Origin of the sequence: Streptomyces tibetensis (assembly GCF_040647715.1) — a bacterium.
GTDB classification, from domain to species: Bacteria; Actinomycetota; Actinomycetes; order Streptomycetales; family Streptomycetaceae; genus Streptomyces; species Streptomyces tibetensis_A.
Genome location: NZ_JBEZCR010000011.1, coordinates 1 through 224,176 on the forward strand (window position 1 = coordinate 1; position 224,176 = coordinate 224,176).

Annotated in this window: 205 protein-coding genes, 3 tRNA genes and 6 pseudogenes (1 of these 214 cut by a window edge); 124 read left to right on the top strand and 90 right to left on the bottom strand. The window is 71.4% G+C overall.

The features are described 5' to 3' along the window. Positions 1–147: 147 nt before the first annotated feature. From AB0B29_RS27180 to AB0B29_RS27190, 3 genes are all read right to left on the bottom strand, one after another. The gene (locus AB0B29_RS27180) at positions 148–381 is read right to left on the bottom strand and encodes a CBS domain-containing protein (RefSeq protein ID WP_362244100.1); all 234 of its coding nucleotides are present in this window, start codon (positions 379–381) and stop codon (positions 148–150) included. Between the two features lie 43 nt (positions 382–424). Further along, complete coding sequence (locus AB0B29_RS27185) at positions 425–1,915, bottom strand: DEAD/DEAH box helicase (protein ID WP_362244101.1); 1,491 nt, start codon at positions 1,913–1,915, stop codon at positions 425–427. Positions 1,916–2,096: 181 nt separating this feature from the next. Continuing rightward, the gene (locus AB0B29_RS27190) at positions 2,097–2,300 is read right to left on the bottom strand and encodes a cold-shock protein (protein ID WP_020119326.1); all 204 of its coding nucleotides are present in this window, start codon (positions 2,298–2,300) and stop codon (positions 2,097–2,099) included. A 787-nt stretch (positions 2,301–3,087) separates the two neighbouring features. Between AB0B29_RS27190 and AB0B29_RS27200 the strand changes: the two genes are divergently transcribed. Continuing rightward, entirely contained in the window at positions 3,088–4,467 is a 1,380-nt protein-coding gene (locus tag AB0B29_RS27200) for a phosphatase PAP2 family protein (protein WP_362244102.1), read from the top strand. Between the two features lie 81 nt (positions 4,468–4,548). Here AB0B29_RS27200 and AB0B29_RS27205 read toward each other — a convergent pair whose 3' ends face one another. Then, entirely contained in the window at positions 4,549–6,018 is a 1,470-nt protein-coding gene (locus AB0B29_RS27205) for an MFS transporter (protein WP_362244103.1), read from the bottom strand. Positions 6,019–6,158: 140 nt separating this feature from the next. Between AB0B29_RS27205 and AB0B29_RS27210 the strand changes: the two genes are divergently transcribed. Then, complete coding sequence (locus tag AB0B29_RS27210) at positions 6,159–7,103, top strand: LysR family transcriptional regulator (RefSeq protein WP_362244104.1); 945 nt, start codon at positions 6,159–6,161, stop codon at positions 7,101–7,103. Here AB0B29_RS27210 and AB0B29_RS27215 read toward each other — a convergent pair. Next, positions 7,002–8,036: a DMT family transporter gene (locus tag AB0B29_RS27215; protein WP_436845886.1), complete on the bottom strand. Its 1,035-nt coding sequence runs from the start codon at positions 8,034–8,036 to the stop codon at positions 7,002–7,004. The genes AB0B29_RS27210 and AB0B29_RS27215 overlap by 102 nt on opposite strands. Positions 8,037–8,154: 118 nt before the next feature. On the opposite strand from AB0B29_RS27215, the gene AB0B29_RS27220 reads away from it, so the two are divergent. Together AB0B29_RS27220 and AB0B29_RS27225 are read left to right on the top strand one after the other, a co-directional pair. Then, a complete protein-coding gene (locus AB0B29_RS27220) occupies positions 8,155–9,075 on the top strand; it encodes a LysR family transcriptional regulator (protein WP_362244106.1) in 921 nt (306 codons plus the stop codon). An 81-nt stretch (positions 9,076–9,156) separates the two neighbouring features. Then, entirely contained in the window at positions 9,157–10,143 is a 987-nt protein-coding gene (locus AB0B29_RS27225; protein ID WP_362244107.1) for an aldo/keto reductase, read from the top strand. 102 nt (positions 10,144–10,245) lie between these two features. Here the strand turns inward: AB0B29_RS27225 and AB0B29_RS27230 are convergent, their stop codons facing one another. Continuing rightward, positions 10,246–10,893 carry a TetR/AcrR family transcriptional regulator gene (locus AB0B29_RS27230; protein ID WP_362244353.1) on the bottom strand — a complete coding sequence of 216 codons (648 nt, stop codon included), beginning with the start codon at positions 10,891–10,893 and terminating at the stop codon, positions 10,246–10,248. 55 nt (positions 10,894–10,948) lie between these two features. On the opposite strand from AB0B29_RS27230, the gene AB0B29_RS27235 reads away from it, so the two are divergent. After that, positions 10,949–11,413, top strand: a complete 465-nt coding sequence (locus AB0B29_RS27235; RefSeq protein WP_362244108.1) for an SRPBCC family protein — start codon at positions 10,949–10,951, stop codon at positions 11,411–11,413. Positions 11,414–11,735: 322 nt separating this feature from the next. Here AB0B29_RS27235 and AB0B29_RS27240 read toward each other — a convergent pair whose 3' ends face one another. Genes AB0B29_RS27240 through AB0B29_RS27260 form a run of 5 tightly spaced genes read right to left on the bottom strand, consistent with a single transcriptional unit; the run spans position 11,736 to position 14,049 of the window. Next, positions 11,736–12,200, bottom strand: coding sequence for a DUF5994 family protein (locus AB0B29_RS27240; RefSeq protein ID WP_362244109.1), 465 nt, complete (start codon positions 12,198–12,200; stop codon positions 11,736–11,738). A gap of 53 nt (positions 12,201–12,253) precedes the next feature. After that, positions 12,254–12,679, bottom strand: coding sequence for a DUF5994 family protein (locus AB0B29_RS27245; protein WP_362244110.1), 426 nt, complete (start codon positions 12,677–12,679; stop codon positions 12,254–12,256). Then, the gene (locus AB0B29_RS27250) at positions 12,676–13,281 is read right to left on the bottom strand and encodes a DUF5994 family protein (RefSeq protein ID WP_362244111.1); all 606 of its coding nucleotides are present in this window, start codon (positions 13,279–13,281) and stop codon (positions 12,676–12,678) included. Before AB0B29_RS27250 ends, AB0B29_RS27245 begins: the two co-directional genes overlap by 4 nt. Positions 13,282–13,340: 59 nt before the next feature. Then, positions 13,341–13,739, bottom strand: a complete 399-nt coding sequence (locus tag AB0B29_RS27255; RefSeq protein ID WP_362244112.1) for a hypothetical protein — start codon at positions 13,737–13,739, stop codon at positions 13,341–13,343. Positions 13,740–13,746: 7 nt separating this feature from the next. Next, positions 13,747–14,049: a hypothetical protein gene (locus tag AB0B29_RS27260; RefSeq protein ID WP_362244354.1), complete on the bottom strand. Its 303-nt coding sequence runs from the start codon at positions 14,047–14,049 to the stop codon at positions 13,747–13,749. A 534-nt stretch (positions 14,050–14,583) separates the two neighbouring features. Here AB0B29_RS27260 and AB0B29_RS27265 point away from each other — a divergent pair. After that, the gene (locus AB0B29_RS27265; RefSeq protein ID WP_362244113.1) at positions 14,584–15,258 is read left to right on the top strand and encodes a hypothetical protein; all 675 of its coding nucleotides are present in this window, start codon (positions 14,584–14,586) and stop codon (positions 15,256–15,258) included. A 34-nt stretch (positions 15,259–15,292) separates the two neighbouring features. On the opposite strand, the gene AB0B29_RS27270 is transcribed toward AB0B29_RS27265, so the two are convergent. The 3 genes from AB0B29_RS27270 to AB0B29_RS27280 form a co-directional block, all read right to left on the bottom strand. Next, positions 15,293–17,008: a SpoIIE family protein phosphatase gene (locus tag AB0B29_RS27270; RefSeq protein ID WP_362244114.1), complete on the bottom strand. Its 1,716-nt coding sequence runs from the start codon at positions 17,006–17,008 to the stop codon at positions 15,293–15,295. A 97-nt stretch (positions 17,009–17,105) separates the two neighbouring features. Further along, entirely contained in the window at positions 17,106–18,341 is a 1,236-nt protein-coding gene (locus tag AB0B29_RS27275; protein WP_362244115.1) for a PP2C family protein-serine/threonine phosphatase, read from the bottom strand. Positions 18,342–18,673: 332 nt separating this feature from the next. Then, the gene (locus AB0B29_RS27280; protein ID WP_362244116.1) at positions 18,674–19,549 is read right to left on the bottom strand and encodes a YihY/virulence factor BrkB family protein; all 876 of its coding nucleotides are present in this window, start codon (positions 19,547–19,549) and stop codon (positions 18,674–18,676) included. Between the two features lie 133 nt (positions 19,550–19,682). Between AB0B29_RS27280 and AB0B29_RS27285 the strand changes: the two are divergent. The 3 genes and pseudogenes from AB0B29_RS27285 to AB0B29_RS27295 all read left to right on the top strand — a co-directional run bounded on the left by AB0B29_RS27285 (position 19,683) and on the right by AB0B29_RS27295 (position 21,038). Then, positions 19,683–20,155: pseudogene (locus AB0B29_RS27285) on the top strand (GNAT family N-acetyltransferase). 176 nt (positions 20,156–20,331) lie between these two features. After that, a complete protein-coding gene (locus AB0B29_RS27290) occupies positions 20,332–20,598 on the top strand; it encodes a CopG family transcriptional regulator (RefSeq protein WP_362244117.1) in 267 nt (88 codons plus the stop codon). Next, positions 20,595–21,038 carry a PIN domain-containing protein gene (locus AB0B29_RS27295; protein WP_362244118.1) on the top strand — a complete coding sequence of 148 codons (444 nt, stop codon included), beginning with the start codon at positions 20,595–20,597 and terminating at the stop codon, positions 21,036–21,038. The genes AB0B29_RS27290 and AB0B29_RS27295 overlap by 4 nt, the downstream gene beginning before the upstream one ends. A 381-nt stretch (positions 21,039–21,419) precedes the next feature. On the opposite strand, the gene AB0B29_RS27300 is transcribed toward AB0B29_RS27295, so the two are convergent. Both AB0B29_RS27300 and AB0B29_RS27310 read right to left on the bottom strand, forming a co-directional pair. Continuing rightward, complete coding sequence (locus AB0B29_RS27300) at positions 21,420–21,632, bottom strand: cold-shock protein (RefSeq protein WP_362244119.1); 213 nt, start codon at positions 21,630–21,632, stop codon at positions 21,420–21,422. A 546-nt stretch (positions 21,633–22,178) separates the two neighbouring features. After that, positions 22,179–22,252 (bottom strand) — tRNA-Gly (locus tag AB0B29_RS27310). 595 nt (positions 22,253–22,847) lie between these two features. Between AB0B29_RS27310 and dcd the strand changes: the two genes are divergently transcribed. From dcd to AB0B29_RS27325, 3 genes are all read left to right on the top strand, one after another. Then, positions 22,848–23,423 carry a dCTP deaminase gene (gene dcd, locus AB0B29_RS27315; RefSeq protein ID WP_053670409.1) on the top strand — a complete coding sequence of 192 codons (576 nt, stop codon included), beginning with the start codon at positions 22,848–22,850 and terminating at the stop codon, positions 23,421–23,423. An 86-nt stretch (positions 23,424–23,509) separates the two neighbouring features. Continuing rightward, the gene (locus AB0B29_RS27320) at positions 23,510–24,019 is read left to right on the top strand and encodes a phosphoribosyltransferase (protein WP_362244120.1); all 510 of its coding nucleotides are present in this window, start codon (positions 23,510–23,512) and stop codon (positions 24,017–24,019) included. Positions 24,020–24,118: 99 nt separating this feature from the next. Next, positions 24,119–24,577, top strand: coding sequence for a hypothetical protein (locus AB0B29_RS27325; protein WP_362244121.1), 459 nt, complete (start codon positions 24,119–24,121; stop codon positions 24,575–24,577). Positions 24,578–24,626: 49 nt separating this feature from the next. Here AB0B29_RS27325 and AB0B29_RS27330 read toward each other — a convergent pair whose 3' ends face one another. From AB0B29_RS27330 to AB0B29_RS27380, 11 genes and pseudogenes are all read right to left on the bottom strand, one after another. Beyond that, the gene (locus AB0B29_RS27330) at positions 24,627–25,031 is read right to left on the bottom strand and encodes a type II toxin-antitoxin system PemK/MazF family toxin (RefSeq protein ID WP_362244122.1); all 405 of its coding nucleotides are present in this window, start codon (positions 25,029–25,031) and stop codon (positions 24,627–24,629) included. 55 nt (positions 25,032–25,086) lie between these two features. After that, positions 25,087–26,097: a Yip1 family protein gene (locus tag AB0B29_RS27335; RefSeq protein WP_362244123.1), complete on the bottom strand. Its 1,011-nt coding sequence runs from the start codon at positions 26,095–26,097 to the stop codon at positions 25,087–25,089. Between the two features lie 168 nt (positions 26,098–26,265). Next, on the bottom strand, positions 26,266–27,618 hold the full coding sequence (locus tag AB0B29_RS27340; RefSeq protein WP_362244124.1) for an FG-GAP and VCBS repeat-containing protein: 1,353 nt from the start codon (positions 27,616–27,618) through the stop codon (positions 26,266–26,268). 19 nt (positions 27,619–27,637) lie between these two features. Continuing rightward, on the bottom strand, positions 27,638–29,128 hold the full coding sequence (locus AB0B29_RS27345; RefSeq protein ID WP_362244125.1) for an FG-GAP-like repeat-containing protein: 1,491 nt from the start codon (positions 29,126–29,128) through the stop codon (positions 27,638–27,640). Between the two features lie 115 nt (positions 29,129–29,243). Then, positions 29,244–30,668 (bottom strand): hypothetical protein, encoded by a 1,425-nt coding sequence (locus AB0B29_RS27350; protein WP_362244126.1) that lies wholly within the window; start codon positions 30,666–30,668, stop codon positions 29,244–29,246. A gap of 35 nt (positions 30,669–30,703) precedes the next feature. After that, complete coding sequence (locus tag AB0B29_RS27355; RefSeq protein ID WP_362244127.1) at positions 30,704–32,110, bottom strand: FG-GAP-like repeat-containing protein; 1,407 nt, start codon at positions 32,108–32,110, stop codon at positions 30,704–30,706. A gap of 245 nt (positions 32,111–32,355) precedes the next feature. Further along, the gene (locus tag AB0B29_RS27360) at positions 32,356–33,885 is read right to left on the bottom strand and encodes a VCBS repeat-containing protein (RefSeq protein ID WP_362244128.1); all 1,530 of its coding nucleotides are present in this window, start codon (positions 33,883–33,885) and stop codon (positions 32,356–32,358) included. A 191-nt stretch (positions 33,886–34,076) separates the two neighbouring features. Beyond that, positions 34,077–34,202: a hypothetical protein gene (locus AB0B29_RS27365; protein ID WP_362244129.1), complete on the bottom strand. Its 126-nt coding sequence runs from the start codon at positions 34,200–34,202 to the stop codon at positions 34,077–34,079. 55 nt (positions 34,203–34,257) lie between these two features. After that, positions 34,258–34,638: a hypothetical protein gene (locus AB0B29_RS27370; protein WP_362244130.1), complete on the bottom strand. Its 381-nt coding sequence runs from the start codon at positions 34,636–34,638 to the stop codon at positions 34,258–34,260. A gap of 22 nt (positions 34,639–34,660) precedes the next feature. After that, complete coding sequence (locus tag AB0B29_RS27375; protein WP_362244131.1) at positions 34,661–35,266, bottom strand: hypothetical protein; 606 nt, start codon at positions 35,264–35,266, stop codon at positions 34,661–34,663. A gap of 304 nt (positions 35,267–35,570) precedes the next feature. Further along, a pseudogene (locus tag AB0B29_RS27380) lies at positions 35,571–35,819 on the bottom strand (LysR family transcriptional regulator); the annotation flags it as partial. Between AB0B29_RS27380 and AB0B29_RS27385 the strand changes: the two are divergent. Next, positions 35,801–36,274, top strand: a pseudogene (locus AB0B29_RS27385) (alcohol dehydrogenase); the annotation flags it as partial. The pseudogenes AB0B29_RS27380 and AB0B29_RS27385 overlap by 19 nt on opposite strands. A gap of 291 nt (positions 36,275–36,565) precedes the next feature. Here the strand turns inward: AB0B29_RS27385 and AB0B29_RS27390 are convergent. From AB0B29_RS27390 to AB0B29_RS27425, 8 genes and pseudogenes are all read right to left on the bottom strand, one after another. Beyond that, entirely contained in the window at positions 36,566–37,237 is a 672-nt protein-coding gene (locus tag AB0B29_RS27390) for a response regulator transcription factor (protein ID WP_362244132.1), read from the bottom strand. Further along, a complete protein-coding gene (locus AB0B29_RS27395; protein ID WP_362244133.1) occupies positions 37,234–38,595 on the bottom strand; it encodes a sensor histidine kinase in 1,362 nt (453 codons plus the stop codon). The genes AB0B29_RS27390 and AB0B29_RS27395 overlap by 4 nt, the downstream gene beginning before the upstream one ends. Positions 38,596–38,732: 137 nt before the next feature. Beyond that, entirely contained in the window at positions 38,733–40,862 is a 2,130-nt protein-coding gene (locus AB0B29_RS27400) for an MMPL family transporter (RefSeq protein WP_362244134.1), read from the bottom strand. A gap of 316 nt (positions 40,863–41,178) precedes the next feature. Next, positions 41,179–41,315, bottom strand: a pseudogene (locus AB0B29_RS27405) (TerB family tellurite resistance protein); the annotation flags it as partial. Positions 41,316–41,647: 332 nt separating this feature from the next. Then, a complete protein-coding gene (locus tag AB0B29_RS27410; protein WP_362244135.1) occupies positions 41,648–42,940 on the bottom strand; it encodes a glycosyltransferase family 2 protein in 1,293 nt (430 codons plus the stop codon). 1 nt (position 42,941) lies between these two features. Next, positions 42,942–43,106, bottom strand: a complete 165-nt coding sequence (locus AB0B29_RS27415) for a hypothetical protein (RefSeq protein ID WP_362244136.1) — start codon at positions 43,104–43,106, stop codon at positions 42,942–42,944. A 127-nt stretch (positions 43,107–43,233) separates the two neighbouring features. After that, complete coding sequence (locus AB0B29_RS27420; protein WP_362244137.1) at positions 43,234–44,505, bottom strand: nucleotide sugar dehydrogenase; 1,272 nt, start codon at positions 44,503–44,505, stop codon at positions 43,234–43,236. A 532-nt stretch (positions 44,506–45,037) separates the two neighbouring features. Then, entirely contained in the window at positions 45,038–45,838 is an 801-nt protein-coding gene (locus AB0B29_RS27425) for a YwqG family protein (RefSeq protein ID WP_362244138.1), read from the bottom strand. Here AB0B29_RS27425 and AB0B29_RS27430 point away from each other — a divergent pair. Both AB0B29_RS27430 and AB0B29_RS37800 read left to right on the top strand, forming a co-directional pair. Further along, entirely contained in the window at positions 45,837–46,610 is a 774-nt protein-coding gene (locus AB0B29_RS27430) for a pentapeptide repeat-containing protein (RefSeq protein WP_362244139.1), read from the top strand. The two genes, AB0B29_RS27425 and AB0B29_RS27430, sit on opposite strands and share 2 nt — an antisense overlap. 166 nt (positions 46,611–46,776) lie before the next feature. Further along, on the top strand, positions 46,777–47,052 hold the full coding sequence (locus tag AB0B29_RS37800; protein WP_436845898.1) for a DUF6086 family protein: 276 nt from the start codon (positions 46,777–46,779) through the stop codon (positions 47,050–47,052). Here the strand turns inward: AB0B29_RS37800 and AB0B29_RS27440 are convergent. Beyond that, a complete protein-coding gene (locus tag AB0B29_RS27440; protein ID WP_362244140.1) occupies positions 47,018–49,342 on the bottom strand; it encodes a (Fe-S)-binding protein in 2,325 nt (774 codons plus the stop codon). The two genes, AB0B29_RS37800 and AB0B29_RS27440, sit on opposite strands and share 35 nt — an antisense overlap. Before the next feature lie 318 nt (positions 49,343–49,660). Between AB0B29_RS27440 and AB0B29_RS27445 the strand changes: the two genes are divergently transcribed. From AB0B29_RS27445 to AB0B29_RS27475, 7 genes are all read left to right on the top strand, one after another. Beyond that, positions 49,661–50,680: an MraY family glycosyltransferase gene (locus AB0B29_RS27445; protein ID WP_362244141.1), complete on the top strand. Its 1,020-nt coding sequence runs from the start codon at positions 49,661–49,663 to the stop codon at positions 50,678–50,680. A gap of 94 nt (positions 50,681–50,774) precedes the next feature. Beyond that, complete coding sequence (dnaK, locus tag AB0B29_RS27450; RefSeq protein WP_362244142.1) at positions 50,775–52,634, top strand: molecular chaperone DnaK; 1,860 nt, start codon at positions 50,775–50,777, stop codon at positions 52,632–52,634. Then, positions 52,631–53,287 (top strand): nucleotide exchange factor GrpE, encoded by a 657-nt coding sequence (grpE, locus tag AB0B29_RS27455; RefSeq protein WP_362244143.1) that lies wholly within the window; start codon positions 52,631–52,633, stop codon positions 53,285–53,287. The genes dnaK and grpE overlap by 4 nt, the downstream gene beginning before the upstream one ends. A 33-nt stretch (positions 53,288–53,320) precedes the next feature. After that, complete coding sequence (gene dnaJ / locus AB0B29_RS27460) at positions 53,321–54,505, top strand: molecular chaperone DnaJ (RefSeq protein WP_362244144.1); 1,185 nt, start codon at positions 53,321–53,323, stop codon at positions 54,503–54,505. Positions 54,506–54,510: 5 nt separating this feature from the next. Beyond that, positions 54,511–54,963 carry a heat shock protein transcriptional repressor HspR gene (locus AB0B29_RS27465; RefSeq protein ID WP_062928190.1) on the top strand — a complete coding sequence of 151 codons (453 nt, stop codon included), beginning with the start codon at positions 54,511–54,513 and terminating at the stop codon, positions 54,961–54,963. A 279-nt stretch (positions 54,964–55,242) separates the two neighbouring features. Then, positions 55,243–56,352 carry a sugar ABC transporter substrate-binding protein gene (locus AB0B29_RS27470; RefSeq protein ID WP_436845887.1) on the top strand — a complete coding sequence of 370 codons (1,110 nt, stop codon included), beginning with the start codon at positions 55,243–55,245 and terminating at the stop codon, positions 56,350–56,352. A 278-nt stretch (positions 56,353–56,630) separates the two neighbouring features. Further along, positions 56,631–57,668 (top strand): helix-turn-helix transcriptional regulator, encoded by a 1,038-nt coding sequence (locus tag AB0B29_RS27475; RefSeq protein WP_362244146.1) that lies wholly within the window; start codon positions 56,631–56,633, stop codon positions 57,666–57,668. Here the strand turns inward: AB0B29_RS27475 and AB0B29_RS27480 are convergent. Both AB0B29_RS27480 and AB0B29_RS27485 read right to left on the bottom strand, forming a co-directional pair. Beyond that, positions 57,631–58,617, bottom strand: coding sequence for a helix-turn-helix transcriptional regulator (locus tag AB0B29_RS27480; RefSeq protein WP_362244147.1), 987 nt, complete (start codon positions 58,615–58,617; stop codon positions 57,631–57,633). The genes AB0B29_RS27475 and AB0B29_RS27480 overlap by 38 nt on opposite strands. Further along, positions 58,614–59,633: a helix-turn-helix transcriptional regulator gene (locus AB0B29_RS27485; RefSeq protein ID WP_362244148.1), complete on the bottom strand. Its 1,020-nt coding sequence runs from the start codon at positions 59,631–59,633 to the stop codon at positions 58,614–58,616. Before AB0B29_RS27485 ends, AB0B29_RS27480 begins: the two co-directional genes overlap by 4 nt. A gap of 354 nt (positions 59,634–59,987) precedes the next feature. Between AB0B29_RS27485 and AB0B29_RS27490 the strand changes: the two genes are divergently transcribed. Next, positions 59,988–60,284 carry a (2Fe-2S)-binding protein gene (locus AB0B29_RS27490; protein ID WP_078955969.1) on the top strand — a complete coding sequence of 99 codons (297 nt, stop codon included), beginning with the start codon at positions 59,988–59,990 and terminating at the stop codon, positions 60,282–60,284. A 167-nt stretch (positions 60,285–60,451) separates the two neighbouring features. Here AB0B29_RS27490 and AB0B29_RS27495 read toward each other — a convergent pair whose 3' ends face one another. Continuing rightward, positions 60,452–60,868 (bottom strand): pyridoxamine 5'-phosphate oxidase family protein, encoded by a 417-nt coding sequence (locus tag AB0B29_RS27495; RefSeq protein ID WP_362244149.1) that lies wholly within the window; start codon positions 60,866–60,868, stop codon positions 60,452–60,454. A 102-nt stretch (positions 60,869–60,970) separates the two neighbouring features. Here AB0B29_RS27495 and clpB point away from each other — a divergent pair, with 102 nt between their 5' ends. From clpB to AB0B29_RS27515, 4 genes are all read left to right on the top strand, one after another. Further along, positions 60,971–63,568: an ATP-dependent chaperone ClpB gene (gene clpB, locus AB0B29_RS27500; RefSeq protein WP_362244150.1), complete on the top strand. Its 2,598-nt coding sequence runs from the start codon at positions 60,971–60,973 to the stop codon at positions 63,566–63,568. A gap of 743 nt (positions 63,569–64,311) precedes the next feature. Further along, entirely contained in the window at positions 64,312–64,839 is a 528-nt protein-coding gene (locus AB0B29_RS27505) for a hypothetical protein (protein WP_362244151.1), read from the top strand. A 48-nt stretch (positions 64,840–64,887) separates the two neighbouring features. Beyond that, complete coding sequence (locus AB0B29_RS27510) at positions 64,888–65,583, top strand: peptidase inhibitor family I36 protein (RefSeq protein ID WP_362244152.1); 696 nt, start codon at positions 64,888–64,890, stop codon at positions 65,581–65,583. Between the two features lie 149 nt (positions 65,584–65,732). Continuing rightward, the gene (locus AB0B29_RS27515; RefSeq protein WP_053670429.1) at positions 65,733–66,260 is read left to right on the top strand and encodes a YbjN domain-containing protein; all 528 of its coding nucleotides are present in this window, start codon (positions 65,733–65,735) and stop codon (positions 66,258–66,260) included. 118 nt (positions 66,261–66,378) lie between these two features. On the opposite strand, the gene AB0B29_RS27520 is transcribed toward AB0B29_RS27515, so the two are convergent. Then, positions 66,379–66,939 (bottom strand): ATP-binding protein, encoded by a 561-nt coding sequence (locus AB0B29_RS27520; RefSeq protein WP_436845888.1) that lies wholly within the window; start codon positions 66,937–66,939, stop codon positions 66,379–66,381. 176 nt (positions 66,940–67,115) lie between these two features. Here AB0B29_RS27520 and AB0B29_RS27525 point away from each other — a divergent pair, with 176 nt between their 5' ends. The 5 genes from AB0B29_RS27525 (at position 67,116) to AB0B29_RS27545 (ending at position 70,943) form a co-directional block, all read left to right on the top strand. Further along, positions 67,116–68,033 carry a helix-turn-helix domain-containing protein gene (locus tag AB0B29_RS27525; protein ID WP_362244153.1) on the top strand — a complete coding sequence of 306 codons (918 nt, stop codon included), beginning with the start codon at positions 67,116–67,118 and terminating at the stop codon, positions 68,031–68,033. Continuing rightward, the gene (locus AB0B29_RS27530; protein WP_362244356.1) at positions 67,993–68,127 is read left to right on the top strand and encodes a DUF397 domain-containing protein; all 135 of its coding nucleotides are present in this window, start codon (positions 67,993–67,995) and stop codon (positions 68,125–68,127) included. Before AB0B29_RS27525 ends, AB0B29_RS27530 begins: the two co-directional genes overlap by 41 nt. Before the next feature lie 282 nt (positions 68,128–68,409). Next, on the top strand, positions 68,410–69,384 hold the full coding sequence (locus AB0B29_RS27535) for a hypothetical protein (protein WP_362244154.1): 975 nt from the start codon (positions 68,410–68,412) through the stop codon (positions 69,382–69,384). A gap of 141 nt (positions 69,385–69,525) precedes the next feature. Continuing rightward, positions 69,526–70,080, top strand: a complete 555-nt coding sequence (locus AB0B29_RS27540) for a Uma2 family endonuclease (RefSeq protein ID WP_362244155.1) — start codon at positions 69,526–69,528, stop codon at positions 70,078–70,080. 170 nt (positions 70,081–70,250) lie between these two features. Further along, positions 70,251–70,943 carry a response regulator transcription factor gene (locus tag AB0B29_RS27545; RefSeq protein WP_362244156.1) on the top strand — a complete coding sequence of 231 codons (693 nt, stop codon included), beginning with the start codon at positions 70,251–70,253 and terminating at the stop codon, positions 70,941–70,943. Between the two features lie 63 nt (positions 70,944–71,006). On the opposite strand, the gene AB0B29_RS27550 is transcribed toward AB0B29_RS27545, so the two are convergent. Beyond that, positions 71,007–72,641, bottom strand: a complete 1,635-nt coding sequence (locus AB0B29_RS27550; RefSeq protein WP_362244157.1) for an ATP-binding protein — start codon at positions 72,639–72,641, stop codon at positions 71,007–71,009. Positions 72,642–72,943: 302 nt separating this feature from the next. On the opposite strand from AB0B29_RS27550, the gene AB0B29_RS27555 reads away from it, so the two are divergent. Continuing rightward, entirely contained in the window at positions 72,944–73,303 is a 360-nt protein-coding gene (locus tag AB0B29_RS27555; RefSeq protein ID WP_362244158.1) for an SH3 domain-containing protein, read from the top strand. A gap of 143 nt (positions 73,304–73,446) precedes the next feature. Here AB0B29_RS27555 and AB0B29_RS27560 read toward each other — a convergent pair whose 3' ends face one another. The 5 genes from AB0B29_RS27560 to AB0B29_RS27580 form a co-directional block, all read right to left on the bottom strand. Continuing rightward, positions 73,447–74,772 (bottom strand): ABC transporter permease, encoded by a 1,326-nt coding sequence (locus tag AB0B29_RS27560; RefSeq protein ID WP_362244159.1) that lies wholly within the window; start codon positions 74,770–74,772, stop codon positions 73,447–73,449. Beyond that, positions 74,769–75,527: an ABC transporter ATP-binding protein gene (locus tag AB0B29_RS27565; protein ID WP_362244160.1), complete on the bottom strand. Its 759-nt coding sequence runs from the start codon at positions 75,525–75,527 to the stop codon at positions 74,769–74,771. Before AB0B29_RS27565 ends, AB0B29_RS27560 begins: the two co-directional genes overlap by 4 nt. Before the next feature lie 43 nt (positions 75,528–75,570). Next, positions 75,571–76,770, bottom strand: coding sequence for a peptidoglycan-binding domain-containing protein (locus AB0B29_RS27570; protein ID WP_362244161.1), 1,200 nt, complete (start codon positions 76,768–76,770; stop codon positions 75,571–75,573). A 113-nt stretch (positions 76,771–76,883) separates the two neighbouring features. Then, entirely contained in the window at positions 76,884–77,465 is a 582-nt protein-coding gene (locus AB0B29_RS27575; RefSeq protein WP_362244162.1) for a hypothetical protein, read from the bottom strand. A 190-nt stretch (positions 77,466–77,655) separates the two neighbouring features. Continuing rightward, on the bottom strand, positions 77,656–78,843 hold the full coding sequence (locus AB0B29_RS27580) for a pyridoxal phosphate-dependent aminotransferase (protein WP_362244163.1): 1,188 nt from the start codon (positions 78,841–78,843) through the stop codon (positions 77,656–77,658). Between the two features lie 128 nt (positions 78,844–78,971). Between AB0B29_RS27580 and AB0B29_RS27585 the strand changes: the two genes are divergently transcribed. The 19 genes from AB0B29_RS27585 (at position 78,972) to AB0B29_RS27675 (ending at position 99,911) form a co-directional block, all read left to right on the top strand. After that, on the top strand, positions 78,972–79,268 hold the full coding sequence (locus AB0B29_RS27585; RefSeq protein ID WP_362244164.1) for a hypothetical protein: 297 nt from the start codon (positions 78,972–78,974) through the stop codon (positions 79,266–79,268). A 657-nt stretch (positions 79,269–79,925) separates the two neighbouring features. Continuing rightward, positions 79,926–80,453, top strand: coding sequence for a DUF2617 family protein (locus AB0B29_RS27590; RefSeq protein ID WP_362244165.1), 528 nt, complete (start codon positions 79,926–79,928; stop codon positions 80,451–80,453). A 216-nt stretch (positions 80,454–80,669) separates the two neighbouring features. Further along, the gene (locus tag AB0B29_RS27595) at positions 80,670–82,322 is read left to right on the top strand and encodes a polyamine aminopropyltransferase (protein ID WP_362244166.1); all 1,653 of its coding nucleotides are present in this window, start codon (positions 80,670–80,672) and stop codon (positions 82,320–82,322) included. Between the two features lie 378 nt (positions 82,323–82,700). Further along, on the top strand, positions 82,701–83,687 hold the full coding sequence (locus tag AB0B29_RS27600) for an SRPBCC family protein (protein ID WP_362244167.1): 987 nt from the start codon (positions 82,701–82,703) through the stop codon (positions 83,685–83,687). 179 nt (positions 83,688–83,866) lie between these two features. After that, positions 83,867–84,655 (top strand): aldose 1-epimerase, encoded by a 789-nt coding sequence (locus AB0B29_RS27605; RefSeq protein ID WP_362244168.1) that lies wholly within the window; start codon positions 83,867–83,869, stop codon positions 84,653–84,655. A 10-nt stretch (positions 84,656–84,665) separates the two neighbouring features. Next, positions 84,666–85,214, top strand: coding sequence for an orotate phosphoribosyltransferase (gene pyrE / locus AB0B29_RS27610; protein WP_161361521.1), 549 nt, complete (start codon positions 84,666–84,668; stop codon positions 85,212–85,214). 148 nt (positions 85,215–85,362) lie between these two features. Beyond that, a complete protein-coding gene (gene fbaA / locus AB0B29_RS27615) occupies positions 85,363–86,385 on the top strand; it encodes a class II fructose-bisphosphate aldolase (protein ID WP_362043948.1) in 1,023 nt (340 codons plus the stop codon). 105 nt (positions 86,386–86,490) lie between these two features. After that, on the top strand, positions 86,491–87,957 hold the full coding sequence (locus AB0B29_RS27620; RefSeq protein WP_362244169.1) for an MFS transporter: 1,467 nt from the start codon (positions 86,491–86,493) through the stop codon (positions 87,955–87,957). 186 nt (positions 87,958–88,143) lie between these two features. Next, positions 88,144–88,557: a DUF3151 domain-containing protein gene (locus AB0B29_RS27625; protein ID WP_190198187.1), complete on the top strand. Its 414-nt coding sequence runs from the start codon at positions 88,144–88,146 to the stop codon at positions 88,555–88,557. Positions 88,558–88,725: 168 nt separating this feature from the next. Beyond that, the gene (locus AB0B29_RS27630) at positions 88,726–89,556 is read left to right on the top strand and encodes a tryptophan 2,3-dioxygenase family protein (protein WP_362244170.1); all 831 of its coding nucleotides are present in this window, start codon (positions 88,726–88,728) and stop codon (positions 89,554–89,556) included. Beyond that, a complete protein-coding gene (gene kynU, locus AB0B29_RS27635) occupies positions 89,549–90,772 on the top strand; it encodes a kynureninase (protein ID WP_362244171.1) in 1,224 nt (407 codons plus the stop codon). Before AB0B29_RS27630 ends, kynU begins: the two co-directional genes overlap by 8 nt. A gap of 200 nt (positions 90,773–90,972) precedes the next feature. Continuing rightward, complete coding sequence (locus tag AB0B29_RS27640; protein WP_362244172.1) at positions 90,973–91,836, top strand: alpha/beta hydrolase; 864 nt, start codon at positions 90,973–90,975, stop codon at positions 91,834–91,836. Positions 91,837–92,149: 313 nt separating this feature from the next. Further along, a complete protein-coding gene (locus AB0B29_RS27645; RefSeq protein WP_362244357.1) occupies positions 92,150–93,166 on the top strand; it encodes an alpha/beta hydrolase in 1,017 nt (338 codons plus the stop codon). Continuing rightward, a complete protein-coding gene (locus tag AB0B29_RS27650) occupies positions 93,159–94,439 on the top strand; it encodes an acyltransferase family protein (protein WP_362244173.1) in 1,281 nt (426 codons plus the stop codon). The genes AB0B29_RS27645 and AB0B29_RS27650 overlap by 8 nt, the downstream gene beginning before the upstream one ends. Further along, a complete protein-coding gene (locus AB0B29_RS27655; RefSeq protein WP_436845889.1) occupies positions 94,432–95,823 on the top strand; it encodes a sensor histidine kinase in 1,392 nt (463 codons plus the stop codon). Before AB0B29_RS27650 ends, AB0B29_RS27655 begins: the two co-directional genes overlap by 8 nt. Continuing rightward, positions 95,820–96,503: a response regulator transcription factor gene (locus AB0B29_RS27660; protein ID WP_362244175.1), complete on the top strand. Its 684-nt coding sequence runs from the start codon at positions 95,820–95,822 to the stop codon at positions 96,501–96,503. The genes AB0B29_RS27655 and AB0B29_RS27660 overlap by 4 nt, the downstream gene beginning before the upstream one ends. A gap of 132 nt (positions 96,504–96,635) precedes the next feature. Continuing rightward, a complete protein-coding gene (locus AB0B29_RS27665; RefSeq protein ID WP_362244176.1) occupies positions 96,636–97,976 on the top strand; it encodes a sensor histidine kinase in 1,341 nt (446 codons plus the stop codon). Beyond that, positions 97,973–98,638 carry a response regulator transcription factor gene (locus AB0B29_RS27670; RefSeq protein ID WP_362244177.1) on the top strand — a complete coding sequence of 222 codons (666 nt, stop codon included), beginning with the start codon at positions 97,973–97,975 and terminating at the stop codon, positions 98,636–98,638. The genes AB0B29_RS27665 and AB0B29_RS27670 overlap by 4 nt, the downstream gene beginning before the upstream one ends. A gap of 52 nt (positions 98,639–98,690) precedes the next feature. Next, entirely contained in the window at positions 98,691–99,911 is a 1,221-nt protein-coding gene (locus AB0B29_RS27675) for a cytochrome P450 (RefSeq protein ID WP_362244178.1), read from the top strand. Here the strand turns inward: AB0B29_RS27675 and AB0B29_RS27680 are convergent, their stop codons facing one another. Then, a complete protein-coding gene (locus tag AB0B29_RS27680) occupies positions 99,912–101,510 on the bottom strand; it encodes an ABC transporter permease (protein ID WP_362244179.1) in 1,599 nt (532 codons plus the stop codon). It abuts the gene before it with no gap. After that, the gene (locus AB0B29_RS27685; protein ID WP_362244180.1) at positions 101,507–102,439 is read right to left on the bottom strand and encodes an ABC transporter ATP-binding protein; all 933 of its coding nucleotides are present in this window, start codon (positions 102,437–102,439) and stop codon (positions 101,507–101,509) included. Before AB0B29_RS27685 ends, AB0B29_RS27680 begins: the two co-directional genes overlap by 4 nt. A gap of 74 nt (positions 102,440–102,513) precedes the next feature. On the opposite strand from AB0B29_RS27685, the gene AB0B29_RS27690 reads away from it, so the two are divergent. Next, entirely contained in the window at positions 102,514–103,023 is a 510-nt protein-coding gene (locus tag AB0B29_RS27690; protein ID WP_362244181.1) for a GbsR/MarR family transcriptional regulator, read from the top strand. A 1-nt stretch (position 103,024) separates the two neighbouring features. On the opposite strand, the gene AB0B29_RS27695 is transcribed toward AB0B29_RS27690, so the two are convergent. Further along, the gene (locus AB0B29_RS27695; RefSeq protein ID WP_362244182.1) at positions 103,025–103,906 is read right to left on the bottom strand and encodes a diacylglycerol kinase family protein; all 882 of its coding nucleotides are present in this window, start codon (positions 103,904–103,906) and stop codon (positions 103,025–103,027) included. Between the two features lie 186 nt (positions 103,907–104,092). On the opposite strand from AB0B29_RS27695, the gene AB0B29_RS27700 reads away from it, so the two are divergent. Further along, positions 104,093–105,376, top strand: coding sequence for an adenylosuccinate synthase (locus AB0B29_RS27700; protein WP_053670473.1), 1,284 nt, complete (start codon positions 104,093–104,095; stop codon positions 105,374–105,376). Between the two features lie 139 nt (positions 105,377–105,515). Continuing rightward, entirely contained in the window at positions 105,516–105,809 is a 294-nt protein-coding gene (locus AB0B29_RS27705; protein WP_362244183.1) for a hypothetical protein, read from the top strand. Positions 105,810–105,818: 9 nt separating this feature from the next. Here AB0B29_RS27705 and AB0B29_RS27710 read toward each other — a convergent pair whose 3' ends face one another. From AB0B29_RS27710 to AB0B29_RS27720, 3 genes are all read right to left on the bottom strand, one after another. Further along, entirely contained in the window at positions 105,819–106,469 is a 651-nt protein-coding gene (locus AB0B29_RS27710) for a hypothetical protein (RefSeq protein WP_362244358.1), read from the bottom strand. 120 nt (positions 106,470–106,589) lie between these two features. Continuing rightward, the gene (locus AB0B29_RS27715) at positions 106,590–107,291 is read right to left on the bottom strand and encodes a GntR family transcriptional regulator (RefSeq protein ID WP_362244184.1); all 702 of its coding nucleotides are present in this window, start codon (positions 107,289–107,291) and stop codon (positions 106,590–106,592) included. Positions 107,292–107,546: 255 nt separating this feature from the next. Next, the gene (locus AB0B29_RS27720) at positions 107,547–108,902 is read right to left on the bottom strand and encodes an aspartate aminotransferase family protein (protein ID WP_362244185.1); all 1,356 of its coding nucleotides are present in this window, start codon (positions 108,900–108,902) and stop codon (positions 107,547–107,549) included. A gap of 169 nt (positions 108,903–109,071) precedes the next feature. Here AB0B29_RS27720 and AB0B29_RS27725 point away from each other — a divergent pair, with 169 nt between their 5' ends. From AB0B29_RS27725 to AB0B29_RS27735, 3 genes are all read left to right on the top strand, one after another. Further along, positions 109,072–109,677 carry a DJ-1/PfpI family protein gene (locus AB0B29_RS27725; protein ID WP_362244186.1) on the top strand — a complete coding sequence of 202 codons (606 nt, stop codon included), beginning with the start codon at positions 109,072–109,074 and terminating at the stop codon, positions 109,675–109,677. Beyond that, the gene (locus AB0B29_RS27730) at positions 109,674–110,132 is read left to right on the top strand and encodes a MarR family winged helix-turn-helix transcriptional regulator (protein WP_362244187.1); all 459 of its coding nucleotides are present in this window, start codon (positions 109,674–109,676) and stop codon (positions 110,130–110,132) included. The genes AB0B29_RS27725 and AB0B29_RS27730 overlap by 4 nt, the downstream gene beginning before the upstream one ends. Before the next feature lie 80 nt (positions 110,133–110,212). Beyond that, positions 110,213–112,282 carry a serine/threonine-protein kinase gene (locus AB0B29_RS27735; RefSeq protein WP_362244188.1) on the top strand — a complete coding sequence of 690 codons (2,070 nt, stop codon included), beginning with the start codon at positions 110,213–110,215 and terminating at the stop codon, positions 112,280–112,282. Between the two features lie 82 nt (positions 112,283–112,364). Here the strand turns inward: AB0B29_RS27735 and AB0B29_RS27740 are convergent, their stop codons facing one another. Then, the gene (locus tag AB0B29_RS27740; protein ID WP_362244189.1) at positions 112,365–113,123 is read right to left on the bottom strand and encodes an SLATT domain-containing protein; all 759 of its coding nucleotides are present in this window, start codon (positions 113,121–113,123) and stop codon (positions 112,365–112,367) included. Positions 113,124–113,398: 275 nt separating this feature from the next. Between AB0B29_RS27740 and AB0B29_RS27745 the strand changes: the two genes are divergently transcribed. From AB0B29_RS27745 to AB0B29_RS27755, 3 genes are all read left to right on the top strand, one after another. Further along, a complete protein-coding gene (locus AB0B29_RS27745; protein WP_344461247.1) occupies positions 113,399–113,758 on the top strand; it encodes a YbaB/EbfC family nucleoid-associated protein in 360 nt (119 codons plus the stop codon). 94 nt (positions 113,759–113,852) lie between these two features. After that, positions 113,853–114,452 carry a recombination mediator RecR gene (gene recR / locus AB0B29_RS27750; protein WP_003991835.1) on the top strand — a complete coding sequence of 200 codons (600 nt, stop codon included), beginning with the start codon at positions 113,853–113,855 and terminating at the stop codon, positions 114,450–114,452. Next, on the top strand, positions 114,445–115,104 hold the full coding sequence (locus tag AB0B29_RS27755) for a DUF5063 domain-containing protein (RefSeq protein WP_362244190.1): 660 nt from the start codon (positions 114,445–114,447) through the stop codon (positions 115,102–115,104). The genes recR and AB0B29_RS27755 overlap by 8 nt, the downstream gene beginning before the upstream one ends. Before the next feature lie 81 nt (positions 115,105–115,185). Here AB0B29_RS27755 and AB0B29_RS27760 read toward each other — a convergent pair whose 3' ends face one another. Beyond that, positions 115,186–115,593, bottom strand: a complete 408-nt coding sequence (locus AB0B29_RS27760) for a hypothetical protein (RefSeq protein ID WP_362244191.1) — start codon at positions 115,591–115,593, stop codon at positions 115,186–115,188. A 131-nt stretch (positions 115,594–115,724) separates the two neighbouring features. Between AB0B29_RS27760 and AB0B29_RS27765 the strand changes: the two genes are divergently transcribed. Together AB0B29_RS27765 and AB0B29_RS27770 are read left to right on the top strand one after the other, a co-directional pair. Next, positions 115,725–116,258: a DUF5753 domain-containing protein gene (locus AB0B29_RS27765; RefSeq protein ID WP_362244192.1), complete on the top strand. Its 534-nt coding sequence runs from the start codon at positions 115,725–115,727 to the stop codon at positions 116,256–116,258. Continuing rightward, a complete protein-coding gene (locus AB0B29_RS27770) occupies positions 116,255–116,455 on the top strand; it encodes a DUF397 domain-containing protein (RefSeq protein WP_362244193.1) in 201 nt (66 codons plus the stop codon). The genes AB0B29_RS27765 and AB0B29_RS27770 overlap by 4 nt, the downstream gene beginning before the upstream one ends. Before the next feature lie 3 nt (positions 116,456–116,458). On the opposite strand, the gene AB0B29_RS27775 is transcribed toward AB0B29_RS27770, so the two are convergent. Next, positions 116,459–117,295 (bottom strand): PhzF family phenazine biosynthesis protein, encoded by an 837-nt coding sequence (locus AB0B29_RS27775; protein WP_362244194.1) that lies wholly within the window; start codon positions 117,293–117,295, stop codon positions 116,459–116,461. A 172-nt stretch (positions 117,296–117,467) separates the two neighbouring features. Here AB0B29_RS27775 and AB0B29_RS27780 point away from each other — a divergent pair, with 172 nt between their 5' ends. Next, positions 117,468–117,995 (top strand): SgcJ/EcaC family oxidoreductase, encoded by a 528-nt coding sequence (locus tag AB0B29_RS27780; RefSeq protein WP_362244195.1) that lies wholly within the window; start codon positions 117,468–117,470, stop codon positions 117,993–117,995. A 6-nt stretch (positions 117,996–118,001) separates the two neighbouring features. Here AB0B29_RS27780 and AB0B29_RS27785 read toward each other — a convergent pair whose 3' ends face one another. Then, on the bottom strand, positions 118,002–119,360 hold the full coding sequence (locus AB0B29_RS27785; RefSeq protein WP_362244196.1) for a sensor histidine kinase: 1,359 nt from the start codon (positions 119,358–119,360) through the stop codon (positions 118,002–118,004). Beyond that, a complete protein-coding gene (locus tag AB0B29_RS27790) occupies positions 119,357–120,121 on the bottom strand; it encodes a response regulator transcription factor (protein ID WP_362244197.1) in 765 nt (254 codons plus the stop codon). Before AB0B29_RS27790 ends, AB0B29_RS27785 begins: the two co-directional genes overlap by 4 nt. Before the next feature lie 234 nt (positions 120,122–120,355). Here AB0B29_RS27790 and AB0B29_RS27795 point away from each other — a divergent pair, with 234 nt between their 5' ends. From AB0B29_RS27795 to AB0B29_RS27810, 4 genes are all read left to right on the top strand, one after another. After that, positions 120,356–121,645 (top strand): aspartate kinase, encoded by a 1,290-nt coding sequence (locus tag AB0B29_RS27795; protein WP_362244198.1) that lies wholly within the window; start codon positions 120,356–120,358, stop codon positions 121,643–121,645. Further along, positions 121,645–122,730: an aspartate-semialdehyde dehydrogenase gene (locus AB0B29_RS27800; RefSeq protein WP_362244199.1), complete on the top strand. Its 1,086-nt coding sequence runs from the start codon at positions 121,645–121,647 to the stop codon at positions 122,728–122,730. Before AB0B29_RS27795 ends, AB0B29_RS27800 begins: the two co-directional genes overlap by 1 nt. A 518-nt stretch (positions 122,731–123,248) precedes the next feature. Next, on the top strand, positions 123,249–123,824 hold the full coding sequence (locus AB0B29_RS27805) for a SigE family RNA polymerase sigma factor (RefSeq protein WP_107456234.1): 576 nt from the start codon (positions 123,249–123,251) through the stop codon (positions 123,822–123,824). After that, positions 123,821–124,990, top strand: a complete 1,170-nt coding sequence (locus tag AB0B29_RS27810; protein WP_362244200.1) for a hypothetical protein — start codon at positions 123,821–123,823, stop codon at positions 124,988–124,990. The genes AB0B29_RS27805 and AB0B29_RS27810 overlap by 4 nt, the downstream gene beginning before the upstream one ends. A 208-nt stretch (positions 124,991–125,198) precedes the next feature. On the opposite strand, the gene AB0B29_RS27815 is transcribed toward AB0B29_RS27810, so the two are convergent. Then, positions 125,199–125,993 carry an SURF1 family protein gene (locus tag AB0B29_RS27815; protein WP_362244201.1) on the bottom strand — a complete coding sequence of 265 codons (795 nt, stop codon included), beginning with the start codon at positions 125,991–125,993 and terminating at the stop codon, positions 125,199–125,201. 98 nt (positions 125,994–126,091) lie between these two features. Further along, positions 126,092–126,916 (bottom strand): class I SAM-dependent methyltransferase, encoded by an 825-nt coding sequence (locus AB0B29_RS27820; RefSeq protein WP_362244202.1) that lies wholly within the window; start codon positions 126,914–126,916, stop codon positions 126,092–126,094. 102 nt (positions 126,917–127,018) lie between these two features. On the opposite strand from AB0B29_RS27820, the gene AB0B29_RS27825 reads away from it, so the two are divergent. Next, positions 127,019–128,884, top strand: coding sequence for a S9 family peptidase (locus AB0B29_RS27825; protein ID WP_362244203.1), 1,866 nt, complete (start codon positions 127,019–127,021; stop codon positions 128,882–128,884). Between the two features lie 101 nt (positions 128,885–128,985). On the opposite strand, the gene AB0B29_RS27830 is transcribed toward AB0B29_RS27825, so the two are convergent. Next, a complete protein-coding gene (locus AB0B29_RS27830) occupies positions 128,986–130,878 on the bottom strand; it encodes a potassium channel family protein (protein ID WP_362244359.1) in 1,893 nt (630 codons plus the stop codon). A 149-nt stretch (positions 130,879–131,027) separates the two neighbouring features. Between AB0B29_RS27830 and AB0B29_RS27835 the strand changes: the two genes are divergently transcribed. From AB0B29_RS27835 to AB0B29_RS27845, 3 genes are all read left to right on the top strand, one after another. Then, positions 131,028–132,158: a permease gene (locus AB0B29_RS27835; RefSeq protein WP_436845891.1), complete on the top strand. Its 1,131-nt coding sequence runs from the start codon at positions 131,028–131,030 to the stop codon at positions 132,156–132,158. Beyond that, on the top strand, positions 132,155–132,862 hold the full coding sequence (locus AB0B29_RS27840) for a TIGR03943 family putative permease subunit (RefSeq protein WP_362244205.1): 708 nt from the start codon (positions 132,155–132,157) through the stop codon (positions 132,860–132,862). The genes AB0B29_RS27835 and AB0B29_RS27840 overlap by 4 nt, the downstream gene beginning before the upstream one ends. A gap of 64 nt (positions 132,863–132,926) precedes the next feature. Next, complete coding sequence (locus tag AB0B29_RS27845) at positions 132,927–133,337, top strand: hypothetical protein (RefSeq protein ID WP_362244206.1); 411 nt, start codon at positions 132,927–132,929, stop codon at positions 133,335–133,337. Between the two features lie 75 nt (positions 133,338–133,412). On the opposite strand, the gene AB0B29_RS27850 is transcribed toward AB0B29_RS27845, so the two are convergent. Continuing rightward, complete coding sequence (locus tag AB0B29_RS27850; RefSeq protein ID WP_362244207.1) at positions 133,413–133,592, bottom strand: hypothetical protein; 180 nt, start codon at positions 133,590–133,592, stop codon at positions 133,413–133,415. A gap of 74 nt (positions 133,593–133,666) precedes the next feature. Here AB0B29_RS27850 and AB0B29_RS27855 point away from each other — a divergent pair, with 74 nt between their 5' ends. Next, on the top strand, positions 133,667–134,086 hold the full coding sequence (locus AB0B29_RS27855) for a hypothetical protein (protein ID WP_362244208.1): 420 nt from the start codon (positions 133,667–133,669) through the stop codon (positions 134,084–134,086). Next, positions 134,070–134,750 carry a hypothetical protein gene (locus tag AB0B29_RS27860; RefSeq protein WP_362244209.1) on the top strand — a complete coding sequence of 227 codons (681 nt, stop codon included), beginning with the start codon at positions 134,070–134,072 and terminating at the stop codon, positions 134,748–134,750. Before AB0B29_RS27855 ends, AB0B29_RS27860 begins: the two co-directional genes overlap by 17 nt. 302 nt (positions 134,751–135,052) lie before the next feature. Here the strand turns inward: AB0B29_RS27860 and AB0B29_RS27865 are convergent, their stop codons facing one another. Continuing rightward, entirely contained in the window at positions 135,053–135,808 is a 756-nt protein-coding gene (locus AB0B29_RS27865) for a class I SAM-dependent methyltransferase (RefSeq protein ID WP_362244360.1), read from the bottom strand. A 324-nt stretch (positions 135,809–136,132) separates the two neighbouring features. Here AB0B29_RS27865 and AB0B29_RS27870 point away from each other — a divergent pair, with 324 nt between their 5' ends. Beyond that, positions 136,133–136,306: a hypothetical protein gene (locus tag AB0B29_RS27870; protein ID WP_362244210.1), complete on the top strand. Its 174-nt coding sequence runs from the start codon at positions 136,133–136,135 to the stop codon at positions 136,304–136,306. 264 nt (positions 136,307–136,570) lie between these two features. Here AB0B29_RS27870 and AB0B29_RS27875 read toward each other — a convergent pair whose 3' ends face one another. Further along, entirely contained in the window at positions 136,571–136,879 is a 309-nt protein-coding gene (locus AB0B29_RS27875; RefSeq protein WP_362244211.1) for a hypothetical protein, read from the bottom strand. 204 nt (positions 136,880–137,083) lie between these two features. Here AB0B29_RS27875 and AB0B29_RS27880 point away from each other — a divergent pair. Further along, positions 137,084–137,481: pseudogene (locus tag AB0B29_RS27880) on the top strand (tyrosine-type recombinase/integrase); the annotation flags it as partial. Positions 137,482–137,558: 77 nt separating this feature from the next. Here AB0B29_RS27880 and AB0B29_RS27885 read toward each other — a convergent pair. The 3 genes from AB0B29_RS27885 to AB0B29_RS27895 all read right to left on the bottom strand — a co-directional run bounded on the left by AB0B29_RS27885 (position 137,559) and on the right by AB0B29_RS27895 (position 139,570). Beyond that, positions 137,559–137,632, bottom strand: a tRNA-Pro gene (locus AB0B29_RS27885). A gap of 47 nt (positions 137,633–137,679) precedes the next feature. Further along, positions 137,680–138,450, bottom strand: coding sequence for a Pr6Pr family membrane protein (locus tag AB0B29_RS27890; RefSeq protein WP_362244212.1), 771 nt, complete (start codon positions 138,448–138,450; stop codon positions 137,680–137,682). A gap of 181 nt (positions 138,451–138,631) precedes the next feature. After that, positions 138,632–139,570 (bottom strand): metallophosphoesterase, encoded by a 939-nt coding sequence (locus AB0B29_RS27895; protein ID WP_362244213.1) that lies wholly within the window; start codon positions 139,568–139,570, stop codon positions 138,632–138,634. 134 nt (positions 139,571–139,704) lie between these two features. On the opposite strand from AB0B29_RS27895, the gene AB0B29_RS27900 reads away from it, so the two are divergent. Beyond that, positions 139,705–140,169, top strand: coding sequence for a GatB/YqeY domain-containing protein (locus AB0B29_RS27900; RefSeq protein WP_053669666.1), 465 nt, complete (start codon positions 139,705–139,707; stop codon positions 140,167–140,169). Between the two features lie 343 nt (positions 140,170–140,512). Here AB0B29_RS27900 and AB0B29_RS27905 read toward each other — a convergent pair whose 3' ends face one another. Continuing rightward, on the bottom strand, positions 140,513–142,816 hold the full coding sequence (locus AB0B29_RS27905; RefSeq protein WP_362244214.1) for a transglycosylase domain-containing protein: 2,304 nt from the start codon (positions 142,814–142,816) through the stop codon (positions 140,513–140,515). A gap of 408 nt (positions 142,817–143,224) precedes the next feature. Here AB0B29_RS27905 and wblA point away from each other — a divergent pair, with 408 nt between their 5' ends. Continuing rightward, positions 143,225–143,563 (top strand): transcriptional regulator WblA, encoded by a 339-nt coding sequence (gene wblA, locus AB0B29_RS27910; protein ID WP_030846174.1) that lies wholly within the window; start codon positions 143,225–143,227, stop codon positions 143,561–143,563. A gap of 96 nt (positions 143,564–143,659) precedes the next feature. On the opposite strand, the gene AB0B29_RS27915 is transcribed toward wblA, so the two are convergent. Both AB0B29_RS27915 and AB0B29_RS27920 read right to left on the bottom strand, forming a co-directional pair. Then, the gene (locus AB0B29_RS27915; protein WP_362244215.1) at positions 143,660–145,081 is read right to left on the bottom strand and encodes an ArsA family ATPase; all 1,422 of its coding nucleotides are present in this window, start codon (positions 145,079–145,081) and stop codon (positions 143,660–143,662) included. A 165-nt stretch (positions 145,082–145,246) separates the two neighbouring features. After that, positions 145,247–146,224 (bottom strand): ArsA family ATPase, encoded by a 978-nt coding sequence (locus AB0B29_RS27920; RefSeq protein WP_362244216.1) that lies wholly within the window; start codon positions 146,222–146,224, stop codon positions 145,247–145,249. Positions 146,225–146,331: 107 nt separating this feature from the next. On the opposite strand from AB0B29_RS27920, the gene AB0B29_RS27925 reads away from it, so the two are divergent. From AB0B29_RS27925 to AB0B29_RS27940, 4 genes are all read left to right on the top strand, one after another. Beyond that, positions 146,332–146,490 (top strand): DUF4177 domain-containing protein, encoded by a 159-nt coding sequence (locus AB0B29_RS27925; protein ID WP_097218487.1) that lies wholly within the window; start codon positions 146,332–146,334, stop codon positions 146,488–146,490. Next, on the top strand, positions 146,490–146,951 hold the full coding sequence (locus tag AB0B29_RS27930) for a RidA family protein (protein WP_234750046.1): 462 nt from the start codon (positions 146,490–146,492) through the stop codon (positions 146,949–146,951). The genes AB0B29_RS27925 and AB0B29_RS27930 overlap by 1 nt, the downstream gene beginning before the upstream one ends. A gap of 90 nt (positions 146,952–147,041) precedes the next feature. Continuing rightward, positions 147,042–147,911, top strand: coding sequence for an NUDIX hydrolase (locus AB0B29_RS27935; RefSeq protein ID WP_362244217.1), 870 nt, complete (start codon positions 147,042–147,044; stop codon positions 147,909–147,911). Next, positions 147,908–148,738: an MBL fold metallo-hydrolase gene (locus AB0B29_RS27940; protein ID WP_362244218.1), complete on the top strand. Its 831-nt coding sequence runs from the start codon at positions 147,908–147,910 to the stop codon at positions 148,736–148,738. The genes AB0B29_RS27935 and AB0B29_RS27940 overlap by 4 nt, the downstream gene beginning before the upstream one ends. 84 nt (positions 148,739–148,822) lie before the next feature. Here the strand turns inward: AB0B29_RS27940 and AB0B29_RS27945 are convergent, their stop codons facing one another. Both AB0B29_RS27945 and AB0B29_RS27950 read right to left on the bottom strand, forming a co-directional pair. Then, on the bottom strand, positions 148,823–149,644 hold the full coding sequence (locus AB0B29_RS27945; RefSeq protein WP_362244219.1) for a nucleotidyltransferase domain-containing protein: 822 nt from the start codon (positions 149,642–149,644) through the stop codon (positions 148,823–148,825). A 150-nt stretch (positions 149,645–149,794) separates the two neighbouring features. Further along, the gene (locus tag AB0B29_RS27950; RefSeq protein ID WP_010031945.1) at positions 149,795–150,469 is read right to left on the bottom strand and encodes a Crp/Fnr family transcriptional regulator; all 675 of its coding nucleotides are present in this window, start codon (positions 150,467–150,469) and stop codon (positions 149,795–149,797) included. A gap of 335 nt (positions 150,470–150,804) precedes the next feature. Between AB0B29_RS27950 and nth the strand changes: the two genes are divergently transcribed. The 3 genes from nth to AB0B29_RS27965 all read left to right on the top strand — a co-directional run bounded on the left by nth (position 150,805) and on the right by AB0B29_RS27965 (position 153,743). Then, positions 150,805–151,728: an endonuclease III gene (gene nth, locus AB0B29_RS27955; RefSeq protein WP_362244220.1), complete on the top strand. Its 924-nt coding sequence runs from the start codon at positions 150,805–150,807 to the stop codon at positions 151,726–151,728. Between the two features lie 106 nt (positions 151,729–151,834). After that, a complete protein-coding gene (locus tag AB0B29_RS27960) occupies positions 151,835–152,530 on the top strand; it encodes an NUDIX hydrolase (RefSeq protein WP_362244221.1) in 696 nt (231 codons plus the stop codon). A gap of 13 nt (positions 152,531–152,543) precedes the next feature. Continuing rightward, positions 152,544–153,743, top strand: coding sequence for a MarP family serine protease (locus AB0B29_RS27965; RefSeq protein WP_362244222.1), 1,200 nt, complete (start codon positions 152,544–152,546; stop codon positions 153,741–153,743). A 54-nt stretch (positions 153,744–153,797) separates the two neighbouring features. Here the strand turns inward: AB0B29_RS27965 and AB0B29_RS27970 are convergent, their stop codons facing one another. The 6 genes from AB0B29_RS27970 to AB0B29_RS27995 form a co-directional block, all read right to left on the bottom strand. Then, on the bottom strand, positions 153,798–153,980 hold the full coding sequence (locus AB0B29_RS27970) for a hypothetical protein (protein ID WP_362244223.1): 183 nt from the start codon (positions 153,978–153,980) through the stop codon (positions 153,798–153,800). Positions 153,981–154,142: 162 nt separating this feature from the next. Further along, a complete protein-coding gene (locus AB0B29_RS27975) occupies positions 154,143–155,081 on the bottom strand; it encodes an alpha/beta fold hydrolase (protein ID WP_362244224.1) in 939 nt (312 codons plus the stop codon). After that, a complete protein-coding gene (locus tag AB0B29_RS27980; RefSeq protein ID WP_362244225.1) occupies positions 155,078–155,566 on the bottom strand; it encodes a phage holin family protein in 489 nt (162 codons plus the stop codon). The genes AB0B29_RS27975 and AB0B29_RS27980 overlap by 4 nt, the downstream gene beginning before the upstream one ends. Positions 155,567–155,687: 121 nt before the next feature. Continuing rightward, complete coding sequence (gene nhaA / locus AB0B29_RS27985; protein ID WP_362244226.1) at positions 155,688–157,124, bottom strand: Na+/H+ antiporter NhaA; 1,437 nt, start codon at positions 157,122–157,124, stop codon at positions 155,688–155,690. A 235-nt stretch (positions 157,125–157,359) separates the two neighbouring features. After that, positions 157,360–159,318 (bottom strand): acetate--CoA ligase, encoded by a 1,959-nt coding sequence (gene acs, locus AB0B29_RS27990; protein WP_362244227.1) that lies wholly within the window; start codon positions 159,316–159,318, stop codon positions 157,360–157,362. A gap of 528 nt (positions 159,319–159,846) precedes the next feature. Then, complete coding sequence (locus tag AB0B29_RS27995) at positions 159,847–162,216, bottom strand: bifunctional SulP family inorganic anion transporter/carbonic anhydrase (RefSeq protein ID WP_362244228.1); 2,370 nt, start codon at positions 162,214–162,216, stop codon at positions 159,847–159,849. Between the two features lie 292 nt (positions 162,217–162,508). Here AB0B29_RS27995 and AB0B29_RS28000 point away from each other — a divergent pair, with 292 nt between their 5' ends. Together AB0B29_RS28000 and AB0B29_RS28005 are read left to right on the top strand one after the other, a co-directional pair. Next, positions 162,509–163,774, top strand: coding sequence for a hypothetical protein (locus AB0B29_RS28000; RefSeq protein WP_362244229.1), 1,266 nt, complete (start codon positions 162,509–162,511; stop codon positions 163,772–163,774). 210 nt (positions 163,775–163,984) lie between these two features. Further along, the gene (locus AB0B29_RS28005; protein WP_362244230.1) at positions 163,985–164,809 is read left to right on the top strand and encodes an oxidoreductase; all 825 of its coding nucleotides are present in this window, start codon (positions 163,985–163,987) and stop codon (positions 164,807–164,809) included. Positions 164,810–165,141: 332 nt separating this feature from the next. Here the strand turns inward: AB0B29_RS28005 and AB0B29_RS28010 are convergent, their stop codons facing one another. Further along, entirely contained in the window at positions 165,142–165,975 is an 834-nt protein-coding gene (locus AB0B29_RS28010) for an HAD family hydrolase (RefSeq protein ID WP_053669683.1), read from the bottom strand. Positions 165,976–166,557: 582 nt separating this feature from the next. Between AB0B29_RS28010 and ssd the strand changes: the two genes are divergently transcribed. The 7 genes and pseudogenes from ssd to AB0B29_RS37805 all read left to right on the top strand — a co-directional run. Next, positions 166,558–167,661, top strand: a complete 1,104-nt coding sequence (gene ssd, locus AB0B29_RS28015; protein WP_362244231.1) for a septum site-determining protein Ssd — start codon at positions 166,558–166,560, stop codon at positions 167,659–167,661. Beyond that, positions 167,658–168,866 (top strand): TadA family conjugal transfer-associated ATPase, encoded by a 1,209-nt coding sequence (locus AB0B29_RS28020; RefSeq protein WP_362244232.1) that lies wholly within the window; start codon positions 167,658–167,660, stop codon positions 168,864–168,866. The genes ssd and AB0B29_RS28020 overlap by 4 nt, the downstream gene beginning before the upstream one ends. Then, on the top strand, positions 168,863–169,735 hold the full coding sequence (locus AB0B29_RS28025) for a type II secretion system F family protein (protein ID WP_362244233.1): 873 nt from the start codon (positions 168,863–168,865) through the stop codon (positions 169,733–169,735). Before AB0B29_RS28020 ends, AB0B29_RS28025 begins: the two co-directional genes overlap by 4 nt. Beyond that, positions 169,732–170,523, top strand: coding sequence for a type II secretion system F family protein (locus tag AB0B29_RS28030; protein WP_362244234.1), 792 nt, complete (start codon positions 169,732–169,734; stop codon positions 170,521–170,523). The genes AB0B29_RS28025 and AB0B29_RS28030 overlap by 4 nt, the downstream gene beginning before the upstream one ends. 70 nt (positions 170,524–170,593) lie before the next feature. Further along, on the top strand, positions 170,594–170,803 hold the full coding sequence (locus tag AB0B29_RS28035; RefSeq protein ID WP_362244235.1) for a DUF4244 domain-containing protein: 210 nt from the start codon (positions 170,594–170,596) through the stop codon (positions 170,801–170,803). Continuing rightward, the gene (locus AB0B29_RS28040; RefSeq protein WP_362244236.1) at positions 170,790–171,149 is read left to right on the top strand and encodes a TadE family type IV pilus minor pilin; all 360 of its coding nucleotides are present in this window, start codon (positions 170,790–170,792) and stop codon (positions 171,147–171,149) included. Before AB0B29_RS28035 ends, AB0B29_RS28040 begins: the two co-directional genes overlap by 14 nt. 80 nt (positions 171,150–171,229) lie before the next feature. Next, positions 171,230–171,427, top strand: a pseudogene (locus tag AB0B29_RS37805) (Rv3654c family TadE-like protein); the annotation flags it as partial. 40 nt (positions 171,428–171,467) lie between these two features. On the opposite strand, the gene AB0B29_RS28050 reads toward AB0B29_RS37805, so the two are convergent. Next, positions 171,468–174,065, bottom strand: a complete 2,598-nt coding sequence (locus tag AB0B29_RS28050; protein WP_362244237.1) for a DEAD/DEAH box helicase — start codon at positions 174,063–174,065, stop codon at positions 171,468–171,470. Positions 174,066–174,143: 78 nt separating this feature from the next. On the opposite strand from AB0B29_RS28050, the gene bldG reads away from it, so the two are divergent. From bldG to AB0B29_RS28105, 11 genes are all read left to right on the top strand, one after another. Further along, complete coding sequence (bldG, locus tag AB0B29_RS28055; RefSeq protein ID WP_003991900.1) at positions 174,144–174,485, top strand: anti-sigma factor antagonist BldG; 342 nt, start codon at positions 174,144–174,146, stop codon at positions 174,483–174,485. Positions 174,486–174,604: 119 nt separating this feature from the next. Further along, positions 174,605–175,042 (top strand): ATP-binding protein, encoded by a 438-nt coding sequence (locus tag AB0B29_RS28060; RefSeq protein ID WP_362244238.1) that lies wholly within the window; start codon positions 174,605–174,607, stop codon positions 175,040–175,042. Between the two features lie 274 nt (positions 175,043–175,316). Further along, the gene (locus tag AB0B29_RS28065) at positions 175,317–177,722 is read left to right on the top strand and encodes a sodium-translocating pyrophosphatase (protein WP_362244239.1); all 2,406 of its coding nucleotides are present in this window, start codon (positions 175,317–175,319) and stop codon (positions 177,720–177,722) included. Positions 177,723–177,915: 193 nt separating this feature from the next. Then, a complete protein-coding gene (locus AB0B29_RS28070) occupies positions 177,916–178,506 on the top strand; it encodes a small secreted protein (protein WP_362244240.1) in 591 nt (196 codons plus the stop codon). Positions 178,507–178,573: 67 nt separating this feature from the next. Next, a complete protein-coding gene (locus AB0B29_RS28075; protein WP_362244241.1) occupies positions 178,574–180,112 on the top strand; it encodes a DUF7059 domain-containing protein in 1,539 nt (512 codons plus the stop codon). Positions 180,113–180,329: 217 nt separating this feature from the next. Then, on the top strand, positions 180,330–180,527 hold the full coding sequence (locus AB0B29_RS28080) for a hypothetical protein (RefSeq protein ID WP_362244242.1): 198 nt from the start codon (positions 180,330–180,332) through the stop codon (positions 180,525–180,527). Positions 180,528–180,773: 246 nt separating this feature from the next. Then, on the top strand, positions 180,774–183,602 hold the full coding sequence (gene topA / locus AB0B29_RS28085; RefSeq protein ID WP_362244243.1) for a type I DNA topoisomerase: 2,829 nt from the start codon (positions 180,774–180,776) through the stop codon (positions 183,600–183,602). Positions 183,603–183,936: 334 nt separating this feature from the next. Then, the gene (tmk, locus tag AB0B29_RS28090) at positions 183,937–187,254 is read left to right on the top strand and encodes a dTMP kinase (protein ID WP_362244244.1); all 3,318 of its coding nucleotides are present in this window, start codon (positions 183,937–183,939) and stop codon (positions 187,252–187,254) included. Positions 187,255–187,587: 333 nt separating this feature from the next. Beyond that, positions 187,588–188,793: a DNA polymerase III subunit delta' gene (locus AB0B29_RS28095; protein ID WP_362244245.1), complete on the top strand. Its 1,206-nt coding sequence runs from the start codon at positions 187,588–187,590 to the stop codon at positions 188,791–188,793. A gap of 111 nt (positions 188,794–188,904) precedes the next feature. After that, positions 188,905–190,527 carry an alpha/beta hydrolase gene (locus AB0B29_RS28100; protein ID WP_362244246.1) on the top strand — a complete coding sequence of 541 codons (1,623 nt, stop codon included), beginning with the start codon at positions 188,905–188,907 and terminating at the stop codon, positions 190,525–190,527. Positions 190,528–190,634: 107 nt separating this feature from the next. Continuing rightward, positions 190,635–190,711 (top strand) — tRNA-Thr (locus AB0B29_RS28105). A gap of 277 nt (positions 190,712–190,988) precedes the next feature. Here AB0B29_RS28105 and AB0B29_RS28110 read toward each other — a convergent pair. The 5 genes from AB0B29_RS28110 to AB0B29_RS28130 form a co-directional block, all read right to left on the bottom strand. Beyond that, on the bottom strand, positions 190,989–191,213 hold the full coding sequence (locus AB0B29_RS28110) for a DUF6059 family protein (RefSeq protein WP_362244247.1): 225 nt from the start codon (positions 191,211–191,213) through the stop codon (positions 190,989–190,991). A gap of 193 nt (positions 191,214–191,406) precedes the next feature. Beyond that, on the bottom strand, positions 191,407–192,306 hold the full coding sequence (locus tag AB0B29_RS28115) for an NmrA family NAD(P)-binding protein (protein ID WP_362244248.1): 900 nt from the start codon (positions 192,304–192,306) through the stop codon (positions 191,407–191,409). 66 nt (positions 192,307–192,372) lie between these two features. Continuing rightward, complete coding sequence (locus AB0B29_RS28120) at positions 192,373–192,618, bottom strand: acyl carrier protein (protein ID WP_362244249.1); 246 nt, start codon at positions 192,616–192,618, stop codon at positions 192,373–192,375. Positions 192,619–192,623: 5 nt separating this feature from the next. Then, on the bottom strand, positions 192,624–193,931 hold the full coding sequence (locus AB0B29_RS28125; protein ID WP_362244250.1) for a beta-ketoacyl synthase N-terminal-like domain-containing protein: 1,308 nt from the start codon (positions 193,929–193,931) through the stop codon (positions 192,624–192,626). A gap of 79 nt (positions 193,932–194,010) precedes the next feature. Further along, the gene (locus AB0B29_RS28130) at positions 194,011–195,282 is read right to left on the bottom strand and encodes a beta-ketoacyl-[acyl-carrier-protein] synthase family protein (protein ID WP_362244251.1); all 1,272 of its coding nucleotides are present in this window, start codon (positions 195,280–195,282) and stop codon (positions 194,011–194,013) included. A 357-nt stretch (positions 195,283–195,639) separates the two neighbouring features. Here AB0B29_RS28130 and AB0B29_RS28135 point away from each other — a divergent pair, with 357 nt between their 5' ends. Both AB0B29_RS28135 and AB0B29_RS28140 read left to right on the top strand, forming a co-directional pair. Then, positions 195,640–196,098 carry a MarR family winged helix-turn-helix transcriptional regulator gene (locus tag AB0B29_RS28135; RefSeq protein WP_362244252.1) on the top strand — a complete coding sequence of 153 codons (459 nt, stop codon included), beginning with the start codon at positions 195,640–195,642 and terminating at the stop codon, positions 196,096–196,098. Between the two features lie 85 nt (positions 196,099–196,183). Continuing rightward, on the top strand, positions 196,184–196,627 hold the full coding sequence (locus tag AB0B29_RS28140; RefSeq protein ID WP_362244253.1) for a nuclear transport factor 2 family protein: 444 nt from the start codon (positions 196,184–196,186) through the stop codon (positions 196,625–196,627). Between the two features lie 63 nt (positions 196,628–196,690). Here AB0B29_RS28140 and AB0B29_RS28145 read toward each other — a convergent pair whose 3' ends face one another. From AB0B29_RS28145 to AB0B29_RS28155, 3 genes are all read right to left on the bottom strand, one after another. Next, the gene (locus tag AB0B29_RS28145) at positions 196,691–197,497 is read right to left on the bottom strand and encodes an AfsR/SARP family transcriptional regulator (protein ID WP_362244254.1); all 807 of its coding nucleotides are present in this window, start codon (positions 197,495–197,497) and stop codon (positions 196,691–196,693) included. A gap of 304 nt (positions 197,498–197,801) precedes the next feature. Further along, a complete protein-coding gene (locus tag AB0B29_RS28150) occupies positions 197,802–199,352 on the bottom strand; it encodes a GMC oxidoreductase (RefSeq protein ID WP_362244255.1) in 1,551 nt (516 codons plus the stop codon). Positions 199,353–199,543: 191 nt separating this feature from the next. Then, positions 199,544–200,218 (bottom strand): O-methyltransferase, encoded by a 675-nt coding sequence (locus AB0B29_RS28155; protein ID WP_362244256.1) that lies wholly within the window; start codon positions 200,216–200,218, stop codon positions 199,544–199,546. Positions 200,219–200,454: 236 nt separating this feature from the next. On the opposite strand from AB0B29_RS28155, the gene AB0B29_RS28160 reads away from it, so the two are divergent. The 8 genes from AB0B29_RS28160 to AB0B29_RS28195 all read left to right on the top strand — a co-directional run bounded on the left by AB0B29_RS28160 (position 200,455) and on the right by AB0B29_RS28195 (position 208,918). Then, entirely contained in the window at positions 200,455–201,258 is an 804-nt protein-coding gene (locus tag AB0B29_RS28160) for an SDR family NAD(P)-dependent oxidoreductase (protein ID WP_362244257.1), read from the top strand. A gap of 33 nt (positions 201,259–201,291) precedes the next feature. Further along, positions 201,292–202,332, top strand: a complete 1,041-nt coding sequence (locus tag AB0B29_RS28165; protein ID WP_362244258.1) for an aromatase/cyclase — start codon at positions 201,292–201,294, stop codon at positions 202,330–202,332. Further along, on the top strand, positions 202,325–204,175 hold the full coding sequence (locus tag AB0B29_RS28170; protein ID WP_362244259.1) for an AMP-binding protein: 1,851 nt from the start codon (positions 202,325–202,327) through the stop codon (positions 204,173–204,175). The genes AB0B29_RS28165 and AB0B29_RS28170 overlap by 8 nt, the downstream gene beginning before the upstream one ends. Further along, positions 204,162–204,905 (top strand): SDR family NAD(P)-dependent oxidoreductase, encoded by a 744-nt coding sequence (locus tag AB0B29_RS28175; RefSeq protein WP_362244260.1) that lies wholly within the window; start codon positions 204,162–204,164, stop codon positions 204,903–204,905. The genes AB0B29_RS28170 and AB0B29_RS28175 overlap by 14 nt, the downstream gene beginning before the upstream one ends. A gap of 22 nt (positions 204,906–204,927) precedes the next feature. Next, positions 204,928–205,722 carry an SDR family oxidoreductase gene (locus AB0B29_RS28180; RefSeq protein WP_362244261.1) on the top strand — a complete coding sequence of 265 codons (795 nt, stop codon included), beginning with the start codon at positions 204,928–204,930 and terminating at the stop codon, positions 205,720–205,722. Positions 205,723–205,731: 9 nt separating this feature from the next. After that, positions 205,732–206,985, top strand: a complete 1,254-nt coding sequence (locus tag AB0B29_RS28185; RefSeq protein WP_362244262.1) for an FAD-dependent monooxygenase — start codon at positions 205,732–205,734, stop codon at positions 206,983–206,985. Beyond that, on the top strand, positions 206,982–207,755 hold the full coding sequence (locus AB0B29_RS28190; protein WP_362244263.1) for a cyclase family protein: 774 nt from the start codon (positions 206,982–206,984) through the stop codon (positions 207,753–207,755). Before AB0B29_RS28185 ends, AB0B29_RS28190 begins: the two co-directional genes overlap by 4 nt. Positions 207,756–207,931: 176 nt before the next feature. Then, a complete protein-coding gene (locus tag AB0B29_RS28195) occupies positions 207,932–208,918 on the top strand; it encodes an aldo/keto reductase (RefSeq protein ID WP_362244264.1) in 987 nt (328 codons plus the stop codon). A gap of 88 nt (positions 208,919–209,006) precedes the next feature. Here the strand turns inward: AB0B29_RS28195 and AB0B29_RS28200 are convergent, their stop codons facing one another. Further along, complete coding sequence (locus AB0B29_RS28200) at positions 209,007–210,050, bottom strand: ketoacyl-ACP synthase III family protein (RefSeq protein WP_362244265.1); 1,044 nt, start codon at positions 210,048–210,050, stop codon at positions 209,007–209,009. A 186-nt stretch (positions 210,051–210,236) separates the two neighbouring features. On the opposite strand from AB0B29_RS28200, the gene AB0B29_RS28205 reads away from it, so the two are divergent. Further along, positions 210,237–211,235, top strand: a complete 999-nt coding sequence (locus AB0B29_RS28205) for an acyltransferase domain-containing protein (protein WP_362244266.1) — start codon at positions 210,237–210,239, stop codon at positions 211,233–211,235. Positions 211,236–211,294: 59 nt separating this feature from the next. Further along, positions 211,295–212,905 carry an acyl-CoA carboxylase subunit beta gene (locus AB0B29_RS28210; protein ID WP_362244267.1) on the top strand — a complete coding sequence of 537 codons (1,611 nt, stop codon included), beginning with the start codon at positions 211,295–211,297 and terminating at the stop codon, positions 212,903–212,905. Here the strand turns inward: AB0B29_RS28210 and AB0B29_RS28215 are convergent. Then, positions 212,799–213,917, bottom strand: a complete 1,119-nt coding sequence (locus AB0B29_RS28215) for a tetratricopeptide repeat protein (RefSeq protein ID WP_362244268.1) — start codon at positions 213,915–213,917, stop codon at positions 212,799–212,801. The two genes, AB0B29_RS28210 and AB0B29_RS28215, sit on opposite strands and share 107 nt — an antisense overlap. Before the next feature lie 461 nt (positions 213,918–214,378). Here AB0B29_RS28215 and AB0B29_RS28220 point away from each other — a divergent pair, with 461 nt between their 5' ends. From AB0B29_RS28220 to AB0B29_RS28245, 6 genes are all read left to right on the top strand, one after another. Continuing rightward, complete coding sequence (locus tag AB0B29_RS28220; RefSeq protein WP_362244269.1) at positions 214,379–215,731, top strand: L-fuconate dehydratase; 1,353 nt, start codon at positions 214,379–214,381, stop codon at positions 215,729–215,731. Further along, positions 215,728–216,495, top strand: a complete 768-nt coding sequence (locus AB0B29_RS28225) for an SDR family NAD(P)-dependent oxidoreductase (RefSeq protein WP_362244270.1) — start codon at positions 215,728–215,730, stop codon at positions 216,493–216,495. The genes AB0B29_RS28220 and AB0B29_RS28225 overlap by 4 nt, the downstream gene beginning before the upstream one ends. Positions 216,496–216,534: 39 nt before the next feature. Continuing rightward, the gene (locus tag AB0B29_RS28230) at positions 216,535–217,578 is read left to right on the top strand and encodes a sugar ABC transporter substrate-binding protein (RefSeq protein WP_362244271.1); all 1,044 of its coding nucleotides are present in this window, start codon (positions 216,535–216,537) and stop codon (positions 217,576–217,578) included. Between the two features lie 46 nt (positions 217,579–217,624). Then, positions 217,625–219,175 carry a sugar ABC transporter ATP-binding protein gene (locus tag AB0B29_RS28235; RefSeq protein ID WP_362244272.1) on the top strand — a complete coding sequence of 517 codons (1,551 nt, stop codon included), beginning with the start codon at positions 217,625–217,627 and terminating at the stop codon, positions 219,173–219,175. Continuing rightward, positions 219,168–220,202, top strand: coding sequence for an ABC transporter permease (locus AB0B29_RS28240; protein WP_436845894.1), 1,035 nt, complete (start codon positions 219,168–219,170; stop codon positions 220,200–220,202). The genes AB0B29_RS28235 and AB0B29_RS28240 overlap by 8 nt, the downstream gene beginning before the upstream one ends. 111 nt (positions 220,203–220,313) lie before the next feature. Then, positions 220,314–222,791: a SpoIIE family protein phosphatase gene (locus tag AB0B29_RS28245; protein ID WP_362244273.1), complete on the top strand. Its 2,478-nt coding sequence runs from the start codon at positions 220,314–220,316 to the stop codon at positions 222,789–222,791. Positions 222,792–222,902: 111 nt separating this feature from the next. Here the strand turns inward: AB0B29_RS28245 and AB0B29_RS28250 are convergent, their stop codons facing one another. Next, positions 222,903–223,784 (bottom strand): AraC family transcriptional regulator, encoded by an 882-nt coding sequence (locus tag AB0B29_RS28250; protein WP_362244274.1) that lies wholly within the window; start codon positions 223,782–223,784, stop codon positions 222,903–222,905. A 206-nt stretch (positions 223,785–223,990) separates the two neighbouring features. On the opposite strand from AB0B29_RS28250, the gene AB0B29_RS28255 reads away from it, so the two are divergent. Further along, a protein-coding gene (locus AB0B29_RS28255; RefSeq protein WP_362244275.1) for a glycosyltransferase family 2 protein crosses the window boundary here: on the top strand, positions 223,991–224,176 show its start. 708 nt of this gene lie beyond the right edge of the window; 186 of the gene's 894 nt are visible here — the first part of the coding sequence; its start codon is at positions 223,991–223,993; the stop codon falls past the right edge of the window.

Here is a 224,176-nt window from a genome sequence, read left to right on the forward strand (position 1 = left end):
TTTCTCGGTTTTTGCGCTGGTCGCCGGTGCCTTGTTCGCCTGCCTGCGGGGGCGGGTGGGTGGGGTGGTAGCTGCGCCTGGCCCCCCCGCCGACGCGCGTCGGCAGGGCCCCACTGGGTCTTCGGGTGGCGGTGACCCGCCCGTGTCTCACCCCTGCGGGAGGTCCCTCAGCCTTACTCGGTCCGTGTAGGTGGGGGCGTTCCGTTGAACGGTGAGACGGGCCAGGGTGACCAGGCCCGTGCCCTGGTCGTCCCCGTCGCAGAGGACGAGGTGATCGACCTGCGCGCCGGCCATGACGGACAGCGCCACCTCGACGGTCATGTCGTCACTGATCCGAGGAACGCGGGCCACGGAGGAGTGCTGTGTCAGAACCGAAGTCATGGGTGTCTCCTGCCGAGAGGGGATGGCGAGTGGGTGCACGGCTCTACGCGGCCGAGCCGGAGCCGGTCCGTCGCTGCCCCCTGGAGCGCGCCGCTTCACCGGCGGGGCGGCCCTGCCCGGCGGGACGGCGTCCCCGGCGGCCCCGGGGCCCGGCGGACGCGCCGCGGGGGCGTTCCGCGCGCGGCGCGGGGATGACGACCGGGATCCCGGAAGGGGCCTGGGCGCCCGTGATGCGGCTCAGCTCCGCCTCGCCCGACCGCACCTGGGCGATCTGCGGGGTGATGCCCGCCGACGACATCAGCCGGCTCATGCCGCGCCGCTGGCCCGGGGTCACCAGGGTGACGACGCTGCCGGACTCGCCGGCGCGTGCCGTGCGGCCGCCGCGGTGCAGGTAGTCCTTGTGGTCACTGGGCGGGTCCACGTTGACGACCAGGTCGAGGTTGTCGACGTGGATGCCGCGGGCGGCGACGTTCGTCGCCACCAGCACGGTCACGTCCCCGCTCTTGAACTGGGCGAGGGTCCGGGTCCGCTGGGGCTGGGACTTGCCCCCGTGCAGGGCCGCGGCGCGCACGCCGCTGCTCAGCAGGTGCGTGGTCAGCCGGTCCACCGCGTGCTTGGTGTCGAGGAACATGATCACCCGGCCGTCGCGCGCCGCGATCTCGGTGGTCGTCCGGTGCTTGTCCACGTCGTGCACGTGCAGGACGTGGTGCTCCATCGTGGTGACGGCGCCCGCGGAGGGGTCGACGGAGTGCACCACCGGGTCGTGCAGGTAGGTGCGCACCAGCCGGTCGACGTTGCGGTCCAGGGTGGCCGAGAACAGCATCCGCTGCCCGCCCGGGCGCACCTGGTCGAGCAGGGCGGTCACCTGCGGCATGAAGCCCATGTCCGCCATCTGGTCGGCCTCGTCGAGGACCGTGATGCCGACTTCGTCCAGCCGGCAGTCGCCCCGGTCGATGAGGTCCTTCAGCCGTCCGGGGGTCGCGACGACCACCTCGGCCCCGGAGCGCAGCGCGCCGGCCTGCCTGCCCAGGGACATCCCGCCGACGACGGTGGCCAGGCGCAGGCTCACGGAGCGGGCGTACGGAGTGAGCGCGTCGGTGACCTGCTGGGCGAGCTCACGCGTGGGAACGAGGACGAGCGCGAGCGGCTGCCGCGGCTCGGCGCGCCGCCCCGCCGTACGGGCGAGCACGGCGAGGCCGAAGGCCAGGGTCTTGCCCGAGCCGGTGCGGCCGCGGCCGAGCACGTCACGGCCGGCCAGGGAGTTCGGCAGGGTCGCTCCCTGGATGGGGAACGGCGCGCTCACGCCTTCGTGGCCGAGCGTGGCCAACAGCCGCGCGGGCATGGCGAGATCGGCGAACGACTCGACGGCGGGCAGGGGGGGAGTGACGGTCTTCGGCAGGGCGAACTCGCCCTGGGGAGCCCGGCGGTTTCCGTGGCCCTGGGAGCGGCGCGGACCACCGGACCGGCGGTTTCCGCCGTCGCCTGCGCCTCCGGAGAAACGGTCACGGGTACGGGATGTGTGGGCACGCTTCATGCGGGACCTTCCTTGATGGGCGCGTGGCAAGGAAATCCCGCAGCAGTGGAGCGGCGCAGGGAGAATCTCGAGACGAGCCGAAGTCGATGCGGCCGGATGCGGCCGGCGGGAAAAACAGCGAGCTGGGGCCCGCACCCTTCAGGTGCGGGCCCCAGCTGCGAAATGTGCGCGAGCGCCGGTGTCAGGCGGGCACGATGTTCTCGGCCGTCGGGCCCTTCTGGCCCTGCGCGATGTCGAACGACACCTTCTGGCCTTCGAGCAGCTCGCGGAAGCCCTGGGCGGCGATGTTCGAGTAGTGGGCGAAGACGTCGGCGCCGCCGCCGTCCTGCTCGATGAAGCCGAAGCCCTTTTCAGAGTTGAACCACTTCACGGTACCGGTAGCCATTTTGTTTCTCCTTCGGAGGCGGTTTCGGGAATTCACCCTGTGTGAATTCCGTGTCGCCGTGATGATTACCCCGTAGGAAATGAACCTTCTGGCAACCACACCTGCAACTGAGATCGACAGTAGCACGGTGGGTTCGGCCCGTGTCGATCGGGAAATCCCCATCCGGTGGAGGATCGAGGAATATTCGGCGGGCCCCGCTTCTATTTCTCATTTTGCGGGCACAGATATTTCCCTCCGCGGGCGAGGACCTTCCTGTCGCACCCTCGTGTGCCGGCCCTGTGACCTCCACCGACGGGTGATGAGCCGCTGCCGCCGCGATCGGCGTACGGCATGGCGGCGGACGCGCCGACTCGCCGCCGCAGCGACGAAGGTCACATGCCACGGATGGCCGTACCCGGCGATAACTACGTGGACATGTCACCGATCGGCGACGGGGCGGTGCGGGAACGGAGACGGCGGGATCCTCGCGGCTCCCCAAGAGCACCGACAGTGACGGCGGCAAGGAACTGGACGGCATCATCGTCGCCGTCGGCGCCGACGACCCCGACCCGGTCTCCCTGAAGGTCGGCACCATCACGGTCGACAGGCCGGTCGTCACCAACTGGCACACCTCCGCGACCGACGCCGTCCCCTTCAGCTGAACGGCCCCGCGCCCCCCCTGTGCACTCCGCTAGCATGTTCGAGCTCGCGGTGGTCCCCCATCGCTCTCCATCCACCCAGCCATTCGGACGAATCGGCCAACAGAGTGACAGTCAGGGCATCGCGGGTGTTTTCGCGAATAAGCGGCATGACGTCGTGGGGTGCGTGGCGCCCTCGGCGCGCGGTGCTGTGGAGCGCGGCAGCCCTGGTGGCCCTCGCGTTCCTCGTCGTGCTGGAGATCGCCTCCCGCCGCTACGGCGAGCCCGGCCCGGTCACCACCCAGGTGAGGGCCCTGGTCTTCGCCCCCAAGCCGGGCCCGCTGTACGGCGGTCTGGCGCTGATGATGGTGGTGCTCACCTGGCGGCAACGGTTCATCGCGGCCGGCGCCGCGCTCGGTATCGACGCCGTCCTGCTGCTGGTGCGCCGGGCGGTCGGCGCCGAGACGATCGAGGGCCACTCCCTGGGCACCGGTGCGCTGTGGGTGATGCTGGGCTTCGCGGTCTTCGCCGTCACGCGCCGCACCGGCGGGGAACGCGTCCTGCTGCTGAAGGGCGTCGGGCTGGGCCTGTTGCTGGTGGCCGCCCGCAAGACCGGCGACGCCTGGCTGTTCATCACGGCCAAGACCCGCCCCACCGTGCTCGACCAGTACGTGGCGATGGCCGATCACGCGCTGGGCAACCCGTCCTGGGCGGCGGGCCGTCTCGTCGAGGCCACCGCCCCGTTCAGCACCCATCTCCTCCAGCTGGTCTACGGCCAGCTCGCGGTGGCCGCCGTCGTCGTCGCCCTCTACCAGCTGCGCAACGTGACGTCCGAGCGCCGCTTCCCGAGCCATCACCTGGTGCGCACCTTCCTGGTGATCGGCCTCCTCGGGCCGGGCATCTACATGCTCTTCCCGGTGGTCGGACCGGTCTTCGCCTACGGCCCGGGCGCCTCCGGCACCGGCGGCGTGGAGTGGGCGACGGCCGACCTGTGGCCGCACACGTCGCTGCCGATCAGCACCCCGGTCCCGATGACGTACGACGGGATCACACCCCGCAACTGCATGCCCAGCCTGCACACGGCATGGGCCGTCGCGATCTTCGTCCACACCCGCCGGGCCCCGCGGCTGCTGCGGTTCGCCGGCACGTTCTGGCTGGTCGTCACGCTCGCCGCCACACTGGGATTCGGCTACCACTACGGCGTGGACCTGGTCGCCGGCGTGGTGTTCGCCCTGACCATCGAGGCGGCCCTGCGCGCACAGCAGCGCGGCTGGGACCGGCCGGGCAGCCGGCTGGTCGCCTACGGCACAGCGGTCTTCGCCGCCCTCCTGGTGTCGTACCGCTACCTGCCGACGGAGATGGCCGCCCTTCCCGAGGTGGCCGGGCCCCTTCTCATCCTGGCGATGACCTCGGTGATCTACGGCTACGTACGGGTCACCAGGCTGTGGGCGAGCCGTCCGTTCGTATCCGTTCCGAGCCCCGCGGAGGCGCCGGACGCACAGGGGACCCCGGCAGCGGACACCGCACGCAGGGACGCCATCCCGGGCTGACCCCGCCCCACGCTCAGGGTGCGCACCGCGCAGGGCCTGCCCAACCGGATGCCGGATGCCGGATGCCGGACACGCGACTGCCTACGTGGTCCGTTTGCGCAGTACGGCGCCGACGAGCAGGGCGCCGGCGAGGGCGACGACACCGGCCGTGACCATGCCCGCCTGCAGCCCGCCCAGGATGTCGGCGCGAGACGGGGTGGCTCCCGAGGCGAGGGCGCCCGTGCGGGCGGCGGCGATCGCGCCGAGCCCCGAGACGCCGATCGCGGCCACGTACTGCGGCAGTTGCGACAGACCACCGACGACACCCTGGTCCTCCTCGGTGACGCCCGTTGTCATCACGGTGATGAAGGAGACGACGGCGAACACGTGGCCGAGGCCCATGACGGAGGAGGTGACCAGCAGGGCGGCCAGGTTCACGTCCTGGGGCAGGGCGAACATCGCGACCGTGCCGGCGCCCTGGATGAGCAGGCCCGCGGCCAGTACCTTCACTCCGCCGAACCGGCCGAGCAGCCTTGCGACGTACAGGCCGCCGAGGGTCGCGGCCGCGCCTTCGCCGAGGTAACCCAGACCGGCCTGCAGGGTGGTGAAGCCCAGCACGTCCTGCATGTAAAGGCTCAGCAGCACGGTCGTACCGGCGCACATGCCGAAGGTGATGACACCGAACAGCCCCGACCACTTCACCGACGGCCGGTTCAGCACGGACAGCGGCACCAGCGGCTCCGGATGGCGCTTCTCGACCAGCTGGAACGCGGCCAGCAGCACCAGGCCGCCGACGATCGGGCCGAGGGCCGCGGGGCGGGTCCAGCCCTCGTCACCGCCGGTGGAGATGCCGTAGACCAGGCCGAAGAGGCCGAGGGTGGCGAGGATCGCGCCCGGGACGTCCATGCGGCGGGTGGCGCCCGACTCGTGGATCGACGGCAGGGCCAGTGCGCCGGCGAGCGCCAGTGCGCCCATCGCGCACAGGGCGACCATGGTCCAGCGCCAGCTGAAGCCGTTGGTGATGACACCGCCGCCCAGAGCCCCGAACACGAAACCCAGCGACAGCACGGCACCGTTGAGGCCCAGGGCGCGGGCGCGCTGGGGTCCTTCCTGGAAGTAACCGGTCATCAGCGCGATGGCCGAGGGGGCGATCATCGCGGCGGCGGTGCCCTGGCCGATGCGGGTGGCGACCAGCATGCCGGGGCTGTTCGCCAGGGCGGCGCCGAGCGAGAACAGGGTGAACACCGCTACGCCGAGGGTGAAGAGCCTCTTGCGGCCGATCAGGTCGGCGACCCGGGCGAACAGCGGCAGCAGGCTCGCCGACGGCAGCAGGCCGGCGGTGGCCACCCACTGCAGGGTGCCCGCCGAGGAGAAGCCGAGGGCGGTGCCGATGTCGGGCAGCGCGACGGTGACGATGGAGAAGTCCAGCCCGCACATGAAGGTGGCGCAGCACAGGGTGATCAGCACCAGCCACTCGCGTGGTCCGAAGGCCGCGCCGTCGGCGGCGGGTTCGGGTGGTGCGGTGAGGCCGGGCGTGGCGGGGGCGGAGGGTGAGGCTTCGGTGACGGCCATGAACGGTCCTTCCTGGCGATCCGGTTGGCCTGACCAGCTTTGAACCGGGGGATCTGCGCAACAAGGACGGGCTGTGCAACGATCGATTCGCTGGGCTCATCGTTCGAGGTTGCGGAGTCGAGGGCGCGGGAGAGTCGGTCATGGAACGCCAGGAGATCGAGATTTTCCTGACCCTCGGGGAAGAACTGCACTTCGGGCGGACCGCCGAGCGTGTGGGGGTGTCGCAGAGCCGGGTCAGTCAGACCGTCGCCCGGCTGGAGCGCCGTATCGGCGCCAGGCTGTTCGACCGCACCAGCCGGCAGGTCGCCCTCACGCCCATCGGGGAACGGCTCAGGGACGATCTCGCGCCCGCGTGGCGCGGAGTCGAGGAGGCGGTCGCCCGGGCCATGGCGGCCGGGCGGGGCATCACGGGCTCGCTGCGGATCGGTTTCTCCGGCGCCTTCACCGGCCATCTGCTGCACAGCGTCGCCGAGGTGTTCGGGCGCCGGTACCCGGGTGTGGACGTGCGGATGCGGCAGGTACAGATCTCGGACCCCTACGGGCCGCTGCGTGCCGGGGACGTCGAGCTCCAGGTGACCGAACCTCCCGTGGCGGAGCCGGACCTGACGCTGGGTCCGGTGCTGGTGTCGCAGCCGAGGGTGCTGCTGATGTCGTCCTCGCATCCGTTCGCGCGGCGCGACACGGTGAGCGTGGAGGACCTGGCGGAGGCGACACTGCTGACCGTCGCCGGGAACGTGCCGGCGCACTGGCTGGACCACCACTTCCCGCGGCGGACGCCGTCGGGGCGGCCCATACCGCACGGACAGGCCATGACGCACTGGGAGGACGCGCTCTCCCTGGTGCTCGCCGGCAAGGGCGTGACACCGGTCGCGGCCGCCGGCGCGCACTACTACAGCCGCCCGGGCCTGGTCTTCAAGCCGCTGACGGACGCCCCGGGCATCGAGTACGCCTTCGTCTGGCCCACCGGCCACGAGACGGCCCGGCTACGGGCCTTCGTCCAGGTGGCCGTGGACCAGGTTCGCGGCGTGGGCGGCCCGGCGCGGGCCGTGGAGAGCCTGTGGACGGACGAGGGCACGGGCACCTGAAACCCGGCCACCACGAGGAGCCGCGGCAGCGGTCGGCGCTCCCGTCCGCCGTGTCATCCCGACGCCCGCAAGGACGACGGCCATGCCCAGCACCACCCGGACGCTCAGGCTCTCGCCCAGGACGACCGCGCCGAGGAGGACGGAGACCACCGGCAGCAGGTAGCCGACCACGGCCGCGTTGGTGGCCCCCTCCTCGTTGATGATCCGGTAGGTGAGGTGGAACGTGAGCGCGGTGCACAGCACACCGAGGGCGAGCGCCGCGATCACGACCGTGGGGCCCACGCCGACCGCATCCAGGCCACCGATCGGCATGGCGAGGCTGGTCAGTCCGCTCGCTGCGACGAGCTGGGCGGCGGAGAGCGAGAGGGTGGGCGTGCCCTTGCCGACCAGGGTGCGGCCCATGTACGTGAACGCGACGGCGTAGCTGGCGGCGGCGCCGAGGATGGCGAGGGCGCCCCAGCCGGTGGCGCCGGCCGTCCGCCAGGGGGCGAGGATGAGCAGCACGCCGGCGAAGCCGAGCAGCAGGCCCGTCAGGCGGACCGGGCGGAGCCCGCGTTCCGAGCCGAGGGCGAGGCCGAGCGCGATCGACCAGAGCGGGGTCGTGGCGTTGAGGGCTCCGGCGAGACCGGAGTCGACGGTCTGCTGTCCCAGGCTGAACAGCGCGAACGGGAGCGCGTTGCAGAAGAAGGCCGCGACGATGATGTGCCGCCAGACGGCGATGCCGCGCGGAAGGCGCCGGCCCGAGGCGTAGCAGGCGACGGTGAGGACGAGTGCGCCGAGGACGCAGCGGACGAACGTGACCTGGAGGGGGGAGAGTCCGCGCAACGCGAGCTCGATCCAGAGGAAGGTGGAGCCCCACAGCAGGGCGAGCACGGCCACCCGCACCGCGCCCCCCAGGCCCCGTCCACGACTGCTCACGATGCGTTCCTCCATCCGTCTTCCGCCGACGGCTCGTCGGTCGCGGGTCCCTCGGACCCGCTCCTATGAAGGTGCCTCAGCCAAGTTTTGAGAACAAGCGAATGGTTCTACCCATCCTGTTAAGCTGCGCTACATGCTCGATGTGAGGCGACTGCAGGTCCTGCGTGCGGTGGTCACCAGCGGCACGGTCACCGCCGCCGCGGCCCACCTGGGCTACACGCCGTCCGCCGTCAGCCAGCAGATCGCGGTGCTGGAGAGACAGGCCGGTACGGCGCTGTTCGAACGGGTCGGTCGCAGCGTGCGGCCCACTGCCGCCGGTCTGCTGCTCACCGAGCACGCGGCCCTGATCAGCTCGGCGGTCGCCCAGGCGGAGACCGCCCTCGCCGATCTGCGCGCCGGACGCACGGGCCGCCTGTCGGTCCGTTACTTCGCCACGTCGGGCTCCACGTTGGTGGCCCCCGCACTGGCCCGTCTCCGCGCCGAACATCCCGGCGTCCGGGTCGACCTTCGGCTCACCGATCCGGAGGACCCGCTCCAGGAGGTGGCGCGGGGCCGGGCCGACCTGGCCGTGGTCGTCCAGGCGTCCGACCGCGCCGGCGACGGCTTCCGGTTCGTCCACCTCCTCGACGACCCGTACGCCGCCGTTCTGCCCCTCGGTCACGCGCTCGCCGGCGAGGAGGTCATCGACCTGCACGAGCTGTCCGGTGAGCAGTGGGTCGGCAGCGAGCCGCCCGGGCCGTGTCTGGAACCGGTGATCGACTCCTGTGCGGCGGCGGGCTTCAGCCCCGACTTCGTCATCCAGAGCGAGGACTACGCCACCGCTCAGGGTTTCGTCGCGGCAGGTCTGGGAGTCGGCCTGATGCCGATGCTGGGACTGCGCACCCGGCACCCGGGTGTCGTCGTACGCCCGGTCCGGGGCCCGGAACCGTTCCGGGTGATCTCGGCGGCCGTACGGGAGACGGCCCTCGAACAGCCCGCTCTGCGCGGTCTGCTGGAGGCGCTGCGGTCCGCTGCCCGCTCCGCCGGCCCTTCCGAACGGCCCGGCCCGGACTGAGTCCGAAGACCATGCCCGGCACCGGCCCGTTCCGTCCGCGCGGGTAGGCCGCGGCCGGCTCCCATCACTGAAAGGCTCACCATGAAGTACCGCGTCATCGGCAGCTCGCCCGACACCCGTCGTGAGGTCAGCGTCCTGAGCCTCGGCGCCATGACCTTCGGCACCACCGTCGACGAGGCGACCTCCTTCGCGATCCTCGACCGGTTCGTCGAGGCGGGCGGCACGTTCATCGACACCTCGAACAACTACGCGTTCTGGGTGAACGGCACACAGGGCGGCGAGAGCGAGCAGCTCGTCGGCCGCTGGCTGCGCAGCCGCGGGATCGGCGACGGGGTCACCATCGCCACGAAGCTGGGCGCCCGGCCCAACCAGCCGACCCGGACCTTCAGCCTCGACGTGGAGGGCCTGTCCGCCAAGGTCATCCGCGAGTCGGCGGAGCGCAGCAGGGAACACCTCGGCATCGAGAAGATCCACCTGCTGTACGCGCACATCATGGACGAGCAAACCCCCCTGGAGGAGACCGTCCAGGGCTTCGCCGAGGTGGTCGCCGACGGAGTGGCCGGGCTGCTCGGCGCGAGCAACCACTGGTCCTGGCGGATCGAGCGCGCCCGTGCCCTGGCCGCCGCCGCGGGTGTCCCCGGCTACGAGGTGCTCCAGCACCACCACAGTTACCTGCGCCAGCGCACCGACATCCCGAGCATGCGTTCACCCGACGGCAACCAGGGCCTGGTCAGCGGCGAGCTCCTCAGCTACCTCCGCGCCAACCCGACGCTCACCCAGGTCGCGTACTCGCCCCTGATCGCCGGCGCGTACGTCCGCGACGACAAGCCGCTCGGCCCCGGCTTCGACCACGCGGGCACCCGGCCCCGGCTGAAGGCGGTCCGCGAGGTCGCCACCGAGACCGGCGCGACCGTCAACCAGGTGGTGCTGTCCTGGCTCATGGGCGGGGACATCCCGGTTCTCCCGCTGGTCGGTGCCTCGTCCGTGGCGCAGCTGGAGGAAAGCCTGGGCGCCGTGGATCTCGACCTGACCCCGGAACAACGAGCCAAGCTGGACAGCACCCACTGAGCCCACCGCCCGCTCCGCAGGCCCGGTTCACCACGATGCCCGGCTGCCAGGTTCCGGCACCCCGAGCACTCGCCGAAGGCCGCTTTCCCGGTCGGTGACTCCTCACTCCGGGCCGTAGTACAGCCGGAGGAACTCCTCCATGGCCGCGTCGACGCCGGCGCGGTCACCGGTGGCGAGCAGGTCGAGCAGCAGGCCGCGGACGGTGGCGAGGCCCAGCCTGGCCCGGTTCCGTGCCGTGGCGGGGTCCGCCCCTGCGCCGACCTCGGCGGCGACGAGCGGCTCCAGCCAGTCCGTCACCAGCCCTTCGAGGACGGGGGCCGCCTCGGGGCGGCCGCGCAGCGCGTGCCCGCAGATCTCGAAGAAGAGTCGCTCCTGACCGGCCAGCCGAGGGTCCGTCAGCTGCCGCCACAGCAACCGCGCGACATCGGCGGGCGCGAGATCGGGCTCCAGGCGGAGCCGGGACAGCACATCGCGCTGGCGCCGCTCCGACGTCCGGACGATCTCGACGAGCAACTGCTCCTTGGAGCCGAAGTAGTGGATCAGCATGCGGTGGCTGACGCCGATCGCGGCTCCGAGGCCGCGCAGGCTCAGGTCCGCGATGCCGTGTGCCGCGACGTGGTCGACAGCCGCGTCCACCAGTCGTGCGCGCCGATCCGCACCCGCGTCCTGCCCGGTCTCCGCACCCGCGTCCTGCCCGGTCTCCGCACCCGCGTCCTGCCCGGTCCCGCCCTCGGGATGCGAGTCGTCCATCGTCACCACGCCACGACTGTACCAATCGGTACACCCCGCATGTACCGTGTGGTACATGAAGCCCGTCACCGTGTCGATCGCCGTACCCGAGACGCCCGAGCAGGTCTTCGCCTTCCTCGACGTCATGGCTCACCACGAGCGGTTCACCGACCACTACCTGACGGACTGGCGCTACAGCGGCCCGTCCCGGGGTGTCGGAGCATGCGCCACGGTCATCGCCGCGCTGGGCGGCACGAAGACCGAGGTCACCATCGAGGTCGTCGAGGCCGAGCCGCCGAGGCGCATCGTCGAGCACAACGTCAGTGCGGCCGGCCGACGGCAGGCCCACGGCACCTACACCGTCGAACCGCTGCGCGCCGGTGGGAGCCGCATCTCGTTCACGTACACATGGGTGCGCGCCCCTCTCGCCGACCGGCTGCTGGCTCCCGTCGTACGGGCCACGATGCGACGCGCCAACCACACGGTCATGCGACGCCTGGCCACCGAGTTGGCCCGCCACGTGTCCGCCACCGACTCCTGAGGGGCGTTTCCCGGACCCGTGTTCCGGCTGCCGTTCGGCGTCGACTCCGTCGGTGCGCGCGAGGCCGTCGAGGCCGTCCGCCCGGCCCTGGCCCTTGGCTGCTCTGACCAGTCGGCTGATGTCGTCGCGGGTCTTCACCCCGCGCTGGTCCAGCTCGGTCCTGCTGTCCGTCCTGGGCAGGGGCTGCGGGGCCGTTCTCGCGCGGCCACGTTATGCAGACCTGCCGCCCGCGAGTGGCCCGGCATTGCGCCGGGCCGGGCGGTGGCCGGACCTCGGCCCCGGTCGTGAACGGACTCCGCCTGACGGTGCATCTGAGCTGACGTCAAAGGCTGGTGTCGATCAGGATCTGCTGGGCCGGCTTGGGGTTGCCGGATCGGACCGCTTCTGTCATCGCGGCCCGCGCCGCCTCGGGGGGCGTGTCGGGTGGGACCACGAGCAGGGAGAAGTGGTCCTGGTCCCCCCGGGTCACGAGCGCGGTGTCGTCGCCCACGGAGAAGACGTCGATGTGCACCACACGGTCGTCGACGGTCATCCGCGTCGGCATGTCGTCCCAGGCCGCGGAGTCCAGGCCGATCCGCGTGATCGGCCCGAGGCGCTCGGTCAGTGCGCTGACCAGGCCGGGCAGTTCGGCGGCGAGATTCCTGGAACGGGGCCACCATGCCCCGTCGAGGACGCTCCGGCGTTCGTGGGTGGTGGTGAGCCGCAGGAGCGCCGTTCCAGGACGCATGGATTCGTGTGCACCGTCCGCCAGCAGACCTGCCGGAGGCGGGGGATCGGGATCGGGCATCGTGCTCACCTGCCTGTTCGGAGCCTCCTCGCGTCCACGCTGCTCCTGGCGTGTCAGGCGTGGTCGCTGAGCGCGGCGGTCATGATCGGTTCGGCCGCCTCCTCGGTGGTGTCGGGCGGCACGACCAGCAGGTCCCAGCGGCCGTGGCCGGGGGCGAGCAGGACGACGGTGTCCGGGGCGTGCGCCGCGACCGTCTTCCGCAGTCGCACGACCTGGTTGGCGACGAGCATCCGGCCAGGTGCCGTGGACCAGGCCGCTCCGTTCACCGTGACCCCGGCGATCTGTCCCCAGGCGCGCGGCAGTGCGGCGAGCAGCTGCGGAAGCTCCGCCAGGAGGTCGTACGAACGTGGCCACCACACCCCGTCGAGGCGACGCGGCAGCGCGCTGTGGGGCGCGAGACGCAGGCGGAGGAGAGGGCGGGTGGGCTGAGAGGGCGATGAGGGCAGTGAGGGGGGTGAGGGTGGCGCTGTGGTGATCATGGCGTTTCCTTCGACAGGTTGTGGAAGCGGTGGGTTCGGGTCAGGGGTCGCCTCGGTGCTCCGCCCTCGGCCTCCCACTGCTCCGTCTGCCCCTGCTCGCGTACGGCCTCGTCCTTGGCGTGGTGGCGTCGCTCGGCCGCCAGGAGCTGGCTCGCGGTGAGGTGGAGCGCGGGGTCGGCGGCCGCGGCCATGAGCCGTGCGGCCGTGGCGGTCTCGGTCCGGGGTGGGACGACGAGCAGGTCCCAGCGTCCGACGCCGTACGAGAAGAGCCGGATCATGTGCGGGTCGAAACCGGAGGCGAACCACGCGGCCTTCACCGTGTGCCCGGGCACGGGCAGGTCGCAGGGCGTCGCCGGCCAGGTGTCGCGGTGGGACGCCATGCGCGACACGCGTCCTCGGGCCGCGTCGAACGCCTCGGCGAGTGCGGGAAGTTCGGCCATCAGGTCATCGGTGCGGGGCCACCAGGCGCCGCAGAGGGGGCCGGGCGGGAAGGTCGGCGGGCGCAGGGCGAGCCGGGCAGGGTGCGGTGGCGTACGTACAGGGCGGCTGGGGGCGCGGACGCCGGTTCTCGGCGGTGGGCCCGTGCCGGTGTGGGGGTTCATGGTCGCGGTTCCTGTCCTCGGGCGGCTGTCCTGCGACTGCCGGTGCTGCCGGGCCGGCGTCAGCCGGGCTCGTCGGTGTGGGCGCGTCGTGCCTGGGTGTGGCTGCTGGCCAGCCAGGGCGACGGGGCGAAGGGCTCTTCGCCGGCCTGCCCGGTGTCGACGGTGAGATGGAGCAGGGTGCCCTGCCCGTCGGGGCCCGCGGGGTAGCTGCGTGGCTCGTCGCAGCGGAGGTTCCGGCGCAGCAGTTGCGCCACTCGTTGGGCGATGTCGGGGCTGGCGGCGATGATGCGGACCTCCGCGAGGTCGCCCAAGGAGAGATCACCGTCGGCTGTCTCGTACGCGGGCGGATCTACGCTTGTGCCGTGATTGCTGCCGGTGCCGGTGCCGGTGCCGGTGCCTTGGCTGCGGTCGCGGCGGAGCGGCGCGGGCATGGACGTGACCTCTGTTCTGTCGGCCATTTCGACCTCAACGCCCCGCGGTGTTCCGCTGGTTGTGCGTCGTCCGTTCCCGGTGGCGGCGCGGCCGGAAGCGCCCCCGCCCGCCGTCGCGATGGTCGCGACGTTCGAGCGCGGCGGACGGGGTGGAGTGCGACGGGGGCGACGGGGTGGTGCCGGCGGCTCGGTCGGCGGCGGCTGGGGGGCCGGGAAGGAAGCGGCTGTAGGAGCGCACGGCGATCCTCTCGCTGTGTGCGGAGTCGAGCCGGTGAATCACGTATGCCCCGGCGGCGATGAGCACGAGGAGCGCGGCGATGGTGAGGGCGATGTCCATGGCGGTCACGACCTGACGGTCGGTCGAACGCGAGTAGTGCTTGGGAGAAGCGGGCCCGCCGTCCCTCGGGCGCGTGGTGGTGCATGGGTACCGGTGGTGTCGTTCGTGATCGTGGTGCCGGTGGTGAAGAGCCGCAGTACGGCCCTGCGCGGGTCGGGCTCCGGCCAGGCTGGGGCGGCGGGGAAGGAATCGAAGGCCGGGGCCATCGTGCTGACCTGTCTCCGGCAAGCTCCTGCGCTGCGCAAGGCTTCCGGCGAAGTGTCTCGCCGAGGACGAGACCAGCGCGGAAGCCGGTGTGCGACATGCCCTCGGTACCTCCACCGTACTCCCGTGCGCTCCTGATTGCGGGGAAGCGGACGGAACCGTCGTATCCGCCTCGGCGTTCACGTCCACCGTCGGTCCCGAAGGGGGGCGCGCCGCGGGAGTACGGTTGAGGACACCGAGGGCGTCGCGCGCCGACTCCGACACCGGTGCCGCTCTCGGCGACCGACGACGCCGGGCCGGGTCCGCCCGTGCCCGATCAGGGCGTGCCTCATGACCGTGAACCTGCCGGCTGCGCCGACGACCACAGAACTCCTCGGGCGTCCCGTCGGCTCGCACCCGCCCGCGACGCGCACTCCCGGCCCGAGGCCGGAACGGGGCTCCTCGCCCCGGGAAGGACAACGCGTCCGTGCGCTGACCCGGCGTCAGATCGAGGACCATCTGCAGGAACTGGGCGACCTGTACGCGGAGACGTCCGGCGGCGGCCCCTGGGCGTGGAACCAGGCCCGCGGCGCCTTCCTGCGGCGGCTGGCGGCCGACGTACGGCGACCGGGATTCGAGCTGCTGATCGCGGAGACCACCACGCTGACCGGATGTGCCTACGGCTTCCCCGTACGCGGCGACGGCCCCTGGTGGGAGGGCCTCGACGGATACCTTGAGGGGCGGCTGCTCCGGCTTGCCGCCTCCGGACGCCTCTTCGTGATCTCCGGGATCCACGTCCCCTCCCGGGTACGCAGGCAGAACCAGGACCGTGCCTGGAACCTCGCCCGGCGCCTGCAGAAACGGCTGCTCACCGACCACGGCGCCGCCGTCGCCGTCACGCTGGTGGACCGCTCCGACCACAGGACCGTCGAGGCGCTGCGGTCCTGGGGATGGCGGTACATCGAAGGCGACACACCGCGGACGGCCCCGCTCGGCCCGTTCCGCGTCCTGGTCCTCGACACCTGAGCCCCCGTGTCCCTCCTCACCGCGGTCACCGCCTTCAGGGCGACGGCAGACGCAGGGCGAGGAGGGCCACGTCGTCGGTGCTGCCGGGCGGCATGCGGGCGGGCAGCTGGTCGCACAGCGTGTCCAGCGGTTCGTGGGCGAGAGCGAGGGCGTGGCGGCGCAGACGCTCGAGGCCGGTGTCCAGGTCGCTGCCGGGGATCTCGATCAGGCCGTCGGTGTAGAGCAGGAGAGTGGAACCCGGCGGAAGGGACCGCGCGGCGCTCGGCCGGCTGCCGCCGGTGCCCGGAGGGGCACCGAGGAGGAGGCCCTGTCCCGCTTCGAGGTACTGCGCCTGTCCGTCCCGGGTCAGCAGCAGAGGCGGCGGGTGCCCCGCGCTGGTCCACCGCAGCGTCCAGGGACCGGTGTGCGGGTCGCCTTCGAGCAGGGCGAGGACGAGGGTGGCCATGGGCACGGTGGTGATGGCGGGCATCGCGTCGTCGAGGCGGTCGACGACGGCGCCGGGCGGGCCGCTGTGGTCCCAGGCCAGTGAGCGCAGGATGCCGTGCAGTTGCGCCATTCCGGCCGCCGCGGTCAGGTCGTGACCCACGACGTCGCCGATGACCAGCGCGAGCGTGCCGTCCTTCCGCTCGAACGCGTCATACCAGTCGCCACCGACCTGGGAGCCGGCCGGAGCCGGCTGGTAGCGGGCGGCCAGCCGCAGCCGGCCGGGCTGGGGCAGCGGGGCGAGCAGGTTGCGCTGCATGGCCTCTGCGACGGCGCGCTGGCGGCCGAAGCGGCGGGCGTTGTCGATGACCAGGCCGACCCGGTGGCCGATGTCGCTCACGACGGTCAGATCGTCGGTGTCGAAGGGGTGCGCCGGGTCCGTGCGCACCAGCGTCAGGGCGCCGGTGACCTGCTGCCCGGAGCCCAGCGGCACCGTGACGGCGGACCTCGCGCCCGCGGTCCGCAGGAAGCCGCTGTGGACGGTGGCCAGGGCGGAGGCGACCGGTGCGGCCATGTCCGCCTCGCGCTGCAGGACGGGATCACCGCCGTTCAGCACCTGGACCAGAGGCGAGCGGTCCTCCTCCCCGGTCTCGGGAAGGTGCTCCTGCCAGTCCTCCTGGGCGGCGTCCCGGCCCTCGGGGCCCGTCACCGCCACACGGTGGACCTGTCCGGAACCGACCCGGAGATCCACCGCCGCCCAGTCGGCGAGGCGGGGAACCAGCAGGCGGCCGAGCCGGGCGAGGGCCTCATCGGTCTCCAGGGTCTGACCGAGCACGTCGGTGATCTCCGCGACCAGCGTCAGCCGCTCGGTGAGGTCCTCCAGAGCACGGGTGTAGGCCGCACGCTCCCGACGCGCGCTGCGGTCGGCGGCGGCGTCGGTCAACAGCACGGCCATGCCCAGGAACGCGCCGTCGTCCGTCAACGGAGAAGCGGACCAGTAGGTCGCGATCAGACGACCGTCACCGCGCAGACAGACGCGGCCCTCCTCCCGCGTCTCGGCCCTTTCGGCCACGGCCCGCAGCAGCGTGCACTGCTCCCGGGGGATCCTGCGGCCGTCCGCATCCCGGTGCAGCAGGTCGTGTGCGTCCTCCCCGAGCATCGCCGGGGCGGCTCGGCCGAGCAGCCGCTCGGCCGCCGGATTGACCGCGAGGATCCGTCCGGCGGGATCCACCACGATCAGGGCCGTGCCCAGCTGCCCGACGACCCGCCGCCAGAAACCCGGCTCGGCCGCCGGCCGGCTCCCCTCGTCTCCCGCACCCTTGACCATGCCGCCCCCTCCGTCAGGGAAACCCTCGCCGAAGCCCGCAGGCGCGACGGCGGACCGACACACCAGTGGATCGATATTTCCCCCGACTCTGCACGGATCAGCCCGGCCGCATGTCGCGGACGGCGGAGGCCTGCCGGGTGTCCGCCCCGGAGCTGACGTGCCGCTGGGTCTCGTGGGGGCCGTGCCAGTCCAGGCACATGGCTGTGGCGTCGTCCTCGAGCCGGCCACCGGCGGCATCCCGAACCTCCGAGGTCAGCGCCAGCGCGGCCTCGCGGGGGTGCAGGTCCCGGGTGTGCTTCAACAGGGCGGCGAGGTCGACCCTGCCCCCATGACGTTCGACCATGCCGTCGGTGAACATGAGCAGACGGTCACCGGGGCGCAGATCGAGGTCCTGGACGCGGTAGGGGTGGGGCGCGAGCACGGACAACCCGAAGGGATGGTCCACCTCGCAGGTGATCATTTCCACGTCCCCCTGGCGCATGCGCAGCGGCCAGGGATGGCCGGCGTTGACGAACTGGGCCTGCCCGGTGCGCAGGTGGACGCGCAGCAACTGCCCGGTGGCGTGGCCGTGGCCGTGATCGACCAGGGCCCGGTCGGCCAGGCGGGCCTGCTCGGCCAGGCCGGCTCCCGCGCGGCGGGCGCCACGCAGGGCGCTCACCAGGACCGTGGCGGCCAGCGCGGCATCGAGGTCGTGGCCCATGGGGTCGGTCACCGACACATGCAGGGTGTCGCGGTCCAGGGCGTAGTCGAAGGTGTCGCCGCTGAGGTTCTCGGAGGGCTCCAGGCTCCCGCACAGGGTGAACTGCGCGGCCTCGCAGGACAGCGAGGAGGGCAGCAGCTGGTACTGGATCTCTGCCGCCAAGGTGGGCGGCCTGGAGCGCTTTCCCCAGGTGTAGAGATCGGTGAAGCGTCCGTTGGCGATCACGATGTAGGCCAGGGCGTGGGCGGCTTCCCCGACCGCGGCGAGGACGTCCTCACCGGGACCGGCCGGCAGCAGCAGTTCCAGCAGCCCGATCGCATCTCCCCGGTTGGTCACCGGCATGATCACCCGATGCCCCTGGGCCGTCACCTCCTGATACAGCAGCTGGGTGCGGATCACCTCTTCGTAGGCGCTGCCGGGCATCGGGATCCGTTCCGCCTGCCGACCACCCGTGGCAGGGGCGGTCGACAGCCGCGCCAGGGCCTTTCCCGTCAGATCCACGATGAGGAACGAGACCCTTGCCGCCTTGAAGCGCTGCCGCAGGTTCTCCGCGACGACGTCGGCGGCGTCCACCGGGGCTGCCGTCTCCGCCGCTGTCAGCAACCAGGGAAGCTCACTTTGCCCACCACTCACGACCGCGGTTCCTTCCGCCGGCCCCCTACCAGCTTGAGAGCCTCTGCGATGAACGTCAATCCGCGGACGGTAACGGTGAGTGAAAGCGGTCTCGTCGTGCGATCGCTGACCAGGATCGTCCCGGCGTGCGCCCGCGAGTGCTGCTCGCGGATCCGCGGCACGTCGAAGGCCGTGGAGTTCCACCGGATCGGTCACACCCTCATCCTCGCCCCCTCGGCGCCGAACACTTCGACCACCGTCGAACCTGATGATCGTTTCCGGTCACGGCATCGAAGTCGGCGGACCGTGCTGACGGACCCCGAGGGCACCCCGGGCCCGCTGCCGCAGGAGTGTCACGGAACGGGGGGTTTCCCGGTGCTGTGAGCGTTCGTCACCCGTTGGGCGTCCGCCTCCCGCGCGAGTTCCGCGGCGAACTGGGCGCCGGTGAGCAGCGCCAGGTTCGACAGCCACAGCCAGACGAGGAAGACGACGGCTCCCGCCAGTGAGCCGTACAGCCGGTTGTAGGCACCGAGCGTCGAGGCGTACAGGGAGAACCCCGCGGACACGGTCAGCCACAGCACGGCGGCCAGCACTCCGCCGGGCAGGCTGTGCGCGCGACGGCGGGCCTGTACCGGTCCGGTGTGGAAGACGACCACGACCAGAAGGGCGACCAGACACAGCAGCAGAGGCCAGCGCAGCGAGCCCCACACCCAGGCGACGGTGGCATCCACGCCGAACGGTCGGCCCACGGCCTGTGTGAACGGGCCGCTCAGCAGCAGGGTGAGCGAGCCGACCAGGAGCAGACCGACCAGCGCGAGCGCGGTGAGCACGATCCGGTGCACCCGGCGCCAGGGCGAGCGGCGGTCCTCGACACGGTGCATGTGGTGCAGGGCGCGGCGGAAGACCGCCAGATAGCTGGTCGCCGACCACAAGGCGCTGGCCGTTCCGACCGCCATCAGGGACCAGGCCGTGCCTGCCGCTCCCAACGCCCGGGCGAGCACCGCGTGCAGTTCGGGGCCGGACTGGGCCGGCGCGTACGCGGTGACGTGAGCGGCGAACTCCTCGGCCGTCCCTGGGCTGACCAGGGCGAACGCCAGGACGGTGGCCGGCAGCGCGGGAAGCACGGCCAGGATCGAGTAGTACGTCAGTGCCGCCGCGTAGTCCGAGATGTCGTCGTTCCACAGGGACACCGGCGTGTGCCGCAGCGCCGGCCACCACCGCGCGCTCATACCCCGTCCACCTCTCACCGGATCCGTCGTTGCGGGTCCTCGTGCCCGGGCTCCGCTGCTCCACGCGTACTCCAGGCGCCCCGGCGGTGTCCGGGCGGTGGTCCGTCCAGGCTCTGCGCGTCCGGACACAGCGATGACGGGGCGGGCGCACGGCGGCATGGGGCGGACGCGGCCGGCGTCGGGTGAAAACGCCGCCACATATGATCGGTTGATGAGCGCCCGGGTCGTACTTCAGGTGGCCGGGGACCGGTTCGCCTTCGCGGTCCTTGAGACCCAACCCGGTTCAGCTCGCGAACAGTTGGTAGGCAACGTGGTCCTCAAGGAAGTCACCTTCGGCAAACCGGCGGCCGAAGTGGGCTACTGGACCGCGGCGCACGCTCGCGGGCGGGGAGTGGCCTCCCGCGCTCTGGAGGCCCTCACCAGCTGGGCCTTCGACACCTTCGAACCCGACGGGCTGGAGCGTCTCGAACTCCTGCACCAGGTGGACAACCTGGCATCGTGCCGGTTGCACAGAAGAGCCGCTACGACTTCGACACCGTCCTGCCCGCGGCACCGCCCTCCTTCCCCCGCGATGGTCACCTGCACATACGGCGCACCAGTGCCTGAGATCCTCCCGGCCTCTGACGGCCGTAGCCAAGGCGTACCGCCTCCGCAAGGCCATCTTGGAGACGCCCCTCGGCGACGACCTGTGGCCTCCGAGAAAGCCGCGCTGATCCATCAGCACTCCGACGAGGCGAGGCGCGCCGGATACATCATTCTGGTACATGGACTACTCTTGGTACATGTCCATGAAGCGCACGAACGTCTACGCGGACCCCGAGGACCTGGCGATCATCAAGGAGGCCGCCAAGCGCCGAGGCATAAGCGAGGCCGAGATCATCCGCCAGGGCATCCACCTTGCAGCCATGGCGAACCGGGTCTGGGACGAGCCACTGTTCTCACGCACCTTCGACGGGCCGGGGCGCACGCTGCCCGAGTCGGAGGTCCGCGACACGGTCGCCGATGCCGTCCGGCGTGAGACCGGCTCGGGCTCCGGATCTGCCCCGTGATCATTGTCATCGCCGACACGTCCGGCCTCCTGGCAGCGCTGGACTCGGCTCACCCGGATCACCGGGCGGCGAACGAGGCCATCATGGCGGCGGGCCTGCTGGTCATGTCTCCGCTCCTGCTGGCCGAACTGGATCACGTGGCGACGCGTGAGCTCGGCAGGGAGGCTGCCCTCCGCGCGGTTGACGACCTGCGGCGCTGGATGAGTCGGGGTCGTGTCGCCCTGCCGGAGATCACGGAGAACCACCTGGGCGCTGCCCAGTCCGTCCGTGTCCGTTACCGCGCGCTGGACCTCGACCTCGCCGACGCGGTGAACGTGGCACTCGCCGCCGACTACGACACGGACGCGATTCTCACCCTGGACCGACGAGACTTCCGGGCCGTACGCCCGCTGGGCCGTCACAAGGCGTTTCGAGTGTTCCCCGACGCCCTCCCGCTCTGACGCAGGACCCAGAGCCGTCAAGTGCCTGCTTCCACAAGGGGCTTGGGCACCGCCCACGACGAAGACGTGCAGGACGGGTGTCCGCCGTCGTCCAGGAACAGCGGGCTGAGTGCCCGCCTCCCGCTCATCTCCGTGAAAGTGCAGGTCAGCGCCATGCTGCGAGACATCGGACTGCTCACCGTCGAGCATTCACGCATGAGCGCGGAGAAGGTCTGAGCCGAGGCGCCTTGTGCAGACGGTGCTCGCTGTGCGGATGCTGCCCTGTTCTGGCGCGAACTGGCACGCAACCACTGTCCAGCCGCACACCTGTGACTGGGCGCGCCAGCTGGCCGGTCTGCCCACTGGCGCGCCCGGTCACAGGACGCAGTTCAGGTGGAGTCTCTAGACGACGTACACCTCCTGCGCCTCCATGCCCTTATCCCCGCGGGTAGGAATGAACGAGACCTGCTGACCCTCCTTCAGGGTCTTGAATCCGTGCGACTGGATGGACCTGAAGTGCACGAAGAGGGCATCGCCACCGCTGTCCGGCGTGATGAAGCCGAAACCCTTCTCGTCGTTGAACCACTTCACGGTTCCGGTCTGCCGGTCGCTCATGTTCACCCCAGGGGAGTCCTGACGGCCTCGTGCCGTCGGACTGATCTTGGTGCGCAAGCGTGGAGCGCAAACGCGGTTGCCGCCAAGAGTGATCTTCGGCAGATCCGACAGGACGATCGCCCCTGCGGGTTAGCAACTGGGCTGAGCGCAGGGCGGGCCAACTGACCGACGGCTCGACCGACCATCCGGCTCAGGAGACTCTCACAAACGGCACTTTGCCCGAGCAAGATCAAAAACGGCGGCCCAGTAGCGCGCTTCTACGACCTGCGGCACACCGGGCACACCCTCTCCACCCGTTCCGGTGCCACTCTGAAGGACGCGATGGTGCGCGCCGGACAGTCGTCCGAGAAGGCCGCGCTGATCTATCAGCACTCCGAAGAGGAGCGTGAGGAGGAGGTCGCCGCCGGCCTCGATGCCACCGTCCGGCGTGCACGGGAAAGGCTGCCCGGAAGACGGCCGAGACACCTTCTGGCACGGATCTGGCACGCGGCCAGTGATCGCCCCGGACAGCAAAACGGCCCAGGTCTCTGACCTGGGCCTTCTTTGTGGAGCGGGTGACGAGAATCGAACTCGCGCTCTCAGCTTGGGAAGCTGATGTTCTACCATTAAACTACACCCGCGTAAGACGCCGACCCGGGTCGGTGTCCGAATGCTCGCTCACTGTACCTCATCTCAGGCCTCCGGCGTTTTCACCGTGAGGCCTGAGGGCGTTTCAGGGATGGGATGCGGCTGCGGGGGAACGGAGTTGGGGCGTACGGTGGAGGGCGTCAGAGGGCCCGGGCGGGACCGGAGTGCCGCCTGTAAGGCCGTCCCTTTGATCCCGTACTGTGGCTTTTGTCGTCAGGCAAGCAGCAGCCAGACGCGGCTCTTGGGGAAGGGACTCTTGGACTTGATGGAGCGCACCGTCGTCCGTTGTGCCGATGGGCACGTGTTCAGCACCGCTTCGTTCCCGATGCAGCAGGCCGAGCGGCTCGGCCCCGGGCGGCTGCTTCGGTGCCCGCGATGTGCGCGGCTCCGGAGTGTGGTGCCCGTCAGCTATCAGAAGCGGTAGCGGCGGCAGCAGCCGCAGCAGCTGGCGACAGCAGCCGCGGCGCCAGCATCTGCGGCGGCGGCAGTCGTAGCAGCAGGTGACGGACACAGCAGACAGCAACAGGCACAAGGCGCGCGGAGACGTCCGGTTGTGGGCGCTCCGCGCGCCTTGCGTATCCTCGGGGCGTGCTTCTCTCAGACAAGGACATCCGGGCCGAGATCGACGCCGGGCGGGTGCGGATCGATCCGTATGACGACGCGATGGTGCAGCCGTCGAGCATCGATGTGCGGCTGGACCGCTACTTCCGGGTGTTCGAGAATCACCGGTACCCGCACATCGACCCCGCCATCGAGCAGGCCGATCTGACCCGGCTCGTGGAGCCGGAGGGCGACGAGCCGTTCATCCTGCACCCCGGGGAGTTCGTCCTCGCCAGCACGTACGAGGTCATCACGCTGCCCGACGATCTCGCCTCCCGGCTCGAGGGAAAGAGCTCGCTGGGACGGCTGGGACTGGTCACGCACTCGACGGCCGGCTTCATCGACCCCGGCTTCAGCGGGCACGTGACCCTGGAGCTGTCCAACCTCGCCACCCTGCCCATCAAGCTCTGGCCGGGCATGAAGATCGGCCAGCTGTGCATGTTCAAGCTGAGCTCGCCCGCCGACTTCCCGTACGGCAGTGAGCGGTACGGGTCCCGGTACCAGGGGCAGCGCGGGCCGACCGCCTCCCGGTCCTTCCTCAACTTCCACCGGACCCAGGTGTGAGCGACCCGAACGGGACCCACCCGGACGTGAGCGACGCGGACGTGAGCGACCCGAATGTGAGCGACGCAGGCAGGAGTGACGAAGGCATGAGTGACGTGCGCGAGAACCTGACCTACGAGAAGTTCGGCGTCGCCGTGCGCGAGCTCGCGCAGGCCGTCGCCGACGACGGCTACGAGCCCGACATAGTCCTCAGCATCGCCCGCGGCGGTGTCTTCGTGGCCGGAGGGCTCGCCTACGCCCTCGACTGCAAGAACCTCCACCTCGTGAACGTCGAGTTCTACACGGGGGTGGGGACGACCCTCGAGATGCCCGTCATGCTCGCCCCCGTCCCCAATGTGATCGACTTCTCCGAGAAGAAGGTGCTGATCACCGACGACGTCGCCGACACCGGCAAGACGCTCAAGCTGGTCCGCGACTTCTGCCTCGACACCGTCGCCGAGGTGCGCAGCGCCGTGATCTACGAGAAGTCCCAGTCGCTCGTGAATTGCGAGTACGTGTGGAAGCGGACCGATCAGTGGATCAACTTCCCGTGGAGTGTCCTGCCTCCGGTACACACGTCGGGTGAGGCTCCCAAGGAGAACAGGGAAGCGCTCTGACCTGCCGTTTTGCAGGTCCTCGGCCGCTGGGCCAGGGGATCTTGGGTCCGGGGCTCGCGAGATCGGGGCTGTCCCCTGGCGTGGCGGAGGATGGTGCTCATGTGCGCTCTTTTCGATCCCCCTGAGCCTCGCCGGGTCTCGTCGGGCGAGTACCCGGTGTGGGACCGGGCTCTCGCCCTTCTGAACCGGGACCTGGCGGTGACGCTTCCCCAGCAGGAACCTCTGCAACTGCTGGCTCTTCCGTCCTACGATGCGGATGAGCCGGAGAGCGTCTACGTCGCCATGGCCAACGGCGAGTGGCACGGCAACTGCCTGGACCCGGACTCGCAGGACAGCCCTGCCGCCGCGCTGGCGAGCGTTGCCGATGCCGCACAGGAGACTGTCATGGAGCTTCTGCGGCAGGCGTGGCCCCTGTGCCCCGAGCATGGCCTGGGCCTCCATCCAATGGAGGATGCGCAGGAGCGACTGTTCTGGTGGTGCGCGGGAGAACGGTTGGGTGGGGGTCCGGCTCATCTCCACGTGGCCGTGGGTGCACTCGACCGTGGGAAAAGTCCCTGACCTGGATGATTGGTCAGGGGCCGTACTCATGGGGCAGCAGAGGCGTCCGCTACTCGAGTCCTCCGAAACGGCGGGCATCTTTGATCTCGCGGAGCCTGGCAGCCGTCGTCGGGTCCCACTCCCTCTCCTGTCCAGCGGTATGGAGGGCGGCTGCGACCTCGCTGAGCTTCGCCGAGGACAACTCGCCCGCCCGCTCGATCAGGTCGTCCCGGGCGACAGTGGTCAGCCAGGTGCAAGGAGTAAAGCCCGGACGCGGGAACGCGAACCGCAGCACGCCTTCGAAGGGCAGCCCTTCCAGGGCGCCTATCGCCACTTCGACGCCCAGGCCGCCGATGTCGACGCCCGCCGGCGCGACGACCTGCATGACCTGGAACCCGGATGACTCGTCGTCCGACAGCAGCACGACCGGGCGTCGCTCGTCGAAGTCGACCCACCAGACGTCGCCGCGTTGCATGTGTCCTCCCCAAAAGGGGCTCCACTGGGAGCCCCTTTCTCGTGTGCGCAGCGGATCAGACCGTGCCGAGCTTCACGATCGACAGCAGTGCGATCAGCTGGATCGCCGACGCCCCCAGCGCCTTCGGCCAGGGCAGGTCGTGGGAGCGGCTCACCATGAGGGTCAGCAGGGCGCCGCCCGCGACCCAGGTGGCCCAGCCCAGCAGCTGGACGAACGTCGCGTCGCCGCCCGCGAACATCGCGAAGATCAGACGGGGCGCGTCCGTGAGGGACATGATCAGCATGGACAGGCCGACCGTGGGCTGCCAGGCGCCGTCGCCGCCGAGCTGGCGGGCCAGCGTGTGGGTGACCACGCCCAGGACGAACGCGCTGAGCACCATCGCCACGGCCGTCGTCAGGACGATCGGCACCGCGTTCGACAGTGTGGCGTTTATCGCATCCGCGCGGGCACCGTCGAAGCCGAAGACGGCGAGCAGGCCGTAGAGGAACGTGACGATGAGGGCCGGACCCCACATCGAGTAGTCACGCATCTGGAGGAACGTCTGGTTGGGGGCGAGGACGATCCCCCGGAGCAGGGCCTTCCAGTGCAGGCGCGGGCCGACCGGGCCGGGCGCCGGGGCCGCCGAGCCGGCGCGGTAGGTGTCGCCCTGGGTGTAGGGGTCGTCGCCGACCGAGAAGGCCTGGGTGTGGCCCGGATTGTTCGCGGCGTACGGGTCGGCCGGACCCTGCGGGCCGGGCGGGTATGCGCCGTCGCCGAAGTACTCCGGCTCGCCCTGCCCGCCGTAGCCGCCGCCGTGTGCGGCGTTCGGCTGCGGCCACGTGGGGCCGCCGCCGTTGCCGTACGGCTGCTGCTGCGGGTACGGCTGCGGCGCCGGCGGGGAGCCGTACGGCGGTCCCTGCGGCGTCTGCTGCCCGTACGGAGGGTTGTGCGGTCGCGTCTGAGGAGCGCCGTTGTTCCGGCCGCGTCCGATCCTGAATCCAGCCACGTCTTCGAACGTACCTGGTCCCCGGCGGTGGTGTGCCGGGCCCGGGCTTCCGGGCCAGGCTTTGCGGCCGAGCTGTGACATCCCTTAAGGGGAAGGGGCTTTGGGCGTCCGTGGGGTGTCAGGGTTCGGCCGTACGGGCCCCCGCGCCGGGCCGGCCCGCGTGGCCACTCCCGCGGTGCGCCCGGGCCGTCGGAGGGGCCCGGCGGGTGGGGCCGGCCGGCGGATTCGGCCGGTCCCACCCCGTCGGGGTCAGTCGGGGAGGGTGCCGCCCAGTTCCGGCAGGGTGATCGCGCCGGTCTTTGTCGGGACCGTGCTCGTGCCGCGCATGAGCAGCGCGCCGTTCGCCGCGCCGATGGCCAGGTCGGCCTTGCCGTCGGCGGTCAGGTCGCGCAGGCGGAGGGTGTAGCCGAAGGCCGCGTCGGAGTCGGCGGGGCCGAGCACCGTCTGGGCGATCCACGAGGAGCGTGCGCCGCTGAGGCCGCCGGAGCCGCCGCGGAAGACGTGGACGCCGCCCTGGTCCGCCTTGCCGTCGACGTCCTCGTGCGGGACGCCGACCGCGAGGTCCGCGTAGCCGTCGCCGTTGGTGTCGGCGGCCGAGATCGCGTAACCGAAGTTGTCGTCGGTCTCGGGGCTGCCCGAGACGCCGGAGGTGGCCTGGGTGAGGGTGACCGACGTGCCCGGGCCCGACGACGTGCCGCGCCAGATCGTGACCGCGCCCTTGCCGTTGTCCTTGTCGGGCAGGCCGAGGGCGATGTCGCCGAAGCCGTTCTTGTCGAAGTCACCGATCACGGGGCTCGGGTAGAGGCCCTCCTGCCGGTCGCTGAGGGTCTTGGAGGCGCCCGAGGCGAGGCCTGAGGAGGTGCCCTTCAGGTACCAGGCGCGCTCGCGGATCTGGCTGCCGTTGATCTCCGTGCCGATCACGACCAGGTCCGTCTTGCCGTCCCCGTCGACCTTCCCGGCCGCGAGGGCGGTGGAGTACCAGCCCCCGGACGCCTTGTCGATCTTGCTGACCTTGCCGGTGGTGCCCGACTTGGTGAAGGGGCCGCGGTACAGCCACGCCTCCTCGCCGCCGATCACGGCCAGGTCGGGGGAGCCGTCGCCGGTGAAGTCGCCGGTCGCCAGGTCGCGGCCGAAGTGGCCGACCGCGCCGCCGGCGGGGGCGATGTTGGTGCCGCCGGACAGGCCGGACTTCGAGCCCCACAGGACGGTGACGGTGCCGCGGTAGTCGTCGCCGCCCACGTGCTCGGTGGGGTTGCCGACGACGAGGTCCGCGTAGCCGTCCTTGTTGAGGTCGGCGCTCGCGAGGGACGCGCCGAACTGGTCGTCCTCCTCGCCGGAGCCGGGCACGCCCGCGCTGTCCTGGTGGAGGTACTTCGGGTGGGCCGTGTCGAGGCCGGTGGTGGTGCCGTACACGACGGTGATCGTGCCGCCCTCGCGGTCGACGTCGTTGTAGCCGCCGTAGGCGAGGTCGCGGCGGCCGTCGCCGTTGAAGTCGTCGTAGTGCTTGGCCGGCGCGGCGGCGGCGGGGCCGGTGAGCAGCACGGGGGTGATGCCGGTCGCCAGCAGGGCGGCGACCAGGGCGGTCGTGGTGGATCTGCGCATGGGGGTCTCCTGGGTTCCGTCAGCCGATGAGGCCGGTGCCGAAGGCGCTGTAGGAGCGGACCTGGCCGAGGCTGCCGGGGCCGAAGGTGCGGGCGCCGTCGGTGACGGGGCCGGTGGCCGAGCCGCGCAGGGCGGTGATCGCGCCGATGCCCTCGTCCTCGAAGCCGGCGGTGACGGTCAACTCGGCGTGGCCGTCCTTCGAGACGTCCGCCAGCAGGACGTCGGTGCCGAAGTAGTCGGTGGCCTCGGCCGTGCCCGGGACGCCGGCGGTGTTCTGGGTGACGGTGCGGGCGCCGGTGCGCGAGACGCCGGTGGCCGAGCCGTTCATGAGGATCGCGGCGCCGGCGTCCTCGGTGGTGCCGAGGTCCTCGAAGGGGACGCCGATGGCGAGGTCGCCGTAGCCGTCGCCGTTGGTGTCACCGATGGACACGGAGCCGCCGAAGCCGTCGTTCGCCTCGTCGGCGCCGGGGACGCCCGCGGAGTCCTGGGTGAGCTCGGCCATGGGGGCGTCGCCGTTGACGGGGCCGCCCTCCGAGCCGCGGATGACGACGACCTTGCCGCCGAGGCTGCCGGTGTGGTCGCTTCCCTTGCGGAGGACGTTCCCGAGGGCGATCTCGTCGTGGCCGTCGCCGTCGACGTCGCCGAGGGCCACGGAGGTGCCGCCGTTCAGGGCGCGGGGGGACGAGGTGTCCGGGCCGGTGGGGGAGCCGAGGTAGGCGACGCCCTTGGACCAGCTGCTCGCCTCCTCCCCGCTGGTGAAGACCCGGTAGGTGAGGACCAGGTCCGACCTGCCGTCGGCGTTGGTGTCGCCCGCGCCCATGGCGTCGACGATCCACGCCGGCTCGGGGGTGGAGATCTTCTGTACGGCGCCCGTGGTGCCGGTGGGCGTGAACGGGCCGCGGACGACGTAGACGTCGTCGGTGTCGGTGCCGACGGCCAGGTCCGCCTTGCCGTCGCCGTCGAAGTCGCCCGCGGTCAGCAGGTTGCCCCAGTTGTTGTGGGCGGAGACGGCCGGGTCCTTGACCGTCGTGCCGCCGCTCAGACCACTCGCCGAGCCCCACAGGATTGTGACGGTGCCGCCGTCGCTGTCGGTGCCGTCGCGGTCGCCGGGTGCGCCGACCGCGAGGTCGGTGTAGCCGTCGCCGTTGAGGTCGGCCGTGGCGAGGGCGTGGCCGAAGGTGTCCTCGGTGCCGGCGTCGCCCGGCACACCGCTGGTGTTCTGGCTGACGACGGTGTGCGTGGCCGGGTCGAGGCCGGCTACGCCGCCGTAGACCACGGCGGCGTAGCCGGCCGTGCTCTGGCCGCCGACCTTGGCGTACGGGGCGGCGAAGGCGATGTCGCCGTAGCCGTCGCCGTTGAAGTCGGCGGTCGGATCGGTGGCGGGTGCGGCGGTGGCCGCCGTCGCGGGCAGGGCCGTGAGCAGGCCGGTGGTCAGGGCCGTGGCCAGAAGGAGGGTGCGCTTGCGCATCAGGATCCCCGTTGGGTCGTCGGTCGTCGGGTGTTCGGTCATGAGGTCGCTGGTGATCGCCGGTGGCCGTCGGTGGCCTTCGGGCCGCCGCCCGGTGGGCCGCCGCCCGGCGGGTCGTCGTCGGGTGTCGGCCGTCGGGCCGGAAGGCGGTGCGTGGTCAGGACTGGAGCGCGGTGCCGTAGCCGGGCGTGCCGGCCGTCGAGATGCCCGTCGTGCCCGGGCCGAAGCTCGTCGAGCCGGACGCCGTCGGGCCGTTCGCCGTGGAGCGCAGGGACCAGACGGCGCCGTCGCCCGCGTTCTCGCCCGGCGCGGAGACGGACAGGTCGGCGCGGCGGTCGCCGGTGTGGTCGGTGAGCGTGACGCGCTCGCCGAACCGGTCGCCCTTCTCGGAGGCCCCGGGCACACCGGCGGTGTTCTGGCTGTACGACGCGGCGCCCTTGGTGGTCAGGCCGGACGCGGAGCCGAACATCACGGTGACGGCGCCGGCCGAGCTGTTCTCGCCCGCGGTGCCGATCGCCAGGTCGGCGTAGCCGTCGCCGTTGACGTCGCCGAGGGAGACGTCGCTGCCGAACCGGTCGCCCTTCTCGGAGGCCCCGGGCACACCGGCGGTGTCCTGGGTGAGGACGAGCAGGGCGCGGTCCGGGTCCGGGCCCTCGGGGCCGCCGTAGACGACGGTCACCCTGCCGCCGAGGGCGCCGCCCGGGTCGGCGGACGGCTCCCGGTCGTTGCCCACGGCGATGTCGTCGTAGCCGTCGTCGTCGATGTCGCCGACGGCGGAGACGAACCCCGCGGGCAGCCTCTGCAGCCAGTCGTTGTAGTTGTGGATCTTCATGTCGGCCAGGGCGGTGGTGGCGGAGCCGTCGTGCGCGGCGCGGCCGTGCAGGACCACGTGGGGGTGGCCGTCGCCGGTGACGTCGCCGGAGGAGAGGTGGGTGACGCCGCTCGTGGACGCCCACCAGTCGTTGCTCGAGCCCGAGCCGCCGTTGGAGGCGCTGGTCCTGGTGATCGGGCCCGCCACGAGGGAGAGGGCGGTCGGGCCGGTGGAGCCGACCGCGACGTCCACGTCGCCGTCGTCGTCGAAGTCGCCCGCGGCCAGGGCCTGGCCGTAGCGGTCGTAGTCGGTGCTGAAGAAGCTGAACAGCGAACGGGCGCCGGACAGGCCGGACGCCGAGCCCCAGACGATGGTGACCGTGCCGTCGTTGTTGTCGCTGCCGTCCTCGCCGGGCGTGCCGATCAGCAGGTCGGCGTAGCCGTCGGTGTTCAGGTCGGCGGAGGCGAGGGCGGAACCGAAGGCGTCGTCGGCCTCGGCGGCGCCCGGCATCCCGGCCGTGTTCTGCGTCAGCAGGGTCCGTGTGGAGGTCTTCGGGCCGCTCGTGCTGCCGTAGACCACCGCCACGGCACCCGCCCGGGCCTGCCCGGCGACCGTGGCGCCCGGCGCGCCGATCGCGAGGTCGGTGCGGCCGTCGCCGTTGAAGTCGTACGGGGCGGCGGCCGGCGCGGCGTGCGCGGCCGGGACGGACAGGGCGAGGGCGAGCGGGGTCAGGGCCGCGGCGAGGACGGTGGAAGCGATACGCGTGCGCATGGGGGTACGTGCCTCACGGAGAAGTCGACGGGGCGTCACTGGGCGATGTGCGAACCGAAGTAGAGGCCCGACTTGAGGGCGAGGGCGGTGGTGGTGATGCCCTGGGCGCCGCTGGTGGTCAGGCCGGAGGCGGAACCGCGCAGGAACCACAGGCCGCCCGTGGAGTTCTCGCCGTCGACGCCGACGGACAGGTCCGCCTTGCCGTCCTTCGTCACGTCGGTCAGGTCGACGGCGGAACCGAAGTGGTCCCAGGACTCGGCGGAACCGGGCACCCCGGCGGTGTCCTGGGTGTACGACTTCACGCCGCTGCCGGTCTTCAGCCCGGACGCGGAGCCGAACAGCACCGTCACCGAGCCGGCGTCCTTCGCGGAGCCGATGTCCTCGCCCGGGGCGGCGACCGCCACGTCGGCGTACCCGTCGCCGTTGATGTCACCGGCGCTCACCGACATGCCGAAACCGTCGTCCGGCTCGCCCGCGCCGGGCACGCCCGCGGTGTCCTGGTGGACGACGGTCGGCTGCTGCGCCGGGTCGGGGCCGTTCGGGCCGCCGTACCAGACGGTGATCTGGCCGCCCACGTGGCCGCCGGGCTTGAGGTCGTACGGGTCGCCGGAGTCGCCGAGGACGAGGTCGCCGTAGCCGTCGCCGTTGATGTCGCCGATCGCGCCCTGGGTGCCGTCGGCGTTCGGCAGCTCGGCCATCTTGTGCGTCATGCCGTTCCAGCGGAAGTAGAGGATCTCGCCGCCGGAGTCGCCGTCGACGGTGAACGGGTAGACGCGCTCGGCGGCGCCGTCGCCGGTGAGGTCGCCGGCGATCACCTCGTAGGTGGTGCCGAGTTCACCGACGCGGGAGTGGGTCAGCGGGCCGCCGGTCTTGGTGAAGGGGCCCTGGTAGAGGCGGGTGTGGCTCTGGCCGGTGAGGGTGACGTCGAGGTCGCCGTCGCCGTCGAAGTCGCCGGTGGCGATGCCCTGGGAGAAGCCGCCGTACTCGGCGAGCGTGCTCGGCTGCGGCAGGCCCTTGCCGCTGGTCAGCCCGGACTTGCTGCCCCACAGGACCGTGCCGGAGCCGACGCTGTCCCGGTCGCCGACGCTCTCGCCGGTGGCGCCGACGACGAGGTCGGAGTAGCCGTCGCGGTCCAGGTCGCCGGTGGCCAGGGAGGCGCCGAACAGGTCGTTCGACTCGGCGGTGCCGGGCACGCCCGTGGAGTTCTGGGTGATGACGGCCTTGCGGGTGGCCGACACGCCGGACGCCGAGCCGTACAGCACGACGACGGCACCGGCGCAGGAGGCCGAGCCGACGGTGGTGCAGGCGGCGCCGACCGCGACGTCCCGGTATCCGTCGCCGTTGAAGTCCCCGGCGAGTCCGGAGGGGGCAGCGGTGGCCGGGGTGGCGGAGAGGAGGCCGGAGGTGAGGGCGGCGGCCAGCAGGAGGGTGCGCTTGCGCAAGGTGGTGCTCCGGATGGGGAGGGGGCGGGGCCGGGAAGGCCCGGCCCCGGGAGGGGTGCGGGGTGGCTCGATCGGTGCGGGTGGCTCCGCCGGCGGTTGTGGGGCGTCGGCGGGAGTGGTTCCACCTGCGGGGGTGGGGCGTCGGCCGGGGTGGCTCCACCCGCAGGGGGGCGTCGGCCTGGGTGGCTCCACCCGGGGGCGCCGGCCGGGACGGTTTCTCCCGGCCGGCGTTGCCGGGGGGCGGCTCAGTCGGCGAAGTTCGCGCCGAAGTTCGGGTAGCCCGTCGTCGAGACGCCCGAGGCGCTGGGGGAGACGGTGCGGGAACCCGTGGCGGTGATCTTCGTGCCGCTGGACGGCAGGTAGAGGACCGCGCCGTTGCCGTCGTTCTCGAACGAGCCGGCCATGAGGTCGGCCCGGCCGTCGCCGGTGACGTCGTCGAGCTTCACGTCGATGCCGAGGAAGTCGCCCTTCTCGTCCGAGCCGGGGACGCCCGCGGTGCTCTGCGCGAACGACTGGGTACCGGTGGAGGTGTTGATGCCGGAGGCCGACCCGTAGAGCACGACGAGCTGGCCGGCGTCGGTGACGGAGCCGATGTCCTCGCCCGCGACCCCGACCACGAGGTCCTGGTAGCCGTCGCCGTTCACGTCACCCAGGTCCAGCTCGTAGCCGAAGTAGTCGTTCTTCTCCGAGCTGCCGGGGACGTTGCCGGTGTTCTGGGTGATACCGGTGGTGGAGCCGACGCCGTCCGCGGCGCCGTAGGTGATCCACACCTTGCCGCCGTCGGAGGCCCCGGGGAAGGTCACCCCGCCGTCGGCCTTGTTCCAGTGCATGCCGGTGACGATGTCGCCGTATCCGTCGCCGTTGACGTCTCCGATGCCGGTGATGACACCGGCCTTCAGCGGCTGGGCAGCGGCGGCGGACAGGCCCGAACTCGTGCCGGGGAGCAGGTAGTTCTGGTTCCAGTACTGGCCGGTGGCGGTCTCGAAGCCGTCGACGACCAGGTCGGTGCGGCGGTCGCCGTTGACGTCGCCCGCGGTGAGGTTGCGCGGCCCGGAGCCCTCACCCGACGACTGGATCGGTGCCTTGACGCCGTACCGGCCCTTGACCGCCGTGCCGGAGGCGCTGATGCCGCCCTTGAGCACGTATATGACGTTGGAGGTGTTACCGACGGCCAGGTCTGCCTTGCCGTCGCCGTCGAAGTCGCCGGCGGCGAGGTTCCGGCCCCAGCGGTCGTGCTTGGTGGGGGCCGCGTCGGCGATCGGGACGCCCTTGCCGGTGATGCCCTGGGCCGAGCCCCACAGGACCGCGACGGCGCCGCCGTCCTTGTCGCTGCCGACGTCCTCCATCGGCGAGGAGACGGCGAGGTCGTCGTAACCGTCACCGTTGAAGTCGGCGTAGGCGCTGTCGGCGCCGAAGACGTCGCCGGTCTCGGCCGTGCCCGGGTTGCCGGCCGTGTCCTGGCTGATCGCGGACCGCTGCGCGGAGGACACCCCGGTCTTCGTGCCGTACAGCACGACGAGCTGTCCGGCGTCCTTCTTGCCGCCGACGTACGCGCCGGAGGCGGAGAAGGCCACGTCGCCGATGCCGTCGCCGTTGAAGTCGGCCCGCGCGGCGTGCGTGCCGTCCGCGGCCGCCGCCGGGCCGGCCGTGGCCGACAGCAGCGTGCCGGTCAGCGCGGCAGCGGCGGCGGTCGCCAGGGCGAGCCGCACGCGCGGGCGCCGGGACGGGTGAACGGGTGCGGGACGGCGCCCGGCGGGGCGCTCGTGCTGCTGCATGCGGGGTCTCCTGCTGCATGCGGGGGATGCCTGGCGGACATCCACAGTCGATGGAGGGCCGGACTGCCCGTGTTCGGTGGGAGTTGTCCCGGCGTTCACGGGTGTTCGGCGATCAGGAGACCCCTGGAGGGACGTAAGGGTTGTACGTGAGTTCGGTTAAGTTCCGGGGTGCGGTGGGCGGGGCGCGGTGGTCATCCGTCCTTGTGCACGTCGGGGTGCCGGTCGATCCCGCCGTCGCCGTTGCCGTACCGGGCGGCATGGGTCCGTGCCCGGCGGGACGACGCCCCGCCGGGCACGGCTGCCGTGTGCTCGGGCACGGGTGTTCTGTGCTCCGGCACGGCTGTTCTGTGCTCGGAAACGGCTGCTCCGTGCTCAGAACAGGTGGGGTGCCAGACCGGCGGTCGCGCCCCCGATGACGGGCACGAGCAGGACCGGCCAGCCGCGGGCGCTGCGCAGCGGCGACTCCTCCTGGCGGGTGATCAGCGCCAGGGCCATGCCGGCCATGGCCGGGAGGGCGATGCCGAGGATGGCGAGCACGAGCAGGTTGGGCACCTCGTGGCGGGTGACGGCCCACCCCGCGCCGAGGCTGAGCGCCGCGGCGGTGATCAGCTCGCCGGTCGGCTGGATGAGACCGAGCCGTGGACGCTCGGCCCCGGCGACCCTCGCCCGGGTGCGGACGACCACGAGCATCCAGATGATGCCCGTGACGACCAGCAGGGTCTCGCAGGCGAAGACGATGTTCGCTGCCAGCATGTGTCAGTGCCTCCGATCGCTGCTAGTGGCAGGCTGCCTTGACGCCTTCGAGTCCCAGGAGCTGGGCGCCGACCCACTGGAGGTCGTTGGCGAGGGTGTGTCCCTTGCCCTTGCGGATGGCCTTGATGGCGCTCACGATCCGCTTGACCCCGACGCGCTTGGCCACCTTCACGATCTTCACCATCTTGGCTGCGGGCAGGAGGTTGGTGCCGATGGCGACCGCGACGGCGCCCATGCAGCCGAAGCTGGGCCAGCCGAAGCCGGCCAGGGACTGCCCCGGCTTCCGGTTCTGCTGCTGCTTGAGGTAGGCGGCGGTCGCCTCGTCGCCCTGCGCCAGCACGTCCTCGGGTACGGACAGCATCGAGTTGAGCAGGGCTTCCCACTGGGCGTCTTCGGCGGCGTCGTCGCCGGTGGCGGCCGGAGTGGTGATGCCGGTGGTGGCCGGAGTGGTGATGCCGGTGGTGGCCGGAACGGTGATTTCGGCGGCGGCCGGAGCAGTGGTGCGCGGGCCGGCCTCGGCCGCGTGCGCGCCGGTGCTCGCGGTGAAGATCGCGCCCGCGGTGAGGGCGGACACGAGCATGGCGGTACCGCGCGTGACGAGGGGCCGGTCGGTCGTTCTGGTGAACATCTGTCCCCGTTGTTTCTCAAGGGTGGTGCGCGCACGCGCAACTGCCCGCCCTGGCAAGGCGGGAGAGACGCGCGTGCGTGTGTGGTCGAGATCAACAGAAGCAGACCAAGATCGGCCAGGCTGTGACGGAAGCCACGATTCCGGCCCCTATGTCCAGGAATTGTGCGGATGTCACGCCTCGATAACCATCTGATCCCAGGCGCAGCACCGTTGGAACCTTCAAAACTCAACCAGCGCTTCTTCAGGCCGAGACCGGTCGTTCCAGTTCCTCGGGTCGTCGGTGGGCGGGGACGGTGTGCCAGAGAGGCAGGATGGCCGCGCCCGCGCTCAGGAACAGTCCGAGCCGCACCAGTTCGGTACGCGAGACGGTGCCGGTGAGGTCGCGCTCGGCCGCCGACAGACAGTCCAGGATCGTGCGAGCGTGGCGCAACAGAGTCAGACCCGCGGGGGTGAGCCGCACTCCGTCAGGGCGGCGTTCGAACAGGGCGGTGCCCGCGGTTCGTTCGAGGGCGGCGGCCTGGCGTGAGACCGCCGACTTCGCTCGACCTCCTCGCCGATCGGTTCGGTCCGCTCGTGCGCCCGGTTCCGCTCACCGGGGACGAGGCCGACGACCGCGCGGCGATGTCCGCGGCGGTCGACGGCCTGATCGACATGGTGATCGACCTGCTACCGCCGAGCGCACCCAGCTCGGCAGCACGGACGGCAGCCATGACCGTGTGCGAATACGGCCGCGTCGTTCTCATGGGCGGCGTCGGCATGCTCGGCGGCGACGACCTCGCCCTCCCGTACCCATGGATCATGCGCAACTCGATCACCGTGCGCGGCCAGTGGATGTACCCGCGTACAGCGAACGTCGGCATCATCCGGCTCCTCGCCTCGGGCGCCCTGGACCTCGCCACCGAACGGGTCCGGTCGTTCGGCCTCGACGCCGTCAACGAGGCCGTCACGTACGCCGCCTCACATGGTGGCCCGTTCGACCGCACCACCCTCACCCCACCGGCTCACTGACAAGACCGAGTGATCCCCACAGGTCAGCGCCACGTCCGCGCCCTCACGAGCGCAGGCCGCCATGCTGCTGCCATCTCTCGCGAACAACCATGAACCTCAAGATCACCAACTGCTTCCCGAACGGACGAAGATTCGCTGCTATGCGAAATGAACGAAGCCACTTTGAGCCTGCTTCGTTCTCAGGACCGCGGAGCGATGACAGAGCAATGCCCGTGCAAACACAGGGAGTTGAGGGACCGTACAACCGACCCCCCGGACGCAACCTGAACCCGCCCCGAAGGTGACCCGAGCTCAGACAGTCCCAGGTATCACAAGCCCCGACTCGTACGCCACGATCACCAGCTGTGCCCGGTCCCGCGCTCCCAACTTGCCCATGATTCGGCTGACATGAGTCTTCGCGGTCAGCGGGCTGAGTCCCAACGCGTCGGCGATCTCGGGGTTGTTGAGACCGCGCGCGACCAGCGCGAGCACCTGCCGTTCCCGTTCGGACAGCCCGCTCGGGCCGTCCACCGCGGATGTCATCGCGGTGTTCGGCGCGCGCAGAAAGCGGGCGATCAGCCGCGAGGTGGGACCGGGCGAGAGGAGGGACTCCCCCGCGGCCACCGTCCGGATGGCGTCGAGGAGTTCGGCGGGCCTGATGTCCTTCACGAGGAAGCCGGACGCCCCGGCCCGCAGTGCCTCGACGATGTTCTCGTCGGTCTCGTACGTCGTCAGGACGAGCACCTTCACCCCCGCGAGATCCTCGTCGGCGGCGATGAGCCGGGTCGCCTCGATCCCGTCGAGGTCGGGCATGCGGATGTCCATCACGATGAGATCGGCCCGCGCCGACCGGGCCAGTGCCACGGCCTCCCGCCCGGTGCCCGCCTCTGCGACGACCTCCATGTCGCCTGCCGACGAGACGAGCATCGCGAAGGAGGCCCGTACGAGGTTCTGGTCGTCGGCCAGCAGTACGCGGATGGTCATCGAACCTCGTCCTCCCGGGACAGCGGCAGTGTGGCGGTCACCTCGAAGCCCTCGGCGGGCCCCGGGCCGGCGTCCAGTGTGCCGCCCACGCTACGGGCCCGCTCCCGCATTCCGATGAGCCCGAACCCCGGCGTACCGTCGGACGGGCCCACTCCGCCGCCCGAGCCGTCGTCCCCGCCCGTCCCGTCGTCCCTGACACTCACGCGCAGTGCGCCGTCCGCGGTCCACAGACCCACTCGCACGGTGAGGTCCTCGCGGCCGCCGTGACGTACGGCGTTGGTGAGCGCCTCCTGCACGATCCGGTACGCGGCGGCGCCCACGGAGGGCGGGATGTCGTCCGCGCGGACGGACAGTTCGACCTTGGCCCCGGCCACCCGGCCGGTCTCCGCGAGATCGGCCAGTCCGTCGATCCCGGGCAGCGGCCCCCGCATGTCCTCGGCCCCGGAAACAGAACCGGACACGGAACCGGGCCTCGGATCCGCGCCCACTTCCACGACCGGGTCATGCGCCCGCAGCACCTCCAGCGTCGTACGCAGTTCCCCCCGGGCGATCCGGCAGGTCCCCGCGATGTCGTCCAGTGCCTGGGCGACGGCCTTGCGGTCGAGGCGCTCGGGGTCGGCGGTGAGGACGTGGGCCGCCACGGACGTCTGCACGCCGATGAGCGTGATGCTGTGGGCGAGCAGATCGTGCAGGTCACGGGCCATCCGCAGCCGTTCCTCGGCGACGCGGCGCCTGGCCTCCTCCTCCCGGGTGCGCTCCGCCCGTTCGGCCCGCTCGACGATGGAGGCGACGTACCAACGGTAGTAGCGGACATCGATTCCGATGAACAGGACCGCGATGATCCAGCCGGAGATCTCCAGGGACTCCAGCGCCCCCTCCGAGTTGGTGAGGCCGTTGCTGATCAGTGTCGGGCCGAGGACGGCGAGACCGGTGAGCAGCGTGCGGCGTACGGTGCCGGTCGCCGCCACGGTGTAGAGCGCCAGGACGGTCGCGGGGACGGGCAGGGCGGGGTTGTAGTCGAGGGCGTAGTACGGAGCCATGCACGCCACCACCCCGAGCAGGGCCACCAACGGACTGCGCCGCCGCCATACGAGGGGCACGTGCCCGGCGAGCAGCAGCATCCAGCTGAGATGGTCGGGCCTGGTCCCTTCGCCGCCCGTCAGGGTGATGGCTACGGCGAGCACGGCGACGCCCAGCGCGAGGACCGCGTCGTTGCGTGTGCGGTGCGGTGCGGTCAGCGGTTCGCGGTTGATGGCGGACATGATGCGCTCGACGCGACGGGACCGCCCGCCGCCACCGTCCGCCGTCTCCGCCGCCGACCGGTCGCGTACCCCTGTGGTCGTTCCCCGTTCTTCCACGGCTCCATCTTCCGGTACTCGTACGGGAACCCGGGCGCCCCTGCGGAAGCAGAGGCGCCTGGGCGGGCCCGCCAGATCAAGGTGCACGATCAACGTGCTCGATCAGAGCGTTCGATCCGGGCCTTCGGACAGCGTGCTCAGGGTGCACTGACGGTTTCCGGCTGCCGGGGCGGCTCGGTCGGCCCGCCCCTTCCGCTCGACCCGGCCGGTTCGGCCGGCCCGGGCTGCCGTGAGAGCCCGCCCGGCCACCACACCTTCCGGCCCAGGGCGACGCTGGCACTGGTCACCAGATACGTCCGTACGAGGAAGGTGTCGAGCAGGACGCCGACGGCGATCACGAAGCCGAGCTGGACCAGCTGCACCAGGCCCATGTTCATCAGCACGGCGAAGGTCGCGGCGAGGACGAGTCCGGCGGAGGCGATGACGCCGCCGGTGGTGCGCAGTGCGGTGAGTGCCGCCGTGGCCGGTTCCGCTCCCGCCAGGGACTCCTCCCTCATCCGGTGCATGAGGAAGATGCCGTAGTCGACGCCGAGCGCGACCAGGAACACGAAGGACAGCAGTCCGAGCCCCGGATCGGTGCCCTTGAGGCCGAGGAGCGGTTCGAAGACCAGTCCGCCGATCCCGAGGGAGGCGCCCCACACCGCGACGACCGCGACCACCAGGAGCAGCGGTGCGACCAGACTCCGCAGCAGCCCGATCAGGATGAGCATCACGAAGACGAGGACGAGCGGTACGACGATCTTCGTGTCCCGGGCGTTGGTGTCCTCCAGGTCGATCTGCTGGGCGCTGTCCCCGCCGACGTAGGAGCCCTTCAGTTTGCCCCGCAGGGACTTGATGGTGGTGGTCTCCCCCGCCGACTGGGGTGCGCTCTTGGCGAAGACGGAGATCTCGGTCCAGCCGTCTCCCGTACGCCCCTTCTCCGCGCTGCCGACGCCCGGTGTGCCGCGGACTGTCGCAAGGGTCTCGTCGGCGCGCCCCTGCGGAGTGATCACGTCGATGGGCTGGCTGCCGCTGTCGGGAAAGGACTTGGCGAGGGTCTCCATCGCGACGACGGACTCCGGCTTCTTGACGAAGGAGTCCTCCTGCTTGAGCGCTCCCGGCAGGTTGAACGAGCCGAGGGCGAGGGCGCCGAGCAGTACCGCACCGCTCGCGAGTACGGTCAGCGGCCTGCGTCCGGCGGAGCTGCCCATCGCCGAGAACAGGCTGCGCCGCTGCTTGGGCGTGCTCCCGAAGGCGGGCACGAGCGGCCAGAACACGCGCCGTCCGACCACTACGAGGATGGCGGGGAGCAGGGTCATCATCGCGATCAGCGCGCACAGCACTCCGACGGCGCCGAGCGGGCCCATGCCCCGGCTGCTGTTGAGGTCGGCGGCGAGCAGGCACAGCAGTCCGGCGGCGACGGTGCCGGAGGAGGCGAGCACGGCGGGCCCGCAGCCGCGCAGGGCGGCGACCATGGCCTCGTACGGTCGCTCGATGCGCCGCAGCTCCTCCCGGTAGCGCGAGATGAGCAGCAGCGCGTAGTCCGTGCCCGCCCCGAACACGAGGATCGTCATCACACCCGAACTCTGCCCCGAGACGGTCGTGCCGAAGGCCTGGTTGAGGCCGTAGGCGACGCCCATCGACATGTAGTCGGCAATCCCGGCGGCGACGAGGGGCACGAGCCACAGCACGGGGCTGCGGTAGATCAGGATCAGCAGTACGGCTACGACGGCGACGGTGGTGTAGAGCAGCGGTCCGCCGAGCGAGTCGTAAACCGCGCCGGAGTCGGTGGCCAGCGCGCCGGTGCCGCCCACATCGACGCTCAACCCGCCTTCGCCCTGGGCGACTTTGCGAACGTCGGTTACGAGCTTGTCCTGCTTCTCCTCGTCCGCCCCGGGCTCGTTGCTGGCGACCGGGTACATCAGGGTCGTGCCGTCCTTGGACGGAATCGCCTTGGGAGTACCGCCGATCAGCTCGTGCTGTCGGGTGATCTCCGCGACCTGCCCGGCCGCGGTCTTCCGGTCGGCGGCGCTGAGTCCGCCGTCCCGGTGGTAGACGAGCACCATCTCGGTGGTCTCGCCACCGGGCAACTTCTCCTCGATCTTCGCCACTTGCGTCGAGTCCGCACTCGCCGGCAGGTAGTCGGTGACCTTGTCGTGCTGCACGTCGGCGAGCTTCGCCGCGAACGGCCCGACAAGCGCGATCACGGCAATCCACAGCCCGAGCACCGCCCATGGAACGGCTCGCCCGCGCCCCGTCCTCGTCGTGGTTGTCTCTCCGGCCCTCATCGACCGATCTCCCTCCGGGTGACGTCTGCTTCGGTCCCCAGACTTCCGGTGAGAGCTGCGGCTTTCGTCGGGCGGGAGGGCGAGGTGACGCGTACTGCCGGGGGTGACGGCGGGTGCGGATTACTCCCTGGGGAGTAGTCGGCGGACGGCGCGCCGCCCCAGAAGGGGTGCGGGGCTGTTTCGATCTGCGGCTACCGCCGCGATGGGGTTCCCCCGCTCGAGCGAAGCCGAGAGTGGGAGCGACCAGCCCTCACCAACCCGCAGCAGAATCAGTCCCCCGTCGGGAGGGCGCGAGGGGCCTGGGCCCACCCGGGGCTCACGACGGCGTCCGCGCCGCCGTGAGCAGTCGCGTCACATCATCCGCACAGATCGTCAGCGCAGCGGCCACCGTAGCGAGGGTCTCCCGTTCGGCAGGCTGTACGGCCCGTCGGCGAGAGCGATACGGGCGCCCTGGGTGGGCCCAGGCGTCGAAATCCTCCCTGGCGTGCAGATACTGCCCAGGTCCCTCCATGAGGTCCGCGCCGGACAGTCGGTCCAGGGCGGTCCGGATTCTCTCGTCCCGCAGCTCCGGCGCGTCGGAATCCATGACCCGCAGTGCCCACGCCGAAGCTGCCTCGGGGCTGATGGAGCCGGAGGCGAGCGAAAACAGGCGCGCGCGAACGGACTCTTCCAAATCGTCGTCTGTCATCAGAATGTCCCTGTGAAATGTGGCGACGTCAGAGGTCGTGCGGCTGGGCCGCTGATGTCGATGGGGTGCCGGCACTCCCAGTGTCGGCACCGCCCACTCAAGGACGTTCGGCGACCGGCACCGGGAGGTTCACCTTGCGGGTGCCCCAATGGGTGGTGCGGGCTTGGGTGAGGGCCCAGTACATGGCAGGGCGGACTATGAGCAGGTTCAGCAAGGTGACGAGGGGTGTGAGGAAGATCCAGGCCACGATCTTCTGGCGAGCCGACAGCTCGGGCCGAAGTGCTGCGTACATCCCGGTCTGGGCGTAGGTCATGATCAGCCAGTAGCCGAGACCCTGCAGGAAGAGCAGCTTGTAGTCGGTGTGGTAAGGCAGCACGAACAGAACCCACACGTAGAGGATCGGCATGGTGGCGGTGACGACCAGGCCGTAAAGCCGGAAGAACAGGGGAGCAGCCGAGAAGTTGGTGAGCTCCCAGCCGACATAGCGCCAGTACGACTTGAACCACCGCACGCGCTGCGTGAACAGCTCGTTGATGTCGGTCGGCATGCTGCTGTAGACCCAGGCCTCGTTCACGGCGACCACCTGGCCGCGCTGGAGCGCGTAGTGGGTCAAGCGCCGGTCGTCACCCGCTGTTCCCGAGGTGACATAGTCGTCCAGGTTCTCCAGGACGAGCTCCTTGCGGTAGACGGCGAGGATGCCCGAGGTGGGGGCGACCGCACCCACCTGCGAGCGGGCCATCCTGGTGACCAGACACCAGGTGACGATCTCGAGATCGATCACGCGGGTGAGCAGGCTGTGCGTGTAGTTGGAGACCAGTGTCAGACCGGTGCAGGCCTGGACACGGACGTCCGACATGGCCTTCAGGCAGTGCCACAGCCCCATGCGGTGAACGACTGAATCGGAGTCGACGGTCATGATGAGGTCGTACGTCGACGGGTCCACGGTGCGCAGCACGTTCGCCTGTGCCTCACGCTTACCGGCGTTGTCCTGGCGGTGCCAGGTGACCAGTGGATGGTCGAAGGGGACCACCGGGATCCTGGAGCCGTCATCGACGACGTGAATCGCGTCGGGCGGGCGCACCTGGTTGATGAGCGCCCACACGGTCTTGTGCAGAGCCTCGGAGGGTTCGTTGTACGCGGGGACGATGGCCAGTACCCGTCCCTCATGGGCGGGCAGGTGGGTGAAGCTTCGACCCTTGATCACCGCGGCCAGCGAGTAGATGAGGACGGCGGTGACGGCGCAGTAGAAGACCAGTGCGGTCCCCCAGGGCTGGGTGCTCCAGTAGAAGTGGTAGATGAGGGTCCAGGCCGTGGCCGCCAGAGTGGCGGCCACACAGACCCAGGTCTGCCACGGTGCCCGACGGCCCCGCTTGGACGTGCGGTTGGACATGTCAGGCACGCCCTCGCTGGCGTCGGGTGACAGCCCGGTAGGTGAAGGCGCCCACCAGGACGAGTGTCACCGCGACGGCGAGGACCCAGTTGAGCGAGACGCTGGCGCCGAACAGCGTGAAGGCGCCTACGCCGGTTCTGGCGAGTGCTCCGTCGTCGTAACCCATGTCGTTGTCCTTTCGGTGTCTCAGGCAGCGCGAAGCAGCCCGGCGTATGTCGTGAGGTGGAGGCCGTACGCTCCTGGCGTGCTCGGCGTACGGCCGTAGGCGTGGCGAGTGGGCTGTGCCGGGCGCCTCAGAGGAGCTCGATGTGTGGAGCCGCTGCCATCACGCCGCGGGTGTCCAGCACGAAGGCGGCCTCCGCCGCGAGCCGTTCGAGGTCGAACTCGTCGTGCGGGGTGAGCAGGACGACCGCGTCGAAATCGGCGACACACGTGCCCGTGCCCGCGTGTTCCGCTTCCGCGGCGAAGGGGATGGTCCGGCTGCCGCCCTCGGGCAGGTAGGGGTCCACGACGGTGACGTCCGCCCCCATCTGCCGCAGCCGGTCGGTGACTTCCACGGCCGGGGACTGACGGGCGTCCGAGGTGCCCGGCTTGTAGGCCGCCCCGAGCGCGAGGATCCGCGCGCCGTGCACGCTCCGCCGGAACCGCCGGCTGAGGGAGTCCTGGAGGCGGCGTACGACGTAGTCCGGCTGGCTCTCGTTGATGTCCTGGGCCAGTTCGATCAGCCGGAAGGTCTGCCCGTGCCGTGCCTTGACGTGGTGGCTGAGGTAGACCGGGTCGATGGGCAGGCAGTGCCCGCCGACGCCGGGCCCGGGCAGGAACCTGGTGAACCCGAAGGGCTTGGTCGCGGCCAGTTCCAGCGTGTGCCAGACGTCCACGCCCAGCGTGTGCGCCATCCGCGACAGCTCGTTGACCAGCGCGATGTTGACGTGCCGGTAGGTGTTCTCGAACACCTTGGCCAGCTCGGCCTCTTCGAGTCCCGAGGCGGGCACGGTGACGTCGGTGACGGTGTCGTAGAAGCCCTTCACGCGCTCCAGGCAGCCCTCGGTCAGTCCCGCGACGATCTTCGGCGTGTTCTCCAGGCGCCAGTCGGGGTTGCCGGGATCGATGCGCTCGGGGCTGAACCCGACGTGGAAGTCCCGCCCCGCGACGAGGCCGGAGCCCTCCTCCAGCAGCGGGACGAGGACGTCACGCGTGGTGCCGGGGTGGGTCGTCGACTCGAGTACGACGGTGGCGCCCGGCTCGATCCACCCGGCGAGCGCACGGCCGGCGTCCCGTACGCAACTCAGGTCCGGGGCGCGGTCGGTGAGCGGCGTGGGCACGGTGATGACGGCGACGTCGAACCCCTTGAGGTCCTGCGGGTCGGAGGTCGCGTAGTAGGCGTCCGAGTCGAGCACCGCCCGCAGCCGCTCGTCGCCGATGTCCTCGACGTACGACGACCCGGAGGCCAGCGCCGTGCAACGCGCCCGGTCGGGCTCATAACCGGTGACGGTGTGCCCGGCCTCGGCGGCCCTCACGGCGAGGGGCAGGCCGACATAGCCCTGCCCCAGCACACATATGTGCATGGTGGATTCCTCACCCCTGAAGTACGGCCGTCTGTTCCTGAGGCAGGCGGCCGTGGCGTGGTACTGCGTGAGAAGCGGCGTGGGAACGGCACCACCGCCGCGTCACCGGACTGCCGGGCCCCCTTGCCCGACCGTGCGCAAAGCGCAACCGGCGATCTTCACAAACCCCCCTTATTTGTGGACCTTCATGGTTCAACAAGAATTCGCTGAACGGAACCCTCTTTACTGTTTCGAGACGTGTGAAGTGTGCGACGGGCGGCTTTGGTTAAAGGGTGACGCTCAGTCAATTGCTCGCGGGCAACCTCGGCAGCGGTCCGCGATCTTCACTTCCCTTGGCGGGGGCGGCCCTGCGAAGGGGGCCCGGCAAGTGCATTCGCGAATATCGCGCGCCCCCAAGTGCGCCCCCCGTACCACCGCATCACACGGCTCCCGTACGGCGCAGGCACGGCTCCCGCACGGCTACCGGTTACCCGCGGTCAGCCCAGGTGGCACGGCCGCTCGAGTCGGCCATGGTCGTCCACTGGGCGTCGTATCAGCCGCAGATGAGCTGGGCCACCGCCCGGTCGAAGTCGCCGGCCGCGAGTGCCGCGGCCGGGATGGTGAAGTACAGCGTCCCGGCGTCGCCCCAGCCCCACCCCAGCTCGGTGTCCTCGGCGAGCTGGAGCAGATGGACGGCCGCCGTGCCGTCGGCGTCCCGGGACGACACCGGCAGTGTGTGCGAGGTGTCGGGCCAGCCGAAGGCGCAGTGGCTGCCCGCGGTGTTGCCGTCGAGATCCGCCATCGTGGTGAGGAACAGCGAGGCCACTCCCCAGTGTTCGTCCCGGTCGTACTCCAGGTCGCCGTCCTCGACGTCCCAGCAGTCCGGGAGCATGGTCACCCCGACCGCGTGGACGGGCACCGCCGGGTAACTCCGCGCGGGCCGGGGGGCGGTGACGGTGACCGCCCGTGCCGGGTCGGCGGGAATGACGCGCCACACCCCGGGCTGGTACACGTCCAGCTTGCGGTACTCCTCGTACGGCAGGTCCGGATCCAGGTAGAAGAAGTTCAGCAGGCCCGGCCGCACGGGCAGTTCGGGACCCAGCCAGGGGGCGAGGGCATCGGTGTCCAGAACGGCGTGCAGAGACAGCGGAACACCGCTCAGTTCGGGCCAGACTGCCCCTGGTTCGAGCAGAGCGGGACCACCGAGCCGACACCGGCCTGTCGCCCCTGCCCCGTCCGTGGCCGGGATCAGCCGGAAGCCGCGACGGGCCATGGCGGCCAACTGCCGGCCGGCCTTCTCGCCGAGCCGCTGGACGCAGACGTCGTCGAGGCTGCCGTGATCGTCGAACTGCATGGAGGGATCCTGCCAACCTCACAACCGCCCCGCCAGGGCGGGTCCGGAGACTTCGTGGGCGGCAAGAGTTCGGCCGTTCGCCCGAAACCGCCGTCCGTTCCGCCGGCGGTACGCCGGTCCCGCTCTCCCCGCCAGGTTCCATAGCCTCTATGACCAGGCAGAGCACCACGGCACAGCTGCGCCGGATCTCCCATCGAAGGGCGCGTCGCGAAAGTTCCGGGCCGACGAGACGCTCTCCCGCAGAGGACCGTCCGGCAGGAAGCCGACTGCAGTGGGCGGCACTGACGGCGTCATCGATCCCGGGCATCGCGGCTCTCGTCGCCCTGCTGTTCACGTGGGTCTCGGTCGGTCAGACCGGTGCGCAGGTGCGGGTCTGGCCGGGGCGGTCATGGCGGGCACCGTGCTGCGGGAGGCAACGCTGAACGGGGCCGAGCTGGCGGACGCTGTCCTGAGCGATGCCGACCTGGCTCGTTCGCGCCTCGTGCGAACCCGCCTGAGGCGGATCGAGGCGACCGGCGCGCACTTCGAGGACACGTACCTGACGAGGGCGGACATGCCGGGTGCCCGTCTCCAGCGGGCCAGTCTCGTCCGTGCGAGTCTGCCGGGCGCGATCCTGCGCGGAGCGGACTTGAGGCAGGCCGACCTCCGCGACGCGGACTTCACCGGAGCGGACCTGACCGATGCCGACCTCACCGGCGCGAAGAACCTGTCGACGGCCGACTTCGCCGGCGCGGTCACCAAGGGCGCTCGGGGCTTCCCCTCCCAGAGCTAGCCATCGATGCGTGTCACTCCGCCGCGAACTCGTACTGCAACTCGTGGAGATGTCCTGCCCCGGCGTCCGGGCCTTGGCCCCGAGGCGCCCTCTTACCCGGGCGCCCACCACCTGCCCGATCCTCTACCCTGCACCGGGCGCCTGAGCAGGGGGAACGACGATGAGCATGTGCTTCGACGTCGGTGACGAGACGCTGTGGAATCCCTCGAACGGGGCCGGCCGGCTCTTCGTGCGGCAGGTCGAGGTCTTCGATGTCGGCACCGGCGCTCTCCGAGGGGATCGTGGCGACGGCGGTCGCGCTCGCGCGGCGCGCCGGCTCCCCGCCGGACCGCCGGGAACGCCGAAGCCCCCCGCCCGGTCGTCGGGCAGGGGGCTTCGGGAGGGTCGGAACGACCAGGTGAGATCGTCTACTTCACCGGCTCCGGCTCCGGCGCGCTCGTAGAGTCCGACGTGCCGGCCGGCGGCTCACCGTCGTCGTTCGAGTCGTCGTCGGTCTCCTCCACGGGGACCGGCGTCTTCACCGAGTCCAGCAGCAGCTGGGCCACGTCCACCACCTGGATGGACTCCTTCGCCTTGCCGTCGTTCTTCTTGCCGTTGACGGAGTCCGTGAGCATGACCAGGCAGAACGGGCAGGCCGTCGAGACGATGTCGGGGTTGACCGACAGTGCCTCGTCGACGCGCTCGTTGTTGATGCGCTTGCCGATGCGCTCTTCCATCCACATCCGGGCGCCACCCGCGCCGCAGCAGAAGCCGCGCTCCTTGTGGCGGTGCATCTCCTCGTTGCGGATGCCCGGGACGCTGGCGATGATCTCGCGCGGCGGCGTGTAGATCTTGTTGTGGCGGCCCAGGTAGCACGGGTCGTGGTACGTGATGATGCCCTCGACCGGCGTGACCGGGATCAGCTTGCCCTCGTCGACGAGGTGCTGCAGCAGCTGCGTGTGGTGGATGACCTCGTAGTCGCCGCCGAGCTGCGGGTACTCGTTGCCGAGCGTGTTGAGGCAGTGCGGGCAGGTCGCGACGATCTTCTTCGCGGACTTCGGCTTCGCCGACTCGGCGACCACCTTGCCCTCGTCGTCCATTTCCTCGCCGAACGCCATGTTCAGCGCCATGACGTTCTCCATGCCGAGCTCCTGGAACAGGGGCTCGTTGCCGAGACGCCGGGCGGAGTCACCCGTGCACTTCTCGTCGCCGCCCATGATCGCGAACTTGACGCCCGCGATGTGCAGCAGCTCCGCGAAGGCCTTCGTGGTCTTCTTCGCGCGGTCCTCCAGGGCGCCGGCACAGCCGACCCAGTAGAGGTACTCGACCTCGGACAGGTCCTCGATGTCCTTGCCGACGACCGGGACCTCGAAGTCGACCTCCTTGAGCCACTCCAGGCGCTGCTTCTTCGCCAGGCCCCAGGGGTTGCCCTTCTTCTCCAGGTTCTTGAGCATCGTGCCCGCCTCGGACGGGAACGACGACTCGATCATCACCTGGTAGCGGCGCATGTCGACGATGTGGTCGACGTGCTCGATGTCCACCGGGCACTGCTCGACACAGGCGCCGCAGGTGGTGCAGGACCACAGGACGTCCGGGTCGATGACGCCGTTCTCCTCCAGCGTGCCGACCAGGGGGCGCTCGGCCTCGGCCAGCGCTGCCGCGGGCACCGAGGCGAGCTGCTCCTCGGAGGCCTTCTCCTCGCCCTCCATGGTCTTGCCGCCGCCGGCCAGCAGATACGGCGCCTTGGCGTGCGCGTGGTCCCGCAGGGACATGATCAGCAGCTTGGGGGAGAGGGGCTTGCCCGTGTTCCACGCGGGGCACTGCGACTGGCAGCGGCCGCACTCGGTGCAGGTGGAGAAGTCCAGCAGGCCCTTCCAGGAGTACTGCTCGACCTGGGAGACGCCGAAGACGTCGTCGTCACCGGGGTCGGTGAAGTCGATCGGCTTGCCGCCCGAGGTCATCGGCTGCAGGGCACCGAGGGCCGTGCCGCCGTTCGACTCGCGCTTGAACCAGATGTTCGGGAACGCCAGGAAGCGGTGCCAGGCCACACCCATGTTGGTGTTGAGCGACACCACGATCATCCAGATGAACGAGGTGCCGATCTTGATCATCGCGACCAGGTAGACGAGGTTCTGCAGCGCGGAGACGCTCAGGCCCTTGAACGCGAGCACCAGCGGGTACGACGCGAAGTACGACGCCTCGTAGTGGTCGACGTGGTGCAGCGCGCCCTCCAGGCCCCGCAGCACGTAGATCGCCAGGCCGATGGTGAGGATGACGTACTCGACGAAGTAGGCCTGGCCGGCCTTGGAGCCGGCGAAGCGGGACTTGCGGCCGGGCCGGTTCGGCAGGTTCGCCAGGCGGATCGCGATGAGCACCGCGATGCCCAGGACCGTCATCACGCCGATGAACTCGATGTACAGCTCGAACGGCAGGAAGTCACCGATGACCGGCAGCACCCAGTCGGCCTGGAACAGCTGGCCGAAGGCCTGGGCGAGGGTCGGCGGGAGCGTCAGGAAGCCGACGGCGACGAACCAGTGCGCGACACCGACGATGCCCCACCGGTTCATGCGCGTGTGGCCGAGGAACTCCTTCACCAGGGTCACGCTGCGCTGGTAGGGGTTGTCGGTCCGGGTGCCGGCCGGGACCGGCTGGCCCAGCTTGAAATACCGGACGAACTGGCCGATCGCGCGTGCGAGCAGCGCGACGCCGACCACGGTCAGTACCAGCGACACGATGATCGCGGCGAGTTGCATGGGGGCTCCTCGGGCCTGCGAGGGGTTAAGTCGGGTGACCTGTCACTTTGCAGGGTTCCCCGAGATTACTAAGCGGTAACTTATGCAGTCCGTCTGAGACTACCCTCATCCTCCGCCGCACTGTAGCCGGGTGGGCAGTGATCTGAATCGCTGAGGGTTGCCTCAGGAGCGGACCGGATCCCGACCGGATCCGGTCGGGATCCGTCATGCGTCTCGTGGTGCGACCGGTCGCGACGTGTGCGTCCCGTTGTGAATCTGGTCGTCCATCCCGTCGTGTTATTCATACCGAAATGTCATAGTCCCGCCTAACTTATATCCGTGCTCTACGGGATCACCGCCGCCGCCACCGCCCTCGTCCTCACCGCCGTGCTCGCCGCCGCCCTGCGGGTCCCCGCGCTGCGGCTGCGGCTGGTCGAGCGGCGCCGGCAGCGGGACGTGCCGCTGTCCGGGGGGCTCGCTGTCGTGCTCGTCACCGGGCTGGTCGTGGGGGGCGGGGAGTGGCTGGGGGTCGCGCCCGCCGCGGAGGGGACGCGGGGGGTGCTCGTCGCCGCGGGGGTCGTCGCCCTGCTCGGGCTCGCCGGTGACGTGTGGCGGCTGCGGCGGCGGGTGCTGGCCGCCGGAACGGCCGTGGCGGCCGCGTGTGTCGTGCCGTACGGGGAGACGGGTGTGGGGACCGGGCTGCTGGCCGTCCTGTGGGTCGTGGCGGTGGTGTTCGGGTTCCGCGGGCTCGACCACGCCGACGGGCTGGCCGGTACGGTCGGGGTGGTCGGCGCCTTCGGGGCGGCGGCCTGTGCCGCCGTCGAGGTGATGGACGGCATCGCGGGGCTGATGAGCGTGCTGGCCGCCGCGCTGACCGGCTTCCTCCTCCACAACTGGCATCCCGCGCGGGTGGCGCTGGGCGGCTGCGGGTCCATGGCCGCGGGATTCGTGATCGCCGTGGGGACCGTGTACGCCCGGGCCGGGTTCGGGCTGGGGGAGAGCGCGGGCGTCCTGTTCGCGCTGACCGCGGTGGTGGCCGCCGACATCGTCCTCGTGCTGGCGTCGCGGCGGCTGAGCGGGCGGAGCGTCACGCGCAGCGGGCCCGATCATCTGGCGCACCGGCTGCGGCGGCTGGGGCTGACCGCGCCGGGGGCGAGTCTGCTGCTGGGGATCGGGGCGTTGTCCGGGATGCTCGTCGGGGTACTCGCGCATGCCGAGTGGATCGGGGCGAGCGCCCTGTGGTGGGTGGCGGGAGGGGCGCTCGTGGTGGTGTTCACACTCTCGCGTGTACCGGTGCACAGTCCTCGACGCAGTGTATCGACGCAGGTCAGAGCGCCGTTGCGTGTAAGGAGCGGATAAGAGTTGAGCCTGCCCGACTCACGTCTGTTGACCGGTTGGGGGTCGTCGTGCACACTTGAGTCCGTTCCACTCAAGTCAGCTGGAGGAATCAACCATGGCACGTGCGGTCGGCATCGACCTGGGCACGACTAACTCCGTCGTCAGCGTTCTGGAGGGCGGCGAGCCCACCGTCATCACCAACGCCGAGGGCGCCAGGACCACGCCGTCCGTCGTCGCCTTCGCCAAGAACGGTGAGGTGCTCGTCGGAGAGGTGGCCAAGCGCCAGGCGGTCACGAACGTGGACCGGACCATCCGCTCCGTGAAGCGTCACATGGGCACCGACTGGAAGATCGAGCTGGACGGGAAGCCCTTCAACCCGCAGCAGATCAGCGCCTTCGTGCTCCAGAAGCTGAAGCGTGACGCCGAGTCCTACCTGGGCGAGAAGGTGACCGACGCGGTCATCACCGTCCCGGCGTACTTCAACGACTCCGAGCGTCAGGCCACGAAGGAGGCCGGCGAGATCGCCGGTCTGAACGTGCTGCGCATCGTCAACGAGCCCACCGCGGCCGCCCTGGCGTACGGCCTCGACAAGGACGACCAGACCATCCTGGTCTTCGACCTCGGTGGCGGTACGTTCGACGTCTCGCTGCTGGAGATCGGCGACGGCGTCGTCGAGGTGAAGGCCACCAACGGTGACAACCACCTCGGTGGTGACGACTGGGACCAGCGCATCGTCGACTACCTGGTCCAGCAGTTCCAGTCCGGCCACGGCGTGGACCTGGGCAAGGACAAGATGGCCCTGCAGCGTCTGCGCGAGGCCGCCGAGAAGGCGAAGATCGAGCTGTCCTCGTCCACCGAGACCTCGATCAACCTGCCCTACATCACCGCCTCCGCCGAGGGCCCCCTGCACCTCGACGAGAAGCTCACCCGCGCCCAGTTCCAGCAGCTGACCGCGGACCTCCTGGAGCGCTGCAAGACGCCGTTCCACAACGTCATCAAGGACGCCGGCATCTCCATCAGCGAGATCGACCACGTCGTCCTGGTCGGCGGCTCCACCCGCATGCCCGCCGTCGCCGAGCTCGTCAAGGAGCTGACCGGCGGCAAGGACGCCAACAAGGGCGTCAACCCGGACGAGGTCGTCGCCATCGGCGCCGCGCTGCAGGCCGGTGTCCTCAAGGGCGAGGTCAAGGACGTCCTGCTCCTCGACGTCACCCCGCTGTCCCTCGGCATCGAGACCAAGGGCGGCATCATGACCAAGCTCATCGAGCGGAACACGACGATCCCGACCAAGCGGTCCGAGATCTTCACCACCGCCGAGGACAACCAGCCGTCCGTGCAGATCCAGGTCTACCAGGGCGAGCGCGAGATCGCGGCGTACAACAAGAAGCTCGGGATGTTCGAGCTGACCGGTCTGCCGCCGGCGCCCCGCGGCGTCCCGCAGATCGAGGTGTCCTTCGACATCGACGCCAACGGCATCATGCACGTGACCGCGAAGGACCTCGGCACGGGCAAGGAGCAGAAGATGACCGTCACCGGCGGCTCCTCGCTGCCGAAGGACGAGGTCGACCGCATGCGCCAGGAGGCCGAGCAGTACGCGGAGGAGGACCACAAGCGCCGCGAGGCCGCCGAGTCCCGCAACCAGGGCGAGCAGCTCGTCTACCAGACCGAGAAGTTCCTCAAGGACAACGAGGACAAGGTCCCGGGCGAGATCAAGACCGAGGTCGAGGAAGCCGTCGCCGAGCTGAAGGAGAAGCTCAAGGGCGAGGACTCCGCCGAGATCCGCACCGCCACCGAGAAGGTCGCGGCCGTCTCGCAGAAGCTCGGCCAGGCCATGTACGCGGACGCGGGTGCGGCCCAGGCCGCCGGTGGTCCCGCCGGTGACGCGGGCGCCGCCGCCGGTGGTGCCAAGGCCGCTGACGACGACGTCGTCGACGCCGAGATCGTCGACGAGGACCGGAAGGACGGTGCCGCGTGACGGAGGAGACCCCGGGCTTCGACGAGCAGCAGCCCGACGTCCCTTCCGGCGCCACCTCCGAAGACGCCGAGCCGAAGGCCGCCTCCCCCTCCGCGGAGGAGGGGGAGGCCCCGGCCGGGGACACGGGCCAGGACGTGGCTCTGGTGGCCCAGCTGGACCAGGCCCGCACGGCGCTCACCGAGCGCACGGCGGACCTCCAGCGCCTCCAGGCCGAATTCCAGAACTACCGCCGCCGGGTCGAGCGCGACCGGATCGCGGTCAAGGAGATCGCCATCGCGAACCTCCTGACCGAGCTCCTGCCCGTGCTCGACGACATCGGCCGCGCGCGCGAGCACGGCGAACTGGTCGGCGGCTTCAAGTCCGTCGCCGAGTCGCTGGAGAGCACCGCGGCGAAGATGGGCCTGCAGCAGTTCGGCAAGGAGGGCGAGCCCTTCGACCCGACGATCCACGAAGCCCTGATGCACAGCTACGCACCGGACGTCACCGAGACGACGTGCGTGGCGATTCTGCAGCCCGGGTACCGGATCGGCGAGCGCACCATCCGCCCCGCGCGGGTGGCCGTGGCCGAACCCCAGCCGGGGGCGCAGACGGTCAAGGCGGACGAGTCCGCCGACGCCGACGACAAGGAGAGCGGTGGCCCGGACGAGGGCTGACGTCATAGACGAAGGGAAGGAGGGGCGTCGAGGATGAGCACCAAGGACTTCATCGAGAAGGACTACTACAAGGTCCTCGGCGTCCCCAAGGACGCCACCGAGGCCGAGATCAAGAAGGCGTACCGGAAGCTCGCCCGCGAGAACCACCCGGACGCCAACAAGGGAAACGTCAAGGCGGAGGAGCGCTTCAAGGAGATCTCCGAGGCCAACGACATCCTCGGCGACCCCAAGAAGCGCAAGGAGTACGACGACGCGCGCGCCCTCTTCGGCAACGGCGGCTTCCGCCCGGGGCCGGGCGGCGCGGGCGGCTCCTTCAACTTCGACCTGGGTGACCTCTTCGGAGGCGGCGCCCAGGGCGGCGGCCAGGGGGCCGGCGGCTTCGGCGGCGGGCTCGGTGACGTTTTCGGGGGCCTGTTCAACCGCGGCGGCGCGGGCGCGGGGACGCGCACCCAGCCGCGGCGCGGCCAGGACATCGAGTCCGAGGTCACGCTCAGCTTCACCGAGGCGATCGAGGGCGCGACCGTCCCGCTGCGGATGTCCTCGCAGTCGCCCTGCAAGGCCTGTTCGGGCACCGGCGACAAGAACGGCACACCACGCGTGTGCCCGACCTGCGTCGGCACCGGGCAGGTCGCCCGGGGCAGCGGCGGCGGCTTCTCCCTGACCGACCCCTGCCCGGACTGCAAGGGCCGCGGCCTGATCGCGGAGAACGCCTGCGAGGTCTGCAAGGGCAGCGGCCGGGCCAAGTCCTCGCGGACCATGCAGGTGCGCATCCCTGCGGGCGTCAGCGACGGCCAGCGGATCCGGCTGCGCGGCAAGGGAGCGCCGGGCGAGCGCGGCGGGCCGGCGGGCGACCTCTACGTCGTCGTGCACGTCGGCGCCCACGCGGTGTTCGGCCGCAAGGACGACAACCTCACGGTCACCGTCCCGGTGACCTTCACCGAGGCGGCCCTCGGCGGCGAGGTGCGGGTGCCCACCCTGGGCGGCCCGCCCGTCACGCTGAAGCTGCCGCCGGGCACGCCCAACGGGCGTACCATGCGCGCCCGGGGCAAGGGCGCGGTCCGCAAGGACGGCACCCGCGGCGACCTCCTGGTCACCGTGGAGGTGAGTGTTCCGGCGGACCTGTCGGGGAAGGCTCGTGACGCACTCGAGGCGTACCGAGAGGCGACTGCGGATGAGGATCCGCGGGCGGATCTGTTCCAGGCCGCGAAGGGAGCATGAGTCAGATGGACGGTCGTCGGCGCAATCCGTATGAACTGACCGAGGAAACCCCGGTCTACGTCATCTCGGTGGCGGCCCAGCTGTCCGGCCTGCACCCGCAGACCCTGCGCCAGTACGACCGGCTGGGTCTGGTCTCCCCGGACCGCACCGCCGGCCGGGGCCGCCGCTACTCGGCCCGTGACATCGAACTGCTGCGCACCGTCCAGCAGTTGTCGCAGGACGAGGGCATCAACCTGGCCGGTATCAAGCGCATCATCGAACTGGAGAACCAGGTCGCCGCGCTCCAGGCCCGGCTGGCCGAGATGCAGGACGCGCTCGACGGTGCGGCGGCGGCGATGCGCCAGCGCGAGGCCGCGGTGCACGCGTCGTACCGCCGCGACCTGGTGCCCTACCAGGAGGTGCAGCAGACCAGCGCGCTGGTGGTGTGGCGGCCGAAGCGGCAGCAGCAGTCCGACTGACGCGCGTACGCAGGTGAAGGGGCCGGGAGTTGACTCCCGGCCCCTTTCGCGTGTTGTGCAGGTCTTGGCCCGGTTTCGCGGGGCCTCCCGTGGATGACGGGGTGGTGTACGCCACCTGAAGGTGATTCCGCAGAGTCTTCACAACACTTGCGGAGCGTGGTGTTGTCATCTCGTTAAGTGGTTCCGCTTGACGCTGGGGGCGCGTCCGCGTTGGCTTTTGAGTCACATGGGCCGCAAAGCTGTGCCCACGTCCGAATCACACGCGAAGTGAGCCCCCGCATGCGTCGTCGTATCTCCATATCCGTGGCCGCGGCCACGATGTCCGTCACGCTCGCCGGCTGCGGCGTGCTCAACGCGACGGGGAGCAGTGACGACGCCAGCCCGGCCAAGGGCAACGACATCACCGTGGGGCTGCTGCTGCCGGAGAAGGCGAACACGCGCTACGAGAACTTCGACTACCCGATCATCAAGCGGAAGGTCGAGTCGCTCACCAACGACAAGGGCCGCGTCGAGTACGCCAACGCCGAGGCGAGCGCGAACAAGCAGGCGGACCAGTTGCAGCAGATGATCGACGACCGGGTCGACGTGATCCTGCTGGACGCCGTGGACGCGAAGGCCATCGCGAGCGGCGTGGAGAAGGCCAAGGAGGCCGGCATTCCGGTCATCGCCTACGACAGGCTGGCCGAGGGCCCGATCGACGCGTACATCTCCTTCGACAACGAGCTGGTCGGCGAGGTCCAGGGCCGCTCCCTGCTGGAGGCCATCGGCGAGAAGGCGAGCCTGTCCGACAAGATCGTCATGATGAACGGCTCGCCGACGGACCCGAACGCCAAGCAGTTCAAGGCCGGGGCGATGTCCGAGCTGAACGGCAAGGTGACCATCGCCGAGTCCTTCGACACCGCGGACTGGAAGCCGGAGAACGCCGAAGCCAACATGGCGAAGGCGATCGCGAAGATCGGCAAGGGGAACATCGCGGCGGTCTACTCCGCCAACGACGGCATGGCGGGCGGCATCGTCAAGGCCCTGGAGGCCGCGGGCGTGAGCGACCTGCCCCCGATCACCGGGCAGGACGCGGAGCTGCCGGCCGTGCAGCGGATCATCAGCGGCGAGCAGTACATGAGCGTGTACAAGTCCTACCCGCAGGAGGCGGAGAACGCCGCGGAGATGGCGGTCGCCAAGGTCCAGGGCCGCGACATCCAGTTCGCCGCCCTCACCCGCGACAAGGTCGACAGCCCCACCGACAAGGGCATCCCGGCGCAGCTCGTGCCGGTGGTCGCGCTCACCAAGGAGAACATCAAGGACACGGTGGTCGCGGACGACATCTACAAGCTGTCGGACATCTGCACGGCCGAGTACAAGGCGGCGTGCCGGGCGATCGGCCTGAAGTAGCCCGGTCACGCGCCGGGTTCACCATCCTCGGCCTCTGCTGCGACGGGACCCGCTCCGGTCCTGCGACCGAACCTGTGACCGGAACCCCCGTCGGACCTGCGACCGCACTGGCGCCGGGCCTGAAGGCGTCCTTGTGGCCGGACGCACCGAGCCCGGTGACAACGGCGTGTAGCGGTGGTTTCCGGTGGTCGCTGCGCGGGGAGCCGTGTTGCGGAGCCCGTCCGGGCCGCGCATAGTTGCGCTGCGGATGACGGGCGGAACCGGGGGTGGGATGGGCGATGGCCGGGCACGGGGCGGATGAGCATCCCCATGGTGCCGACCGGCTGTGCGAGACCGGGGATCGCGTGTACTCCCGGGCCGTACGGCGCGGCCGGGTGCCGCGCCGGGACGCGGAACCGGTGCCCTGCCTGCTGGAACTCGCCCTGCTGCACCCCGACCCCGACGACATGGACTGGCTGGTGCCGACCTCCCCGCAGGAGGTCATGACCCGGCTGCTGCGCGGGATGTACGACGAGGTCAGCGCGAGCCGGCGGCGGGTGGGTTCGGCCGTCGCGGCCGTGGAGTGGTACGCGGGGCTGGGCAACCGGGTGCGGCCGGCCGCACCGGCTGCGGAGGGCCCGGCGATCCGGGTCCTGGACGGACTCGCCCGCATCCAGGCCGCGATGGACGAGGCGACCCAGGCGTGCACGGCAGAGGTCCTCACGGTGCAGCCCGGCGGCATCCGCCGTGAGGCGGAGCTCTCCGAGGGGCTGCACCGGGCGCTGGCGCTGCGCGGCCGGGGCGTGCGGATGCGGGACCTGTACACCCATGTCGCCCGGCACGGGCAGGGGTTGCTGAACTATCTGGAGCTGATGGGCGACGCGGTGGAGGCCCGCACGCTGGACGAGGTGATCGACCGGCTGATCCTCTTCGACCGGACGGTGGCGTTCATCCCCGCCAACTCCGACCGCACGATGGCCCTGGAGCTACGGCATCCGGCGATCGTCGAGTACTTCGTCACGGTCTTCGAACGGCTGTGGCGCCTCGCCATCCCTCTCACGGCCCCGCTCCCCGACACCGGCATCGAGGGCATCTCCCACCGGGAGCAGTCGATCGCGGCGCTGCTGGCGGAGGGGCATCAGGACGCCGTCATCGCGGAACGGCTGGGCATAAGCGTCCGGACGTGCCGGGCGCACATCGCGCGGCTCTCGGAGACGCTGGGGGCGGCGAGCCGTACGCAACTGGGCGTGCGCATCGCCCAGGCGGGTCTGGACGGCCCGCCACACTCCACGACGTCCCTCAATGTTCCTGGTCAAGGATCCCCGAGCGTCCGATGAGGAACCCGAGCTGAGCCCTGCTCTGACTGCCCAGCGTCGCGGCGAGCTTGGCGATGTGCACGCGGGCGGTACGGATGTTCATCCCCAGCCGGTCGGCGATGACGGCGTCGGTGTGGCCTTCGACGAGCAGGGCGGCGATGGCGTGCTGGCGGGGGGTGATGCCGTCGGGGGAGGGCTGGGGGGCGGATGTCGGGTGCATGGGGGTGGCGAGACGCCACAGGCGGTCGAACGTGGTGACCAGGTGGCCCACGAGAGCCGGGTGGCGGATCTCCAGGGCGAGTTTGCCGTCCTTGTCGGCCGGGATGAAGGCCACGGCGCGGTCGACGGCGATGAGGCGGTCGGGCACCTCGTCCAGTGAGCGCACCTCGATGTCGCCCTTCAGCCGCTCGCACCGGGCGGCGATGGTCGGGAAGTGGCGCAGCGTGTGAGGGTAGAGCGTGCGTATCCGGCAGCCCCGGTCCAGCGCGGCCTGGTCGCGGCCGAGCGAGGCGGCGTCGGCGGCCTCGCCGCGTGCCCCGGTGAGTCCGGCGCGGGGCTGGACGGTGACCAGTTCTTCGGAGGCGTCGGCCACGGCGTCGGTGATGGCCCGGTTGATCTGTTCCGTGCCGGTGTGCAGCCGGATCACGGGACTCTCGGTGGCCGCGGGTCCGTGACCGGCGATCCGCATGAGGGAGCCGAACGTCTCGGCCAGCCGTGCCTCACGCTGCCGTTCGTTCGCGATGCGCTCCCCGGTGCTGCGCAGCAGCCGGTGCAGCGCGACGACCGGGGCGACGGGCTCCAGGCGGGCGGGGTCGTCGAGGGCGGGATGCAGCAGGCCGAGGTCGACGAGGCACGGGGCCGAGTGGGCCTCCCCGGCCGGTAACCGTCCCTCGCGCAGTGCCCGCTCGTACAGGTCCGTGCCCGCGGAGCACAGGTCTTCCGTGCCGTGCTCCGGATGCGGTGCGCTCACTGGGGCGCACCCGCGCGTTCCAGGATGCCGGACTGTGCGATGAGGTAGCCGAGCTGGGCGCGGCTCCCGCTGCCCAGGGCGTGCGCGAGCTTGGCGATGTGGGCCCGGCAGGTACGGACGTTCATGCCCAGGCGGCGGGCGATGGCCTCGTCGACATGACCCTCGACCAGAAGCTTGGCGATGGAGTGCTGGAGCTCGGTGATGCCGTCGGGGGCGGTTTCGTAGGGGGCTCCTGCGCTCAGCGGGACGGCTCGGTCCCACATGAACTCGAACACCTTGATCAGGTAGCAGACGAGACCCGGATGACGGAGTTCCAGTGCGACCTTCTGGTCATCGCGGGTGGGGATGAACGCGACCGTCTCGTCGCAGATGATGAGCCGTTCCATCAGCCCGTCGATGGTCCGGTGTTCCACCTTGCCGTCGGAGAACTGGCCCGCGTAGGCCAGCCTTTCGGGGTTGTGCCGCGCCGTGTGGGGATACAGCGTCCGTATGCGCACACCACGTTCGATCAGCGGACGGTCGCGTTCCAGCCCCTGGATCAGGCTGCGTTCGGGCCGGTGACCGCTCGGCTGGATCGTGAGCATCTCGGTCTGGCACTGGGCCGTGGCAAGGTTGAGCGCCGCGTTGATGCGCTCGCTGCCCTCCAGCACGGTGATGGAGTCGCTGGACGTCGTGGTCTGTGCGCTGAGCGCCATGAAAGGGGCGAAGGTGTCGGACAGTTCGATCGACACGCGCCTGCGCTCGGTGATCTCGTTCTCGATGGGATTGAGCCGCTGCGCGAGTGCCACGGCCGGGGGGACGGGGCGCAGCCAGTCCGGGTCGTCGGGGTCCGGGTGGAGAAGGGCGAACTCCATGAGGCAGGGAGCCGCTTCCACGTCCGTTCGCAGAACGCGTCCCGCACGCAGGGCGTTCGCGTAAAGTCGGCCACCTTCCTCGCACATCTCGGTCACCACATGGGGATGTGTCACCTTGGTCCGATTCGTTGTCAAATCTCCACCCCCCAGGGTCCTGAACATGCAGGAACATGATGCATCGATTCTGTGGCCATGACGTGCCCGAATGAGCCATCGTCGTATTCGACGGGGGAAGAGGGGACCTTCAAGTGAGGACGAAGCCGACTATGCGTAACAGAATGCTTCGCTTGGGGCTTGTCGCCGCCTTCTCTGCCGTCGTGGCCTTCGGAACCGTGAGTGGCCTGTCGGACGCGAACGGCGATGACCGGGCGGACAGTGTCTGGCCGGCGGCTGCCAAGAGTCATGTTCTGGCCGACAGTGTGTGGCCGGCGGCGGCCAAGTCCGAGGTGGCCACTGCAGACGGAGCCGGGAGCTGACGTGACCACTCCACCCGACGACCGTTCCTTCCGGCGTGAAATGGCCACCGCCTACCGCTCCGGCTGGCACTTCATCGACCTGGTCACCGCCATCCCCCACAGCGGTGACTCGTTGATGGTGACCGTGTTCGGCGAGCCGGTGGTCGTCACGAGGGACGACGACGAGGACGTACGGGCGTACCGGTGTCTGCGGCGGCCTCGGGGGGCGCCGCAGCCAGTGCGATGTGCCGTACGGTACGGAATGATCTTTGTGAACCTGGACCAAAGGGACCACCGGCAGGTGGAGGCCGACGCTCCCGCCCCGAGGACCATCTCTGCCACCCCCCGCAGTGCCTGACGCGATTCCCCCGTCGTAACAGATCGCTCAGGTGCTTCCCCCCGCAGCGGCGTCACCGTGACCTGAACACGGTGACGCCGCTGCAGTTTTCCGGGATATTTCCGGGTATCGACAAGATTCGGCAGTGGCCGGATCTTGTCGATCAGCGGTGTGGATGTTCACTTGTGTCAACCCCGCCCCATCGCCCGCGTCAGGTGGATCTCGATCACCACGCGCGCCGGATTCGGTGACGGCGTCCTGCCGTAGCGCTCCGCGTAGCGCCGCTCCGCCTCGGCGACCCGGTCCCGCTCCTCGTGGACGAAGGCCCGGCCCTCCAGCGTCGCCCAGCGGCGGCCCTCCAGCTGGCAGACGGCGACGGCCGCCCCTTCCTCACCGGCGGCCCGTACGTACCGCACCTTCGCGCTCCCCCTGTTGGTGATCACCCGAGCCAGACGGGCCTCGGGATCGTATGTGACCCCGACGGGTACCAGGTGCGGAGTGCCGTCCGGGCGGGGAGTCGTCAGGGTGCACAGGTGCCGCTCCCGCCAGAAGCCGAGATACGACGGGTCCGGAGCACCGGGGTCCACGGAGTACTTGGTCGCCATGCCCGGAACTTAGACCCCCGAGCCTCCACGAACCGTCCTTGAGTGCACTAGACTCAACTTTGTGCAAGCCGTTCGGGTCAGTGCAAGGAGGAGAACGCGAACGTGGACGCCGAGCTGACCAACCGGAGCCGGGACGCGATCAACGCTGCCAGCAACCGGGCCGTGACCGAGGGACACGCCGACCTCACCCCTGCCCACCTGCTGCTCGCGCTGCTCCAGGGACAGGACAACGAGAACATCACCGACCTGCTCGCCGCGGTCGACGCCGACCAGGCCGCCGTGCGTTCCGGAGCCGAGCGCGTGCTCGCCGGGCTCCCGAGCGTGACCGGGTCGACCGTCGCGCCGCCCCAGCCCAACCGCGAGATGCTGGCCGTCGTCGCCGACGCGCAGGCCCGCGCCAAGGACCTGGGCGACGAGTACCTCTCCACCGAGCATCTCCTCATCGCCCTCGCCGCGAAGGGCGGCGCGGCCGGCGAGGTGCTGTCCCGGCAGGGTGCCGACGCCAAGAAGCTGCAGGCCGCCTTCCAGAAGACACGAGGACAGCGCCGCGTGACCACCGCAGACCCCGAGGGCCAGTACAAGGCCCTGGAGAAGTTCGGGACCGACTTCACCGCCGCCGCGCGCGAGGGCAGGCTCGACCCCGTCATCGGCCGGGACCAGGAGATCCGACGCGTGGTGCAGGTGCTGTCCCGGCGGACCAAGAACAACCCCGTGCTGATCGGTGAGCCCGGCGTCGGCAAGACCGCCGTCGTGGAGGGGCTCGCCCAGCGGATCGTGAAGGGCGACGTGCCCGAGTCGCTGAAGGACAAGCGGCTCGTCGCGCTCGACCTGGGCGCGATGGTCGCCGGGGCGAAGTACCGGGGCGAGTTCGAGGAGCGGCTGAAGACCGTCCTCGCCGAGATCAAGGACTCCGACGGGCAGATCATCACCTTCATCGACGAGCTGCACACCGTCGTCGGGGCCGGTGCCGGCGGCGACTCCGCCATGGACGCCGGGAACATGCTGAAGCCCATGCTCGCGCGCGGTGAGCTGCGCATGGTCGGTGCGACGACCCTCGACGAGTACCGCGAGCGGATCGAGAAGGACCCCGCCCTGGAGCGGCGCTTCCAGCAGGTACTGGTGGCCGAGCCGACCGTCGAGGACTCCATCGCGATCCTGCGCGGACTCAAGGGCCGCTACGAGGCCCACCACAAGGTCCAGATCGCCGACAGCGCGCTCGTCGCCGCCGCGTCGCTGTCCGACCGGTACATCACCTCCCGCTTCCTGCCCGACAAGGCCATCGACCTCGTCGACGAGGCGGCCTCCCGGCTGCGCATGGAGATCGACTCCTCGCCCGTCGAGATCGACGAACTCCAGCGCGCCGTCGACCGGCTCAAGATGGAGGAGCTGGCGATCGGCAAGGAGACCGACGCCGCCTCCCGCGAGCGCCTGGACAAGCTGCGCCGCGACCTCGCCGACAAGGAGGAGGAGCTGCGCGGCCTCACCGCCCGCTGGGAGAAGGAGAAGCAGTCCCTCAACCGCGTCGGTGAGCTGAAGGAACGCCTCGACGAGATCCGCGGCCAGGCCGAACGCGCCCAGCGCGACGGCGACTTCGACACCGCCTCCAAGCTCCTCTACGGCGAGATCCCCGCCCTGGAGAAGGAGTTGGAGGCCGCCTCCGAGGCAGAGGAGGAGGTTGCCAAGGACACCATGGTCAAGGAGGAGGTCGGCTCCGACGACATCGCCGACGTCGTCGCCTCCTGGACCGGCATCCCCGCCGGGCGGCTGATGGAGGGCGAGACGCAGAAGCTGCTGCGCATGGAGGACGAGCTGGGCAAGCGGCTCATCGGCCAGACCGAGGCCGTGCGCGCGGTGAGCGATGCCGTGCGGCGCTCCCGTGCCGGGATCGCCGACCCGGACCGGCCCACCGGGTCGTTCCTCTTCCTCGGCCCGACCGGCGTCGGCAAGACCGAACTGGCCAAGGCCCTCGCCGACTTCCTCTTCGACGACGAGCGGGCGATGGTCCGCATCGACATGTCGGAGTACGGCGAGAAGCACAGCGTGGCCCGCCTCGTCGGCGCCCCGCCCGGCTACGTCGGCTACGAGGAGGGCGGTCAGCTCACCGAGGCCGTACGCCGCCGTCCGTACTCGGTCGTGCTGCTGGACGAGGTGGAGAAGGCCCACCCGGAGGTCTTCGACATCCTGCTCCAGGTGCTGGACGACGGGCGCCTGACGGACGGCCAGGGCCGCACGGTCGACTTCCGCAACACCATCCTCGTCCTGACGTCGAACCTGGGCAGCCAGTTCCTGGTCGACCCGGTGACCAGCGAGCAGGAGAAGCGGGAGCAGGTGCTGGAGGTGGTCCGCACCTCCTTCAAGCCGGAGTTCCTCAACCGCCTGGACGACCTGGTCGTCTTCTCGGCGCTGACCAAGCCCGAGCTGGAACGCATCGCGAAGCTCCAGTTGGAGCGCCTGGCCAAGCGGCTCGCCGAGCGGCGGCTCACCCTGGACATCACGCCGGATGCGCTGGCCTGGCTCGCGGAGGAGGGCATGGACCCGGCGTACGGCGCCCGGCCGCTGCGGCGGCTCGTCCAGTCGGCCATCGGCGACCGGCTCGCCAAGGAGATCCTGTCCGGCGAGATCAAGGACGGCGACACGGTCCGGGTGGACCGCTTCGAGGACGGGCTCCTGGTCGGACCGGCCACCGGAAAGACCCTCTGAACGGCCCGCCCTGACGTCGGCCCACCGTGCACTTCCGGAGCCCGCCCTTCATATCGGCCCGCCCCGCACTTCCGGGGCGGGCCGATATGTGCCGCTCCGCTCTTCGGGGGTGGGCCGATTCGTGCCGCTCCGCACTTCCGGGGCGGGCCGATTCGTGCCGCTCCGCTCTCAAGGGCGTCCGATTCGTGCCGCTTCGCGCCCGCCGAGGCCGGGCGCGGTGATCGGCGGGTGCGCCGGGAGTCGTCAGCGGCGCTGCCGCCCGGACAGCACTATTCGGCCAACTCGCCACCCCCCTCCCGCGTTCCGCATCTTCCGCTTCCCGGCATCGTCGCGGCGCGCGGCCGTGTTCGAACGACTTTTCGTTTCCGGCTCGCCGATTCCGCTCAGGGGGCGGTTCTCGGCCATGTCCTGTCGGCCCTCTGTCCGCATGTTGCTGGTGTGCCTAAAGTGGCCGGGCTGCCAGATGAAGTGGACCTGACCAGTCCGTCCTGGTGCGTTGACCATCCACGGGGGGATTCAGCCATGCATGTCATCCTGCGCGCCTTCACGCCGCCGCCTGCCCGCTGACGGGGAGGGAACACCCAGCGGCCCGCGCCCGGACAGCGGCGGCCCCCGCAACCTTTCCGCTCGGCGAGAACGCGTCCGCGTTCCCCTGCCGACGTTCCCTCCGCACAGGTGACCAGCCCCTGTCCGGTGCACAGCCCAGCCCTCGCGTGTCCCCACTCCAGCCAGAAGGAATGCCCATGCGCAAGCTCCTGACCGCAGCCGGTCTCACCTCCTCCGCCGTCGCCCTCGGCGTGCTGCTCGCCAGCCCGGCCGCCGCCTGGACGGCCTCGTCCCAGTTCGACGTCGTCTTCCCCGGCCAGAAGCCCCAGACGACCTATTTCGTGGAGAACACCGGCGCGCACACCACGTCGAACGGCAACATGACCGGGAAGTCGGTCGTCTACTGGCAGCTCGGCGTCGACCAGGTGATCGACGCCTCGAAGCGGTTCACCAGCTTCAAGATCACCACGCGGGTCGAGGCCCGCCTCGGCAAGACCGCCGAAGACGAGGTCGTCACCAAGAAGACGTGTGACATGACCGCGGTCCTCAACGACCACTACGCGTGGTCCTACGACTCTCCGGAGAACACCTGCGTCGCCCCGTCCGCCACCTACGACGGTGAGCTGTGGTGGTCGTCGGACGCCACCATCGTCTACGACATCGAGGGGGACGGAAAGGGCGCCATCACCCAGGAGCTCCCCGGCACCGCCCTCATCCACGGCTGACCGGCGGAAACGCATCGCCCTTCCACGACACCGCTCCGGAGAACAGACGTGATACGCAAATCGCTGACCGCCGCCCTCGTCGCCACCGCCTCGGCCACCGTGCTCGTGCTCACCAGCGGCACGGTGGTGCACGCGGGCGAGGAGCCCACCTCCGAGCCGACGGTCACCGCCACGCCGGCGGACGAGGCACCGGCCACCCAGGTGATCGCCGAGTACAACGGGCGGGAGATCAACCTCGCCGAGTCGTGGGAGGGCGCCGACAGCTGCACCGAGCTGCCCAGCGGTGAGGTGCACTGCTACGACTCGGACACCGAGGCGTTGGCCGACCCCGAGCTGCCCGCGGAGATCCGCGAGCAGACGCGGAAGGCCACCGCCGCCCCGGCCGCCGCCCCCGCCGGAGCCCGCGCGGCCGCCGCGCCGCCCGACAACTGCGTCGCCGACTACTGGTGCCTGTACATGGACGCCAACTACAAGGGCAGGCTCCTGCGGCTGTTCTCCGACGGCAAGAAGGACCTCGACGAATGGGGCTGCCGGGACAAGCTGAGCTCCGTCTACTACTGGGTCGGCCGCTACTCGGTGAACTACGGCGACGCGAAGATCACCGACCTGCGCTCCTGGCCCGTCGAGGACCGGGTCCGGCGCCTCGACCCGCCGCGCGGCTATTCCAACTTCCGCAACCTGGACTATCCGGGCGGCGGGAACTGGAACGACAAGGTCGACATCTTCGAGGTGCGGCGCGCCTGACAGGTGCGCCGGGGCTGCGGCGAGGTACCCGGTGTTTCCGCCCTCCGGCCGGATCCTGTCAGCCGTGGGCTGACGGGGCCGGTCGGGGCTTGCCACCCCCCTCCCCGCATGGGGGAGGATGGCGGAATCCGTACGAAGGGAAATTCACGGTGACCATCGACCCGTCCTCGATTCCGAACTTCGGGGGCCAGCCCGAGCCGCAGCCCGGCGGTCCGGCCGGCCCCGTCGTCCCGGATCAGGACCTCGTGAAGCAGCTCCTCGACCAGATGGAGCTCAAGTACGTCGTCGACGACGAGGGAGACCTCGCGGCGCCGTGGGAGCAGTTCCGCACCTACTTCATGTTCCGGGGAGAGGGAGACCAGCAGGTCTTCTCCGTGCGGACGTTCTACGACCGGCCCCACGAGATCGAGGCCAAGCCGCAGATCCTCGAGTCGATCGACGACTGGAACCGCCGCACCCTGTGGCCCAAGGTCTACAGCCACACCCACGACGACGGCACGGTCCGCCTGATCGGCGAGGCCCAGATGCTGATCGGCATGGGCGTGAGCCTGGAGCACTTCGTCTCCTCGACGGTCAGCTGGGTGCGCGCCGCGATCGAGTTCGACAAGTGGCTCGTCGAGCAGCTCGGTCTCGAAGAGGAGATCAACGAGGCGGAGAAGCCCGAGGACGACGAGTAGGCCCCCCGCCGGGCCCCTGCGGCGCGTCGGCGCGTACGAGCGAGTACGCGCTGTACGCGCCGTCTGCTTTTTCCGGTGCCTTCCGGATGCCCTCCGGATGCCCTCCGGATCGCTTCGATCACCGCGTGGCGCCGTACCGGGCGGAGGGAGGGGCGGCCACGCTCCGGCCCTCCAGATCGGCGGGCCCTTCTCGGCTGCCGCTGCCGCTGCCGCCGACGGCGTCGGGCGGAAGTCGCAGCTCCGCCCACACCGTCTTGCCCACCGGGCGGCGAGGTGCCGACCCCCAGCGCGCGGCCAGGGCGTCCACCAGGAGCAGTCCCCGGCCGGACTCGCCTTCGGGATGCGACGAGGGCGCCACCGTGGGCAGTCGCTTCGCGGAGGCGGCGTCCGCGACCTCGATGCGCAGCAGGGCCGCAGCCCGGTCGAGGGCGAGCCGGAGACCGAAGTCCCGGCCGGGGACCCGGCCGTGTCGTACGGCGTTCGCCGCGAGTTCGCCGACGACGAGGGCGACCGCACACGTGGCGTCCGATGCCGGAGGGTAGCCCCCTTGCTCCATCCATCGGACCGCGTGCCGCCGGGCGAGCCGCGCACCGTGCGGGGAGGAGGGGAACCGCAGGGTGAGCGGTCGGGGTTCATGCCCGTCATGCCCGTCCCCCGGGGTGGCGGTTTCTGTCAGCACGGCCTGTCCGTCCCTTTCCGTGGAGCGAAGGTGTGTCGCGACGCACACGAGTCATCACGTTCCGTACTCAAGGATCGACGGATCGTCCTACGCTCGACAGGTGGTGCAGCCTTACTTTTGAGGCGGTAAGGAACGGAAGTGATGCTTTGGTCAACGGAATTGACCCCAGTGCGTCGATGGCCGCCCTGTTCGGTGCGCGGGTGCGCAGGCTCCGTACGGCGGCGGGACTGACCCAGGCCGAGCTGGGCGACCGAACGCATGTGGTGAGCACGCGGATCACGCAGGTCGAGCGGGCTTCCGGAGCGAGGCCGACGCTGGAGCTGGCGCGTGCGCTGGACGCGGCCCTCGGCGCGGACGAGTTGCTGGTGGAGCTGTGGCCGCACGTGTACCGGGAGGCGTTCCCGGACTGGTCGCGGAGGTTCATGGAGTACTCGGAGCGGGCGGTGGCCATCCGCGAGTACGCGTCTCACGTGGTCCCCGGCTTGCTGCAGACCGGGGACTACGCGCGTGCGGTGCTGAGCGTCGGCCGGACACTCGGCAGCGAGGAGCAGCTGGAGGAACGGGTCGCCCTTCGCCTGGGACGGCAGGAGCGTCTCGGTACGCCCGGCCGGCCCGAGCTGTGGGCGGTCCTCGACGAAGCGGTGCTCCGGCGACCGGTCGGCGGCCCGGCGGTGATGCGTGAGCAGTTGGAGCGACTGCTCGGCACCAGGGCGGAACACCACATCACCGTGCAGGTACTGCCGTTCGACCAGGGCGAGCACGACGTCATGGGCGGTTCGCTCACGGTGCTCACCCTGCCGGACGGCTCGGAGGTCGCCTACACGGAAGGCGCGCACCACGGCCAACTCATCGAGGATCCGGACGAGGTCAGGGACTTCGCGCTGACTTACGATCGGCTGCGGGCGGCAGCTCTGCCCCCGCTCATGTCGCTCGACATGATCCGATCCGTGATGGAGGACAACCACCGTGGAGCGAACGTCCCGTCCCGATCTGAACGGCGTCGTCTGGCGCAAGAGCAGCTACAGCAATCAGGAGGGCGGCAACTGCGTGGAGGTGGCCGACGGGTTCCGAGGGGCCGTCGTCCCGGTCCGTGACAGCAAGGCCCCGCAGGGCCCGGCGCTGTGCTTCCAAGCAGCTTCCTGGGCCGCTTTCATAGGCGGGTTGAAGGCCGGGCGGGACCGTTCCTGAGGCAGCCGGACTCCGGTCGCCGCCCGCATTCCGGGCTCACCGGGCCCTTGTCCGCGAGGGTCCGGCGGGCCGCTGACCTCCTGAAAGAACCGGGGAAAGAACTACCCGCCCACCCACCCTCCCCACGCCGGAAGGCGGGCATCACCCGTCCGAGTGACCGGCTTGCAGCGGCGGGTAACGGACCGTTACGTTCGCCGCGACAACCGCAAACAGATACGGCCCCCGGCCGGGACTGGCATCCCGATCGAGGGCCTGACCGATCAGGAAGTGAACGCCTTCCCGATGGATGACTCGCAGTCTAACGCGCGCCTGCGCGCCGACGCCGGAGTTCCGACCTCCGGTGTGATCCATGTACGCACCCGGCTGACGGCCGACTTCACGGTGATCTCCAACGCCCTCGTCCAGCGACGCGGCAGCGCGGTCACGATCGGCGTCGCGGCGTACATCTCCTCCCTTCCCGACGGCTCCTCCGTCACCATCACCGCCCTGTGCGGGCACTTCAGTGAGGGCGAGATCCTCATCTCGCGCGCGCTCAGGGAACTCGAAGCGGCCGGATACCTGGAACGCCGCCGCGAGCGCCTGCCCACCGGCCAGGTCCGCACCCGGACGTACTTCTACGACGTGCCCGGCGATGACGACCCGCCCGAGCCGCCGAAGCCGCGCCGGCCCCGGTTCGCCGTCCGGGAGGCGCCCCGACGGGACGCGGTGCTCGCGCCCGGTCTTGCGGAGCTGGGAAGCGCGGTGCTCGCTCCTGGTCCCGGGGAGCCCGGAAGCGCGGTGCTTGTGCCTGGTCCCGGGGAGCCCGGAAGCGCGGGGCTGGTGCCCGGTCCCCGGGGGCCCGCGAGCGCGGTGCCCGTGCTCGCCGACGCGGACCCCGAGGCCGTCGCCGTACTGACCGCCCTGCGCCGGGTGGACCCCCGGCTCGTGCTCTCCGCACAGGAGGCCGCCCGGCTGGCACCGGCCGTCGCCGAGTGGCTGGAGGCCGGTGTGGGGCCTCGGGAGATCACGGAGTTGCTGACCGTACGGCTCCCTGACCGCTTCCGGGCCCGCCCCGCAAGCGTCCTCGCCTTCCGCTTGAGGGAAACCCCGCTGCCGCTGCCGCCGCCTGCCCCGCTTCCGCCGGACGTGGGACGCCCGGTCGTGCTGCCCTTGCAGACCTGCGACGGCTGCGAGCGCGCCTTCCGCGCCGAGGGGCCCGGACACTGCCGAAGCTGCCGGGAGCGCCTCATCGGGGAGCCTCTGCGCGCGGCCGGATGAGCCGGTGAACGGGTGTGCAGCCCGCTCCCAGGATGGCAGCGCACCGCCCTGACCAGCACCGGGGCAGCTGGGCCGCACCGCTGGGCTCGGTGACGCGGCACTGTCCGTCGTATCCTGACCACACACGGGAAGGAGCCGTCCATGAGCGTCGACGCGATCGTGAACACCGAGTTCCCCAAGGGTTACACGGTCCTGTTCGGGGCTGACGGCAAGGTGATCATGACCCCGCAGAGCGTCGAGCACTCCAGCACGATCAAGTCCATGCAGTACGACACGGTCGTGTCCCTCGGACGCCATGCGAAGACCGTCTCCGACGTCTACATCGACTTCCCCGCCGACGAGAACTCCGCTCCCGATCTGGCGATCCTCCGCGAAGACGCCCGCCGGGAGGGCAAGCGCTACAGCTTCGAGGACGTCCTGCTGATCTCCGAGGTCGTCTCGACCTCCTCCGCACGCAAGGACTACGACGACTGCACCGCGAAGTACGGCCGCTACGGCATCCCGATCTACCTGGTCGTCGACCCCTACGCGCAGGAAGTCGTCCTCCACACCCAGCCGACCACCACCGGCTACATCGCGGCGCACACCCACCAGTACGGCACGGGCAAGCTCCCTATCCCCCTGGCCGACGGCCGCACCTTCACCCTCGATCTCGACGAGCTCCCGCGTCCGGAGCCCGAGGCAGACGCCCGTTGACGACGGAGTCCCGGTGCGGCGGCGCGGGTGCGTGGCGGCTCGGGGCAGCCGTGTACGTGTGGCCGGTACGCCGGATTTCCCGGAGGTGGGAATTTCCGGAGGTGGGAATTCCGGAGGCGCGTTGATATCAACGGTGCTGGAATCGTGGAGGGCCTCGCCGAGGAGAATCATTGAGCGCGCGCATCCTGATCGCCGAAGATGACGAAAAACAATCTCGTCTCATCCGGATCTATCTGGAACGGGAAGGCAACGCCGTGCAGGTCGTGGCCGACGGCCGGGCAGCGCTGGAACGGGCACGCTCGACGGCGCCGGATCTCATCGTCCTCGATGTGATGCTGCCACTCGTCGACGGACTCGACGTATGCCGCATCCTGCGTGCCGAGGGCCACGAGGTTCCGATTCTGCTGCTGACCGCGCGGAGCACCGAGGAGGACATGCTCCTCGGCCTCGACCTGGGGGCCGACGACTACCTCACCAAGCCGTACAGCCCCCGCGAACTCACCGCACGGGTACGGGCGCTGTTGCGGCGCTCCAGGAAAACCGGCGCGGCCGGGAGCGAGGTGCTGCGGGTCGGCGCGGTCGAACTGGACACCGCCCGCTTCGAGGTCCGGGTGACAGGCCGTCCGGTGGCCCTGACTTCCAAGGAGTTCTCGATACTGGAGGCCCTGGCCCGCGAGCCGGGGCGGGTGTTCACCCGGGCCCAGATCATCGAGCGCGCCTTCGGCTTCGACAGCGACGTGCTCGAGCGCACGGTGGACGCCCATGTGCGCAACCTGCGCCGGAAGCTGGGGGACGACCCCGCCCGGCCGCGCCATCTGGAGACCGTGTACGGCCGGGGATACCGCCTGGTGGACGGCCAGTAGTGCTTCCTCAGGTTGGGGGCCAGGCGCCCGCCTGAGCCGCGCGAGGGGTCCTGACCGGGCCGGTCAGCCGGCGTCGGCCGACGGCCCGGTCGCGGCGAGCGTGACGGTGAAGGTCGTGCCGACGCCGACGGTGCTCTCCACGGCGATCGTCCCCTGGTGGTCGGTCACGATCTGGCGGGCGATGGACAGCCCCAGGCCACTTCCTCCGGTGGCGCGGCCCCGCGCCGCGTCCGCCCGCCAGAAGCGGTCGAAGAGATGCGGCAGGTCCTCGGCGGGAATCCCCTTTCCGGTGTCCCGCACCTGGAGGAACGCGAGATCGCCCTGCCGCGCCAGGGCCAGTGTCACCGTGCCGCCCGGTGCCGTGGCCCGCAGTGCGTTGCCGACCAGATTGCCGACGACCTGGCGCAGCCGGTCGGCGTCGGCGACGACGTCCACAGGCCGCGGCGCCTCGAGCCGCAGCGCGACACCTGCCGCGTCGGCCTGGGCACGGTGAGCCGTGCCCGCGGCTTCGAGGAGCTCGCGCAAGTCGACGCGGCCCCGGTGGTAGGTGAGCGCACCGGCCTCGGCCAGCGCGAGATCCTGCAGGTCGTCGACGATCCGCTGCTGCAGCAGCGCCTCCTCGTGGAGGGAGTCGAGCAGCTCCGGGGTCGGCTCGACGACCCCGTCCCGCAGTGCCTCCAGATAGCCGCGCAGATTGGCCAGCGGGGTGCGCAGCTCGTGGGCGATGTCACCGGTGAGGCGGCGCTGGCGTTCCTCGCCGGCCTGGATGGACTCCGCCATCCGGTTGAAGGCACGGCCGAGTTGGGCGATCTCGTCCCGGCCGGAGACGGGCACCCGCCGCCCCAGGTCCCCCTCGCCCAGACCCCCGGCGGCCAGGGTCATGGCACGGACCGGGCGCAGCACCGCCCGGCTCAGGAGCAGCGCGCCGAGCACGGCGGCGAGGGCGACGCCGCCCGCGACGGCCATCGTGGGTGCCGCGGCGAGGCTGGGCGGGGACTCGTCCCGGACGCCGAGACGGATCACCAGGCGTGGCGGGGCGGCGGAGCCCACGCGCTCGTTGAACACCCGCTGCAGGCAGGTGGTGAACTGCTGCTCCGATTCGCAGGTCCGGATCACCTCGAGGTCCTGCGGAGTCTGCGGGTCCGGTTCGCCTTTCGGCTCCTCGCACTGTTCCGGCCGGCGCTCGGTGCCGATCCGCGGCACGCCGGTGTCGTCCGGCCGGGCCGTCACCTCGGCCCCCGCCCGGGTCAGACAGGCCGCGTACACCGCTTCGGCGCGGTACTGGGCGATCGCGGTCGCCGTCAGCTTCATCGAGGTCCGCGGCAGCTGTCGCGCGGGGATCCGCAGGACGGGACGCGGGTCGACCAGCACGGGCGGCTGGTTGCTCACAGGGCGGGGGGTACGGCCCTCGAGCGCGTCGGAATCGGCGAGCAGGACGTCGTTCTCGGTGGCGACCCGGATGCGCTGGCCGGTGTCCTCGGCCAGGCGCCGCACCGTCGGTGAGAGGCCTTCCCAGGTGCTGTGCGCGAACCCGTACGCGCGGAGGTCGCCGGTGATCCGGGAGACCTCCTGCCGTCCCGCGGTGACACTCTCCTGGACCTGGCGGTTCGCCTGACGCAGCGTCAGCCAGCCGGTGGCGGCGGTGGCGGCCATCGCGACCAGCATCAGCAGGCCGAGTACCCGAAGCCGGAAGCTCATCGCGTGCCACCCCGCCCAGCTGCGAGGACGTGTGTGCCGGGCGGGACCCGGACGCTCGTCAAGGGGGCGCTCCCGGCCGAAAGGGCAGTGGAGTGGCGTATTTCCGCTTCCGGCATTTTCGGCCTCTCATGGGCAGTAATTGGACGGTTAAGGGCGGAATAATTTCTTCAGCGTCTCTTTGGCTGTGATCGTACTGACGCCACTTGCACCCCGATTGGTGCAGTGGTCGCTGTTTCGCTCAGGTGTCGTCCGACGGCCCGGGGAAGCAGTGCCGACAGAGAACGCATTCATGGGGGTTCAAAGTGAAGCGTCGAATTGCAGCTGTCGTACCCGCCCTTGCGGCGGTGGCCATGGCCGTCCCGCTCGCCCTCTCCACCCCGGCCACCGCGGCCGCGTCCTGCGGCAGGACCGCCTCCGACATGGACAGCAGCGCCTGGAACAGGACGGCCAACGGCGCCAACGAGAGAAGCGGCTCCAGCACCAACTGCGCCAGCAACGGCATCGCCTACAACACCCACCGCCTCGACTACCACTGTTACACGCGCATCGGCAGCGGCAACGAGACCTGGACGTACCTCCGGAACGACACCACCGGTACGTCCGGCTGGGTCCGCGACGACCTGCTGAGCGACGGCGGCAGCCTCGTCTACTGCGGCTTCTAGTACGCTCGCCGGCCCTCCCGCAGGAGTGCCGGGCAAGCAGGAGTGATGGTGCATCAGGGGCGGTCTCACCGAGGCCGCCCCTCACGCGTACGGCCGCCCGCCGACTCGTTCGGCCGCCCCGACTCGTTCGGCGGACGGGCCGCTCAGGAGCCGGACAGGGCCTCCGTCGGTGACAGCCGGCTCGCCCGTACCGCCGGATACAGTCCGGCGACCATGCCGATGACCAGGGTGCAGCCGATGCCCGCGGCACTCGCCCACACCGGGACGACCGTCGGCCAGTCGCGGCTGAGGGCGTAGACCGCAGTGATCGCCGTCCCCAGCACCGTCCCGCCGAGGCCGCCGATGAGCGACAGCAGCAGCGACTCCGTCACGAACTGGGTCCGGATCTGGCCGCGGGTCGCCCCCAGCGCCCGGCGCAGGCCGATCTCGGGGCGCCGCTCCAGGACCGAGATGACCATCGTGTTGCCGACCCCGACGCCACCGACGAGCAACGCCACTCCACCGAGGCCGAGCAGCAGCCCGGTGAGCGCCGACTCGGTGGCCTCGCGGGCGGCGAGCGCGTCGGAGGGCCGGGAGATCCGGACCTGCCCCGGTTTCTCGGGGTACGCCGTGGCCGGCAGCACGCCCCGTACCGCCGCGATCTGGCTGTCCTCGGCGCGGACGTAGACCGTCGACGGATGGCCGTCGAAGCGCAGGTACGTCCGGGCCGCCGGCCAGCCGACCAGCGCCGCGCTGTCGAGTTCCGGCGCGAGCGGTACGGGATCGAGGACGCCGACGAGGGAGAACCAGCGGTCGCCCAGCCAGACCCGGGTCCCCGGTGTGTACACGTCGAGCCGGACCGCGGCCGTGGAGCCGAGCACGACCGCCGGGTACTGCTCCGTCGCGGAATCCAGCCAGCGGCCCCGGCGGACGTGGCCGCCGACGGCCGGGAGCAGGCGCCTGTCGGCCGCGAGGACCTCCAGGGAGCCGGTGCGTCCGATGGCGATGTGCTCATTGCGGTAGATGTGCGCGTCGGTCGCGCCGGTGGCGGCGACCTGCTGCACGGGCGGGATGCGGCCGATCATCGGGACGGCCTCGTGGGGCAGTTCGGCCTCGGTGCCGTCGAGTGAGTCGCCGGGGGCGACGCGCAGCAGGTTGGTGCCGAGCGCGTCGAGTCGGCGGTCCACCTCCGCCCGGCCGGAGCCGGAGATCCCGACCACCGCGATCATGGCGGCGACGCCGATCGCGATCCCGAGCGCGGAGAGGAAGATCCGCAGGGGCCGCGTCCGCAGCCCGGTCCCGCCGAGCCGCACGATGTCCTGGGGACCGAGGCGGGCGGCCCGCAGCCGGCCGCCCGTGCCACCGACGTCATCGCCCGCTCGTCCGCGGCCACGTCCGTCGCTTCCGCGGGGGCGGCTCCCGCGGGGGCCGGACGGCAGGGTCGGCGGGGCGTCGTCCATGGGCGGGCCGTTCGTCGTGCCGTCGGTCATCGGACCGCCTCGCTCGAAGCGTCGTCCTGCGCCTCGCTCGGCGCGTCGCTCGGCGCGTCGTCCGGCGCGGAATCGGTCGCGGTGTCCGCCACCACGCGGCCGTCGCGCATCTCGATACGGCGGGGCAGCCCGGCCGCGATCTCCCGGTCGTGGGTGATGATCACGACGGTGGTCCCGGCGGCGTTCAGCTCGTGCAGCAGACCGAGTACGGCCTCTCCGGAAGCGGAGTCCAGGTTGCCGGTCGGCTCGTCCGCCAGCAGGACCGCCGGTTCGCCGATCACCGCCCGGGCCACCGCCACCCGCTGGCGCTCGCCGCCGGACAACTGGTGCGGGAGGTGGTGGACGCGGTGGCTGAGGCCGACGCGTTCCAGCGCCGCCGCCGCGCGGGCCCGGCGACGGCGCAGCGGTACTCCGGCGTACAGCAGCCCGTCGGCCACGGAGTCCAGGACCGGAACCCCTACCGCCAGATGGAACTGCTGGAAGACGAAGCCGATCCGGGTGGCCCGCAGCGCCGACACCTCACGGTCCGTCAGCCTTGCCACGTCGTGGCCGTCGACCAGCACGCGCCCGGCGGTGGGCCGGTCGAGGCTGCCCATGAGGTTCAGCATGCTGGACTTGCCCGAGCCCGACGGGCCGACGACCGCGACGAGTTCGCCGCGCCCGATGCGCAAGGTCACGTCCCGTACCGCCGCCACACCACCGGGGTACGTCTTGGAGACCGCGTCGAACTCCACGACCGCCGATGCTCCGCTCACTCCGGGATCCTCACGTTCATGCCCTCGCGCACCGCGCTTCCGCTCACTCCGGGATCCTCACGTTCATGCCCTCGCGCACCGCGCTTCCGCTCACTTCCACGCGGCCGTCCGCGAAGAGCCCGGTCTTCACCGCGACGAACCGGCCGTCCGCGGTCTCCAGGCCGTGGCCGCCCTCGGCCAGGGCGACCAGCGCGGCGACCGGGACGGTGAGGACGTCCACCCGTTCCCGCCCCACGTACTCGACGGTGACCGGCGCGCTCTCCAGCCGCCCCACGGACTTCTGGTCCTTGATGGTGATGGTCACCGGAACCGTCGGTGTCGCGGAGTCACCCTCCCCGCCTCCCTCCTCGGGCGCGGTCGCGCTCTTTCCCACCGAGGCCACCTCGCCCTTCACCGATTTCCCGTCGGGCAGCCCGATCGTGACGGCGGCGCCGCGCACGGCCCAGGAGTCCTCCGCCGCCGAGGCGTTGACGACGACCTTCCGGGACGTACCGGTGTACCTGAGGGCGTCATCGGTGGCCGGTGAGCCGAGCCGGACACCCGCGTGGCCGATCCGTACCTTGCCGGTGGAGTAGACGACGTCCCCGATACCGACCGTGCCGGTCCGGGGAAGCCCGAGGGACTTCTGCCAGCGCTTGACGGCGCGGGCGGTGAGCTCGGTGAACTCCTCGTCGACGGTGAAGCCGGTGTAGCCGAGAGCGGCGAGATTGCTCTCGAACTGCAGGACGTCCATCCCGCGCAGCGTGTCCCCACTCCTGCCGGCCCCGGCCCCAGTCCCGACGGCCCCGGCCTCGGCGCCACCCGGCGTCGGCGACCCGGACCCGGAGGGGTCCGGAGCCCCGGAGTTCCCGTCCGTGCGGCCCTTGGCACCGGAGCCCTGGGTGTCCCCCTGGCTCCCGGCCTCCTGCCGGGTGCCCTGCTGGGCGCCCGAGCTCAGGCCCAGCTCCCGGTACATCGGCAGCGTCCCGTACAGCAGCACCACCGGCCGGTCGTCGACGCGCAGCAGAGTGCCGCCGCGCTTCACGGTCGTGCCCTCCGCGGGCAGCCAGGTCACGGTGCCCGTGGCCTTGACGGGCAGCGGCATCTCGGAGCCGTAGCCCAACTGTCCGTCCACCGTGGTGCGTTCGGTCAGTGTGGTCCGGGTGACCGGGACGGTGGAGCCCGATCGGGGCGGGGCGGAGGAGCCTTCATCCGCCCTGTCTCCGCCGAGGCCCAGCGCGCCGACCACGGCGACTGCCGCCACGACGACCAGGGCAGACGCCACCAGGACCGTTCGCCGTCCGCGCCGACCGCGAGGCGGCGGCGCGGGAGCCGCCCCGCGCTCGTGATCGGTCTGCACAACCGTCTCCGCCGTCATCAGCCCTTGCCCGCGGGCTGGTCCGCCGGGTCCCCGATGATCGGAGCGCAGACACGGGTGGCACGCTTGGCCCCCGCCGACGTCTGGTTCCACTCGGAGCCCTGCGCGGTCCCGTCGGGGCCGGGATCGGGAAAGTCGGGGGCGCCGTTCTTCTGCATGCAGTCGGCGTAGTCGCGCTTGACCTTGATCTGCTCGGGGGTGAGCTCGGGCTGGTTGGCGTTCTCGAGGCCCTCGGGGACGGCCGCCTTGAGCGACGCGCACTTCTCGGAGGCGTCCAGGAACTTCGTGTTCTTCTTCAGCGCCGCGTTGTCGCCGAAGTTGACCTGCCCCTTGGCGTCCGGGTCGGGGGCGTCCACCCCGTTCTTCCGCAGACACTTCACCCACTCGCGCTGGGCGTTCACGTACGCGGCCACGTCGTCGCCGCCACTCGGCGCGTTCGCCTTGCCGGACGCGGTGCCGGATGCCCTGTCGCCGTCCGCGGTCGGGACCTTGGGGGTGTCGCCCTCGCCCCCGCAGCCGGCCAGGGTGATCGCCATGACCGACGCCGTCACCACGGCCATCAGCACCCGGTTCGTCCTCATCGGTTCCCCGCCTCCTGTCGCGCCCGACCGCGGGCGCGGCGGGCCTGCCGACCGTAGGCCGGAGGTGATGAAGAACCTTTGAAGAACCTGTCATCCGGTCATGCGGCGCGCATCGGCGGGTGGACGGCTGCCGATCGCGGTCGGCAAGCCGCCGACGCCTCCCGGGCGGGCGGAGCCCCTGCGGCCCGAACTACGACTTCAGGCGCTTCACGGCCTCCTGAAGTACCTCTGTCCGCTTGCAGAACGCGAACCGCACGAAGGGCGCGCCCTCCTCGCGGTGGTCGTAGAAGACGGCGTTGGGGATGGCGACGACGCCGGCGCGTTCCGGCAGGCCGCGGCAGAAGGCGAAGCCGTCCGTTTCGCCGAGGGGACGGATGTCGGTGGTGATGAAGTACGTGCCGGAGGGGCGGAAGACGCGGAAACCGGCCTCCTCCAGGCCCGCCGCCAGCAGGTTCCGCTTGGCCAGCATGTCGCTGCGGAAGTCCGCGAAGTACGACTCGGGCAGCGAGAGCGCCTCAGCGATCGCGTACTGGAACGGGCCGGCCGAGACGTACGTCAGGTACTGCTTGGCCGAGCGCACCGCCGTGACCAGCTCCGGGGACCCCGTCACCCAGCCGACCTTCCAACCGGTGAACGAGAATGTCTTTCCGCTGCTCGAAATGGTGACGGTACGCTCGCGCATCCCCGGGAACGTCGCCAGCGGCACGTGCTCGGCGTCGTCGAAGACCAAGTGCTCGTACACCTCGTCCGTCACCACCAGCAGCTCCCGCTCCACCGCCAGCTCGGCGATCGCGGCCAGCTCCTCGCGGGTGAGGACCGTGCCGGTCGGGTTGTGCGGGGTGTTGATCAGCAGCAGCCGGGTGCGGTCGGTGACGGCGTCGCGCAGCTCGTCGAGGTCGAGACGGAAACGGCCCTCGTCCTCCTGCGCACGCAGCGTGACCGGGACCCGGCGCCCACCGGCCATCGCGATGCACGCGGCGTAGGAGTCGTAGTACGGCTCGAAGGCGATCACTTCGTCGCCGGGCTCCACCAGGGCCAGCAGGGCGGCGGCGATGGCCTCCGTGGCTCCGGCGGTGACCAGGACCTCCGTGTCGGGGTCGTAGGCGAGGCCGTAGCGGCGCTGCTGGTGCGCGGTGACGGCGGTGCGCAGCTCGGGGACGCCGGGGCCGGGCGGGTACTGGTTGCCGCGGCCGTCCCGCAGGGCCCGTACGGCGGCCTCCCGGATCTCCTCGGGGCCGTCGGTGTCGGGGAAGCCCTGCCCGAGGTTGATGGCGCCGGTGCTCAGGGCGAGGGCGGACATCTCGGCGAAGATCGTCGTCCCGAACTCGGCGAGCCGACGGTTCAGGAGGGGGCGCGCGCTGGAGGTCATGCCGGTCATCCTGCGCCGAAGCTCTGGAGTTCCTCAACTCTGTGTTGGGCCGTGAGCGGGGAGGGCATCACCGCTTCACGCAAGAGCGAGGCGCCCACGGGGGGCCGCTTCGGGGGACATGGAAGGAGGGTGACGCCATGATCGTCGGCATCATCCTGGTAGTGGTCGCAGTCGTCCTGGTCGGGGCGCTGGTCTCCAAGGCCCGTGGGGGCGGTTCCCGGGGAACGACGCGTCGCGGCGGGTGGGCGTCCACCGGTTCGAGCAGCAGCAGCGCCGGCGGCAGCTGGTGGGCGGGCGGGGGAGACTCCGGCTCGTCCGGCGGCGGTCACCACGGCGGACACCACGGGGGACACTCCTGCGGCGGCGGCTCGTCCTGCGGAGGCGGGTCGTCCTGCGGGGGTGGTGGCGGTGGTTGCGGCGGTGGAGGCAGCTGACTGACGTCGGCCGTCCTCACGACGGGGGAGCCGTATCCACCGAACGCGGGGTCCGCACCTGGGGCGGGCCCCGCGTTGCCGTGTCGGAGGGCCAGGGGGCCGGCGGGTCAGGAGGCCATGGGGCAGGAGGTCAGCGGCCAGGGCACCACGGGGTGACGGGGCCACGGGGGGCCAGAGGGGCAAGAGTCCCGGACGGACGATGTGTCGAATGTCTGTCGGGTGGCTTCGAGTGGCTGTCCGCAACGTCCCATGTCTGTAGGACAACCCGCGCCCGGCATGGTGCGACTCGGGCAACTGCGCGCCGTCGGCGGCCACTTCGGGATCTCGCCGGAACCCGGGCAGCCCCCGCGCCCCGGCTGCGGGCGCGGGCCACGGCGCACCGGCGCACGCCTCCCCGGCTCCGGCGCACGCCGTGGTTGAACAATTGAGCTGTGGAGCCCTCTGAGGGATGGAAACCCTACGAACTTGGGTAAAAACGCTGTGGTGGCGCCACCGTTCATGATTCCCTCTAAGTCACCGACGCAGCCCCACGGACGTCTGCGGACACCTTCCTGAAACCGGCCGACCGGGCTGCCCCGGGCCGACATCCCCCGGTGCCGTGCCACCGGGGCGCAGCGGACCCCACTCCCTCTCCTTGTGTGCTTGCGGAGCCGATCCATGCTCACGACCCTGAACACCTCCTACACCGACACGCGCGCGTCCGATCTCGCGTGGGCCCTGGGGTGCGAGCCACTTCCCGCACTGGCCGTGCTCGATCTCGAACTGGCGGACACCAAACTGCAGTTGCGGCTCCTCGGCGCGTCCCACCAGGTCCTGCTGGAGGAGGAGCGGGGCGTCTGCTCGGAGACGGTGGCGTGCATCGCGGGCAGCAGCACCCCGCTCCCGCTCGGCGTCGCCAAGCGGGTGGACGACTGGGAGTACGAGTTCGCGGCCCGCGTCGAGGTCCTCTCGCCCGGCTCCTTCGCGGGCCGGGCCCAGGAGTTGCTGGCCCTCGTCTCCGACCACCCGCACGGCCTCGCAGGTGTCTTCCCCGGCAGCCCCTACGCCTTCACGGCCCTGCTCGCCCAGTACTACGAGGGCCAGGTGCACTGGCGGACCTGGCACGCCTACCCGCAGGACGGGCAGTTGGTGGCGACCCGCACGAAAGTGGGTGTGCGGGTGCCTGCCGCGGTGCTCGTCGACTGACCCGGCCCGACGGCGACTTCGGCACCCGGCTGACACTCCGGCTGTTCACCCCTGCTGCCCACACGGCTGTTCCCCCCCCGCTGCCCACCCCCGCTGCCCGCCGCCCCGCGGAACCGCATGCGGCGAACCGAATCTCGTACCGATGTCCGGCCCTGTAAACCAGCACCACACGTGTGGGTGACGAACCGCAGTCGAGGCGTGACGTAACGTCGCAGCGTGATCGAGCCGCACGCGCCCGCCCCGCCCGGTTGCCCGCCGCCCTGGAGCGCCCCGGGGGGCCCCGCCGGCCCGGCGCGGCTGCCCGTGCGGCCCGGCACCGGACGGTTCCTGGTCCTCGCGGGCGTGTTCGTCTGCGCGGCCTGCGGACTCGTGTACGAACTGGAACTCGTCGCGCTCGCCTCGTACTTGATGGGCGACTCCGTCACCCAGGCGTCCGTCGTGCTGTCCGTCATGGTCTTCGCCATGGGCATCGGTTCCCTCGCCGCGAAACGGCTGCGCCCGCTCGCAGCGGCCGGCTTCGGTGCCGTCGAGGCCGCCCTCGCGCTCGTCGGCGGGTGCAGCGCGATGGCCCTGTACGCGGTGTTCGCCTGGACCGGCGACTGGGGCGGGATGTGGGCCAACGGTCCGCGCTGCCTGCTGGTCGCCTTCTCCCTGGCCACCGGGCTGCTCATCGGCGCCGAAGTCCCGCTGCTGATGGAGCTGATCCAGCGGATCCGCCGCCAGGACGCGGGCGGCGCGGTCGCCGACCTGTCCGCCGCCGACTACGTCGGCGCCCTCGTCGGCGGCCTCGCCTTTCCCTTCCTCCTGCTGCCGTTCCTCGGCCAGTTGACCGGCGCGCTGCTCACCGGCGCGGTCAACGCGGTCGTCGGCGGTGCGCTGGTGCTCGGCCTGTTCCGCCGGGACCTGACCCGGCGCGCCCGCTGGCTGCTGCTGATCGGCAACGTCCTCGTCCTCGCGGTCCTCGCCTCGGCCGCCGTCCTCGTCGACGACTTCGAACGGGCCGCACGGCAGGCCCTGTACGGCGACGACGTCCGGGTGGCGCTCCGGACGGAGGTGCAGGAGGTCGTCCTCACCGGCGGCACGCACGGGCGGCCCCTCGACCTGTTCCTCGACGGCCGGCTGCGGGTCGGCGGACGCGACGAACTGCGCTACCATGAGGGCCTCGTCCACCCGGCGATGAGCGGGCCGCACGCGCGCGTGCTCATCCTCGGCGGCGGGGACGGCCTGGCCGCCCGCGAGGTGCTGCACCATCCCGGAGTGGAGCGGGTCGACGTCGTCGAACTCGACGCCGAGGTGATCCGCCTGGCCCGCACCGACCCCGCCCTGTCCACGCTCAACCGGCACGCGTTCGGCGACCCACGGGTGCACGTGACGATCGAGGACGCCTTCGGCTGGCTGCGCGGCGCGGCTCCGGCGACGTACGACGTGGTCGTCTCGGACCTGCCGGACCCGGGGATCACGGCGAGCACGAAGCTGTACTCGCAGGAGTTCTACGGCCTCGCGCGGCGGGCGCTGGCCCCCGGCGGACGGTTCGTGGTGCACGCCGGGCCGGTCGCGGCCGGCCCCCGGGTGTACTGGACGGTGGAGGCAACCCTGCGCGCGGCCGGTTTCCGCACCGCCCCGTACGGCACGGGCGGCCGCCACATCGGTCTTGCAGCCGGGCCGGACCGCACCCCCGCGGACCGCTCCCGCGCGCGCGACTGGGGTTTCGTCCTGGCCGCCCGCACGGACCCGCGACTGCGGCTCGACCCGGACGGCCCGCGGCCCCGTGTCCTCACGGAGGCGTCCCTGGCCGCGGGGGAACGGGCGGCGCGCAGGACCCGGATCGCGGGGTTGCCCGCGTCGACACTGGTGCACCCGCGCTACTGAGGGGCGGGGCCGCGTTCGCCGGACCGTCCTTGGGGGCTCCCGCGTGGGGCCGTGCTCGCCGGGACTCTCTTTGGGCGGCCGTCTGCGCGGGGCCGTCTTTGTGAGGCCGTCTGCGGGGGGTCGTCTTCGTGAGGCCGTCCGCGCGGTGCCGTCTGCGAAGTGCCGGCTGAGGTGCCTCTTCGCGGCCCCTCCGCTCCGGCCCCTCCGCTCCGGCCCCTCCGCTCCGGCCCCTCCGCTCCGGCCCCTCCTCGCGGTGCCCTCCTCGCGGAACCCGTCCGGCGGACGGGGCCGGGAGGATACGCCTGGTGGGTGCGGATCGGGCAGCGAATCCCTCAGCCGGGGGTGCGTTCCGCGCTGTGCTGGGTAGAGTCCGTCGACATGGAGCACGAGGTGTTCGTTCCGGTTCCGGCCGAGCGGCTGAGGGAGGTGCTGGACGACCCCGCGCGGGTCGCCCGGGCCGTTCCCGGGCTCCAGCAGGAGGCCGGCGCCGAGCCCGTCGCCGGGCGGCTGAAGATCCGTGTCGGCAGCCACTCCATCACCTACCGGGGTGCCGTGCGGGTGACCCGGCGCGAGGGCGCGTACGCCGTCGAGGGCGAGGCGGAGGAGTCGCGCGGCAGCGGCTCGGTCAACCTCGGCCTGCGGATCGCCCTGCGCGAGGCGGAGGACGGCTGCACCGTCGTGTACGACGGCACGGCCACCGCGGACGGACGGATCAGCGACCTCCCGGCGGACGCGGTGGAGGGTGCGGTCACCCGGCTGCTGACCCGTTTCGCGGAGCACCTGGCCGCCGCGGCGCCGGAGACCACCACACCCCCCGCCACGCAGGACTTCGAACCGCGCGCGACGACGGACCACGAGACGACGCCCGGCGCGGACGACGAGGCACCACCGCCCCCGCCCGGCGCCGACGGGAGCGCGGAGGCCCCCTCCGACCCCGGTCTGTCCGAGGAGCCGCGCCCCGAGCGTCCCTCCGACGCCGGTCTCACCGAGGAACCCCCGGCCCCCGAGCGTCCCTCCGACCCCGGTATGACCCACAAACCCCCGGCCCCCGGGCGTCCCTCCGGCTTCGGCGCCGACGCCCCGCCCTCCTCTTCGGGACCCAGGGACGACGAGGACGACGACATCGACCAGGACGACCAGGACGACGAGGACGACGACATCGCCGAGGCGGCGCACGCGCGACGAACCATGATCGGACGCAGTGCCGAGGAGGTCGACCACGCCCCGCCGCGGGGCCGGTACGCCCCCGTGCCCGCGCCCCAGACAGTGACGGCCCCGGCCCCGCTGCGCTGGGCGGCCCCCGCGGCGGCCCTGGCCCTGGCGTCGGCCATCGTGGCGGTCCGGGCCCTGCGCAGACGCCGTTGAACCACGGGGCGGTCCGGGCCCTGCGCAGACGCCGCTGAACCACGGGGCGGTCGGGGCCGTACGCAGACGCCGATATCCAGGTGGCGGCCGTACCTGACCGCCCAGCCCCGCCCCGGGCACAGCGGACCGAAGCGGCGCGCGGCCTGAGGCCCTCTTGATCACCGCAGTAGGGTCGTCCCGTGAGCGACGAAGACATCACGCTGACCGCGGGTGACGCGGAGGTGACCGTGCAGCCGGGCAACGGCGGCCGGGTCGGAGGACTGCGGATCGGTGGCGTCGAACTGCTGCGCCAGGGCGAGCGCTTCGGCTGCTTCCCGATGGTGCCCTGGTGCGGCCGGACCCGGGACGGACGGTTCCTGGACGGCGCCGAGGTGCGGCAGCTGCCGCTGAACGCCCCGCCCCACGCCATCCACGGCACCGTCCGCGACCGCGTCTGGCGCACCGCCCGGACCAGCGCGGACGAGGCCGTCCTCACCTGCGAGCTGGTCGACCCCTGGCCCTACCCGGGCCGCGTCACCCAGATCATCGCCCTCGCCGAGGACGCGCTGACGCTCACCATGTCCGTCGAGACGTACGAGTCGTCCTTCCCGGCGCAGATCGGCTGGCACCCCTGGTTCAACCGGAACCTCGGCGGCCAGGACGTCACCCTCGACTTCGACCCCGCCTGGCAGGAGGAGCGCGGCGACGACCACCTGCCCACCGGCAACCGCGTCGACCCGAAGCCCGGCCCGTGGGACGACTGCTTCGGCATGCCCGGCGGCGTCGAGGCGACCCTGACGTGGCCCGGTCAGCTGGAGCTGAAGGTGACCAGCGGCGAGGAGTGGGTCGTCGTCTACGACGAGCAACAGGAGGCCGTGTGTGTGGAGCCGCAGACCGGCCCGCCCAACGGCCTCAACACCCTGCCGCACCTGGTCACGCCCCTGGAGCCGCTGGAGGCCTCGACGACCTGGAGCTGGCGCCGCCTCTAAGCTGGGCGGCATGACGGACACACGCGGCGCGCTGCTGCAGCAGATCAAGGACAAGGCCGTGGTGCACGGCAAGGTGACCCTGTCGTCGGGTCTCGAGGCCGACTACTACGTCGACCTCCGGCGCGTCACCCTCGACGGCGAGGCCGCTCCGCTGGTCGGGCAGGTGCTGCTGGACCTGACCGCCGAGCTGGAGTTCGACGCGGTCGGCGGGCTCACCATGGGCGCCGACCCGGTCGCAGCCGCCATGCTGCACGCGGCCGCCGCGCGCGGGAAGCGCCTGGACGCCTTCGTCGTGCGCAAGGCCGCCAAGGCGCACGGCCTGCAGCGGCGCGTCGAGGGCCCGGACATCGCCGGCCGCCGCGTGCTGGTGGTGGAGGACACCTCGACCACCGGCGGCTCCCCGCTGACCGCCGTCGAGGCCGTGCGCGAGGCCGGGGCCGAGGTCGTCGCCGTCGCGACCATCGTCGACCGGGCGACCGGCGCCGCCGAGAAGATCCAGGAGGGCGCCGGGGTGCCGTACCTCTTCGCCTTCTCCAAGGACGAGCTGGGCCTCGACTGACCGGGTACTGACCAGGGCGTGGACGGTGGCCTGGACCTTCCGGCCAAGTCTGGAAAGATGGGGCCGACGATGACGTCGCACCCCAAGGTCTAGGTCAGGGCCGTTAGACACAGCAGTACGTCAACCCGCAGATACAAGGAGCGGACGCATGCCCATCGCAACTCCCGAGGTCTACAACGAGATGCTGGACCGGGCGAAGGCAGGAAAGTTCGCCTACCCGGCCATCAACGTGACCTCCACCCAGACCCTGCACGCGGCCCTGCGTGGTTTCGCTGAGGCGGAGAGCGACGGCATCGTCCAGATCTCCACGGGTGGCGCCGAGTTCCTGGGCGGTCAGTACAACAAGGACATGGTCACCGGCGCCGTCGCCCTGGCCGAGTTCGCGCACATCGTCGCCGAGAAGTACCCGGTGAACATCGCGCTGCACACCGACCACTGCCCCAAGGACAAGCTCGACGGGTACGTACGTCCGCTGCTGGCGCTCTCCCAGAAGCGCGTCGAGGCCGGTCTGAACCCGCTGTTCCAGTCGCACATGTGGGACGGCTCGGCCGAGACCCTCGCCGACAACCTCTCCATCGCGCAGGAGCTGCTGGAGCAGGCCCGTGCCGCGAAGATCATCCTCGAGGTGGAGATCACCCCGACCGGTGGCGAGGAGGACGGCGTCTCCCACGAGATCAACGACTCCCTCTACACCACGGTCGACGACGCGATCCGCACCGCCGAGGCCCTCGGCCTCGGTGAGAAGGGCCGCTACCTGCTCGCCGCGTCCTTCGGCAACGTGCACGGCGTGTACAAGCCGGGCAACGTCGTCCTGCGTCCCGAGCTGCTGAAGGAGCTGAACGAGGGCGTCGCCGCCCAGTACGGCAAGGCGTCTCCGTTCGACTTCGTCTTCCACGGCGGCTCCGGCTCCACGGAGGAGGAGATCCGTACCGCGCTGGAGAACGGCGTCGTGAAGATGAACATCGACACCGACACCCAGTACGCGTTCACGCGCCCGGTCGCGGACCACATGTTCCGCAACTACGACGGTGTCCTGAAGGTCGACGGCGAGGTCGGCAACAAGAAGACCTACGACCCGCGCACCTGGGGCAAGCTCGCCGAGGCGTCCATGTCCGCGCGTGTCGTCGAGGCCTGCGGCAACCTGCGCTCGACCGGCACGAAGATCAAGTAAGTCCGGCACGCACCGGGCGGGCCCGTTCACGTCGGCTCGCATCCGGTTCGCTCGCGTGGAGCCCGGCACCTCCTGAGGTGCCGGGCTCTTCCGTATGCTCCCTGCATGCCCGATGTCCGGTTGGCCTCACCGCGGGGCAAGTGGATCCTGCTCACCACCGTCCTCGGCTCCAGCATGGCGCTGCTGGACTCGACCGTCGTCAACGTCGCCCTGCCGCGCATCGGGCGCGACCTCGACGCGAGTCTGTCCGCCCTGCAGTGGACGGTCAACGCGTACATGGTCACGCTGGCCGGGCTGATCCTGCTCGGCGGGGCGCTCGGGGACCGGTTCGGGCGGCGGAAGGTCTTCGTCGTCGGCGTGGTGTGGTTCGCGCTGGCGTCGCTGCTGTGCGGCATCGCGCCGAACGCGGGTGTGCTGATCGCCGCGCGGGCACTGCAGGGGGTCGGCGGCGCGCTCCTGACCCCCGGGTCTCTGGCGCTGATCCAGGCGTCCTTCCACCCCGACGACCGGGGGCGGGCGGTGGGCCTGTGGTCCGGCTTCGGCGGGATCGGGGCGGCGGTCGGGCCGTTCGTCGGCGGTTGGCTGGTGGACGGGCCGGGCTGGCGGTGGGTGTTCCTGCTGAACGTGCCGGTGGCCCTGGTGTGCGTTCCGGTCGCCCTGCGGCATGTTCCCGAATCAGGGGACCAGCAGGCGCACGGGCGGTTCGACGTGCTCGGGGCCGTACTGGGGGCACTCGCGCTCGCGCTGGTGACGTACGCGCTGATCGAGGCCGGTGAGGGCGGTCTCGTGGTGGTCGTCTCGGCGGTGGCCGGGCTGGCCGCGGCCGTCGCGTTCGTCATCGTCGAGCGACGCCGGCCCGATCCGATGATGCCGCCGGACATCTTCGCGTCCCGGCAGTTCACGGCCGTCAACCTCGTCACGCTGTGCGTGTACGCGGCGCTCGGCGGGTTCTTCTTCCTCGGCGCGCTCCAGCTCCAGGTCGTCGTGGGCTACTCGGCCCTCGCCGCCGGTACGGCGCTGCTGCCGACGACCGTGCTGATGCTGCTGCTGTCCGCGCGCTCCGGGGAGCTGGCCGACCGCATCGGGCCGCGGATCCCGCTGACCGTGGGGCCGCTGCTGTGCGCGGCCGGGATGCTGCTGATGCTGCGGGTCGGGCCGGGGGCGTCCTACCTCGCCGACGTGCTGCCCGCGCTGGTCGTGCTCGGGCTGGGCATGGTCACGCTGGTGGCACCGCTGACGGCGACCGTGCTGGGCTCGGTGAGCGTGGTGCGCGCCGGGCTGGCCAGCGGCATCAACAACGCGGCGGCCCGGGCGGCGGGCCTGATGGCGGTGGCGGCGCTGCCGCTGCTGACGGGCATGGGGGAGGAGGCGTACCGGGAGCCGGCCGCCTTCGACACGGCGTTCGGAAAGGCGATGGGGTGGTGTGCGGGGGCGCTGGTGGCCGGCGCGGTGATCGCGGCCGCGGTGGTCCGCAGGCCACCGCCGGACTGCAAACGGCCGGAATGCCTGCGGCACGGGGGCGTCACGGCACCGCCGCTGGAGGGGGAGCCGGTGCGGAAGCGGTTGTCCTAGCTGCTGGGCGTCGGTGCTGAGGCCTGGGCGTTGCGCAACCCGGCGACGCCGGGTGCCGCTGCACCCACCGTCCCCCAAGCTCTCGGCTGCGCTCGAGCAGGGGACCCCCATCGCCCCAGCGGCACGATGACCCGCAGCTGGGTCGGGCGGCTGCCCGCGGTCCGGTTCATGCCTCAGACTTGAGGCATGTCCATTCACGAGAACCTTCTCGGGGGCCCGCCCCCGACCCATCTCCCCGACGACCCCGGCCCGCGGGAAATGCTCGCGGCGGGTGCCGCGTCCGTCGAGGTCGCCGGCGCGCACCCCACCTCCTCGCTCGCCTGGGCGCAGCTCGCCGACGAGGCGTTCGAGCGGGGCGCGGCCGTGGAGTCCTACGCGTACGCCCGCACGGGCTACCACCGCGGCCTGGACGCGCTGCGCCGCAACGGCTGGAAGGGCCACGGCCCGGTGCCGTGGGAGCACGAGCCGAACCGCGGCTTCCTGCGTGCCCTGCACGCCCTCGCCCGCGCCGCGCAGGCGATCGGCGAGCAGGAGGAGTACGAGCGCTGCTCCCAGTTCCTGAAGGACTCCTCGCCGACGGCGGCGCAGGTCCTGGGCTGAGGCCCGGTCGGTCCACGCGAGGCCCGTCCGCGAAAGGCGGGCCTTGCGGTTTCGGGGCACGATTGCGTTTCACAGGACGATTGCGCAAGATGCCCTCGGGGACCGGGGCCCCCGTGTCGGATTCGGCAGGGGCGGACCGCTACCCGGAGTAATACGCAGGAGACAGCGATGTCCCACGAGGCTCACGAGCCCGAGACCCCGCATCTCGACTTCAACGGCACGACGCCGTACGAGGACTATGTCAAGGCGGACGTGCTGACCCACCTCCAGCACACCCTCTCCGACGATCCCGGAGAGATGGTCTTCCTGGTGACGACCCAGGTGATGGAGCTGTGGTTCACCGTCATCGTCCACGAGTGGGAGACGGCCGCGGGCGCGCTCAGGGGTGACGACATCCCGACCGCCGTCGCCGCGCTCAAGAGGTCCGTCCGCGAGCTGGAGGCGCTCAACCACTCCTGGAAGCCGCTCGCCCAGCTCACGCCGGCCCAGTTCAACTCGTACCGCAGCGCTCTCGGCGAGGGCTCCGGCTTCCAGTCGGCGATGTACCGGCGCATGGAGTTCCTGCTCGGCGACAAGTCCGCGTCCATGCTCGTCCCCCACCGTGGCGCCCCCCGTGTGCACGCCGAGCTGGAGAAGGCGCTCCACGAGCCGAGCCTGTACGACGAGGTAGTACGGCTGCTGGCGCGGCGCGGGCACGACATCCCGGAGGCTGTGCTGCGGCGCGACGTCTCGCGGCGCTACGAGCCGTCGCCGGAGGTGGAGGCGGCCTGGACGGCCGTCTACTCGGGCGACGAGAGCGACGAGGTCGCCCGGCTGGGCGAGGCGCTGAGCGACGTCGCCGAGCTGGTGTGGCGCTGGCGCAACGACCATCTGGTCGCCACGCGCCGCGCGATGGGCGCCAAGACCGGCACGGGCGGCTCCGCCGGGGTGGCCTGGCTGGAGAAGCGCGCCCAGAAGAACGTCTTCCCCGAGCTGTGGACGGCGCGGTCCTATGTCTGAGCTGACGGAACGCGCACAGAAGCTGGACGCCGTCGACGAACTGGCCGGCAGGCGCGCCGACTTCGTCCTCGACGACGTGGTCTACCTCGACGGCAACTCGCTGGGTGCGCTGCCCGCAGTCGTGCCCGGCCGGGTCGAGGACGTCGTACGCCGCCAGTGGGGCGAGCTGCGCATCCGGTCCTGGGAGGAGAGCGGCTGGTGGACGGCGCCCGAGCGGATCGGTGACCGGATCGCCCCGCTGGTCGGGGCGGCGCCCGGGCAGATCGTCGTGGGCGACTCCACCAGCGTCAACGTCTTCAAGGCACTCGTGGGCGCGGTGCGGATGGCCGGGGCGGGCCGTGACGAGCTCCTCGTCGACGCGACGACCTTCCCCACCGACGGGTACATCGCCGAGTCCGCGGCCCGCATGACCGGCTGCACCCTGCGGCCCGTGACACCCGCGGACGTGCCGGGCGCGCTGGGCGAGCGCACCGCCGCCGTCCTGCTCAACCACGTCGACTACCGCACCGGCCGGCTGCACGACCTGCCCGCACTGACGGCCGCCGCGCACGAGGCCGGGGCGGTCGCCGTCTGGGACCTGTGCCACAGCGCCGGCGCGCTGCCGGTCGGGCTGGACGAACACGGCGTGGACCTCGCGGTCGGCTGCACCTACAAGTACCTGAACGGCGGGCCCGGTTCACCGGCGTACCTGTATGTGCGGCGGGAGCTGCAGGACCGTTTCGACTCGCCGCTGCCCGGCTGGAACTCGCACGCCGAGCCGTTCGGGATGCGCACCGGCTACGAACCGGCCTCCGGCGCCCTGCGCGGCCGGGTCGGCACGCCCGACATCCTCTCCATGCTCGCCCTGGAGGCGGCCCTGGAGGTATGGGACGGGGTGTCGGTCGAGGCGGTGCGGGCCAAGTCCCTGGCGCTGACGGACTTCTTCCTGGAGTGCGTGGCGGCGTATGTGCCCGCCGGCAGGGTGGAGTGCGTGACGCCGGTGGCGCACGAGCAGCGGGGCAGCCAGATCGCGCTGCGCTGCTCCCCCGAGCTCTCAACTTCGTTCGAGCAGGGAGGTGCCCCCATCGCGGGTGACGTGATGAAGCGGCTGATCGAGCAGGGCGTGGTCGGCGACTTCCGGGCCCCGGACGTGCTGCGCTTCGGCTTCACGCCGCTGTACGTGGGATTCGCCGACGTGGAGCGGGCGGCGCGGGTGCTGGCGCAGACGCTGGCCTGAGCGGCGCGGCGGGTCGGGACGCCACGGTGGTGCCCCGGCCCCCGCGGTGTCCGTCCGATTCTCACCGAGTGTGACACCCGTTCTTCACCGAGCGTGACAACCGCATGTCCGCGCACGTCATGCGCCTGGTACCGTCCCGGCCAGCGGCTGAGCCCCTCAACCGGTCCGCCGCGTACGGTTCATCGCTGGAAGGTTGGAGCATGACGGACGACGTCGCAGCAGCACGGGCCGCTGCCGAGGAGGAATCGGCCTTCTCCCACGCGCCCGTCGACCCCGACGCCACCGCGGCCTACGGTGACCACCCCGACCAGATGATCGACTTCTTCGCGCCGCGCCGGGCGGGCGGCCCGGGGCCGGCCCCGGTCGTGGTCGTGCTGCACGGAGGTGCCTGGCGGGCGCCGTACGACCGGCGTCACATCAGCCCCTTCGCGGACTTCCTCGCCCACCGCGGGTTCGCCGTGGCCAGCGTCGAGTACCGGCGCGGTGGCGACGGCGACTCCGTCGCGGGCCGCTGGCCCGACACCTTCGACGACGTCGCGGCAGCGCTGGACGCCCTTCCCGCGCTGGTGCGGGAGGTGCTGCCGCAGGCCGACCCACGCCGTACGGTCCTCACCGGCCACTCGGCGGGCGGGCATCTCGCCCTGTGGGGTGCCGCCCGACACGTCCTGCCGGCCGACTCGCCCTGGCGCAGCGGCAGTCCGGTGTCGCTGCGCGGCGTCGTCGCCCTCGCCCCGATCGCGGACCTCGCGATCGCCGACAAGCTGGACGTGTGCGGCGGTGCCGCCCGCCAACTCCTGGGCGGGGACGAGCACTTCGCCGAGCGGCAGCCGTACGCCGACCCGGCGCTGCTGCTGCCCACCGGGATCGCCACCACCCTCGTTCAGGGCCGTGCGGATCTGGACGTGCCGCATGCGGTCGCCGAGTCGTACGCGGAAGCGGCGGCGAAGGCCGGGGAGATGGTGGGGGTGACGCTGCTGGAGGACGTGGGGCACTTCCCGCTGATCGACCCGGCGGCGGACGCGTGCGCGGTCGTCGTGGAGGAGATCGCGCAGCTGGCCTGGTGAGCGGTGGGCGGTGGGCGGTGAGTGGTGGGCGGTGAGTAGTGAGCGGTGAGCGGCAGGACCCGTAGGAGCGGGCCCCGGTCGTACCCGTAGTACCTGAGAGCTACGCCGCAGGTGAGTTCCCGGGCGGGACGCGGTCGAGGTCTCCCGCTCCGTAACTTCCCTTCCATGCAGACCCGATGGCCGGGTGCGCTGGAGGGGGACGACCATGGGGCCCGCACCGAAGTACCGCCGTGCCGACGGCTGTGGCGACGGCTTGCGCCGCGCCGGCGGCGGTGGTGACGGCATGCGCCGCGCCGACAGCGGTGGTGAGGGCATGCGCCGCGTCGGCGGTGGGCTCAGCGTCGGCCGTTGGCCCCACATCGGCCGATGGCGGGGTGTCGGCCGATGGTGCCGGGCCACGCTTGCCGCGCTCGTCACGGGTGCGGTGGTGCTCCCCCTCTCTGCGGCCGTACGGCCGCAGACTCCCGCCCCGGCCCCCGCCCTGCTCGCCCCCCTGCGTGCGTCGACGCTCGGCGGGGCCTACGCGGCCAACCGGGCCAACGCCGCCGAGGCGGCCCGCATGGCGGCGGCCCACCACGACCGGGACCGCGCCGCGACGGACCGTCATCTGGCCTCACCCGAACGGCACTTGCTGCACTTCGACGGCCGCGGTCCCGGTCGGGTGACGGAGGTCCTCGGCGACCTCGCCCGGGCCGACCGCGTCGCCGTCCTGGTCCCCGGCTCCGACACGAGCCTCGACACCTACGGCCGGTTCCGCGCGACGGCAGCCGCCCTGCACCGGCAGCTCGCCCGGCAGGCCCCGGCGGGCACCCGCACCGCGGTCGTCGCCTGGCTGGGCTACGAGACGCCCGGCACGGTCAGCACGACGGTCACCACGACCGGCAGGGCGGAGCAGGCGGCCCCGCACCTGCGGGCGCTCGTCGCCGACCTGCGGGCCATCGCGGGCCCCCGACCTCGTATCTCGCTGCTGTGCCACTCGTACGGCTCGGTCGTCTGCGGCCGTTCCGCCGCCGGGCTCGCCGTCGACGACATCGCGCTCGTCGGCAGCCCCGGCACCGGCGCGGACTCCGTCGCCGGCCTGCACACCCGGGCCCGTGTCTGGGCGGCCCGGGGCGGTGACGACTGGGTGCAGCACGTACCGCACCTCAGCGTGGACCTGTTCGGCACCAGCGTCGGCTTCGGCACCGACCCCGTCAGCCCGGCCTTCGGCGCCCGGGTGTTCGCGGCGGGCGGCGTCGGCCACAGCACGTACTTCAGCCCCGGCTCGACCTCCCTGACCAACCTGGCCCGGATCGTTCTGGGCGAGACCAAGGCGGTGACCCATGACTGACATCGGCGTGAGCGCGATCCGGCAGCGAGTGCGCCGGGGCACCGACCGCGTCGGCGCGGCCACCCCGCCCGGCCGCGACCGGGCCGTGGACGCCCTGCGGGCCGCCGCCGTCCTCGGTGTCGTCCTCGGGCACTGGCTCGTCACGGCCCTGGTGTCCGACGGCCGCACCCTGCGCACGGCGAGCCCGCTGCAGCACATGCCGTGGCTGACCCCCGTCTCGTGGATGCTGCAACCGCTCGCCGTGTTCTTCCTGGTCGGCGGCCATGTCGCCACCCGTGGCCATGCCTCGGCGCAGGCCCGTGGAGTCCCGTACCGCCAGTGGCTGACGGCCCGGCTGTCCCGGCTGTTCAAGCCGGTCGCCGCCCTCCTCACCCTGTGGACGGTCGCCGCCGTCGCGCTGCTGCTGTCGGGCACCGAGTTCGGCACGGTCCGCACGCTGGTGAAACTGGCCCTGTCCCCCCTGTGGTTCCTGGTGGTGTTCGCCGGCCTGACGGCTGCCACCCCGCTGCTCGCCCGGCTCAACCCGCTCTGGCCGCTGGCCGTCGTGCTGCACGTGGACCTGTTGCGCTTCGGCCTCGGCGGCCCCGCCTGGCTCGGCTGGGTGAACGTGGCGGCCGGCTGGGCGGTGCCCTACGCCTTGGGTGCGGCCTGGACCCGGGGCGAGCTGGAGCGCCGCCGCGCGGGCTGGGTCCTGCTCGTCGGGGGTGCGGCGGCGACCGCGGGACTCGTCGCGTGGGCGGGGTATCCGGCCTCGATGGTCGGCGTCCCGGGCCAGGGCGTCTCCAACCTGTATCCGCCGACCCTGGCCGTCGTCACGTTCGGCCTGGCCCAGTGCGGTGGCGCCCTGCTGCTGCGCGAGCGGCTGCGGCACGCGATGCGCCGGCCCGTGGCGTGGGCGGCGGTGGCGTTCGTCAACCTGACGGCGATGACCGTCTTCCTCTGGCACCAGACGGCCCTGATGGCGACGACCGCCACGGGCCTCCTCGCGGGCCGGCTGCCCGGACTGCACACACGGCCCGACGGCCCGGCCTGGCTGGGGGACCGGCTGCTGTGGCTGCCCGTGTTCGTGCTGGCCCTCGCGGTCTGCCGGGCCGCCTTCCGCTCCTTCGAGGGCGGTGGCGAGCGGCTCAGCGGCGGAGATGGGCTGAGCGGCGGAGATGGGCCGAGCGGCGGCAAGGAGCTGAGCGGCGGCGGCCGGGTCCGCCGGTCGCGGGTGGTGCGGGCACACCGTCCGTCCGACCGGGGCGCGGCGACGGAGGCCCGTCGTGTCTAGGCTGGGCCGCGTGACGGACACGGGGGTGGGCCGCGCGCCGCGAGCGCGCGTCAAGGGATGGCTGCGGGGCGTGCGCGCGGACCTGTGGACCGTCCGGGCCGATCCGCTGCCGCCCTCCACCTGGCTGCGCTGGCTGCCGCACGGCCTGGTGTGCCTGGTCGCCTTCGGCGTCGCGTTCGGCGGCACGGGCGACATGGCGGACAACGGGCATCTCGGTACCGGTCTCGCTCTGCTGATCGGGGGCGGGCAGGGCGGTGCCGTGGTGCTGGGGCTGTGGCGGCCGGTGCCGGCCTGGTGGCTGTCCCTGGGGCTGTTCGCCCTGGGCGCCCTCACGGTGCGCACGCGGATGGGCTTCGACCTGGAGACCTACACCTGGCCCTGGACCGCGGCCGGGATCATCGCCGGGATGCTCGTGCTCCTGCTGCTCGCCCTGCGCGTGCCGACCCGCGCGGCGGTGGCGGCCCTGGCGGTGACCTGGCTCTTCACCTACGTCTTCGAGGGCCTGGGGGCCGAAGAGCCCTACGACACCACGAGTGTGCTCGCCGTCTGCCTGTTCACCGTCGTCGTGATAGTCGGCACCGCCCTGCGCGGCCGGCGGGAGGCCCGTGCGCAGCTCGTCGAGCAGACCACCCTCACCGCCGAGGAGCGCACCCGGCGCACCCTGCTGGAGGAGCGCAGCCGCATCGCGCGGGAGCTGCACGACGTGGTCGCCCACCACATGTCGGTCATCTCCATCCAGGCGCAGGTCGCCCCGCACCTCGTGGAGAACCCGCCCGACGAGCTCAGGGAGAACCTCGCGGGCATCCGGCAGAACGCCCTGGAGGCCCTGACCGAACTGCGCCGCGTGCTGGGCGTGCTGCGCTCGGAGCACCCCGGGCCGGGGGAGCCGTTCGCCGACGCGGGTGACGAGAGCACACCGCATGCCCCGCAGCCCACGCTCGACCGGCTCGACGCGCTGGTGGAGAACACCCGGGCCGTGGGCCGCGAGGTCGTCACCGACATCCGGGGCGAGCGGCGCCCGCTGCCGCCCGGCGTGGAGCTGTCGGCGTACAGAATCGTGCAGGAGGCGCTGAGCAACGCCCTGCGGCACGCGCCCGGCGCGAGGATCACGGTTCGTCTCACGTACGAGCCGGACGGCCTGGAGGTGGAGATCGTCAACGGCCGCCCCACCGGGCCGCCCCCGCCGTCGACCGGCGCGGGACACGGCCTGCTCGGCATGCGGGAGCGGGTCGCGATGCTCGGCGGCACGATGACGGCCCACCCGTGGCACTGGGACGGCTTCAAGGTCACGGCCTTCCTCCCGGACACCCCGCCCGGCGACACCCCGCCCGTCGACACCGCGGGCACCCAACCACCCACCACCCCCCGGAGAAGGACCTCATGACGAGCGGTACCGGCGAACCCATCCGGGTTCTGATCGTCGACGACCAGGCGATGGTCCGGCAGGGCTTCACCGTGCTGCTCGGCGTCCAGCCCGACATGGAGGTCGTCGGCGACGCGAAGAACGGCGAGGGCGGCGTCGCCCTGGCCGAGGAACTCGCCCCGGACGTCGTCCTGATGGACATCCGCATGCCCGGCATCGGCGGCATCGAGGCGACCAAGCGCATCATCGCCGCCGACCCGGACATCAGGGTGCTCGTGCTCACCACCTTCGACCTCGACGAGTACGTGTACGACGCGCTGCGTGCCGGAGCCTCCGGGTTCCTGCTGAAGGACGCGTCGTCCGAGCAGCTCGCCGAGGCGGTCCGCGTGGTCGCGGCGGGGGAGGCGCTGCTCGCCCCGGTCATCACCCGCAAGCTGATCGCCGAGTTCTCCCGGCTCGACGGCAAGCCCCGGGCCCCGCTGAAGGAACGCGTCGGCGATCTGACCGAGCGGGAGACGGAGGTGCTCTCGCTGATCGCGCAGGGCCTGTCGAACGCGGAGATCGCCCGGCACTTGTTCGTGGCCGAGCAGACCGTGAAGACCCACGTCGGCAGGATCCTGGTGAAGCTGGGCCTCAGGGACCGCACCCAGGCGGCGGTGTTCGCGTACGAGTCGGGGCTGGTGCGGCCGTCGGGGTACTGAGGGGCGGCGCTGCGGGTCCCCGTCGTACCTGAGAGGCGGCGCCGCGGACCCCCGTAGTACCTGAGAGGGACCCTGTGGAACCCCTCTCACTGGGGACGACCGGGACCCGGGGGCGCGCTTACCGTTCTGTACGTGACCGAGACGACTCACGTACAGACCACGCCACCGGGGGACGGGGCGATGCGGCGCAGCCCCGAGTACCGGGTGGCGGTGGACTCCCTGCGCGGACTGCGACAGGACCTCATCCACGACGCCTTCGCCTACCGCCCGCTGCCGGGCCGGCGCGCGGACGGGCGGTTCGCCCGGCGGCTCCCGGGGCGGCTGCGGGAGTACGTGGCCTGGCTGCCGCACGCCCTGATCGTCGCGGCGGCCCTGATCTCCGTGGCGTTCGCCACCGTCGACTCCGGCGGGCCCGCCGCGCTGATGGGCCTGTTCTGCGCGGTTCCGGTGCTGCTGACCATGGTGCGGCCGGTGGGGGCGTTCTGGGCGTCCATGGTGTCCACCCCGGTCGTGGCCGTGCTCGGCAGCCGCTGGTTCGAATGGCCGTGGGCGGCCGGCAGCTTCGTCAGCCACCTGACCGTGCTGACGGTGGTGGCGATACGCACCAGGCCGCGCACGGCCGGGTGGATGTGGGTGCTGACGGCGCTGTACGCCATCGTCGCGGACAGCGGCATCGGCCCGAACTCCATGTACGGCAGCAACTCCGGCGGCATGCTGATCCTCTCGGCGCTGATCCTGCTGAGCGTCACCGTCTGGCACATCCGCCGCCACGCGGAGCAGGAAGTCACCGCCCAGCAGACGGTCACCGCGCACGAGCGCTCCCGCCGCACCCTGCTGGAGGAGCGCACGACGATCGCCCGCGAGCTGCACGACGTGGTCGCGCACCACATGTCGGTGGTCGCCATCCAGGCGGAGGCCGCGCCCTACCGGGTGGACAACCCGCCGCCGGAGCTGGAGAAGGCCTTCGCCACGATCCGGGAGAACGCGGTGGCGGCCCTCACCGAGCTGCGCCGTGTGCTGGGCGTGGTCCGCGCCGAGGACTACGAGGCCCCGGACGCCCCGCAGCCGACGCTCGCCGACCTGGAGGGGCTGCTGGCCAATGTGCGGGAGGCCGGGCTGGGCGTCGACAAGGTGGTGACCGGTGCGGTGCGCGAGCTGCCCCAGGGCGTGGAACTGTCGGCGTACCGGATCGTGCAGGAGGCGCTGAGCAACTCCTTGCGGCACGCGCCGGGTGCGACCGCCCGGGTGGAGATCGGGTACGTGCTCGGCGGCCTGGGGCTGCGCATCGTCAACGGCCCGCCGCCGAACCCGGGCCTGATCAAGCCCTCGCCCGGCGCGGGGCACGGCATCACGGGCATGCGGGAGCGGGTGTCGATGCTGGACGGCGAGATGACGGCGGGCCGTACGGACGAGGGAGGCTACGAGGTGGCGGTGTTCCTGCCGGTCGCCCTGCCGGACGCGGGTGGCTCATGACCATCCGGGTGCTGATCGCGGACGACCAGATGATGGTGCGCGAGGGATTTTCGGTCCTGCTGAACGCGATGCCGGACATCGAGGTCGTCGGCGAGGCGGTGAACGGCCGGGAGGCCGTCGCCAAGGTCCGCGAGCTCGCCCCGGACGTGGTGCTGATGGACATCCGGATGCCCGAGCTGAACGGCATCGAGGCGACCCGCGAGATCGTCGCCGCCGACGGCGCGGCCAAGGTGCTGGTGCTCACCACCTTCGACCTCGACGAGTACGTGTACCAGGCGCTGCGCGCGGGAGCCTCCGGCTTCCTCCTCAAGGACGCCTCGGCCCGCCAGCTCGCCGACGGGGTGCGTGTGGTGGCCTCGGGGGAGGCGCTGCTGGCGCCGTCGGTGACCAGGCGGCTGATCACCGAGTTCTCCAAGCTCGCCGAGAAGCCGCCCCTGATGCCCTCCGCACAGGCGGCCTACGGGGATCTCACCGACCGGGAGACGGAGGTGCTGGTGCTCATCGCGCAGGGGCTGTCGAACTCGGAGATCGCGGAGCGACTGGTGGTCGCCGAGTCGACGATCAAGACGCACGTCAGCCGGATCCTGGTGAAGCTGGGCCTGAGGGACCGGACGCAGGCGGCGGTGTTCGCCTACGAGGCGCGGCTGGTGACCCCGGGGTGAGAGGGGGCGCCGCCCCTGGTCAGAGTGGGGGGTGCCGGGCTAGCGTCCGTTCATGGCAGCTGTTTCCGACCTCGGGTTCGACCCGTGGGACCCGGCGTTCCTCGCCGACCCGTACCCCGCCTACGCCGACCTGCGTGCCCAGGGCCGCGTGCGGTACTTCGAGCCCACGGACCAGTGGCTCGTCCCGCACCACGCGGACGTCTCGGCCCTGCTGCGCGACCGGCGCCTCGGGCGGACCTACCAGCACCGTTTCACGCACGAGGAGTTCGGCCGCACGGCGCCCCCGCCGGAGCACGAGCCGTTCCACACGCTGAACGACCACGGGATGCTCGACCTGGAGCCGCCGGACCACACCCGGATCCGCCGCCTGGTGTCGAAGGCGTTCACGCCGCGCACGGTGGAGCGGCTGAAGCCCTACGTGCGGGGCCTGGCCGACGACCTGGTGTCCGGGCTGGTCGCGGCGGGCGGCGGCGATCTGCTGAAGGACGTCGCCGAGCCCCTTCCCGTCGCGGTGATCGCCGAGATGCTCGGCATCCCGGAGTCCGACCGGGGCCCGCTGCGCCCCTGGTCGGCGGACATCTGCGGGATGTACGAGCTGAACCCGTCCGAGGACACCGCGGCCAGGGCGGTCCGAGCGTCCGTCGAGTTCTCCGACTACCTGCGCGAGCTGATCGCGGCGCGCCGCAAGGAGCCCGGCGACGACCTCGTCTCCGGTCTGATCGAGGCCCACGACGAGGGCGACCGCCTCACCGAGCAGGAGATGATCTCCACCTGCGTCCTGCTGCTCAACGCCGGTCACGAGGCCACGGTGAACGCCACGGTCAACGGCTGGTACGCGCTGTTCCGCAACGAGGCTCAGCTGGAGCTGCTGCGCGCGGACCACACGCTGATCCCGTCCGCGATCGAGGAGCTGATGCGCTACGACACCCCGCTCCAGCTCTTCGAACGCTGGGTCCTGGACGAGATCGAGATCGACGGCACCGTGATTCCCCGGGGCGCGGAGATCGCGATGCTGTTCGGCTCCGCGAACCACGACCCGGCGGTGTTCCGGAACCCGTCCGCCCTCGACCTCACCCGCACCGACAACCCCCACATCTCCTTCAGCGCCGGTATCCACTACTGCATCGGTGCACCGCTGGCCCGTATCGAACTGGCGGCGTCGATGGGGGCGCTGCTGGAGAGGGCGCCGACGCTGAGGCTCGCGGCGGAGCCGGTGCGCAAGCCGAACTTCGTGATCAGGGGTCTGGAGGGGCTGACCGTGGAGGTGGGGTGATCAGGCGGTCATGTCCCGCCGCCGCAAGGCCGTCAGCCCCGCGGCCACCAGCACCACCGCCACGCCGGTCAGGGTCAGCGCCGGCCCCCACTCCATCGAGCCGCCCGGCAGCTTCGGCAGGTGCCCGAACGGTGAGACGTCCAGCACGACCTGCGGTACGTCCAGCGCGGGCCCGACCCAGCCGATCAGGAGCACGGCCCCGGCGACCCCCCATGCCGCCATGGCCGCCCGGGGCAGGGCTCCGTGCAGCAGCACCGCCACCCCGCCGACCACCCACACCGCCGGAAGCTGCGCCAGGCACGCCCCCAGGACGGGGCCGGTCTGCCTGCCGTAGCCGACGGCGAAGCCCAGCCCGGCCAGCAGCATGATCAGGGCGGCTCCGCCGAAGGCGATCATCAGATGCCCGGCGGCCCACCGCAGCCGCCCCACCGCGTTCGCCAGCACCGGTTCCGCCCGGCCGGAGGTCTCCTCGCCGTGCAGGCGCAGCACAGAGGAGACGATGAACAGCGTCGCGACCAGGCCGAGCATGCCGATCATGGAGGCCAGGAAGGCGTCCGTCAGGCCGGACTGTCCGCCCATTCGCTCGATGATCCGCCGCGCGCCCTCGTTGTCGCCGACCAGCTCCGCCGCGCCCTCGGTCATACCGCCGTAGACGACGCCGGCCAGGAAGAATCCGATGCTCCAGCCCAGCACCCCGCCCCGCTGCAGCCGCCAGGCCAGGGCGCCCGCGGTGCCCAGGCGGCCGGACGCCGGGCCCGGCCGGGTCGGCAGGAAGCTCATGCCGAGGTCCCGGCGCCCGGCCAGGACATAAGCGGCCCCGCCCTGGAGGGCCACCGCCCCGGCGAAGAGCGCGAGCACCCACCAGCGTTCGCCGGCGTAAGGCCGCAGGTTCTCCAGCCAGCCCAGCGGTGACAGCCAGGTCAGGACCGACGAGCCGTCGTCGGTTCCCGAGTCGCCCGCCGCGCGCAGGACGAAGGCGGCTCCGAGCACCGCCGCCGTCAGGCCGCGGGCCAGACGCGCGCTCTCCGTCAGCTGCGCGACGATCGCGGCCAACGTGGCGACGACCATCCCGACGGCGGCGACCCCGAGCCCGAGGGCCAGGGCGCCGGTCGTGCCCTGCCCGGCCAGCCCGGCCGTCACCAGCAGCGCCAGGACCGCGTTCGCGACCGCCGCGGCCAGCAGGGCCGCCGTCAGGGAGGCCCGACGGCCCACCGCTCCGGACGCCACCAGCTCCTGACGGCCGCTCTCCTCCTCGTCCCGGGTGTGCCGTACGACGACCAGCAGGCTCATCACGGCCGCCAGGGCACCGGCGTAGACACCGACGCGCCAGGCCGTCAGGGCGCCCAGGGAGTCGCCGAAGACCGGACCGACCATCGCGCGCAGCGAGGAGTTGGTCTCCATCTGCCGGATCAGGTCGGCGCGTTCCGCCGGAGTGCGGTACAGGCCCTCCAGGGTGCCGGGCATGGAGAGGACCATGAGCGCGGTCACCGCGATCCACACCGGGACCATCAGCCGGTCGCGGCGCAGGGCGAAGCGCAGCAGCGTGCCGGTGCCGGCCAGGTGACGTGAACGGCCCGGCCCTACCGTGAAGGCCGTCATCGGACCGCCGCCCGGTCCGTCCCGGCGGCTTCGGCTGCTTCGGCTGCTTCGTCCTGGTAGTGCCGCAGGAACAGCTCCTCCAGCGTGGGCGGCGTCGACGTCAGCGACCGTACGCCCGACTCGGTCAGTGACCGCAGGACGCCGTCCAGCCGGTCGGTGTCGACCTGGAGCCGGACGCGGTGGCCCCGGACGTCGAGGTCGTGGACGCCGGGCAGGGCGGCGAGCCCGTTCGGCGGGCCCGCGAGTTCGGCGACGACACTGGTCCGGGTCAGATGCCGCAGGTCGGCGAGCGAACCGGTCTCGACGGTACGGCCCTTGCGGATGATGCTCACCCGGTCGCACAGCTCCTCGACCTCGCTGAGGATGTGGGAGGAGAGCAGGACGGTGCGGCCCCGGTCGCGCTCCTCCTCGACGCAGGACTGGAAGACCTCCTCCATCAGCGGGTCCAGGCCCGAGGTCGGTTCGTCCAGGATCAGCAGGTCCACGTCCGAGGCGAACGCGGCGACCAGGGCGACCTTCTGCCGGTTGCCCTTGGAGTACGTGCGGCCCTTCTTGGTGGGGTCGAGTTCGAAGCGCTCGACCAGCTCCGCACGTCGCCTCGCGTCGAGCCCCCCGCGCAGCCGGCCGTAGAGGTCGATGACCTCGCCGCCGGACAGGTTGCGCCACAGCGTCACGTCCCCGGGGACGTAGGCGATCCGGCGGTGCACCTCCACCGCGTCCGCCCACGGGTCGCGGCCGAGCACCTGCGCGGCGCCCGAGTCGGCGCGCAGCAGGCCGAGCAGGACCCGGATGGTGGTGGACTTCCCGGCGCCGTTGGGGCCGAGGAAACCGTGGACCTCGCCTGCGGCGACCTCCAGGTCGAGTCCGTCGAGAGCATGCGTCCGCCCGAAGGACTTGTGCAGTCCGGAGACGGTGATGGCCTTCGTCATGCTTCAGAACGTACGCTTGTTTCAGAAACTTGTGAAGTTAAGGAATCGTGTGAAGCACGCCTAGGATGAGTCCCATGAACGAGTCAGCCGGAAGCGGCCGGGACCCGGAGGCCGTGTCGAGATTCGTGGAGTCCTTCGCGGCGCAGCTCGTCGAGGCGGGCATGACGCGCATGCCGGCCCGTGTCTTCGCGGCGCTCCTGTCCTGCGACGAGGGCTCGATGACCTCCGCCGAGCTGGGGGAGCAGCTGCGGATCAGTCCGGCGGCGGTGTCCGGGGCGGTGCGCTACCTGGCCCAGACGCACATGGTCTCGCGCGAGCGGGAACCGGGCTCGCGCCGGGAGCGCTACCGGGTGCACGGCGACCAGTGGTACGAGGCCCTGACCAACCGCGAGAACGTGCTGAAGCGCTGGGAGGCATCCCTGCGGGAAGGCGTCACCAGCCTCGGCGCCGACACCCCGGCCGGCCGCCGCATGAGCGAGACGCTGGCGTTCTTCGAGTTCATCGAGGGCGAACTCGCCGCACTGATGGAGCGCTGGCGGGCACACCGGGAGAAGACGTTCGGGCGGGGCGGCCCTCAGGGCTGACTCAAAGCCCCGCCGGCACCGTCAGCCCCCAAGCGCCCTCCCGCACCACCCAGGTCCGGGTCCGCACCGGACCCGACACCACCGTGTCCGCGCGGTAGCGGAAGTGCGCCCCGGACACCGTCACCGTCCGGCCCCGTGCCAGCAGCGGTGTGGCCTCCGCCCCCACCGACACCGGTCTGACCTCCACCGACGCGACCCCGGCCGCGGCCGGTGCCACCGACACCGCCTCCACCGGCTGGTCCAGATCGACGAGGGTCTCCCCGTCCACCTCGACCCGCAGCCGGGACGGGCCCGGCTCGGGCGCGGCGGCGAGCCGGGACGGGCGGCCCGCCGGAACCAGCGTCCGGACCAGGGACTGGCAGGTCCGCAGCCACGGGCGGCCCGGCACGTCGTCCGGGTCCGGCGCGGTCTCGGGGAACGCCCCGGCCGGGGCGGGCCGCAGCGGCGGTATGCGCAGCGCGCCGAGCACCACCCCGTCGCTGTCGTCGACCATCAGGTCCATGCGCCGTTCGACGCCGTCGAGCACCGCCCGCGCCGCCGCCACCGTCCCCGTGGGTATCCCCAGCGACCGGGACAGGGACAGCGCGCCCCCGACCGGCACCACCGACAGCGGGCATCCGGCCAGCTCCCGGTGGCGGTGCAGCAGCGCCACCGCGCGGATCAGGGTCCGGTCGTCGCCCACCACCACCGGCCGCCGCGAGCCCCGCCGGGCCAGCGCCCGGGCGAACTCCTCCGGGCCGTCCGGCAGACACAGCTTCATGCCCGCACCCGCTCCGAGCACGTCTTTCGCGATCCGGACGGACTCGCCGTCCGACCTACGGGCGACCGGGTCGACCACCACCAGCAGCTGCTCGGACGTCGCGGAAGTCGCCACCTCGGCCATGCCTCGCTTCCTCGGGTAGCATCTTTGTGCAAGAGCCCCTTGCGCTATTGCGCCAGGGGCTTCGTCTATTCCGGGGCATCCGGTCCGACGGTTGGCGGCCAACGGCGGTCGCGGTGTACGCGGCTGCATGTTCTCCGCGTTCGCCCTCGACCATGGACATGCCCCGCCCGGAAGGGGTGTACGCGCGTGCCCGCACTTGTGCTGCTCGGTGCTCAGTGGGGTGACGAAGGCAAGGGAAAGGCCACCGACCTTCTCGGTGGCTCCGTGGATTATGTGGTGCGCTACCAGGGCGGCAACAACGCCGGCCACACGGTGGTCGTGGGTGACCAGAAGTACGCACTGCACCTCCTCCCTTCCGGAATCCTGTCTCCCGGCTGCACGCCGGTCATCGGTAACGGCGTCGTCGTCGACCCGTCGGTCCTGCTCTCCGAGCTGAGCGGTCTGAACGAGCGTGGCGTCGACACGTCCAAGCTCCTCCTCAGCGGAAACGCGCACATCATCACGCCGTACAACGTGACGGTGGACAAGGTGACCGAGCGGTTCCTCGGCAAGCGGAAGATCGGCACCACCGGGCGCGGCATCGGCCCGACCTACGCCGACAAGATCAACCGTGTCGGCATCCGCGTACAGGACCTCTACGACGAGTCGATCCTCACGCAGAAGGTCGAGGCGGCCCTCGACGTCAAGAACCAGGTCCTCACCAAGCTCTACAACCGGCGCGCGATCGCCGTGGACCAGGTGGTCGAGGAGCTGCTGGGCTACGCCGACAAGCTCGCCCCGTACGTCTCCGACACCGTCCTGGTCCTCAACCAGGCGCTGGAGGACGACAAGGTCGTCCTGTTCGAGGGCGGCCAGGGCACGCTGCTGGACATCGACCACGGCACGTACCCCTTCGTCACCTCGTCGAACCCGACCGCGGGCGGCGCCTGCACCGGTGCCGGCGTGGGTCCGACGAAGATCAGCCGCGTGATCGGCATCCTCAAGGCGTACACGACCCGCGTCGGCGCCGGTCCGTTCCCGACGGAGCTGTTCGACGAGGACGGCGAGGCGCTGCGCCGGATCGGCGGGGAGCGCGGTGTCACCACCGGCCGTGACCGCCGCTGCGGCTGGTTCGACGCGGTCATCGCCCGCTACGCGACCCGCGTGAACGGCCTGACCGACTTCTTCCTCACCAAGCTCGACGTCCTCACGGGCTGGGAGCAGATCCCGGTCTGCGTGGCGTACGAGATCGACGGCAAGCGCGTCGAGGAGCTCCCGTACTCCCAGACCGACTTCCACCACGCGAAGCCGGTCTACGAGATGCTGCCGGGCTGGAGCGAGGACATCTCCAAGGCCAAGTCCTTCAGCGACCTGCCGAAGAACGCCCAGGCGTACGTGAAGGCGCTGGAGGAGATGTCCGGCGCCCCGATCTCCGCGATCGGCGTGGGCCCGGGCCGGGACGAGACGATCGAGATCAACTCGTTCCTCTGACCCGCTCCGCGTCCGCCGGCCGCCCCCCCTGCCCGGGGGGCGGCCGGTGTTCTTCCTCCCGCAGGGCGGTGCGCCGCGAACGGGCATAGCCTGACAGCACCACATCCTGCGTGCGTCGACACAGAAGAAGGTGAGTGCGATGCGCGTACTGCTCAAGGCCCGCATGGACACCGAGAAGGCCAACGAGGCCATCCGCAACGGCACCCTGGGGAAGCTGATCCAGGAGTCGCTGGAGCTGATCAAGCCCGAGGCGGCCTACTTCACCTCGGACAACGGCAGGCGCACGGCCTTCATGGTCTTCGACATGGAGGACAGCGCGCAGATGCCGGTACTCAGCGAGCCCTTCTTCCTCAACCTCGGCGCGGAGATCACCTACACGCCCGTGATGAACGTCGAGGACCTCCACAGGGGCCTGTCCCAGCTGGGGCGCTGAGCGCACGGCTCAGCTGAAGACGATCATCGACCCCTGGGCCAGGCTGCGGGTGACCGCCGCGTGCAGTCCGAGCCAGACGTGCCGCTCGCGGGCGAACGGGCTCGGATCGTACGGGGCGGGAACGGCGGGTTCCTCCAGTTCCGTCGGGGCGAGCGGCGGCTGGGGTGCCGCCGGCGGGTTGGCCGGGTCGATCCCGATGGCCGGGGCGACCACCTCCAGCTCCCGCAGCAGGGCGTGCGAGGAGCCCAGCGGACCGCCGCCGGCGAGGAGATCGTCGTCGGCGAGCGGGCCGGGGAAGTCGACCGGGACGTAGGCGCCCGCGTGGTCGTAGTGCCAGACCAGGTGCGACTGCTGGGCCGTCGACTCGAACATCTCCAGCAACTGCTCGTAGTCACCGCCCAGCTCGTCCACGGGCGTCACCGGCAGGCCGCACACCTGGAGCAGGTAGGCACGGCGCAGGAAGTGCAGCGCGTCGTAGTCGAAGCCCGCGACCGGGGCGACGTCGCCGGACAGGCCCGGCATGTACTGGTACACCGGCACCGGCGGCAGGCCGGCCTCGGCTAGCACCTTGTTGTATTGCGCGAGTTCCTCGGCGAAGGGATTGTCCGGCGTGTGGCACAACACGTCGACGAGCGGTACCAACCACAGGTCACAGGCCAAAGAAGGCTCCTCGCTCAGCGCGGTCGTCGGGTAAACGATGGTCAAGAAGGGTAGCGGTGCACCGCGGTCACGGCTCCCGCCGTGCATGTCCCATACCCATACGGACAGCGGCGACGCGGGTCATCCGGCGGCGAGCCGCTCGATCAGGGTGAGCGAGTGCGTGTTGTACGCGGCGATGATCGCCCGGGCGGCGTCGTTGTCGCGGTCGATCAGGGCGTCGACCAGCTGGGTGTGACCGGCCCACAGCTCGCCGCGCAGATCGGTGAGCCGGCGCAGGTGCTGCACCGCGCACACCCAGGTCTGCACGCGCAGCCGGTTGAGGAAGTCGGCGAGGTAGGGGTTGCCGAAGCAGGCGCCGAGCTCGCGCCAGAAGCGCAGGTCGTAACCGATCAGGACGCTGAGATCACCGGCCGCGGCGGCCCGCTGCGCCTCCTCGCCGCGCCGGCGGACCCCGGCGACGACGGCGGCGGACCGGGGATCGTCGGGGTGCACCGCGTTCGGGCGCCCCTCGGTGAGTGCGAGGAACATGCCCTCGATGACCAGCCCGCGGGCCTCGATCATGCCGCGGAAGTCGTCGACCGAGTACTCGTGGACCCGGAAGCCGCGGTGCTGGTCGGCGTCGAGGAGCCCCTGCGCGGAGAGGTCGACGAGCGCCTCGCGCACCGGCGTCGCGGACACCCCGTACTGCTCGGCGATCTCCTTGACCGTGAACTCCTGCCCCGGCTGGAGCCGCCCGGCCAGCACCTCGTCACGAAGCGCGTCGGCGATCTGCTGTCGCAGGGTGCTGCGCGTCACGGCGCCGTTGCCGGAGCTGGCGGGCATGGTCAGGGCGTCTCCCTCGTCGCGTTCGGGTGGCGTGCGCGTATATGTATGTCTACGAGCACGCCACCTTACGCGTTCGAATGAGGCGCAAGGATGTCGGTTACTGACGGGTTTACAGCTGTTTACCGCGAGTGCCCGGGCCCACCGGCCGGTGCCGGTGCCGGTGCCGGTGCCGGTGCCGGTGCCTGTGTCGGGTGGCCCGGGCGGGACCACCGGTAAGAGCCCGGGGTGGGCCCACCGGTGGGTGGCCGGTGCCTAACGGGTGTGCTCGTCCGCCACCGAGAGCGCCGCGTCCAGCGCCGACAGGCCTTCCTTGAGCTCGGCCTCGCCGATGTTGCAGGGCGGCACGACGTGCGTCCGGTTCATGTTCACGAAGGGCCACAGCCCGCCCTTCTTCGCGGCGGCGGCGAACGCGGCCATGGGGGCGTTCGCCTCACCGGCCGCGTTGTACGGCACCAGCGGCTCCCGCGTCTCACGGTCGCGCACCAGCTCCAGCGCCCAGAACATGCCCGTGCCGCGCACCTCGCCGACGCTCGGGTGCCGCTCGGCGAGCGCCCGCAGCTCCGGCCCGACGACCTCGGCGCCCAGCCGGGCCGCGTTCTCGACGACGCCCTCCTCCGCCATGACGTTGATCGTCGCCACCGCGGCCGCGCAGGCCAGCGGGTGCCCGGAGTACGTCAGGCCGCCGGGGTAGGGCCGCTTCCCGAACGTCTGCGCTATCGCCCCGGAGATCGCGACACCGCCCAGCGGAACATAACCGCTGTTCACGCCCTTGGCGAAGGTCAGCAGGTCGGGGGTGACGTCGAACAGGTCGGCCGCGAACCACTCACCGGTCCGCCCGAAGCCGGCCATGACCTCGTCCAGGACGAAGACGATCCCGTACGTGTCGCACAGCTCGCGCACCCCGGCCAGGTAGCCGGGCGGCGGGACCATGATCCCGGCCGTGCCGGGGATGGTCTCCAGGATGATCGCGGCGATCGTCGAGGGCCCCTCGAAGCGGATCGTCGTCTCCAGGTGCTCCAGCGCCCGGGCGCACTCCTGCTCCTCGGTCTCCGCGTAGAAGCGGGAGCGGTAGAGGTAGGGCGCCCAGAAGTGCACGACCCCGGCCGTGCCGCTGTCGGAGGCCCAGCGGCGCGGGTCGCCGGTGATGTTCACGGCCTGCTGGGTGCCGCCGTGGTACGAGCGGTACGCCGAGAGCACCTTCGGGCGGCCGGTGTGCAGCCGGGCCATCCGGATCGCGTGCTCGACGGCGTCGGCGCCGCCGTTGGTGAAGAAGATCTTGTCCAGGTCGCCCGGGGTCCGCTCGGCGATCAGCCGGGCCGCCTCCGAGCGCGCCTCGATCGCGAAGGCGGGCGCGAAGGTCGTCATCCTGGCCGCCTGCTCCTGGATCGCGGCGACGACCTTCGGGTGCTGGTAGCCGATGTTCGTGTAGACGAGCCCGCTGGAGAAGTCGAGGTAGCGGCGGCCGTCGTAGTCCCAGAAGTACGACCCCTCGGCACCGGCGACGGCGAGCGGGTCGATGAGCTCCTGCGCGGACCAGGAGTGGAACACGTGGTCACGGTCGGCGGCCTTGACGGCGGCACCGGCTTCGGGGTTCGGCTGAGGGGTCATGCGGGCGAGCGTAGGCATGGGGGGCCGGGGCGGGAAATCGGCGTCGTGTGTGAGGTCTGGGAGTTTCCGCGACAGGTTGTCGACGGGAAGGCGGCACGCGGGGGAGCTATTGACAACATGCTGCGTATTGGACAGTATGTTGTCAATGCAGGGAAGCCGAGGAGGAGCCATGAGCCGCAAGCCCGTCCATCTCGCCGTCTACGACACCCTCGCCGACTGGGAGACCGGCCACGCCACCGCCCACCTCGCCCGCGCCGGCCACGAGATCCGCACCGTCGGCCCGTCCACCGCCCCGGTGCGGAGCATCGGCGGACTGCGCATCCAGCCCGACCTGGCGCTCGCCGGCCTGCGCCCCGAGGACAGCGCGCTGCTGATCCTCCCGGGCGCCGACCTCTGGGACACCTCGGACGACCTCGCCCCCTTCGCCCGCACCGCCCGGGCCTTCCTCGACGCGGGCGTCCCGGTCGCCGCGATCTGCGGCGCCACCGCCGGACTCGCCCGCGAGGGCCTGCTCGACGACCGTGACCACACCAGCGCCGTCTCCTTCTACCTGGCCGCGACCGGCTACGCGGGCGGCGGGCGCTACGTCGACACCGACGCCGTCACCGACGCCGGCCTGGTCACCGCCGGCCCGACCGAACCCGTCGCCTTCGCCCGGGAGGTCCTCCGGCTGCTCGGGGTCCACGAGGGGGAGGTGCTGGAGGCCTGGTACCGGCTGTTCCACGACTCCGACGCGGCGGCCTACGGGGTGCTGGAGAAGGCCGGCGCGCTGTGAGCCGGGAGCACCAGGAACTGCTCAGCGACAGCGCCCTCGGGGTGTTCCGGCTCAACGGCCAGTTCCTCGCCGTCGCGGAGGAACTGGCCCGGCCCGCGGGGCTCACCGCCGCCTGGTGGCAGGTGCTCGGCGCGGTCCTCGGGGAGCCGCTGCCCGTCTCCGGCATCGCCCGCGCCATGGGCATCACACGGCAGAGCGTCCAGCGCATCGCCGACCTGCTCGTCGACAAGGGCCTCGCCGAGTACCGGCCGAACCCGGCGCACCGCCGCGCCAAGCTCCTCACACCGACGGCCGAGGGGCGTGCGGCGATCGCCCGGATCGACCCCGGGCACGCGGCGTTCGCCGACCGGCTGGCCGAGGCGTTCGGGGAGGCGGAGCTGGCGGAAGCGGTGCGGATGCTGGAACGGCTGTCGAAGGTGCTGGACCAGGTGGGTCCGCCTGTTACGGAACCGTAGACGGCGTCCAGGTCACCTGGCCCCCGCCCCGCACTATTCTCGGGCTGTTGCTCGCGTATGGGGGGAAAGGCGGCTGAGCGATGGAGAAGCTGGGGCCCGGGGATCCGCAGCACATCGGTTCGTACCGGCTGCTGGCGCGGCTCGGTGCGGGGGGCATGGGGCAGGTGTACCTGGCCCGCTCCGAGCGGGGCCGTACGGTCGCCGTGAAGCTGGTCCGTGAGGAGCTCGCCGCGCAGGAGGAGTTCCGGGAGCGGTTCCGGCAGGAGGTGCAGGCCGCGCGCAGGGTCGGCGGGTACTGGACGGCGCCGGTGCTGGACGCCGACACCGAGGCGGCCGTGCCGTGGGTCGCCACCGGGTACGTCGCCGGGCCGAGTCTCCAGCAGGTCGTCGGGCACGACCACGGTGCCCTGCCCGAGCGGACGGTCCGCATCCTCGCGGCCGGACTCGCGCACGCGCTCAAGGACATCCACGCGGCCGGCATCGTCCACCGCGACCTCAAGCCGTCCAACGTGCTGGTCACCATCGACGGCCCGCGCGTCATCGACTTCGGCATCGCACGCGCCCTGGAGACCGTGACGGACGGCGGGCTCACCCGCACCGGCGCGCTCGTCGGGTCGCCCGGTTTCATGGCACCCGAGCAGGTGCGGGGCGACCGCATCACCCCGGCGTGCGACGTCTTCTGCCTCGGCTCGGTCCTCGCCTACGCCGCCACCGGCGCCCTGCCGTTCGGCACCGCCAACAGCGGCGTGCACGCCCTGATGTTCCGCATCGCCCAGGAGGAGCCGGACCTGGAGGGCGTCCCCGAGGGCATCGCCGACCTCGTCCGGGACTGCCTGCGCAAGGACCCCGCTGCCCGGCCCTCCCTCGACCGCGTCCTGCAGCGCACGGGCGCGGACGACACCGTCTCCGACGGTCGTGCCCTCGACCCGTGGCTGCCGAGCGCACTGGTGGCCCAACTCGGGCGGCATGCGGTGCGGTTGCTGGACACGGAGGACCCGGAGGGGGAAGCAGGGCAGGCCCGGCCCGCCGCCGCGGGGACGCGCGGCAGCGACACCGACGGCTCCGCAGCGCGGACACACCCGGCCCCCGCCGGCCCGCAGCCGCACCGTGACGGCGCACAGCAGCCGGGCCCTGCCCCCGCGGACAGGTTCGGCCCCGGCCCCGCCCCCGAACACGCCGCCGCTGCCGACGAATCGGCACCGCGCCCGGCGCTGCCCCCGGCCCCGGCGGCGGCCCCTGCGGCGACCCCAGGCCCGCCGCCGCCTGGCCTGCCGGGGCTGCCGGGCCCGCAGGGCGACGGGCCGTCGGTGAACCACCTGCCCACCATGGCCGCCGGGCAGAGCGCGCCCCCGGCACCTCACCACCTGCCGGGCCCCGGTCCGGGCGCCCCGCCCCACCCGCAGCCCCAGCCGCAGACGCCCCCGTATCCGGCGTACGGCTCCCCCCAGCAGCACCCCCAGCCCGGCGCCCCGGGCGTTCCCGCGCCGCACCCCGCCTACGGCGGCCTCGGCTCCACCCCGCCGTACGGCCCGCCGCCCTACGGCACGACCCCGCCGTACGGCCCCCCGCAGCCACAGCCGTCGCGGGGGGACGGCCGTTCCACCGCGCTGCTCGTCGTGATCGCCCTGGTCGTCGCGCTCGCCGCGGGCGGGTCGGTGTACGCGCTGATGCAGGGCGGCGACGACCGGGCCGACGACGGCCGCGGCGGCACGCAGAGCACCGGCCCGGCCCCGACCACCCCGGGCCCGTCCCCGACGACCTCGCAGCCGGACACCTCACCCTCCCCGGCCGACGGCACGATCCCGGCCGGGTACCTCGGCACCTGGACCACGACCATCGACAACGCCGACGGCGAGCACAGCCGTTCGCTCACCCTCCGGCAGGGCGAACCGGGCGACACGGTCCTGTCCCTCGTGGCCGACGGCCCGACCAAGGGCGGCGGCACCTACCACTGCGTCTTCGAGGGGCGGTTGACCGCGGAACCCGGCACCGACGGCACGTTGCAGATCGGCCCCACCACCGTCGAGGTCGGGCAGCCCCGCAGCGCCTGCACCCCGGGGGCGGCCACCGAGGTGACCCTCCTCCCCGGCGGCACGCTGGAGCGCGTGAACACGAGCAGTGGGGAACGGCTGGCGTACACGAAGCGGTGACCAGCTCCCGTCGGCCACCGCCTCGTCGTGCCTCAGGCGCCTTGGGGCCGGCGAAGAACGGAGTGGCCCGAGGTGGTGTCTCTCACCTCGGCTCGGGCGGGCGCTGGCGGGGCATGTTCGGGCGGGTCCCCCCGTGCGGCGGCACCGTGAACCGTCCGTTCACCCCCACCTCGGACCCGCGCCCCGGCGCCGGGAACACCGCCGCCTGCAACCCCGCCGGCGCGGCACACCCCGACCGGAACTCCCCCATCCAGTCCGCCGTCTCCACCCGGACCAGCTCCGTCAGGTCCTCGGAGAATCTCCGCAGCACCCCGAGACACCGCTCGGCGGCCTCCCCGGCCGTCCCCTCCGCAGGCCCCAGCACCTCCCGCACGCTCTCCGCCGCCCAGTCGAACTGCAGCGCCTGCAGTCGTCGCTGCACGGCCTGCGCGGTGGCCACGTCCCGCATCCACCCGGACGTCACCCCGAAGTACCGGTCGACGGCCACACACGCCGCCCCCAGCAACAGCGCCAGACACCCCCAGGGCGCAATCCCGCCCGCGACGCCGGTCAGATCCAGCAACGGCAGCGCGACCCCGGTCACCGCCCCGGCGGCCGCCCCGCAGCGCAGCACCCGCGCGCACCGCCGCTTCCACACCCGGTCGGCGAGATACCAGGCCGCCGTCCGCAGCGCCCCGCGCTCCACCCACCGGTACAGCTCGTCCAGCCGGACCGCCGGCTCGCCCCAGTCCCCGAGCGGGAAGACCCGCCCGGTCAGATCGCCCGGCCGCAGCCCGGCCGCCGCCTGCTCGCCCCGCCCGTCCTGAGGCGGCCCCTCGGGCTGCATCTCCGGCTGACCCACCCGGCACTCCTCACTGACCACGAATGACCACGTACGGTTCACCCACCGATCACGCTGCGCGATGGACGAAAGCCCGCATCCGGAACGCGCCCGCCCTTCCTACCTCCCAATGGGTGGCGAAGACGTAGCTTTCGCCTCTTTTCCGCCCGGAAGTATTCCTTGATCAGGTATAGGGCGCGAGGGGGACTCACTCGAAAGAGTGCTGGGGCGACGGCAGCCCCGACCACGTAGGCTCGTGCCGAACGGGAAAACCCGTACCGAGCAAGGAGCTGATCGTGATCCCCGGTGGTGGCCAGCCCAATATGCAGCAGTTGCTCCAGCAGGCCCAGAAGATGCAACAGGACCTGGCACAGGCGCAGGAGGAACTGGCGCAGACGGAGGTCGACGGGCAGGCGGGCGGCGGTCTGGTGACGGCCACCGTCACCGGCGCCGGCGAACTGCGTGCCCTGAAGATCGACCCGAAGGCCGTGGACCCGGAGGCCGCGTCCGCCGAGGAGACGGCCGAGACCCTCGCCGACCTGGTCGTGGCGGCCGTCCAGGCGGCCAACGAGAACGCGCAGACGCTCCAGCAGCAGAAGCTTGGCCCGCTCGCGCAGGGCCTCGGCGGCGGCGGCATCCCCGGCCTGCCGTTCTGACCCGGCGCACCGCCTTCCTCGGACAGGCGGCAGACAACTACGGTACGTACGGGACGGTACGCACCGACCCCGAAGACCCAGGAAGGGCAGTCCGTTGTACGAAGGCGTGGTCCAGGACCTGATCGACGAGCTGGGGCGGCTGCCCGGCGTCGGTCCGAAGAGCGCCCAGCGGATCGCCTTCCACATCCTGCAGGCCGAGCCGACGGACGTACGGCGTCTCGCACAGGCCCTGATGGAGGTCAAGGCGAAGGTCCGCTTCTGCGCGACCTGCGGCAACGTCGCACAGGAGGAGCTGTGCAACATCTGCCGCGACACCCGCCGCGACCCGGCCGTCATCTGCGTGGTCGAGGAGCCGAAGGACGTCGTGGCGATCGAGCGCACGCGGGAGTTCCGGGGCCGCTACCACGTCCTGGGCGGCGCGATCAGCCCGATCGACGGGGTGGGCCCCGACGACCTGCGCATCCGGGAGCTCCTGGCCCGGCTCGCCGACGGCACGGTCACCGAGCTGATCCTCGCCACGGACCCGAATCTCGAAGGCGAGGCGACGGCGACGTACCTCGCCCGCATGATCAAGCCCATGGGCCTGAAGGTCACCCGCCTGGCCAGCGGCCTCCCGGTGGGTGGGGACCTGGAATACGCGGACGAGGTCACGCTCGGACGCGCCTTCGAGGGGAGACGACTCCTAGATGTCTGACGCCACGCTGCACGCGACCGACCAGAACCCGGACGATTTCGCGGTCCAGATCGCGGACCAGATCGAGAGCTTCCTGGTCGCCGTCACGGAGGTCGCCAAGGGCGACGAGCCGGAATCGGCCGTGCCCTTCCTCCTCCTGGAGGTCTCCCAGCTCCTGCTGGCCGGCGGCCGGCTCGGCGCGCACGAGGACATCGTGCCCGACGAGCGCTACGAACCCGATTCGGGCCCCGAGGCGGACGTCGACGAACTCCGCGAGAACCTGGCCCGCCTGCTGGACCCGATCGACGTCTACTCCGAGGTGTTCGACCCCTACGAGCCGCGCAGGGCCCCGGTGCCGGCCCGGATCTCCGACGACCTCACGGACGTCATCACGGACCTGCGCCACGGCATGTCCCACTACCGGGCGGGCCGCACCACGGAGGCCCTGTGGTGGTGGCAGTTCTCCTACTTCTCCAACTGGGGCTCCACCGCCTCGGCGAGCCTGAGGGCCCTGCAGTCGGTCCTCGCCCACGTCCGCCTCAACCAGCCCCTCGCCGAACTCGACGGACTGGACACGGACCAGGGCATGGGCGACGACACGCTGGAGATCGAGGCGGGCCGGGTGATGGCGGAGGAGATCGCGGGCCCGCTGGGCATCCGCCCGGCCACGTAGTCGCCTCTCGATTCGGAGCGTTCGGGACAGGATCGGCTGACCGGTTCGGCTCGGGCGGGTCCCGCACGCTCCAGTTGCCCCTCACCTGCCCACGGCGGCGGCCAGGGCCTCCCCGTCGACGTAGGGAGCGGTCGGGGTCGGCTCGCTGTACCACCTGAGCGGCCAGGTGTTTCCCTCGAGGGCCGGGATCCCGATGTACGTGACCGAGACCGTACGCGGGTCCCGGCCGCCCAACTGCTGCACGCCGAGCGGCCAGTCGCGCCTCCGTACCGCCCCGGGGGCGAGCAGGAAGTACACCCAACGCGGCCCGCTCGCCTCGCACACGATGGGCCCCGCGTCCCCGTCCGACATCTCGACCAGCCACTCGGCGACCAGCTCCCCCCGCACGCCCTCGGCCCGTACCGCGTCGAAGTGCACGCCCGTCACGTGGAGTTGATGACCTGCCGCCGGAACCCACTCGGGGCGGTGAATCGCGTTCGTCATGGCCACACTCTGCTGCCCGCTCGGCTACGGTCGGTAGCGACTGTGGTGGTACACACGCTGATGTAACCGTCGGAGGTGGGCGCGCGGCCAAGGAGTACCTGCGGAGGGAGAAGTTCCCGGCGCGGGCGCAGGACTTCATGGAGAGGGAGCGGGAGGCGATCAGTCTCTGGTGGTACGAAGCCATGTACATCCCCGGCTTGTTGCAGACCAAGCGCTACGCACAAACACTCATCGAGAATCATGTTCCGCCCCTGGACGCGGAGACGACGGAGGAACGGATCGCCGCCCGCCTGGAGAGGCAGGTGATCCTCACCGAACGGAAGCCACCAGTGGCCCTCTGCTTCGTCATCTACGAGGCGGCACTGCGCAGTTCGCAGGTGGACGGTGAACAGCTGCACCGCCTGCTGGAGGTCTCCCGGCTGAGGAACGTCGTGGTACAGGTCCTGCCCTTTGAAAGAGCCATCACCGCAGCACTTCTGGGACCCCTGGTGTTGCTGGAAACGCGTGACCACGAGCGTTTCGCCTATGCCGAAGGCCAGTTGGGCAGTGAGATGACGACCGAACCAGGGGCTGTCAGTCGCGCTACGGAGCGGCTTAGCATGATCCGCGCGCAGGCTCTCAGTCCGGGCGAGTCCGTGCGTTTCATCGAGCGGATGGTGGATCAGTCATGAATGACCAACAGCGCTGGATCAAGTCGAGCTACAGCGACTCCGAGGGCGGCGCCTGCCTCGAAGTCGCCCTGTCAGCCGCGGTCCACATCCGCGACTCCAAGAATCCCGCAGGCCCTCAACTCCACGTCACCGCACCCGCCTGGACGGCGTTTCTCTCAGCGGTTCGGCCGTTGCGCCCTAGCCCACTGAGCCGCTGAAGATCAGATCCGTACGGCCGTCCCCGTCACGCCGATGCCCGTGCCCGGTTCCGCCGGTACCGTCACGGTGATCAGGCTGGGACGGCCCAGGTCCGTGCCCTGGTGGACCGTCAGAGTGGCAGGGGTCGGTACGAGGCCGAACTCGCGCAGGTAGCCGCCGAACGCGGCCGCCGCCGCTCCCGTCGCCGGGTCCTCGACCACACCGCCGGGCGGGAACGGGTTGCGGGCGTGGAAGACGGTGGATGACTCCCGCCAGACCAGGTCGATCGTGGTCCAGTCCCGGCGGGCCATGAGGGCGGTCAGCGCGGGCATGTCGTAGTCCAGGTCCGCCAGCCGCTCGCGGCTCGCCGCGGCGATGACCGGGTGCCACGCCCCGGCGTAGGCGACCCGGGGCGGCAGCGCCGGGTCCAGGTCGTTGGCCGACCAGCCCAGGATCGTCAGCAGCTCGGCGAGGTCGCCCTCCTCGAGCGGGACGCTGCGCGGCGCGACGCTCACCAGCGTCGCCACGAGGCTGCCGTCCGCCGCCCGGTCGGTGGTGACGGTGACCGGGCCCGCGGGAGTGCGCAGCAGCAGCCGACCGGTGCCGTGCCGCTCCGCGATCGCCACGGCCGTGGCGATCGTCGCGTGGCCGCAGAACGGCACCTCGGCGAGCGGGCTGAAGTACCGCACGTCCATGGTGCCTTCGCCGGAGTCCGTCACGAACGCGGTCTCCGAGTAGCCGACTTCGGCGGCCGCCGCCAGCATCGCCGCGTCGGCGGCGCCGCTCGCGTCGAGCACCACCCCCGCGGGGTTGCCGCCCTCGGGATCCGTGCTGAACGCCACGTAGCGCAAGATCTCCATGGGCCGACCGTAGCGCCCGACGCCCCCTCACGCCGCGTGATTTGGATGCTCCTTGTACGTCCCCTGTACGCGGGCTGCACGGCCCCTGGCCGGTGGAACGCGAGGCTGGAGTCACTTCCACCGCGGAGAACGCGGAGGGAAGCAGACTCGTCTCGACCCCATGGGAGATGTCATGGACCGCCGCCCCGCCCGCCGACGCACAGCAGCCGCCGCCACCGTCACCGCGGTCCTGGCCGCCGGCACCCTCGCTCTCGGAGCCGGGGTCGCCGGAGCGGACGCGCGGAGCACGGGCCAGAAGCACGCCAAGCCCATGACCAAGGCACAGGTGCTCGGGCTGTTCGACGACTGGAACACCGCGCTGCAGACCGGTGACCCGAGGAAGGTCGCCGACCTGTACGCGAAGGACGCGGTGCTGCTGCCGACGGTCTCCAACCAGGTCCGCACCGACAGAGCCGAGATCGTCGACTACTTCGAGCACTTCCTGCAGAACAAGCCCCACGGGACGAAGGTCGAGTCCGTCGTCAACGTCCTCGACCGCGACACCGTCATCGACACCGGCGTCTACGAGTTCGCGCTCACCGACCACGAGACGGGCGAGAAGAGCACCGTCAAGGCCCGCTACACCTACGCCTACGAGAAGCAGCCGAACGGGAAGTGGTTGATCGTCAACCACCACTCCTCGAAGATGCCGCAGGGCTGAGCCCGGTCAGCCGCCGCGGTGGGACGCCCGTAGCGTGATCGTCACGCACAGGCCGCCGCCGTCCGGCCCGTCCGCCAGGGCCACCGTCCCGCCGTCGTCCGTCACCAGCTGCCTGACGACGGCGAGACCGAGACCGGAGCCGGACTTCCCGGTCAGGCCCTGGCCCCGCCAGAACCGGTCGAAGGCGCGGGACTTCTCGGCGTCCGACATACCGGGCCCCTCGTCCAGGACCCGGATCTCCACGACCTCGCCCCGGGGTTCCACCCGCACGGTGATCGTCCCGCCGTCGGGCGAGACCTCCAGGGCGTTGGAGAGCACGTTGTCCAGCATCTGGTCCAGATGACCGGGGCTGGACAGCACGGACGGCCGGCCGTCGGTACTCCCCCTGAGCGCGATGGTGACACCGCGCTCGTCGGCGGCCGGCCTCCACACGGCGAGCCGCTCCCGCACGACGTCCAGCAGCGGGAGCGGCTCGGCCGCCGTCACCTTCGCCTCGGCGCGGGCCAGCACCAGCAGCCCGCTGACCAGCCGACTCATCCGCACGACCTCCGCGGTCGCCTGCTCCACGTCCTCCCGCACGAACTCGTCGTCCGTGCCGTCGGCGATGTTGTCCAGGGACAGCCGCAACGCCGTGAGCGGGGTGCGCAGTTGGTGGGAGGCGTCGGCGACGAAGATGCGCTGGGCCGCGATCAGCGTGTCCAGGCGTTCGGCGCCCTGGTTGAGGGTGCGCGCCAGGGTCTGGGTCTCGGGCGGGCCCGTCACGGGGGAGCGGGCGGTCAGATCGCCGTCGCTGAACTTGCTGGCCATGTCGTTGAGCTGGCGCAACGGCCGGGTGAGGCGCCGGGCCACGCCGACGCCGAGCAGGGCGGCCACGCCGAGGACGAGCACGGCGAGGACCGCCCGGAAGCCCCAGATCTGCCACAGCCGGCTGGTCATCTCACCGGTCGAGTACACGATGCGTACGGCGCCGACGACCCGGTCCGTACCGGCCGCCCGCGCGGGCACGGTGATCACCAGTTCGGGGCCCCAGATGAAGGAGGAGCCCCAGTCCGTCGTGGGGGTGCCGTCCTTCAGGGCCCTGGCCAGGGCCGCGTCCGGGGTGGGCCGCGGCAGGTTCGCGGGGCAGTTCGCCGTGCGGGTCACCTGGATCTCGTCGTCGTAGGCCCTGGCCATCTCCTCCAGCGCCTGGCACGAGGCGGCACGGCCGTCGCCGAGCAGCAGGGCCATGGCGTCGGCCTCGCGCGTGACGGCCGACCTGGTGTCGTCGCGCAGCTGATCCGTGAGCGTGAACGCCACCGGCACGGTGAACAGCGCGATCGCGACCGCGACGAGCAGGACGTAACTACGGACGAGCTGCCTGATCATGAGGCGGCGTCGCTCCCGCCCGGCCTGCCGGTACCGCCTGCGACGCCGCCCCCGCCGGAGCCGCCGTCGCGGTCCGTGCCGGCGTCCCCGTCGATCTCCAGCCGGAAGCCGACCCCGCGCACCGCCTCGATGGTGATCGCCCCGGCGAGCTTGCGGCGCAGCGCCGCCACGTGCACGTCCAGCGTCTTCGTCGGGCCGAACCAGTTCGCGTCCCAGACCGCTTCCATGATCTGTTCGCGCGACATCAGTGCTCCGGGTTCCTCGGTGAGGAAGGCCAGCAGGTCGTACTCCTTGGGCGCGAGGGAGACCTCCTCGCCGTCCAGGCGCACCCGGGCGGCCTTGCGGTCGATCGTCAGGCGGCTGCCGTAGCGGTCGGGGCCGGTGCCGGGCGTCCCCGAGGGGGCGTGGGGCCGGGTGCGGCGCATGACCGCCCTGATGCGCGCGATGACCTCCCGGACGCCGAACGGCTTGGAGACGTAGTCGTCCGCTCCGAGCTCCAGCCCGACCACCCGGTCCGTCTCGTCGCTGCGGGCGCTGATCACGATGATCGGGACGTCACCCCGCTCGCGCAGCGCCTTGCAGACGTCCAGGCCGTCGGTGTCGGGCAGCCCGAGATCCAGCAGGACGACGTCATAAGGACCCTTGTGCCGCAGGGCCGCCCCACCCGTGGTCACCCACTCCACCTCGAAGCCGTAGCGCTTGAGGCCACGGCGCAGTGACTCGGCGACCGGTTCATCGTCTTCCACCAGGAGTACGCGCACAGCCGAACCCTAGTGCTTGAAAGTTGTGCGACCGGGGGCCGGGCTCGTGCGATTGTGACGCCGGGCACTTTCCCGAGTGGCCCGTGCCCAGATGGGCATGAGCGACTCTGGACGGGCGGCCCGAGATCTCACCATGCGATATCGCGGAGGGGTTATTCGGACGCTCGTTAGACTGAGCCGACCGCGGTACGAATGCGTATGAGCGGATAGAGACGGATTGAGCGAGGAGCGCACGTGGGCCTTGTCGTGCAGAAGTACGGAGGCTCCTCCGTAGCCGATGCCGAGGGCATCAAGCGCGTCGCCAAGCGGATCGTGGAAGCGAAGCAGAACGGCAACCAGGTGGTTGCCGTGGTTTCCGCGATGGGCGACACGACGGACGAGCTGATCGATCTCGCCGAGCAGGTTTCCCCGATGCCTGCCGGGCGCGAGCTCGACATGCTGCTGACCGCCGGAGAGCGGATCTCCATGGCCCTGCTGGCGATGGCGATCAAAAAGCTGGGCCACGAGGCCCAGTCGTTCACCGGCAGCCAGGCGGGTGTCATCACCGACTCGGTCCACAACAAGGCCCGGATCATCGACGTCACGCCGGGCCGGATCAAGACCTCGGTGGACGAGGGCAACATCGCGATCGTGGCCGGTTTCCAGGGTGTCTCCCAGGACACCAAGGACATCACCACGCTCGGCCGCGGCGGCTCCGACACCACCGCGGTGGCCCTCGCCGCCGCCCTGGACGCCGACGTCTGCGAGATCTACACCGACGTGGACGGCGTGTTCACCGCCGACCCGCGCGTGGTGAAGAAGGCCCGGAAGATCGACTGGATCTCCTTCGAGGACATGCTCGAACTGGCCGCCTCCGGGTCGAAGGTGCTGCTCCACCGGTGTGTGGAGTACGCCCGCCGGTACAACATCCCGATCCACGTCCGGTCCAGCTTCAGCGGACTCCAGGGCACGTGGGTCAGCAGCGAGCCCGTCGTTCGCAAGACACAGCAAGGGGAACAGCAGGTGGAGCAGGCTCTCATCTCCGGTGTCGCGCACGACACCTCCGAGGCCAAGGTCACGGTCGTCGGCGTGCCGGACAAGCCCGGCGAGGCGGCCTCGATCTTCCGCACGATCGCCAACGCCGAGATCAACATCGACATGGTCGTGCAGAACGTGTCCGCCGCCTCCACGGGCCTGACGGACATCTCCTTCACGCTGCCGAAGACCGAGGGCCGCAAGGCCATCGACGCGCTGGAGAAGAACAAGGCCGGCATCGGCTTCGACTCGCTGCGCTACGACGACCAGATCGGCAAGATCTCCCTCGTCGGCGCCGGCATGAAGACCAACCCGGGCGTCACGGCCGACTTCTTCACGGCCCTGTCCGACGCGGGCGTGAACATCGAGCTGATCTCGACCTCCGAGATCCGCATCTCGGTCGTCACGCGCGCCGACGACGTGCCCGAGGCCGTCCGCGCCGTGCACTCCGCGTTCGGGCTGGACTCCGACAGCGACGAGGCCGTCGTCTACGGGGGCACCGGCCGCTGATGGCCGACCTCCGACTGGACGCCCGGACCGTACGGTCCGGGCGTCCGACGCTTGCCGTGGTGGGGGCGACCGGAGCCGTCGGCACGGTCATGCTCCGGATCCTGTCCCAGCGGGCCGACGTCTGGGGCGAGATCCGGCTGATCGCCTCCCCGCGCTCGGCCGGCCGCAAGCTGACCGTGCGCGGCGAGGAGACCGAGGTCCTCGCGCTCACCGAGGAGGCCTTCGACGGGGTGGACGTCGCCATGTTCGACGTTCCCGACGAGGTCGCCGAGCGGTGGGCGCCCGTCGCCGTCGCCAAGGGCGCGGTGGTCGTCGACAACTCCGGCGTGTTCCGGATGGACCCGGACGTGCCGCTCGTGGTACCCGAGGTCAACCCGCACGCCGTGCGGATGCGCCCGCGCGGGATCATCGCCAACCCCAGCTGCACGACGCTCTCCATGATCGTCGCCCTGGGCGCGCTGCACGCCGAGTTCGGGCTGCGCGAGCTGGTCGCCTCCTCGTACCAGGCCGTCAGCGGTGCCGGACGCGCCGGGGTGGAGACCCTGCGCCGTCAGCTCTCCCTGGTCGCGGGCACGGAGCTGGGCGTGCACCCCGGTGACGTGCGGCGGGCCGTCGGCGACGACACCGGGCCCTTCCCCGAGCCGGTCGCGCTGAACGTCGTGCCCTGGACCGGTACGGCGTGCGAGGACGGCTGGTCGTCGGAGGAGCTGAAGGTACGGGACGAGGCCCGCAAGATCCTCGGTCTGCCCGGCCTCCCCGTGGCCGTCACCTGTGTCCGGGTGCCGGTGATCACCACGCACGCGGTGACCGTGCACGCCCGCTTCGAGGGCGAGGTCACCGTCGACAAGGCCCGCGAGATCCTCGCCACGGCGCCCGGGGTGGTGCTGTTCGACAACCCGGCCGCCGGGGAGTTCCCGACCCCCGCCGACGTGGTCGGCACCGACCCGACCTGGGTCGGACGGGTCCGGCGCGCGCTGGACGACCCCACGGCACTGGAGCTGTTCGTGTGCGGGGACAACCTGCGCAAGGGCTCCGCGCTCAACACCGCCCAGATCGCCGAAGTGGTCGCGGCCGAGCTGTCCTGACCGGGCGGCCTCCCGGGCGTCCCGCGGCTCTGCGGCGCCGAAACCCTCAGCCGATGTCAGAGGTGGTTTGTAGGATCTGTGCACGACATGTGAGCCGATCGATGATCCGGACCACTTGTCGGTGGCGCTTCGGCATCAGAGGATTTACCTCCCCGCTCTCCGCAACCGCGCGAAGGGCGGGGAGCGTCTTTGCGGTCGCCCTTCGGCCGTGGGAGCGCTTACAGGCGTGGGGACGCCTGGAACCGGGCGTGGGGACGTCCGTTCACATTTGGATATAAGGGAAGAGCGGGACGCATGAGGGCCAGGAACGCACCATCGACTGTGCTGCCTGACGCGGGTAGACCGGCAACGGCGACGGTCGGCGTGAAAGTGATGCCCGGCACGTACAACCCTCACGGGGGTCAGCGTGTCCAACAGGCGTGGCAGAGGTACTCGACTTCAGTGCGGCGCGCGGCACGGTCCTTCGACCGCCCCGCCCGGCGGCTCTCCGACCCCGCATGGCCGGTACGCCCGGTGGCATGCCGGTGATCGCGCCCGTGCCCGCAGCGCGGCCGGCCCGCATACCCAACCAGCGTGACGGCGCAGAGGACGGCGTAGCGGCCGGAACCTCCGTCGACCACCTCACCGAGACCTACCGCGCGCACTACCGCTCGCTGCTGGGTCTCGCCGCCCTCCTCCTCGACGACACCGCCTCCTGCGAGGACGTCGTCCAGGAGGCGTTCATCCGTGTCCACTCCGCCCGCAAGCGCGTCCGGGACCCCGAGAAGACCCTGGCGTACCTGCGCCAGACCGTCGTCAACCTCTCGCGCTCCGCGCTGCGCCGCCGCATCCTCGGCCTGAAGCTGCTGTCGAAGCCCATGCCCGACATGGCCAGCGCCGAGGAAGGTGCCTACGACCAGCTGGAGCGCGACTCCCTCATCAAGGCGATGAAGGGGCTGCAGCGCCGCCAGCGCGAGGTGCTGGTGCTGCGCTACTTCGCGGACATGACCGAGGCGCAGGTCGCCGAGACGCTCGGCATATCCCTCGGCTCCGTCAAGGCCTACGGATCGCGCGGTATCGCGGCGCTCCGGATCGCCATGGAGGCGCCGGCATGAGTGACGGCAACGGCACGGGCGGCAACGGGCGCGACCGCCCCGAGCCGGTCGAGCGCCTGCGGGAGTGGCAGGCGCCGACAAGGCGGCACGGGCAAGATCCGAAGCAATCGCACGCTGGGAACGGAACTGTGAACCACGGCCCCGACGACCAGAGCCCCGACGGGCTCGACTCGGACGAGCTGGACCTGCGCTCGATGTTGCACCAGGTGGTGCAGGAGGTGGAACCGCGCGACGGCACCCTTGACTACCTGCGCAAGGCGGTGCCGCAGCGGCGGGCCCGCAAGCGGCAGGCCGTCGTCGGCATGGCGGCCGCCGCGCTCTTCATCGGCACGGCCGTCCCCGCCCTCGTACACGTCTCCAACGCCACCGGCTCCGAGGCCAACCCGGCCGTCGCCGGCCACACCTCGCAGGCCCAGGGCGGTGCGAGCCAGGGCAAGGGCCCGGACGGCGGCGAGAGCACCGCGGGCGGCTCCTCCGGCAAGGCCGAGGGCAAGGAGAAGGGCGAGAAGAAGGAGAAGGGCAAGGGCAAGGGGACCGGCGCCTCCACCGGCGCGACCCAGGGCGCCGGCCCCTCATCCACCGTGGCCGCCGGCATCCCGGCGTGCACCGCCGCCCAGCTCGGCCCCGCCTCCGGAAGCAGCAGCGCCCCCGACTCCACGGGCGCGGTCTCCGGCTCCTTCCGCGTCGTCAACGTCTCCGGCGCGGCCTGCACCGTCACCGGCCCCGGCTCGGTCAACGCGCTGCCGCAGGGCGCGGCCGACGCCGGCAAGGTCGGTTCGGCCCGGCACACCGCGGGCGACGCGGCGGCGGGTCTGCTGCCCGACCCGTCCCTGGAGGCCGCCCAGCTGGTGCTCCAGCCGGGCATCGGCTACGACGTGAAGTTCGCGTGGGTCCCCTCCGAGACCTGCCCCACCCCCGGCGGCAGCGTCGGCGGCCCCGACCCCAGCCCGGAGCCGACCCCGTCGGAGGACCCGACGACCACGGCCGGCACCTCCACCGGCGGCGACACGGGCGCGGCCCCCCAGCTGGTCAGGGAGGACGGCACGGTCGACGGCAGTGTGGCGGTGACGTACACCCCGGCCACCGGCTCGGGCGCGAGCTCGGTGACGGTGTCCAACGCGTGCGCGGGCACGGTGTACTGGACGGGCGTGCTGGCGGGATCGTAGGCGGAGGCGCGGCCCGTCGGGGGCCGTGGGTTCACCCGGCGCGGTGTGCGGCCTCAGACCGCGCCGACGTCCCCTTCGATCTGGCCTCGATGCGCCTGCACCGGGCGGGGGGCTTCACGCGGCGCGGCGTGCGGCCTCAGCTGTACCGGGCGCGCGGCTCCACCAGGCTCAGGCGGGCGAACCCGCCCGGACCGGGCGGAGGCGCCGTTCACTTCACAGCGGCGTCCGCGGTGACGGGCTCCTCGTCCGCGACCAGACCCAGCTCCGCGTCCCGCGCGAACTCCACCTCGCGCCGCAGCAACCGGAACCACATGAAGATCACGAATCCCACGAAGGCGAACCACTCGGCGGTGTAGCCCAGGTTCTGGAACGCCTTCAGGTCCAGGCCCGAGTCCGGCGGCGCCGCAGCCGGCACGGCCTTCATGCCCGCGTCGCCCTTCGACAGGGTGACCCACGCGTCGTACACGTCGTACGGCACCAGGTTGACCAGGGACGCCGCGCTGATCGCCGCGGTCTGCCCGGCCGGCAGGCCGCCCTGCGCGCTGACCCCGTTGTCCCCGGGCGTCTCCGAGGCCTGCAGTGCCCCGGTGACCGTGACCTCACCGGACGGCGGCGCGGGAACCTTCGCCGCGCCGGCAGTCCCGGGCAGCCATCCGCGCACCACCGGCAGCGCCTCGCCCGAGTCGGTCCGCAGCAGCGTCAGCACGTAGAAGCCCTGCTTGCCGTCGAGCTCCCGCCCGGGCACCAGCAGCTGCCTGCCGTACCGCCCGCTCGCGGTGACCAGCTTCCCCGAGGTCGCCTTGTCCACCGGCAGCATGTCCTTCAGCGGCCGGGGCGCCTCGTGCCGGGCCTCGGAGACCTGCTCGGTCGCGTTGTGATGGTCCTGCACCCGGTCCTCGAACCGGCTCAGCTGCCAGGACCCCATGAAGATGCAGAAGGGGATGGACAACAGCACGAAGACGTTGATCCCCCACCAACGGGGCGTCAGCAGAAACCGGTACACACCCCCACGGTACGGGGGTGTCGGGCGGCCCCGGCCCGCGGGGTCGGGGCGGAGCGGGCCCGTCGGACGGTTCCGGACGGCCGCGCGGCCCCCCGCGGTCAGTCCTTTCGCGCCCGGATCGAGTACATCAGCGGAATCCGGGGCCGGCCCTCGGGGAAGCGGAAGTAGCCGTCCCGCCGCTCGAAGTTCCCGAACCGCCGGAACAGCGACACGTCGTGCTCGTGCAGGAACTCGATCCGCAGCCCGGCCGCCGCGAGCGCCGAGACGACCTCGCCGACCGGATGCTGCCACTCCACCCGCCGGCCGTGGGTGAACTCGGCACCCTCGGCCCCGTACGACCCGGCGCTCTCCTCGATCCAGGCGTCGCGGGCGAAGTAGTCGTGCACGATCCGCGAGCCGGTCTCGTCGTCCAGCACGTCGGTGAGCGGGTGGAACTCGGCGAGGTAGAGGAACCCGCCGGGCGCCACCAGCGACGCCGCGGTCTGCGCCCAGCGCCCGATGTCGGGCAGCCAGCACAACGCGCCGCCGCCGGTGTACACGATGTCGTACGACGGGTCCGGGACCGCGGACGCCGCGTCGTACACGTCCGCCGCCACGAACGCCGCCCGGTCCGGGCCGAGACCCAGGTCGCGTGCGAGACCGCGGGCCAGGTCGACCGCGGGCCCGGAGAAGTCCAGGCCGACGACCCGGGCGGCGCCGTGCCGGGCCCAGGACAGCGTGTCGAGACCGATGTGGCACTGCAGATGCAGCAGAGAGCGGTTGCCGACCTCGCCCACCTCGGCGAGCTCGAAGTCGCGCAAGGGGTCCTGACCGGCCCGGAAGGCGTCCAGGTCGTAGAAGTCACCGGCGACGTGCAGCGGGACGCGCTCGTCCCAGTGGGCGCGGTTGGCCTCGTTCCAGTCGGTGGGGGTGGGGGAGTACATGCGAGGGGACTCCTGACCTGCTCGGAGGGGGACCGGTGGAGGTTATCCACAGGCTGGGGACCTCGCGAGCGAATTGTCGGTCCGGGCGGGCAGTATGGGGCCATGACTGAGAGCAACGGGTCCGACGAGCGGGATCAGCGGGACCAGCAGCAAGCGGTACAGGCGGGGCGGCAGGAGCGGATGCCGGACTGGGAGAAGCGCTTTCGGGCACCCCGGGTGTCCCTGCCCGACTGGGCGGAGGACGCGCCGGACCGCTCCCTTTTCGTCTCGAACGCCACGGGCACGTACGAGCTGTACGCCTGGGACCGGTCGACCGGCGAGCAGCGCCAGGTGACGGACCGGCCCAACGGCACGACGGACGGCGTGCTGTCCCCGGACGGCGCGTGGATCTGGTGGTTCGACGACAAGGACGGCGACGAGTTCGGCGTATGGCGCCGGCAGCCCTTCGAGGGCGGTGCGGACGAACCGGCCGCCGCGGGTCTGGAGGCCTCCTACCCGGCGGGCCTCGCCCTCGGCCGCGACGGGCGCACGGCGGTCGTCGGCCGCTCCACCGACGAGGACGGCACGACCATCCACCTCGTCGGCACCGGCGAGGACCCGGTGGAGATCTACCGCCACCGCGAGTCGGCCGGCGTCGGCGACCTCTCCCACGACGGCTCGCTCATCGCCGTCGAGCACACCGAGCACGGTGACGCGATGCACTCGGCGCTGCGCGTCCTGCGCCCCGACGGCACGGCGGTCGCCGACCTCGACGACACCGAGGGCGGCACCCGCGAGCTGGGCCTGGAGGTCCTCGGTTTCGCCCCCGTCGAAGGCGACACGCGCCTGCTCATCGGCCACCAGCGGCGCGGGCGCTGGGAGCCCCTGGTGTGGGACGTGGCCACCGGCGAGGAGACGGACCTGGCGCTGGAACTTCCGGGCGACGTCAGCGCCGAGTGGTACCCGGACGGCAGCGGCCTGCTCATCGCCCACAGCTTCGAGGCCCGCAGCGAGCTGTTCCGCTACGACCTGTCGGGCCGCACCCTGACGGAGATCCCGACCCCGAAGGGCACGGTGTCCGGTGCGACGGCCCGGCCCGACGGCAGCGTGGAGTTCCTCTGGTCCTCGTCGGCCGAGCCGTCGGCGGTGCGCTCCACGACGGGCGGTGTCGTGCTCGACCCGCCCGGCATGAAGTCGCCCGGCTCGGTGCCGGTGGAGGACGTGTGGGTGGAGGGCCCGGGAGGCCGTATCCACGCCCTCGTGCAGAAGCCGGAGGGCGGCAGCGGACCGTTCCCCACGGTCTTCGACATCCACGGCGGCCCCACCTGGCACGACAGCGACTCCTTCGCGGCGGGCCCCGCGGCCTGGGTGGACCACGGCTACGCGGTGATCCGTGTCAACTACCGCGGTTCCACGGGCTACGGCCGTGCCTGGACGGACGCCCTGAAGCACCGCGTCGGCCTCATCGAACTGGAGGACATCGCCGCGGTCCGCGAGTGGGCCGTCGCCTCCGGTGTCGCCGACCCCGACCGCCTGATCCTCACCGGCGGCTCCTGGGGCGGCTACCTCACGCTCCTCGGCCTCGGCGTCCAGCCCGACGCGTGGACCCTCGGCATCGCGGCGGTGCCCGTCGCCGACTACGTCACGGCGTACCACGACGAGATGGAAGCGCTGAAGGCGATGGACCGCACGCTCCTCGGCGGCACCCCGGAGGAGGTGCCCGAGCGCTTCGAGGCCTCGTCCCCGCTCACGTACGTCGACCGGGTCAAGGCGCCGGTCTACATCTCGGCGGGGGTCAACGACCCGCGCTGCCCGATCCGGCAGATCGAGAACTACGTCAAGCGGCTGGAGGCGCGGGGCGCGGTGCACGAGGTGTACCGCTACGACGCCGGGCACGGGTCGCTGGTGGTGGACGAACGGATCAAGCAGGTGCGGCTGGAGCTGGAGTTCGCGCAGCGGCACCTGAAGAGGGTGCCGGGCGCCCAGTAGACCGGGGGTGGGGGTGGTTCGGCGGCTGCGGGACGGGTGTGGCTGATCGCGCAGTTCCCCGCGCCCCTTGGGTCGCTTCGCGTCCCCGGGGGCGCTCGGCGTCATGCCCCCGCCCGCTCCCGCCTCCTCCGACCCAGCAGCTCCGCGAGCCCTCGTCGGGTCGCCGCCAGCACCACCCGGTCCCCGGGGCCCAGCACATACGTAGGAGGCAGATCCCACACCAGCCCCGAAGCCGGCACCCGCTCCTCACCCGGGGGATCGGCCTCTCCCCGACGTCCCCCGGGAGGTGACGTGTTGAGCGCCAGCACCCGCCAGGCCCCGGCCCGGAACGCCTCGCCGACCGTCCGCCCCTCCAGTTGCGGATGCCCGGCCACATCCACCTCGGCGAACAGCAGCACCCGCCGCTCCACCGGGATCGCGCCCAGGATCTGCCGTCCCATCATCGCCCCGGCGAACGCGGGCGCGGCCAGATGCGACACACTCCGGCTCCGCGTCAGGGCGTGCGGGTGCGCGGCCCGCAGCGTCCGGTACACGGCCGTCGCGAAGTCGTCGTCGTACAGCCGCAGTACGACCCGCAGGTCGGGCCGTACCGACCGCGCGTACAGCGACGCCTCCAGATTCGTCGTGTCCGCGCTGGTCAGCGCCAGCAGCGCATGGGCGCGGTGGATCTTCGCGGCTTCCAGCACGCCCTCCTGCGTGACGTCCCCGAGCACCACCGGCACCCGCAGCCGTCGCGCCGTGGCCAGGCCCCGCGCCTCCGGGTCGGACTCCACGCACACCACCGGGATGTTCAGTTCACGCAGCCGCGTCAGCACGCGCGTCCCGATCTTGCCGAGCCCGAGCAGCACCACATGCCCGCCGAGCCCCCGGGGCGGCTTGCGCAGCGCGGACGCGCTGCGGAACGTGCCCAGCGCTTCCAGCACCGCTGCCAGCAGCACCGGCAGCAACAACAACCCCACCAGGCCGGACAGCAGTTGCAGCACCTGCCGGGCGGTCGACTGGTGGAGCGCGGGATCGTTGATGCCGAAGAGATCGAGCAGCGTGATGTACGTCGCGTACAGCGGATGCTCGCCGGTCACGACCATCAACCCGACGGCGAGCGCCAGTACACAGCCCACCAGCCCGGCCAGCGACCACCGCAGCCGCCGCGAGAACAGCGAGGCGAACGGCGGCACACCGCCCCGGCCCGCGGGCAGGGACGGCCCCGAGTACGACACCTGCTCCAGGACGACGGTCCCGCGCCCGGTCGCCGACGCCACCGCCGCCTCGTCGGGCAGCAGATGCGGCCCGTGCTCCCCGCTGCCCTCCGAACCGTCCGCGCCGGCCGGGTCGTTGCTCGTCGCCGACAGCAGTGCCAGGGTGCACAGACCCGGGTCGGCCACCTCGCCCGGCCGCGGCGGCTGCCGTTCGACCGCCCGCAGCACGAGCCCTTCCGTCTGGACGACCTTGCTCGTGCCGACGAGAGCGGTGGCGGCCAGTGCGGGCGCGGCCGTGTCCGCGTCGGACAGCACCGTCGTCGACGCGTCCAGGCCCGCTCCCTGACCCTCCCCGGCGGCGACGGCGGCAGTCTGGTCCAGCAGTTCCTCGATGTGCTGGCCCAACCGCCGGTTGTAGAGCCGCAGTACGAGGCGGATGCGGGGATTGAGGCGGCGGGCCGTGAGGGCTGCGCGGATGTTGGTCTCGTCGTCGTCGAAGACGAGCGCGAGCGCCGCCGCCCGGTCGGCGCCCACCTCGGTGAGCACCGCCTCGGTGATCTCCGGGGCTTCCACGACCTGTTCGTTCGCGGCCGGTTCGCCGCTCGCGCCGGTCCGGTTGACGGCCGCGTTCACGACCCGGTCCAGCAGCGCGGCCGAGGCGGCCCGGGCCCGTCCGACCACGGGCTGCCGCACACGTCGCCCGGAGGGCGGCACGACCAGCGTGACCTGCTCCGCGTAGACGCCGCGGAGTTCGGCGGCCAGCCGGTGCGCGAGGCCGTCGTCACCGCACACGATCATGTGCGTGGCCGGATCACTCGGCTGACCTTGGTTCGGAACGCTCCCCACGAGGAGAAGACTGCCTCACCGGGACGACCGGTTCCAGAAGGGGACGGCGTGACGTGAACGCCCGGCCGTCGCCGCCCGTACGCAAGGGGAGGGAATGGGGAATGCCCTCGCGCACCACCGGAGGTACCGGGCCCGTGGCCATCACGAACAGAGCCCCGCAGCACAGCGCTGAGCCCGGCGACGCCGGGGCGGCCGCGGGCAGCGGCACCGGGACGGACCCGGGGCGGGATGCCGGTCCGGGCGCGCTCGAGAACCACGGGACGGACACCGGCAAGGAGGAGGGCCGGTATCTCAACTCGCCTCTCCTGCTGACCCTTCTGCTGCTCACGGCGGTGATGTTCCAGGACCCGGTCCGCGGAGCCCTGGCCGCACCGGTGATGCAGAGCTGGATGACGGTGTTCGTCGCGGTCATGGTCCAGGCGCTGCCGTTCCTGGTGCTCGGGGTGCTGCTGTCGGCGGCCATCGCGGTGTTCGTGCCGCCGTCGTTCTTCGCCCGGGCCCTGCCGAAGCACCCGGCCCTCGCGGTGCCGGTCGCGGGCGCGGCGGGCGCGGTGCTGCCGGGCTGCGAGTGCGCGTCCGTGCCGGTGGCCGGTGCTCTGGTCCGCCGCGGGGTCACCCCGGCGGCGGCCCTGGCCTTCCTCCTGTCGGCGCCCGCCATCAACCCGATCGTGCTGACGGCGACGGCCGTGGCGTTCCCCGGCAACCCGGAGATGGTCCTGGCCCGCTTCGTCGCGAGCCTGCTGGTGGCCTGCTCGATGGGCTGGCTCTGGCACCGGCTCGGCCGTACGGACTGGCTCCGTCCCCCGGCCCGCGCGTCGCACGAGGGGCAGGGCCGGGGAGCGGCCTTCTGGGGCTCGGTCCGCCACGACGTGACGCACGCGGGCGGTTTCCTGGTGATCGGCGCGATGGCCGCGGCCACCCTCAAGGCCGTCGTCCCCGCGGGGTGGCTGAGCCTCGCGGCCGGCCACCCCGTGCTGTCGGTCCTGGTCCTCGCGGTCCTGGCCGTCCTGCTCTCCATCTGCTCGGAGGCGGACGCGTTCGTGGCGGCGTCCCTGACCCAGTTCTCCCTGACGGCCCGTCTGACGTTCCTGGTCGTCGGCCCGATGATCGACCTGAAGCTCTTCGCGATGCAGGCGGGCACCTTCGGCCGCTCCTTCGCCCTGCGCTTCGCCCCCGCGACCTTCGCCCTGGCCGTCGTCGTGTCGGCCCTGACCGGAACGGTCCTGCTGTGAACCGCCTGGCCCAGACGGCCCTCCTCTTCCTGCTCGGCGCGACCCTCCTGCACGCCGGCACGACCGACCTCTACCTGCGTTACGTCAAGGAGGGCCTGCGCCCCCTGGTCCTCCTGGCGGGCGCGGTCCTCATCGCCACGGCGGCGGCCACCCTCTGGTACGACCGCCGCGGCAAGCCCGCACACGACCACCACCGCGAACCCCGTGTCTCCTGGCTCCTCACGCTCCCGGTCCTCGCCCTGATCCTGGTCGCCCCGCCGGCCCTGGGCTCCTACAGCGCGGCGCACACCGGTACGGCCCTGACGAAACCCTTCGGCTTCCCGGCCCTCCCCACCGGCGACGCCCCCCTGCGCCTGGCCGTGGCGGACTACGCCGGCCGCGCGATCTACGACGACGGCCGCGCCCTCCACGACCGCGAGCTGAAGATCACCGGCTTCGTCACCCTGGACCGGACCGGCGCCCCCTACCTGGTCCGCATGGGCCTCAACTGCTGCGCCGCCGACGCACAGCCGGTCAAGATCGCCCTCACCGGCAACACCCCGCCGGTCCTGAGCCCGGACACCTGGCTGGAGATCACGGGCACCTACACCCCCCGCCGCACCAAGGACCCGGTCAACAACGGCCCCATCCCCTACCTCGAGGTGACGACCGCGAGGCCGGTCCCCACCCCGCACGACCCCTACGACGAGACGTGGAACTCCTGAACTACGGTGTGGAGAAGCCTCTTTGGGGTACTCGGAGAAGACCGCTGATCAGCGAGGGGTAGGCATGACCACACTCCGAGGCGAGCGCACGGCGGACCTCGGCCGGCCGCTTCCGCCCGAGGCGGCCCGCGAGGAACTGGCGAGGGCCGACCACCGGGCGGGCCTGACCCTGGCCACCCTCGGCGCCGCCCTGGCCGCCCTCCTCACCGCCATCACCGCCGGCGTCATCACCCCCGCCCAGTACGCCGCGATCCCCCAGCTCCTCCTCTGGACCGGCTGCGCGGCCTGCGCCCCGTCCCTGGTCCTGCTGAGCCTGGCGAGGACGCCCCACCCGCCCTCGACCACCGACACCCCGCCGCAGCTCCTGACCCGGACGACCCGCGTCAAGCACCGCCGGATACGGCACGCGATGACGTGGGGGGCGGCGTTCCTCGCCCTCACCCTCGCGGGGACGCTGGTGGGGGCGCTCTCCTAGGCGGCCCGCCGGATCACCGGTCCTGAGCAGGGGACGGGGACAGCGCCCGGCGCCCCCGGGCAGGGAACCGGAGGGTCAGGCGGAGCCCGGCTCCTGCTGCAACTCGCTCACGAAGTCCACGTACTTGATGAGCAGACGGGCGAACTCGAGCCGCTCCTCCTCCGGCCAGCCCTGGGTGATGCGCTCGAAGGCCGCGCATCCCCTGTCGGCACGTCGCTGAGGTGGGCCGGCCTTCCGGTTGACCGGCTCGGGCACGAGATGAGCCGTTCCGGCTGCTGCGTGCGGCGCGCGCGGATACAGTGCTGCGACCAGTTGGGGGGACATACGAAGTGGACGAAGTGACGTTCGCGGCGACCACCGTGGCCGCGGCTTTCCTCACCCAGGCGACCCAGGAGGGGTACCAGAGGGTCCGTGAGGCCATCGGCCGTCTGATGCGACGCAGCGGTCAAGGGGACGGGGCAACGGCTCAGCTCGAGCGTCTGGACCGAGACCGGACTGCTGTGACCCAGGCCCCCGCAGGCGACCGTGAGGCCGTCGTACGGGCCGCCGCGATCACGTGGGCTCCCGTGCTCGAACGGCTCGCGGACTCGGAACCGGTCGCGTACGCGGAGCTGCTGGCCCTGGGCCGGCAGGATCGCCCGACCTCCGTGGTCAACCAGCACAACCACGGAACGGGCACCTTCATCAACGGCAACGTCACAGGCGGCCTCACCATCAACCACGGCGCAGGGAATGACGGACACGCCTGACTCCCCGCGCCAGACCGGGCAACACAACAGCGGACCTGGCGTGTTCATCGCGGGCAACGTGTACGGCGACGTCTTCAACCACCAGACGGCACGTCCGGACCACGGGCGGTACGACGAGCCCCAGGCTTCGAAGAGACACCGGCGCAGCGAGAAGGAGAGTCTGCAAGGAAGGCAACCGGAGGCAGCGAAGAGGACGGGACACGGCGGGGCACTGCTCGGCTGGACGTCGCTCACCGTCTGGCTGCTCGGGGCGTCCTGCTACAGCGTGGTCGCTGCGTTCACCGCCCCAGAAACGGCTGGGGGGCATGCCGGAGCCGTTCTCGGTGCCGTGCTCTTCGCCCTGGGCGGGTTGATCCCGCTGGCCTTCGCGTGCACAGCTCTCGCGGAGGTCTGCGCCGCGGGCACGGCCAATGCTGCCGAGTCCGCGAGGAAGCGAGGGGTGCAGGGGCAGCAGGCCGCAGCCCGTCTGAATCTTCGGTACGCGACCTCAGCGGCCCGAGTGGCGGGCGTCAGCGCAGTCCTGGCCGGTTTCATCACGGGGATCTTCGGGTTCTTGTCCATCGGGAAGAAGGCCGCGGACCGTGCCCACGCCGCCCGTGAACTCGCCGAGTCCGAGCTTGCCCGGACCTGCTCCGCGCTGGGGGAGAACCTCGAGTGGCGGTGATCCCGCTGACGCTTGTCGCCGTGAACGATCTCCGTGTCATTCGTTGCCCAACGGACCTGTCCGCTGGTCGGACTGTGGGGCAGACCGGGGCAACTCTGAGTTGAGGCTTCACTACGGAGGCGGTGAAACAGTGGATGACGTCTTCGACCGGGATCAGGAAGGGGATGACAGGAGGGCGAGGGAGAGGGCGACGCGGTGGCCTGATCGTTCGGCCCTCTGCTTGGCCCCCGAGCATGACGTATCCCCGAACGGATCGACGGCAGTGAGCCGCCCGGTTATGTCGAGGACTGAGAGCCCGGTGTCTATACCTTGCTCGCGACCACCATGTAGTTCTCGGCCTCAAGATCGAACGTGCTCACTTCCGTCCGGAGTCCGACCCGGTGCAGCTCGACTTCGAGTTCCTCGTACCGGTAGGGCCAGCAGGACAGCAGTTCCGAGCGGACAAGAACCAGCCCAGTCGCATCAACTTGGGCGATCGCAATCTCGATGTGGTGCTCATCCTCCCAATGCGGCGCAATCTCCCAGCGGTAGACCACGACGGCATCGCGCCCGTTTCGTCGGACGAGTCGGTCCCTGATGTCCAGCCGGGAACCTCTGGCCCTCACGAGTTCCCAAGTGCGGGATGTGAGCACCAAGCGCCCGCCAGGGCGCAGAAGCCGTGACATCGACTCCAGAGCAGCACCTCTGCCTGTCGCGCCCGCGGCATGGTGAAGCGAATTGCCGACGCAAAACACCATGTCGAACGTGGCGTCCTCGAAATGATCGGGCAACTCTTCCCAGTTCGCCCGCACGGTCCGGACAGAGGCCCCGAACTCCTCAGACAGCTCTGCAGTCCGGCGAACCATCGCTTCACTGGCGTCAGTTGCGACAACCTGCATGCCGCGACCGGCGAGGCCGACCGCCAATTGTCCGGTTCCGCACGAACAGTCGAGGACGTGAGCGTTCGACGGCAGGAGGCTCAGGACGTCATCGAACGACGCAGCGAACTCGGCGGGAGGCAGCTTTGCATCCGAGATGAGCCATTCGTACACCTCGGCAAGCACGTCATATTCCGTCACAACCACTACCTCCGTCACCCGGCAGACTCACGGCGGGACGTCAGTCCAACAGAGGAGCAAGCCGGGCACCAATGGTTTTTGCAAGGACAACCCGTCCGCCCATGCCGCGGATAGCGCGAGCTGATTCACTCGGTCATTCGCCGTGTTCGGCGCTTCGGAACAATCAATACGTCCGAACGTGATGCGCAGCGTGTCGAGTACGCGGATGAGGATGTTCGTCTTGCCGGTGTTGTTGAAGACCTCGCCACAGCTTGGCCCTCGAAGTGGCTGTTCAGTCCGATGAGAAGAAGATTCCGGGTCTCCTCCTCTCTTATCTTGGCGCTCGTGACCGGAGCCCGCTCCAGCGTGTTCGCGCTGGTTTCGCAGCACTTCGAGGGCCGCCTCCTGGTGTGCTTCGGCCAGAGCAGGTTCCGGGCGAAACGGCTTGACCGGGACCGTCGTCTTCGTGGGAACGATCTTCTTGCGCTGAAAAATGGCGCCGAGTTCGACGAAAGGTGATGGGGAAGATCAGGCGCACATCTGAAAAGGCGGGGGCGGGGCCCAGGGCGAACGGCTCGTAGGGCAGGGCTCGGTCGACGACCTTCTCTGCCGTCAGCTGAGGATCGTGGTCCCAGAAGACGTAGTCGCTGATGTGCGGGCAGCCAAGTCCACGCACGAGTGCTGTGATGATCTCGTCGGCTTCGGCCTGGTCGGCGTAGTCAGCGTTCATGAGCCGCTGGACGAGGTGGATGCCATCCGCTCGACTCATGCTGCGGGGCGTGCTCACGCCGCCTCTGTGCCAGGTCTCCGGCCGTGCTCCAGGTAGACCGGCGAAGCTGCTGCCCGGGCCTCTGTTACCGCGATGACGCGTCGGGCCAACCGCGGGATGGTGTGCTCCGAGATCTGCTCGGGAGTGAAGAAGGCGAAGCTCTTCAGCTCCTCGGGCTGCAAGCGGATCCGGGCCAGGTCGTCCCGGCCGAGCTGATCGCCGTCGAACAGGTACAGCACCTTGTCGCCCTCAGCCCCTTCGGGGCCCAGTCGACCGCCGGTCTCGACGTACCCGCCGGGGATCTCCCAGTAGTCCTTGTACATGGGTTCCACATGAGGACCCGCCCCGCGGCATCAAAGAAGAGCGCACCCGCTGCCATGCGCGGATGCGCCATCTTCGCTTCCTGTGCGTTCAGTGCCACGCAGCCGAGAGTAACCAGCACAGATGGGCATGCAGCCTGATGGCCAGGGCGCCAGGGTCGCCAGGTTGCGGCTCGGCCGGCCCCTTTGGTTCCGGACCCAGGTGAGCTCGCTCTGCCGGCGCCATGCGTCGAGGTCCTGTGGCAGCAGTTCGAGGACCAGGGCTGGGAACGGCTTGCCGCTGGCGACAGCTGGGAGGAACACGGGCTGGTCTTCTCCTCGGCCGTCGGCAAGCCGCTCGACGCGACCAACGTCCGGCGGGCCTTCCGCCAGGCGCTCAAGGACGCCGAGGGGATGATTGCCGACGAGTGGACGCCCCGGGAGCTCCGGCACAGCTTCGTGTCCCTGCTGTCCGACCGTGGCGTCCCGCTGGAGGAGATCTCCCGTCTCGTCGGCCACTCCGGGACAGCCGTGACCGAGGAGGTCTACCGGAAGGGGATCCGCCCGTGATCCAGGCCGGCGCGGTGGTCATGGACAGCATCTTCAAGCGCGGTCTGGAGCGTTAGTCACGCAGATAGACACGCACACGAAACAGGTCCGCAGCCTACTCACGTGAGTAGGCTGCGGACCTGGTGTTTCTCTGTCGGGGTGGCGGGATTTGAACCCACGACCTCTTCGTCCCGAACGAAGCGCGCTGCCAAGCTGCGCTACACCCCGATGTCGCTGCTGTCGCGGCGACGACGTTTACTTTAGCCCACCGGTGGCTAGAGACGAAATCCGGTTTTGCCGCGGTGGCGGATGGGGTTCGGGCGGGCGTGGTCGAGGGCCACGAGGAGGACGGCCAGGGCGTAGAAGGAGAGGCCCAGGAGGAGGGCGTTGCCGAGGACCCGCTTGAAGCCGTCCTGGCCGACGTCCAGGAAGGTGTAGAGGTAGCGGTCGGGGGTGCCCGGGAGGAGCAGCTCGCCCCGGGTGAGGCAGAAGGCCAGGTAGGCCATCGGGTAGAGGAGCCAGGTGCTGGCCTGGCGGAGGTGCAGGCGGCCGGGGGACGTGAGCAGGAGCCAGTCCAGTAGCGCCGCGATCGGGGTCACCGTGTTCAGCACCCCGTGGGAGAGGGCCTGCCAGCCCCTCGGCGTGGCCGCCTCGCCCGTGAGAGAGAACGGGCTCGCCTCGTTCGCCAGGAGCAGGTGGTGCACCAGGGCGGCGATCACGACGTAGAGCAGGGTCGCCCCCAGCACCGCACCCGGCAGCGGACGCCTGGCCGTCCAGGCGCGGCGGGCCGAGAGGGTCATGACCAGGGCCAGCAGCAGGTTGCTCTGGATCACGAAGTAGCTCAGGACCCGGGACGGGTCGCCGAGGAGCAGTTCCAGTGCCACGCCCGCGGTCGCCACGAGGGCGATCAGCAGGCGGAAGGCCGCGGCCGCGGGGCGGCGGACCGGGGTGACGACGGCCGTGGCGGGCACGGGGGCGGGCTTCAGTGCCGGCGGGGACGGTATCGCTGGGAGGTCCGGGATGTCCCGGGGTATCGGGGCGGTCATGCCCCCACGCTGACAGAAGCGGACATAGGGGGCGATGTGGGCAGGGCTGTGCGGGTTACCCCGCCCGGGCCGGGCCGCCGCGTCCCGTTACCTCCCGCGCCTCGCCCACCTCGCCTGCCTCGATCTACCTCGCCTACGTCCCCTAGCTCCTCTGCTCCCTACCGCTACCTGCCCTGTCTGCCTACCTGCCCACAGCCTCGCGTCCGACCAGCGTCAGCAACGTCGCCTCCGGCGGGCACGCGAACCGTACCGGTGTGTAGCGGTTCGTGCCGCAGCCCGCCGACACGTGCAGGTACGACGTACGGCCCTCCTTCGTGTGCGTGGACAGGCCCTTCACCCGCTCCGTGTCCAGGTCGCAGTTGGTGACCAGGGCACCGTAGAAGGGGATGCACAGCTGGCCGCCGTGGGTGTGGCCGGCCAGGATCAGGGGGTAGGCATCGGCCGTGAAGGCGTCCAGGCTGCGCAGGTAGGGGGCGTGGACCACGCCCATCGAGAAGTCCGCCGACGGGGACGGGCCGCCCGCCACCTGCGCGTAGCGGTCCCGCTTGATGTGCGGGTCGTCCAGGCCCGTGAGCTCCACCGAACCGCCCTCGAGCTTGAGCTCGCCGCGCGTGTTGGTCAGGTTGAGCCAGCCCGCCGCGTCGAAACCGTCCCGCAGGTCCTCCCACGGGTTGTGCACCACGCCCTCGGCCGGCACGTTGCCGTTGAGCCCGTGGCGGCCCTGGGCCTTCTCGAGCAGGTAGCGGGCGGGGTTGCGCAGCTTGGGGCCGTAGTAGTCGTTGGAGCCGAAGACGTACGCGCCGGGGAACTCCATCAGCGGGCCGAGCGCGTCCAGGACCTCCGGAACGCCCTCCGGGTCGGACAGGTTGTCGCCCGTGTTGATCACGAAGTCGGGGCGCAGGCCCGCCAGGGAGCGCAGCCAGCGCTGCTTCTTGCGCTGGCCGCCGACCATGTGGATGTCGGAGACCTGGAGCACGCGCAGGGGGCGCATTCCCGGTGGCAGGACCGGGACGGTGACCCGGCGGAGGCGGAAGGAGCGGGCCTCGAAGCCCGCCGCGTACACCAGACCGGCGGCGCCAGCCGCCGCGATTCCCAGGGGGACTCCGTATCGCGCGCGCATACGACCATCGTGTCAGACCCCGGCCGTGGTCCGTGCCGGGCGGTGCCCGAAATCCCCTGATCGCACCGGCCCTTCGACCATGACCGCCTAAAACGAGGGGCGCCGTTCCTTTCGGACCTGCGACAATCGACCCCATGACCACGCTCAAGTCGAAGCTGCAGGATGACCTCAACGTTGCGATCAAGGAGCGCGACGAGCTGCGCTCCTCGACGCTCCGGCTGACGCTCGCCGCGATCACCAAGGAGGAGGTCGCGGGCAAGGAGAAGCGCGAGCTCTCCGACGACGAGGTCCAGAAGGTGATCACCCGGGAGGCGAAGAAGCGGCGTGAGGCGGCCGACGCGTTCGCCCAGGGCGGTCGCGCCGAGCAGGCCGAGCGGGAGAAGGCGGAGGGCGAGGTCCTCGCCACGTACCTGCCGCAGCAGCTGTCGGACGAGCAGCTCCAGCAGATCGTCGCCCAGGCGGTCGAGGAGGCGAAGGCGGCCGGTGCCGAGGGGCCGCGGGCCATGGGCGCGGTCATGAAGATCGTGAACCCGAAGGTGGCCGGGCAGGCCGAGGGCGGCCGCGTCGCCGCCGCGGTGAAGAAGCTGCTGGCCGGCTGACCTGTCTGATCGGCCGGAGGAGCCACTGGCTGAACGGCCGGAGGGTGCTCCCACTGCGTGATCGGCCGGAGGGTGCTCTCGCTGTCTGATCGGCCGGAGGCGTTGCCCCGGCTGTATCGGCCCGAGGGCGCTCCCACCGCCTGACCCGCCTGATCGGCCCTGAGGCGGCCGACCACTCAACCGGACGACAGGCCCCTGGACGGCGGCCCAGGACGGGGACGCCGTACGACGACGGACCGCACGAAGCGACGGCCCCCGTGGACGACGCCCCGCACGAAACGACGGCCCCTCCCCACCCACGCGGGTAGGAAGGGGCCGTTCGCCGTTCCGTCACGCCGTCGGCTCAGCCGAAGCGGCCGCCGTTTCCGTTGCCGCCGCCGTTGTCCTGCCCACGGAAGAAGCCCTCCGGGATGGAGAACGAGGGCGTCGGGAAGGTCTCGCCACCGCCACCGCCACCGCCACCGTTGTTGCCGCCGACCAGACCGCCGATGAAGCCGTCGTTGCCACCGTTGCCGCCGTCTCCACGGCCGCCACCGTCTCCGTCCCCGTCCCCGCGGTCCCGCGGCCTGCTGTCGGGGATGTGCACGGTGTGGAAGTCCTCGACGGGCTTGCCCTCCAGCGCGCCTGACATCATGTCGCCCCAGATCGGACCGGGGACCTCGCCACCGAACACCTTGCCGTACGACCGGCCGCCGATGGTGATGCCGGACATCTTGCGCTTGTGCGCGGGGTCGCCGACCCAGACCGCTCCGGCCATGTTCGGCGTGTAGCCCACGAACCAGGCCGCGTAGCGCTCGTCCGTCGTTCCGGTCTTGCCGGCGCTGGGGCGGCTGCCGAGGCCGGCCTTCTTGCCCGTACCGTCCTCGACGACGCCCTTCAGCAGCGCGTTGATGGTGTCGGCGGTGTTCTCCGACATCGCGCGCGAGCAGGTCGACTTCGGGACCGCGAGCGACGTGGTCTTGTCACCGACCCGCCGGCTGACCGACTCGATGGCGACCGGCGTGCAGTACATGCCCCGCGAGGCGAAGGTCGCGTACGCGTTCGCCATGGTCAGCGGGGACATCTCCTGGGTGCCGAGGGCGATCGAGGGCACCTGCGGCATCTTGTTGCCGTCGGCCCGCACGACGCCCATCTTCTTCGCCATCGTCGTCACCGGGCAGATGCCGATGTCGCTGATCATCTGCACGTAGTAGGTGTTGACCGACTTGGCGGTCGCCTCCCGCATGTCGTACGGGCCGACCTCGGAGGAGTTCTCGTTCTGCAGCTTGGCCGGGCGGTTGGGGTCGTTCACCCACCGCTTGCCGTCGCAGGCCGAGACCGGGCTCGGGTACGCCATCCGGAAGGGCGAGGAGTACACCTTGTTCGCCGGCATGCCGTCCTCGAGGGCCGCGGCGGCCACGATCGGCTTGAACGTCGAGCCGGGCTGGTACCCCATGCCGCCGCCCATGGCGTCGTCGACGGACAGGTTGAGGGTCGTCTCGCCGTTCTTGATGTCGACGCCGTACGGACGCGACTGGCCCATGGCGAGGATCTTGCCGGAGCCGGGCTGGACGATCGTGGCGGCGGTGGCCACCTCGTCGCTCTTGTAGACGTGCTCCTTGATGGACCGCTGCGCGGCGTTCTGCGACTGCGGGTCCAGCGTCGTGCGGATGGTGAGGCCGCCCTGGTTCCAGATCTTCGCGCGCTGCTCCTTGGTCTTGCCGAAGACCGGGTCGGTCAGGAAGACCTCGCGCACGTAGTCGCAGAAGAAGCCCGCGCCCTTGACCGCGGTGATGCAGCCGTTCTTGGGCTTGCTGACCTTCAGGCCGAGCGGTGCCTTCATGGCGTCGGCGGCCTGCGCGGAGGAGATGTCGCCGACGGCCGCCATGCGCTGGAGCACGGTGTTGCGGCGCTTGGTGGCCTCCGTCTCGTCGTTGACCGGGTCGTACCGGCTGGGCGACTGGACGATGCCGGCGAGCAGGGCCGCCTGCTCGAGGCTGAGGTCCTTGGCGGACTCGGAGAAGTAGCGCTGGGCGGCGGCCTCGACGCCGTAGGCCTGCTGCCCGAAGAACGTGATGTTCAGGTAGTTCTCGAGGATCTTCTTCTTGCCCAGCTCCTCCTCGACCTGGATCGCGTACTTGAGCTCGCGGATCTTGCGGCCGATGGTCTGCTGGGTGGCCTGCGCGACCTTCGTCGGGTCGTCGCCCGCCTCCTCGACGAAGACGTTCTTCACGTACTGCTGCGTCAGCGTCGAGGCGCCCTGGGAGACCTCACCGCTGCGCGCGTTCTTGTCGAGGGCGCGCAGCACGCCCTTGAGGTCGACGGCGCCGTGCTGGTAGAAGCGCGAGTCCTCGATCGCGACGATCGCCTTCTGCATGTACGGCGAGATGTCCTTGAGGGGGACCACCGTGCGGTCGCGCGAGTACACCGTGGCGATCTGGCCGCCGTCGGCGTCGAGGATCGTGGTGCGCTGACTCAGCGGCGGGGTCTTCATGTTGACCGGGAGCTCGTCGAAGCTCTCGACCGATCCCTTGGCCGCCAGGCCCAGCGCGCCCACGGCGGGCAGTGCGATGCCGGCCAGCACGGCTCCCGCGAGGACACTGACTCCGAGGAACTTGGCGGCCTGCTGCGTGGGAGACAGACCACCGCCCGAGCGCTTCTTTGGCATGGGGGCAGCCTACGTTCTCATTCGCCGGACAGGCGTATAGGCCTTGGCCTAAGCTGCTCTCAACTGTCACAGCAGTGAGGCCACGTATCAATACGTCCGGCGACCCCGAATCGTTCTGGGTGTTCCCCGACTTTTTTGTCGGGGTCGTGTCCGAATCCGCCTTGTGTGTCATACGGCGTCCGTTGTGGCGCAACTGAACTGTCCTGGTTTGCCGGGAAAGTTACGTATGTCGCCAGCTCACTCCCCCGGGTGATCTGCCGCTTACCCATAGTCCGTTCGGGCCATTCAAGATTGGGCCCGCTGGGGGTGTTGCGCTGTGCCCACCTTCCGTAACGTCCTCAACTGGCGGCGGTGAATATGCCGCTGCCGCCGTGGGGGAGCCTCGATTCGGGAGAGGACGGCGCCGGTATGGGCTGGGTAGTCGACTGGAGTGCGCAGGCGGCCTGCCGCACTACCGATCCGGATGAACTGTTCGTTCAAGGAGCAGCGCAGAACAGGGCCAAGGCGGTGTGCACCGGCTGCCCGGTGCGCACGGAGTGCCTGGCTGACGCGCTCGACAACCGCGTCGAGTTCGGTGTGTGGGGAGGCATGACGGAGCGGGAGCGCCGCGCACTGCTGCGCAGGCGTCCCACGGTGACCTCCTGGCGCCGGCTGCTGGAGACGGCGCGCACGGAGTACGAGCGGGGGTGCGGTGTGCTGCCCCTCGACGACGACGAGATCTACGAGAACTACGCGGCGGTGAGCTGAGGAATTCCTCCGGGAAGTCCCCAGGTCCTGGTAGGGCCCTTCGCCGCCGGTGCCGACGAGTCCCCACCCTGGTGACCCGCCCTCACCCGGTTGCGCTCAGGCACTCGCCTCGGGCGGTTCCGGCAGGTCGGCGGGGTCGGGAAGCTCACGCTCGTCGGCCGCCAGCCGGTCGCCGATCTCGCGCAGTCCCGCGAGGTCGTGCACGTCCCCGGGCAGTGCGGCCACTTCCGTCACGGCCACCTCGGGGTGGAGCGCGGTGAAGCGGTCACGCGTGCGCTGCTCACGGGAGAGCAGCTGCATGCGATCGGCGTGCAGCCTCAGCAGACCTGCCGTGAGCTGCTCGACGGACCGCTCGGGGTCCTCCATGTGCTCCGTGTCCCCGGGGTGCTCGGTGTCCTCGACGTCATCGGTGGGGGAGCCACCTTCGGGAGCCGATGCCCGAGCTGGTGTTCCGGGCGTGGGAGAGTCTGAACTGGTTTGTGCGTCGGGGGAGTTACGAAGTACTGCTTTCCCGTCCTCCTGATCCACAATGCGGGGCTCTTCAAGATTTTCCGCGGCGGCGAGCGCCCGCTCGGCCGACAGCCCGCCGGCGCCGCTGCCGTGCACCCGGTTGAGCACCAGACCGGCCAGCGGCATGTCCTCCGCGGCCAGCCGCTCCACGAAGTAGGCGGCCTCGCGCAGCGCGTCCCGCTCCGGGGCCGCGACCACGAGGAACGCCGTGCCGGGCGCCTGGAGCAGCTTGTACGTCGCGTCCGCGCGGGTGCGGAAGCCGCCGAACGTGGTGTCCATCGCGGACACGAACGTCTGGACGTCCTTGAGGAGCTGACCGCCCAGCAGCTTGCCGAGGGTGCCGGTCATCATCTGCATCCCGACGTTCAGGAACTTCATCCCGGCCCGGCCGCCCAGCTTCGCGGGTGCGGTCAGCAGCCGGATCAGCCGGCCGTCCAGGAACGAGCCGAGCCGCTTGGGCGCGTCCAGGAAGTCCAGCGCCGACCGGGACGGCGGGGTGTCGACGACGATCAGGTCCCACTCGTCCCGGGCACGCAGCTGCCCGAGCTTCTCCATCGCCATGTACTCCTGCGTTCCCGCGAAGCCCGCCGAGAGCGACTGGTAGAAGGGGTTGCCCAGGATGGCGGCCGCCCGCTCGGGGTCCGCGTGCGCCTCGACGATCTCGTCGAAGGTGCGCTTCATGTCGAGCATCATCGCGTGCAGCTCGCCGCCCGCCGTGTCGTCGATGCCCTTCACCCGGCGCGGGGTGTTGTCCAGGGAGTCGATGCCCATGGACTGGGCCAGCCTGCGGGCCGGGTCGATGGTCAGGACGACCACCTTGCGGCCCCGCTCGGCCGCGCGCAGCCCCAGGGCCGCCGCGGTCGTCGTCTTGCCGACCCCGCCCGAGCCGCAGCACACCACGATCCGGGTCTTCGGGTCCTCCAGCAGCGGATCGACGTCGAGCAGGCGCGCGGGGGCGAGGTGCGGGCGGGCCGGATCGTGGGTGTGGGCCGGGTCCGGACGACTCATGACATCCCCTGCTTCCGACTCATGACGGGCCTTGCCTGTCTGTCCTGGCGCGTGACGTGCGCTGCTCGCGTGCCCTGTCGGTCCTGGCGCGTGACGCGCGCTGCTCGCGTGCCCCGTCCGTGCCGGCTCATGACACGCCCTGCCCACGTGCCTGTCCGCACCGGCTCATGACACGCCCTGCTCGCGCAGCTCGCGGGCCAGCTCGTACAGCCCTGCCAGGTCCATGCCCTCGGCGAACAGGGGCAGTTCGTGCAGCGGCAGGCCCAGCTCGGCCAGGACCGCACGCTGCTCGTGCTCCAGCGTGTACCGCTCGGCGTACTCATCGGCCTGTGTGAGCAGCGGGTCCACCAGCCGCTCGGCGTGCCCCCCGCGCCGCGCCCCGCCGAGGCCCGCGGACGACAAGGACCGCGCGACAGTGGAACGCGGGACCGTCCGCAGGAGTTCCAGGTCGGTCTCGTCCAGCACCTCAGGCCGGACCATGTTCACGATGATCCGTCCCACCGGCAGCCGGGCCGAACGCAGCTCGGCGATGCCGTCCGCGGTCTCCTGGACGGGCATCTCCTCCAGCAGCGTCACCAGGTGCACCGCCGTCTCCGGCGACTTCAGCACCCGCATCACCGCCTGCGCCTGATTGTGTATCGGGCCGATCTTGGCGAGGCCGGCGACCTCGTCGTTCACGTTCAGGAAGCGCGTGATCCGACCGGTCGGCGGGGCGTCCATCACGACGTAGTCGTAGACGAACCGCCCGCTGCGCTCCTTGCGGCGCACCGCCTCGCACGCCTTGCCGGTCAGGAGGACGTCCCTGAGGCCGGGCGCGATGGTGGTGGCGAAGTCGATCGCGCCGAGCTTCTTCAGGGCCCGGCCGGCGCTGCCCAGCTTGTAGAACATCTGGAGGTAGTCCAGAAGGGCCAGTTCGGGGTCGATGGCGAGGGCATACACCTCCCCGCCCCCGGGTGCTACCGCGATTTTCCGTTCCTCATAAGGCAGCGCCTCCGTTTCGAAGAGCTGCGCGATGCCCTGACGGCCCTCGACCTCGACGAGAAGCGTCCGCTTCCCCTCCGTGGCCAGGGCCAGCGCTAGGGCCGCGGCCACCGTGGTCTTGCCGGTACCGCCCTTGCCGCTGACGACCTGGAGCCTGCTCACGTATTCGAGCCTAACCAGTCCGCGCCCGGGCCACGCGGGAGGCTGTGGACAACCGGTGCGGTGGTGGGCCGCGTGGCCCCTGCCCGCCAGGGGCTAGAGTCGGCCGCATGACCAAGTGGGAATACTCGACTGTGCCGCTGCTCGTCCACGCCACGAAGCAGATTCTGGACACCTGGGGCGAGGACGGCTGGGAGCTCGTCCAGGTCGTGCCCGGGCCGAACAACCCCGAGCAGCTCGTCGCCTACCTGAAGCGGGAGAAGCAGTAGTGGGCGCCGTCGAGGCGAAGCTGGCCGAGCTCGGCCTGAGCCTGCCCGACGTGGTCCCGCCGCTCGCCGCGTACCAGCCGGCCGTGCAGTCCGGTCCGTACGTCTACACCGCGGGCCAGCTGCCCATGGTGGACGGCAAGCTTCCGGTCACCGGCAAGGTCGGTGCGGAGGTCACCGCGGAGGAGGCCAAGGAGCTGGCGCGTACGTGCGCGCTGAACGCCCTGGCCGCCGTGAAGTCCGTCGCCGGTGATCTGGACCGCATCGCGCGCGTGGTGAAGGTCGTCGGTTTCGTGGCCTCGGCCTCGGACTTCACGGGCCAGCCCGCGGTGCTGAACGGCGCGAGCGAGCTGCTCGGCGAGGTCCTCGGCGACAAGGGTGTGCACGCGCGCAGCGCCGTGGGCGTCGCGGTACTGCCGCTGGACGCGCCGGTCGAGGTCGAGATCCAGGTGGAACTCGCGTAACACCCCAGGGGCCCTTCAGCGGGTCCCAGCTGCGGGATCCGTCCCGGGGGCCACTCGAACATCCGCCCGTCACGGGATAGCCTCGCGCCCATGGCGAACGGTCAGTGGTACCCCCCGGAGTGGCCGGACCGCATCCGCGCACTCGCGACCGGCACCCTCACGCCGGTGGTCCCCAAGCGTGCGGCCACCGTCATGCTCCTGAAGGACACCGGCAGCGGCCCCGCCGTCCACATGCTGCGCAGACGCGCCTCCATGGCCTTCGCCGGAGGCGCGTACGCGTATCCGGGCGGCGGTGTCGACCCGCGTGACGACGACCACCACGTCCGCTGGGCGGGCCCCACGCGCGCGTGGTGGGCCCAGCGGCTCGGCGTCGACGAGACGGCGGCCCAGGCGATCGTCTGCGCGGCCGTGCGCGAGACGTACGAGGAGGCGGGCGTCCTGCTCGCCGGTCCCGGCTCCGACTCGGTCGTCGGTGACACCACCGGCGCCGACTGGGAGGCCGACCGGGCCGCCCTGGTCGCCCGGGACCTGTCCTTCGCCGAGTTCCTCGACCGCCGCGGCCTGGTCCTGCGCTCCGACCTGCTGGGCGCCTGGACCCGCTGGATCACCCCGGAGTTCGAGGCCCGCCGCTACGACACCTGGTTCTTCGTCGCCGCGCTCCCCGAGGGGCAGCGCACCCGCAACGCCTCCACGGAGGCCGACCGCACGGTGTGGATCGCCCCGCGCGAGGCGGCGGCCCGCTACGACGAGGGCGAGCTGCTGATGATGCCGCCGACGATCGCGACCCTGCGCCAGCTGACGGCGTACGACACGGCCGCCGGGGCACTCGACGCGGCCCAGGGGCGTGACCTCACGCCGGTCCTGGCCACCGCCCGCCTGGTGGACGGGGAGATCGTGCTCTCCTGGCCGGGCCACGACGAGTTCACCAAGCACATCCCGACCGGTGGAGCCACCGCATGACGCACGCCAGCGCCCTTCCCGGCCAGCCCCGCGGCGGGGTCCTCTCGGGGCCCGCCACCGCGCGGGCCGTCAACGTCCTGGCCCCCAACGCGTCGGCCATGACCCTGGACGGCACCAACACGTGGATCGTCTCCGAGCCGGACTCCGACCTGGCCGTGGTGGTCGACCCGGGGCCGCTGGACGACGGGCACCTGCGCCGGGTCGTCGCCACGGCCGAGCAGGCCGGCAAGCGCGTCGCCCTCACCCTGCTGACCCACGGCCACCCCGACCACGCGGAGGGCGCCACCCGGTTCGCCGAACTGACCGGCACGCGCGTGCGTGCCCTCGACCCCGCCCTGCGCCTGGGCGACGAGGGCCTGGCCGCCGGAGACGTGATCACCACCGGCGGGCTGGAACTGCGCGTCGTACCGACCCCCGGCCACACCGCGGACTCCCTCTCCTTCCACCTCCCGGCCGACCGGGCGGTCCTCACCGGTGACACGGTCCTCGGCCGCGGTACGACGGTCGTGGCCCACCCCGACGGCCGCCTCGGCGACTACCTGGATTCCCTGCGCCGCCTGCGCTCCCTCTCGGTCGACGACGGCGTCCACACGGTCCTGCCGGGCCACGGACCGGTCCTGGAGGACGCCCAGGGCGTCGTCGAGTACTACCTCGCCCACCGTGCCACCCGCCTCGCCCAGGTCGAGACGGCCGTGGAGGACGGCTACCGCACCCCCGCGCAGGTCGTCGCCCACGTCTACGCCGACGTGGACCGCTCCCTGTGGCCGGCGGCGGAACTGTCGGTGCGGGCGCAGATGGACTACCTCGAAGAGCACGGGCTCATCTAGAGGCCCTCAGGGACGCGTTGCCCTGACCGGATCATCCAGAGCCCTTCAGGGACGCGGTGCCCTGACCGGATCATCCAGAGCCCTTCAGGGACGCGGTGCTTTGACGCCGTGCACGCGCTCGTACTCCGCGGCGAGCCAGGGGCCCAGATCGCCGACGTACGCCGCGAGCACGGCGGCGTCTCCGGCCGGCTCCCGCCCCAGGGCGGCCGCGGCCCGCAGCTGCTCGCCACGCTCGGGGTAGTACCCCGCGAAGGCCTCGGCCATCTCGTGCAGGTCGCTGGTCCAGCCGTTCCAGCGGGGCATGACGAGCGTGAAGCCGGTACGGACCAGATGCCGGGACATGAAGCGGACCAGGGGGCGCCGGGCCTCCTCCGTGTCGTCCGCCTCGGCGATCCGCCGGCGCCAGCGGGGGAGGAGCAGGGCAAGGTCGCCGTTGGTCTCGCGGGCCAGCAGCGAGTCGGGGCGGTAGCGCGGCAGGCAGGCGGCCAGGTCCTCGCCCAGCAGCGGTGTGCACAGGCAGGCGACGAACCAGCCCAGGTCGTACCTCTCCAGGTCGCTCAGCAGCCGCGCCCGGCTGAACAGCAGGGTGCCGTGCCCGTCGATCTGCCCGAACTCCGCGTCCAGTGCCGCGCCGAGCGCCCGGGCGCCGTCCCGGTCCGCCGCGGTCGGCTCCTCGTGCAGGGCGAGCAGCAGGTCCAGGTCGCTGCGTCCCACGCGCGCGGTGCCGCGCGGGATCGACCCGTAGAGGTACGCGCTGTGCAGCCGGTGCCCGACCACGTCGGTCAGCCGGTCGCGTGTCGCGGTGACGACCGGCCGGAAAGCCGGGGGCACGCGCGCGAGGGAGCCCTCCCGGGTGAGGAAGCCCTGCGCGTCGAGTCCGGGGCGGTGGGTGGCATTGCCGGTCATGCGCTCACCGTGCCGCCAGCACGGCCCTCGTGGGACGCGCTTTCCGCTTCCTTGAACGCTTCCTAGACGGTTTTCTTGACGGCTTCCTTGACGACGTCGGGCCCCGTCTCGCGAGGAGACGGGGCCCGATGACGTACGGCAGCGTGCGCGTCAGCGGGAGCGCTTGGCGAGGCGCTCCACGTCCAAGAGGATCACCGCGCGGGCCTCCAGGCGGAGCCAGCCGCGCTGGGCGAAGTCCGCGAGGGCCTTGTTGACCGTCTCGCGGGACGCGCCGACCAGCTGGGCCAGCTCTTCCTGCGTGAGGTCGTGCACCACGTGGATGCCCTCCTCGGACTGCACGCCGAACCGGCGCGACAGGTCGAGCAGGGCGCGGGCGACGCGGCCCGGCACGTCCGAGAAGACGAGGTCGGACATCGCGTCGTTGGTCTTGCGCAGCCGGCGCGCGACGGCGCGCAGGAGCGCGGTGGCCACCTCCGGGCGCGCATTCAGCCAGGGCTGGAGGTCGCCGTGGCCGAGGCCGAGCAGCTTGACCTCGGTCAGTGCCGTGGCCGTCGCGGTGCGCGGGCCCGGGTCGAACAGCGAGAGCTCACCGATGAGCTCACCGGGGCCCACCACGGCCAGCATGTTCTCGCGGCCGTCGGGGGACGTGCGGTGGAGCTTCACCTTGCCCTCTGTGACCACGTACAGACGGTCACCGGGGTCGCCCTCATGGAACAGCGAGTCACCGCGGGCGAGGGTCACCTCACTCATGGAGGCGCGGAGCTCCGCGGCCTGCTCGTCATCGAGCGCCGCGAAGAGCGGATTGCGCCGCAGAACGTCGTCCACGAGTTCTCTCCTTGTCGACCTGCTCAGGGGATCTTGCTCCCCCGTGTACCGAGGGACCGTGGTGCCCATTTTGTCGGGCGGTCCAAACAGTGTGATCTGTCACAAGGATGCCGCACACGTGTCCCGGGGTACGCGGCAGGGGTCCAATTGGGCGCCGATCTTCAGGGGCCGGGCCGGATGTCGGTACCGGGCCTTAGGCTGGCCGGGTGTCCAAATCGCCGGTGAGAGCACAGGCCGAGGGGGCTGCGCGGGTGGTTGTACGTCGCGATTCCGCTGTGGGCGAACAGAGCCCCGATGGCGGTAGGAAAACGGCGAAAGAGAACAAGACGGAACCGGTGAGGAAGACGGCGTCCGCGGAGAAGGCCGGGCCCGCGGAGAAGGCCGGGCCCGAGAAGACAGTGGGGTCCGCGAAGAAGGCGGCGTCCACGAAGAAGACCGGCTCCGCGAAGAAAGCCACGCCCACCGCCGTCGTCCACCCGCCGGGCGACGAGTCGCGTACCGCCCTGGTCCGCCGGGCCCGCCGCATCAACCGCGAGCTCGCCGAGGTCTTTCCCTACGCGCACCCCGAGCTGGACTTCGCGAACCCCTTCCAACTGGTCGTCGCCACCGTCCTGTCCGCCCAGACGACCGACCTGCGCGTCAACCAGACGACACCCACCCTCTTCGCCGCCTACCCGACCCCGGAGGACCTGGCCGCCGCCAACCCCGAGGAGGTGGAGGAGATCCTCCGCCCGTGCGGCTTCTTCCGGGCCAAGACGAAGTCCGTCATAGGGCTGTCGAAGGCCCTGGTGGAGGACTTCGGGGGCGAGGTGCCCGGCCGGCTCGAAGACCTGGTCAAGCTGCCCGGCGTCGGCCGCAAGACCGCGTTCGTCGTGCTCGGCAACGCCTTCGGCCGCCCCGGGATCACCGTGGACACCCACTTCCAGCGCCTGGTGCGCCGCTGGCAGTGGACCGGCGAGACCGACCCGGACAAGATCGAGGCCGCCGTCGGCGCGCTCTTCCCGAAGAGCGACTGGACGGATCTCTCGCACCACGTGATCTGGCACGGCCGCCGGATCTGTCACGCCCGCAAGCCCGCGTGCGGGGCCTGCCCGATCGCTCCGCTCTGCCCGGCGTACGGCGAGGGCGAGACCGACCCGGAGAAGGCGAAGAAGCTCCTCAAGTACGAGAAGGGCGGCTTCCCCGGCCAGCGTCTGAACCCCCCACAGGCCTACCTCGACGCGGGCGGCAAACCGGCACCGCCGCTGGGGGCCGGATGAGCCGCCCCGAGAGCCCGGCGCGCCGCCCGTTCAGGGGATCCCGGGGGCTCGCGGAACGATCTCAGGGCCGTCGTGCGTTGGATGCGGCAGGACGACGGGGGTGGCGATGACGCGTGCGAGCGACACACAGGGTGGCCCGGTGACGCTGAGCAAGGACGGGCTGCCCCGCTGGCTGGACCCCGTGGTGCACGCCGTGGAGACGGTCCGTCCGAGGCAGCTGAGCCGGTTCCTGCCGCCGGAGGACGGGGCGGGGCGGCAGTCCGCCGTGCTGGTCCTCTTCGGCGAGGGCGCGCAGGGCCCGGAGCTGCTGCTCATGGAGCGAGCGAGTTCCCTGCGCTCGCACGCCGGGCAGCCCTCCTTCCCGGGCGGCGCCCTCGACCCCGAGGACGGCGACCCCGGCGGCGACGGCCCGCTGCGCGCCGCCCTGCGCGAGGCTGAGGAGGAGACCGGCCTCGACCCCTCCGGCGTCCAGCTCTTCGGCGTCCTGCCGCGGCTCTACATCCCGGTCAGCGGCTTCGTCGTCACACCCGTGCTGGGCTGGTGGCGTGAGCCGAGCCCGGTCGGAGTCGTCGACCCGAACGAGACCGCCAGGGTCTTCACCGTCCCCGTGGCGGATCTCACGGATCCGGCCAACCGGGCGACCACCGTCCACCCCAGCGGCCACCGAGGTCCGGCATTTCTGGTCGAATCAGCCCTTGTCTGGGGTTTCACGGCCGGAATCATCGACCGGCTGCTGCACTTCGCGGGCTGGGAGCGGCCCTGGGACCGTGAGAAGCAGGTCCCCCTCGACTGGCGCGCATGACAGGGTGGCCTCCGTGAACGTGCTGGACATCTTGTTGCTGGTCGCCGCCGTGTGGTTCGCGGTCGTGGGGTACCGCCAGGGGTTCGTCGTCGGCATCCTGTCGGTGATCGGCTTCCTGGGTGGTGGCCTCGTCGCGGTCTACCTGCTGCCCGTCATCTGGGACGCGCTGACGGACAACGCGGAGGTGAGCACGACCGCCGCCGTCGTCGCGGTCGTCGTCGTCATCGTCTGCGCCTCCGTCGGCCAGGCACTCACCACCCACCTCGGCAACAAGCTGCGCCGGTACATCACCTGGTCCCCGGCCCGTGCCCTCGACGCCACCGGCGGCGCCCTGGTCAACGTCGTGGCGATGCTCCTGGTCGCCTGGCTGATCGGTTCCGCCCTCGCGGGCACGACCCTGCCGACCGTCGGCAAGGAGGTCCGCAGTTCCAAGGTCCTGCTCGGCGTCTCGCAGGCCCTGCCGGACCAGGCGGCCACCTGGTTCGCGGACTTCTCCTCCGTCCTCGCGCAGAACGGCTTCCCGCAGGTCTTCAGCCCGTTCTCGAACGAGCCGATCACCGACGTCCAGCCGCCCGACCCGGCCCTGACGAACAGCCCCGTGGCCCACCGCGCCCAGCGCTCCATCGTCAAGGTCATGGGCACGGCCCCGAGCTGCGGCAAGGTCCTGGAGGGCACCGGCTTCGTCTTCTCCCATCGTCGCGTGATGACCAACGCGCACGTGGTGGGCGGAGTCGACGAGCCGACCGTGCAGATAGGCGGCGAGGGCCAGAAGTACGACGCGAAGGTCGTGCTCTACGACTGGCGGCGCGACATCGCCGTCCTCGACGTGCCGGACCTGAAGGCACCCGTGCTGCGGTTCACCGAGAAGGACGCGACCAGCGGCGACGACGCGATCGTCGCGGGCTTCCCGGAGAACGGGGCGTACGACGTGCGCGCCGCCCGGGTGCGCGGCCGCATCACGGCCAACGGCCCGGACATCTACCACCGTGGCACGGTCCGCCGCGACGTCTACTCCCTCTACGCGACCGTCCGTCAGGGCAACTCCGGCGGCCCCCTGCTCACACCCGACGGCAAGGTCTACGGCGTCGTCTTCGCCAAGTCGCTGGACGACGCCGAGACGGGCTACGCGCTGACCATGGACGAGATCCGGGAGGACATCACCAAGGGGCGCACCGCCGTCCGGCAGGTGGGCAGCGACAGCTGCGCCCTCTAGGGGCGGCGGCCCTGGAGCGGCGGGTGTCGGGGTGTCACTCGTGCGAGTGATGCCTCAGTCGCGTGTGTGGCGAAGACGTACGGAGACCCAGCGGGCGCGGCGGCGGAGGATCAGCGGAATCCCGACCCGGGGGTCCCTGGTGGCCATCTGCGGTGCGCCGCTTCGATGGTGGGGGTTCGCACCGCCCGCCGAGCGGCGATTGCGGGTTGCGTCACTGTAGTCGTGCGTCCAGCCCATACCCCGACGTGTGCCCCCGCCCCATGGTCGATAACCGCTCCCGGGGCGTCCAATTGGCCTATGCGCCGGGCAATTGGCCGTTCGTAGGACAAGCGTTCACCAGCCGGTACCGGGCGCGGTCGGCCCGTCATCGATCGGCGGTCACCGGTCGGCGGTCACCGGTCACCGGTCGGGTTCGGGATCCCGCAGCCAGTTGATGAGTTCCGAGGAGAACGCGACCGGGTCCTCCTCGTGCGGGAAGTGCCCGAGGCCGTCGAACAGACGCCAGCGGTAGGGCGCTTCGACGTATTCGCCGGAGCCGGCCGCGCTGCGGGTGCGCATCACGGGATCGAGCGAGCCGTGCAGATGGAGCGTCGGCACCCGCACCGGCCGCTTCATCCGGCGGTTGAACTGGACGCCGTCCGGGCGGGCCAGGGAACGCACCATCCAGCGGTACGGCTCGACCGCGCAGTGCGCCGCGGAGGGGATGCACATGGCGCGGCGGTACGTCTGCAGCGCGTCGTCCTCGGGCGGGCGCGGCCCGGACCACTCCTGGATCAGCTCCGCCACGAGCGCCCCGTCGTCAGCGGTGAGCTGCCGCTCCGGGATCCAGGGCCGCTGGAACCCCCAGATGTGTGAACCGGCGCGGGTCTGCTTGACGTCCCGCAGCATGGCCGAACGCCAGCGCCGCGGGTGCGGCATGGACGCGACCGCCAGGCGCCGCACCAGCTTGGGCCGCATCGCGGCCGCCGTCCACGCGAGGTATCCGCCCAGGTCGTGGCCGACCAGCGCGGCGTCCGGCTCGCCGAGGGAGCGGATGACCCCGGTGACGTCGAGCGCGAGGTTGGCGGGGTCGTAGCCGCGCGGTGTGCGGTCGCTGCCCCCGACGCCCCTGAGGTCCATGGCGACGGCCCGGAAGCCCGCGTCGGCGAGTGCCACCAGCTGGTGCCGCCAGGTCCACCAGAACTGCGGGAAGCCGTGCAGCAGCAGTACCAGCGGTCCGTCGCCCAGCTCGGCGATGTGGAAGCGGGCGCCGTTGGCGGCGACGTCGCGATGGCTCCAGGGGCCGTCCAGCAGGACGGCCGAAGCCGGTTGAGCAGGGGGCGGTGCGGGGTCCGTCATGACGACGAGCGTGCCACAACCTCGATGGCCTCGGGGACCCGGTCCTGTGCGAGCTCCGGCCGCGGGTGCGGCTTGGCCTTCTGCAGCACGACCGCGGTCTCCTTCATCGACGCGGCGACCTTCTGCGGGCCCTTGCTCTTCTTGGCCTTCTTCGCGAAGGTCACGCCGATCAGCGCGAGCACCCCGGCGACCAGCACGTTCGCCGCGAACGACAGCAGGAAGCAGACCGCGAGGTTCCAGTCGCTCCAGGTGCGGATGCCGTACGCCAGCGCGAAGTTCAGCATCGGCAGGGAGAAGATCAGCACCGCGCCGGCCGCCGAGAAGGCGCCGCCACTGGTCGCGCCGCGCTTCACGTCCTGCTTGAGCTGAGCCTTCGCCAGCGCGATCTCGTCGTGCACCAGCGCCGACATTTCCGCCGTCGCCGAGGCGAACAGCTGGCCGATGCTGCGTTCGGCGCCGACCGGGCTGCCGTCGGGTGCGCTCATCGCGGGTCTCCCTCTTCTGCGTACGGTCCGTTTTCCGCGTCTTGTTCCTGACCCGCCGCAGTCGTCCGACTGGGTACGGCCTGACTGCGTACGGTCCCGTCTTTTGTACCGTCTCGTCAGATCATGCCGGACGGTGGTGGTCCTCGCCTGCCCCGCCCGGTACTTCGGCAAGCCCGTGGCGCGCCGCTGCCTTCTCCTGGGCGATCCTGCGGTGTTCGGCGGCCTTGCGCTCGTAGACGGCGGCGAGCCGCAGGTGGTACGCCGGGTCGTCCTCCTCGTACACGTCCGGGATGCCGTCGGCGTCCTCGTCGCGCTCCTCGTCCTCCCACAGTCGTCGGTACTCGGCGTTGCGGATCTTCAACAGGACGGTCGCGAGTGTCGCGGCGACGAGCGAACCGATCAGGACGGCGGCCTTCACCTCGTTCGTCATCGTCTGGTCGCCCTCGAAGGCGAGTTCACCGATGAGCAGCGACACGGTGAAGCCGATGCCGGCGAGGCTCGCCACTGCGAACACGTCCGCCCAGGCGAGGTCGTCGCTGAGCGAGGCCCGGGTGAAACGGGCCGCCAGCCACGTCCCGCCGAAGATGCCGAGCGCCTTGCCGACGACAAGACCGAGGACCACACCGAGGGTCTCCGGCTGGGTGAACACATCGGCGAGCGCCCCGCCGGAGACCGCGACGCCCGCACTGAACAGCGCGAACAGCGGCACCGCGAGCCCCGCCGACAGGGGCCGTACGAGGTGCTCGATGTGCTCGCCGGGGGAGCGGCCCTCCCCCTCGTGCCGGTGGCAGCGCAACATCAGGCCCATGGCGACACCGGCGACGGTGGCGTGGATGCCGCTGTTGTACATCAGCGCCCAGACGACGAGGCCCAGCGGCACGTACACGTACCAGCCGCGCACCCCCGTGCGCAGCAGCAGCCAGAAGAGCACCAGACCCGCGACGGCACCGCCGAGCGCGGCGAAGTTCAGGTCGTCGGTGAAGAACACCGCGATGATCAGGATCGCGAAGAGGTCGTCGACGACGGCGAGCGTGAGCAGGAAGGCCCGCAGCGCGCTCGGCAGGGAGGTGCCGATCACGGCGAGTACGGCGAGCGCGAACGCGATGTCGGTCGCGGTCGGCACGGCCCAGCCGTCCAGGGAGCCACCGCCGGTGACGCTGGAGAGGGTGTAGACGAGCGCCGGTACGGCCATGCCGCACAGCGCGGCGACGACCGGCAGCGCGGCGGCCTTCGGGTCGCGCAGGTCGCCCGCCACGAGTTCCCGCTTGAGCTCGATCCCGGCGACGAAGAAGAAGATCGCCAGCAGCCCGTCGGCGGCCCAGTGCGCGACGGACAGGTTGAGGCCGAGGGCGGCAGGGCCCAGGTGATAGTGGGAGACGCTCTCGTAGCTGTCGTGCAGCGCGGGGATGTTCGCCCAGAGCAGTGCGATGACGGCGGCGGCGAGCAGTAGCACCCCGCCGACGGTCTCGGTGCGCAGCGCGTCCGCCACATACGTCCGCTCGGGGAGCGACAGCCGGCCGAGGACCTTGCGGGGGGTGGTGGGGCGGGGCGCGGTCACGAGGGAGACCTCCGGTCGGTGGGCAGGACGGAACACCTGCCGACCAGACTTCCCGGCGCACCATGGAGCACTTGTTCTGCTCGGATGACGGAGCAGATTACGGAGCTGTTGTGTTGCTTAGTTTAGGTAAACGTACGGCTGTACGCATCCGGCGGTCTTTCGCCGCCGCAGCGCCCCGACGGAGGGCACCCGAACATGGGTGCCCTCCGTCGGCGTCGTCATGCCGGTGCCCTGCTCAGTCCTCGCTGGGCGCGGCGGGCAGCTTGGACTGGATGAGGTCCATCACCGTGGAGTCGGTCAGCGTGGTGACGTCACCCAGCTGGCGGTTCTCGGCGACGTCCCGCAGCAGGCGGCGCATGATCTTGCCGGAGCGGGTCTTGGGCAGCTCGGCCACCGGCAGCACCCGCTTGGGCTTGGCGATCGGCCCGAGGGTGTTGCCGACGTGCGTACGCAGCTCGGCGACCAGGTCCTCGGTCTCCGCGGCCGTACCGCGCAGGATCACGAACGCGACGATCGCCTGCCCGGTCGTCTCGTCCGCGGCACCGACCACGGCCGCCTCGGCGACCGAGGGGTGGGAGACGAGCGCGGACTCGACCTCCGTGGTGGAGATGTTGTGCCCCGAGACGAGCATGACGTCGTCGACCCGGCCGAGCAGCCAGATGTCGCCGTCCTCGTCCTTCTTGGCACCGTCACCGGCGAAGTACTTGCCCTCGAAACGCGACCAGTAGGTGTCGATGAAGCGCTGGTCGTCGCCCCAGATGGTGCGCAGCATCGACGGCCACGGCTCGGTCAGCACCAGGTAGCCGCCACCACCGTTCGGCACCTCGTTGGCCTCGTCGTCGACGACCGTCGCGGAGATCCCGGGCAGCGGCGTCTGCGCAGATCCGGGCTTCGTCGCGGTCACGCCCGGCAGCGGGGTGATCATCATCGAGCCGGTCTCGGTCTGCCACCAGGTGTCGACGACCGGGGTGCGGTCGCCACCGATGTTCTTGCGGTACCAGATCCACGCCTCGGGGTTGATCGGCTCGCCCACCGAGCCCAGCACCCGCAGGCTCGACAGGTCGAACTTGGCGGGGATGTCGTCGCCCCACTTCATGAACGTGCGGATCGCGGTCGGCGCTGTGTAGAGGATCGTCACGCCGTACTTCTGGACGATCTCCCAGAAGCGGCCCTGGTGCGGGGTGTCGGGCGTGCCCTCGTACATGACCTGCGTCGCGCCGTTCGCCAGCGGGCCGTAGACGATGTACGAGTGGCCGGTCACCCAGCCGACGTCGGCGGTGCACCAGTAGACGTCGGTCTCCGGCTTGAGGTCGAAGACGGCGTGGTGGGTGTAGGCGGTCTGGGTGAGGTAGCCGCCGGAGGTGTGCAGGATGCCCTTGGGCTTACCCGTGGTGCCCGAGGTGTAGAGGATGAACAGCGGGTGCTCGGCGTCGAAGGCCTGCGGGGTGTGCTCGGCGCTCTGCCGTCCCACCAGGTCGTGCCACCAGACGTCGCGGCCCTCGGTGAAGGCGACCTCCTGGCCCGTGCGGCGCACGACCAGGACGTGTTCGACGATGCCGGCCTTCTCGACGGCCTCGTCCACGGCCGGCTTGAGCGCGGACGGCTTGCCGCGCCGGTAACCGCCGTCGGACGTGATGATCACGCGCGCGTCGGCGTCCTGGATGCGCGTGGCGAGCGCGTCCGAGGAGAAGCCGCCGAAGACGACGGAGTGGGCGGCGCCGATCCGGGCGCAGGCCAGCATCGCGATCGCCGTCTCGGGGATCATCGGCATGTAGACGGCGACCCGGTCGCCCGCCTGGACTCCCAGCTCCAGCAGGGCGTTGGCCGCCTTGGAGACCTCGTCCTTGAGCTCGGCGTAGGTGATCGCGCGGCTGTCGCCCGGCTCGCCCTCGAAGTGGATGGCGACCCGGTCGCCGTGTCCGGCCTCCACATGGCGGTCGACGCAGTTGTAGGCGACGTTGAGCTCGCCGTCCTTGAACCACTTGGCGAACGGCGGGTTCGACCAGTCGAGGGTCTCGGTGGGCTCCTTGGCCCAGGTCAGCCGGCGGGCCTGCTCGGCCCAGAAGCCGAGCCTGTCAGCCTTGGCCTGTTCATACGCCTCCGCTGTGACGTTGGCGTCGGCGGCCAGGTCGGCGGGGGGTGCGAACCTGCGCTCTTCCTTGAGCAGGTTGGAGAGGGAAGGATTCTCGCTCACTGTCCCATCTCCTCGCTCAGCAGGTTGGCCAGGCTCTCGTTGCTCACGGCATCTGCCTTTCCCAGGGTGTCCGTTGTGTCCCAGGCCACAGCTCATCAGACCCGAGGGTGCGATGACAAGGGCCGACCGTCGATTGGTTTAGACCTGTCGGGGCGGTGCTGTCGGGGACCGGGGTCATCCGTACCCACGGACGCCGACCAGGGAAAGTTCAGTGTGTGTGCCCGCGCCCGTCACCTGTGCCGTGCGGTACGGAGCCGAGGCGGCAGCGGCGAGTGGTGTTCACGGAGAACTCGACGGCCGCCGGTGACGGGGATCACCGGCGGCGTCGGTGGGGTTGTGGCGGTGGTCGGTGGTCGGTGGTCGGTGGTCGGTGGTCGGTGGTCGGTGGTCGGTGGCCGGTGGCGGTGGGCCGGTGCCGGTGGCGGCCGCCGCGGCGGCGGGGGTGGCGTCGGCCGGGGCCGGACGGGAACACCCCCGGCCCCGGCGTCGGGCCCGGCCTCGGCGTCGGGCCCGGCCTCGGCGTCTGGCTCACGCCGTCAGGTCGGACTCCCGGACCCGGTCGAAGACGCCACCCGTGTCCGTCTCGGTGAGCAGGTACGCCTCCGCCTCGCCCACGTGGAAGTACATCCCGTGCAGCTCCAGGCCGCCCTCCTCGATGGCCCGGGCCACCGAGTCGTGGGCGCGCAGGTGCTCCAGCTGCTGGACCACGTTGGTCAGGCAGAGCTGTTCGACCGCGTCCTCGGGGGAACGCCCGGCCAGTCCACCCCGGGGCAGACTGTCGTCGGCCATGCGCTCCAGGCTGGGCAGCCCGTGCCGCAGCCACCGCTTCAGCGGGCTCCGGGCGCCTCCCGGCTCGGAGCTGAGCAGCGCCTGCATGGCACCGCAACCCGAGTGCCCGCACACCGTGATGGAGCGCACCTGGAGCACGTCCACGGCGTACTCGATCGCCGCCGCCACCGAGTCGTCACCGCTCTCCTCGCCCGGGCGCGGGACGAGGTTGCCCACGTTGCGCACGACGAACAGGTCGCCCGGACCACTGGAGGTGATCATCGATGTGACCAGCCGGGAGTCGGCGCAGGTCAGGAACAGCTGCGAAGGCCGCTGGCCCTCTCTCGCCAGCCGCGCCAGCTCGCTGCGCACCAGGGGTGCGGTGTTGCGCTGGAACGCGCTGATGCCACGCGCCAGTTCGTGCCCGCTGGCTCCGGCGGTGCCCGTCGGGTCCGGGGCGGGGCGGTCCGGCCCGACCGCGTTCTTCTCGGCGGGGGGTACGGACCGGGGACCGTCGCACTGGTGGTTGCGCCAGGGTGTCCAGGGCCGGCAGCGGCAGTCGCCGGAGGTCTGGGGCTCGGAGATGCGGGTGCCGGAGTGCCGGCCGGTGATCTCGACGGTGCCGCCCTGCGCGGTGTGCGTCTTCTGCCAGTCCTGCAGCGTCTCGTAGGCCGCGTGGTCCATGAACGACCCGTCCAGCTCGACGACGGTGTCGGCACCGTGGGGCACGAGATGCAGGGCCCGGCTGAGCCGCGGCACCGCGAGGAACGTCAACTGTCCTCTGACGTGTACGTGATGGGCTCCTTCCCTTTCTTCGTGCGTGATGCGGGTGCGGGTGAGGCGGTGCAGGGCGACGCCCACCGCCGTGGCGATGCCGAGCGCCACGCCCTCCAGGACGCCGAGGGAGACCACGCCGAGGGTGGTGACGGCGTAGACCCACACTTCACGGTGGCGGGTCACCGTGCGGATGTGGTTCAGGGACACCATCTGGATGCCGACGGCCATCACCAGGGCGGCGAGCGAGGCGAGCGGGATGAGCTCCAGGATCGGGACCATCAGCAGTGTGGCGATCACTACGAGAACGCCGTGCAGCATCGTGGAGTTCCGGCTGACCGCACCCGCGTGCACATTCGCCGAACTCCGCACCGCCACGCCGGCGATGGGCAGTCCGCCGAGCGAGCCGGAGACGATGTTGGCGGCTCCCTGCCCGAGCAGTTCACGGTCGAGGTTCGAGCGCCCGACGCGGGGCGACAGACCGGGACGGCCGGCCACCAGCTTGTCCACGGCGACCGCACCGAGCAGCGACTGCACGCTGCACACCAGCGTGGTGGTGAGCACGGCGGCGACCAGGCCGAGCACGGGGCCCTCGGGCAGACCGGCCAGGGCGTGGTTGCTCCAGGACGGCAGGTCGACCTTGGGCAGGCGGAGCCCGGCGAGGGCGGCGGCCGAGGTGGCTCCGGCGACGGCGACGAGCGCTGCCGGCACCGTGCGCAGCAGGCGTCCGGCCCGGCCGGGCAGTCGCGGCCAGAGCAACAGCAGAGCCAGGGTCAGCACGCTGACCGACACCGCCTCGGGGCGCATGTGCGCCAACTGGGCGGGCAGGGCACGGAGGTTGTCCGGGACGGAGCTCTGGGGTGTGCCGCCGAGCACGATGTGCAGCTGGGCGACGGCGATGGTGACGCCGATCCCGGCGAGCATGCCGTGCACGATCGCGGGGCTGACGGCGAGGGCGCCGCGGGCCACGCGCAGGCAGCCGAGGCCCAGTTGGGCGAGGCCTGCGAGGACCGTGATGGCGCAGGTGGTCCGCCAGCCGTACCGCTGGATGAGGTCGGCGGTGACGACGGTGAGTCCGGCGGCCGGTCCGCTCACCTGGAGCGGGGAGCCGCCGAGCCGCCCGGCGACCAGCCCGCCCACGGCGGCGGCGACGAGGCCGGCCTGGAGGGGGGCACCGGTGGCCAGGGCGATGCCCAGGGACAGGGGCAGCGCGATCAGGAAGACCGCGATCGAGGCCGACACGTCGGCACCCGCGATCCGGAATCGGCGGGGCCCGGCCGGCGGCGGACTGTGCGGCGGATGGGTGCGTTCGGTTCGGTTCGGGTCGTTGACGCGTGTGGGGACGCAGGCTGACATGGTTTTCCCGTCTCCTCCGGGGCTGCGGCGGTCGCATGACTGGGGGGCCCGCTCGGGGCGGGGTATCGGTCGCGGCGGTCACGGCGTAAATCGGCGGGATGAATCAACACGCTCGGTAAACGGATCGTAATGCAGAGTAAAGGCTAAGCATAGACTTTACGGGCAAATGGGTGAATAGATCACTCTGAAGGGTGAAGTGGCCATTTGATCGGCTTGTCCTACTAATTCCTTCTCGGTCTCGTGCGAATTTGGCGGCGTCCGCACCCGAGAGAAGGAAGAAGGTGGGCGGAACATGGCCGCCACCCACAGGATCGCCGCGGGTTCCGTGATCGCAGCGGTCTGCGCCGCATCGCTCGCCGGCTGCGCGACCGACACCCCCCAGCAAGAGACCCCCGACCCGCCGAAGGCGACACCCGCAAAGGCGCCGAAGAGCGCGGTCCGGCTGATCGGGGACGGCTCCACCGCCTACACCGGGGCCCAGCCGCACCTGCCCCGCCCCGAACGCCTGCGGCCCGGCCAGAAGCCCCCGCAGTTCGTCGTCTTCTCCTGGGACGGCGCAGGCGAGGACAGCCAGAAGCTGTTCTCGCACTTCCGCGAGGTCGCCAGGAAGAACAACGCGACCATGACGTACTTCCTGAGCGGCGTGTACATGCTGCCGGAGGACAAGCGCGACCGGTACCGGCCGCCGCAGCACTCCCCGGGCCGCTCCGACATCGGCTTCAACGACCGCCGGGGCATCGCCGCCACCGCGAAGCAACTGCGCCTCGCGTGGTTGGAGGGCAACGAGATCGGCACCCACTTCAACGGCCACTTCTGCGGCAGCGGCGGCGGCGTCGGCGAGTGGTCGGTGCGGGACTGGAAGGACGAGATCTCCCAGGCCAAGCAGTTCGTCAAGACCTGGAAGACCAACGCCGGCCTGAAAAGCGCTTCCCCGCTGCCCTTCGACTACGACAAGGAGCTCATCGGGGCCCGCACACCCTGCCTCGAGGGCCAGCGCAACTTCATGAGGGCGGCCCGTGACATGGGCTTCCGCTACGACACCAGCGGCGTGAACGACCAGGTCTGGCCGGAGAAGAAGATGGGCCTGTGGGACGTATCCATGCAGCTCGTGCCGTTCCCCGGCCACTCCTTCGAGCAGCTCACCATGGACTACAACTTCATGGTCAACCAGTCCGGCACCACCACCCAGGGCAACCCCGCCAAGTTCGACTTCTGGGGCGACCAGATGCGGGACGGCCTGCTCAGGGGCTTCACCCGGGCCTACAAGGGCAACCGCGCGCCCCTGATCATCGGCAACCACTTCGAGTCCTGGAACGGCGGCACCTACATGCGGGCCGTCGAGGAGGTCATCGAGACGGTGTGCACCAGGGAGGAGGTGCGCTGCGTCTCGTTCCGGCAGCTCGTGGACTGGCTCGACGCCCAGGACCCGAAGACGCTGGAAAAGCTGCGCACCCTGCCGGTCGGCCAGGCACCCGAGGCGGGCTGGGCGTCCTTCCTGTCGGACCGGCCCGCCCCCGCACCCAAGGGTGTGCCCGGGGCTCCGGCGGCCGGGAGGTAGTCCTTCGGGCGGACGTCTGGTGGCGCACGCGCGCGTAAATCGGACGTCGTCCGGCGCACGCGCGCGTAAATCGGACGTCGTCCGGCGCACGCGCGCGTGCATCAGACGTCGTCTGGCGCACTGGCCCGTGAATCGGACGTCGTCCGGCGCGCGCGTGAAGAAGGCCACTCCCCCGTGGGCCCGGGCCCCGGGGTGCGTAGGGTCGTACTCATGAGTACAGCAGGCGCGACCGCCGACCCCCTCGCGGCCCTGGGGGCGCTGCCCGGAGTGGCCGATTCCGTGGAGTCCGTACGCAAGGCCGTGGACCGGGTCTACGGACACCGGGTCATGCGGCGGCGCAGCAACGCGATCACCTCCGAGGCCGCGCTGCGCGGCGCCCGCGGCTCGGCCGCGCTGTCCGGAGCGGACTGGGCCCTGGAGGAAGTGCGCCGGCGCACGGACTTCAGCGGTGACGACGAAGCCCGCACCGTGGGTGCCGCCCTGCGGCTCACCGCGGAGGCGGGCCAGCTGCTCTCGATCTGGCGTCAGTCACCGCTGCGGGTGCTGGCCCGGCTGCACCTGGTGGCCGCCGCGGACAAGGGCGACCAGGTGGGACGGCCCCGCAAGGAAGGCGAGCCGGTCGACGAGCCACTCGTCGCGCTGCCGCTGCCGAGTGCCACCGAAACGCACGGCAGGCTGGACGGACTGGCCGGGCTGATCATCGCGGGCGGCTCCGCTCCGGCCCTGGTGACGGCCGCCGTCGTGCACGGCGAGCTCCTCGCACTGCGTCCCTTCACGTCCCGCAACGGCCTGGTCGCGCGTACGGCCGAGCGCATCGTCCTGGTCGGCAGCGGGCTGGACCCGAAGTCGGTCTGCGCGGCCGAGGTCGGTCACGCCGAACTGGGACGCGACGCGTACCTGGAGGCCCTCGCCGGGTACGTCTCCGGTACCCCGGAGGGCGTCGCCGCATGGATCGCCCACTGCGGCAGAGCGGTCGAACTGGGGGCGCGGGAGTCGATGGCGGTGTGCGAGGCGCTGCAGCGCGGAGCGGCCTGACATCACCGGGCCACATAAATGCGGCGGTACGAGAACTCGTACCGCCGCTGGCATGAGCATCGGGTTACCAAGCGTCCTCGATATATGCCCATCAGGCCGGGAGCTTTGCCCGTCCCCTGGTGTGGCTGGCCCGTATTCGACGGGTCGACGTCGCGTGGGTGCCCGGTGTTCATGCTCGGTCCGTGGGGCCAAATGAGTAAAAAGGTGATCCTCTCGGATGTCCTTGGTCTCGCGGGCCGTTGAGTCCTTTGTACTCCTGCCCCGCAACAAGCGGAAGTCCAGCCCCTGCTTCTTTACTTTCGGATTCACACAGGAAGGGCAATCGCCACAGGTCAAGCGACCGTCGCCCGGCGCCGGTTCGCATACCAGACGAGTCCCGCGGTGGCCGCGGCGGCGCCTATCGCGGCGACCGCGACGAGCGCCGGGCGCGGCGGTACGGAGAACGCGGGGATGCGCTGCTTGAGCCGGACCGGGCGGTGGAAGTCCAGGATCGGCCACCCGCGCGCGAGGGCCTCGCGGCGCAGTGCCCTGTCCGGGTTCACGGCGTGCGGGTTGCCCACGGACTCCAGCATCGGCACATCGGTCGCCGAGTCGCTGTAGGCGTAGCAGCGGCTGAGGTCGTACCCCTCGGACTCGGCGAGTTCCCTGACGGCCTCCGCCTTGGTCGGGCCGTACGCGTAGTACTCCACCTCGCCGGTGAAGCAGCCGTCGTCGCCCACGACCATGCGGGTGGCGACCACGCGGTCCGCGCCCAGCAGCTCGCCGATCGGCTCGACCACCTCCGCACCCGACGTGGACACGATCACCACGTCGCGGCCGGCGGTGTGGTGCTCCTCGATCAGGGAGGCGGCCTCGTCGTAGATGATCGGATCGATCAGGTCGTGCAGCGTCTCGGCGACGATCTCCTTGACCTGCTGCACGTTCCAGCCGCGGCACAGGGCGGACAGATATGCGCGCATGCGCTCCATCTGGTCGTGGTCGGCGCCGCCGGCGAGGAAGACGAACTGGGCATATGCGGTACGCAAGACGGCCCTGCGGTTGATCAGACCGCCTTGGTAGAACGACTTGCTGAACGTGAGCGTGCTCGACTTCGCAATGACCGTCTTGTCCAGGTCAAAGAAGGCGGCTGTGCGGGGCAACGAGTGGTTTTCCACGCCCCAGAGCATAGGGGCAGCCCATTCGGCGTAAGGTGGGGCGCGTGGGTTTGCCTGAGGAGGCCCTCGGGTACACCATGGAAGTCACGGATCGTTCGCGACCGTGCTAACCCGGCCCGACTCCTCCCCCCCCGAGTCGGCCGTGGGGACGACCCCCGCTCTCCCCCCCGGCGGGGGTCGTCGCATGTCCGGGTGGGTTTTTCCTTCTTCTTGCGGCCTGGCAGCCGTTCCGCTGCGACTCCCGGGGCGCAGTTGTCATGCTCATGCTGCGTTACGTGGTGTAGTCGCCGGGCTGCTCTCCGGACGGCGAACACAGGGTCTGAGTGGCTCACCGGTATGGGTGACGGCGATATCCACAACTCGCCGGACGTCCACAGTTATCCACCAAGATCCACACGATTTCCGGGATCGCTGCACCGTGATTGCGACGCGTCCCGCTCGCGGCGAGTTCATGGCCGGTTCCGAGTACCCGGGGGCGTTCGGCCGGTTTCTGCCGGCCGTTCACAGGGAGGCCGCTTGTCGGTTCTTCCCACGTATGGGAATCGCGGGGCCGCAAGGGCCGCGCGAGTCGTGCAGCGAAGGGGGTTGGAAACCGTGGCCGGAACCGTCACACACGATCCGCCGCCGGCCGCCGGAGGGCGGCAGGGAGGACCGCTGATCGTCACCGAGGACACCGAACTCCTCGACGATCTGCTGCGCCTGTGCGCGGCAGCCGGCGCCACACCCGAAGTACACCACGGGGTGCCGGAGCGCAGAGGCAGCTGGGAGGCCGCACCGCTCGTCCTGGTCGGCGACGACGCCGCCCGGCGGGTGCGTGGGGCCGCGCGCAGAAGGGGCGTCGTACTCGTCGGCCGGGACCAGGACGACTCCGGGGTGTGGCGGCGGGCCGTCGAGATCGGCGCCGAGCACGTCCTGATGCTGCCCGACGGCGAGCAGTGGCTGGTCGACCGGATCGCCGACGTGGCCGAGGGCGTCGGCCGGCCCGCCCTCACCGTCGGCGTCATCGGCGGCCGGGGCGGGGCCGGAGCGTCCACGCTCGCATGCGCCCTCGCCGTCACCTCCGCGCGGGAGGGGCTGCGCACCCTCCTCGTGGACGCCGATCCACTGGGTGGCGGACTCGATGTACTCCTCGGCGGTGAGACGGCCGAGGGGCTGCGCTGGCCCGCCTTCGCGTCCTCGCGCGGACGGGTCGGCGGCGGGGCCCTGGAGGAGTCGCTGCCCGAGCTGCACGCGCTGCGGGTGCTCAGCTGGGACCGCGGCGATCGGATCGCGGTCCCGCCGCAGGCGGTGCGCGCGGTGCTCGCGGCGGCCCGGCGCCGGGGCGGCACCGTCGTGGTCGACCTTCCGCGCCGGATCGACGACGGCGTCGCCGAGGTTCTCTCCCAATTGGATGTGGGTGTGCTGGTGGTGCCCGCGGAGCTGCGGGCCGTCGCGGCCGCGGGACGGGTCGCCTCGGCGGTCGGCATGGTTCTCCGGGACCTGCGGGTGGCGGTCCGCGGGCCGTACCCGCCGGGGCTCGACGACCGAGAGGTGGCCCGGCTGCTCGGACTACCCCTGGTAGGCGAGGTGCCGGTCGAACAGGGGCTGTCGCGCCCCGACGAGGGCACGGCACCCCCCGGCACCGCCCCGCGGGGACCGCTGGCCCGGTTCTGCAGGGAGTTCTGGGAGCGCGCGCTCGTCGAGGCGGGTACAGCATGAGCACCGTCGCCGGACTCGAGGGCGCGGCCCTGCTCGACGGGGTGCGTCGGTGGCTGGCCGAGAGCGGGGCCGAGCCGACCCCCGCGCGCGTGGCGCAGGCCCTGCGGGAGCAGGGGCGGGTCCTAGGGGACACCGAAGTCCTGGGAGCCGCCGCACAGTTGCGGTCCGAGCTGGTGGGCAGCGGGCCGTTGGAGCCGCTCCTCGCCGATCCGTCGGTCACGGACGTGCTGGTGTCGGCCCCGGACCGGATCTGGGTGGACCGGGGCGGCGGACTGGAGCTGACGCAGGTGCGGTTCGCGGACGCCGCGGCCGTGCGACGGCTCGCCCAGCGTCTCGCCGCCGTGGCCGGACGCCGCCTGGACGACGCCCGGCCCTGGGTTGACGCCCGGCTGCCCGACGGGACGCGGCTGCACGCGGTGCTGCCACCGGTGGCCGTGGGCTGCGCCTGCCTGTCTTTGCGGGTCGTGAGGCCGCGGGCCTTCACGCTCGGCGAGCTGGTCGCGGCGGGCACCGTGCCCCCGGGCGGGGACCGCATGCTGCGCGCGCTGCTCGACGCCCGGCTGTCCTTCCTCGTCAGCGGCGGCACCGGCACCGGCAAGACCACGTTGCTGAGTGCCCTGCTGGGGCTGGTGGGACCGGGGGAGCGGATCGTCCTCGCCGAGGACTCGGCGGAGCTGCGGCCCGACCACCCGCACGTCGTACGACTGGAGACCAGGCCCGCCAACCAGGAAGGCGCCGGCCTCGTCACGCTGGAGGACCTGGTGCGCCAGGCGCTGCGGATGCGGCCCGACCGGCTGGTCGTGGGCGAGGTGCGCGGGCGCGAAGTGGTGCACCTGCTGGCCGCGTTGAACACCGGCCACGAGGGCGGCTGCGGGACGGTGCACGCCAATGCCGCCGCCGATGTGCCGGCCCGGCTGGAGGCGCTCGGCACGGCCGCGGGGCTCGATCGGGCAGCGCTGCACAGCCAGTTGGCGGCTGCCCTCTCCGTGGTGCTGCACCTGGTGCGCGACCGGGCCGGGCGGCGGCGGATCGCCGAGGTGCACGTGCTGGAGCGGGACGCGTCCGGACTGGTGCGGACGGTGCCGGCGCTGCGGTGGGGAGCGGAGGCGTTCGTGCGTGAGCGCGGATGGGAGCGGCTGAAGGGCCTGCTGCGGGGCGGGACGACTGGGAGCGAGCCAGGTGTGGACGAGAGGGGAGAGTCATGACGGGGGCGCCTGGGATGACGGTGGGTGTGGCCGTGGCGTGCATGGGGGCGGCTGTCTGGCTGCTGGCCGAGCGCGACGGGACGGCACGGCGGGCACGGATACTGCTCGCGGTGGGCGGCCCCCCGGGAAGGGGATCCCCGGGGTGGTCGCGCACGGCCGATGAGCTGCGGCGCGTTCGTGGGCGGCTGCGGGCCGAGTGGTGGTCGGCGGTGGCCGGGCTGGTGCTGGCGGTGCTCGGAGCGTCGGTGTTGCCGGTCGTCCTGGGGGCGGCCGGGGTGCCGTTGCTGCGGCGGGCCCGGCTGGCCGGCCGGGAGCGGCGGGACCGGGAACGCCGGACCGACGCGGTGATCGGGTTGTGCGGGGCGCTCGGCGGTGAGGTGCGGGCGGGACGCCAACCGGGGGAGGCCCTGCTGCGGGCCGCCCGGGACTGCGGAGGACTCGCGGACGCGCAGTCCACGGTGCTGGCCGCGGCGCGGTTCGGCGGTGACGTGCCGGACACGCTCGCCACTGCGGCACGGCAACCGGGCGCCGAGGGCCTGCGCGGACTCGCGGCGTGCTGGCGGGTGGCCGTGGACCAGGGCGCGGGACTCGCGGACGGACTCGACCGGCTCGCCGCTGCCCTGCGCGCCGAACGCGACCAACAGTGTGACCTGCGCGCCCAGTTGGCGGGAGCCCGGGCCACGGCGGTGATGCTCGCCGGGTTGCCTGCCCTGGGGCTCGCCATCGGGACCGCCCTCGGTGCCGACCCCCTCCACGTCCTGTTGCACACCGGAGCGGGTCTGGGCTGTCTGGCGGCCGGCGGGGTGCTGGAGGGTCTGGGGCTGTGGTGGGTGGGGCGGATCGTGCGGGGCGCGGAGGCTGCGGCATGAGCGGCGACGTCGTCCACAGGCTGGGGGCGGCCGTGGGGATCGTGCTGGCCGCCGGATGGCTGGCGCGCCGACTGGTACGGGCGCGGCGCCGTCGGAGGATGCGCCGGCGACTGACCGAGCTGTCCGGAATCCGGCAAGTGGCTGTTGCCGTCCCCCGGCCGGAATGGCGCAGGACCGCACAGACGTGGTCGGCACCCGTGGGCGTGGCGTGTGCCGGATGGGCGCTGATCGGAGGCCCCGTCGGGGCCGCCGTGGGACTGACCGGGGCGGTGGGGGTGTGGCGGTGGCGATCGAGCCGGGAGACGGCCGGCGCGGACCCGGGCGCACCCGACCTCGCAGAGGCGGCGCGGCAACTGCCCCTCGCCGCCGACCTGCTGGCGGCGTGCATCGCGGCGGGCGCCGGCCCGGTGATCGCGGCACAGGCGGTGGGTGAGGCACTGGGCGGCCCTGTCGGAGATGCCCTCGGCCGGGGTGCGGCGGAGGTGCGGTTGGGCGGCGAACCGGGCTCGGCCTGGCGGAGGTTGGGTGCCCTGCCGGGAGCCGAAGGGTTGGCCCGGCTGCTCGAACGGGCCGATGTGTCCGGGTTGCCGGCGGCGGTGCCGGTCGCACGGCTCGCCGCCGAGGCCCGGGCCGACTGGGGCCGCGCCGCGACGGCCAGGGCCCGCCGAGCGGGCGTGATGGTCAGCGCTCCGGTCGGGCTCTGCTTTCTGCCCGCGTTCATCGCGGTCGGGGTGCTGCCCGTGGTGATCGGACTCGCGGGCGGGGTGCTCGGAGGGGGTGGTGGGTGACGCGGCGACGGACCCGGAGCAAGTGAGCGGCAAACAGTGATGGTTCGAACTTCTTCCTACGGGGGTCGAGATGTACAAGGCGGTACGGGCACGGCTGTGTGCCCTGGTGTGTGGGATGCGTGCGGCGCGGCGGGACACGGGGATGGTCACCTCCGAGTACGCGATGGGAATCGTCGCGGCGGTGGCGTTCGCGGTGGTGCTCTACAAGGTCGTCACGAGCGGCGCGGTCAGCGCGGAACTGCAGAAGATCGTGAAGGACGCCCTCAGTGCGCGGATGTGAGCGGGGTGCGGACCGGGGGTTCGTCACGGCGGAGTCGGCCGTGGTGCTGCCGGTGCTGGTGATGTTCGCGATGGCGCTGGTGTGGGGGCTGCTGGTCGTGGCCGCGCAGATCCAGTGCGTGGACGCGGCGCGGACGGGCGCGCGTGCGGCGGCCCGCCAGGACCCGCCCGGCGCGGTCGTGAAGCTGACCCGCGAGGCGGCGCCGCCCGGGGCGAAGGTGACGGTCAGCCGGGACGCGGAGCACGTGCGGGTGACCGTCGTGGCCGAGCCGCCGGTGTTGCGGGGCCTGTACTTCGCCGTGCGCGAGGAGGCCGTGGCGTCGGTGGAGGAGGCGGTGGGCACGTGAGAGGGTGCCGAGCGGTGGTGGGGTCGGACAGGGGTTCCGCCACCGTCTGGAGCGTCGGGGCGATCGCGGCTCTGTGCGTGGTGTTCGGCGTCGTTCTCGCGCTCGGGCAGGCCGTCGTCGTCCGGCATCGCGCGGCGGGCGGGGCGGATCTCGCGGCGCTCGCCGCGGCGGACCACTGGGCCGAGGGCCACCCGGCGGCTTGCGCCCGAGCCGGACGGGTGGCCCGGGCGCAGGGCGTACGGCTGGTGCGGTGCGAGGTCGCCGGGGACGTCTCCGATGTGACGGCGGCGTCGGGCCGGGGTCCGTTCACGGCGGAGGTCAGGGCGCGGGCGGGGCCTCCGGCGGCTCCCCTGGGCCGCCCGGCGGTTCCGCTGGACCTGCCAGCGGCTCGCCTGGGCCTCCCGACGGCTCCGCTGGGCCTCCCGGCGGCTTTGGAGGGGCAGGTGCCTCGTCCGCCCGCTCCTTCTCCTCCGGCGCCCCCTCCAGCAGCACCGTGAGGAGCCGCACCGCCCCCCTCTTGTGCAGCGGGTCGTTGCCGTTGCCGCACTTGGGGGACTGGACGCAGGACGGGCAGCCGGCGTCGCACTCGCAGGAGGCGATGGCCTGGCGGGTGGCGGTCAGCCAGGTGCGGGCGGTGTGGAAGGCGCGCTCCGCGAAGCCCGCACCACCCGGATGGCCGTCGTAGACGAAGACCGTCGGCAGGAGCGTGTCGGGGTGGAGCGGGATCGAGACGCCGCCGATGTCCCAGCGGTCACAGGTCGCGAAGAGGGGCAGCAGGCCGATCGACGCGTGCTCGGCGGCGTGCAGGGAGCCGCCGAGGATCTCCGGGTTGATCCGGGCGCGGTCCAGCTGGTCCTCGGTGACGGTCCACCACACGGCGCGGGTGCGCAGCGTACGAGGAGGGAGGTCGAGCTTCGTCTCGCCCAGGACCTCACCCGTGATGAGCCGACGACGCAGGAAGGAGACGACCTGGTTGGTGACCTCGACGGAGCCGTAGCAGAGGCGGCCGTCGCCCCAGGGGATCTCCACGTCCGTCTCCAGGACGGAGATGGCCGTGGTGTCGCGGGCGACCGTTGAGTACGGCGGGGCGGCCTCCTCGACGAGGGCGACGGAGTCCTCCAGGTCCAGCGACCGCACCAGGTAGGTGCGGCCCTGGTGGAGGTGGACCGCCCCCTCGTGCACCGTCGAGTGCGCGGCGCCGGCGTCGACCGTGCCGAGCAGCCGGCCCGTGCCGGTCTCGACGACCTGGACCGGGCGCCCGCCCTCACCGCGGATGTCCGTCAGGTCGGCGGCGCGCTCACGGCGGGTCCAGTGCCAGGCCCTGGTCCGGCGGCGCAGCAGCTTCGCGGCCTCCAGCTGCGGCAGCAGGCCCTCGCTCGCCGGGCCGAACAGGTCGAGGTCCTCGTCCGTCAGGGGCAGCTCCGCCGCGGCCGCGCACAGGTGCGGGGCCAGCACGTAGGGGTTGTCGGGGTCGAGGACAGTCGATTCGACGGGCTGGTCGAACAGGGCCTCGGGGTGGTGGACGAGGAAGGTGTCCAGCGGGTCGTCGCGGGCGACCAGGACGGCCAGGGCCCCCTGCCCGGCCCGTCCGGCCCGGCCCGCCTGCTGCCAGAGGGAGGCCCGGGTGCCCGGGTAGCCGGCGATGACGACCGCGTCGAGGCCGGAGATGTCGATGCCGAGTTCGAGGGCGTTCGTCGCGGCGAGGCCCAGGAGTTCACCCGAATGGAGGGCTTGTTCGAGAGCGCGGCGCTCTTCCGGGAGATAGCCGCCCCGGTACGCCGCGACACGCCGGGTCAGCGACCGGTCGACCTCGGCCAGACGCTCCTGGGAGATGACCGAGATCAGCTCGGCGCCGCGCCGGGAGCGGACGAAGGCGACCGAGCGCACGCCCTGCACCGTGAGGTCGGTCAGCAGGTCGGCGGCCTCGGCGGTGGCCGTGCGGCGGACCGGGGCGCCCTTCTCGCCGTGCAGCTCGGTCAGCGGCGGTTCCCAGAGGGCGAACACCAGTTCACCGCGTGGGGAGGCGTCGTCGGCCACCTCCAGCACAGGCAGGCCGGTGAGACGCCGGGCGGCCACCGAGGGCTCCGCGGACGTCGCCGAGGCCAGCAGGAACACGGGCGACGCGCCGTAGCGGGCACACAGACGGCGCAGCCGGCGCAGCACCTGGGCGACGTGCGAGCCGAAGACACCGCGGTAGGTGTGGCACTCGTCGATGACGACGTACTTCAGCGACTTCAGGAAGGAGGACCAGCGGGGGTGGGAGGGCAGGATGCCCCGGTGCAGCATGTCCGGGTTGGTCAGGACGTAGTTGGCGTACTGGCGGATCCACTCGCGTTCCTCGAACGGAGTATCGCCGTCGTACACGGCTGGGCGCACCGAATGGCCCAGAGGGTGTGAAAGTTCCTTCACCGACCGGCACTGGTCCGCCGCGAGCGCCTTGGTGGGTGCCAGGTAGAGGGCGGTGGCGCCCCGGCCGTTCGGGGCCTCCGCGCCCTCCAGGAGGGTGGACAGGACCGGCACGAGGTAGGCCAGGGACTTGCCGGAGGCCGTGCCGGTGGCGACCACGACGGACTCGCCGTCCAGGGCGTGCTCGGCCGCCCGTGCCTGGTGGGCCCAGGGATGCTCGATGCCCGCGGCTCGCACGGCCGCCACGACCTCCGCGCGGATCCGGTCGGGCCAGACGGCATGGCGACCCTCACGCGGGGGCAAGTGCTCCGTATGAGTAATGCGCGAAGCCCTGCTCGGACCGGACGCGAGCCGGTCCAGGACCGCGCCCGGCGCGGGCCGGGAGGCGGGGTCCGTCGGGGTCCGATCGGATCGGTGATTCTTGGCCATCGGCACCGAGTGTGTCACTGGAGTGACGGACAATGGAGCCAAGGCGTCGTGCACGCCTGCCGGTAAGTGATTGAATGCCATCGCGGCTGGCGAAGCGTCCAGGGGCTGAAGCCGAATGCCCCTAGGGCGACCGCTCGATAGCAAGGTGCTGGAGGATCCGTGGACCTGTCCCTGTCGACCGAAACCATGGGCGATCGCACGATCGTCAGGGTCGGTGGCGAAATCGACGTATATACCGCGCCCAAGCTGCGCGAGCAGTTGGTCGAGCTGGTGAACGACGGCAGTTTCCACCTTGTCGTCGACATGGAGGGCGTGGACTTCCTCGACTCCACCGGACTCGGCGTACTGGTCGGCGGCCTGAAGCGCGTGCGGGCCCATGAGGGCTCCCTGCGCCTGGTCTGCAACCAGGAGCGCATTTTGAAGATCTTCCGTATCACCGGTCTCACCAAGGTGTTCCCGATTCACACCTCGGTCGAGGAAGCGGTTGCGGCCACCGACTGACGCCGGTCCCGGGCCGTGTGCCCGGGTCGGCCGATGGCCGGCGAAAGAAGACCGAGGGGGCCCGGGCTTCGGCGGCCCGGCGCCTCTCGACAGCACGCCCGTAGTTGCGAGGGGGATGCATGGCCACCGTTGAGCTCCGCTTCAGCGCGCTGCCCGAGCACGTCAGGACCGCCCGGTTGGTGGCGGCAGCGGTGGCGCGCAGGGCCGGAGTGGACGAGGCCGTCCTCGACGAGGTCAGGCTCGCCGTCGGTGAGGCGTGCACCCGTGCCGTCGGGCTGCACCAGACCGTCGGGATCTCAGCACCCGTGAAGGTGCTGCTGATCGAGGAGGAGAAGCAGTTCTCCATCGAGGTCGGCGACGAGGCCCCGCATGTGGTGGCCGGCGAGCGCGCTCCCGGCGCGGGGCCCGGCGATACGGACGGTGAGGCCGACGAGGACGAGATGGGCCTGGCGGTCATCAGCGGACTCGTCGACGACGTCGAGGTCAGCGCCGGCGAGCACGGCGGGCTGATCAAGATGACCTGGCCGACCACACCGCCGCCGACGATTCTGGTCTGACCCCGCCACCTCACTCACCCGTTCTTCCGAAGGGCCCCACCCGTGGGGCCCTTCGTCATGTGCGGGTGTCAGTGCTCGCCTTTACAGTAGTTCCTGTGCCGTTCATCGCGTGAATTCGTTCACGATCATTCATGCGCCCTCCGGCAGTCTCGGAATGCTTTCAGGGCATTACCCCGGAAGGCCAATTCCGTTTATCGCGCTCTGTTTAGATCAGGTTCCGGTACCTACAATCCCGTCCACATCTTGAGCTCAGCCCAAGCGTCAAGGAGGACGAATGGCGGGGCTTTCCCTCTCACAACAGTCGGGCCATCCCACAGACCTCGCAGCCGCCGTACTGACCGATGGCAACCGCGTTCTCATCGTGGTCATCGCGGTCGTCGCACTGGCGGCGCTGGCGGTCGCGGGCGTCCTGGTGCGCCAGGTACTCGCGGCCGGCGAGGGCACCGACAGCATGAAGAAGATCGCGGCGGCGGTCCAGGAAGGGGCCAACGCCTATCTGGCCCGTCAGCTGCGCACGCTCGGCGTATTCGCCGTGGTCGTGTTCTTCCTGCTCATGCTGCTGCCCGCGGACGACTGGAGTCAGCGTGCCGGACGATCGGTGTTCTTTCTGATCGGAGCGGCGTTCTCGGCGGCCACCGGCTATATCGGCATGTGGCTCGCCGTGCGCAGCAATGTGCGTGTCGCCGCGGCGGCGCGTGAAGCGACTCCGGCTCAAGGCGAGCCGGAAAAGGATCTGACCACGGTCTCGCACAAGGCGATGAAGATCGCTTTCCGTACGGGTGGCGTGGTCGGCATGTTCACAGTGGGTCTCGGCCTGCTCGGCGCCTCCTGCGTGGTGCTGGTGTACGCGGCCGACGCGCCCAAGGTGCTCGAGGGCTTCGGCCTCGGGGCCGCACTGATCGCGATGTTCATGCGTGTCGGCGGCGGCATCTTCACCAAGGCCGCCGACGTCGGCGCCGACCTGGTCGGCAAGGTCGAACAGGGCATTCCGGAGGACGATCCGCGCAATGCCGCGACCATCGCCGACAACGTGGGCGACAACGTCGGCGACTGCGCGGGCATGGCGGCCGACCTCTTCGAGTCGTACGCCGTGACCCTGGTCGCCGCGCTCATCCTGGGCTCGGCGGCCTTCGGGGACGCGGGGCTCGGTTTCCCGCTGCTCGTGCCGGCGATCGGTGTGATCACCGCCATGATCGGCATCTTCGCGGTGGCGCCCCGGCGCGCCGACCGCAGCGGCATGAGCGCCATCAACCGCGGGTTCTTCATCTCCGCGGTGATCTCGCTCGTGCTGGTGGCAGTGGCCGTCTTCGTCTACCTGCCGGGGAAGTACTCCGAGCTCGACGGCGTCACCGACAATGCGATTTTGGGCAAGGACGGCGACCCGCGGGTCCTCGCGCTGGTCGCGGTGGCCATCGGCATCGTGCTCGCCGCCCTGATCCAGCAACTGACCGGCTACTTCACCGAGACCACCCGCCGCCCCGTCAGGGACATCGGGAAGAGCTCGCTCACCGGCCCGGCCACCGTCGTCCTCGCCGGTATCTCCGTGGGTCTCGAATCGGCCGTCTACACCGCCCTGTTGATCGGTCTCGGTGTGTACGGGGCGTTCCTGCTGGGCGGCACGTCGATCATGCTGGCGCTGTTCGCGGTGGCGCTGGCCGGCACCGGCCTGCTCACCACGGTCGGTGTGATCGTCGCGATGGACACCTTCGGGCCGGTCTCCGACAACGCGCAGGGCATCGCGGAGATGTCCGGCGACGTCGAGGGCGCGGGCGCGCAGGTGCTCACCAACCTGGACGCGGTCGGCAACACCACCAAGGCGATCACCAAGGGCATCGCGATCGCCACGGCCGTGCTCGCGGCGGCGGCGCTGTTCGGGTCGTACCGTGACGCGATCTTCACCGGTGCGCGGGACGTGGGCGAGAAACTCAGCGGGGACGGTGCCCCGATGAGTCTGATGATGGACATCTCGCAGCCCAACAACCTGGTGGGTCTCATCGCCGGCGCGGCGGTCGTCTTCCTCTTCTCGGGGCTGGCGATCAACGCCGTGTCGCGGTCGGCGGGTTCCGTGGTCTACGAGGTGCGCCGGCAGTTCCGCGAGAAGCCCGGGATCATGGACTACAGCGAGACTCCGGAGTACGGCAAGGTCGTCGACATCTGCACCAAGGACGCCCTGCGCGAGCTCGCCACGCCCGGTCTGCTGGCCGTGATGGCGCCCATCTTCATCGGGTTCACGCTCGGCGTCGGCCCGCTCGGCGCGTTCCTGGCGGGCGCGATCGGTGCGGGCACGCTGATGGCGGTGTTCCTCGCCAACTCCGGTGGCGCCTGGGACAACGCCAAGAAGCTCGTCGAGGACGGCCACCACGGTGGCAAGGGTGGCGAGGCCCATGCGGCGACCGTGATCGGAGACACGGTCGGCGACCCGTTCAAGGACACCGCGGGCCCCGCGATCAACCCGCTGCTGAAGGTCATGAACCTGGTGGCCCTGCTCATCGCGCCCGCGGTGATCAAGTTCTCCTACGGCCCGGACCGGAGCATCGGGGTGCGGATCCTGATCGCCGTCCTGGCGTTCCTGGTGATCGCGGGGGCGGTGTACGTCTCAAAGCGGCGCGGAATCGCCATGGGTGACGAAGACAACGCAGGTTCGGAGCCCAAGTCGGCCGATCCGGCGGTGGTTTCGTAGGGAGGGTTCTCCAGCCCCAGCTCAAGGTGCGGGCGGGCGGCACGCGTTGGCGTGTCGTCCGCCCGCGCTGTGTGGGTAGACGATCACGCGTGAGCCTTCTCTCGCTTGGTGCAAAAGGTTACAAAACGGTCTTAATAGACGTCTGGCGTGCGGTTGTCGTGCATCTGGCGTGTATGTTCCGGGGCCGAGAGCCATGGAAGGGACCAATCCGGTGAACAAGAAGCTCGCGGCCGCACTGTCCGGCGGTGCGGTACTGGTACTGGCGCTGTCGGGCTGCGGCGGCGACGACGGCAACGACAAGCTGGACTCCTGGGCCAAGCAGGTCTGTGACGCCGTACAGCCGCAGGCCAAGAAGATCGAGTCGGCCAATGCCGCGATCCAGAAGGAGACCTCGGACAACAGCACGCCGAAGGACGTCCAGAAGACCGACGCACAGGCCTTCCAGGACATGTCCGACGCCTACAAGGCGATCGGGACCGCTGTGAACAAGGCCGGGGCGCCCGACGTCGAGAACGGCGAGAAGAAGCAGCAGGACGCGGTCAAGGAGCTCAACTCGATCTCCGCCTCGTACGCCTCCCTCAAGAAGCAGGTCGACGAGCTCGACACCAAGGACCAGGGCAAGTTCGCCGACGGCCTGAAGGACATCGCCACCGAGCTGGACAAGCTGAGCCAGAGCGGGAACGACGCCCTCAGGAACCTGGAGGAGGGCGAGGTCGGCCAGGCCATGGCCCAGCAGTCCAGCTGCAAGGCGGCCACGGCGTCGGCGGGGGCCACGCAGAGCTGAGGGGAACGAGCCGCGGGAGCAGCTCACCCCTGCACGGGCACGTGCGACATCCGTCCCGGCGGCCACAATGGGGGGCGTGAGTAACGCCAGCCAGTCACCCCTGCCCCCGCTGCCCGCCTCCGACCGCCCCGATGTCGCCGCCCGGCTCCGGGACGCCCTGCTCGCGGCCTCCTTCACCGCCGACGGACTGCTCGAACTGCTCGGCGCCCCCGCGTACGCGGCGCTCGCCCGGAGCGAGACCGTGCCCGCGCTCCGGGCGACCCGTGGGGACACGCCGCTGGAGATGCTCGTCCGGCTGTTCCTGCTCCAGCAGCCCGTACCGCACGCGCGCGTGGCGCAGGTCCTGCCCGTGGACGCCTGCCTGGAGACCGGCTGGCTGGCCCGGGCCGGCGGGGACGACATCTCCGCGACGGTCGACGTCCGGCCCTACGGCGGTCCGGGCGGCGAGGACTGGTACATCGTGTCGGACCTCGGCTGCGCGGTCGGCGGCGCCGGCGGTATCGGCCGGCGGGACGAAGGCGTCGTCCTCGGAGTCGGCGGCGCCTCCACCACCCTCGCCGGCATCACCGTGCGGACGCCCGTGGCCGCCGCGCTGGACCTCGGCACCGGCTCCGGCATCCAGGCCCTGCACGCCGCACAGCACGCCACGCGCGTGGTGGCCACCGACCTCAACCCGCGCGCCCTGCACATCACCGGCCTCACGCTGGCGCTGTCCGGCGCCGCGGCCGCCGACCTGCGCGAGGGCTCCCTCTTCGAGCCGGTCCGGGGCGACGAGACGTATGACCTGATCGTCTCCAACCCGCCGTTCGTGATCTCGCCCGGCGCCCGGCTCACGTACCGCGACGGAGGGATGGGCGGGGACGATCTGTGCCGCACGCTCGTTCAGGAGGCAGGGGAGCGCCTGAACCAGGGCGGGTTCGCGCAGTTCCTCGCCAACTGGCAACACGTGGAAGGGGAGGACTGGCAGGACAGGCTGAGGTCATGGGTGCCCCGCGGGTGCGACGCGTGGATCGTGCAGCGCGAGGTGCAGGACATCAATCAGTACGCCGAGCTGTGGCTGCGGGACGCCGGTGACCACCAGGGCGACCCGGCGGAGTACCAGGCGCGGTACGACGCATGGCTCGACGAGTTCGAGGCGCGCAAGGTGAAGGCCGTCGGCTTCGGCTGGATCACCCTGCGCAGGACGGACGCCGCTGTGCCCTCGCTCACGGTGGAGGAGTGGCCGCACCCCGTCGAGCAGCCGCTCGGCGACACGATCAGGGCCCATTTCGACCGGCTCGACCACCTGCGCGACCGCGACGACGCCGCGCTGCTCGAAGGGCACTTCCGGCTCGCCGCCGAGATCGTGCAGGAACAGGTCGGGCTGCCCGGCGCGGAGGACCCCGAGCACGTCGTGCTGCGCCAGAACCGCGGCATGCGCCGGGCGACCCGGGTGGACACGGTCGGCGCCGGTTTCGCGGGCGTCTGTGACGGCACCATGAGCGCCGGCCGCATCCTCGACGCCATCGCCCAGCTGATCGGCGAGGACCCGGTGCTGCTGCGCGACCGCACTCCGGCCCAGATCCGGCTGCTGGTCGAGCAGGGGTTCCTGGAACCGGTCCGCTGAGCCGAGGGGCGACCGCAGGGGGCATCGGGGCGGCCCGCCCAATAATTTCGAGTCGATTTGAACACCTCGACCGAAACGGGCCACAAGGAAACGGACGCCCTTGATCCACCGTCGTGTCGCCCCGGCGTTCACCTCGGGTTCGCCTGCCCGCCGCCCGCGCGTGTCAGCCTCCCGTCGCCGGGAGATGCGCGACAGGGGAAAAGGGGCACGACGGGTCATGGAGAGTGAACCTGCGATCTTCGCCGGAGCGGTGTTCTCCCTGTTCGGAGGCGCACTGCTGGCCTGGACCGTGATGCGCGTGCGTCGGCACCTGCCCGTCGCCGAGGGAGTGAGGCCGGCCCCCTCGGCGGCCCTCGCGAGCACCGTCGCGGTGGTCGCCCTGGCGCTCGGAGCGTGGTGCTTCAGCCGCCTCTGAGACCGAGGCCTGCGGCACAGCTGCCGGTGACCGGTACGTCGCGCTCCGCACCGGGCCAGGCCTGGCCCCGGCACTCCGGGCGGCAGGATCGGGGGTAGTCGGGTTACCGTTCGAGTGGCCGTTGCGGGCTTTTCCCGTTTGACACGGGGGCGGGATGTACCGTCACACTCCGCAGCGTCACCACGTACCCAGCCCCGGTAAGCAGCTCCGGGGAGGCCCCAGCGTCGACCGGAGAGAAGAGCGAAGTTGTCCCCGACCAGCGAGACCGCAGAGGGCGGCCGCCGACTCGTCATCGTCGAGTCGCCCGCCAAGGCGAAGACGATCAAGGGCTATCTCGGCCCCGGATACATCGTCGAGGCGAGCGTCGGGCACATCCGCGACCTTCCCAACGGCGCCGCCGAGGTGCCCGAGAAGTACACCGGTGAGGTCCGCCGCCTCGGTGTGGACGTCGAACACGACTTCGCGCCGATCTATGTGGTCAACGCCGACAAGAAGGCGCAGGTCAAGAAGCTCAAGGACCTGCTGAAGGAGTCCGACGAACTCTTCCTCGCCACCGATGAGGACCGCGAGGGCGAGGCCATCGCCTGGCACCTCCAGGAGGTCCTCAAGCCCAAGGTCCCGGTCAAGCGGATGGTCTTCCACGAGATCACCAAGGCCGCGATCCAGGCCGCCGTGGCGAACCCGCGCCAGCTCAACCAGAAGCTCGTCGACGCCCAGGAGACCCGCCGCATCCTCGACCGCCTCTACGGCTACGAGGTCTCGCCGGTCCTGTGGAAGAAGGTCATGCCGCGGCTGTCCGCGGGCCGTGTCCAGTCGGTCGCCACCCGACTCGTGGTGGAGCGGGAACGCGAGCGCATCGCCTTTCGTTCCGCTGAGTACTGGGACCTGACGGGCACCTTCGCGACCGGCCGCGCGGGAGACTCGTCGGACCCGTCGTCGCTGGTCGCGCGCCTGCAGACCGTCGACGGCAGGCGGGTCGCGCAGGGCCGCGACTTCGACTCCCTGGGACAACTGAAGAGCGCCAACACCCTCCACCTCGACGAGGCGAACGCCCGCGCCCTGGCCGCCGCCCTGGAGCAGACACGGTTCGCCGTCCGCTCGGTCGAGTCCAAGCCGTACCGCCGCTCGCCGTACGCCCCGTTCCGTACGACGACGCTGCAGCAGGAGGCCAGCCGCAAGCTCGGCTTCGGCGCGAAGGCCACGATGCAGATCGCGCAGAAGCTGTACGAGAACGGCTACATCACCTACATGCGTACGGACTCCACGACCCTGAGCGACACGGCGGTCTCCGCCGCCCGCGCCCAGGTCACCCAGCTGTACGGCGCCGACTACCTGCCGCCGCAGCCGAGGACGTACGCCGGCAAGGTCAAGAACGCGCAGGAGGCCCACGAGGCGATCCGCCCCTCGGGCGACCGTTTCCGCACTCCCGCCGAGACCGGACTGACCGGTGACCAGTTCAAGCTGTACGAGCTGATCTGGAAGCGGACCGTCGCCTCCCAGATGAAGGACGCCACGGGCAACAGCGTCACGGTGAAGATCGGCGGCACCGCGGCCGACGGCCGGGACGTCGAGTTCAGCGCGTCCGGCAAGACGATCACCTTCCACGGCTTCCTCAAGGCCTACGTCGAGGGTGCCGACGACCCGAACGCCGAGCTGGACGACCGCGAGCGCCGGCTCCCTCAGGTCTCCGAGGGCGACGCCCTGAGTGCCGAGGAGATCACGGTCGACGGGCACGCCACCAAGCCCCCGGCCCGCTACACCGAGGCCTCCCTGGTCAAGGAGCTGGAAGAGCGCGAGATCGGCCGCCCGTCGACGTACGCGTCGATCATCGGCACGATCCTCGACCGCGGCTACGTGTTCAAGAAGGGCACGGCCCTCGTGCCGTCCTTCCTTTCCTTTGCCGTGGTCAACCTCCTGGAGAAGCACTTCGGGCGGCTCGTCGACTACGACTTCACCGCCAAGATGGAGGACGACCTCGACCGCATCGCCCGCGGCGAGGCGCAGTCCGTGCCGTGGCTGAAGCGGTTCTACTTCGGCGAAGGCACGGTCAGTGGCGCCGCGGCCGACGCCGGCAACGGCGACGGGGACCACCTCGGCGGCCTCAAGGAGCTGGTGACGGACCTGGGCGCGATCGACGCGCGCGAGGTGTCGTCCTTCCCGGTGGCCAACGACATCGTGCTGCGGGTCGGCCGCTACGGGCCGTACATCGAGCGCGGCGAGAAGGACACCGAGCAGCACCAGCGGGCCGACATCCCCGACGACCTGGCGCCCGACGAGTTGACCGTCGACCTCGCGGAGGAGCTGCTCGCCAAGCCGAGCGGCGACTACGAGCTGGGCACCGACCCGGCCACCGGCCACACGATCGTCGCCAAGGACGGCCGCTACGGCCCGTACGTGACGGAGGTCCTCCCCGAGGGCACCCCGAAGACGGGCAAGAACGCGGTCAAGCCGCGCACGGCGTCCCTCTTCAAGACGATGTCCCTGGACACGGTGACCCTCGACGACGCCCTGAAGCTGATGTCGCTGCCGCGTGTCGTCGGCGCCGACGCCGAGGGCCAGGAGATCACCGCGCAGAACGGCCGCTACGGCCCGTACCTGAAGAAGGGCACGGACTCGCGCTCGCTGCAGGCCGAGGAGCAGCTCTTCACGATCACGCTGGAGGAGGCGCTGGCGATCTACGCCCAGCCCAAGCAGCGTGGCCGAGCGGCAGCCAAACCGCCGCTGAAGGAGCTGGGCACCGACCCGGTCAGCGAGAAGCCGGTCGTGGTCAAGGACGGCCGCTTCGGCCCGTACGTCACCGACGGGGAGACCAACGCGACCCTGCGCTCCGGCGACAGCGTCGAGGAGATCACCCCGGAGCGCGGTTTCGAGCTGCTCGCCGAGAAGCGCGCCAAGGGGCCGGCGAAGAAGACCGCGAAGAAGGCGGCCAAGAAGGCGCCTGCCAAGAAGACGACGGCCAAGAAGACCGCGGCGAAGAAGACCACGACCGCGAAGAAGACGACGGCGAAGAAGACCACCACCGCGAAGAAGACGGCCGCCAAGACGGCGACCGCCGCCAAGTCCGCGGAGGACTGAGCCGACAGATCGCCGCCGGGTTCGGGAAGGACTGGCGGACGGATTCGCCACCGGTCTGTGGAGGGCTGGGGGTCGGATTCGCCGCCGGTCCGGGGAGGGCTGGGGCTCGGATTCGCCGCCGGTCCGGGGAGGACTGAGCGGCGCATCTGCCGCCAAGTCCGCCAAGTCCGGCGAGGACCGAGGTCGTTCGAGCCTGTCCGGAAACCGGACCGCCGCGTCCGGTTATTCGCCCAGGGTTCGGAAAGCGAACGCCCCGGCAACACTTCGGTGTCGGGGCGTGCGCATGCCAGCCCGCGCCGCCCGGGGTGTCGGTGGCTCCCGATAGGCTGAACGCATGACGCGAGCCGACCACCCAACGGCCCCTCAGCCCGCCCCCGACGACGCCCTGGTCGCGGACTCCCGCGAGCGTGCCGTCCGCGCCCTGCTGCGACGACCGCAGCTGAAGCGGTTGTGGAGCGCACAGCTCGTGGGCGGCGTGGGGGACACCCTCGCCCTTCTCGTGCTGGTCCTCCTGACGCTCCAGGCAGCCGTTGCCGAAGGCTCGTTCGGAGGCGGCTACCGGGGCGCGGCGTTCGCAGTGGCGACCGTTTTCGGGGTGCGCATCCTCGCCACACTCCTCTTCGGCGCCGTTCTGCTCGGCCCGCTCACCGCCCTCACCTCGCAGGACGGCCCGCTCGACCGCCGCTGGACCATGGTGGGCGCCGACGGGCTGCGCGCGGCGCTGCTGATCGTCGCGCCCCTGTGGATCGACTGGACGCCCGGCAACGCACTGGCACTCCTCCTCGTCACGGCGTTCGTGACGGGGGTCGCCGAGCGGTTCTGGACGGTGTGCCGCGAGAGCGCGGCGCCCGCGCTGCTCCCCGCCCCGCCGCCGGAGGGGGCGACGGTCCGGCCGCTGCCCGACCACATGGACGCCCTGCGCCGCCTGTCGCTGCGCACCGGCTTCGCCGCGATCCCCCTGGCGGCCGTCGTCCTGGTCGTCGCGTCCCTGTTCAACAACCTGCTGGGCGCAGGTGTCGACTGGTTCGGCCAGCACCAGGCGGCCCTCGCCTCCTATGTGGCCGCCGGGCTGTTCGCCGCGTCCCTGTCCGTGCTGACCTTCCTGGAGCTGCCCGGCACACGCACCCCGCGCGCGCGGTCGCCGCTGGAGGGACTGCGCCGTCCGAAGACCACCACCGGCGCCGACAAGGGCCGCACCGGTGCGATGCCGCTGCTGGTCCTGTCCTGTGCGGCCGTCGCGGCTGCGGTGTCGGCCGCCGTCGCCGTTGCCGTGCTGCACGCCAAGGACCTGGGCGGCGGCCCGGTGCTCTACGGCCTGTTCGTGGCCGCGCTGACCGGCGGTGTGGTCGTCGGCATCCGCACGGCGCCCGCCCTCGTGCCCGCCCTGTCGCGCCGCCGGCTGCTCGCCTTGACGATCGCCTTCACCGGTGTCGCCCTGCTGGCCGCCGGGCTGGTCCCGGACGTCACCACGGTGCTGCTGATCCTCGCGCTGGCCGGCGTCGGCGCGGGCCTGTCCGCCAACATCGGCCACACCCTGCTCGACCAGGAGACCGAGGAGAGCCGGCGTGCCCGCACGACGGAGCACCTGCACGCGGTCGTCCGGGTCTGTGTCGCGCTCGGCGCGGTGATCGCCCCGCTGGTGGCGGCGGCGATCGGACCGCACCGGCTGGAGAGCGGCAAGTTCGTCTTCGCGCACGGCGGCGCGGCCTTCACGCTGATGCTGACCGGCGCCCTGCTGCTGCCCGTCGCCGCGCTGGTGCTGGCCAAGGTCGACGACCGTTCCGGTGTGCCGCTGCGGCAGGACCTGAAGGACGCGCTGCTCGGCGGCGACGACCCGGAGCAGGGGGCCGCGGCCTCCGGCTTCTTCATCGCCCTGGAGGGCGGTGACGGGGCCGGGAAGTCCACCCAGGCCGAGGCGCTCGCCGAGTGGATCCGCGCCAAGGGCCACGAGGTGGTGCTGACACGCGAGCCGGGGGCCACGCCGGTGGGCAAGCGGCTGCGGTCGATCCTGCTGGACGTGTCCAGCGCGGGCCTGTCGCACCGCGCCGAGGCGCTGCTGTACGCGGCCGACCGGGCCGAGCACATCGACACCGTCGTACGGCCCGCCCTGGAGCGCGGCGCGGTCGTCATCTCCGACCGGTACATCGACTCGTCCGTCGCCTACCAGGGCGCCGGCCGTGACCTGTCGCCGACCGAGATCGCCCGGATCAACCGCTGGGCGACGAACGGGCTGGTGCCGCATCTGACCGTGCTGCTCGACGTCGCCCCGGAGACCGCGCGCGAGCGGTTCACCGAGGCGCCGGACCGGCTGGAGTCGGAGCCCGCGGAGTTCCACGCGCGCGTGCGGGCCGGTTTCCTGACCCTGGCCGCCGCCGACGCCGGGCGGTACCTGGTGGTGGACGCCGGTCAGGAGCCCGAGGCCGTCACGACCGTCATCCGGCACCGTCTCGACCAGGTGCTGCCGCTCTCCGAGGCCGAGATCAAGGCCCAGGAGGAGGCACGGAAGAAGGCCGAGGAGGAGGCCCGCCGCAAGGCCGAGGAAGAGGCAGCCCGCAAGGCCGAGGAGGAGCGCCTGGAGCGCGAGCGCCAGGAGCAGCTCGCCAAGCTGCGCGCCGAGGAAGAGGAGCGTAAGCGCCGGGAGCTCGAGGAGGCGCAGCGCCGCGAGGCCGAACGGCAGGCGGAGGAGGCCCGGCGCCGGGCCGAGGAAGCGCGCAGGAAGGCCGAGGAGGAGCGGGCCCGGCTCCTCGCGGAGGAGAAGACCCGCGCCGAGGAGGAGGCACGCCGCAGGGCCGAGGAGGAGCGGCGCCGCAAGCAGGCCGAGGAGGAGGCGCGACTGCGTGCCGAGGCCGAGGCGCTCCGCCTGGAGAAGCAGCGCAAGGCCGAGGCGGCGCTGCTGCGGGCCGAGGAGGCCCGGCGGCTCGCGGAGGCGGCTGCCGCTGCGGCCGAGGTCGGCCCCAAGAGCTCCACTGCGAAGAAGGGCGCCGCGGGTTCGGCGGCCGCTCAGGACGCGGCGACCGTGCCCACACCGGTGGTGACACCGGGCGGTGCGGCCGACGACACGACCGTGCTGCGCCCCGTACGGGACGAGGAGCGGCGTGCGGACCGGGGCCGGGCCGCCGGTGAGTCCGACGCCGAGGTGACGGCCGAGCTGCCGAAGCCGCCGGTTCCGCTGGTGGGCGGGTCGGAGACGGAGACTCTGCCGCCGTTCTCGCCTCGCCCCGGGGACGACACCGAGGTGCTGCCGCAGGTGCCCGACCGGGACGCCTACGGCGCGGCCGACGAGACGGCGGTGCTGCCCCCGGTCCGGCCGGGGGACGCCGAGGAGACGGCCGTGCTGCCTCCCGTCCGGTCCGAGGACGCCGAGGAGACGGCCGTGCTCCCGCCCGTGCGCGGGGACGAACCGGCGGACCGGGTTCCGCCCGGGTACTTCCGGGAGGAGGCCCCGGCCGCCCGGCCCGACGGCACCGAGGACCGTACGCGGGAGATGCCCCAGGTCGACGCCGAGGGGACGCCGCGCCGCCGCCGGTCCGACTGGGCCGAGGAGACACCGCTGGACGACCTGCCCTCGCTCGCGGACGAGCTGCTCGGGCCGCACGACGACGAGCCGGACCAGGGCCGCGGGCGCCGGGGGAGGGGCGGCCGGGGGCGCTGAGGCCTCCGGCGCATCGACACGGCAGCTCGGGGGTCCGGGATCGGCCGGGGGTGCTGAGGCTCTGGCCGGTCGGCGCGAGGGCCCGGAGTCCGGACTCGGCCGAGGGTCCGAGGCCCGGCGGGCTGGAGCGCGGGAGCCCGGGGTCCGTACTCGGACGGGGTCCGTACTCGGACGGGGTTGGGCCCCGGCGGGTCGGCGCGCCGGCAACCCCGGGTCCGGACTGCGAGGTGGTCCGCCGGACGCCGTGCACCGGACGGGGTGGCGGGTGTTGTCAGTGGTCGCCCCCACAATGGGTTCCGCACAGCGGAACGTGACGGAAGGGCGGCGTGACCCATGACCGTGTGGGACGACCTCGTCGGGCAGGAGAGGGTGAGCGAGCAGCTGGCCGCTGCCGCCCGGGACGCCGACGCGCAGGTCACCGCGGCCGCCACCGCCGCCCCGCCGCCCGAGGCGTCGAAGATGACGCACGCGTGGCTGTTCACGGGGCCGCCCGGGGCCGGGCGGAACCAGGCGGCGCGTGCGTTCGCGGCGGCGCTGCAGTGCGTCAGCCCCGACCGGGCCCTCGGCGGCTCCCCGGGCTGCGGCTTCTGCGACGGATGCCACACGGCGCTCGTCGGCACCCATGCCGACGTCACCACCGTCGCCGCCGTCGGCACGCAGATCCTCGCCGACGACATGCGCGACACCGTCCGCAAGTCGTTCACCTCGCCGGCGAACGGCCGCTGGCAGATCATCCTCGTCGAGGACGCCGAGCGGCTGAACGAGAAGTCGGCCAACGCCGTCCTCAAGGCCGTGGAGGAACCCGCACCCCGCACGGTCTGGATGCTGTGCGCCCCCTCCATCGAGGACGTCCTGCCGACCATCCGCTCCCGCTGCCGCCACCTGAACCTGAGCACGCCGAGGGTCGACGCCGTCGCCGACATGCTCGTACGCCGCGAGGGCGTCGAGCCGGACGTCGCCGCCGCGGCGGCCCGCGCGACCCAGGGCCACGTCGACCGGGCGCGCCGCCTGGCCACCGACCCGGCCGCGCGTGAACGCCGCGCCGCCGTGCTCCGGCTGCCGCTGCGCGTCGAGGAGATCGGTGGCGCGCTCAGAGCCGCCCAGGAACTCGTGGACGCGGCCGCCGAGGACGCCAAGCAGCTCGCGGAGGAGACGGACGCCAAGGAGACCGAGGAGCTGAAGGCCGCCCTCGGCGCCGCCCAGGGCGGTCGCATGCCGCGCGGCACCGCGGGCGTGATGAAGGACCTGGAGGACAAGCAGAAGCGCCGCAGAACGCGCACGCAGCGCGACAGCCTCGACCTCGCCCTCACCGACCTCACGTCCTTCTACCGCGACGTCCTCGCCCTCCAGCTCGGCTCACGCGTGGCCATCGCCAACGCGGACGCCGAGGAGGCATTGGAGCGCCTCGCCCGCGGCAGCTCCCCGGAGGCCACGCTCCGCCGCATCGAGGCGATCGCGGCCTGCCGCGACGCCCTGGACCGCAATGTGGCGCCGCTGCTCGCGGTCGAGGCGATGACGATGGCGCTCAGGGCGGGCTGAGAGACCGGCAGGCGCCCCGGGGGGCCGGGCATGCCGTTGACGCGGTAACTCGTACGAGGCACGACGTGCACGCAGGGCACTCAGCCCGTCGCCCAGAGTTACGATCGCTGGATGGACACACGGCGTACCCCCCGTTCCGCCTCCGGCTCCGGGGGTCTCCACCGCAGGACACGCAACCGGGCCGAGACCGCCGTCGGTCTCCTCGCCACGGCCGCGCTGCTCGTCTCCGCCTGCTCCTCCGGAAGCGCGACGACCTCCGCCGCCTCCGCCGCCCAGGAGGCGGCCCTGGGCGCGCTGCCGAAGGCCACGCCCGCGGCGCTCTCCTCGTACTACGGGCAGAAGCCGGCCTGGCGGGACTGCGGTGCCCCCGGTTTCCAGTGCGCCACCCTGAAGGCACCGCTCGACTACGCCGAGCCGTCCGCCGGTGACATCCGGCTCGCCCTCACCCGCAAGAAGGCCACCGGACCGGGCAAGCGGCTGGGCTCGCTGCTCGTGAACCCGGGCGGGCCGGGCGGCTCGGCGATCGGCTACGTCCAGACGTACGCGGGCATCGGCTACCCGGCCGAGGTGCGGGCCCGTTACGACATGGTGGCCGTCGACCCGCGCGGTGTGTCCCGCAGCGAGCCCGTGAGGTGTCTGGACGGGCCGGGCATGGACAGGTACACGCGGACGGACATCACTCCGGACGGCGCGCAGGAGACGGACGGGCTGGTCGGGGCGTACCGGACGTTCGCCGAGGGCTGCGGCAAGGACGCGCCCCGGCTGCTGCGCCATGTGTCCACCGTGGAGGCGGCCCGGGACATGGACATCGTGCGGGCGGCGCTCGGCGACCGGAAGCTGAACTTCGTCGGTGCCTCCTACGGCACGTTCCTCGGGGCGACGTACGCCGGGCTGTTCCCCGAGCGGGCGGGACGGCTGGTGCTGGACGGCGCGATGGACCCGTCGCTGCCGGCCCGGCGGCTGAACCTCGAGCAGACGGCGGGCTTCGAGACGGCGTTCCGGTCGTTCGCGAAGGACTGCGTGCGGCAGTCCGACTGTCCACTGGGCGGCAAGGGCACCTCGCCCGAGCGGGTGGGAGCGAACCTCAAGGCGTTCTTCGAGAAGCTGGACGCCCGGCCCGTACGCACCGGTGACGCCGGTGGCCGCAGGCTCACCGAGTCGCTCGCCACGACCGGTGTGATCGCGGCCATGTACGACGAGGGGTCCTGGGAGCAGCTGCGCGAGGCGCTGACGTCCGCGATGAAGCAGAACGACGGATCCGGTCTCCTGGTGCTGTCCGACAGCTATTACGAGCGGGACGCCGACGGTGCCTACAGCAACCTGATGTTCGCCAACGCGGCGGTGAACTGCCTGGACCTGCCGGCCGCCTTCGACACCCCGGAGCAGGTGCGCGCGGCCCTGCCCGAGTTCCAGAAGGCGTCGCCGGTCTTCGGTGAGGGCCTCGCCTGGGCGTCCCTGAACTGCGCCTATTGGCCGGTGCACGCCACGGGGGAGCCGCACCGCATCGAGGCGAAGGGCGCGGCGCCCATCGTCGTGGTCGGCACCACCCGGGACCCGGCGACCCCCTACCGCTGGGCGCAAGCCCTGGCCGGCCAGCTCTCCTCGGCGCGCCTGCTCACCTACGAGGGCGACGGCCACACCGCGTTCGGCCGCGGCAGCTCCTGCATCGACAGGACGATCAACGCCTATCTCCTGCGCGGCACCCCTCCCACGGACGGAAAGCGCTGCTCATAGCCCTGCTGCCGGCCCCGGAAGGCCCGCCTCCGGGGCTGGTACGGAGCACCCTTCGAAACTGTGTAGACTTACCGTCGTTGCTGATCGCACCATAGTGCGGACAGCGCGCCGCCTTAGCTCAGATGGCCAGAGCAACGCACTCGTAATGCGTAGGTCTCGGGTTCGAATCCCGAAGGCGGCTCCATGGTAAACCCCAGGTCTTTCCTCTGGCCTGGGGTTTCTTGTTTTCGATGACCTTCCCATTCGGGCGTCCTTGATCGTCACCGCGCCGGTCGCAGTCGTGGACCGCTGCTTGGACCAGGTGATGGCCGCCGAGGCCCCGTCGGCGGTGATCCTGGCGCGCCTGCACGCCGGAGCTGGACGTGCTGCATGTCAGAAGTCAGCGTGGATCCGATCGAGCGCGGTCACCTCGGTCGTGTGTGTCGGCGGACGGGACGGCGACCGCCGCGTCCACTCGCGGATCAGCGTGAGCGCAGCTCCCGTAGGTGCGCCCGCTCCGACGGTGTGAGCGGCACATCCAGCCGCACCCGCTCAGGGTGGGCCGGTCCGGGCCCTCGCAGTGGCCGGGCCGACGCAGGCGCGGTCCCGCCCGAGCCGTCCGGATCCACACCCGTATGCATCGTTCCGTACGCCACCAAACTGCGGTATATCGAACGCAGCAGGCGGCGGACAAGAGACATCTCCATGGCTGGCTTCACTCCGGTCGTTGCGGTGACGGGCCATGCGCCGGGATCGTCCGAACCGGACGGTCGAAGAGGAACACAGACACGATCGAGAACCACCGGAACGCACTCCGCACACTCCGGATACGGGCCCGTGCACAGACGGCTTCCATGACACCGCCGACCGCACCGTACGGATGCGTCCCCGGCCGCCGTCTCACAGCAGGTGCGCGAACTCACCGCGCATCGACTCCGCCCAGTCCCCAAAAGTCCGCATCCCGGGGTGCAGGGTCCGTGCGCGATCCACGTCAGCTGTGGTGACGTCGGGATGGCGCCGGGTGAACTCCAGCATGTCCGCGATGGCGCGAGCATGGGGCAGTGGCAGTTCCCGGTAGGTCTCGTACGGGACGTCCCGGTAGGCGACCGAGACTCCGAGCACCCGGGTGAGCGCCGCAGCATAGGCAGCGGGCGGGAGCAGGTCACCGACCACCTTGACCACTTCGCCGTGCATCGTGCGCCCCGCCTCCAGTACAGCGGCCACCATCGGGCCGAGGTCGGCGACCGAGACGGCGGGCAGCGGCGTGTCCCCGTGCGGAAGCGCGAAGGCGAGCGAACCGTCCGGCTGTCTGCGCAGCCGACGGGCGGGCCAGTTCTCGTAGTACGTGGACAGATGGACCGTGACGACCGGCGCACCGCGTCCGCGCAGCTCCTCCTCCAGCCGGGCCTTGCCGTCGTGGTGCGGCAGGAACAGCTTGCCGCCACTGCGACGGTGAGCCTCGGGGAGGCTGCTGTACACCAGCGTCTCGGCACCGGCGGACAGCACGGCGTCGGCGGTCGTACGGGCCGCGTCGTACTCGCGCTCCTTGAGCGACCAGTAGTCGGTCACCAGGAACGCGGCCCGGACATCGGCCACCGCCCGGCGCACCTGTCGGTCGTCGGTCAGGTCGCAGGCGATCACGTCGGCGCCCGAGGCGGCCAGCGCGCTGGCCGCCGGCGACCGCGGGTCGCGGGTCACGGCCCGCACCGCCCAGCGGCCGGACCGCAGCAGGTGACGGGCTACGGAGCCGCCCTGCGCCCCCGTTGCTCCGGTGACGAGGACGACAGGTCGATCGGTCATGATTCCTCACCTACGAGTCGGTTCACCGCGCGCGGTGGCCGCCGCCCGGCGACGGCCACCGGCCGGTCAGGAAGTGGAGTTGACGGCGTCCAGCAGCAGCCGGGGCGTCTTGGCCCCGCTCAGCACTTCCTCCGGCACACTCACGCCGCGTTCCCGCTCGATTCGGGTCGCCGTTTCGAGGAGGGCGAGCGAGTCGTAGCCGAGGTCCTCGAACGGCGAGTCCAGAATGTCGCCGTCCAAGTCGACGCTCTCGTCCTCGCCCGCGCACTCCCGCATCACGCGCTTCAGGTCGTCGAGGGTGAGTTCAGTCATGTGGGTCACCTTCCGGTGGTTTCGTTGGAGGGGCGGAACGACTGCCGTGGCCGGTCGGCGCGGCGAACGACGACGGCGCTGTTGAAGCCTCCGTGCCCGCGGGCCAGCACCAGAGCCGCGTCGCCCGCGAGCGGGCGCGGCCGTCCCGTCACCAGGTCGATGAGGTGGGCGGCCGAGACGTGGCCGGCATCGGCGGTCGGAGGGATCAACTTGTCGCGGACCGCGAGCAGTGCCGCCGCCAGGTCGAGCGCGGAGGCCCCGGCGCCGGGCCGACCGGTCAGGGAGGTGATCGCGGTGACAGGGACCGCGTGCGGACCGAAGATCTCGGTGATCGCGGCGGCCTCCTGGGAGTCCAGCTCCGGTACGGCCGCGCCCTCGGCGAACACCGCGCCGATCGCCGACGGCTCGGTGCCCGCGTCTGCCAGCGCGGCCCGGGCGGCCCGGACCAGGCCGCCGGGCCGCCCAGAGCCGGGCGGCGGGTCGAAACAGGCCGCGTAGCCGGCCACTTCGCCGTAGTCGCGGATGCTGCCCCGGGCGCGGGCCGAGGCAGCGCTCTCCAGCACCAGCAGCGCACCGCCCTCGGCGGCGACCTGTCCGGTAGCGCGTTCCCCGAAGGGCAGGCAAGCGTCCTCGGGACGGTCAGCGGTGCTCAGCCGGTTGCCGGTCAGCTCTGCCACGTGCCCCCACGGACACAGTGCCGACTCCATCGCCCCGGTGAGGACTGCGGGCGTCCCCTTGCGCAGGATCCTGCGTGCGTGCCCGACCGCGTCCAGCCCGCCGGTCTGACCGGACACCAGGACTCCGCTGGGTCCACGCAGGCCGTGCCGGATGGAGATCTGGCCGGTGTTGACGGCGTAGAACCAGGCGAAGGACTGGTACGCACTGACGTGCCGGGGGCCCTTCGCCCATAGGCTCTCCAACTCCCGCTGGCCGAACTCGAATCCGCCGGCGGAGTTGGCGGTGACCACCCCGACGCCGTACTCGGGGAGCTCTGTCGGGTCCAGACCGGCGTCCCGCAGCACCTCGGACGCGGACGTCAGGGCGAGTTGGGTGACGCGGTCGGTCTGTGGCAGGAGGCGGCTGGGCAGGGTGGTGGCCGGATCGAAGTCGTCGATCTCGCCGGCCAGCCGGCTCGGGTAGCCGGAGGCGTCGAACCGGGTGATCCGGCCGATGCCACTGTGCCCTTCCAGGAGGCTTTGCCAGAAGGCCTCGGTGCCGCTGCCGTTGGCCGCCCTTACGTCGAGGCCCGTGACGAGGGCCGGGTCCCGGTGGCCGGTGGCCGGGGAGCCCGCCAGGGGTGCGTGGGTGGTCACTGGTCCACCATCCTTTCTGCGGGCGTCAGTCGGGCGATCGTGGTGGGATGCGGGTGAGAGCCGGGGTGATGGCCGGAAGTCATCGGCGGGCCGCTTCGGGCCGGGTGAGCACCATGGCGCTCTGGAAGCCGCCGAAGCCGCTGCCCACCGTCAGGACGGTGTCGAGACGCTGTTCCCGGGCGGTGAGCGGTACGTAGTCGAGTGGGCATTCCGGGTCCGCCTCGTGGAGATTGGCGGTGGGTGGTACGACGCCGTGTTCCAGGGCGAGGGCACATGCGGCGATCTCGATGGCGCCGATGGCTCCGAGCGAGTGACCGATCATGGACTTGATCGAGCTGACCGGGATGGTCCGGGCGTGCTCTCCGAGGGCGCGCAGGAAGGCGGCCGACTCGTGCCGGTCGTTCTGTGTGGTGCCGGAGCCGTGTGCGTTGACGTAGTCCACGGCCGTCGCGTCGACGCGGGCCTCGTCCAGCGCGCGGGTGATCGCCTCCGCCATCTCCCGGCCATCCGGGCGCAGTCCCGTCATGTGGTAGGCGTTGCTGCGCGAGGCATGACCGCCGATCTCCGCGTACACGTGGGCGCCCCGGGACCTGGCGTGTTCCCATTCCTCCAGCACCAGCACGGCGGCGCCCTCGCCGAGGACGAAGCCGTCCCGGGTCCGGTCGAAGGGCCGGGAGGCGGTCGCCGGGTCGTCGTTGCGCGGTGACGTCGCCCGGATCGCGTCGAAGGAGGCCACCGTGATCGGTGAGATCGGGGCGTCGGTGCCGCCGGTCAGCATGACGTCCGCGGTTCCTTCCCGGATGAGCTCGCAGGCGTGCCCGACGGCGTCCAGCCCCGAGGTGCAGCCGGCCGAGATCACCGCGGCCGGACCGAGGGCGTCCGCCGTCCATGCCACTTCGCGGGCCAGACTGCTGGGTACGAGGTAGTCCACCAGCTGCGGTACGGCGTGCCGGTGGTCGACGAGCCAGTCCCTGCCACCGTCGCTGACGACGGCGTACTCGTTCTCCAGGCTCATCGTGCAGCCGACAGCGGTGCCCATGGACACGCCGGTCCGCTCGGGCACCAGGGTCGAGTCGGCGGCGAAGCCCGCGTCGGCGAGCGCCTCCCGCGTGCAGACCACGGCGAACTGGGCGGCCCGGTCCAGGCGCCGGATCTCCCGTGGTGAGAAGCCGGCGGTCAGCGGGTCGAAGGCACACTGCGCGGCGATGCGCGACCGGTAGGGCGTCGCGTCGAAGAAGGTGAGGGGGCCGGTCGCGGTCCGGCCGGAGGTGATCAGTGACCAGAACTCCTTCGTTCCGTTGCCGCCGGGTGCGACGACGCCGATGCCCGTGACGGCGACCCGGCGACTCACTGGGATCCGCCATGGGCCCGGACCGTGGGACGGCCGGATTCGTACGTGCCGGGACCTTCTGGCAGCTGATGCTTCGGGCGGTTCCGCCGAGGTGCCGTATTCCGGGCCGCCCCCGTCAAAGGCTGTGTGCTGTCCATCGAATCGACCCTCTCCCGTGCTCGGGCGGTGGCGTTACGCGTCCCCGTGGATGACACGGGGACGCGGATCATCCTTGGCCGCGCCGCTGGAACTGGACTAGGAATCCGGTGGAGGCGGGGCCGGGCCGGGGGAGAGGTCGCCGCGTATCATGACGGCGAGCCGCTCCGTTTCATCGGCCCGGTCCCCATATGCCGTCAGCGATCCGAAGGTCACATCCGCATGACCGCCCAGCCCGCCGCGTCCCTGGGGGATTTCAGCACCCTCTTCTCCCTGGCGGGGCGTTCCGCCCGGATCCGTGCCGAGCGCCTGCTCAATGATTTCGGGCTGCACGCCGGACAGCAGTTCTTCCTGGGGTGCCTGTGGGAGTCGGACGGAAGCACGGTCGGAGAACTGGCCCGGCGGGTTCGGGTCGAAGCTCCTACAGCGACGCAGGCCGTCAAGCGCCTGGAAGTGGCGGGCATGGTGCGGCGCACCGCGGACGAACAGGACGCCCGGCGCAGCCGGGTGTGGCTGACACCGCTCGGCCGGAGCACCTGGCCGATGGTGACCGCCGCCCTCGCACAACTGGAGCAGGAACTTCTCGCGCCGTTCGCGCCGGAGGAGCGCGAACAGTTCATGTCCTTCCTGATGCGGCTGTACGAGGCGTCCCGGCCGACGGACGGATCCGGCGCCGGCTGAGCGGCGGTGGCAGTTCCAGCGCGGCTCCAGCCGCCCTCCAGACGGGCCGGGGAGGCTGAGGGTCCCTACGCGCGGAGGAGGTCCGATGCCGCACACCGGCACCGCATCGCTCGACACGGAACGGCTGTACAGCGAGGTCTCACATTTCTACGCTCGGCAGATGCAGGCGCTCGACGACGGGCGGACCGACGAATGGGCGGAGACCTTTACCGAGGACGGCGTCTTCGTACTGCACGGCGGCCATGACCGGGCGGTCGGCCGTGCGTCGCTCGCCGCAAGCAGCGCCAAGGCGCGCGCCGCGCTCGCTGAGCAGGGCATCAGGCACCGGCACTGGCTCGGCATGCTGACGGTGGAGCCCCGGCCGGACGGAAGTGCGGCGGCCCGGTGCTACGCGCTGGTCGTCGCCACCCCCCTCGGAGGTACTCCGATGCTGCACCGCAGCACGGTATGCGAGGACGTGCTGGTGCGCGACGGTGCGGGTGTCTGGCTGGTGCAGCACCGTCAGGTCAGCAGGGACGACCTGGTCTGACGCCGGTGCGCGGGCTCCGAATCACTTCGGGGCCCGCGCACCGGTCCGAAAGGAAGGTTGTGGTCAGCGGGCCGGCTCATACGGCTTGCCGACGCCCGGGAGCCGCAGGTTCTGCGGGGTGGCGTTCGAGAGTATGGCGCTCTGCAACTGCTGGAGGAACCAGGCGGGTTCCATGCCGAGTTCGTTCGCGAGAGATCGGCGCAGCCGCTTGTACACATCCAGTGCGCAGGAGCGCCTACCGGACCGCCACAGCGCCCGCATGTACTGGGCGTGCAGATTCTCGTGGAAGCGGTGGTGGGCGGCGAGCGTGGCGAGTTCGTCGAGGAGTTCCTGATGCCGGCCGAGTCTCATCTCGGCGTCGATGCACAACCCGAGATTGGTCAGCCGGAGTTCCTCCAGCCTGGTCGTGTGGGCGCTGAGCAGCTGGCCGGTGTCGACATCGGCCAGCACGCGGCCCCGGTACTGAGCCAGCGCTCGGCGCAGCAGGATCACGCCCCCCGCGTCGTCACCCTGACTTATCGCCTCCCGGCCCTGTTTGGCGAGTTGGTCGAAGCTGTACAGGTCGAAGGCGTCGTCGGGGATGCGAAGCATGTACCCGGGCCCCGCCGTCACCAGGCACTCGCCGGCAGCGGGGTCCGCGCGCTGCAACAGCCTGCGCAGCGTCAGGATATATGTCTGGAGTGTCGTTTTGGCGCTCGGTGGCGGCTGGTCCTCCCACAGTTCGTCCACCAGGTCCGCGACCGGGACTATCTGGTTGCAGTAGACGAGAAGTAGCGCCAGGACTTTTTTCGGTTTCGGTGCGCTGGGAACGCAGAATATCTCACCGAAATGTAATTCCAGAATTCCCAGTAGGCCGACGGAAAATTCCACGTTCTGCCCCCCGTGTGCGTCACCTGAGTCGAGCTGCGTGTCTGCTTTTTCCCCAGATTCCCGACACCGCCCGAGCGCTGCGCGTGCGATGCCTTACGTTGCAAGTTACCCGTAAATGGCGCCCGATATTCGAGCGTATGGGCGAATGATTCCAGCGGCGGCGATAAGCGATCCGAACGTTGCTTGCGCCAATGACGTGGTGCCGGTTTTTTCCAACAGGCAGCGGTCGCTTCGGTACGACTCTGTACGCCGCTTGTGTCGCCGGCCGGGCCGCCGTCGAGCAGCCCGGCCGGGCGGCATCACCTCAGCCCAGGATGCGCTGCAGCGCTTGGTGCACGCATCGGTCGGCGAGCGCGGTGACCGTCAGCGCCGGCGGCACCGTGGCCATGGTTCCCGGGATGAGCGAGCTGTCGATCACGTAGAGGTTGTTGTAGCCGTACAGCCGGCCGTCGGGCCGGCAGGCCTGGCCCAGTACGACGCCACCGAGCGAGTGGGAAGTGGTGTCGGCGTTCAACCGCAGTGTGGAGGTGCCGGGGTTGGCGGCGTTGATCCGGTCCACGGTGGCCGTCACCGCCTGGGTGGCACGTACTGCTGCGGCCCCGCTGCTCGGCCAGGTCAGGGAGACGGCGTCGGTGGACGCGTCATAGCTGAAGTACCCGTCGGCGGAGCAGGTGGTCATCGCGAGGGCACCGAGCGCTCCGGTACCGTCCGCGGGCGGCCTCGGCCACGGGAAGTTGATCATCGTGACGGGTTCATACGGGTTGTCGAGGTCCTGGGCGACGATGCCCGACGGGCCGCCCTGGGTGGGGTTGTTCCAGGGCATGCCGACCCGTACCGTCTGACGGTCGCTGTTGGTGCCCCAGCCCCTGCCCACCGAGGCGCGCAGGGCGGGCAGGCTGCCACGGTCCCGGGCGCGCACCAACAGCCGGCTCGTGCCCAGAGAACCTGCCGCGAAGAAGACGTGCTCCGCGTTGTACTCGGGCCGGGCCACCACGGCGCCGGTGTCGTCGATGCGCTCGCACCGCACCAGATAGCGGCCGGCCGAGGGCACCACGTCCACCACTCGGGTCAGCGTCCTGACCGAGACCCGGCCGGTGGCCTCGGCGGCCGCGAGGATGGTCCGGTCGACGCTGCGCTTGGCACCGCTGTTGGCACCCCAGATGGAGCGGGCGATGATCAGCGACGCCTCCCTGGTGCCCGCCTGCTCCTCGCGCACCGTCTGCCAGTCCACCGCCATGTCGGCCCGGAACGGGGCGAGTCCCGCGGCCGTGGTCTCGGCGGTGAACGAGCGGGCGGCGGTGTAGTGCGTGGACTTGTACACGTCGTCCGGCATCGGTGCCGGACCGATCAGCGAGCGGGCCCTGGCGTACCACTGCTCGCTCATCTCATCGAAGTCGATATGGGTGCCGAACGCCCGGTTGAACGCTGCCTTGGAGGGCTTGAGCATGACGGCGTTGTTGACCAGCGAACCGCCGCCGACGCCCGCGCCGGCCAGGGCGATGACCCCATCGGCCTGGACGGCCTCGAGCACCCCGGGGTACACGTCGAGCTGCTGGCTGACGAAAGGGCTCCAGGAGTTCAGCCAGGAGGCCCGGCCGTCCGGTGCCGCGGGGGTGGCGAAGGTGCCGCCCTGCGCGGTGATCGGCCACCGCCTGCCGCGTTCCAGGACCACGGAGTCCAGCCCGGCCTGCGCGAGCCGGAGCGCGGCGACGCTGCCGGCGTAACCACTGCCGATGATCAGTATCTTGACGGATTCCGCGGCGGCGGCAGACCGCAGCGGAAGGACTCCGAGCGCGGTACCTGCCGCGACACCGGTGAGGAAGCGGCGACGGGAGAGCCCGTTTCTGCCTGACATACCACTCCTTGCTGAGCGAAGAACAGGTGCTGGGACGGGCGGCGGCCGACGATCCGGCCGCCCGGCCGCCACCGCGCTCAGTGCGTCGGTCGACGAGGCCGAGCTGTAGGCCGCCGAGGCCCGCGTGCGGGCCCGAGGCGGGGCCCGGCATGGTGGGCCGCCGCACGGAGGGCACGGCGGCGGTCAGGGGGTCAGCGTTTGCGGGCGATGGTCAGGCCGTCGGCGAGAGGCAGCATCACCACCTCGACCCGCGGGTCGGACGCGAGCGCGGGGTTGAACTCCCGCAGCGCTGCGGCGTTGCCGGTCACCGGTTCGTCACCGAGCACACGGCCGCCGTACAGGACGTTGTCGAAGACGATCAGACCGCCCGGCCGGGTCCGGACCACCAACTCCTCGAAGTAGGCGGCGTAGCCGGTCTTGTCGGCGTCCACGAAGGAGAAGTCGACGCTCTCCTCGCGCGGCAGGGACCGCAGGGTCTCCAGGGCGGGGCCGATACGCAGCTCGATCCGGTCGGCCAGTCCGGCCGACTCCCACCCGTCCCGGGCGATGCGCGTCCACTCCTCGCTGGTGTCGCAGCACAGCAGATGTCCGTCGGCGGGCAGGGCGCGAGCGATCGACAGCGAGGAGTACCCGGTGAAGGTGCCCACCTCGATCGCCCGCCGGGCACCCGTCAGCCGGGTCAACAGGGTTATCAGGGCGCCCTGTTCGGGCGCGATCCGCATGCCGGCCTTGTCGCCGGTCTCCTTTTCGGTGCGCACCACCAGGTCGTGGTGGGCGGGCAGCGGTGCGATGCCGCTGGCGACCACGTAGTCGACGACCTCCTGGGTCGCCTGCACCCGCATCGGCTGGTCGGCAGGAAACTCCATCCCCACTCCTTCATCGCGTCCCCCTGGCCCCGGCGGACGCCAGGACGTGGACAACCTAGGAGCGGCCGCTGGAGAGGCGCTTGAAAACCAGTCCACGTCCGCGACAGCGCTCCACCCGTGTTCGAGCGGGCCTCGACCGGCTCGCGGCAGCCTCGCTGGCGACGCCGGGCACCGGCCCCACGCACCGGCACATCCCCCCCGAGGACGCCGCGCAGCGGCCAGGAACGAGGAGCGAGATGCCTGCCAGCGATACCAGCACCCCGGCGGACCGGCGTACGGCCCTGATCACCGGCGCCACCAGCGGAATCGGGCTCGCGGTCGCCCGCGCCCTGGCCGCCGGCGGACTACGGGTCTTCCTGTGCGCCCGTTCCGCGGAGAACGTCGCCGCGACCGTCAAGGAACTGCGTGCCCAGGGTTACGAGGCCGACGGAACGACGTGTGACGTGCGCTCCCGCGCGGAGGTGACGGCGCTGGTCGCCGCAGCCGTCGAGGCGTACGGACCGATCGACGTCCTGGTCAACAACGCCGGCCGCAACGGCGGCGGCGTCACCGCCGAACTCCCCGACGAGATCTGGTACGACGTCGTCGACACCAACCTCAACAGCGTCTTCCTGGTGACCCGGGAGGTCCTGTCAGCCGGCGGGATGCTCGGCCGACCGCGAGGACGCGTCGTCAACATCGCCTCCACCGGGGGCAAGCAGGGCGTCGTCCTGGCCGCCCCGTACTCCGCCTCCAAGGCCGGCGTGGTCGGCCTGACCAAGGCCCTGGGACTGGAACTCGCCGCCTCCGGAATCACCGTCAACGCGGTCTGCCCCGGTTACGTGGAGACGCCCATGGCCGAGCGGGTGCGCCGGGCCTACGCCGAGGCGTGGAACACCGGCGAGGAACAGATCCGCGAGCGCTTCGAGGCCAAGATCCCACTCGGCCGCTACACCACCCCCGAGGAGGTGGCCGCCATGGTCGGCTACCTCGCCTCGCCGGCCGCGGACGCGGTCACCGCGCAGGCGCTCAACGTCTGCGGCGGCCTCGGCAACTACTGACCCGCCCGCCGCCCCCTTCGGAAGGTGTACACCGTGTCCCAGAGCACGCCCCGAACCCTCACCGCCCCCGCCCCGGACGTCGTCGTCGGCCCTTCTCGGCGCACGCCGGGCGAGCGGCCCGGTGACCCCTCCAGCGTCGACGTGGCGCACACAGTCGCCGTACCAGCCGCTCCGGCGGTCGTCTTCGCCCTGCTCGCCGATGTCGAGCGGTGGCCGCTGATCTTCCCGCCCACCGTGCACGCCCGCTTCCTGGAGCGGGCACCGGACGACGGCGGCCCGGAACGGCTGCAGCTGTGGGCGACCGCCAACGGCGGGGTGCGCACCTGGACGTCCCGCCGGGTGGTCGACCCGGTGCGGCATCGCATCGCCTTCGGTCAGGACCGCCCGGTGGCACCGATCTCGGCCATGGGCGGGGAGTGGATCGTGCGCGCGGCGCCCGGCGGCAGCGAGGTGGTCCTCACCCACTCCTACGCCGCGGTCGGCGACGACACCGAGACGCTCGCCTGGCTGGAGAAGGCGGTCGACAGCAACAGCCGCGCAGAGCTGGCCGCACTGGCCGAGGCGGCCTCGGACGCCGCAACCGGCCGGGAGACCGGCTTCACCTTCCGTGACAGCCTGCACATCGACGGCACCGCGGCCGCGGTCCACGCCTTCCTGGACCGCGCCGAGCACTGGGTGGAGCGGCTCCCGCACGTCGCCCGGGTGGAGCTCACCGAGGATCTGCCCGGCGTGCAGATTCTGGAGATGGACACCCGGACCGCCGACGGCTCGTCCCACACCACCAGGTCGGTCCGGGTCTGCGCGGCGCCCCACAGCATCCACTACAAGCAGCTCCTCACCCCGGCCCTGCTGCGCGTGCACACCGGCAGCTGGCTGCTGACGGAGGACGACGAGGGCGTCACGGCCACCGCCGAGCACACCGTCGTACTGGAGACGGACGCCATCGGCAGGGTGCTGGGAGCCGCCGCCACCGAGGAGCAGGCCCGGGCCTTCGTCCAGGACGCGCTGAGCCGCAACAGCTCGGCGACGCTGCGGCAGGCCAAGGCCTTCGTGGAGGGGATGCCCGGTGCCTGACCTCCTGGACGGGCTCCCGGCCCGTGCCGATCTGCTGCTGCGGGCCGCAGCCCGACGGTCGGGCGACCACCCCGCACTCGTCCTCGGCGGCCGTACCGTCACATACGCGGAACTCGACGCGGCGGTGGACCGGTGCGCCGCGCTGCTGCGGGAGCGGTTCGGCGCGGGGAACGCGGTCATCGCGATCGGGGCGGATCTGCACCCCGACGTGGTGATCGCCTACCACGGCGCCGTGCGCAGCGGGAACCTGGCTCTTCCGATGGTCCCGCTGCTGCGCGAACAGCAACTGCAGTACGTGCTGGAGGCGTCGGGCGCGCGGGCCGCGCTGGTCGGCGCCGACCTCCACGCGCGGCTGAGCCGGGTAGGAGGCGGGCTGCCCGGGCTGGAGCTGATCGGGGTTCTCGGCGAGGACCCGGGGGAGGCCGGTCAGGGGGCGCCGCGTTTCGCGGACCTGCTCGACGCCGCCGGTCCCGGAACACCCGAACACCGCGGGGACCCGGACGATCCGGCCGCGCTGCACTTCACCAGCGGCACCACGGGGATGCCCAAGGCCGTCGTACTCAGCCACCGCAACGTGACGGTCAACGCGGTGCAGACCGCCCGGGCGCACGGTCTGGACAGCGCCTCGGTCACCCTCGTGCACTTTCCCAGCTATCACCCCATGCACATGAACTCGGCGCTCGCCGCCGGAGCGACCCAGGTCCTGGTGCCCGCACCCGATCCGGTGGAGGCGATCGAACAGGCCCGCGCGCACGCAGCCAGTCACGTGTACTCGCTGCCCGCCCGGCTGACCCGGCTGGCCGCTCATCCCCGGCTGCCCGAACTGCGGTTGCCGGACGCCCGGATGATCGCCTCCGGCGGTTCCGCACTCGCGCCCGCTCTGGCCGACAGGCTCTCCCGGCATTTCGGCGTCCCCGTGGTCCAGGGTTACGGGCTGGCCGAGACCTCGCCCCTGACCCACTTCGACCGGCCCGGCCACCATCGTCCCGGCTCGGTCGGCACCCCGGTCGAGGGGACCGAGCACCGGGTGGTGTCCCTGGACGGACGAGGGCCGCTGCCGCCCGGCGAGAACGGGGAGATCCAGGTCCGAGGTCCTCAGGTGATGCGCGGCTACCTCGACGCGGGGCACGGCCCGGCAGTCGACGCCGACGGCTGGCTCGCCACCGGTGACGTCGGCCGGATCGACGCCGACGGCAGGCTGTACCTCACCGACCGCATCAAGGACGTCTTCAAGTGCGACAACTGGCTCGTCTCGCCCACCGAGATAGAGGCCGCCCTCGCCGAGGACACGGCGGTCGCCGACAGCGTCGTACTCGACCGGCCGCACCCGGTGTCCGGCGCGGTCGCCCATGCCCTGCTCGTCCTCACCGAACCGGACCGCCCCGGAGAGGCCGAGCGGATCCTGGGCCGGCTCAACGCCCGCTTGCCCTACTACAAGCAGATCCGCAGTCACGAGGTCGTCGCTCGGCTTCCCCGTACCCCCAACGGCAAGATCCCGCGGCGCGAGCTGCGGGCTTCCTTCCACGCACGACTCGACGGAGGTTCCCCGATGGTGATCCTGATCAACGAGTTCATCCTGACCTCGGCGCCCGAGGAGTTCGAAAAGGTCTTCGAGGCCAGCTCGGTGTACATGCGCAAGCAGCCCGGGTTCATCGACCACACCCTGATCCGCTCACTGACCAACCCGAACGTCTACACCAACATCGCGCGCTGGGCGGACGCGGCGGCTCACATGCAGGTCGTGCAGTCCGAGGGCTTCCAGGAGCACATCCGGGACCTCGCGGGGGTCGCCAAGGCCACGCCGCAGCTGCACAGCGTGGTGTCGCACGTTGAACGCGGCTGACCCGCTGGGCCTGGCCGGCGCCCGGGTGCTGGTGGCCGGGGCGACCGGACTGGTCGGCGGCGCGGTGGTGCGCGCCTTCGCCGCGGTGGGCGCCGACGTCGTGGTGCACGGCCGCGACGAGAAGGTGGCACGCGCTTTCGCCGACCGGATCACTGCCGAACACGGCGTCCAGGCGCATGCGGTGACCGCCGACCTCACCGTGCCGGACGGCCCCGAAGCGCTGCGTGCGGGACTCGACGCGGCCGGGGTGGACCGGCTGGACGTCCTCGTCAACTGCGTCACCGGTTATGACGGACGACCCCGGCCGGCCGCTGCGCTCACCGCCGAGGAGTTCCGCGCGCTGCTGGACTCCGACCTGGTCGCGGTCTTCCGCCTCGTCACCACCGTGCTTCCGTTCCTGGCCGCGGCCGGGCGGTCTCAGGTGGTGCTGTTGTCCTCGCTCGCCGGGGTCCGCGGCCGGCCGGCCGCCGCCCATCTGTGCGCGGTGAAGGCGGGGGTGGCCGGTCTGACCCTGGCCCTGGCGCACGATCTGGCGGGCGAGGGGGTGCGGGTCAACTGCGTCGCCCCCGGCCCTGTGCAGAGGCCCGGGGTCACGCACACCGGGCCACTCGGTCCCGGCATCGTCCCCACCACCTCCGATGAAGTGGCGGGCTGCGTCCTCGCGCTCGCCTCCGACCTGTCCACCCCCGTCAACGGCCACGTCCAGGTGGTCAACGGCGGCCGGCCATGACCAAGCGAAGGCGGTTCCGCACATGAGCGAGCATCCCCCGCACGACACCCCGGACAACGCCGACCCGGCCCCGTGCCTCTTCCCGGCAGGCCGGATCGCGCTGGTCACCGGAGCCTCCCGCGGACTCGGCCGGGCCGTCGCCCACCGGCTGCGCGCAGGCGGCTGCCATGTCTACCTCAACTACGCCACCGACGACGCGGCCGCCGCCGAGGCCGTCGAGGCGGCGGCGGATCTGCCGGGAAGCACCACAGCGGTCAAGGGGGACATCCGCTCGGCCGAGTTCCTGGCGGGCCTGCTCGACCGGATCCGGGACGAGCACGGGCAGTTGGACATCCTCGTGCACAACGCCGCCACCATGCACCCGATGCTCCCGGTGGCACCGGAGGTCGGCACCCTCTTCGACGAGATCGCCCTCGCCCTCAACCCGCTCCTGCACGGCGCGGGCACGATCGCCAAACTGATGCCTGAGGGCGGCCGGATCATCGCCGTCTCCGGCAACGGAGCGTTCGAGGTGATTCCCCACTACCTCGCCACCGGAGTCGCCAAGGCGGCGCTGGAGAACCTGGTGCGCTATCTCGCCGTCGACCTGGCACCGTTCGGTATCACCGTGAACGCCGTCTCCACCCATCTGCTCGACAAGGGGGAGCACACATCCAACAAGGCCATCGCCGGGCTGCTGGCGTCCCGCACCCCCAACGGGCGTCTCACCCGCCCCGAGGACGTCGCCGATGTGATCGCCCTGCTGTGCGCGCCGGAGGCCGCCTGGATCCAGGGGCAGGTAGTGGTGGCGGACGGCGGCCTGGGCCTGCGGGCCTGAGGGGCGGGCATGGACATCGAAACCGACGTCTGTGTGGTCGGCGCGGGCCCGGCGGGTCTGACGCTGGCCCTGCTGATGCTGCGTTCGGGCGCCCGGGTCACGGTCGTGGAACGCACCCGTTCCTTCGAGCGCGAGTATCGGGGCGAGATCCTCCAGCCCGGCGCGATGACGCTGCTGGACGACCTGGGCATCCTCGCCGGTGCGCGCGCCCGCGGCGGTTACGAACTGGGCCGCTTCCAGCTCCTGGAGAACGAGCGCCTGCTCATGAATATCGACTACGGCACCCTCCCGCCACCCTACGGCTTCCTGCTGAGCCTGCCCCAGCAGCACCTGCTGAAGGAGCTGTTCGAGGCCTGCTCCCGGCATCCCGGCTTCGCCTACCTGGAGGGCTGCGGCATCCGGGAGCTGGTCGGCGACGGGAACGCCGTCACCGGCATCGTGTGCGGCCAGGGCGAGCGACGGCGCCGGATCGCCGCCCCGGTCACGGTCGCCGCGGACGGCCGGTACTCCAAGACCCGGCAGCTGGCCGGAATCCGACAGCATCGGCTGGACGCCTTCGCCCACGACATCCTGTGGTTCCGGGTGCCGGCCGGGGACCGCCGGGACCGTTCGGTGCGGGTGCACCGCACCGCCGGCGATCCGGTGCTCATCTACGACTCCTACCCGGACTGCGTGCAGATTGGCTGGACCCTGCCGCACAACGGCTACCGGCGGATCGCCGAGGAAGGAGTGGAGAGACTGCGGACACGGATCGCGCGGGCGGTCCCGGCGTACGCGGATCAAGTCCTGGAACGGGTCACGAAGCTCACCGACCTGACCCTGCTCGACGTCTTCTCCGGCTATGCCGAGGAGTGGACCGCCGACGGACTCGTCCTGCTCGGCGACAGCGCCCACACACACAGTCCGATCGGAGCCCAGGGCATCAATCTGGCGGTACAGGACGCCGTTCTGCTGCATCCCGTCCTGCTGACGGCACTGCGGACCGGCGACTTCGGAAAGGAGGCGCTGTCGGCCTGGGTCCCCGCCCGCCGCAAGGACATCGAGAAGGTCTTCGCCCTGCAGGCCAGGCAGAGCAAGGCGATGCTCGGCGGCGGAGGCCGGATCGCCGGGGCGGTGCGGCCGTTGGCGGCCCGCGCCCTCGCGCACACCCCGCTCTACGGCAAGATCCTGCGCGCCATCGCGTTCGGGGCCCGGCCGATCACCGTGCGCTCGGACCTCTTCGAAAAAGCGGAACCGACACGACGGGAGGCTGCCGAGGCATGAGAATCATCGATCTGTCCTCGCCCATCGACGCATCGTTCTGGGAGCCGGACGAGGTCGTGCACCGGGTGCTGGACGCGCACCAGGCGGCCCTGCACGTCCGCGACGAGATGAAGGAGCACTTCGGCCTGGAACTCGACCCGGACGTCTTCCCGGACGGCGCCTTCCTCACCAACGACTACCTGACGCTCACGGCGCACACCGGCACCCATGTCGACGCCCCCGCCCACTACGGCCCGGCGGAGGGCGGACGCGTCCCCCGGACCATCGACCAGATGCCGCTGGACTGGTTCGTGCGGCCGGCCATGGTGCTGGATCTGCGTGACGCCGCTACGGGCGCCGTCGGGGTCGAGCACCTGGAGCGCGAGTTCGCGCGTGTGGGGCGACGGCCGCGGCCGCTGGACATCGTCCTCCTGTACACCGGCGCCGACCAGCACCTGGGCAAGCCCGAGTACTTCACCGAGTTCACCGGGCTCGACGGGCCGGCCACCCGGCTTCTGCTCGGCCTGGGCGTGCGGGTCATCGGCACCGACGCGTTCAGCCTCGACGCGCCCTTCACCCACATCATCCGCGAGTACCACCGCACCGGGAACCGGGACGTGCTGTGGCCGGCCCACTTCGCCGGGCGTCGGGAGGAGTACTGCCAGCTCGAACGGCTGGCCAACCTGCAGGACCTGCCGTCCTCGACCGGATTCACCGTCAGCTGTCTGCCGGTGAAGATCGCCGGGGCCGGTGCGGGCTGGTCGCGGGTGGTGGCACTGATCGAGGAGTGAGACACCGGCCGGCACGCGGTGGAACGTCCCGGGGGCCGGCTCCGCGATCACCTGACAGGCATTTAGTTAGTCGACTATATTTCGAACGGTGCGGGCCCGGACCCGCAGCGTTTGTGGCGTGCACCCTGCGCCGGTTCCCTCGCACTGCTCGACGGACGGGCAGCAGAAAGGCATTCATGGAGAACAGGAAACTCGGTTCCGCAGGCCTCGGCGTCTCGGCCCTCGGCCTCGGCAGCATGGGGATGGCGGGAGCGTACGGGGCGGCGGACACCGACGGGGCCGTTGCCACCATCCGCCGGGCTCTGGATCTCGGAGTCACTCTGATCGACACGGCCGACTTCTACGGGCCGGGCACCGCCGAGAAGACAGTGGCCCAGGCCATCGCCGGCCGCAGGGACGACGCCGTGGTCGCCACCAAGTTCGGCATGCGGCGTCCCGCAGCGGGACCGCCCTACATCGACGGCAGCCCCGAATACGTCCGCCAGGCCTGCGAAGCCTCCCTGCAGCGCATGGGCCTGGATCACATCGACCTCTACTACCTGGCTCGGCTGGACCCGAAGGTCGACGTCGAGGAGACCGTCGGCGCCCTTGCCGAACTCGTCAGCGAGGGCAAGGTGCGGCACATCGGTCTCTGCGAGGTCTCCGCGCGCACCCTGCGGCGGGCCAACGCGGTCCACCCGATCGCGGCGTTGCAGACCGAGTACTCGCTGTGGGAACGGCACGTGGAGGAGGAGATCCTGCCCACCTGCCGTGAACTCGGCACCGGCTTCGTGGCCTACAGCCCGCTCGGCCGCGGCTTCCTCACCGGAGCCTTCGACAGCGCCGACGACCTGGACGAGGACGACCAGCGCCGCAACCACCCCCGGTTCCAGAGCGAGAACTTCGATCACAACCGCACCATGGTGCGCGCGGTCGAGGAACTGGCGGGGGAGAAGGGCGTCAGCCCCAGCCAGCTGGCGCTTGCCTGGGTGCTGGCGCAGGGCGGTGACGTGGTGCCGATCCCCGGCACCCGGCGCATCGCCCACCTGGAGCAGAACGTCTCGGCCACCGAGATCAGGCTGACCGACGAGGAGGTCACCCGGCTCTCCGACCTCTTCCCGGTCGGCGCCACGGCCGGGCTGCGCTACCCCGCGCACTTCATGCGGACCATCGACCAGAGCTGACGCCCGCTCAAGCACCGGAAGTGGGGCGGACAACCGTGTCCGCCCCACTTCCGTCACTCGTGCCGCCGACCGTTCACTCAACGCGGCCTCACACCGTCCAGCCCGGCGCCTGAATCATCTCGATCACCGCGCAGGACCAGGTGAAACCGGCTCCCACGCCCATCAGCACGCACCGCTCCCCAACCCCGAGAGCGCCGGAGAGCACCAGGTGCTCCAGAGCGGCGATCTGGTCTCCGGCGCCCAGATGCCCCACCCTGCTGCTGAACTCCCAGGCGGTGCGGTCGGCGTCGATCCCCAGCGGGCGCAGACAGTTGGTCTCCAGGCGGCGGCGCCCGAAGTGCGGCAGCACCCATCGGGAGATGTCGGCCGAGCTCTCCCCGGCGTCCGCCAAGGCCTCCTTCACCGCGTCGCGCTGCCCGGCCGTCACCCGGGCCACGCTGAACGACATCCCGGCCCCCGCGACGTACCTCTTCTTGTGCCCCTCCAGATCGAGCACTCCCGGTGGCGCGGTCCGCGCCACCCCGAAGGGGGCGCCGGCGCGGTGCATCCCCTCCAGCTCCGGGTCCGAGACCATCACCAGTGAACGCACCCGGGCGAATCCCTCCCGCGCCGACAGCACCATCGCGGTGCCGCCGTCGGCGTAGACCGTGCCCGGGTCGCTGTGCCAGCGGTCGAAGCCCGGCGGGCAGAACCGGTCGGCCGTGGTGATCAGCGCCTGCCCGCGGCCCGGCGCGGGCCCGGACGACAGCACGGCGGACGCCAGGAAGAGCGCCGCCATGCCCCCGTTCGACACCTGGCGAACCTCCAGTGCCGGACAGCAGCCGCGCAAGGCCCGCCGCTGCACGTAGGAGGCAGTGCCCCACAGGTCGTTGCCCTGGTCGTACAGGCTCGCGTGCAGCAGCAGGCCAACCTCCGAACCGTCCGTACGGGCCCGGTCCAGCGCACGGCCGGCGGCCCGCACGGCCATCTCGGCGGGCGCCTCGCCGTCGTCCGCACAGACCGTCACCGACCGCATGCCGCTCTGCGAGGCCGCCGCTGCCTCCCACTCCCCCCGGGCCACCGCCTCGGCCACCGGGACCGCGGGGGGCAGCCAACTGCCGAGCCCGGCGATGTACAGCTGATCGCACCTCATGGACGCTTCCCCTCCGGCCCCGGACCCACGGGCGCCGCTCAGATCGTCCAGCTCGCTTCTCGACCGTGGATGGAGGCCCACTCGAGGACTCGGAGGACCTCGATCCACGGTCGAGTGAATCTCCAGCGGGCGCCGCGAGGATCGGCGCGGCGGACCGCTCGGTGCGGTGCGCCAGGAGGAGGAACCATGTCGAGCTCCGCACCGGCCGACCGGGTGAAGCGGCTTCCCGTGGCGCTGCTGCTGCCCGGTCAGGGAGCCCAGCATCCCGGCATGGCCACCGGCCTGTACGGTCACGACGAGGTCTTCACCGGTGCGGCGGACGCTGTGTTCACGGCACTCGGTACAGAGGGCGGCAGGGTGCGCGACGACTGGCTCGGGGAGCGGCCCCGGGTACCGGTGGACCACGTCACCCGGTCCCAGATCCTGCTGTTCACGATCGACTACGCCCTCGGGCGGATGGTCGAGTCGTGGGGGGTGCGCCTGGCCGCGCTGCTCGGCCACAGCGTCGGAGAGATGGCCGGAGCGGTCCTGGCAGGCGTGTTCACCGTGTCTGACGCCGCCCGCCTGATGTGGGACCGGGTGACCCGGCTCGCCGAGGGGCCGGCCGGCGGGATGGTCGCGGTGGCGGCGGCTCCCGACACGCTCACGCCCTACCTGCGCGGCGACGTGGTGGTGGGTGCGCACAACGCACCCCGTCAGACGGTGCTGGCCGGCCCGGAACCGGAACTGGGCGAGGTCACCGACGTGTTGCGGAAGCAGGGCCTGGTGTGCAGGACCGTTCCGTCCTCGACGCCGTTCCACAGCCCGGTGCTGGCGCCGCTCGCCGCCCACGCCGAGCCGGTCTTCGCCGCGGTGCGGGCGCGGCCGCCCGCGCTCCCGCTGATCTCCGGCTATACGGCCGCCCCGCTCACCTCTGATCAGGCCGCCGACCCGGCGTGGTGGTCTTCCCATCCGGCCGCGCCGGTCCGGTTCTGGCCCGCGCTGGACCATCTGCTGCGCGGCCCGGGCAGGCTCCTCGTGGAGTGCGGACCCGGCCGGGGGCTGACCGCCGTCGCCCGCAGGCACCCGGCCGTGCTGGCCGGACGCAGCCAGGTGCTGCCGCTGCTGCCCTCCGGACCGGCAGATCGGGCCGAAGCGCGCGAGTGTCTGGCCGCGGCGCGATCCGTCCTGACCTCCGTCGCTTGACCGGCTCGCGTATCCGGCCGACCGGGTTTCCCGCCCGGTCCCCCTGTAGAGAGGCTGCGATGACGACCACGGAGACATCGGCCCCGGCCTTCGCGCCGGCGCCCACGACACCACTCGTGCCGGACGTACGGCAGCGGGTCGCCGAACTCGGCGCGCTGCGCACCCGGGTGCACGCGGGGCCGGGGGAGAAGGCCACCGAGGCCCAGCACGCGCGTGGGAAGCTGACCGCCCGTGAGCGGATCGACCTGCTGCTGGATCCGGGGACCTTCCACGAGGTGGAGTCGTTCCGCCGGCATCGGGCCACAGGTTTCGGCCTGGAGTCGAAGCGACCGTACACGGACGGGGTCGTCACCGGCTGGGGCGAGGTCGAGGGCCGGACCGTCTTCGTCTACGCCCACGACTTCCGCATCTTCGGCGGCGCGCTCGGCGAGGCACACGCGGAGAAGATTCACAAGATCATGGACATGGCGCTCGCCGCCGGCGCCCCGTTGGTGTCGCTGAACGACGGGGCCGGCGCCCGTATCCAGGAGGGTGTCTCGGCGCTCGCCGGGTACGGCGGCATCTTCCGCCGCAACACTCGGGCCTCGGGTGTGATTCCGCAGATCAGCGTGATGCTCGGCCCGTGCGCCGGGGGAGCGGCCTACAGCCCGGCGCTGACCGATTTCGTGTTCATGGTGCGCGGCACGTCGCAGATGTTCATCACCGGCCCGGACGTCGTGAAGGCTGTCACCGGCGAGCAGATCACCCAGAACGGCCTGGGTGGCGCGGACGTGCACGCGGGGACGTCCGGGGTATGCCACTTCGCCTTCGACGACGAGGAGTCCTGTCTCACCGAGGTCCGCTACCTGTTGAGCTTGTTGCCGCAGAACAACCGTGAGCGCCCGCCCCGGGCCGCCACCGGCGACCCGGCCGACCGGCGGTCACCTGCTCTGCTGGACCTGGTGCCGGCAGAGGGGAACCGGCCGTACGACATGCGTGAGGTGATCTCCGAACTGGTCGACGACGGCGAGGTGCTGGAGGTCCACGAGCGGTGGGCCCCCAACGTCCTGTGCGTCCTGTCCCGCCTGGCCGGCGAGACGGTCGGCATCGTCGCGAACCAGCCGCTGTCCCTCGCGGGCGTGCTGGACATCAAGGCGTCCGAGAAGGCGGCCCGATTTGTTCAGATGTGCGACGCCTTCAATATTCCGCTGGTCACCCTGCTGGATGTTCCTGGCTTCCTGCCCGGAGTCGAGCAGGAGCACGACGGGATCATCCGGCACGGCGCCAAATTGCTGTATGCCTACTGCGATGCCACCGTGCCGAGGATCTCGGTGATCCTTCGCAAGGCGTACGGCGGCGCGTACATCGTCATGAACTCCCAGTCCATCGGCGCCGACCTGACCTTCGCCTGGCCCACCAACGAGATCGCGGTGATGGGCGCCGAAGGAGCCGCCAACGTCATCTTCCGGCGCCAGATCGCGCAGGCCGAGAATCCCGAGACGACGCGTGCCCGGCTGGTCGGGGAGTACAAGGCGGAACTCATGCATCCCTACTACGCGGCGGAGCGCGGCCTGGTGGACGACGTCATCGATCCTGTCGGCACCCGGCAGGCGCTCGTCTCCGCCCTGGCAATGCTCCGTACGAAGCACGCGGAACTGCCGCCTCGTAAGCACGGCAACCCACCGTTGTGAGGCCCTGGCTCCTGCTGGGTGTTTTCGTCGCGGTGCTGAGCATGGTGACGTACGCCGACAACGACGAGCGGATCCTGGCCGAGCAGAAACTCGCCGGCCCGCTCTCGGACCAGTCGGCCAGCAGCTGACCGGTCTCGCGGGTGCGTGGATGGTGGGCTCCCTGGACGCGGACCATGTCGGCCGGCACATCCCTGAGTCGGGTCGTCGCGGTGGTGTGATCCCCGGCGCTGTACAGCAGTTCGGCCCGCTGCCGCCGGAGGCGCAGCGAGCGTGGGTGATCGGTGCCGAAGACCCGCTCGACGGCTTCCTGAAGCTGCTCGAGTTGTTCCACCGCCGCTGCGGTCTCTCCGGCCACACCGCGCCAGAAGGCCAGGTTGGCGCGGTGGGTCAGGGTGGTGGGGTGCTCGGGACCCCGCGCGAGTTCGGCGTCGTCGGCCGCCGTGACGAGCTGCTCGACCGCCAGGCCGTGGTCTCCGGCCATCCCGTGCCAGTAGGCGAGGTTGTGCCGGGCGACGAGGGTGTCGTGGTGCAGTCGGGCCAGGACGCCGATCAGTCCGTCCACCGCCCTTCGGTAGGTGGCGACGGCCGATCGCACGTCACCTGTCTCCCCGATCCACCGGCTGAGGTCGGCGAGGCCCCGGAGGGTCGACGGATGGCGTGGTCCGAGGCTGCGCTCCAGGTCCAGGGCGAGAGCGGCGTAGGCCTCGCGGGCGCCCTCCGCGTCCCCCGACAGGCCGCGACACAGGGCGACGTGTTCCTCGGCGGTGAACACGCCCACGGGGATCACCCGGACGTCCGGGCGAAGCAGCGTGGCGTCCCGCCGACGTGACTGCCCGCTGGTCCATTCGCCGAGCCGGCGTGCGTTGACGGCGACGCGGCGCCCGGACGGCAGGACCACCGCGCCGGCCCGCCGGGCCAGGGCCTCGTCCGACATGTCCGGCAGTCGGCGACGCAGCCGGGTGAGTTCCGCGGCGAAGACCAGCCGAGGAGCATCGGTTCCGTGCTCGCCCATCTGCACCCCCCTGTCCACCGCAGAGTAGCCACCTCCCGACCCGGCGACATGGTGCCCAACGACCAGTTCTGCATGGATTTCTCCACCGGGTCGATGAGGACCTCGGCGGGGGCGCGTGACGACGTGGCGCGCGCGGGCGTCGGCGCGACCTGGTGGGCGCAGGTGTCGGCTGCGGCGAGGTGGAGGGTGGCACGGACGACGGCGGCGGGCAGGGCGGCGAGGGTCGCGTCGGGGAACCAGTGGTGCGGCGCGGGCCGGCCGGGCTTGGTGAGGCGGTGCCGCGGGACCAGGACGGCCGCAGTGCCGAGCGCGGGCAGCAGGAGGTGCCGGACCAGCCGGAGACACGGGCGTGCGGTAGCGCGGACGAGGCTTTTGTGCGATATACAGGCATTTGGGGACCACGTTTGCCGTCAGGCCTGATGCTCTGGAGTCCTCCCGATGACGTCGATGAGTCAGCTGCCATGAGCCCCCACCCGACACGGGGGCGGATCACGGTGCTGGACGCCTACGACATCCGGTTTCCCACGTCGCTTCGGCTCGAAGGGTCGGACGCCATGCATCCCGATCCGGATTACTCGGCGTCCTATGTGATCATCCGCACCGATGCCGGGGACGGACTGGAGGGGCACGGTTTCTGCTTCACCATCGGCCGGGGCAACGAGGTCGAGGTGGCGGCGATCGACGCGTTGCGCCCGTATGTGGTGGGGCTGCGGCTGGGAGAGGTCCTGTCCGACCTCGGGGGGTTCTGCCGCTCGCTCGTCGGCGACGGTCAGCTGCGCTGGCTGGGGCCGGAGAAGGGCGTGATGCACATGGCCATCGGGGCCGTCGTGAACGCCGTGTGGGATCTGTACGCCAAGCGGGAGGGGAAGCCGCTGTGGAAGGTGCTGGCCGGCCTGTCGCCCGAGCAGGTGGTCGCGTTGATCGATTTCCGCTATCTCGAAGACGCGCTGACCCCCGATGAGGCGCTGGGGATTCTGCGGCGGGCGCGGGGCGGGAGGCAGGAGCGGGAGGCGCGGCTGCTCGCTGCGGGGTATCCGGCGTACGCCACGTCCCCCGGCTGGCTCGGTTACCCCGACGGCAAGGTCGCCCGGTTGGCCCGGGAGGCCGTGGACAGCGGGTTCGGGCAGATCAAACTCAAGGTCGGCGCCGATCCGGAAGACGATGAGCGGCGGTGCCGTACCGCGCGGGCGACGATCGGCCCCGAGGTGCGGATGGCGCTGGACGCCAACCAGCGCTGGGGGGTCGACGAGGCGGTCGGGTGGATCCGGCGGCTGGCGGAGTTCGACCCGTACTGGATCGAGGAGCCGACCAGCCCGGACGACGTTCTCGGTCTCGCGGCGATCCGCCGGGAGGTGGCGCCGGTGCGGGTGGCGACCGGTGAACACGTGCACAACCGCGTGATGTTCAAGCAGCTGCTCCAGGCGGAGGCGCTCGACTTCCTGCAGGTGGACGCCTGCCGGGTCGGGGGAGTCAACGAGAACCTGGCGATCCTCCTGCTCGCGGCCAAGTTCGGGATCCCGGTGTGTCCGCACGCGGGTGGGGTGGGCCTGTGCGAGCTCGTGCAGCACTTGGCGATGTTCGACTATCTGGCGGTCTCCGGCACCCTCGAGGACCGGGTCATCGAGTATGTGGATCATCTGCACGAGCACTTCCTCGACCCCGCCGTGATCGTCCGGGGGCGGTACGCGGCCCCGGCCGTCCCCGGGTTCAGCTCGGAGATGCGGCGGGAGTCGCTCGCCGCGTACGCGTTCCCCGGTGGCGCCGCCTGGCAGGGCCCGTACGACGTGCCTCCGGCCGAGGGCCGCCCGGCATGAACCCCGGCGGAGAATTCCAGGGACTGGCCGCGGTCGTCACCGGCGGGGCGTCCGGGATCGGCCTGGCCACCGCCGAGACCTTGGCCGCGAGGGGGTGCCGGGTGGCCGTGCTCGACCGGAGTCCTGGGTCCGTGCCCGCATGGCTGCACCCGGTACAGGCCGATGTCGGGGAGGCCGTCTCGGTGGCCGACGCCGTGAGCCGGGTGGCGGACCTGTTCGGGGGCCTGGATGTGCTGGTCAACAACGCCGGCATCGGCGCACTGGGCACCGTCGAGGACAACGCGGACGAGGAATGGCACCACGTGCTGGACATCAATGTGCTCGGCATCGTCCGCACCACCCGGGCGGCACTGCCTCATCTGCGCCGGTCTCCGAGCGCGTCCATCGTCAACACCTGCTCGGTCGCGGCGCTGGCCGGGCTGCCGCAGCGGGCGCTGTACGCGGCCAGCAAGGGCGCGGTGCTCGGGCTGACCCTGGCGATGGCCGCCGACCACAGCGGCGAGGGCATCCGCGTCAACTGCGTCAACCCGGGAACCGTGGACACCCCCTGGGTGCAGCGGCTGCTCGAGCACTCCGACGACCCGGAGGCCGAACGCGCCGCTCTCGCCGCCCGTCAGCCCACCGGCCGTCTGGTGACCGCCCAGCAGGTCGCGGACGCCATCGCGTATCTCGCCGGGCCGCTGGCCGGTGCCACCACCGGGACGGCACTCGCCGTGGACGGAGGGATACACGGCATCCGCACGCGTCCGGATTCCTTCCACTGACATGACCAGCCACTGACCGCTTACTCGGAGCCGAGCACCATGAAGCGACGCATCGCTGCTGTCGGAACAGCCCTCGCACTCGGCTGCGGGCCGGCCGTCACCGCCTGTGGTGGCGGCACGAGCAGCACCACCGAGACCGCTTCGGGCAAGGTCGGGGTCGTGCTGCCGCTGCTCACCTCACCGTTCTGGGAGTCCTACGACTCCTACGTCCCCGAGCAGGCCGCCGACCAGGACGTCCGTGTGCTTCGGACGGTGAACTCCGACTCCGATCCGAGCAAACAGATCACCGACATCCAGAATCTGCTCGCCCAGGACGTGAAGGGCCTGGTCGTGTCGCCGCTGGACTCCGCGGCGATCGTCGCCGGGCTGGATGCCGCGCGGCGCAAGGGCGTGCCGGTGGTCGCCGTCGACGTGGCGCCGGACAAGGGCAAGGTCGCGATGGTGGTCAGGGCCGACAACCGTGCCTTCGGCGAGAAGGCCTGTCGGCAGCTCGGCGACGCGGTGAAAACGGGCAAGGTCGTGCAGATCCAGGGAGATCTGGCGTCGGTCAACGGACGGGACCGGTCGGAGGCGTTCAGCGCGTGCATCAAGAAGAACTACCCCGGCATCAGGGTGCTGGACATCCCCGCCGTCTGGAAGGCGGAAAGAGCGGCGTCCGGTCTGGAGGCGCTGTACACCGCCAACCCCGACATCAAGGGCATCTACCTGCAGTCCGGCGGCGTGTATCTGGCCCCCACGCTGAGCACGCTGCGGCGGCACGACGCGCTGGTGGCGGCCGGCAGTCCCCGGCACATCGCGATCGTCTCCAACGACGGCATCCCGCAGGAGCTGGATGCGATCCGCAAGGGGCTGATCGACGCGACGGTCTCCCAGCCGGCCGACCAGTACGCCAAGTACGGCATCTTCTACATCAGGCGGGCGATGGACGGCCAGACCTTCCGCCCCGGCCCGACCGACCACGACAGCACCATCGTCCGGCTGCCCAGCGGAATCCTGGAGGACCAGCTCCCGGCACCGCTGGTGACCGAGGCCAATGCCGACGACGCGTCGCTGTGGGGCAACCAGATCGGCAAGAGCTCCTGATCACCCGGAAGACCGCCTCCCCGGGGCCCCAGGAAGCGAGAGCGCGATGAACCGGACGCCACCGACCCACCCCCGCGACGGCGCCGGTCGCCGCGTGGTGGCCGAGGCCCACGGAATCGGGAAGCGCTACGGGCCCACGGTGGCCCTGGACGACGTGCGGATCGCCGTCCGGGCCGGTGAGTCGCACGCCCTGGTCGGCCGGAACGGGGCCGGCAAGTCGACCCTGGTGGCCATCCTGACCGGACTGCAGCGGCCGGACCGCGGCGTCGTCCTGTTCGACGGCGAACCCGCGCCCGGCCTGGCGGACCGTGAGGCGTGGCAGCGGCGGGTCGCCTGCGTCTACCAGCAGTCGACGATCATCCCTGATCTCACGGTCGCCGAGAACCTCTACGTCAACCGGCAACCCACGGTTCGTGGCCGGGTGATCAGCTGGCGGCGGATGCGCGCGGCGGCCCGCGAACTGCTGGACGAATGGGGTGTGGAGGTCGACGAGAACGTGCCGGCCGGCGGGCTCACCGTCGAGGACGCCAAGATGGTGGAGATCGCACGGTCGATCTCGCGCGGAACCCGGTTCATCGTTCTGGACGAACCGACCGCTCATCTGGACAGCCGGGCGATCGACCGGCTGTTCACCCATGTCCGGCGGCTGCAACGGGCCGGAATCACCTTTCTCTACATCTCCCACCATCTGGAGGAGGTCTACGACGTCTGCCAGGTCGTCACCGTCCTGCGGGACGCCCGCTGGATCACCACGGCGCCCGTGGGCGAGCTGGGCAGGAGCGAACTCGTCCAGGCGATGACCGGAGAGCGGGGCGTGGGCGCGGGCCCCGGATCCGGCGTGGTCCGGTCGCGGCCGACGGACCACGCGCCCGTGGCCGTACGGGTGGACCGGCTGAGCGGCCCGCATTTCACAGACGTCAGCTTCGCCGTCCGGTCCGGGGAGACGGTGGGGCTGACCGGGCTCGCGGGCTCGGGGAGCCGTCAGGTCGCCGAGGCGGTGGCAGGGCTGTACCGGCCCGACAGCGGGCGGATCGAGGTGCTCGGCCGTCCGACGCGGCCGGGCAGCGTCGCCTCGGCACTCGCGGCGGGCGTGGGCTGTGTGCCGCGCGACCGGCACCACGAAGGGCTGGTACCGGAACTGTCGGTGGCAGAGAACGCCTCCCTGACCATCACGGACCGGCTGGGGCGACTGGGCGTGATCTCGCACCGGGCCAGGGACGCCTTCGCCCGGCGGACGATCACGGGTCTCGACATCACGACGGACGGTCCGGCCCAGCCGGTCAAGGACTTGTCGGGCGGCAATCAGCAGAAGGTCGTCATGGGCCGGGCGCTGGCCAGTGAGCCGGGGGTGCTGGTGCTCATCAACCCGACGGCGGGTGTCGACGTGAAGTCCAAGCGGGCGCTGCTGGCGGTCGTCGACCGGGCCAGGGCCGCGGGACGTGCGGCGATCGTCGTCTCGGACGAACTGGCGGACCTGCGGACCTGCGACCGCGTCCTGGTGATGTTCAACGGCTCTGTCGCCGCCGAGTACACAGTCGGCTGGACCGACGAAGAACTGGTGGCCTCGATCGAAGGGGTCAGCACCGGCCATGAATGACACCGCGCCGAACGGCCCGATGCCCGGTGGCAGGCCTGATCCGGCGGTCCACCGCCCCGTCCGCGCGATCGCCCTGGTCCGGATCCGCGACCTGGCGCTGTTGCCCGCGGTGCTTCTGCTGCTGGTCATCGGTGCGGTCAGCAACGAGAGCTTCCTCGAGCGGGACAACCTGCTGAACGTGCTCAGTGCCTCCTCGGCGCTCGGGCTGCTGGTGCTCGCCGAGGCGGTGATCCTGATCAGCGGCAAGATCGACCTCTCGCTGGAGTCGGTCGCGGGGATCGCTCCGGCCCTCGGCTTCATGACCGTGATCCCGGCCGCCTCGGCGGGTTTCGGCAGCGAGCTGCCCGCCTGGTTCGGCCTGCTGATCATTCCGCTCGCCGGAGCGCTGATCGGGGGCGTGAACGGTCTGCTGATCGTCAAGCTCCAGCTCAACGCCTTCATCGTGACCCTGGCGATGAACATCGTGCTGCGCGGAGTCCTGGTCGGCATGGTGTCCGGCAAGACCCTGTTCGAGGCCCCGGCGGCGTTCTTCGCCCTGGGGTCCGACAACTGGCTCGGCATCCCCGTCTCCGTATGGGTGACCGGCGCCTGTTTCGCCGGCGCCGGGTGGGCGCTGCACTACCACCGTCTGGGACGCGCGGTGTACGCGGTGGGCGGCAACGCCCCGGCTGCGCGGGCGGCCGGCATCCGCGCCGACCGGGTGGCCTGGGGAGTTCTGGTCATCGGCGGGACGCTGGCCGCGCTGGCGGGTCTGGTGATCGCCGGACGGGTCGGGGCGATCAACGCCAATCAGGGCCAGAACCTGATCTTCACCGTGTTCGCGGCCGCTGTCATCGGCGGCATCAGCCTGAACGGCGGCAAGGGTTCCCTGGCCGGGGCGTTGCTCGGGGTCCTGCTGCTGGGAATGCTGGAGAACCTGCTCACCCTGGCGCAGGTGTCGTCCTTCTGGATCCAGGCCATCTACGGCGCGATCATCCTGGTGGCGCTGATGATCGCCCGGCTCACCACCGGCGAGGGCCAGGAGTAGCGCACGGGCCGGGCAGCGAGTGGCGCACTCGCCGGACAGTTCGGAGGGCGCAGCGACGTGTCATACGCCCTAGAATGTCGGATATGCCATCCGCCAGATAGGACGGCTGCCATGGTGTTCCACAGGGAGGTAACACCGGACGGAACGCATGGACCGTTCGAGACGGCGAACGTGGCTGCCGCGGTGATCGACGCGAAGGGCAAGGTCATCGGCTGGACAGGGGCAGCTGAGCGGCTCCTGGGGTATGGCGCGGCGGAAATCCTCGACTGCTCCGCGGCAACGCTGCTGGCGCAGTCCGAAGACGCTGCACGGGCGGCCGGGGTCGCCGAGGAGTGCGGGACCCGGGAGAGCTGGGGCGGCCTGGTGGGCGCCCGGCACCGGGACGGCCGCCGTCTCGAGGTCGGGCTGCGGGTGACCGCGATGTCCGACACCGACGACCGCAAAGCCTGGCTCGTATCGGCGATCGATGTGTCGAAGGCCCCGACCTGGGCGGTCAGCGGGGAGGTGCTGGAGGCTTTTCTCACCCGCTCACCCCTGGGTATGGCCGTGCTGAGCCCGGACCTGCGGTACGTGTGGTTGAACGACACCCTGGAGCGCTACGGCGGCGTGCCGCGCGATGAGCGGCTCGGGCGCCGGATGTCGGACTCGTTGCCGGGCCTGGACACCGAGGCGCTCGAAGCGCAGATGCGGCGGGTGCTGGAGACCGGCGTGCCGGTCATCGATTACGAGTACCGCGGCTGGACCTGGGCGGATCCGCACCAGGAACACGCCTACTCCACCTCGTTCTTCCGTCTCGACGCCCCGGACGGCAGCCCGCTGGGCGTGTGCTACATGGGTATGGACGTCACCGACAGATGGCGGGCCCGGGAGCGCCTGGCCCTGCTCAGCGAGGCCAGCGCCTGCATCGGGGGCACGCTGAACGTGATGCAGACCGCCCAGGAGCTGGCCGACTTCTCGGTGCCGAGGCTCGCCGACTTCGTGACCGTCGATCTGCTGGAGGCGGTGCTGCACGGCGATGAACCCGGTTCGGGGCCGGCCGACAGCACGTCCCTGGTGCGGCGTGCCGGGCAGCAGTCGATCCACGAGGGCTGCCCGGAGTCGGTGATCGACACCGGCGACTTGATCGACGCGCCCAGGTCCTCGCCGTACTACGAGAGCATGGTCAACGGCAGGCCGGTGCTGGAACCGTTCATGGACCCGGCCACCGCCCCGTGGGTCGCGCAGGACCCGGCGCGGGCCAGGAGCATCGCGGAGTTCGGGATGCACTCGGTGATGTGGGTGCCGCTGTCCGCGCGCGGCGCCGTGCTGGGGGTGGCCACCTTCGTCCGGACGGAGCATCCGCAGCCGTTCGAGGAGGACGACCTGCTGCTCGCCGAGGAGCTGGTCGGCCGGGCCGCTGTGTGGGTGGAGAACGCCCGCCGCTACACCCGTGAGCACGCCGCGGCGCTGGCCCTGCAGCGCAGTCTGCTCCCGCGGGGGCTGAACGGCGGGACGGCCATGGAGGTGGCCTCGCGCTATCTGCCGGCCGATGCCCGGGAGGGGGTGAGCGGCGACTGGTTCGACGTGATCCAGCTGTCCGGCGCCCGGGTCGCCCTGGTCGTCGGTGACGTCGTCGGGCACGGCCTCAACGCCGCGGCGACCATGGGCAGGCTGCGTACCGCCGTACAGACGCTCGCCGACATGGACCTGCCACCCGATGAGCTGCTGGCTCACCTGGACGACCTGGTGATCCGCCTGACGGAGGAGAAGGGCGGCGACGACGAGCCCATCGCCACCGCGGTGCTGGGCGCCACCTGCCTCTATGCCGTCTACGACCCGGTCACCCAGCTGTGCACCATGGCCCGGGCCGGACATCCGCCGCCCGCCGTGGTCCTGCCCGGCGGCAAGGTCGTCTTCCCGGACCTTCCGGCGGGTCCTCCGCTGGGCCTCGGCTCGTTGCCCTTCGAGTCCGCCGAGATCTCCCTCCCCGGGGGAAGCCTGATCGCCCTCTACACCGATGGCCTCATCGAGTCCAGCGACCAGGACATCGACGTCGGGCTGTCCCGCCTCAGCGACGTGCTCGCGCAGTCCGGCCTGCCGCCGGAGGAGCTGTGCTCGGTGGTCGTGGACCATCTGCTGATCGGCCCGCAGACCGACGATGTCGCTCTGCTCCTGGCCCGGCCGCATGCGCTGGGTGCCGACCGGGTCGTCTCGTGGGACCTGCCGACGGATCCGGCGATCGTCGCGGGCGCCAGGGAGCTGGCCGTCCGCGCGTTGCTCGGATGGCAGCTGGACGACCTGGTGACGACCACGGAACTCGTGGTCAGCGAGTTGGTCACCAACGCCATCCGGCATGGCACCGGACCCGTCAGGCTGCGCATGATCCGGCACGACAAGTTGATCTGCGAGGTGTCCGACACCAGCAACACCTCGCCTCGGATGGGCCATGCGCGGACCACCGACGAGGGCGGCCGGGGGCTGTTCCTGGTCGCGCAGCTGACCCGCCGTTGGGGTACGCGCTACACCCCGGCCGGAAAGATCATCTGGGCCGAGCAGGACCTCCCGGGCGAGTGGGCCACCAGGGCGGGGGCCGACGGCCCGGGTGCTTGAAAGTCCCTGTCCGGCGGGGCTGTCCACGGTGTGAGCGAGAAGGGATCCGGTGCGAGCGCGAAGCAATGGAACCCCGGGCCGACGGCATCCGGCCCGGGGTTCTTGCGTGCTTCAGCGGGTGGTTTCCCGTTCGACCGGCAGCCACAGTTCGGCGTCCGCCTCCCCGCCGTCGGGGGACAGGCGGGTGCGGAGGATCTCCGGGCCGGGGCGGGTGCGGTAGGGGTTGGACGGGAACCACTCGGTGTACACGTCGTGCCAGAGGCGCTGGATGGCCTCAGGCGCGGGTCCCGAGGTGGTGAAGACCGCCCAGGTGCCCGGCGGTACCGGAAGGGTGGTGGTGCCTTCGGGGACCGGGCCCGGAGCCGGGTCCGAGGTGATCACGGCGTGGTAGTAGTCGAGTTCCGTGCCCTCCGCGCGGCCCGGGTCCAGGTCGTCGCAGACCGCGACGAGACCTTGCGGCTCTTGGTCGCACCATTTCTCCAGCTGGTCCACGGCGGCCTTGTCGAGGCCCCGGACGAAGTCGATGATCGCCTGGTTCGGGCCTGAGTGGATCAGGGGGACCCGGGTCTTGAAGCCCGTGACGGTGAAGGCCGGGCGGTCCATGACGCGGTAGTGCATGCTGTTGCTCCCTTCGACGGTGAGGCGGAAGGTCAACCGGGGCTGGGAGACGAGCGCGGCGCCGGTGCGACGGGCCTCGCCCGGGCCCACGCCGTGCATCGCGCGGAACGCCCGCGCGAACGCCTCGCCGGAGCCGTAGCCGTAGCGGACCGCGATCTCCAGCAGCGTCGCGTCCCCCGCCAGCACTTCCGCCCCCGCGACGGTCAGCCGACGGCGGCGGATGTACTCCGACAGAGGCATGCCGGCCAGGGCCGAGAACATGCGGCGCAGGTGGTACTCCGAGGTGCACGCCGTACGCGCCAGGTCCGCCACGTCGACGGTGTCGGCGAGGTCCCGCTCTATCCGGTCCATCGCCTGGTTCAGCCGGTCCAGCACGTCCGGTCTCCTTCCTTCCGTCCCTCACGCTAGGCAGCGCGTGCCCTGCCGCACCCGACCTCCTGTGCCCGCTTTGGTCGGGTCCCCCCCTGCGCTGAACGGCGTAGGCGCACCGCCGTCCGGCAGGCGTCCTTGAGACGTCCCTACCGTGAACGGCTAGCATCGCCCGTCAATCAGTCAGCTGCCGACCGGTACGAGGTGAGGACATGGGGGCGCCCAGGATCGCCGTCGCCGTGGTGACGATGGGCAATCGGCCCGACGAGGTCGACGCCCTGCTGGAGTCCGTGGCCAAGCAGGACGTGCCGCCCGAGCGGATCGTCGTCGTCGGCAACGGCTGCCCGCTGCCCGACTTCGCCCGCCGGCTCTCGCTGCCCGGCGAGGTCACCACCGTC

What these genes read in the sequence shown, in the direction of transcription:
- AB0B29_RS27325 (WP_362244121.1), top strand. Translation starts at nt 24,119, where the DNA reads ATGTGCGCTCTTTTCGATCCCCCTGAGCCTCGCCGGGTCTCGTCGGGC.
- AB0B29_RS27250 (WP_362244111.1), bottom strand. Translation starts at nt 13,281, where the DNA reads ATGAACCCCCACACCGGCACGGGCCCACCGCCGAGAACCGGCGTCCGC.
- AB0B29_RS27810 (WP_362244200.1), top strand. Translation starts at nt 123,821, where the DNA reads ATGAGTGACGGCAACGGCACGGGCGGCAACGGGCGCGACCGCCCCGAG.
- AB0B29_RS27645 (WP_362244357.1), top strand. Translation starts at nt 92,150, where the DNA reads ATGCGCCGCGTCGGCGGTGGGCTCAGCGTCGGCCGTTGGCCCCACATC.
- AB0B29_RS28135 (WP_362244252.1), top strand. Translation starts at nt 195,640, where the DNA reads ATGACCGCCCAGCCCGCCGCGTCCCTGGGGGATTTCAGCACCCTCTTC.
- dnaK (WP_362244142.1), top strand. Translation starts at nt 50,775, where the DNA reads ATGGCACGTGCGGTCGGCATCGACCTGGGCACGACTAACTCCGTCGTC.
- AB0B29_RS27280 (WP_362244116.1), bottom strand. Translation starts at nt 19,549, where the DNA reads ATGAGCGCGCGGTGGTGGCCGGCGCTGCGGCACACGCCGGTGTCCCTG.
- AB0B29_RS27650 (WP_362244173.1), top strand. Translation starts at nt 93,159, where the DNA reads ATGACTGACATCGGCGTGAGCGCGATCCGGCAGCGAGTGCGCCGGGGC.
- AB0B29_RS27960 (WP_362244221.1), top strand. Translation starts at nt 151,835, where the DNA reads ATGACGCGTGCGAGCGACACACAGGGTGGCCCGGTGACGCTGAGCAAG.
- kynU (WP_362244171.1), top strand. Translation starts at nt 89,549, where the DNA reads ATGTCTGAGCTGACGGAACGCGCACAGAAGCTGGACGCCGTCGACGAA.
- AB0B29_RS27640 (WP_362244172.1), top strand. Translation starts at nt 90,973, where the DNA reads ATGACGGACGACGTCGCAGCAGCACGGGCCGCTGCCGAGGAGGAATCG.
- AB0B29_RS28230 (WP_362244271.1), top strand. Translation starts at nt 216,535, where the DNA reads ATGAAGCGACGCATCGCTGCTGTCGGAACAGCCCTCGCACTCGGCTGC.
- dnaJ (WP_362244144.1), top strand. Translation starts at nt 53,321, where the DNA reads ATGAGCACCAAGGACTTCATCGAGAAGGACTACTACAAGGTCCTCGGC.
- AB0B29_RS28075 (WP_362244241.1), top strand. Translation starts at nt 178,574, where the DNA reads ATGGGGGGCGTGAGTAACGCCAGCCAGTCACCCCTGCCCCCGCTGCCC.
- AB0B29_RS28095 (WP_362244245.1), top strand. Translation starts at nt 187,588, where the DNA reads ATGACCGTGTGGGACGACCTCGTCGGGCAGGAGAGGGTGAGCGAGCAG.
- AB0B29_RS28215 (WP_362244268.1), bottom strand. Translation starts at nt 213,917, where the DNA reads ATGGGCGAGCACGGAACCGATGCTCCTCGGCTGGTCTTCGCCGCGGAA.
- AB0B29_RS27400 (WP_362244134.1), bottom strand. Translation starts at nt 40,862, where the DNA reads ATGAGGGCCGGAGAGACAACCACGACGAGGACGGGGCGCGGGCGAGCC.
- AB0B29_RS27300 (WP_362244119.1), bottom strand. Translation starts at nt 21,632, where the DNA reads ATGAGCGACCGGCAGACCGGAACCGTGAAGTGGTTCAACGACGAGAAG.
- AB0B29_RS27540 (WP_362244155.1), top strand. Translation starts at nt 69,526, where the DNA reads ATGAGCGTCGACGCGATCGTGAACACCGAGTTCCCCAAGGGTTACACG.
- AB0B29_RS28025 (WP_362244233.1), top strand. Translation starts at nt 168,863, where the DNA reads ATGACGGGGGCGCCTGGGATGACGGTGGGTGTGGCCGTGGCGTGCATG.
- AB0B29_RS28210 (WP_362244267.1), top strand. Translation starts at nt 211,295, where the DNA reads ATGACGACCACGGAGACATCGGCCCCGGCCTTCGCGCCGGCGCCCACG.
- AB0B29_RS27420 (WP_362244137.1), bottom strand. Translation starts at nt 44,505, where the DNA reads ATGCACATATGTGTGCTGGGGCAGGGCTATGTCGGCCTGCCCCTCGCC.
- AB0B29_RS28190 (WP_362244263.1), top strand. Translation starts at nt 206,982, where the DNA reads ATGAGAATCATCGATCTGTCCTCGCCCATCGACGCATCGTTCTGGGAG.
- AB0B29_RS28200 (WP_362244265.1), bottom strand. Translation starts at nt 210,050, where the DNA reads ATGAGGTGCGATCAGCTGTACATCGCCGGGCTCGGCAGTTGGCTGCCC.
- AB0B29_RS27210 (WP_362244104.1), top strand. Translation starts at nt 6,159, where the DNA reads ATGGAACGCCAGGAGATCGAGATTTTCCTGACCCTCGGGGAAGAACTG.
- AB0B29_RS27495 (WP_362244149.1), bottom strand. Translation starts at nt 60,868, where the DNA reads ATGGCGACCAAGTACTCCGTGGACCCCGGTGCTCCGGACCCGTCGTAT.
- AB0B29_RS27945 (WP_362244219.1), bottom strand. Translation starts at nt 149,644, where the DNA reads ATGACCGGCAATGCCACCCACCGCCCCGGACTCGACGCGCAGGGCTTC.
- AB0B29_RS27925 (WP_097218487.1), top strand. Translation starts at nt 146,332, where the DNA reads ATGACCAAGTGGGAATACTCGACTGTGCCGCTGCTCGTCCACGCCACG.
- tmk (WP_362244244.1), top strand. Translation starts at nt 183,937, where the DNA reads ATGACGCGAGCCGACCACCCAACGGCCCCTCAGCCCGCCCCCGACGAC.
- AB0B29_RS27785 (WP_362244196.1), bottom strand. Translation starts at nt 119,360, where the DNA reads ATGATCAGGCAGCTCGTCCGTAGTTACGTCCTGCTCGTCGCGGTCGCG.
- AB0B29_RS27505 (WP_362244151.1), top strand. Translation starts at nt 64,312, where the DNA reads ATGCGCAAGCTCCTGACCGCAGCCGGTCTCACCTCCTCCGCCGTCGCC.
- AB0B29_RS27720 (WP_362244185.1), bottom strand. Translation starts at nt 108,902, where the DNA reads ATGACCCCTCAGCCGAACCCCGAAGCCGGTGCCGCCGTCAAGGCCGCC.
- AB0B29_RS27200 (WP_362244102.1), top strand. Translation starts at nt 3,088, where the DNA reads ATGACGTCGTGGGGTGCGTGGCGCCCTCGGCGCGCGGTGCTGTGGAGC.
- AB0B29_RS27215 (WP_436845886.1), bottom strand. Translation starts at nt 8,036, where the DNA reads ATGGAGGAACGCATCGTGAGCAGTCGTGGACGGGGCCTGGGGGGCGCG.
- AB0B29_RS27475 (WP_362244146.1), top strand. Translation starts at nt 56,631, where the DNA reads ATGGCCGGGCACGGGGCGGATGAGCATCCCCATGGTGCCGACCGGCTG.
- AB0B29_RS27185 (WP_362244101.1), bottom strand. Translation starts at nt 1,915, where the DNA reads ATGAAGCGTGCCCACACATCCCGTACCCGTGACCGTTTCTCCGGAGGC.
- AB0B29_RS27940 (WP_362244218.1), top strand. Translation starts at nt 147,908, where the DNA reads ATGACGCACGCCAGCGCCCTTCCCGGCCAGCCCCGCGGCGGGGTCCTC.
- AB0B29_RS27830 (WP_362244359.1), bottom strand. Translation starts at nt 130,878, where the DNA reads ATGATCGTGTGCGGTGACGACGGCCTCGCGCACCGGCTGGCCGCCGAA.
- AB0B29_RS27875 (WP_362244211.1), bottom strand. Translation starts at nt 136,879, where the DNA reads ATGTACAAGGACTACTGGGAGATCCCCGGCGGGTACGTCGAGACCGGC.
- AB0B29_RS27440 (WP_362244140.1), bottom strand. Translation starts at nt 49,342, where the DNA reads ATGCAACTCGCCGCGATCATCGTGTCGCTGGTACTGACCGTGGTCGGC.
- AB0B29_RS27470 (WP_436845887.1), top strand. Translation starts at nt 55,243, where the DNA reads ATGCGTCGTCGTATCTCCATATCCGTGGCCGCGGCCACGATGTCCGTC.
- AB0B29_RS28050 (WP_362244237.1), bottom strand. Translation starts at nt 174,065, where the DNA reads ATGGCATTCAATCACTTACCGGCAGGCGTGCACGACGCCTTGGCTCCA.
- AB0B29_RS28020 (WP_362244232.1), top strand. Translation starts at nt 167,658, where the DNA reads ATGAGCACCGTCGCCGGACTCGAGGGCGCGGCCCTGCTCGACGGGGTG.
- AB0B29_RS27560 (WP_362244159.1), bottom strand. Translation starts at nt 74,772, where the DNA reads ATGACCGACGGCACGACGAACGGCCCGCCCATGGACGACGCCCCGCCG.
- AB0B29_RS27415 (WP_362244136.1), bottom strand. Translation starts at nt 43,106, where the DNA reads ATGGGTTACGACGACGGAGCACTCGCCAGAACCGGCGTAGGCGCCTTC.
- AB0B29_RS27190 (WP_020119326.1), bottom strand. Translation starts at nt 2,300, where the DNA reads ATGGCTACCGGTACCGTGAAGTGGTTCAACTCTGAAAAGGGCTTCGGC.
- AB0B29_RS27900 (WP_053669666.1), top strand. Translation starts at nt 139,705, where the DNA reads ATGACCACGCTCAAGTCGAAGCTGCAGGATGACCTCAACGTTGCGATC.
- AB0B29_RS28070 (WP_362244240.1), top strand. Translation starts at nt 177,916, where the DNA reads ATGGAAGGGACCAATCCGGTGAACAAGAAGCTCGCGGCCGCACTGTCC.
- fbaA (WP_362043948.1), top strand. Translation starts at nt 85,363, where the DNA reads ATGCCCATCGCAACTCCCGAGGTCTACAACGAGATGCTGGACCGGGCG.
- wblA (WP_030846174.1), top strand. Translation starts at nt 143,225, where the DNA reads ATGGGCTGGGTAGTCGACTGGAGTGCGCAGGCGGCCTGCCGCACTACC.
- AB0B29_RS28080 (WP_362244242.1), top strand. Translation starts at nt 180,330, where the DNA reads ATGGAGAGTGAACCTGCGATCTTCGCCGGAGCGGTGTTCTCCCTGTTC.
- AB0B29_RS27735 (WP_362244188.1), top strand. Translation starts at nt 110,213, where the DNA reads ATGGAGAAGCTGGGGCCCGGGGATCCGCAGCACATCGGTTCGTACCGG.
- AB0B29_RS27590 (WP_362244165.1), top strand. Translation starts at nt 79,926, where the DNA reads ATGCTCACGACCCTGAACACCTCCTACACCGACACGCGCGCGTCCGAT.
- AB0B29_RS28035 (WP_362244235.1), top strand. Translation starts at nt 170,594, where the DNA reads ATGTACAAGGCGGTACGGGCACGGCTGTGTGCCCTGGTGTGTGGGATG.
- AB0B29_RS27245 (WP_362244110.1), bottom strand. Translation starts at nt 12,679, where the DNA reads ATGATCACCACAGCGCCACCCTCACCCCCCTCACTGCCCTCATCGCCC.
- AB0B29_RS27765 (WP_362244192.1), top strand. Translation starts at nt 115,725, where the DNA reads ATGGAGAGGGAGCGGGAGGCGATCAGTCTCTGGTGGTACGAAGCCATG.
- AB0B29_RS27845 (WP_362244206.1), top strand. Translation starts at nt 132,927, where the DNA reads ATGACCACACTCCGAGGCGAGCGCACGGCGGACCTCGGCCGGCCGCTT.
- AB0B29_RS28010 (WP_053669683.1), bottom strand. Translation starts at nt 165,975, where the DNA reads ATGCTCTGGGGCGTGGAAAACCACTCGTTGCCCCGCACAGCCGCCTTC.
- AB0B29_RS28220 (WP_362244269.1), top strand. Translation starts at nt 214,379, where the DNA reads ATGAGCCCCCACCCGACACGGGGGCGGATCACGGTGCTGGACGCCTAC.
- AB0B29_RS27860 (WP_362244209.1), top strand. Translation starts at nt 134,070, where the DNA reads ATGACGGACACGCCTGACTCCCCGCGCCAGACCGGGCAACACAACAGC.
- AB0B29_RS28155 (WP_362244256.1), bottom strand. Translation starts at nt 200,218, where the DNA reads ATGGAGTTTCCTGCCGACCAGCCGATGCGGGTGCAGGCGACCCAGGAG.
- AB0B29_RS27800 (WP_362244199.1), top strand. Translation starts at nt 121,645, where the DNA reads ATGGCCGACCTCCGACTGGACGCCCGGACCGTACGGTCCGGGCGTCCG.
- AB0B29_RS27240 (WP_362244109.1), bottom strand. Translation starts at nt 12,200, where the DNA reads ATGCCCGATCCCGATCCCCCGCCTCCGGCAGGTCTGCTGGCGGACGGT.
- AB0B29_RS27825 (WP_362244203.1), top strand. Translation starts at nt 127,019, where the DNA reads ATGACTGAGAGCAACGGGTCCGACGAGCGGGATCAGCGGGACCAGCAG.
- AB0B29_RS28185 (WP_362244262.1), top strand. Translation starts at nt 205,732, where the DNA reads ATGGACATCGAAACCGACGTCTGTGTGGTCGGCGCGGGCCCGGCGGGT.
- AB0B29_RS27995 (WP_362244228.1), bottom strand. Translation starts at nt 162,216, where the DNA reads ATGTCAGCCTGCGTCCCCACACGCGTCAACGACCCGAACCGAACCGAA.
- AB0B29_RS27525 (WP_362244153.1), top strand. Translation starts at nt 67,116, where the DNA reads ATGGCCGCCCTGTTCGGTGCGCGGGTGCGCAGGCTCCGTACGGCGGCG.
- AB0B29_RS27535 (WP_362244154.1), top strand. Translation starts at nt 68,410, where the DNA reads ATGGATGACTCGCAGTCTAACGCGCGCCTGCGCGCCGACGCCGGAGTT.
- AB0B29_RS27685 (WP_362244180.1), bottom strand. Translation starts at nt 102,439, where the DNA reads ATGACGAAGGCCATCACCGTCTCCGGACTGCACAAGTCCTTCGGGCGG.
- AB0B29_RS27425 (WP_362244138.1), bottom strand. Translation starts at nt 45,838, where the DNA reads ATGCAGTTCGACGATCACGGCAGCCTCGACGACGTCTGCGTCCAGCGG.
- AB0B29_RS28005 (WP_362244230.1), top strand. Translation starts at nt 163,985, where the DNA reads ATGAGTACAGCAGGCGCGACCGCCGACCCCCTCGCGGCCCTGGGGGCG.
- AB0B29_RS28100 (WP_362244246.1), top strand. Translation starts at nt 188,905, where the DNA reads ATGGACACACGGCGTACCCCCCGTTCCGCCTCCGGCTCCGGGGGTCTC.
- AB0B29_RS27980 (WP_362244225.1), bottom strand. Translation starts at nt 155,566, where the DNA reads ATGAGCGCACCCGACGGCAGCCCGGTCGGCGCCGAACGCAGCATCGGC.
- AB0B29_RS28060 (WP_362244238.1), top strand. Translation starts at nt 174,605, where the DNA reads ATGGCCACCGTTGAGCTCCGCTTCAGCGCGCTGCCCGAGCACGTCAGG.
- AB0B29_RS27670 (WP_362244177.1), top strand. Translation starts at nt 97,973, where the DNA reads ATGACCATCCGGGTGCTGATCGCGGACGACCAGATGATGGTGCGCGAG.
- AB0B29_RS27770 (WP_362244193.1), top strand. Translation starts at nt 116,255, where the DNA reads ATGAATGACCAACAGCGCTGGATCAAGTCGAGCTACAGCGACTCCGAG.
- AB0B29_RS27975 (WP_362244224.1), bottom strand. Translation starts at nt 155,081, where the DNA reads ATGACGGACCCCGCACCGCCCCCTGCTCAACCGGCTTCGGCCGTCCTG.
- AB0B29_RS28235 (WP_362244272.1), top strand. Translation starts at nt 217,625, where the DNA reads ATGAACCGGACGCCACCGACCCACCCCCGCGACGGCGCCGGTCGCCGC.
- AB0B29_RS27680 (WP_362244179.1), bottom strand. Translation starts at nt 101,510, where the DNA reads ATGACGGCCTTCACGGTAGGGCCGGGCCGTTCACGTCACCTGGCCGGC.
- AB0B29_RS27580 (WP_362244163.1), bottom strand. Translation starts at nt 78,843, where the DNA reads ATGACCGGCATGACCTCCAGCGCGCGCCCCCTCCTGAACCGTCGGCTC.
- AB0B29_RS27350 (WP_362244126.1), bottom strand. Translation starts at nt 30,668, where the DNA reads ATGCGCACGCGTATCGCTTCCACCGTCCTCGCCGCGGCCCTGACCCCG.
- AB0B29_RS27695 (WP_362244182.1), bottom strand. Translation starts at nt 103,906, where the DNA reads ATGGCCGAGGTGGCGACTTCCGCGACGTCCGAGCAGCTGCTGGTGGTG.
- AB0B29_RS27205 (WP_362244103.1), bottom strand. Translation starts at nt 6,018, where the DNA reads ATGGCCGTCACCGAAGCCTCACCCTCCGCCCCCGCCACGCCCGGCCTC.
- AB0B29_RS27430 (WP_362244139.1), top strand. Translation starts at nt 45,837, where the DNA reads ATGGAGGGATCCTGCCAACCTCACAACCGCCCCGCCAGGGCGGGTCCG.
- AB0B29_RS27755 (WP_362244190.1), top strand. Translation starts at nt 114,445, where the DNA reads ATGTCTGACGCCACGCTGCACGCGACCGACCAGAACCCGGACGATTTC.
- AB0B29_RS27320 (WP_362244120.1), top strand. Translation starts at nt 23,510, where the DNA reads ATGAGTGACGTGCGCGAGAACCTGACCTACGAGAAGTTCGGCGTCGCC.
- AB0B29_RS27895 (WP_362244213.1), bottom strand. Translation starts at nt 139,570, where the DNA reads ATGCGCGCGCGATACGGAGTCCCCCTGGGAATCGCGGCGGCTGGCGCC.
- AB0B29_RS27970 (WP_362244223.1), bottom strand. Translation starts at nt 153,980, where the DNA reads ATGGGCTGGACGCACGACTACAGTGACGCAACCCGCAATCGCCGCTCG.
- AB0B29_RS27290 (WP_362244117.1), top strand. Translation starts at nt 20,332, where the DNA reads ATGTCCATGAAGCGCACGAACGTCTACGCGGACCCCGAGGACCTGGCG.
- AB0B29_RS27705 (WP_362244183.1), top strand. Translation starts at nt 105,516, where the DNA reads ATGCGCGTACTGCTCAAGGCCCGCATGGACACCGAGAAGGCCAACGAG.
- AB0B29_RS27600 (WP_362244167.1), top strand. Translation starts at nt 82,701, where the DNA reads ATGGAGCACGAGGTGTTCGTTCCGGTTCCGGCCGAGCGGCTGAGGGAG.
- AB0B29_RS27780 (WP_362244195.1), top strand. Translation starts at nt 117,468, where the DNA reads ATGGACCGCCGCCCCGCCCGCCGACGCACAGCAGCCGCCGCCACCGTC.
- AB0B29_RS28150 (WP_362244255.1), bottom strand. Translation starts at nt 199,352, where the DNA reads ATGTCAGGCAGAAACGGGCTCTCCCGTCGCCGCTTCCTCACCGGTGTC.
- AB0B29_RS27335 (WP_362244123.1), bottom strand. Translation starts at nt 26,097, where the DNA reads ATGTCACAGCTCGGCCGCAAAGCCTGGCCCGGAAGCCCGGGCCCGGCA.
- AB0B29_RS28245 (WP_362244273.1), top strand. Translation starts at nt 220,314, where the DNA reads ATGGTGTTCCACAGGGAGGTAACACCGGACGGAACGCATGGACCGTTC.
- AB0B29_RS27805 (WP_107456234.1), top strand. Translation starts at nt 123,249, where the DNA reads ATGCCGGTGATCGCGCCCGTGCCCGCAGCGCGGCCGGCCCGCATACCC.
- AB0B29_RS27345 (WP_362244125.1), bottom strand. Translation starts at nt 29,128, where the DNA reads ATGACCGAACACCCGACGACCGACGACCCAACGGGGATCCTGATGCGC.
- AB0B29_RS28240 (WP_436845894.1), top strand. Translation starts at nt 219,168, where the DNA reads ATGAATGACACCGCGCCGAACGGCCCGATGCCCGGTGGCAGGCCTGAT.
- AB0B29_RS28065 (WP_362244239.1), top strand. Translation starts at nt 175,317, where the DNA reads ATGGCGGGGCTTTCCCTCTCACAACAGTCGGGCCATCCCACAGACCTC.
- AB0B29_RS27575 (WP_362244162.1), bottom strand. Translation starts at nt 77,465, where the DNA reads ATGAGGACGAACCGGGTGCTGATGGCCGTGGTGACGGCGTCGGTCATG.
- AB0B29_RS27725 (WP_362244186.1), top strand. Translation starts at nt 109,072, where the DNA reads ATGAGCCGCAAGCCCGTCCATCTCGCCGTCTACGACACCCTCGCCGAC.
- AB0B29_RS27620 (WP_362244169.1), top strand. Translation starts at nt 86,491, where the DNA reads ATGCCCGATGTCCGGTTGGCCTCACCGCGGGGCAAGTGGATCCTGCTC.
- AB0B29_RS27890 (WP_362244212.1), bottom strand. Translation starts at nt 138,450, where the DNA reads ATGACCGCCCCGATACCCCGGGACATCCCGGACCTCCCAGCGATACCG.
- AB0B29_RS28225 (WP_362244270.1), top strand. Translation starts at nt 215,728, where the DNA reads ATGAACCCCGGCGGAGAATTCCAGGGACTGGCCGCGGTCGTCACCGGC.
- AB0B29_RS27490 (WP_078955969.1), top strand. Translation starts at nt 59,988, where the DNA reads ATGGCCACCGCCTACCGCTCCGGCTGGCACTTCATCGACCTGGTCACC.
- AB0B29_RS27485 (WP_362244148.1), bottom strand. Translation starts at nt 59,633, where the DNA reads ATGTTCAGGACCCTGGGGGGTGGAGATTTGACAACGAATCGGACCAAG.
- AB0B29_RS27220 (WP_362244106.1), top strand. Translation starts at nt 8,155, where the DNA reads ATGCTCGATGTGAGGCGACTGCAGGTCCTGCGTGCGGTGGTCACCAGC.
- AB0B29_RS28000 (WP_362244229.1), top strand. Translation starts at nt 162,509, where the DNA reads ATGGCCGCCACCCACAGGATCGCCGCGGGTTCCGTGATCGCAGCGGTC.
- AB0B29_RS28160 (WP_362244257.1), top strand. Translation starts at nt 200,455, where the DNA reads ATGCCTGCCAGCGATACCAGCACCCCGGCGGACCGGCGTACGGCCCTG.
- AB0B29_RS27660 (WP_362244175.1), top strand. Translation starts at nt 95,820, where the DNA reads ATGACGAGCGGTACCGGCGAACCCATCCGGGTTCTGATCGTCGACGAC.
- AB0B29_RS27410 (WP_362244135.1), bottom strand. Translation starts at nt 42,940, where the DNA reads ATGTCCAACCGCACGTCCAAGCGGGGCCGTCGGGCACCGTGGCAGACC.
- AB0B29_RS27360 (WP_362244128.1), bottom strand. Translation starts at nt 33,885, where the DNA reads ATGCAGCAGCACGAGCGCCCCGCCGGGCGCCGTCCCGCACCCGTTCAC.
- AB0B29_RS27550 (WP_362244157.1), bottom strand. Translation starts at nt 72,641, where the DNA reads ATGAGCTTCCGGCTTCGGGTACTCGGCCTGCTGATGCTGGTCGCGATG.
- AB0B29_RS27715 (WP_362244184.1), bottom strand. Translation starts at nt 107,291, where the DNA reads ATGCCCGCCAGCTCCGGCAACGGCGCCGTGACGCGCAGCACCCTGCGA.
- AB0B29_RS27625 (WP_190198187.1), top strand. Translation starts at nt 88,144, where the DNA reads ATGTCCATTCACGAGAACCTTCTCGGGGGCCCGCCCCCGACCCATCTC.
- AB0B29_RS37800 (WP_436845898.1), top strand. Translation starts at nt 46,777, where the DNA reads ATGTGCTTCGACGTCGGTGACGAGACGCTGTGGAATCCCTCGAACGGG.
- AB0B29_RS28030 (WP_362244234.1), top strand. Translation starts at nt 169,732, where the DNA reads ATGAGCGGCGACGTCGTCCACAGGCTGGGGGCGGCCGTGGGGATCGTG.
- AB0B29_RS27915 (WP_362244215.1), bottom strand. Translation starts at nt 145,081, where the DNA reads ATGAGTCGTCCGGACCCGGCCCACACCCACGATCCGGCCCGCCCGCAC.
- AB0B29_RS27690 (WP_362244181.1), top strand. Translation starts at nt 102,514, where the DNA reads ATGAACGAGTCAGCCGGAAGCGGCCGGGACCCGGAGGCCGTGTCGAGA.
- AB0B29_RS27230 (WP_362244353.1), bottom strand. Translation starts at nt 10,893, where the DNA reads ATGGACGACTCGCATCCCGAGGGCGGGACCGGGCAGGACGCGGGTGCG.
- AB0B29_RS27585 (WP_362244164.1), top strand. Translation starts at nt 78,972, where the DNA reads ATGATCGTCGGCATCATCCTGGTAGTGGTCGCAGTCGTCCTGGTCGGG.
- AB0B29_RS27820 (WP_362244202.1), bottom strand. Translation starts at nt 126,916, where the DNA reads ATGTACTCCCCCACCCCCACCGACTGGAACGAGGCCAACCGCGCCCAC.
- AB0B29_RS28205 (WP_362244266.1), top strand. Translation starts at nt 210,237, where the DNA reads ATGTCGAGCTCCGCACCGGCCGACCGGGTGAAGCGGCTTCCCGTGGCG.
- AB0B29_RS27675 (WP_362244178.1), top strand. Translation starts at nt 98,691, where the DNA reads ATGGCAGCTGTTTCCGACCTCGGGTTCGACCCGTGGGACCCGGCGTTC.
- AB0B29_RS27465 (WP_062928190.1), top strand. Translation starts at nt 54,511, where the DNA reads ATGGACGGTCGTCGGCGCAATCCGTATGAACTGACCGAGGAAACCCCG.
- AB0B29_RS28115 (WP_362244248.1), bottom strand. Translation starts at nt 192,306, where the DNA reads ATGACCGATCGACCTGTCGTCCTCGTCACCGGAGCAACGGGGGCGCAG.
- AB0B29_RS27265 (WP_362244113.1), top strand. Translation starts at nt 14,584, where the DNA reads ATGACCGTGAACCTGCCGGCTGCGCCGACGACCACAGAACTCCTCGGG.
- AB0B29_RS28195 (WP_362244264.1), top strand. Translation starts at nt 207,932, where the DNA reads ATGGAGAACAGGAAACTCGGTTCCGCAGGCCTCGGCGTCTCGGCCCTC.
- AB0B29_RS27775 (WP_362244194.1), bottom strand. Translation starts at nt 117,295, where the DNA reads ATGGAGATCTTGCGCTACGTGGCGTTCAGCACGGATCCCGAGGGCGGC.
- AB0B29_RS27905 (WP_362244214.1), bottom strand. Translation starts at nt 142,816, where the DNA reads ATGCCAAAGAAGCGCTCGGGCGGTGGTCTGTCTCCCACGCAGCAGGCC.
- AB0B29_RS27180 (WP_362244100.1), bottom strand. Translation starts at nt 381, where the DNA reads ATGACTTCGGTTCTGACACAGCACTCCTCCGTGGCCCGCGTTCCTCGG.
- AB0B29_RS28180 (WP_362244261.1), top strand. Translation starts at nt 204,928, where the DNA reads ATGAGCGAGCATCCCCCGCACGACACCCCGGACAACGCCGACCCGGCC.
- AB0B29_RS28140 (WP_362244253.1), top strand. Translation starts at nt 196,184, where the DNA reads ATGCCGCACACCGGCACCGCATCGCTCGACACGGAACGGCTGTACAGC.
- AB0B29_RS27260 (WP_362244354.1), bottom strand. Translation starts at nt 14,049, where the DNA reads ATGGACATCGCCCTCACCATCGCCGCGCTCCTCGTGCTCATCGCCGCC.
- AB0B29_RS27375 (WP_362244131.1), bottom strand. Translation starts at nt 35,266, where the DNA reads ATGTTCACCAGAACGACCGACCGGCCCCTCGTCACGCGCGGTACCGCC.
- AB0B29_RS27340 (WP_362244124.1), bottom strand. Translation starts at nt 27,618, where the DNA reads ATGCGCAGATCCACCACGACCGCCCTGGTCGCCGCCCTGCTGGCGACC.
- AB0B29_RS28120 (WP_362244249.1), bottom strand. Translation starts at nt 192,618, where the DNA reads ATGACTGAACTCACCCTCGACGACCTGAAGCGCGTGATGCGGGAGTGC.
- AB0B29_RS27330 (WP_362244122.1), bottom strand. Translation starts at nt 25,031, where the DNA reads ATGCAACGCGGCGACGTCTGGTGGGTCGACTTCGACGAGCGACGCCCG.
- AB0B29_RS27270 (WP_362244114.1), bottom strand. Translation starts at nt 17,008, where the DNA reads ATGGTCAAGGGTGCGGGAGACGAGGGGAGCCGGCCGGCGGCCGAGCCG.
- AB0B29_RS28110 (WP_362244247.1), bottom strand. Translation starts at nt 191,213, where the DNA reads ATGGAGATGTCTCTTGTCCGCCGCCTGCTGCGTTCGATATACCGCAGT.
- AB0B29_RS27225 (WP_362244107.1), top strand. Translation starts at nt 9,157, where the DNA reads ATGAAGTACCGCGTCATCGGCAGCTCGCCCGACACCCGTCGTGAGGTC.
- AB0B29_RS27370 (WP_362244130.1), bottom strand. Translation starts at nt 34,638, where the DNA reads ATGCTGGCAGCGAACATCGTCTTCGCCTGCGAGACCCTGCTGGTCGTC.
- pyrE (WP_161361521.1), top strand. Translation starts at nt 84,666, where the DNA reads ATGACGGACACACGCGGCGCGCTGCTGCAGCAGATCAAGGACAAGGCC.
- AB0B29_RS27390 (WP_362244132.1), bottom strand. Translation starts at nt 37,237, where the DNA reads ATGACCATCCGCGTACTGCTGGCCGACGACCAGAACCTCGTACGGGCC.
- AB0B29_RS27235 (WP_362244108.1), top strand. Translation starts at nt 10,949, where the DNA reads ATGAAGCCCGTCACCGTGTCGATCGCCGTACCCGAGACGCCCGAGCAG.
- AB0B29_RS27935 (WP_362244217.1), top strand. Translation starts at nt 147,042, where the DNA reads ATGGCGAACGGTCAGTGGTACCCCCCGGAGTGGCCGGACCGCATCCGC.
- AB0B29_RS27835 (WP_436845891.1), top strand. Translation starts at nt 131,028, where the DNA reads ATGCCCTCGCGCACCACCGGAGGTACCGGGCCCGTGGCCATCACGAAC.
- AB0B29_RS27630 (WP_362244170.1), top strand. Translation starts at nt 88,726, where the DNA reads ATGTCCCACGAGGCTCACGAGCCCGAGACCCCGCATCTCGACTTCAAC.
- AB0B29_RS27255 (WP_362244112.1), bottom strand. Translation starts at nt 13,739, where the DNA reads ATGGCCGACAGAACAGAGGTCACGTCCATGCCCGCGCCGCTCCGCCGC.